Origin of the sequence: Paractinoplanes abujensis (assembly GCF_014204895.1) — a bacterium.
Taxonomy (GTDB): domain Bacteria; phylum Actinomycetota; class Actinomycetes; order Mycobacteriales; family Micromonosporaceae; genus Actinoplanes; species Actinoplanes abujensis.
The window spans coordinates 5394140-5620454 of record NZ_JACHMF010000001.1 but is presented as its reverse complement, the minus strand read 5'-3'; the positions used below and the strand labels follow the sequence as shown (position 1 = coordinate 5620454).

The following is a 226315-nucleotide window of genomic DNA, read 5'->3' as shown; positions in this document are numbered from 1 at the left end:
GCCGCCGCCCCGGCCGACCTGGTCGAATACTCCGTGCCGTTCGACGCGCGGTCGAGGATGGACACCGGGTGGTAACGCACGGTCACCTTCTTGTCGGTGACCATCTGGGCGATGGTGGGGCCGGTCTGCTGCTCGAACGAGTGGCAGATCGGGCACATGAAGTCCTCGTAGATGTCGACCGTGACCGGCCCGGTGCCGACCGCGAAGGCCGTGCCGTCGTCGACCGCCACGCTGGGGGTGGAGACCGCCGAGGCGTCGGTCTTCTTCTCCTGGCCGGCCAGCACGGCCCAGCCGATCAGGCCGGCGATCACCAGCACGGCCACGACCCCGGCCGAGGTCCAGATCGTCACCTGGCGGCGGCGCTCGGCCGCCTTCTGCTGCTCGACGATCCGCTGCGCCGCCGCGCGGTCGCGTCCCCTGTTGCCCTTGCTCATCGATCCCCCATCAGAAGCCCGTCGACCGAGAACTTCGACTTCGGCTTCCACAACAGAATGCCTGCCAGCGCCAGGAAGCCCACGTCCCGCGCGATGTCCAGGCCGTACTGCGCGGTGCGCCCGCCGGTCAGTTCGCCGCCCTTGCTGAAACAGCCGCAATCGATCTGCAGCCCGCGCGCCCAGGCCGAGATGATGCCGGCGATGAAGATCACCAGCAGCACCGCGGCGATGGCCGCGCTGAGCCGAGTCGCGATGCCGATCAGCAGCAGCAAGCCCAGTGCGATCTCCAGGAACGGCTGTACGGCCCCGATCACCTTGGCGGTGTCGTAGGACATCAGGTCGTACGCGTTCACCGCGCGCGCCGAGGCGGCCAGATCGGTCACCTTGAGCCCGCCGGCGATCAGGAAGACCGCCGCCAGACCCAGACGCGCGAGGGTGGAGATCCACGGCCAGGCCGCCGCGAGCCGGGGCTGCTGCGTCAAGTCCATCGTCACGCCCGTTAGTCGAAGCAAATGTCGCGCAGGTTCCCTCTAGTCTGCTGAGGTTTGCCTGGGAATTGCCTGATCAGACGGCTCTCGCCTGGGAGACGGCGGTCACCAGCTCGTCACGGGCACGCGCGACCCGGGACCGGATGGTCCCGACCGGAACATCCTCCACCTCGGCCGCCTCGGCGTAGGAGAGGCCAAGGACCTGTGTCAGCACAAAAGCCGTCCGGCGTTCCTCACCGAGCCGCCCCAGCAGGTCGGCCGTGGTGAGTCGTTGCGCCGGGTCGGGCGAGGGCGACGCCGTCCAGGCCTCGGCGGCCAGGCGGGCGTCGAGCCGGCGGCGGCGGACCACCGTGCGCAGGTGATCGGCGCAGGTGCGGCGGGCGATGCCGAGCAGCCACGTGCGGGCTGTGGAACGGGCCTCGAACGCGGGCAGCGCCTTGAAGGCCCGCAGGTAGGTGTCCTGCGTCAGGTCGTCGGCCGCGCCCGGGTCGACCAGGGCGGCGGTGAAGCGCCAGACCTCGGCCTGGGTGGCGCGCACGAACGCCGCCGTCGCGGTCGCGTCCCCCGCGCGGGCGGCGAGGGCGAGCGAGGTCGTTTCGTCCAGGCCGTCCATGGCCCAGCATCGTACGCCCTCAGGTTGCGAGAACCTGAGCGGCGGCCTTGAACGTCCACCCGCGGTGGGCAGGAGTGAACTCGATCGGGCAGCATGACGAGCATGATTGTTGAGCGTCGCCGGATTTGTCGCACTTTGGCGGCACTGGCCGGGCTGCTGGTCGGGTTCTTCGCGGTGCTGCTCGGCCCCGCCGCGCCCGCCAGCGCGCATGCCGTCCTGGTCAACAGTGACCCGGGCAACGGCACGATCGTGCCCGACGCGCCCAACAAGATCACCTTGAACTTCAGCGAGTCGGTCAACCTGCTCTCCGGCAAGATCCAGGTGCTGGCGCCCGACGGCTCCCGCGCCGACCAGGGCGACCCCACCGCCTCCGGCGGCACCGTGACGATCCCCTTGCGCTCGGGTGGCGGCCGGGGGACCTACCTGGTCAGCTATCGCGTGATCTCGGCCGACAGCCATCCCGTCGGCGGCAGCCTCACCTACTCGGTCGGGGCCGCGTCGGCCGCGCCCACGGCCACCCTCGACGACGTCACGGTCGACCCGGTCGTGCGCACGCTCATCCCGATCGGCAAATACCTGGGGTACGCGGGTCTGGTGCTGCTGATCGGGCCCACGCTCGTGCTGGCGCTGCTCTGGCCGCACCGGCTCAGCCGTACGGGTCCTGGTCGCCTGGTCTGGACCGGCATCGGCCTGATCCTGTTCAGCACGCTGGTCGCCATCTGGCTGCAGGCGCCCTACTCGACCGGCTCCGGGCTCTTCGACGTGCGGGTGGGCGACCTCAGAGAAGTGCTGGGCAGCACCTTCGGGGCAATCATGCTGGTCCGCCTGGGCGTGATCTGCGCGGCGGCCCTGCTGCTGCGGCCGATGCTGCGCGGTTCCGGCGCCGACTCCAAAACCGACCTGGCGCTGCTCGGGGTGCTCGGCGTGGCGGCCATCGCGACCTGGCCGCTGACCGGGCACCCGACCGCCTCCCCGGTGGCCGGCGTGTCGGTGGTGGTCGACGCGATCCACCTGGCCGCCATGTCCGTGTGGCTCGGCGGCCTGGTCATGCTGGTCGGCTTCCTGCTGCGCAAGGCCGACCAGCGCGAGCTCGGGGCGATCCTGCCGATCTGGTCCCGCTGGGCCGCCACCTCGGTCGCGGCCCTGATCGTGGCGGGCGTGATCCAGGCCCTGATCGAGGTCTCCTCGCTCAGTGGGCTGTTCAACACCACGTACGGGCGGCTCATCCTGGTCAAGGTGGGGCTGGTCGGCATCGTGCTCGGCTTCGCCTGGTATTCGCGGCGGCTGGTGCAGTCCAAGGCGGCCGAGGAGTCCCCGCGCGGGCTCCGGCGGATCGTCGCGGTCGAACTGGCGATCACGGCCGTGGTGATCGGCGTGACCTCGGCCCTTGTGCAGATCACGCCCGCGCGCTCGGCGACCGCCTCGGAGACGGTGGCCACCTCCAGCACGATCACCAAGACGCTGACCGACCAGCGGATGGCCGTACAGATCGACATCTTCCCGGCGACGGTGGGCAACAATTCCATCCACCTGTACGCCTACACGCCCGACAACAAGCCGCTCACGGTGGTCGAGTGGACCGCGACGGCGGCGCTGCCCGGCAAGGGGATCGAACCCATCGAGATCCCGCTGCTGCGGATCACCGACTTCCACGCCGTGGGCGACATCGCGTTGCCGTCAGCCGGGGAGTGGACGTTCAAGATCACGGCGCGGACGACCGAGATCGATCAGTCCACCCTCTCCACCACGGCAACCATCAAATAACGGCGTCCCGCGGCCCGGTTTCCCACGTACGGGAAACCGGGTCGTTGTCATATCTATCAGCGATTTAGCGCCGGTTTGACCACTTTGGGGTTATTTGCCTCTGTATGGTCGGCGCAGTACTGCCCACATATGGGCCCTCGCAGTACTGCCCGAGCTCCAAGGGGGAGAAAACTGATGCGGGTGTTCCGGACCATCCTCGGAATGCTGGCGCTGACCATCGGCCTGCCGTCGCTGCTGGCCGGCGCCGGTCTCTGGGCCGCCATGCAGCACCGCGACCAGGGCGGCGCGTTCAGCGGGCAGCTCCAGCAGCTGTCCACACCCGGTTACGCGATCGTGGTCGAAGACGTGGACCGCCTGCTGCGCTCCGACGCGCCGTTCACCCGCATCGGTGACACCCAGCTGCGGCTGAACGCCCACGCGGCCGACGGGCCCGCGTTCGTCGGCATCGCGCCGGTCAACGCCGTACGCCAATACCTGAACGGGGTGCCCTACAGCGCCGTCCGCCGCGTCGACATCGGCACCGGCGCGCTGCCCGTCGCGACCACCCTCGTCGCGGGCGCCCAGGCCCCCACCTCGCCACCGGCGCGAGCGATCTTCTGGACCCGTTCGGACGCCGCCGGTCAGATCTCCTGGACCCCTTCCGACGTACGGGGTGGGCCCTACAGCCTGGTCGTGATGAACCCGTCGGCCCGGCCCGGCGTGCAACTGCGGGCCGAAGCCGAACTGCGCCCCGGCTGGCTCAACTCGAGCGCATGGGGCCTGCTCACCATGGGCACCCTGCTCGTGATGGTCGGCATGGTCGTGCTGGCCTGGCCCGGACGCCGCCGCGAAATCATCTACGTGGTCGAGCCCAGCCAGGTCCCCGACCTGATGCGGGCCATCGGCGCCCCCATGCCGATCCTGCCCTCCACCGGACGCCCGGTCGGCGCGCACCGGCCCCGCACCCTGGCCGAGATCCGGCCCGGCCCGGCGCCCGCCGTCATGGCCTGGCCGCCCACACCCGCTTCGGCGCCGCCGGCACTGGCGGCCATCGCCTCACCCGCCGCCGGGCCCGGAGTGCCGCCGGACCCGGACGAATACGCAGCGGCCACGGCCATTCCGGCCCGGACGGCCACGCCGGCGCCGGGGGAGCCGCTCGAGTTCATCGGGGCGGCCCCCGCCCCGACCCCGGCCCCCGCCCCCGATGCTCCGGCTCCGGCCGCGCGGGCCGACAAGAAGCGCCGCACCTCACCGTCGGCCGACATCCCGATGTTCCAGGCCTCAGCGGTGGACGCCTGGGTTGCGGAGACCGCACCCGTGCGGGCCCGCGAAACCGAAGCGCAGGCCGCGGCCCGGATGGCCGAGGCCGCCCGGCGGCGCGCCGTCAGCGAGACGTCCTTCCCTGCCCCCGACGCGCCCGGTGCCCCGCCGGCCTTCGCCGGGTCACCCTCGGCGGCCACCGAGCCGGCAGCGGCCGGCTCCGAAGCCGCAGGGGCCTCTGAGCCCACCGTGACCTCGATCGCCGAGCCGCCCGCCGCGGTTGGTTCGCCCGCCGTCGCCGGTGCCGCCGACTCGACCGCTGGCACCGATTCCGCCGCGGCCGCCGGTTCGGCCGCGACGGCCGGTTCGGCCGCAACGACTGGTTCGCCCGCGACCGCCGGTTCGGCCGCAACGACCGGTTCGCCCGCAAAGGCTCGCTCGGCGGCGGCGACGGCTGGCTCGCCTGCGCCCGCCGGTTCCTTCGCGGCAACCGGTTCGCCCGCGGTCGCCGGTTCTCCGGCGGCGGCCGGCTCCTCCGCAGTGGCTGGTTCCTCGGCGGCCGGTTCCTCCGTGACGGCCGGTTCTCCGACCGTGGCTGGTTCTTCGGCGGTGGCTGGTTCTCCCGCGGTGGCCGGTTCTTCGGCTGTGGCGGGTTCGCCCGTCCGCGCTGGTTCGAATGAGGAAGCCGGCTCCGAAGAGGCCCTCGACGAGGCGGAAGCCGAACCGATCGACGCCGTGGCCGCCGCGTACGCGGCCGGTGCCGCCGACGCGCGCGCCGTCCGGGGCGAGATCGACGACGAGGACCGCGACCCCCACTTGGCAAATCAGAAGGTGTCGGTGGTGACCGGCCCGCGCGCCACGGACTGGAACACGACGGGTGTGCCGCGCATGGGTCGCCAGGCCCCGCCGGAAGCTCGTCCCGCCCCGGCCGGCCGTCCTACCCCGCCCGCGGGTGGTGCGCCGTCCGGGGGACGCCCCTCTTCCCCCGGCCACCCGTCGCCGTCCACGCGCCCCGGCCGCCCTTCAACCGTCGCGCAGGGTGGCCGCCCTGCTGCGGGCGCTTCGAACAGCCCCGTCTCTCCCACCTCCGGCGGTCCCAGCACGCCCGCAACGGCTGATCCCGGCGCTGCCGCCGCAGGCCCGGACAGCCCCGGCACGTTCAGCGCTCCCGACTCGGCCACTTCTGATTCGGTTGCGCCCGGTTCGGTCGCGTCTGGCTCGGTCGCGTCTGGCTCGGTCGCGTCTGGCTCGGTCGCGTCTGGCTCGGTTGCGTCTGGCTCGGTCGTGCCTGGGTCGGTTGCGTCTGGCTCGGTCGTGCGTGGGTCGGTCGCGTCTGGCTCGGTGGCTTCCGGGTCGGTCGTTTCTGGGCCGGCCGCCTCTGATGCGACCGCTTCGCGCCCGGGTAGCGTTGCCAGCTCGCCCGGCGAGCCCGGGACCGCCGCACGGCCGGCCAGCCTGGCCGACGCCGGGCCCGCCGCGCGGGTCCGCCGCGCCACGCCGGGTGGCGCACAGACCAGCACCGAGCCGGCCGCCCCATCCGCCAGTGGGGTCCGCCCGGCCATGGGAGCCGACACCGAATCCGGCACTGACAACAGCCGCCCGGTGTCGGCTCCCCAGCCGGCCGCCGCGCGTCTCCGGCCGCCGGCCGTCCGCCCCGCCTCGACCGGGGTCGCGCCGCAGGCCGGAGCCGGTCGGGTCGCCGGTTCCGCTGCTTCCCGTGGCCGCCCGGCCGACCCGTCCGCCGGCCGGCCGGGCGAGGCCGGCGACCAGGCAGGTGAGGACGGCTCGGCGAACCACCCCGGACGGCCCGGCACCCCGGCCGCCGAGGACCAGGCCGTGGGCCGGCATGCCGCCGACGCGGCCGCGAGCCGTCCGACGTCCGGTGCGGCGGATCGCACGGAGACCGGCGTGGTGGCCGGCCCCGAGTCCGACGCCGCGGCTGCTTCCGGCACTACGGCTCCGGCACCGTCGCGACCGACGGTTCCCCGCCCGCCCGCACCGTCGCGGCCGATCGTCCCGGCGCCGGCCCGGCCCGTCGGCGGCGGTGCGAAGCCGGTCGAGCAAGCAGGCAACGGCGGTTCGAACCGGGCCGAGCAGGCACCCACCGACAGCACGAACCCGGTCGGGCAGGCGCCCGGCGGTGCGCATCCGGTCGGGCAGGCGCCCACCGGCGGCGCGGACGCGGTCGGGCAGACGCCCACCGGCGGCACGAACGGGGTGGAGCAGGCGCCTACCGGCGGTGCGAACCCGGCTGAGCAGGCGTCGTCCAACAGCGAAGCGAAGCCGACCGAGTCGACGCCCTCCAGCGGTGCGAACCCGGCCGAGCAACTGCCGTCGAGCCGCGGGAAGACGAGCGGCCCGGCCCGCACCGATGCGTCCGCCCCGGACGGCGGCGATCGCCCTGTCTCGCCGGCATCTCCGGCCCAGCGGCCCAAGCCGATGCCGGCGGATGCCGACTTCGTCAACGGACACCCGACCCCCGTACGCGAGCCCGGTCTCGTCAACGGCACTGTTCAGGACTCGTCAACTCAGCCCGGTCTCGTCGACGGCGCTGGGCAGGACGCGTCAGATCAGTCCGGTTCCGTCAACGGCGTCGCTCGCGATGCGTCGTCTCAGCCGGGGTCCGGCGGCGCGGCTCAGGATGTTCAGCCGGGGGCCGGCGGCGGCGCGGCTCAGGATGTTCAGCCGGGGTCCGGCGGCGCGGCTCAGGATGTTCAGCCGGGGGCCGGCGGCGCGGCTCAGGGCGTTCAGCCTCAGGCCGGCGAGGGTGCGGCCCGAGACACTGACGCAGCGCTCGGGAACGACGAGGACCCGGGCGAGGCCGTCGACGCAGCGGTACCCGTCCCGGAGGAAGCGGATCTCGACGGGGCGCAAGGGGCGTCGGCCGCGGCCAAGCCCGCCTCGAAGACGGCCGGCCGGGATCTGCTGGCCGAGGCTCAGAGCCGCATCGACGGCAGCGGGACGACTTCGTCGGCGGCGAGCCGTCCGGCCGGGAGCGGGGCCAACCGGCCCGCCCCCGCGGCCTGGCGCAAGGCGGCCCAGACGGTGGCCGCGCGGGCCGCCGCGGAGGCTGCGGTGGGGTCGGAACCGGCGGCTGACATGCTCGACGACGGGTCCGCCCCGGAGGACGCCGAGGCCAAGCCGGTCAAGCCGAAGGCGCGCGCGACGACCCGTACGCGGAGCAACAAGGCCAAGACCGAGGAGGCCGACGCCGAGAAGCCGGCCCGGACGACTCGGACCGCGGCCGCGAAGGCCGCGAAGGCGGCGCCCAAGACCACTGCCGCCAAGGCCGCGCCGGCCAAGGCCGCGGGGGCCGACAAGCCGGCGGGCAAGTCGAAGGCCGCACCGGCCAAGGCGACCCGGGCCACTACGCCGCGGCCGCCGCGGCAGTCGGAGGACGTGCCGGTGCGAACCAGCACCGGGGCCATTCCGGCGCGCAGCGGCACCCCGGCCGCGTGGCTGGCGGCGTACCAGGAGGAAGCGGCCGAACTGCTCTCGGGCACTCCGCCGAGGCGCCGGCGCCGGATCACCGCCACGTCGCCTGTTGATCAGCCCGAAGAGACCGACTGAGCCCCAAGGGCCGCCCCGCATCGGGGCGGCCCTTTTCGTAGCCGACCCATGAGCCGAAAGGGCCCTCCACGCTGCCGACGTGGAGGGCCCTTTACCGGGGGAACGGAGTAACCGAAGGGGGGCTTCGTCCGTTAAGACCAGTTTAGCCCGTCGTGGGCGCTGGTGCGAGGTCATCGCCCGAAAGCGGACAAACCACCGACCTGCGCCGGTCGTGCCCCGAAGGCCCGGGAGGGTGGCGGCCGACGAGGTGACAGCGGTCCATGCCGTCGCGGCGTAGGCTGTGCGGGTGGCTGATCATTTGGTGTGGATCGACTGTGAGATGACGGGCCTCGACCTCGGCAAGGACAAGCTCATCGAGGTCGCCGCGCTCGTCACCGACGCCGACCTCAACGTGCTGGGTGAGGGTGTCGACCTGGTCATTCACGCCGATGACGCGGCGCTCGACGCGATGCCGCCCGTGGTGCGCGACATGCATGCCAAGTCCGGGCTCACCGACGAGGTGCGCGCCTCGGCGATCACGATGGCCGAGGCCGAGCAGGCCGTCCTGGCATACGTGCAGCAGTTCGTTCCGAATCCGCGCACCGCCCCGCTCTGCGGCAACTCGATCGCCACCGACCGCGGTTTCCTCGCCCGGGACATGCCGGCGCTCGACTCGTTCCTGCACTACCGCATGATCGACGTGTCTTCGATCAAGGAGCTGTGCCGCCGCTGGTATCCGCGGGTGTATTTCGGGCAGCCCGCCAAGGGACTGGCCCACCGGGCGCTCGCCGACATCCGCGAGAGCATCCGTGAGCTGGAGTATTACCGTCGCGCGATCTTCGTGCCGCTGCCCGGCCCCGACGTCGAGTCGGCCAAGGCGATCGCGGCCGCCCTGCTCGACGAGGGCGACGCGAAGGGCCTGTAGGCAGCGTCACCCGACCGTGCCGGGAACCCGCTCGACAGCCCCCGCCGTCATGCGGCTATGATTGTCCAGCACCACGGGGATGCGTCTCCGTGCGCGATGGTGGTCGTAGCTCAGCTGGTAGAGCACCTGGTTGTGGTCCAGGGGGTCGCGGGTTCAAGTCCCGTCGATCACCCCATCCGGCAACAGACAAAAGGCCCGGTCTTCGTGACCGGGCCTTTTGCCGTTCAGTCGGCTTTCATCGATGCGCCGGTGCCGTCGCCTGTCACCGGAAACGTGGTGGCCGGCAAGCGGCGGCCACGCGCGTCGCCGGCGGTGCCTGCTACTTGGCCGTCACCAAGAGCGGCAAGTGCATCGATGTCCCCGGCGCGAGCAGTGCGAACGGTGTGTTGCTGCAGCAGTGGGGCTGCCCCGACGGCGCCACCTGGCAGCAGGTCGAGCTGGTCGCGGCGGGCTCGAACCATCTGCTGCAAAACGTGGCAGCGGCCGCGAACAGCACCAAGCAGTGGGCGTTCAACACCGCGACCGGCAATCAAAGGACCTGGCCGTCCACCCCCGACGGCTTCGCTTCCACGGGCGGCGGCGCGGCCGGCATCACCGTGACGGTCAGCAACCAGGCAGGCTTCTCACGCGCCCGCGCCGTGATAGAAGTACTGCCCCAGCCCGACCGTGAAGATCGTGATCCCGTACAGGGCATGCTCGATCGAGACGGTGAGCAGCGAACCGGTGGACTGGTAGCGCCGCGCGAACAGCCAGCCGCCGACGATCGTGGCCACCACCGCGATCACGTTGCCGAACAGCAGATGTGCGAAGCCGAAGGCGACCGCACTGGCCGCCGCAACGACCTTGCCGGCGCCGAACACCGGGGCGTACCGGTGCATCAGGAAACCCCGGTAGAGCAACTCCTGCGGATAGACCGACGCCAGCGGATAGAACACGCAGATGAGCAGCCACAGGCCCGGGTTCTCGCGCGGCAGGATGAACAGGTTCTCCCGGTCGAACAGCGCGACGGCCCCGACCGTCAAGGCGGAGACAAGTGCCCAGAGCGCCAGTACGCCCTTGAGCCCGTTCACCCGTCCCAGCCGCGGAACCGATTGCCGCCGCAGATAGATGACGATCGCGACCGCTGCCGGCAGCAGCACCGGGATCGGGCCGCCCGGCACGTGCACCGCGATGTAGAGCCCGACCAGCCCGAAGAAGAGCAGCAAGTATTCGGCTACCCACCCGCCGACGTTAGGCGGGCCAGATGGCCGTCACGCGGCCGTCGGATGAGCATCCAGCTCAGTAATGCATCGAGGGCGGCAACCCGGCCCGGCTCAGCTTGCTCAGCCGTCGCAACCCGTCGCGTCAGCGCAAGTGGCGGCACCCAGCCCGACCACGGCGGTGCAGGACATGGTCAGGCGCTCGCCCGCCGACCGGCCGTGACAGGCTGCAGTCAGCTTGGCCACGAGACGCCTACCGCTTGGCCAGCAACTACAACTCGGCGGTTGAGGCGGCACCCATCCAGCCCATGACGGTGGCGACCACCCGGGCAGCGGTTGGAGCGGCCGCTTGTGGCTGCCGGCCGTGTGGGGCAGAGGAGCCTCGGCGGGCTCGGTGCCCAAGGCAGCAGCCAGGCCCCGCGTCACCCCGGCATCACCCGATGCAGCGCGCTCAGCAGATTGTCGGTCTGGAACGGCTTGTGGAGCAGCGGTGCGTCTGAGGGCAATTCCTCCCCGCCGGGTGCCGGCCCGCTCGTGTATCCCGACATGAACAGCACCGGCAGCCCGGGCCGGGAGCGGCGCAGCTCCGCCGCCAGCTGGGTTCCTGACATGCCCGGCATGATGATGTCGGTCAGCAGGACGTCCATCTCGTAGTGTCCGGAGCGGCACATGCGCAGCGCGGTGGCCGGGTCGGGTGCGGCCTGCACCTCGTATCCGGCGCGGCGCAGGATCCGGCACACGATGTCGCGTACCCCGTCTTCGTCTTCCACCACCAGCACTTTGCCGCCGCCGGAGGGGCGTCTCACCAGTGTGGACGGCCGGGACGCGAGTTCGGCCGGTGGCAGGCTGACTTTCACCGTGGTGCCGGCCCCGAGCGCGGATTCCAGCGTGATCGTGCCGCCGGCGTCGGTCACCACCCCGTACGCGGTGGCCAGCCCCAGGCCGGTGCCTTTGCCGCGGCCTTTGGTGGTGAAGAACGGCTCGAAGGCCCGTGCCGCCACCGAGGGTTCCATGCCGTAGCCGGTGTCGGTGATGGACAGGCACACCTGGCCGGTGTGGCGCTCGACCGACGTGGTCAGGGTGAGCCGGCCGCCGGAGGGCATCGCGGCCCGGGCGTTCATGGCGGCGTTCAGGACGACCTGTTCGAGTTTGTTGCGGTCCATCGTGATGGGGGGCAGGTCCAGCGACAGCATGGTGGTCAGTTCGATGTCGTCGCCCAGGGTGCGGCTCAGCAGGCGCTGCATGTCGGTGGTCACGGCGTTCAGGTCGAGCGGTTCGGGGCGTGACGGTTCGAGGCCGCTGAAGATGAGCAGTTGCCGGGTCAGGCCGCTGCCGCGGGCGGCCGCCTGTTCGATGGCCCGGGCGTCGGCGTGCAGTTCGTGTTCGGGGCCGAACTCTTCGGTCAGCATGGCGGCGTAGCCGGAGATGACGGCCAGGATGTTGTTGAAGTCGTGGGCGATGCCGCCGGCCAGCCGGCCCAGCGAGTCGAGGCGTTCGGCCTGGCGCAGTTGTTCCTCCATGCGCACCCGTTCGGTGATGTCGCGCAGGATGCCTTCGATGGTTTCGGGGCGGCCGTCGGGGCCGGGGACCGCGTTGGCCCGCTGCTCGACCCAGGCCGGGCCGCCGGTGCGCCGCCGCCAGCGGATGGTCAGGGTGCCGGGTTGTTCGGACTGCCAGCAGTGTTCGAGCAGGGGTCGGTCTTCCGGTTCGACCAGGCGGAAGATCAGGGCGGGGTCGGCGTAGAACTCCTCGGGGGCGTGCCCGGTGATGGCTTCGACGGCGGAGCTGACGTATTCCATGGCCGGTTCGGGGCGCAGGCGGAACCGGAAGATGACGTCGTGCGCGTGCTCGGCCAGCAGCCGCAACGCCTGTTCGGAGCGGCGGTGGGCGCGGCGTTCGCGGGCTTCGACGAGTTCGCGTTGCACGGCCGGGGCGAGCCGGGCCAGCCGGTCCTTGAGCACGAAGTCGCGGGCGCCGGCGCGCATCAGGTCGGCCGCCACTTCCTCGCCGACTTGGCCGGAGACGAGCAGGAACGGCAGGTCGGAGTCGTGCCGCGGACCTGGTCGAGCAGGTCCTCGGCCCGTACGGAGGGAAGGTTGTAATCGCAGATGACCACGTCGACGGGGCCTGCGGCGAGCGCCCGGGCCACCCCTTCGGTGGTTTCCTCGCGGGTCACCTGCACCTGCAGGCCGGCCCGGGCCAGCGCGTGGCCGATCAGCACGGCGTCGTCGTCGTTGTCGTCCACGACCAGCACGGACGTCATCGCGATCCCCGTCCCAGGCTGAACCGGAAGACCGCACCCGCTCCAGGGGTTCCGTCGGCGTCGATGTGGCCGCCGTGCCGGGCCACGATGCGCCGTACGACGGCCAGGCCGATGCCGGTGCCCGCGAACTCGCTCGCCGGGTGCAGCCGCTGGAACGGGTCGAACATCCGGTGCGCGTGCCCCATGTCGAAGCCGGCGCCGTTGTCGCGCACCACGAAACGGTCCCCTTCGGCGCCCACCGTGATCACCGCCTCGGCCTGTCCGGCGGTGAACTTGAACGCGTTGCCCAGCAGGTTCTGCAGCACCAGCCGGATCAGGTGCGGGTCGCCCTGCGCGGTGAGGCCGTCGGCGATGTCGAACCGTACGGCGCGGCCGGGTTCGGTGGTGGCGAGTTCGGCGGCCACTTCGCGGGCCTGGGCGCTGATGTCCGTGCGTTCCCGGCGCAGGTGTGTCCGGTCGGCGTGGGACAGTTCGAGCAGCGCGTCGAACATGTGGCCCATCCGTTCGACGTTGGCCCGGATGCGTTCCAGGTAGTCGCGGGCCTCGTCGCTGAGGCCGGCGGCGTGTTCGTCGAGCAGGATCTGGCTGAACCCTTCGAGGCTGCGCAGCGGCGCGCGCAGGTCGTGGGAGACGGAGTAGGAGAGCGCGTCCAGTTCTTCGGCCCGCCGGCGCTCGATGTCGTCGTCCACCCCGAGCTCGCGGACCGCGCCGGCCCGCCCGTCCTCGCCGGCGAGCTGGTCGACCAGCGCCAGGAGTTGTCCGCCGGTGCTCATCCTGACCTCACCGCTCCGACCGTACGGGACAAAGAGCCCAAATGTGAGCGTTCCCCATATTCGATGATCGAGATGCGCGCCGCCCGTACGCGGGAAAGAGCGCGAGGAGAAGCCCGAGCCCGGCGCCGCGGTGGCCGTGCAGACCCGCCGAGACACCAACGCCGAGGTCGTCAGGGCCTCCGCGCCGTACCCCTCCTCACCGCCACGGTCCTGCGGGTGGGGCCGCGAGAGGCGATCACAGCTTACGGCCGTACGTACGTCGAACTGCGCCACGCCATCGTCACGGTGATGGCGGTCCTGGCCCTGGCCTGTGTGCTCCATCAGTCCGGCCGGACCAACACGCTGAGCGAGTTCCTGGCCCAGGCCGGCGGCTTCGTCTTCCTGTCGTCGATCCTGGGCCGGATCGGGGTGGCCGTCACCGGCTCCGACACGTCGGCCAACGTGTTGTTCGGGGCGCTGCAGGTGCAGACTGCGGCCGACGCCGGGTTCGACCCGGTGCTGCTGGCCGCGGCCAACTCGTCGGGGCGGCGTGCTGGGCAAAATGATCAGCCCCGCGGAATCTGGCGATCGCCGCGCCGGCGGTGGGCATGGCGAGCCTGGAGGGCGACATCTTCCGCCGCGTGGTCGGCTGGATTGTGGCCCTGCTGCTGGTCATGTGCGTTCCGTTGGCCCTGCAGGGGACTCCGGTGCTCGACTGGACGGTGCCGACAGCGCCCTGAGCCGTTCCAGCAGGCGCGCCGCCTCGGCGGTCAGGTCGCCGCGGGGGCCCGGGAAGTAGCCGTGCGCGGCCGTCCACCAGCGCAGGTAGCGGCCGAACTGGCGGATCGTGGAGTCGACCGGGAACGGGTCGTCGGCCGGCCATTGGGCGCGGGTGCGCGTCACCAGCTCGGCCAGCTGTTCCTCGGCCTCGTCGAGGGCCCCGGTGCGGCCCGCGAACGGGGCCAGCAGCAGCAACTCGGCCAGCGACCCGGGCGCCCACGCGTCGTCGTCGGCCGCGGCGGCCTCGCGGGCGGCGTACCACTGGCCGACCCGTTCGATGCGCCCGGTCAGCGCGGCCTCCAGCGACAACGCCTGCACGCCGTGCCAGTGGTGGGACAGGTTGCGGGTGAAGCCCTGCAGATACCACTCGCGGGCCTCGGTCAGCCGTTCGCGGGCCGTGGCCGCCCAGTCGCCCGTCTCGCCCAGGCGGGCCCGCTGGAAGGCCAGTTCCGCATACCGCTTCTGGGCGCTGCCGAGGATGCCCAGGTTCTCCAGCCGGGCCGCCTCGGCGGGCGCGGCGACCGCGCCTTCGACGTAGCCCTGGAGCGACGCGATCCGCGAGCCCAGCCGGCCGGCCACCGTGTCGAACGCCCCGGGGTCGGTGATGCCCTCGTTGACCAGGCGGTCCGACCACAGCTGAGCCGTACGCAGCGACGCCATCTCGGCCTGCATGGCCACCTCGTAGAGCCGGTCCTGATAGTCCTCGGGCAGTTGCACGTAGGCGACCAGGCTGGCCCAGTCGTGCGCGGTCTCGGCGCCTTGGCCGTGCAGCCGGGTGCGGGTCTCGTGCAGCGCCTCGCGCACGTCGGCCCCGGCCAGCACGGGGTCGTAGAAGCTGCGGGCGAACGTGGTGGACCCGGCGAAGGTCAGCGGGAACTGCGAGGCCAGCACGACCGGCACCCCCGACACGTGCAGCGCGTGGGCCAGGCTGCCGCCGCCGGTGACGCTGTTCGACTCGTTGCCGCCGTCGCAGACCGCCAGCGTCACCACGACCGGGCCGGGCTCGATCTCCTGGATCACCGCGCGCAGCATGTCCGGCGTCACCGCGGCCATGTTCCGGTCGTCGTCGTCGAACAACGCGACCCCGAAGGCCGGCTCGAACTTGTCGCCGACGTCGCAGCCGTGGGCCAGCACGTGCAGGTGCGTGTAGGGGCGGCCCTCGGCCGTGGCAGCCCGGGCGGCGGCCCGGATCCGGCTCAGGCTGGCCCGGTCGATCGTGGTCAGCATGCGGCGGTTGTCGCGGACGGCGTCGGCCAGCCCGGGCACCGGCAGCGGCTCGCTCCACGGCTTGAGCGCGTCGCGCAGCGCGGCCCGGTGTTCCTCCAGCGGCACCGGCGTGCCCGCGCCGGCCGGGGACGCGGCGGCGAACAGCACCCGCGGCTTCGACCACCAGATGTGCCGCTCGCCGTGAGCGCCGGTGCGCACCCGCCTGGTCAGCACGAGGGGCGATCCGCCGACGGCCAGCTCGAACGGCAGCGCGCTGAGCTCGGCGGCGTTGGTGACCAGGTCGATCTGCACCGGCTCGGTCTCGGCCGGCCAGGGCCCGAGCACCTCGCTGACCACGCGGGACAGCTGGTGCAGGGATTCGTCGCGGCGGCCCTCGTCGTGCTCGACGGCGTAGCGCAGGTGGTCGAGCCGGCGCAGGAACTCGCCGTGGCCGATCGGGATCCGCACCTCGGTGACCGGCTCGTTGCCGCGGGCCCGCAGGAACCGGTCGCCCCGCCGGAGCATGCCCGAGTTCTGGTCGTCGAAGCGGAAGAACTCGATCAGCTCGGAGCGCATCTAAACGTCGTCCTCCAGGTCACCCTCGGTCTCGTAGTCGATGTCGAAAGAGTCGGAGCGCAGCACGTCGGTGCTGCCGGTGAGCCGGCGCAACTTGAACAGCCGCAACCCCACGACCCCGCTCGCGCCGATCACCTCGAGCCCGGCCGCCCGTTCGCCGGACAGCGTGATGCCGCCCTGCGCCTGACCCAGTTCGAGCAGGTGCAACACGTTCGCGGTGGCGTTGAGCTCGAACGCGGTGTTGGCCTCGCGCGACGAGATGATCGTGCAACCCTGAGCCGCGTACGTGGAAGACACCACCCGGTACTTGCGGCGCCAGCCCTCGGCTTTGCGAAGCGCCGCACCGACTTCGGCCACGTCCTGCATGGACTCGACCGTCAGCACCGGCGCGTCGACGTAGAACGAGTCCTTTGTGGAGAACTCGATGCGGATCGACGCTTCCAGGTCGACCTGCGGGATGTTCGGCACCTCGGCGCCGGCCAGAAACTTGGTGACCCGCGTGCCGTCGGACCGAAAGCGCAGCTTGGTCGGCGCACCCGTCGCGGGCGTGAACGTGACGCCGTACTCGGCGATGTTGCCCATCTTGACGAAGACGCCGTCGCTGACCACGCCGTAGTCACCCAGGGCGAACGTGTTGGTGACGGGCAGCCAGGCCGCGTGCACGTCGAGCTCGGAGTGCAGGACCTTGCTGAACTTCCGGGCCGTTCCCATGATCGCGCTCCCCGTCGACGGCTGGTGGAGGTCCATCGTGGCCCGCCCGGGCAACCCGCACAACGGACCGTAGGTATGACCCCCATGTTATTGATTGACATCGATTTTTTGCGGTGCCAGGCTGCGGGCGTCTACCAGAAGGGAAACCCCCATGCGCGTACGACGGTTCCTCGTCACCGCGGCCGCCGCGATCGCCGGCATGACCGGTCTCGTGGCCACCCCGGCCCACGCTGTCGCGGCCACCACGCTCGCCGGCACCATCGCGCTGAGCAACTGCTCGGCCTCGCTGGTGCGCTACCCGTCCTCGGTGAGCAGCGACCGGGCCATGATGCTGACCAACGGCCACTGCTACGAGGGCGGCTTCCTGAGCAACGGCCAGGTGCTGCAGAACCGCACCTCGTCCCGCTCGGGCACGCTGCTCAACGGCACCGGCGGGTCGCTCGGCACGGTCCGCGCCGACCGCGTGCTCTACGCCACGATGACCGGTACCGACGTCGCGCTCTACCGCCTGACCAGCACCTTCGCCACCCTGCAGAGCCGGTACGGGGCGACCGCGCTGACCATCGCGAGCAGCCGCCCGGCCGCGGGCACGAGCATCGCGATCCCGTCGTCGTACTGGAAACGGATCTGGAACTGCAAGGTCGACGCGTTCGTCCCGCAGCTGCGCGAGGGCGACTGGACGTGGCGGGACTCGATCCGGTACGACACCGCCTGCGACACCATCCACGGCACCTCGGGCTCGCCGATCGTCAGCGCCTCCAGCGGCCAGATCGTCGGCATCAACAACACCGGCAACGACGACGGCGAGCGCTGCACCCTCAACAACCCCTGTGAGGTCGCCGCTGACGGCACGATCACGGTTTCCCAGGGGCAGAGCTACGGTCAGCAGACTTATTGGTTCACAACGTGCCTGAACGCCTCGCGCGTGATCGACCTCGCCAAGTCGGGCTGCCTCCTGACGAAGCCCTAGGCGACGCAGAACTCGTTGCCCTCGGGGTCGAGCATCACCACGTGGCCCAGCTGGTCGCCGTAGTGCTCGGTGCGGATCTCGGTCGCGCCCGCGGTGACCAGCTCGGCCACCTTGGCCAGGATCAGGCGGGCGCGGTCGTCCGGGTCCCACGGCGGCTCGCCGGCCACCCGGATGTCGATGTGGAACCGGTTTTTCGTGGTCTTGACCTCGGGCACGCGCAGGAAACTGACAGCCGGGCCGCGGCCCGCGGGGTCGACGATCGAGGCGCCGTCGGGATCGTCGTAGCCGTCCTCCGGCACGTAACCCAGCGCCTGCGCCCAGAAGGCGGCCAGCCGCTGCGGATCAGTAGCGTCCCCGCCGAGCGTCCAATGCGTGGCCATACCCGGCAACCTAGTGCCAGACCGCGGCCACCGCAGGCTCGCTCGCGGGCGCGGTGATCGACAGGCGGGCCGGCACCAGGCGGCGCAGGCCGGTGGCCCGCTCGGCCGCGATCCAGGCTTCCTGGCGCAGGCTGTCGCTCGTGCGGCGGGCCAGCGTGGCGTCGTGGCGGGCGGTCTTCTCGGCCGCCACGGCCCGCTCGTAGCGGTCGCGCAGGTGGCCCGCGGCGGCCCGGAAGACCACGAGTTCCTGGTCCAGCGGGTGCAGGCGGGCGTCCCAGCCGGCCCGGCCGGCCAGGGCGTCGGCGACCGCGGCGGCCGGAAGCCAGCCGTTGCCGGCCGCGGTGCGCACGGCCTTGTGCAGGAAGCGTTCGCGGGCCGCGTACTCGGTCGGGGTCTGCGCGCTCCACGGCGTGCCGAACGCCGCCGCGGCCCGCCGCACCCGCAGCCGGGCGTCCGCGTCGAGCCAGGCCTGCCACGCCTCGGTCACCTCGTCGGTCGACGCCTCCCAGCGCTCGTGCCACCGCTCGGCGGCCAGCGCGGCCCGGTCGGCGGCGACCCGCACCTCCTCGGCGAACTGGGTGGCGGCCAGGGCCTCCAGCGCGGCCTCGCGCTTGCGCTCGCCCCGGCCGGCCGGCAGCCGCAGGAACCGGGCCAGCGACCGCAGCGCCTCGCCGGGGTTGCGCATCGCCTCGGGGTTGGCCAGCACCAGCACGGCGGGCAGGGTGAGGATCCACAGGGTGGCCCAGATGGCGGCCGGGGCCGGGGTGGTCAGCAGCATTTCGGCAACAACGTTGTTCATCGCCAGGTGTCCTGTCCGCGTCGAGATGGGGAGGCGCGCGGTCCACTTCGGCGGGACGGCGCGGGCGGCGACCACGGGACGGCCGGCCGGCCGTCAGCGCGTGATCAGGCGAGAACGACCGGCGGGGCGCGGGAGCCGGTGACGCCGGCGGCGCGCTGCGCGGTGAGAACCCGGGCGACGTCGGCGACGGGGCCGTCCGGCGTACGGGAAAGCGCCTCTTCCACCTCGTCGGTGGAGTCGTCGGCGAAGGAGTCCGGCGTGGCGGCGGCACTGTGGCCCACGCCCGCGGAGGAGAGCACCTGTGTTGTCGTCTGCGGCGCGGTCAGGCCCAGCGTCAGCAGCAGGAGCAGAACAGGCAACGACCGCAGCAGCACGCCGCGGAGTGAGTTCGTTGCCATGTCGCTAATGTACGGATTTGGTAACGAAAATCCGATCCGCCACTCCGAAGATCACTTCGGGACTTGCTTCAGCAGTTCCCTGCACTCGTCGGTGGTCAGGCACGCGACGACCGTGTCCTGCACGCCGGGCAGATTCTTGATGTTCGCCATCTCGGTGCCGTCGCGCACCTTCCGCACCGCGTCGACCGAGGTCATGTGCACCCGGTACGTCTCGGGCAGCGCGTCCTCGCTCACCGACCGGACGAACTCGGGGTCGTCGGACCACAGGTCCTTGAACCGCTCGTACGCCTCGGCCCGGGTCTCGAACTGCACCCTCTTGATGCCGTCGAGGCCGCCCAGGTAGCTCTCGATGGTGGTCTTCTGCCCGGCGGTGACGTCGGGGCGCAGGAAGACGGAGAACACCGGGTCCTCGCCCAGCAGCTTCTCGATCTTCTTCGCCTCGTTGTCCTTCTGTTCGTCCTGAAAAAGGCTGCAGCCGCTCGGGCCCAGCAGGGCGAAGGCGGCAAGGACGGCGATCAGCAGACGGCGCACGGGCGGACTCTAACAACTGCCAGCCCGCCCGTGCGCATCGATAACCGTCAGGCCGTACGGCAGCTCAGTGACGGCCACGTCCAGTTGCCGCCGTGCTGGATCGTGAGGCCGAACGTGTTGCCGTTCCCGTTGGGGCGTGCGGTCATCACCAGTCCGGTGCTGTCGTAGCTGACCGACGCGTTCCAGGTCGCGATCACGCGCTGCGGCGAGCGCAGGGTCACCGTGACGATCCAGTTGTTCGTGCCGCTCACGGCCACCGAGCCGTTGAACCGGTCGCTCCACTGCTGCCCGGCGGTGTAGGTGGTGGTGCAGGATCCGCCGCCGGTGGGCGGGGGAGTGGTCGGGTTGGAGCCGCCCGAGGGGGCCACGGCGCGGCCGGTCGACGACGAGATCATGCCGGCGCACAGGCCGCGCTGGGCCAGCCCGGCCGCGATCTGCGGGACGGCCGCGATGGTGCTCTGGTAGTTGTCGTGCATCAGGATGAGCTGCCCGTTGGTCAGCCGCGCGGCCGCCTGCACGATCTGCGCGGTGCTGGCGCCGTTCCAGTCCTGCGAGTCGACGTCCCAGGTCACGGTGCGCAGCCCCAGGGCCGAGGCGGCCGACTGCAGGGTCGCGTTGGTTTCCCCGTACGGCGGCCGGAAGATCGTCGGGGTTCCTCCGCCCCCGTTACGGATCGCCGTCTGGGTGCGCGACAGCTCGTCCGACATGGCGCCCTGGCTCAAGTTGAGCATGTGCGGGTGGGTGTAGCTGTGGTTGGCCACCCACATGCCCGCCGAGACCTGGGCCGCGACGAGCCCGGGGTTGGCCGCCGCGTTCTGCCCGGTGTTGAACATCGTGGCCCGCAAACCGTTGCTGCGCAAGGCGTTCAGCAGCTGAGTGGTGGTGCTCGGGTTGGGCCCGTCGTCGTAGGTCAGGCCGACGTAGCCGTTCTGGCAGCTGGCCGCCTGCGCCGGTGTGGAGAGCGCGACTGTGCCCGCGCCGGCCAGGACGGCGGCCAGGGCGGTGAGGAGGAGGGGACGGAACCTTCTGATCACAGGAATCACCTTCGTCGTGGTCGGGGAGGCGCGGCGACCGGTGGAAGCCGCCGCGCTATCGACGTACGTCACTGTGCTCCCCCATCTTGGGAGCGTGCCCGAGGTGAGTCAACCGCCTAGTTCCGGAAACTTTCGCCTTATCGGAAGCCACATGGAGAATGCATTGACCGTAAGTTTCGGTCATTTAACGGAAAGAACGTCGGTCAGTCCGTCCACGCGCACTCGCCCCCGCAGCGAGCCCGACGCGGCGTCGAGCCAGACCACCTCGTTGTCGCCGCCCGCATAAAGCCGCGACCCGTCCGGGCTGAGCCGCAGGCCCCGGACCGCCGCCGGCAGCGTCCACGTGGCGGCCGGCGTCTTGCCGTCGAGCACGTGCACGGTGGCGCCGTCGGCCGCGTAGAGGTGCTCGCCGAACACGAGGCCGGCCCGGCCCTTCCCGGCCGGAATCCGGACGACCCGCTCGATCGCCAGGGACTCGGCCCCGGCGTACGCGATCGACCCCGACGCCGTGTCCAGCACCGCGATCCGCTGCCCGTCGACGGCCAGCGCGTGCCCCTCGGCCGGCCCCTGCCCGAACGGATCGGGCAGATCGAGGCAGTACGCCCACTGCTCGCTCAGGTGCAGCACGTGCACGAAGGCGTGCACATGGCTGCGCGTGCCGTGGAGCAGATCACGGGTGTGCTGATGCTCGGGCTGGTGCGTGTAGAGCGTGTAGAGCGTCTGCCGCGCCCGCGAATACACCGCCTGTCGTCCCCGGCCCCGCATCTGCTCCTCGGCGCCCTCCGGGACGGGTCGCTTGTCCCGGGTGAACAGCGGCGACACCTGGCCGTCGGCCAGGCTCAGCAGCCGCACGCGGTAGTGGTCGGGCTTGCTCGCCGGAAGCCAGTCGAGCACGAAAAGTCCCTGGCCGTCGGCCGTGAACGCGTCCGGCTCGACACAACCGGGCAGAGTGAGCTTCTTCCCCGCCACCAGCAGCGGCGACATGGCCCGGCCGGGTGGCGGGTCGGCAGCTGGATCCGGGGCCAGCACGCACTCCTGGCCCGATTCGGCGACCACCCGGGGCATCCATCCACCCCCGATCGGCTGCTTCTGGAGGGATGCCCCGGTCGCCGCGTCGATCCGCACCAGGTGGTCGCCCTCGACCGCGTAGGCGATCGCGCCGTCCCGGCTCAGCACCGAACCGGCGCCGAACGATTGCGACGCGGCGCCCGCGAGCCGGACGACACCGTCGCGGGCGCCGGCCAGCAGCACATCCGGAACCGGCGTGACGGCGGTGGCCTGACGTGACCGGCAACCGGCCAGGGCGGCGAGCGCTCCGCCGGAAAGGGCGAGGAACGAGCGGCGTGTGGTCATGCCATCCAGACACCACCAGCCGGCAAAGGGTTCCGGGAACCTTTCCGCGCCGGCCGGTGTCAGTGCAGTGTCGGTGCGGACAGAGGAGCCGAGGCTGAAAGAGGCCACAGAAATCGACGACGCCACGGCGGTGAGCCGGGCCCGGGCCGGCGACCTGGGGGCCTACGAGGTCCTGGTCGCCCGCTACACCGTGCCCGCGCATCGCGCCGCCGTGCTGCTCGGCGCGGGTGACGACGCCGACGACGTGGTGCAGGAGGCGCTGGTGAAGGCGTACCGGCAGTTGTCGCGATACCGCGGCGAGTCCGGCTTCCGCCCGTGGCTGCTCGCCATCGTGGCCAACGAGACCCGCAACCTGCACCGGTCGCGCCGCCGCCGCGACGGTCTGGCCCTGCGGGCGGCCGCCGCCACCGAGCCGCGGCCCGACGAGCCCGATCCGGCCGACACCGTCCTGGCCCGCGAGCGCCGGCAGCGCCTGCTCGACAACCTGCGGTTGCTGGCCCAGCGCGACCAGGACGTGCTGGTCTGCCGCTACCTGCTCGACCTGAGCGAGCAGGAGACGGCGGTGGCGCTGGGTGTGCCCAAGGGCACCGTGAAGTCACGTACCGCGCGGGCGCTGACCCGGTTGCGCGAGCACCTGCGGGCCGGGGAGGTGCCCGGTGCCTGAGCCGCACGACGACCTGATCGCCGAGCTGCGCGAGCTCGACGGCTTCCTGGCCGTGCCCGAGGCGGCCGACCAGCGCGCTGCCGTGCGTTCCCGGCTTTCCGATCCCGTACGCCCCCGGCGCCGTTGGCGGCTCTACGTGGCGTCCGCGCTGGCCGCCCTGGCCGTGACCGTCGGCGCCGTGGCGCCGGCCCGCGCCGCGGTCGTCGACGCGGTCGTGCAGGTGCTCCGGGTGGCCGGCATCGAGGTGCGCCGCGAGGCCCGGCCCGCGCCACCCGCCCCGGCGCCCAGCCCGCTGCCCTCGACCGGCGTGGTGACCCTGGAGCAGGCCCGGCAGCGCGCGCCGTTCACCGTCAAGCTCCCGTCCGCTCTCGGCCCGCCGGAGCGCGTCGAGCTGGCCGACCCCGACGACAACGGCGTGCCCCGGGTGGTCAGCGCGGTCTATCGCGGCGGCAGCGTGCGGTTCGACCAGTTCGCCGGTTCCGCGGGGGCCTTCGTGAAGCAGGCGCGCGACGCCGAATGGGTCGACATGGGGCCGGGCATGTCGATCTGGTTGCCCGAGCCGCACACGCTCACCTACGTCGACCGCTTCGGTCAGGAGCACACCGCCACCGCCCGGCTGGCCACCCCCACCCTGATCTGGGAGCGGGATCAGGTGACGTACCGGTTGGAGGGCTTCACCAGCCTGGCCGCCGCGAAGGCAACAGCTCTGTCACTTTCTTGAAATCGACGGTTGTCCACATCGCGCCATGTCGCCTGTGCGGCAGGGCCGGGATCTCCCGGCTGGAGATCGACCGACTTCACAATGCGTTCATCCCGAGCGCTGAGGAGTCGGCCTTGTCACGAAGTAAACGCCTGACCGGTGTCCTGACGGCCGGCCTCCTGATCGGAGCCGGCGCAGCGGCCGTGTCCCCGCCAGGACCGGCCGCTGCCGCCCCGGCCCCGTCGCCCGCGGCCCGGTCGATCACGCTGATCACCGGCGACGTCGTCCAGCTCGTGCCCGCGGGCGACGGGCGGGTGGCGGCGTCGGTGCGGCCGGCCCCCGGTCGCGAGCGCATGTCGTTCACGACGGTCGAGACCCGGGACGGCGTACGGGTGGTCCCCGCCGACGCCGTACCGCTGCTCGCCGCCGGGCGCGTCGATGCCGAACTGTTCGACGTGCAGCGGCTGGTCGACCAGGGCTACGGCGACGCCGCCCGCGACACCCTCCCGCTGATCGTCCGGTCGGCCCGGGGCGCGGACACCGCCCGTACGCTGGGCGCCCCGGCCGGCACCGCGCTGCCCAGCATCGGGGCCGTAGCGGTGCGCGCCGACAAGGACTCCCTCGCGGCCTTCTGGCGTACGCAAGCCGGAGCCGCAAGCGCCGCCCGCACCGCGACCACCGACCGGATCTGGCTCGACGGCCGGGTCACGCCGGTGCTCGACCGCAGCACGGCCCAGATCGGCGCGCCCGAGGCCTGGAAGGCCGGGCTGGACGGCACCGGCGTGACCGTGGCCGTGCTCGACACCGGGGCCGACCAGAACCACCCCGACCTGGCCGGGCGCGTCACCGAGGCGCGCGACTTCAGCGGCAGCCCCGACACCGCCGACCACTTCGGACACGGCACCCACGTGGCGGCCACGGTGGCCGGCTCGGGCGCGGGGTCCGGCGGCACCCGCAAGGGCGTCGCGCCCGGGGCGAAACTGCTGATCGGCAAGGTGCTCGACGACAGCGGCACCGGCTACGAGAGCGGCATCATCGCGGGCATGGAGTGGGCCGCGGGCGCCGGGGCCAAGGTCGTCAACATGAGCCTGGGCGGCAGCGCGACCGACGGCACCGACCCTATGAGCGCCGCGGTGGACGAGCTCAGCGCCTCCACCGGCGCGCTGTTCGTGGTGGCGGCGGGCAACGAGGGCACCGACTACGCGGTCGGCACGCCCGGTGCGGCCCCGTCGGCGCTGACCGTGGGCGCCGTCGACCGCGACAACCAGCTGGCCGGCTTCTCCAGCCGTGGCCCGCGACCGGGCGACGAGGGGCTCAAGCCCGAGATCACCGCGCCCGGCGTCGGGATCGTGGCCGCGCGCGCCGCCGGCACCGCGATGGGTGAGCCCGTCGACGAGCTCTACACCGCGGCCAACGGCACGTCGATGGCCACGCCGCACGTCGCGGGGGCGGCCGCCGTCGTCGCGCAGCAGCACCCGGACTGGTCCGGCCCGCAGATCAAGAACGCGCTGGTCAGCACCGCGGTGACGACGGCCGGCACTCCGGTCTACGGGCAAGGGTCGGGCCGGGTCGATGTGGCCCGCGCCGTTCGCCAGAACGTCTCGGGCACCGGGATCGCCGACTTCGGGTTGCACGCCCTGGGCGACCCGGCGGTGACACGCAAGGTCACCTACACCAACACCGGCGCCGCGCCTGTCACTCTGACCTTGCGTTCCTCCTTGCCGCAGATCACCGTGGCCCCCGCGACCGTGAGCGTTCCGGCGGGTGGCAGTGCCGAGGCGACGCTCGGCTGGAACCTCCCGGCCGTGGAGCCGGGGCAGCTCGACGGCTGGCTCACCGCCACCGCGCCGGGCGGCGTGCAGGTCACGACCGCGCTTGGCGGCACTCTCGACAAACGACGGCATCTGGTCACGTTCAAGGCCGTGGGCCGGGACGGCCGGCCCGCGCCGGTGCCGGTGCTGCAGGCGTTCGGGGACGACCGGCGCTTCGACATCCTCAACTTCCTGATGACCGGTGAGACCAAGACGTTCCAGGTGGCCGAGGGGGACTACCTGGTCGACGCCACGATCCCCAGCGGCGGCCCCCAGGACGAGCAGGACAATCTGGTCACCATTCCCGAGCTCAAGGTCGACCGGGATCTGACCGTGGTGCTCGACGCCCGGACGGCCAAGCCGATCCGGATCGTGACGCCGAAGCCGGCCGAGCAGCGGACGGTCGAGAGTTATTACGTACGACGGATGACCGGCAGCGGCCGCGGCATCATCAACGGCTTCATGAACTTCAGCGCGGTCCAGAAGATCAACGTCACGCCGACCGCGAAGCTGCGCCGGGGCAGCTACGAGTTCTCGTCGCGCTGGCAGCTCGTGGCCCCACTGGTGCAGGCGAGCATTCCGGGCGTGACCGGTGAGCTCGACATCAATCTGTGCGTCAACTCCCCGGCGTACGAGGGAACTCGCCGTTTCGGCCTCGTGAAGGGGCTCGGCGGTAACGTGCGCGGCCAGGCCGTGGTGCTCGAGTCCGACAACGCGGACGAGGCCGCGCGGGCGGCGGCCGCCGCCGGGGCGGCGATCGCGCTGGTGGCGGTGCCCGCCGACACCAGCGCCTGGCAGCCGTGGGATCCGAGCGCCGAGACGCGCCTGCCGATCCCGGTCGCGCTGGTGGCGCACGACGACGGGCAGCGGATCCTGGCCCGCGCGGCTGCTGCGGGTGCGAGCATCTCGCTCACGCTCACGACCAACAGCCCCTACCTGTACGACGTGTTCCAGGTCAGCCGGGGTCAGGTGCCCAACGGGATCGTGCACCAGGTGACCGCGGCCAACTCGCGCCGGATCAGCTCGCGCTACGCCCACAACGGCGGCTTCGACTGGGTCCGCGAGCAGCGCTTCGGATGGCGGCCGTATCAGGAGTACTCGTGGAACGACACGCAACGCGACGTGCGGACGCCGACCGTACGTGAGGAATGGGTCTCGACCGGTGACAGCGTGTGGCAGCACCAGGTTCACCACGAGTTCCCGTGGAACAACATGGGTGGCGCTCTGCAAGGGGGAATCGTCGAGGACCCGGTCTCGTACGCCCGGGCCGGCTCGTCGTCGGAGTCCTGGTACGCGCCGGTGGTCCGCCCGGCCACGCCGTCCGGTCACACCAGCACCCGGACGGGCAACACGCTGCAGCTGCGGGTGGCGTCGTTCGTGGACAGCACCGACCGGCACTACCTGGTCACGGATTCCGGGGCCGAGCTGTCGCGTAACGGCCGCGTGGTCGCCGACCTGCCGAACGGCTGGCAGGACGTCACCGTGCCGGCCGGGAACGCGACGTACCGGCTCGACATGGCGACCGCCCGCGGCGGCGACGACTGGCTGTACGGCACGTCGACGTCGACCTCGTGGACCTTCAAGTCGGGTTCGGGTGGGACATTGCCGCTGCTCCAGGTCTCGTACGGGATCAGCGCCCTGGATCTGCTGACCGTGCGGGTGCCGGGCGCCCGGCAGGTCTCGGTCGCCACCTCGGCCGACGACGGTCGCAGCTGGAAACCGGCGCTCATGCTGGGGTCGGTTGTGCTCGTCCCGCCCGGCCGGGGCCCGGTGTCGCTGCGCGTCGCCGCCTCCGATGAATCGGGCAACTCGGTCGAGCAGACCGTGATCAGGGCGTACGGCCGATGAGGCCGCTGGCAGAAGACCGCTGGCCCGCCTGCGGCGCTTACAACCAGCCTCGGCGGGCGGCCTGGAACGCCAAGCCGGCCCGGGTGTCCACGCCGGCCGCCTCCATCAGGCGGTCGAGGCGGCGCTGGACAGTCCTGCGGCTGACGCCGAGCTGGGTCGCGATGGACTTGTCGGGCAACCCCGCGACGAACAGCGAAAGCAACAACTTGTCGGGCTCCTCCTCGCTGCCGTCGGGTCGCAGCGGGGTGGCGCGCTCCCAATAGCTCTCGAAGAGGGCGACCAGGGCGTCGAGGAGCTCACTGGGGCGGATCAGGGCCGCGGTGGGCTCCCCGACGCCGCGCGCCGCGTCCGGCACGAGCGGGCAGATCGCCAGCGCGCGGTCGGCCACGGCCAGGCGTACGGGCAGCTGGGGGAGCGTGCGGGAAAGTTCACCGAGTTTCATGGCGTCGACGATGCTCTCCAGTTCGCCGGGCTTCTCCAGCAATTCGCGCTCGTAGATCGCGCGATACCGGACGCCCCGGTCGAGGGCCGTCAACTCCTCGGTGTTCTCCGGGCCCTGCATCGCTATCGGGTTGGCCCGGCAGAACCAGAGGATCTCCTCGCGGGCCGAGTCCTGCATCTCGCGCAGCCGGTCGCGCAGCGCGGCCGCGCCGGTCACGATCTCGACCAGATGCTCGGGGCTGCGGCGGCGCGCGTTCGTGCGGTATTCCTCGCTCAGCGTGGCCACCAGCCGGCGGGCCGACTCCAGCGACTGCTGCTCGCGCAGCAGGGCGTCGCCCAGCGCGACGTCGGCCGGCAGGGCGTGGAAGATCGGGCCGGCGGTGGCCAGCCCCTTGCGGTGCAGCGCCTCGAGCAGGGCCCGGGCCTCGTCGCCGGGCAAGGCGGCCTGCGCCGCAAGATCGGCCGGGGCGGCGCCGGCCATGCGCACCAGCAGCCGATACGCCTGCTGCTCCGGCGCGGAGAGCATGTCGAACACGGCGACCACAGTAATTCGTCCGGGTCGGCCCGGGCAGATCCGTTCTTGTTGTCACAGTCGAATAACCACGGAACGCATCGGCAGAAGTACGCTGTGTCCAATTGCTAGCCCGTCATACCGATCGTTGCCCCGTCGCCGATGAGGACACGAAGCCATGACAGTGACCGCAGATGCACAACAGTTCCTGCAGGCCGGCCTGGACCAGACGCCCTGCCTGGTGATCGATGTGGACGTGGCCCGCACCCAGTACGAGCGGATCGCGCACGCCTTCGCCGGGGCCGGCGTCCACTATGCCGTCAAGGCCAACCCCGAGCCACCGTTGCTCCGGGCGCTGGTCGCCGCCGGCTGCCAGTTCGACGTGGCGAGCCGGGCCGAGATCGACCTCTGCCTGGCCGCGGGCGCGTCCCCGGGCGACCTCAGCTACGGCAACACGATCAAGAAAAGCGAGGACATCGCGTACGCGTACGCCCGTGGGGTCCGGATGTTCTCGTTCGACAGCGACATGGAGCTCGACAAGATCGTCACGCATGCGCCCGGCTCCTCGGTGCTGTGCCGGGTGCTGGCGTCGAGCGACGGCGCCCGATGGCCGCTGTCGCGCAAGTTCGGGTGCGTGCCCGAGATGGCGGCCGAGCTGATGAAGGTGGCCGCGTTGCGCGGGCTCGACCCGGCGGGCATCGCCTTCCACGTGGGTTCGCAGCAGCTGCACCCCGACCGGTGGGAGCCGTCGATCGCCACCGCGGCCTGGATCTTCAAGGTGCTCGAGCAGTCGGGCATCTCGCTGCGGATTCTCAACGCGGGCGGCGGCTTCCCGGTGCCCTATCGCACGCCGGTGGCGCCGATCTCCGCGTTCGCCTCCGCTGTTTTCGACGCCGTTCGTCGCCATTTCGGACACAAGCCGCCGTCTCTCATGATCGAGCCCGGACGCTACATCGCCGGTCCGGCCGGGGTCCTGCACACGCAGGTGGTGCTGGTGTCCCGCAAGTCGTACGACGACGAGCCGCGCTGGGTCTACCTCGACGTGGGCCGGTTCGGCGGGCTGGCCGAAACCGAGGACGAGGCCATCCAGTACGAGTTGACGGCCCCCCGCGGCGGTCCCACCGGCCCGGTCATCCTGGCCGGTCCGACCTGCGACAGCGTCGACATTCTGTATCAGCACGCGCCCTACGATCTCCCGCTGGACCTGGCGGCCGGCGAGGTGATCCGGATCCACGGAACAGGCGCGTACACGGCGACCTATTCGGCGGTCGGCTTCAACGGACTGCCGCCGCTGCGCACAGTCGTTTCTCCTTGATTTCGGCCTGATCCGGCCGATGAGCCGGGTCATGCGCCTGCTGACCGTCGCGGCCCTGGCCGTCGCCGTGCTCCTCCCGCCCGGCCCGGCCCAGGCCGCGACCAGGTCCTACCCCGCTTCGTCGGAGGTCTTCGCCAACCCCGGGCGCGGCTTCTTCACGTACAGCGAGACCCGGCTGGGCGCTGCGTACGAGCCGCTGATCGCCGCCGACCTCACCCGGGCCCCCTCACTGAGGCCCGCAGCCTGGTCTACCGGCATTACTACCTCGCCCGCGACACCGCGCTGTCCGCCGCCGACCTGACCCGGATCGGGGCCGACCTCACCGCGGTCCGCGCAGCCGGCGTCAAGATCGTGCTCCGCTTCTCGTACAGCGACACCTCTTCCGCCGACGCCCCGCTGACCCGCGTCCTCGAGCACATCACCCAGCTGGCCCCCACTCTCCAAGCGAACGCCGAGGTGATCGCCGCGTTGCAGGCGGGCTTCATCGGCCAGTGGGGCGAGTGGTACTACAGCGACAACTTCTCGACGTCGCCCGGCGTGCTGACCCCCCAGAACTGGGCCGACCGCAAGGCCGTGCTGGCCGCCCTGCTCGCGGCCACCGGCCCCACCACCCAGATCCAGGTGCGCACCCCCGAATACAAGCGCCGGCTCTTCCCCGGCGTGACCCGCATCGGGCTGCACAACGACTGCTTCCTGGCCGGCACCGACGACTACGGAACGTTCACCGCCCCCGACGACACCGCGTGGCTGGCCGCTTCGACCACCACACTCGTAGGCGGCGAAACCTGCGACGTCTCGTCACGCTCCACGTGGCCCAACGCACGCAGCGAGATGGCCCGCTACCACTGGACCTACCTCAACCCGTCCTTCAACGCCGAGGTCCTCACCTCGTGGGGCGCCGCCGGCCGCACCGAGGCCGCCCGCCGCCTCGGCTACCGCCTGCGCCTGGTCCGCGCCACCCTCCCGACCACGGCCACCCGGGGCACCCAGGTCACCGCCCAGCTGATCCTGACCAACGACGGCTTCGCCGCCCCCCTCACCAACCGGCCCGTCAACCTGCTGCTGACCACCACCGCCGGCCGCACCACCACGGTCCGCATCCCCGCCGACCTGCGCACCCTGCTCCCCGGCCAGGAGGTGACCCTGCGCGCGACCTTCACGGCCCCCGCCGCCGGTGCTTACAGTCTGGCCCTCTCGCTGCCCGACCCGTCCCCCCGCCTGGCCACCATCCCCGCGTACGCCATCCACCTGGCCGACCAGGGCGTGTGGGACACCAGAACCGGCCGCAACAACCTGGGCATCACGTTGCGGATCAGCTGAACGCCGATATCCCGTCGGCGGGCGCGACTCTCAGCGGAGTCACAGCCACGTGCTGTCAGCATCAGCGAATGCCAGGCAGGCCACGCGACGTGGCTCGGGAAACTGCATGACTGCGTCGGTCTTGCCCATGACGGTCGCCGTACTGGGTGTTGTCGCAGCCGTCGCACTGCGTGTCCGGAACCGGATGGTCTTGCCGGTGGTCGTTGTCGTGGTGGCTGTGAGCTCCGCCCTGGGCACTCTGTCGAGCGACCCACCAGCATCGGAGAAGACCACCGGCGTGGTCACGCTGGTGGAGATAGCTGGGCTTCTGCTCCTGATTTGTCTCGTTGCCCGCTACGCGGAGACACGGCAGGCGGTCGTGCTTTGCGTTGTGCTGGGGGTGCTGGCGTCGACTGCACTCTTCCGGCTTCAGATCCCCCCGACCGCGACGGAGACTGCCGCGCAGGGCGCGTTCTTCGCGCTCGTCGCCGTCGCCGCGGCCGCCACCGGCGGCGCTCTGCGCCGTCTGGAGACCCGCAGGTTCCAGGCGGTGCACGAGGCCCGTCTTGGTCAGCGCCTCCAGTTGGCGGGCGATCTGCACGACTTCGTCGCTCACGACGTGTCCGGTGTCGTCGCGCTGGCTCAAGCGGCCCAAGTGATCGGCGCGGAAAAGCCGGAGAAGCTGCTGCTGTTGCTTCAGCAGATCGAAGCCTGCGGCCTGCAAGCTCTGGGCTCCATGGACCGGACCGTCGGCATTCTCCGGTCCGGCGACGCCACAGCTGTGCTCGGGCGGGAAGCGGCGGACGAGACGCAGCGGGAGTGCCACGGCCTGGACGACATCGCGGACATCGTCGACCGGTTCCGAGCGGCCGGTCCGGCCGACGTGCGTCTGATCGTCGACCGGTCCGGCGAAGAGATCCGCCGAGTGCCCCGCGAAGTGGCGAGCACCGGGCATCGGTTGGTGGTGGAGGCGCTGACCAACATACGTCGGCACGCCGGCAGCACACCGTCGGTGACCGTGTCCGTGGTGGTCGGCTCCGAGCGCTCCCAGCCGGTGCTCACGGTGTCCGTGATCAACGGCCCGCCTCGCGTCATCGAGCCCGGTGGCAGCCCTTTCGGTGACCGTGGGCACCATCGTTCGACCGGACTGGAGGAGCTGGCCGGACGCGTCCGGGCCCTCGGCGGGACTCTGGAGTTCGGCGTCCACGGTGGGCACGGCTGGCGGGTCACCGCGCACCTGCCGATGGACTGAGCCCACTGCCGATCCCGGTTTCCTCGACGTACGAGCGGCCGCAGGTCACCAGGGCCGGTGATCAGCCACTGCCACCACCAGCTGAGCGACCAGCGTGGTGAGAAACACGATCGCACCGATGATGTTGCGCGATCCGACGCGCAGATGGGCGCCGATCGCGAGGATGAAATAAAGAATGAGTCCCACCGCGGCCAAGGTGCCGACAGCCGGCACCACGAAGCCCATCAGAAGACCCAGCGCGCCGGCCGCCAGGATGCCGCCGAGCCGGGACATCCAGTACGGCGGCAGCTTCTTCATCTCCAGCTGCGCTTGCGGATATTTGTGGCCGATCAGGTAGAAGATCGCGGCGGAGCCGGTGAAGACCGAAGCGATGACGGTGAGCGTGACATAGGCAGCGTTCACTTGAACCCCTCACCGCGGGCGCATCGTTTGCACACACCGCGCCGCCGGAAGTAATAGGCGAGGGTGGCGGTGGCCAGGGCGAGACCCCAAATCGGCCAGATCATTTCCGGTACCGTGGCACCCCAGTCCTCCTTCTGATTGTCGAAAGCTCCCTGGAAGTGCAGCCGGATGTACATCACCCCGGCGATCGTCACCATGATCGAGACCAGGGCGGCCGGGACGACGGCCAGGGACAGGGGCACCCGCCGGCCCCGGAGGCCGACCATCCACCGGGGAAACACTTCGCCCCAGCGTTGCACCAGGCCCAACGTGAGCAGCGAGCCGAGCGCCCCCATGGTGGCCAGCGCAGCGCCGTAGAGCCAGAGGTGGTCCTTCTGGCCTTCCTCCCACAGCTGGTCGGACAGGCCGAGCGGGAAGCCCAGCACCCAGGCCCACCGGGTGCTGGCGTACAGCAGGGGGACGACGACCGCCAGGTACGCGGCTTTCCGGCCCCAGCGGGCGGCAACCTGCGGCGAGGTCCAGCCGGCGGTGGCGCTGGAACGTCCGCAGCGGGTGCACGCACCGGACACGCGACGCTGATAGACGACCGCCGACGCGACCATGAGGCCCACGGAGACCACCGCGAACAGCTGGTTGAGGACGGTCCAGTTGATCGCGCTGAACTTCAGCATGAACAGGTATGCCACATTGCCGAGGATGCGGAAGTCGGCGAGGGCGAAGAACACGGTGGCGGCCGAGATCGCGGAGGCGCCTACCAGGAACAGGGTAGGAATCCGCCGCCGTCCCGGCAGCGCCATGAGAAGCGCGACCGCAGCGCTGCCCAACAGCCAGCCCGCGATCCACGGGGCCAGCCTGTCGCGCCCGAGGTGCGGGAACGCCGAATACTCGGGGTTGGCGTCGTCGGCGCCGAAGGGAAAGCCGGCTCCCCCGAGAGCCCAGTAGGTATGGGCCAACCCGTACAGCAACAGCGCGAAGAAGGCCGTGTAACCGATCAAGGTCGTCCGGTTGAATCGCCCGGGTACCGGACGTGGTTCGGCGGCCTGGCTCACCATGCTTCCTCCTTTGAGGTCGATCGCAGCTCAGCCTGCCGGGACGGGCCGGTCGGCACATCTGCCGAACTGCAGAGCGGCCGGGCCGGGCCGGACCGGGGCAAGGAAGAGCCTCTGCCGAAGGGCATAGCCGACCGGGGCGGCCGGCCCGGCCCGCCCGGCTTGCGGCGCTCGGATCGCGACGAACCCGTGGCTGAACGCAGTGAAGTCCAACTACGGTTTCGATCGTGACCATTCGCATCCTCCTTGCCGACGACCAGGAAGCCGTACGCGTGGGATTCCGCCTCGTCCTGGATTCGCAACCGGACATGGAGGTGGTCGGCGAAGCCTCCGATGGTCTGCAAGCCGTCGAACTCGCCGCGGCATTGAACCCGGACGTCGTGCTGGCCGACATCCGCATGCCGCGGATGGACGGGCTGGAGGTCACCCGCCGGCTCGCCGGGCTCGACGCCACGTCTCCGATGCGGGTGGTGGTGGTGACGACATTCGAGCTCGACGAATACGTCCACACTGCGCTGAGCTACGGCGCTTGCGGCTTCCTGTTGAAACGGTCCGGGCCGACGCTGCTGGTGGAGGCAACGCGTGCCGCAATGGCGGGCGACACGCTGATCAGCCCTTCACTCACCGTCAACCTGCTGAAACACCATCGGAATGCCGGAAGACCCAAGGCCCCGAAACCGGTGGACGCCCTGACGAACCGGGAAACGGAGATCGCTGTTCTGGTCGCCAAGGGAATGACCAACGCGCAGATCGGGTCCGAACTGCTCATCTCGGCCGGTACGGCCAAAACTCATGTCGCCAGCATCCAGCGGAAGCTCGACGTCCGTAATCGAGTCGGCATCGCCGCGTGGGTCTGGGGCCACGGACTGGAGGAATGAGCTGGCGGGGGTACGACCGCCGTCTCGATGTCTGTTCTGGCGCTGCGTCGCCGGCGTGCTTCACGACTCTGATCTCCGAGGAAGCGGCGGCCCTGCCATCGGGCCGTCATGTGGGGGACGGCGTCTCGTCCCCGCGGCGACACCCTTCATTGAAATGGTGCTGCCGTGTTCAGAGATCACGCTGTCCTGGCGCGGGCCACGGGGTTCGCCGGGTCCGGTCTGGTTGCGCTCGGTGGGCTCGGCGCGGGGGCGTTGCCGGTCGGCGTTCCGTTCTTCGCGGGGCTCAAGCATGTGCGGATCGGGCTCGTCGGCGTCTACAGCGGCCTCGCCCTGCTGGTTCTGGCCTGGTGGTGGTACGGCCGGGTGACCCGGCACAGCCGCGCCGAGCAGGAGTGGTCGACGCTTGCCCTGTGGTCGGCGCCGTTGCTGGTGGCGCCGCCCCTGTTCAGCCGGGACGTCTACAGCTACCTCGTGCAGGGCGTGATGCTGGGTGACGGCTACGACGTCTACCGGGCCGGGCCGTCGGCGCTCGGTGGCTTCTTCGCCGCCCAGGTGCCCGAGATCTGGCAGCACACCCCCAGCCCGTACGGGCCGGTCTTCCTGTTCTTGGCCGACATGATGACCGCGCCCATCGGGGAGCACCTGCTGACCGGCGTGATCCTGATGCGGCTGCTGGCCGTGGCGGGACTGGCCCTCCTCGCCTACGTGATGCCCATGCTGGCCCGGCAGGCCGGGATCGATCCCGCTTCGGCGCTCTGGCTGGCCGTGCTCAACCCGCTCGTGCTGATCCATTTCGTCGGCGGCGCGCACAACGACGCCCTGATGGTGGGGCTGCTCGCCGCCGGGCTGGCCGCCGCGCTCCGGGACCGGCCGATCGTCGCCACCGTGCTGGTCGTGGGGGCGACGCTGGTCAAGGCCCCGGCCGGACTGGGGTTGGTGGCGATCGCGGTGATCTGGGCGGCGCGTCTGCCCGGGCGGTGGCCGCGGCTGCGCGCGTCGGCCGCGGTCGGTGTGACGGCGGCCGCCGCGACCGCCGTGTTCACGGTGGTCGCGGGCACGGGGTACGGCTGGGTCTCCGCCCTCGACACCCCGATCTCGCCGCAGAACCTGTCGCTGACGAACGTGCTGGCCCGCGTGACCGAGGGCGGCGTCGGCTTCTGGCGCTGGCTGGGTGTGCTCGCCGTCCTGGTCGTGGCCGGTCTGGTGTGGACTTACCGGAGCCGGTTGGGCCCGCTCTACGGTCTCGGCATCGTGCTGGTGGCGATCGTCGCGTTCGGCCCGGCGCTGCGCCCCTGGTATGTGATCTGGGGTCTGGTGCCGCTGGCCGCCGCGGCCGGGCAGCACTGGGTGCGGCACCTGCTGGCCGGCGCCTGCGCGGTCCTGGTGCTGGTGGTGTTGCCCGACGGGTTCGCCGCCGACGCGGAGCGGTTCCTGCTGGCGACTGTGGGCGCGCTGCTGGGCGTAGCCGTTTTCGCGGGCGTACGCCTGGCGAGTTCGCCCGCCGTCTACCGGGTGGCGGCTTCCCGATGAGACGACCGCTGAGCCCGTACGGGCAGATCTTGATCGTGGCCGTCGCGGCGCTGGCCGTCGGCGTGTTCCTGGTGACCGTGCCGACCTTCCGCGAGTTCTTCGACCTGGGCGTCTATCGCGGCGCGGTCCGTTACTGGCTGCTCGACGGGGGCGATCTCTACGACTTCCTCTACAACGACACCGAGTACGGCTTCACCTACCCGCCGTTCGCCGCGCTGGTCCTGAGCCCGCTCGCGTTGACCTCCTGGCCGGTCGCCGTGGCCGGCAGCATCGTCGTCAACACCGCGGCCGTGGTCCTGCTGCTGCGCTGGTTCGTCGCGCCGGTCGTGCGGCGGCACGGCCGGCCGATGTGGATGACCTGCTCGCTGGTGTTTCTGGCCGTGCTGGTGTTCGAGCCCGCCCGTGACACGTTCAGCTTCGGCCAGGTCAACCTGGTCCTGCTCCTGCTCGTCTGTCTCGACCTGCGGGCGCTGATCTCGGGCCGGCGGTGGGCGGGCGCCTTCATCGGCATCGCCTCGGCCATCAAGCTGACGCCCGTGGTTTTCATCGGCTACCTGATCGTGACCCGGCAGTATCGGGCGGCCGCGGTGGCCGCCGGCACCGCCGCGGGCGCCACCCTGCTGGCCGTCCTGGTCGCCCCGGCCACGTCGGCCCAGTTCTGGCTGGGCGCGCTGTGGGACACCGACCGCGTCGGCCGCCTCGAATACGTCTCCAACCAGTCGCTGCGCGGCGTCGTGGCCCGCCTCGAACTGCCGTCCGCGTTCTGGCCGGCCGCGGTGGCCCTGGTCCTGGCGCTGTGGTTCCTGCGCGTGCAGCGGGCCGACCACGTGGCCGGTTTCGCCGCGACGGGCATCGTGGCCTGCCTGATCAGCCCCGTCACCTGGGTGCATCACCTGGTCTGGCTGCTGCCCGCCCTGTTCCTGCTGACCGACGCCGCCCTGCGCGCCGGTTCCCGCCGCCGGCTGGCCGCCCTGTTCGCCGTCTACGTCATCCTGAGCAGCAGCGTCGTCTGGTTGTGGTGGGCGGGCGCCGACGGTTTCCTGGCCGCGATCGGCAGCAACACGTACGTGTGGATCAGCATCGGTCTGCTGGTGGCCCTGCCGTTCCGCACCGAGGATCGAGCCGACCGCCCGGGAGGCCGGTTATGGTCTCCCGCATGACCTCGGGCGACTTCTGGACGCACCTGCCCACCAAGCTGGTCGGCGCGGGCGCACTGCTCACCGATGACGCCGGCCGCTTCCTCGTGGTCGAACCCACCTACAAACCGGAGTGGGAGATCCCCGGCGGCGTCGTCGAGGCCGGCGAGTCACCCCGTACGGGCGTCCGGCGCGAACTGCGGGAGGAACTGGGCCTCGCCATCGACGTGACCGACCTGCTGGTCATCGACTGGTCGCCGCCCCCACCCGGTCAGCCCGGCCGCCCCGACGGCCTGATGCTCGTCTTCGACGCCGGCGTGCTCCCCGCCGACGAGGCCGCCCACATCACCCTGCCCGCCGACGAGCTACGCAGCCACCGCTGGTGCACCGACGCCGAAGCCGCCACCCTGCTGGCCCCGCGCCTGGCCCGCCGCATGACCGCCGCCCGGAAAGCCCGGGCCGCCGGCACCCTGCTCTATCTCGAGGAGGGCCGGTAGGGCTGCGGCCGGTTCCACCACAGGCTGAGCCCGACCGCCGTCACCACCAGCAGCGACGCCGCCAGCACGAACCAGAACGTGATCTCGACGTCCTGCTTGCGCAGGTTGAACTCGCGCGGCAGGTCGGTCAGCACGTCCACCAGCTGGTCGGCGTCCTCGGCCCGGAAGTAGCGCCCGCCCGTCGTGTCGGCCACCTGGGTCAGCGCCTGCTCGTCGATCTCCTGGTTGCGTCCGCCGCCCCGGCCGCCACCCCAGCCCCGGCCGCCGCCGAACGGGGAGTCGCCGCCGATCTGGTCGGCCGTGCACACCATCGGCGCCGGCTCGGTCGTGCCGAACCCGATCGTGTAGACCCGCACCCGCCGGGCCGCCGCCTGCTCGGCCGCGGTCTCCGGGTCGACGCCGGTGGTGTTGGACCCGTCGGTGAGCACGACGATCGTGTCCGGCTCGTAGTCGCCCAGCTGCCCCGGGCCGGTCAGCTCGACGCCCGTCTTGGCCACCCGCGGGTTGCTCTCCGCGATCGCGTCGATCGACGTCAGGATCGCCTGCCCGATGGCTGTGCCGCGGGCCGTCCGGAGGGTGTCGATGGCGTCGAGCAGCGAGTCCTTGTCGGTGGTGGGCGCGACCAGCAGACCGGCGATGCCGGAGAACGCGACCAGCCCGATCCGCGTGCCGTCCTCCTGCTCGCGGACGAATTTGCGGGCCGCGTCGGTGGCCACCGTGAACCGGTTGGGCTGCACGTCGGTCGAGCACATGGAGCCCGACACGTCGATCGCCAGCAGCACCGAGGTGCTGTTCGACGGCACCGAGACCGACGCCTCGGGCCGGGCCGCCGCGAACCCGAGAGCGAGCAGCGCGGCCAGGAACAACCAGACCGGGATGCGCCGCCGCCACGACGACCGCCCGGGCAGCGCGGCCCGGATCAGCGCGACGCTCGACACGGTGATCGCCGAGCGCTTGCGCCGCCGGTTGAACCACCAGCGGATCGCCAGCAGCAGCGGCACCGCGAGCAGCGCGGTCAGGGCCCACGGCCAGCTGAACGACATCAGACGATCCTTCCGTGCCAGCGGGTGCCGAGCACGGCCCCCAGCATGAGCAGCAGCAGGGCGGCGCCGGCGAACGGCGCGGTCAGCTCGAGCGGCTCCTTCTTGGCGGTCAGCCGCAGGTCGATCGACTTGGTCGTGTCGTTCAACGTGTTCGCGTCGCCGGCCGGCAGGTACGAGCCGCCGGTCGTCCGGGCCATCGCGGTCAGCAGCGACGCGTCGAGCGCGGTGCCGAGCTGGAACCCGTCCACCTCGACGGTCCCGCCGCGCTCGGTGCCCACCCCGACGGCCTGGATCCGGACGCCCGCGGCCGCGGCCAGCCCGGCCGCCGCCTCGACGTCGGGCCCGCCGGTCTCCTGCCCGTCCGAGAACACCACGATCGTCGCCGACGGCCAGTAGCCCAGATCGGGTGCGGGCGCTCCGTCCTCGGGCAGCGTGACCGGCTTGCCGGTGATCGTGCCCAGCGCGACCAGGATCGCCTGTCCGAGCGAGGTGCCGCCGCTCGCTGAGAGCCGCCCGATCGCGGCCAGCGCGGCGTCGTGGTCGTCGGTCGGGGCCTGGGTCAGCAGCGCCTGATCACCGAAGACGAGCACCCCCACGTCGACCGTGCCCGGCTGTTCCTCGACGAACTGTTTCGCCGCCGTCTGGGCCGCGGTGAGCCGCGACGGCGTCACGTCCTCGGCCCGCATGCTGTTCGACACGTCGAAAGCCAGCAGCACCGTCCCCGACACGCGGGGCGTGGTGACCTCCGCCGACGGGCGGCCCAGGCCCACGAGCAGGATCGGCAGGGCGAGCAGGATCAGCCCGTACGGGAGATGCCGTTTGATTCTCCCCGGCGGCGCCAACCCGGCCCGGCGCAGCGCCGCGGTTCGTCGTTTCTGCAGATTCCCGTACGCCGCCACGGCCGCGACGGTGACGAGCAGCGCGACCGCCGGCACAGCCGGATAGAGGAAGCTCACTCAGCGCCTCCGGCCCGAACGGCCGACCATGTCGACCAGCGCCGCCAGCAGGTCCTGATCGGTGGTGACGCGCTGGGCGCGGACCCCGGCCCGCCGCATGCCCGCGGCCAGCTCGTCCTCGCGGGCCCCGGCCTGCTCGGCCAGCCGCCCCCGCAGCAGCGGGTCGCTCGTGTCGACCAGCAGCTGCTCACCGGTCTCGGCGTCCTCGACCAGGATCACGCCGAGGTCGGGCAGCTCGACCTCGGCCGGGTCGACCACCCGGATCACCACGACCTCGTGCCGGTGGGTGAGCCGGGCCAGCGGCCGGTCCCAGCCGGGGTCGCCGATGAAGTCGCTCATCACGAAGACCAGGCTGCGCCGCTTGGCCGTGGTGGCCGCGGCCAGCTGCAGCATCGCCGACAGGTCGGTCGTCCGGCCCGGCTTGTCCGGGGGCGTGGGCCGCAGCAGCTCACGGGTGATCCGCAAGACCTGGTCGCGGCCGCCGCGGGGCGGGATCACGTGGTGGCTGAGGTTGTCGAACAGGATCGCCCCGACCCGGTTGCCACCCCGCGAGATCAGCCGCGCGATGCTCGCGGCCAGCTCGGTGGCCGTCGACTCCTTGCCTTTTTCGCGGCCGAACCGCATCGACGCCGACCGGTCGATCACCAGCCACGCCGTCAGCTCCCGATCCTCGGTGTACTGCCGCACGTACGGCTCGTCCAGCCGCGCGGTGACGTTCCAGTCGATGTGCCGCACGTCGTCCTCGGCCGCGTACAGCCGCAGGTCGGTGAAGTCGATGCCGGCGCCGTGCCACACCGTGCGGTAGTTGCCCTGCAGCCGCCCGTCGAGGCGCCGGCCGAGCCGCCACTCCAGGCGCCGGAGCAGCCGGTCCGGGGCCGGCGTCATGTCAGCGTCCCCGCCCGGCCGGCTCGGGAACCGCCACGTTGGCCAGGACCTTCTGCAGGATCACGTCGGCCGTCACATCGTCCGAGAGCGCCTCGTACGACAGCACGAGCCGATGCCGCATCACGTCCAGCGCCAAATCGGTCAGATCTTCCGGTACGACGTATTCGCGTCCCCGGATGAACGCGAGCGCACGGCCCGCCAGCACGAGGCTGATCGACGAGCGGGGACTCGCCCCGAACGTCACGTACCGGGTCAGGTCGGTCAGGCCGATGCGCGCCGGTTCTCGGGTGGCGTGGGCCAGCTGCACCGCGAACTCGATCAGCGACGGGTCGACGTACACCTGGTCGGCCTGTCGTTGCAGCCCGACGAGCGTCTCGGGGTCGATGATGCGCTGGATGACCGCGGCCGTGCCGAGCGCCCGCTCGACGACGACGAACTCCTCGGTCACGCTCGGATAGCCGACGACCACCTTCATCATGAACCGGTCGGTCTGCGCCTCCGGCAGCGGATAGGTGCCCTCGGTCTCGATCGGGTTCTGCGTGGCCATGACCAGGAACGGGTTGGGCACCTTGTGGGTGTCGCGACCGATCGTGACCTGCCGTTCCTGCATGACCTCGAGCAGCGCCGACTGCACCTTCGCGGGCGCCCGGTTGATCTCGTCGGCCAGCAGCAGGTTGGTGAAGACCGGGCCCAGCTGCACCTGGAACTCCCCGGTGGGCTGGTGATAGACACGGGTGCCCACGATGTCGGCCGGCACCAGGTCGGGGGTGAACTGCACCCGGTGGAACTCGCCGCCGATCGCCTCGGCCAGCGACTTCACGGCCAGCGTCTTGGCCAGACCGGGCACCCCCTCGACCAGGATGTGCCCCCGCGCCAGCAGCGCCACGAGCAGCCGCTCGAGCAGCATGTCCTGACCCACGATGGTCTTCTTGACCTCGTAGAGCACCTTCTCGACGGGTCCGGCCGAGGCCGGCGGGGCGTCGGTCCAGTGGTAGGCGCCGCGTGCCGGCATGTTCATCCGTCCGTCCCTCTGTTCTTCCAGGTCCTACAGCGGTGGGTTCTGCCCGTCGCCCGCGCCGGCCCCCAGCGCGGAGCCGATCGGGACGGCGAAGCCGATGCCGATGAAAGTGCCGGCGTCGGTCGGGTTGGCCAGGGCGACCACGACCGCGATGACCTGGCCTTGATCGTTGATGAGGGGCCCGCCCGAACTGCCCGGGTTGACCGCCGCGTCGAACTGGATGAGCCCTGCGATGTCGCCGCCCCGGTCACGGCTGAGCGTTCGCTCCAGCCCGGAGACGACGCCGCTGGTCGTGGTCGCGGTCAGCCCCAGCGGGTTGCCGATGGCCACCACGTCGTCGCCGATCCCGGCGCCACCGCCGAGCACCGCGGGCACCAACGTCTCGGGCAGTTTCTCCGGGGTGAGGGTCGCGATGTCCTGCTTCTGGTCCTGCGAGGCCACCGCGGCCGGCGACTCGGTGCCGTCCGCGTACGAGACCGTGATGCTCCTGGCTCCCTCGATCACGTGGAAAGCCGTGAGAATGGTGCCGTCGGCGTTGACGATCGTGCCCGTCCCCGAGTCGGCGCCCTGCCCGCTTCCGGTCGCCTTGATCAGCACCACCGAGGGGCGCAACGCCTGATAGACCTGCGGCACAGTGAGCGGTCCCTCCGACGAGGGCGCCGCGGAGGGAAGACCTTGGGCCGGCGCCTCGGAGCCGCCGCTTCCGCCCCGGAACAGCACGACACCCGTGATGGCCACGGCCCACACGACGACCGCGCCGATGAGGAGCTTGCGCCGCAATTCCGCCCTTTTCCACCAGGCGGGCGGCCGCGGTTCCGCGGCCGTGGGTGGTGTCTGCTCACCGCCCGCGGGCCGGAGCACCTCCATCTCCATCCATCGACTGTAGGAGCGATTTCTCAAAACTCCATCAACGAGTGCCGTTTGTGCCCATCCGCGAACGCTGTGAATGTTTCGGCCGGAGCGGGTTCGCGGCGTAAGCAGTAGTTCTCCGGAAGGAGTCACCGAGGCCATGGTGGGCGGACAAGACGTGGGCCGGGCTTGACCCTGTGCCTACAACAGGCTGTGAGATCGCACCCGTACGTGTGGCGGCCCCGCTGACAACGGGCGCCGCATCGGCTCGGAAGGGGAGACATGAATATCACGGTGATCGGACGAGGCACTCTCGGTGGCGGACTGGCCGGCCGGTGGGAGAGCAGCGGGCACCACGTGACCCGGCTCGGGCGGGGTGGTGGCGACGTCGGCGCTTCGGAGGTGGTGCTGCTCGCCGTGCCCGGGGACGTGGTGGAGGCGGCCCTGGCCTCGGTCGTCGGGCTCGAGGGCCGGACGGTGCTCGACGCCACGAACCTCTACGGCGGCGCCAAACCTCCGGCCGGATTCGCCTCGAACGCCGAGTTCGTCAAGTCGGTGACCGGCGGCCCGACGGCCAAAGCGTTCAACGCCAACTTCGCTTCGCTCTTCGACCGGGTGATCGATGCCCGGGCCTGGCCGAGCAACCTGTGGTCCGGCGACGACGAGACGCAGGACGTGGTCGAGCAGCTCAGTCACGAAGCGGGCTACGAAGCGGTCCGCCTGGGTCAGCTGACCGCGGCCTCGACCCAGGAGGGTCTGGCCGGCGTGCTGTTCGGCATCGCCCGGTCCGGGCTGGGCGAGTTCGTCTACCGGATGGCGCCGCCGGAGAAGCTCTGAGCTGCGTACGACAGTTTCCTTTCGTCCGGTGGGGGCATTAGCCGGATATGAGCCAAGCCACGATGCGCCTGCGGGAACCCCACCGTCATCGCTGGCCGGCGCTGGCCGGGTTCGGGGTGGCGGTGTTCGTGGCGGCCGCGATCGGTGGGCTCGGCGTGTCCGGCACCAGCTCCGAGTACAACGGTCTGGAGCAGCCCGCCTGGGCCCCGCCGTCGTGGTTGTTCGGGCCGGTCTGGACCGTGCTCTACGTCATGATCGCTGTGGCCGGCTGGCTGGCCTGGCAGCGCGTGGGCTTCACGCTGCCGCTGTGGCTCTATTCGGCGCAGCTCGTGCTCAACGCGATCTGGACGCCGCTGTTCTTCGGCGCCGGGCAGTACGGTCTGGCCTTCGCCGACATCGTCGCGATGTGGCTGCTGATCGGGGCCACGGTGGTGTCGTTCTGGCGCGTGCGCCGCGCGGCCGCCCTGCTTCTGCTGCCGTACTGGGCCTGGGTCAGCTACGCCGCGGCGCTCAACCTGGCGATCTGGCAGCTCAACACGTAAGACCGCAAAAACTGATGCCAACTTCGCTCTGTGTCTTCCCTTGAGGACGGTCGTCACCGCATGATGATCGCGGGGACACTATGAGTGAAACTGGGCTACCGCAGAGTGTGTTGACCGAGATCGGCAGTCCGATCCGGGAGTCTCGTCTGGCCGGGATCGACGGGCTGGCCCGGCTGGCCCGGGGCGCCGACCTCACGCTGGCGCATGCCGCCCGGCAGGCGTTGCAGCAGATGACCGAGGACGACAGCCGCGCCGTTTCGGCTGCCGCGACCGCCGCGCTGGAACGGACTTCCGTACGGCTTGACCCCGAGCGCATCGATTTCGGCACGGTCGCCGCCGAGACGCCGCGCCTGGTCGCCGACGTGCGGGTCGAGGGCCCACCGCTGGCCGTCGCCGGGGCCACTGTCACCGTGTCGGGGCCGGGCCTGCGCGCGATGCTGCACGAGCGCACGCTGCGGATCATGTGGTTGCCCCGTTCGGACTGGCTGGACGGCTCGGTGACCGTGCGCGGCCCGGCGGGCTGGGCCGACGTCCGCGTCACGGGCCAGGTCGCCGGCGCCGCGGTCCCGTTCGCGGCCGCCACCAGCGCGCCGGCCGCCCGGAACGACTACGGCACCTCGCGCGGCGGCGAACCCGAGGGTCTGCGCACGTACGACGGGGGCATGGTGGCCGGCGGCTACGGCCCGGCCCGCGTCACCGTTCTGCCCGCGCCGCCCCCGCCGGCCCGGCGCCAGATCGGCACCACGATCCTCGTCGCGATCCTCACCTCGCTGGTCGTGCTGGGCGGGGCGGGGGTCGCGATGACCCTGCTCGACGATCGCCGCGAACCGAGTGCCCCGCTCGTGGCCGCGCCGGCGCCCACCGAGCAGCCCGCCACCGCCCAGCTCAAGGAGACGCCGGCCCCCGCGATCTCGAAGGTTCCGCTGGCCGCCGCGCGGGTCAAGAGCGTCGCCCGGCCGCTGGTGGTCGGCACGATCCGGGTCGGGGCCGAGCCCGAGGGCGTGGTGGTCTCACCCGACGGCCGTACGGTCTATGTCGCCAACCAGAACAGCCGCATCCTGTCGGTCGTGGACGCCGCAACCCGCAAGGTCTCCTCGGTGCAGCTGCGCAACACGCCGCGTTTCGTGGCCGTGTCGCGGGACGGCCGGACGGTGTTCGCCTCCATGTACGAGGACGACAAGCACACCGGCAGCGGCGTGGCGGTCGTCGACGCGGCCAGCCGCAAGGTCGTGCGCTACCTGGACACCGGTCACATGCCGTACACGCTGGCTGTGGCGCCCGACAACAAGCTCTGGGTGCCGATCCACAGCGACGGGCGGCTCGAGATCTTCAGCCCAGGCACGCTGCGGATGGAGTCGGAGTTGCCGGTGCGCCCGAACCCGCACGCGGTGGGCTTCTCCGGCGACCAGATGCGCGCGTTCACGGCCAACCACGAGTCCAACGCGGTCTCGGTGATCGACATGCGGTCCAACACGGTGATCCGCAACATCGGGGTGTCGAAGGCGCCGCACAGCATCGCGGTCTCCCCGGACGGGCGGATGGCGCTGGTCGCGGGTTACGAGGCCGACACGGCCGACCTGATCGACACGGTCACCCTCAAACGCACCGGCCCGTTCAAGGTCGGCCGGGATCCGCAGAGCGTTGCCTTCTCGACCGACAGCCGGTACGGATATGTCGTGAACGAGCTCGACGGCACGGTCTCGGTCCTCAACGGCCGCACCGGCACGGTCACCGCGACGATCAAAGTCGGCAAGAGCCCCCGTACGGTCGGGGTCTCGCCCGACGGCCGCCTGGCGTACGTGTCAAACGGCGGCGACAACACGATCTCCGTCCTCAAAGTAGGGCAGTAGTGAGCCGACGCGACCGCACGGCCGGCGAGGTGCTGGTCCGGCGGCTGTTCGCTGAGCACGGGGCGGCCCTGCTGGCGTACGCGACCCGGCTCAGCGGCGACCGTGCGCGGGCCGAGGAGATCGTTCGCGAAACGTTGCTGCGCGCCTGGTCGCAGAGCGAAGCCCTCAGTGAGGACAGGGGAGCCGTACGGGCGCATCTTTTCCCGATCGTCCGCGCCGTGGCCACCGAGCAGGGCGTGCCGGCGGTGCCGGCCGGGCCGATGGGGATGCTCGTCGCCGTCGGCACCCTTGCGCCCGAACAACGCGAGGTATTGAACCAGTTGTACTTCCAGGGGCGTGACGTCAAAGAGGCGGCGGCGTCGCTCGGTCTTCCGGCCGAGACGGTGAAGTCCCGCAGCTATCAGGCGTTGCGCCGGTTGCGGGAGGCGGTGCACGCCGCCGAACCGACGGGAGTCACATGAACGGGCACCAGACCGAGCAGCTCGGGGCGTACGCCCTGGGGGTGCTCGACGACGACGAGTGGGCGGCCGTGCACGCCCACGTCGAGGACTGCCCGCAGTGCCGTCGCGAAGTGGGCGACCTGCGGGAGATGGAGGAGCGGCTGGGCGAGATCCCGCCCGAGGCGTTCCTGGAGGGCCCGCCCCCCGACGGCGAGATGCTGCTGCACAAGACTTTGCGGCAGGTCCGCGACGAGCGTCGCGGGCACGATCGGCGGCGCGGTGCGCTGTGGACGCTGGCCGGGGTCGCGGCGGCGGTGGTGGCGCTGGCCGGCGGCCTGTACGCGGGCCGGACGACAGCGCCCGAGCCGGATGCGCAGACGGTGGCGGCAGCGGCCGGTGCGGCCGCACCCCGGGTCCTGACCGCGCTCGACAAGACAACCGGCACCGCCGTGAACGTGACGATGACCCCGGCCGCGGGCTGGGTGCGGCTCAGCGCCACGGTGGCCGGGGTGCCCGCCGGCTCCCAGTGCCGCCTGTTCGTCGTGGCCAACGACGGGCGCCGCGAGTTCGCCGGCAGCTGGCTGGTCAGCGAGGCCGCAGCGAGTGAGGGCACCACCGTCGACGGCAGCGCGCTGGTGGCTCCGGCCGACGTGGCAGCGGTTCAGGTGGAGACGTACGCGGGACAGGTTCTGGCCACGGCCACTATCTAGAACAGCCCGGCACGCATATCATCAAATCGTGGTTGCTCGATCGACTCAGCGTGACGGCGTCTGGTCCCGGCAATGACCGGCGCCGGATGGGTCGCGTTGTCGATCGTCATCTTCGGCTCGCTCTGTTACGCGACCGCCTCGATCCTGCAGGCCCTCGGCGCCCGCAAGAGCAGTGGCACGGCCCAGACCATGGCCCACCCGCTCTACCTGGCCGGCATCTTCTTCGACATCCTGGCCTGGGTCGGCGCCATCATCGCGTTGCAGTCGCTCGCGGTCTACGTCGTCGAGTCCATCCTGGCCGGGTCGCTCGCGCTGACCGTGCTCGGCGCGCGCATCTGGCTCGGATCCCGCCTGCGCAAGCGCGACTCCGCAGCCGTTCTCGTCACGATCGTCTCGCTGACCTTCCTGGCGCTCTCGGCCGCCCCCCAGCACGAGGTGCACACCCCCGGCGAGCTGCGCTTCGCGTTGTGCGGCGCGGCCGCCGCGATGGTGCTGGTCGGCTACGGCGCCGTCAAGGTCGACGCGCCCGGCGGGGTCATCGCGGCCTGCGCCGGCCTCTCGCTCGGCGGCGCTGCCCTGGTCGGGCGCTCGCTGCCGATCCCCGAGGGCGCGGGGGCCGGTGAGACCGCGCTGACCCTGCTCACCGAGCCGCTCACCGCCGCGCTGCTGGTCTTCGCGGGCACCGGCATGACCCTGTACGCCCATGCGTTGCAGCACGGCGACGTCGGCCCGGTCACCGCGATCCACTGGACGGCCGAGGTGATGGCGCCGTCCGTCGTGGCCGTGGTCTTCCTCGGCGACACGGTCCGCGAGGGCTGGCTGCTGCCCGCGGGCATCGCCTGCGTGCTCACCGTCGGTGCCGCGATCGTGCTGGCCACCGCGCCCGCCACCCACGCCACCCACGTGGAGGGGGCCCCGGCCGAGGAGCCGGCCAAGGCGTTGCCGCCGCAGGCCCCCCGGCCCGCGCTGGGTGCACCCCCGTTGCCCGTGCTGCCCCAGCCGACCGGCGAGCGGGTCATCTGGTGGGGCCCGCCGCCGATCTGGCGCCCGCCGGACCGGGGGCGGCCGGTCGAGCCGAGCTACCGTGCCCTGGCCCTCCCGGCCGCCGCCCCCCGGTTCGTGTGGGCCGCCCCGCCGTCGTCACGCCGTCGCTAGCACTGCCACGTCCGGGGTTCGGAGAGCCCGTTGTCGTCCTGCGCACTGGTGTGCCCGACGATCAGGCCCGTGTTGGAGACGCCCCGTGGGAAGACGTCACGGCCCTTCGGGACGGGCAATTCGAGCGGCTCGCCGTTGCGGAACGCCGTGCCCGTGGACACCACCCACCCGTCCTTGTTGACGGCGTCACCCGGACCGGGGCCGTCGAGCTTGGTGAGTTCGCCGGTCCGCAGGTCCCACAGGACGGCCTTACCGTCCGAGTTGCCGCGCCACAGGCCGCCGGTGGCCCAGTTGCCCTCGGCCGCGTAGGCGATCGCCCGGCTGTCGTCCGGCGCGGTCAGCTTGCGGCCCTTGCCGGTGAGATCCCACGCGTACGCCTCCCGGCCCTCGCCGTCGACGAAGGTGCCGCCGACAATGGTGCCGTCGTCGGTGATGTCGTAGACGTTGGCCTCCGTCGGCAACGGCAGCTTGACCGCGGTCGTCGTGCCCGCCTTCCAGTACAGCGCGATGCTGTCCTTGCCCTCGATGTTGCCCTCGGGCTCGGCGTTGATCACGATGTCGCCCGCGGCGTTCATCATCGGCCACGGGTAGACGTGCCACCGGCCGGACGGCGGCTTCAGCCGGGTGAAGCGGCCGTTGTCGTACCGGAAGACGTAGTCGCTGTTGCCCTCGGTGGCCAGACCGGCCACCACACCGCGCGCGTTCACGGTCGTCAGCTGAACCGACTTCTCCTTCTGGGGCAGTCGCTTGGGCACACCATCCGTCCACAGGATCGGCCGGAAATCCTGGCCCGCGCTGTCGTGGCCGATGATGTAGCGCCCCGAGGGGTCGACACCGTCCGCCGTGGCCTCCTTCGCGCCCGGCGGCAGACGCAGCGCCTTGCTGGTGCAGGCGACGGTCCTCGCCGACGGCGTCCCGGCGACGACCGCGGCCGTCGGCGGGGGTGGCGCAGCGTCCCGCATCACCAGGGGCACCGCCACCACGACGCCCGTGGTCGCGAGCGCCACCCCGCCCGCCGCCTGCCACGTGCGGCGGCGAAAGGACCGGCGCCGCCCCGCCTCCAGCAGGGCCTCCGCCTCCAACCGGCTGGGCGGTGCGGTGATCGCTTCGAGCTGCTCCCGCAGTTGCTGTTCGTCGTCGTTCACGACCGCTCCCTTTCGGCCACCCGGGCCATCGCTCCGCGGAGAGTGGCCAGCCCACGCGCGCACTGGCTCTTGACGTTGCCGGTCGAGCAGCCCAGCGCCTCGGCCGTCTGCTCGACGGTCAGGTCGCTGAAATAGCGCAGCACCACCACTGCTCGTTGCCCCTTGGGCAGCGCCCGCAGCGCGGCGACCAGCACATCCCGCTCACCGAACCCGGCGTCGGCCCCCGGCGCGGCCTCCGCCGCGTCCGGCACGTGATCGCCCAGCAACACCCGCGACCACCGGCGGCGACGCTCGTCCAGGTAACGCCGCACCATGATCCGGTGGACGTACCCGTCGAGGTTGTCGGCCTTGGCCGCCCGGCGCCAGTGCACGTAGAGCGCGGTCAGCGTGGCCTGCACGATGTCGTCGGCCTGATGCGCGTCCGCGCACAGCATGTACGCCATGCGGTGCAGGCGCGGCAGCCGCACCCGCACATATTCGACGTACTCCCGATCCTCGTCGGCCCGCATCCGGTTCCTCCCCGTCCTGTTGCCTCTATGTCGGCGCGGGGTCCGTAAAGGGTTGCAGGCTATTTGAAGCCGTACGTCAGGTCGGCCAGTTCGGCCTGGCCCTCGGCGTTCGGATGAAAATAGTCGACCTGGTTGACCAGATCGAGGCTGAAGCCGGCCTCGTGCGGGTCGTCGTCCCAGCGGCACCGACTGCCGTATTTCGCGCACGCCGCGGCCAGCTGGTCGTTGTAGTCGTTGACCCGGGCGCGCACAGTGCGCCGGCGCTGGTCGGCCGTCTCGCTGGTCGACGTGGAGTCGGCCAGCATCGACGGGCACGTGTCGAACCGCTGCCAGGCCCGCACGGCGCGATCGTTCTTGCGGCCCTGCTGCCACAGCCGATAGACGTCGGGCACGCCCGCGACCAGCACGTTCGCCTTGGGCAGGCCCTTCTTGAGCCGGTTCAGCCCGCGGTCGATCCGGCTGCGGAACGTCGGCACCGAGGTCATCGCGGCGGTCGAGCCGGCGCAGGCGTCGTTCGCTCCGATCAGGATCGTCACGTACTGCGCCTTCATGTCGATCGCCTGCGCGACCTGACCGGACAGGTCGCTCGCGCGCGCACCCGGCCGGGCGAAGTTGCGCGCCTTGCCTTTGATCCGCGGATTCTTGGCCAGGATGCGCCGATAGTGACTGTCCACCGCGTCGGCCGTGCCGGTGGCCCACGAGTTGCGCCCGCACACCAGGAACGCCCCGCAGCTGCCGAACCCGGCCGTGATCGAGTCGCCGAGCGCCGCCATCGACGACGGGTAGCCCTTGGGTGGCGCGCCCGTCGGTTCAGGATCGCCACCGCCGGTGCCACCCGCGCCCGCCTCACAGGCCAGCGCGAACACCGCGAGACCGGCCAACGCCACCCCATGCCACCGGCGCACGATCAACCCTCCAGAGTCACGCGATGCAGTCACTCCGGCACGATATGTCATGAAGGCCAGTGAAGAGGGCCCACGCCACGTACGAGAAACCGCTGCTCCCGTACGCGTCCCGACCGTCCGCAACCGCATCGGCCCTGCTCAGGGCCCGCCTCGCACGCGTGTGCCGACTTACGGGCCGTAACGCGGGCTCCGGCCGTGGTGGGTGGTCACTCAGGCGTGCGCGAGGTCCTCCCGCAAGACGTTCAAAGTGACAGTGGCGGGTTCGCCCTCGACCGACCCCGCGATCTGGTCGCCGGCCGCGAACAGGTCCTTGGCGAACAGGCCGCTGCCGTCGATGCGCAGATAGCCGGCGCTGACCAGCCGCTCAGCGTCCCCGGCGGCGAGCTCGGGCCGCACGTCCGTGCCCGGCATCTGCACGGCCGTCACCGTGCCGACCTCCTCCCCGGCCGAGTCGGCGACGGACATGCCCACGTTGACACGGGCGATCGGCAAGGCGTGCGACGGGGTCTCGGGCTGCATGAGAGGGGCATTCCCCGCCCGGCCCGGCGAAAACGCTCGGGCGGCCGCAGAGAGCGGACGGCCCGGAGCCGCGCGGGCGGTGACGGCGTTGACGGTCTGGTCCCGCGCGGGCGGCGACGGCGTGAACGGCCTGGTCCCGCGCGGGCGGCCCGGACTGGCGCGGGCGGCCGGGACTCGCGCGGGCTCGACGGGCGGATGGCCCGGCAGGTGCGGGCGGTGCCGGGCCGGTCTTGCGCGGGCGGCGACGGCGTGGGCGGCCCTGGATTGGCGCGGGTGGCCCGGACTCGCGGAGACGGCCCGGACACGTGGGGGCGCGACGGGCGGGCGGTCCGGGCACGTGCGGGCGGTGCCGGGCCGGTCTTGCGCGGGCGGCGACGGCGTGGGCGGCCCTGGATTGGCGCGGGTGGCCCGGACTCGCGGAGACGGCCCGGACACGTGGGGGCGCGACGGGGCGGGGGCCAGACACGTGCGGGCGGTGCCGGGCCGGTCTTGCGCGGGCGGCGACGGCGTGGGCGGCCCTGGATTGGCGCGGGTGGCCCGGACTCGCGGAGACGGCCCGGACACGTGGGGGCGCGACGGGGCGGGGGCCAGACACGTGCTGGCGGTGACGGGCCAGTCTCGCGGGTGGCGACGGCGTGGATGGCCCGGACACGTGCGGGCGACCCGGACACACGCGGGCGGTGCCGGGCCGGTCTTGCGCGGGCGGCGACGGTGCGGGTGGCGACCGTGCGGGTGGCCCGGACACGCGCGAGGCGGCGGGTGGCGCGCGTTCAGGTGGGTCCGGGTGGTTCCGTGGCGAGCGGCGGCTTGGGCGCGCCGGTCGGCAGGCGCCAGGCACGAGCGGGCGACGGGAACAGCTCGCGGCACAGCAGCGCGATGACCACCAGGTGCAGCAGGTCGCCGCCGTAATACATCAGCTGGGCGGCCTGTTCGGCGTCGGGTGCGGGCACCCCCGGCGGCGGGTGGGCGTACAGGTGCTTGGCCAGAATGCCGTGCACGGCGACGAAGGCGACCAGCACTGCCGCGCGGAGGGCGGGGCCCGGCCGGTGCGGCGCCGGATCGCGGCCGATGATCGCGGCGGTGAAGAGGTAGCCCGCCAGCAGCAGGTGCACCTGGATGAGCACGCCACCGGAGTGCAGGCCGGTGGTGTAGAGCAGCCACATGCCGCCGGCGTCGAGCACACCCGCCGTCACCGGGTGGGTCAGCAGCACGATCGGGCGGCTGCGGAGCACCCGGGCCAGGCGGCGGGCCGGCCGCACGGGCAGGGCCCGCAACGCGAGCGTGACCGGGCGGCCGAACACCAGCAGGAGCGGTGCGGCCATGCCGAGCAGCAGGTGACCGGCCATGTGGTCGCGGAAACTGTGCGCGTGCCCGGAGCCGGCCACCGCGGCGGCGATGCCGAAATACCAGGCCAGCGCGCGCCCGGGTGGCCAGTCGACCCCGCGCCGGCGCAGCCGGAGGGCCGCCGCCGCGTAGGCGACGGCGGCCACGACCAGCAGGCCGATCACAACAACCTGACGCGCCGCGCGACGGCGGCGGTCGTGGGCCGGGTGCGCGGCGCGGGCGTGTGCCGCTGGGCGGCGGTGGTCGTGTGGCGGATGAGCGGCGCGGGCGTGTGCCGCTGGGCGGTGGCGGTGGTCAGGGGCGGGGTGAGCCGCGCCGGAGAGTGGTGCTGGGCGGCGGTGATCACGTGACCTGTGCGGTTCGGCGGGAGCGGGCCAGCAGCACGACGCCGGTGGCGATCAGGGCGGCCGCGATGATGTTCCACGTCCAGTCGTATGCGGTCAGGTCGACGTCGTAGCGGATCTGGTGCAGCCGCATCAGTTTGTGCTGGACGGTTCCGTCGTAGAGCTGGAACACGCCGGTCGCCGTGAGCAGGGCACCCCACCAGGGGCGGGGCCGCCACGAGCCGGTGCGCCGCAGCGAAGCCAGCAGGAACAGCGACGCCACGGCGGCGAAGAAGCTGACCGCGTGGAACACCCCGTCGGAGATCAGCCCGACGGCCGGCGTCGACTTGTCGTAGAAGTGATGCCAGTGCAGCAACTGGTGGAACACGGTTTCGTCGACGAAAGCCGCGATGCCCAGCCCGAGCAGCGCCCCCGACAGGAGGTTATTCCGTCTCGCCACGGCCGTCCTCGGTCTGGGCCGCGGTGTCCGGCTCGTGTTCCGGGTCGGGCTCGGACGGGGGCCGCCGGCTCGCTTCGACCTCGGTGGGGGTGAGCGGGCTGTCGGCGCCCTCTTCAGCGGCGCCCCGGCCGACGGCGTGGTCCTGAGTCATGACAATCGCTCCGTCCGTTCATCGTGGACGGCGCGCTTACCCGGGGAATCGCCGGACAAACGACGGCGGCTCCGCGGGTGAACGGGCGGCGGGGTCAGCCGGGGACCGGGTGGCGGATCAGCCGGGGGACCGGCGGCGGGTCGACCGGGCGACCGGGCGGCGGGTCAGCCGGGTGTAGCCGGGCCGTTCAGCTCAGCCCCCCGCCACGGCCGGAGCCCGCGCAACGGCCCGGTGCCGCGGCCGGTCGCGAGGCGGGCCCGGAACGGGTCCTGTGCCTTTGCGGGCGGCCACGACGCGTACGGGAAAAGGTTCGGCGGTGTCCCCCGGGAAGAGAGGACACCGCCGTAGGAAGGAACGGTCAGTTACCGCTGATGGTGAATGGTGAACCGGGCTGGATGACGATGTTGCCGTCGGCCGAGTTCGTGATGGTGACGTTGCTGAGGACGGCGTTGCCGCGGGCACCGCTCATGGCGAGAATCCCCGCGCCGTTGTTGGATTTGTCGATGCGGACGTTGGTGACGGCGACGTTGGGCATGTTGCCGCCGCCGGTCTTGAACTGGATGCCGTCGTAGGTGGAATCGAGGATCTCGGTGTCGCGAATGGTGACGCCGGTGATGTCCTTGCCCGACGGGAACAGCGTGATCGCGCCGAATTCCTGGTCCTCGTTCCAGAAGACGCCGCCGGCCCGGTAGAGGCCGTTGTTGGCCAGCAGTGTCGTCCCGCCGAACGGCAGCGGGTCGTGGTCGGTGGCCAGCATGATGCCGGGGTAGTTCATCGTGTCGTAGATGAGGTTGTTCTCGGCGGAATTGTTGGACCCGCCGTAGATGGCGATGCCGTTGGCCCGCCACGGCAACTGCACCGTGTTGTTGACGAAGTGGTTGTTGCTGGCGGAGTCGGCCGACGTGTCGCGAACCCGCGGATTGGCCCAGACGGCCAGCGAGTCGTCACCGGTCGTGCGGAACGTCGAGTTGAACACCCGCGAATTGCGCGTGCCGTTGCTGAAGTTGATGCCGTCGGCGTACGTGTCCCGGATGCGCATCCCGCTGAATTCGACACCGTCGCCCGGGTTCCAATAGGCGGGGGTGTCCGAGTAGTCGCGGCCGACCCAGGCGCCGACGTTGACGTGCTCGATCCACACGTTGCTGATCTTCGTGTTCTTGCCGAGCCGGCCGTTGATGCCGTGGCCGCGGTGGGCCCGGTTGGTGGTCATGCCGAAGATCGCCAGGTCGGAGATCTGCGTGTTGTCGTCGATGTCGAACCCGACGTTGCCCTCGTGCGGGTGGTTGATGTTGCCGGTCACGTTCTGCGGCTCGGTGTTCGTGTAGAGCCGCGTGTGCCACATGCCGGCGCCGCGGATGACCACGTTGCGCAGGCCTTTCTGGTTCCACTGCCCGCGGTTGGGGTCGGGCGAGAGGATCTTCTGCTCCTGGCGCCACTGCCCGGCCGGGATCCAGACGCAACCGATCACGCCGTTCTCGTCGTCGGTGACCGCGCGCTGGATGGCGGCCGTGTCGTCGACGCCGTCGTTGGCCACCGCGCCGTAGGTCGTGATCGACACACAGCCGGCCGGCTGGGACAGGGCGGGGGCCACCTGCTCCAGGTCGACCAGGTCGATGATGTAGAACGCCGCGGTGTCGCCCGCGTCGCGCTGCAGCTTGAAGCGGGTGCCGGCCGGATACGACTGGGACAGCAGCGCGTTGGACTCGTCGAACAGCCGGCGCGCGTCGGCCGACGGCGTGTTCGAGAGCGACTCGGTGTCGTCGGTCGTGCCGTAGAGCCAGCTGTTGCGCGACGAGAGCGTCAGTTTCTGCACGAACTGGTCGTTGGCGTAGAGGCTGATCGTCGCGTTCTGGCCGCCGCCACCCGGCGCGTCGGGGATCGAGTTGCGCACGACGATCGAGTTGGCCTGGTTGACCGACGTGAACTCGACGAACTGGCCGGTGCTGTTCAGGCGCACCGACTTGCGGCCCGACGACTCGGTGCCGAAGTTGGTGTGGCCGAAGGTGCGCAACGGGTCCGCCTCGACCAGGGTGCCCTGGTAGCGGGCGGCTTCGGCCTCGTACGAGACGTAGGGTGTGGCCGCTCCCCGGCCGACCACTATCGATTGCGTACGGGAGTTGTTGTTCTCGTTCGTCTCGGCGACCACGTTGGTGGCGTCGGCTGTGGCCGTGACGGTCGCGCCGCCGCTGGTGGCCGTCCAGGGGCCGGCGTTGACGGTGACCGTGGCGCCGGCCGCGATCGCGCCCGTGTTCACGTTGAGCGTCGTAGTGCCGGCAACCACCCGGGTGACGCCGGCCGCCGAGGCGGTGGTGCCCCGGTTGTTCACGGCGACAGCGAACGTGACCGACGCGCCCGCTGCCGGGTTTGCCGGATTCGGGGTTACGCTCACGACCTGAAGGTCCGGGCCCGGGGCTTGGGTGACGGTCAGCGCGGTCGGGGAGACCAGTGAGTTGTTCGAGTTGTCGGTTTCGGCCACGGTGTCGGCCGGGTCGACGACGGCGGACACCTGATAGGAGCCCTGCGCCCGGCGGCCCGCGTTCACGGTGACGGTGGTCGAGGCGCCGGCGTTGAGGGCGCCCACGTTCGCGCTGCCCACGGTGTTCCCGCCCAGCCGCACGTCGAGTGTGGTCGCCGCCGCGGCGACGCTGCCCTGATTGCGTACGGTGGCCGTGACGGTGATCGTGGATGCCTCGTCGGGGGTGGCCGGGCTCCAGGTCAGTCCCGTCACGACGAGATCCGGGTTGGGGGCCCAGGAACCGAGCACCTGCAGCTCGGCGACCTGACCGCCTGGCGCGCCGGTGTTGCTGAAGACCTGCAGCTGCACGTCGGCGACCCGCCCCGTCACCGGGATGGTGACCGTGTTGCCGCTGCCGAACGCGTAGTCGGCGCGCGCCTTGAGCGACGTGAACGCCGACGCGCCCGTGGCCCGGCCCAGCACCTGGATGTTCTGGGTGCGCGGACCCCATGAGGAGTCGGGGTTGAGCTTGACGACCACGCCGGTGACGTTGGCGTCGGAGCCGAGCTTGGCGGTCAGCGTGGCCGGGAAGCCGTTGGACTCCCAGTAGGTGGCGAGGTTGTTGTCGTTGGCGTTGGGGGCGACGAAGCCGAAGACCGAGCTCGAGGCCTCCATCGTCTTGCCCGCGGCCAAGTTGGTGCCCGTCGGCGGGTCGGGATCCGGATTTTGTCCGGCCACCCCGTAGACCTCCAGTTCGGAGAGCTGCGCGGCCGGCCATCCGGTGTTGGCGGTGACGTTGACGCGGACGTAGCGGACGGTGGCCGCGGTGAAGTCGACCGTGACGGTGTTGCCGCTGCCCGGGTTGAAGGTGCGGCCCGCGCCGGCTGACAGGGTGCTCCACGTCGAGTTGTTCGTGCTGCCCAGCACGCTGAGCGTCTGGGTACGGGTCGCCCAGTCGGCCGGCGGGGGCAGCTTCAGTTTGACCTGATCGACGGCGACGGCGCTGCCCAAGTCGACCTGCACCCACTGCGGGAAGGAATTGTTCGGGCTCTCCCAGTAGGAGCTCGCGTTGCCGTCGGTGACGTTGCCGGCCCCGTACGGGCCGTTGGTGCCGCTCGCCGTGGCGGCCTTGCCCTGGGCCAGGTTGGGCCCGCCGGCGGCGTGCGCGGGGGGAGCGGAGAGCCCGGCGGCGACCAGCGCGGCCGCCAGGATGCCCGTGACGAATCGTCCTCTCATAGATCCCTCTTAGGTGTGCGCGCGGGGTCGCCGAGGTTCGGGGTCTCGACGACCACCGGGGATGGGGGACTGTCTGCCACAAATTTTCAACTTGTTGCCAAGTTTTTTCGTGAGCAGGGATTCAAGGTTTCAGATACGTCACTGGAAAGTCAACGGGTGATGTCGCGGGATTTCGGGCGCCCCGGGGTATCAGAAGGGAGTGGGGGCTGTGGTCGCGTTGTGCCTGATCCAGTTCGTCGACGTCATGGGCGTGACAGTCGTCGTGACGACGCTGCCCGCGATGCTGCGCGACGTGGACGCCGCGCCCGGTGACGACGCGATCGTGGCCACCGGCTACGCCATGTTCTTCGGCGGCCTGCTGATGTTCGGGGCCCGGCTGGGCGACCGGCTCGGGCACCGCCGGTGCATCCTCGGCAGCCTGGTCGCGTTCGCGGCGGGAACGCTGCTCACGGCCACGGCCGGCTCGACGCTGACGCTGACGGCGGGCCGGTGCCTGCAGGGGGCGGCCGCGGCCGTCGCGGTGCCGTCGGCGCTGCGGCTGCTGACCGCGGTCGCCCGCGACGAGCGGCAGCGGGCCCGCGCGGTGGCCGCCTGGAGCGCGGCCGGTGCGGCCGCGGGCGCCTCCGGGTTCGTGGTGGGCGGGCTCGTGTCGGCGGCCGGCAGCTGGCGACTGATCTTCTGGGGGCTGCTGGTCGTCTCGGCCGTGCTGGCCGTCGCGGTAGTGCGTTTCGTGCCGGCGGAGCGTTCCGCTCGCGACGGCCGCCCGCTCAATCTGACCGGTTCGCTGCTGCTGACGGCGGCGGTCATGCTGGCGGTCGTCGGGGCGGCGGTGACCGGGCCGTTGCTGCTGGGCGGGGCCGTGTGCGCCGCCGTCCTGTTCGTGGTGGCCGACCGCCGGTCCGCGGCGCCCGTCCTGCCGCCGGACGTGCTGCGCCTGACCCGGCTGCGGCGCGGGGCCGGGGGAGCGTTCTTCAACACCGCGACCACCGCGGTGGCCACGCTGATCACGATCTACCTGCAGACCGACCTCGGCCGTACGCCCCTGGCGGCGGCGGCCACCCTGCTGCCGCTGAGCGTGGCCGTCATCCCCGGCTCGGCCGTGGCGGCGCGGCTGATCGTGCGCCGGCCCGCCGAGCGCGTGGCGGCGTACGGGCTCGCCTTGATCGCTCTGGGGGTGGCGGTACCGCTGCTCGACCCGCGGCAGCCGATCCTGCTCGCCGCGAGCATGGCGGTCGTCGGCCTCGGGCTGGGACTGGCCTCGGTCGCCACGACCTCGCTGGCCACCGACGTGCCGGAGGGCCCCCGGGCGACGGCGGCGGGCATCGCCAACACCACCGCCCAGCTGGGCACGGCGATCGGAACGGCGGCACTGCTGTTGCTGGCCGACGCGACCACCAGCCTGCTCGCCTGGGGCCTGGCCGCGGTGACGGCGGTGGCCGCGGCAGTGGTGCTGGGTCGGCTGCGGCCGGTCGGCGCTGCGCCGGCCAGCTGACCGGCCTCGCTTTACTGCAGGTCGCCGTCATCGAGGTGGTGTTCCTCCATGAAAGCCGCGGCGTCCTCACCCCGGGCCCGCAGGCTCCGGGCGACCAGCACCGCCGCGTCCCAGTCGAGGTCCTCGTCGTCCAGGAGGCGGCGGGCCGTCTCCTCGGCCTCCGCGGGCCGGCCGAGTTCGAGGAGCAACTCCGCCGCGGTCAGCACGAGTTCGGAGTCGGTCTCGGCGTGACGCAGGGCGCGGGCCAGCGCGTCCTCGGGCCGCCCGGCCAGCTTCAGCAGGCGGCACAGGTCGTCCTGGGCGTGGACCGCGTCCAGGGCGTCGACCCGGGACACGAGCTCGTCCAGGTCGGCCGGCACCGTGGTGCCGGAACCCAGGGCCTTGGTCAGGGTTCGCGCCTCGGCCTCGGCGTCGCCGGCCGCGCGGTGCAGCGCGGCGGCCTCGAAGAGCTGGTCGGCCGCCCGCTGGCCGTCGCTGGGGTAGGCGGTCTCCTCGAGCAGCACCGCGCGCGGCGGCAGGGAGGCCGGCAGCCGGGGCGCCGCGAGCAGTTCGTCGATCACGGCCCGGCGGGCCTCGGGCCGCTGGCCCGTCCGCCGGTTCAGCTCGATCAGCAGCCAGCGGGCCTCAAGGGCGGCGTCGGTGAGGCCGGCCCGGTCGAGACTGCGCCGGGCCTCCTCCGCCGTCTCCAGCGCGTCGCCCCACTGGGCCGCGTTGCGCAGGGCGTACGCGGCGTCCAGGCGGGCCTGCGCGGCCCCGGCCTCGTCACCGGCGGCGGTCAGGTCGGCCACCTTGCCGACCAGCTCGTCCACGGCCGGCTTGCCGGGGTGCGCACTGATCGGCAGGCCGGCCAGCACGGTCAGCGGCAGGTGATCGGCCAGCGGTGCCGCGGCCAGCCGGGCCTCGACCCGGCCGCTCTGGTGGCTGTTGCCGTTACGCCGGTCGAAGTCGGCCGCGAGCGAACGGGCCAGGGTCACCAGGTCGGCGTGGGTCTCGGCGGCCGTGCTCTGCCACCGCCGGGCGCCGTTGCCGGTGGCCCGCCGTACGGGTGTGTCACCCGCACCCTCGTCGATCAGCCGGCGCAGCACCAAGGCCGCGGCCGATGCGAACTCCATGGCCGCGTACGGCGAGGCCGGCCGGTCCAGCCAGGGCAGGTGCCGTTCGACCAGGGTCAGCCCGTACTCCTGATTGCCGGTGAGACCGCAGAACTGCACGTTGAGCGCGATCAGCTCGAGGTAGTGACGGCTGTCGCGGATCCGCTGGTACGCCGACTTGTGCGCCCGTACGGCCTCGGCCGTGCGCCCGGTGTGCAGGTAGGCCAGCAGCAGGTGGCTGAGGATCTGCTGCGGCTGCTCGGTGCAGCCGCCGAACGCGTACGGGCTGCCGACCCGCACCGCCTCCTCGTACTCGCCCCGCGCCACCAGGTATTCCACCTCGGTGGTGGGCACGCAGGCCTGGCAGTCGGACAGGCTGTCGCGCCGCGCCGCGGCCATCTGCTCGAACCACTGCCCGGCCGCCTCGAGGTCGCCGAGGTGCGTGGCCATCATGGCCCGATGCTGGTGGACGGCGTGCAGGCTGTGACTGCCGGCCTGGTAGCGCCGCTGCATGTCGTCCAGCAGGGCCTTCGTCTTGTCGAGGGGAATGCCGGAGAACTGCGACAACTCCCAGACGATCCACTTGAACCGCCACAGCAGGGTGTGCTCGTCGTACGAGGTGGTCAGCTCGGGGTGCCGGTCGAACGTGGCCAGCAGCCAGGAGAACGTCATGAAGGCCCGTGCGTACTCACCGGCGTAGTGCATGTCGTGCAGGGCGTTCATCCGGGCCCGGTACGCGAACTCGGTGCGCCCCGTCGCGTCGGCGTGCCGGAACACGGTGTCCAGCGCGGCGAAATAGGCCGGCCCGTGGCCGTGCTCGTGGGCCTCGGCCAGCATGCGTTCGAGCTCGGCGTCGGCGGCGGTCATGCCCGGCCGCCCATCGCGCGGGTCAGCAGGCCCAGGAACGACTGGTTGAACGCGGCGGTCGCGGCCGGGGTGAGCGGCTGCCGGGCGAGCAGCAGAGCCTGGGTGTAGAGGCCCTCGATCGCGTACGTGGTCAGCTCCTCGTCGCCGGTGTGCATGGCCTGGCGGGTCAACGGGTTCCGATGGTTGAGCACCAGCTGCGGCCGTTGCTCGGGCCCGGAGGTGAAGGCGTCGAACAGCGACGACCACAGCTCGTCGGACCCGTCGCGGATGCGGCGCATGTCGCCCTGCAGCGCGGCGTCCCCGTCGAGCAGGTAGAGCGCGGGCAGCCCGGCCGGGTCGAACGAGCGGACCACGACCTCCACCCCCTGCCGGTCCAGGATCCGCTGCGCGAGCGCCTGGAACGGGCGCAGGGCCACCTCGTCGGCGGGTGGCAGCTGGTCGAGGCGCAAGGTCAGGTCGGCCGGCGTGAGCTCTTCGACGGCGGCCCCCGGCACCGCCGCGGACAACCGGGACAGCAGCTCCGCGTCGTAGACGTAACCCCCGTTGACCAGCGGAATCTGCTGGGCGGCGGCCACCGAGCCCATCTGCCGGAACTCGTCGACCGAGGCGGTGTACCGGACCACCGCGTACCGGTCGAGGAACTCGGCCAGGGTGAGCCGCCCGACGTTCGTCTCGAACGGCCACCACTCGTGCACCAGGCGCAGCATCTCGTCGTCGTGCACGGCCAGGGCCTTGACGCCGAGGTGGTGGATCTCCAGGAACTGCCGCAGCCGTACGGGATCCGTCGTGCCGAGCCGGGTGAGCCAGCCCCGCAACCCGTCGCCCAGCGTGTCCCGCACCTGCTCGAGCAGACCGTCGTCGTAGAGCGCCTCCCGGCTCGCGGTCGGCCGCAACTCCGTGGTGTCGACGACGCAGCGCACGAAGAACGCCCACGGCGGCAGCAGCCCCTCGATGCCCTCCGAGAGCAGCATCTGCTTGAGGTACACGCGGTGGGCGACCCGGACGGCCGGGTTGGCCGGGGCCGGCAGGACGAACGCCACGCCCCGCACCCCGGCCTCCGGCGCGCTCAGATCGATCATGTCGAAAGGCTCGAAACCAAAAGCTTCCCGGGCGTACGCGGTGAGCCTCGCCCGCCGTGCCGCCGGTGACTCGGCCGGATCCCGCTCCCACGGCGGCAGCCCCGCCGCGACCGGCTCGTCGCCGACCCGCACCTCGAACGGCAGCATCGAACCGTACAGGCCGGCCAGCTCACGAACCGTGCGGCCGCTCAGCCAATGCTCCTCGCCGCGCCGCGGCACCAGAGTGACCGTCGTGCCCGGCTCGTCCCGCTGCCGCTCGGGGAGCTCAACGGCATAACGGCCGTCGCTGAACCCCGTCCACAACACGGTCGGCTCGTCCCCGCGGCGGGTCACCACGCGGATCTCGTCGGCGACCGTGAAACACGACAGCAGCCCGATCCCGAACTGCCCCAGGAACTCGTGCCGCGCGAAGCCCAGATCGTCCCGCTTGGAGCTGCGCCCGATGGTCGCCAGCAGCTCGTGCACCTGAGCCTCGGTTAGCCCGATCCCGGTGTCGTGCACCCGCAACACGCCGTCGGCCGGCTCGAACCAGATCTCCCCGCGCGCCCGCGGCTCCTCCAGCCGCCGCGCGGTGATCGCATCGACCGCGTTCTGCAGCAACTCCCGCACATAAACGCGCGGCGTCGCGTACAGGTGGTGGCTCAGCAGATCCACCACGCCCCGCAGATCCACCCGGAATGTAAAGCTCACGTCGCGCTCCCCGCAGCCGTCGGCGAGCACACGATAGATGCCGTCCGGTGGTTGCGATGCCCCGGCCGGGTTTCCTCGCCAACGCGCCCGTCCGCACCCCCGAGCCACCAGGGCGAGCGGTCAGATGTCCCAGAAGTGCCGCCGCCCAATCGGCCACAAGTGCAGGCTCGTCGATTGCGCACCGGCCGCGAAATCGAACCGTCCGCGGGGCGGGGCGCAGCCGCAGGCTGTGGCGGTATGACAGTTTGGCGAAGAAAGTGCAGGCAGGGTGGCCTGCGGAGCCGGTCAGACCGCAGAATGTCCGGGCCAATCATGGGGTGGACACGGGCTGTCACCATGGGTTCACGCATGGGACGGGGGACGGTCTGAGCATGGGCGGTTTTGTTGACGCTGCGCTGAGTTTTCCGACCGTTCTTTTCACCCCCATGCTGGTCGTGGTCGTCGGTTTCTGGCTTGTCGTCGTCGTGGGTGGCGCCGACCCCGATGCGGGTTCCGAGGCCGGTGACACCGGCCCGCTCGACTTCGCCGGGCTGGGTGGCGTGCCGGCGTCGATCTCGGTTTCGCTGCTCATCGCGTTCGCCTGGTTCGCCAGCCTCGCCGGGGGCGAGTTTCACGGGCCGATCCCCCTCTGGGCCGTGCTGATCGCCGCGGTCGCTGTGGCCTGGGTGCTCACCCGCCTCCTGGTGATCCCGCTCCGCAAGATGCTCCCGGACGGCCCGGACGCTTCCCGCGCCGACTTCGTGGGGCTCACCTGCATCATCCGCACCGGCCGGGTGACCGACACGTTCGGTCAGGCCGAGGTGCACGCGCCGGACGGTTCGTCGGCGATCGTCCAGGTGCGTCAGGCCGGCGCCGACGATCTGCGGGCCGGGTCCGAGGCGCTGCTCTACGACTTCGACCCGGACGGCGAGTTCTTCTGGGTCGTTCCTACCGATATCGCAACTAGGGGTCATTGATGGACGTTGTCTCCACCGGGTTCGGCATACTCATCGCCGTCGTCCTCCTTGTGGCCATCGGCGTGCTGTTCTTCATCAGCCGCATGTTCCGCAAGGTCGAGCAGGGCAAGGCCCTCATCGTGTCGAAGGTGCGCCGCGTCGACGTGACGTTCACCGGCGCCGTCGTGCTCCCCGTGCTGCACAAGGCCGAGATCATGGACATCTCGGTCAAGACCATCGAGATCACCCGTACGGGTCGTGAGGGTCTGATCTGCAAGGACAACATCCGGGCGGACATCCGGATCACGTTCTTCGTGCGGGTCAACAAGACCACCGAGGACGTCATCAAGGTGGCCCAGGCGATCGGCACCGACCGCGCCAGCAACGAGTCGACGCTGCAGGAGTTGTTCAGCGCGAAGTTCTCGGAGGCGCTCAAGACGGTCGGCAAGCAGCTCGACTTCGTCGACCTCTACACCCGGCGCAACGACTTCCGCGACCAGATCATCGAGGTGATCGGCACCGACCTCAACGGCTACAGCCTGGAGGACGCGGCGATCGACTTCCTCGAGCAGACGCCGCTGGGCTCGATGGACCCCAAGAACATCCTGGACGCGCAGGGCATCCGCAAGATCACCGAGCTGACCGCGATCGAGGCCGTACGCACCAACGACTTCCGGCGCAACGAGGAGAAGGAGATCACTCGCCAGAACGTGGACGCCAAGGAGGCCATCCTCGAGCTGGAGCGCCGGCAGTCCGACGCCGAGATCAAGCAGCGCCGTGAGATCGAGACCATGCGGGCCCGCGAGGAGGCCGAGATCGCGCTGGCCCACGCCGAGGAGCGGCTGCGCGCGCAGGGCGCCCTGATCAAGACCGATCAGCAGCTGGGTGTGCAGGAGGAGAACAAGCGCCGCGAGATCGCGGTGGCCGAGAAGAACCGCGAGCGGGTCATCGCGATCGAGACCGAGCGCATCGAGAAGGACCGGATGCTCGAGGTGATCGGCCGCGACCGCGAGACCGAGCTGTCCACGATCGCCAAGGACAAGGAGGTCGAGTCGGAGAAGCGGCTCATGGCCGAGGTGATCCGGGAGCGCATCGCGGTCGAGAAGACGGTGGCCGAGCAGGAGGAGAACATCAAGCGCCTGCGGACGGTCGAGGAGGCCGAGCGCACCCGTCAGGCGGTGGTCATCCAGGCCGAGGCCGAGGCGCAGGAGGCCCTGGTCAAGGACATCAAGGCGGCCGAGGCGGCGGAGGCCGCGGCCAAGTTCAAGGCGCGCGAGGAAGTGCTGCTGGCCGAGGCCCGTCAGCAGGCCGCCGAGCTCGACGCCCGGTCGAAGATCCGGCTGGCTGAGGGCACGCAGGCCGAGGCGGCCGCGGCCGGCCTGGCCGACGTGCTGGTGCGCGAGCGCAGCGCCGACGCGATCGAGAAGACGGGCCGGGCCGAGGCCGCCGTCGAGCGGGAGAAGGCGCTGGTCGCGGCGGAGGCGATCCGCGAGAAGCTGAAGGGCGAGGCCGAGGGTCTGCAGGAGAAGGCGGGCGCGATGGCCGCGCTGGACGACGCGACCCGCGAGCACGAGGAGTACCGCCTGCGGCTGGAGATGGAGAAGGAGATCCGCCTGGCCGGCATCAACGTGCACAAGGAGATCGCCGAGTCGCAGGCGATGGTCGTGGCGGCCGGGCTGGAGAAGGCCGACATCGACATCGTGGGCGGCGACTCGGTGTTCTTCGACAAGCTGATCGGGTCGATCACGTTGGGCAAGAGCATCGACGGCTTCGTCGAGCACTCGTCGGTGGCTCAGGGCCTCGGTCAGCGCTACCTGGACGGCACGGCCAACTTCGCCGACGACCTGAGCCGCGTGGTCGGCTCCGTGTCCACGGCCGACGTGGCCAACGTCAGCCTGGCCGCCTTCCTGACCCAGCAGATCAAGAACGGTGGCCAGGACGCCGGCAAGCTGCGTGAGCTGCTTGCCGCCGCGCAGGAGATGGGCATCGCCGACGGGAAGGTACCGGCCACCCGGTGACAGCGGAGACCATTGACGCCGGCACCTACGAGGTGCTGCGCGGCCGGCTCGGTGCGCGTGCGCGCGAACTGGCCGGCCGCGCGGAGGCCCTGAACGCACGGCGGATCGAGACCTTCGGCGGGCAGCAGACCCGGTTGCTGCACACCGACCGGGTGCGCACCGAGAACAACTGCGTGCCGCGGGACATCGCGCAGGTCGGCGGCGTCATGCTGTTCGGCTACAACGTGTTCATCGGGCTCAAGACCGAGACCGCGGTGTCCGACGTCTTCGCGGTGCACCGGTTCAACGGCACCTTCGAAGCGGCCACGCTGCCCGGGCTGCTCGACGACCCCAAGTTCGAGCGCGACTTCGCCGAGCTCTACCGCTACTACAAGCAGACGAAGCTGCTGCAGCTGCGCCGCGTGGAAAATCTGCTGCTGGCCGTCTTCCAGACCGGGGCCCGCGGCGACGACCTCAAGGTGCTGCGCTGGCAGGTCGGCCTGGACGGCACGGTGTCCTATCAGGACAACCGGGGCGAACGCGACCACGTGTTCCCGCCGCAGCACGACTTCGAGTGGACCGTCACCGGCCGCGAGCAGCACGTGCTGGGCCGGCACCCGCACGTGTCGATCGAGGACGAGGTGTTCGTCGAGGCGGTCGGGGGCAGCCTCACCGTCAAGGTGGAGAACAACACCGAGGACGGCGAGGGCATCTTCGCCGAGCCGGTCGACGAGCCGCTGCAGAGCCTGGCCGACGCGGAGATCTCGTACGCCCGGGTCGGGCCGCTGATCCTGCTGCGCGTGCTGCCGTACCAGGAAACGGTCTATCGGTATCTGGTCTTCAACACCCGGACGAAGGACGTGCGCCGGCTCGACGGCATCGGGCAGGCCTGCCGCCGGTTGCCGGACGATCAGGGCGTCATCTTCCCGGGCGGGTACTACCTGGCCACCGGGGTCGCCAAGACGTTCGACGCGGACACCACCGACCTCGAGTACGAGCGCGCGATCCACTCGGTCAACGGCGAGGACGTGCTGTACGTCTTCCACGCCCGCGCCGCCGGCCGCTACCTGCTGCTGCCCTACAACGTGATCCGCAAGGAGGTCGCCACCCCGATCGTCGGCCACGGCTACTCGCTGTTCGACGACGGCACCCTGGTCGTCTTCCGCACGACCTCCGACGAGCCGGCCCGCGTGCACCCGATGCAGGTGTGGCAGACCCCGTACGAGTCGGACACGCACGCGGCCGCCCGTCCCGTCGGCGACGGGCCCCTCGACCGGATCGGCAACGCGGACCTCGTACGGGGAATCGCCGACGCGCTCGCCGTGGACCGCATGGTCGCCGAGATGAGCCCGTCGGGTCCGGTCTTCGAGGCGATCATCGCGGCCTGCGCCCGGGTGGCCGACAGCTATCACTGGCTGAACGACCCGGAGCTGGAAAACCTGGGCGAGCCGCTGTCGGAGGTGCGGGCCACCGCCGAGCAGGTGCTCGACGAGTTCGAGTCGGTGCAGGTGCTGACCGCGCAGGCGGCCGACGCGGTGACGGCGGCCGAGAGCAACGCCACCTCGCTGATCGGCAAGGCCCGCGCGGAGAACCCGACCACCACCGGCGGCTGGGTGGCCCAGCTGGGCGGGCTGCGGCAGGAGCAGGGCCGGCTGGCCGGGCTGCGCGAGATGCGCTACGCCGACCCGGCCCGGATCGACAGGGTGGACGCGAGCCTGGCCACCGCGGTCGACGAGACGGCCCGGCGCGCGGTCGAGCACCTGCAGCGGCCGGACGCGTTCGCCGACTACGAGTCCACGGTGGAGGACCTGGTCGCCTCGGCCGCCGCGATCGCCACCACGGCCGAGGCCGAGCCGGTCACGGCCCGCATCGCCGAGCAGTTCGACGGGCTGCAAGCGGTGACCGAGGTGGTGGGCGGCCTGGACATCGCGGACGCAGGCGTACGGGTCGGGATCCTGGAACGCCTCGGCACCGTGATGGGCGGGCTGAACCGGGCCCGGGCCACCGTCGAGAGCCGCCGCCGCGAACTGGCCGCCCTGGAGGGCCGGGCCGAGTTCGCTGCCGAGTTCGCCCTGTTCGGGCAGGCGGTGAGCGGCGCGCTGGCGTCCGCCGACACCCCGGAACGCTGCGACGAGCACCTGACCCGGCTGATGGCGCAGATCGAGACGCTGGAGACCCGGTTCGGCGAGTTCGCCGACTTCGCCGAGCAGCTCTCGGCCAAGCGCACCGAGGTCTACGAGGCGATCTCGGGCCGCCGCCAGGCCCTGCTGGACGAGCAGGCCCGCCGGGCCGACCGGCTGGCCGACTCGGCCCGGCGCATTCTCGACACCGTGCGCCGCCGCACCGCCACGCTCACCGACGTCGACCAGGTCAACACGTATTTCGCCACCGACCCGATGGTGGCCAAGCTGCGCTCGCTCACGGCCGACCTGCGTGGGCTGGGCGACAGCGTCCGTGCCGAGGAGCTGGACGGGCAGCTCAAGGCCGCGCGGCAGGACGCCGGGCGTTCGCTGCGGGACCGGCAGGACCTGTACGACGACGGGGGCCGCACGATCCGGCTGGGCCGGCACACGTTTGTCGTCAACACCAGCGCGATCGACCTGACCCTGGTGCCGCACGGCGACGAGCTGGCCTTCGCGATCACCGGCACCGACTACCGTGGCCCGATCCGCGACGAGGCCTTCCTGGCCACCCAGCCGTTCTGGAGCCAGCCCCTGGTCTCCGAGGACGAGCAGGTCTACCGGGGCGAGCACCTGGCCGCGGCGGTTTTCGCGGCCGATCCCGCGGCGGCGGCAACCGCCCTCACCGACGACACACTGCGCGATCTCGTACGCCGGGGGGCCGAGGCCCGCTACGACGAAGGGTACGAGCGGGGCGTGCACGACGCCGACGCCGCCCTGATCCTGGCCGCGCTGGTCCGGCTGCACGCCGGGGCCGGGCTGCTGCGGTACTCGCCGGACGTACGGGCTTCGGCGCAGTTGTTCTGGGCTTTCGGTCCTTCGCCGGACCAGCGGGCGCAGTGGGCTCTGCGGGCGGCCTCGCTCGTACGGGTGCGGGCCATGTTCGGATCGGCCGGTGCGGCCCTGCGCGAGTTGCGGGACGAGATCGCGCTGGCTGCCCTCGCCTTCTCCGCCTCGGCTCCGCACGACGCCGTGGGCGAATACCTCATCGAGGAGCTGGCCGGGACGCCCGAGGGGTTCGCGACCAGCGCCGGCGCACGGACGTTGCTCGACCGCTTCCACCGTGAACTCGGTGGCGCCCAGTCGGCCGCCGGTCGGCAGTACGCGGCCGACCTGCGCGCCCTGGACGACGACGTGGATGCTCGACGACAGCTGGTTCAAGCCTGGTTGACCGCGTTCCAGTCGGCCAAGCCGGATTCCGGGGACCTGTCCGACGTGACCGAAGCGGTGGCGATCGAGGTCGCCACCGACCTGACCCGCTACGACGTGTCGGCTTCGCTCACCGAGACGGTCAGCGGCCTGCTGGGTGTGCACCCGCGCATCAGCGAAGGGTCGCTGCCGGTACGGCTCGATGATCTTCTGACCCGCACCCGGGCGCTGCGGGAGAACCGGATGCCCGCCTATCGCGCCTATCAGAAGCAACGGGCCGCACTGGCCGCCGCCGAACGCGACCGGCTGCGCCTCGACGAGTTCAAGCCGCGCGTGATGACCGCGTTCGTCCGCAACCGCCTGCTCGACGAGGTGTACCTGCCGCTCATCGGCGACAACCTGGCCCGGCAGCTGGGCGCGACCGGCGACGGCAAACGCACCGACCAGTCCGGCCTGCTGCTGCTGATCTCGCCGCCCGGCTACGGCAAGACCACGCTGATGGAATACGTGGCGGACCGGCTCGGCCTGATCTTCGTCAAGGTCAACGGGCCCGCGCTGGGGCACGGGGTGACCTCGCTCGACCCGGCCGACGCGCCCGACGCCACCGCCCGGCAGGAGGTCGAGAAGATCTCGTTCGCCCTCCAGATGGGCAACAACGTGCTGCTCTACCTGGACGACATCCAGCACACCAACCCGGAACTGTTGCAGAAGTTCATCTCGCTGACCGACGCCCAGCGCCGGATGGAAGGCGTCTGGGACGGCCGGACCCGCACGTACGACCTGCGGGGCAAACGCTTCGCGGTGTGCATGGCCGGCAACCCGTACACGGAGACCGGCCGCCGCTTCCGCGTGCCCGACATGCTGGCCAACCGGGCCGACGTGTGGAACCTGGGCGACGTGCTGGCCGGCAGGGAGGATCTGTTCGAGCTGTCCTACCTGGAGAACGCGCTCACCTCCAACACCACCCTGGCCCCGCTGGCCGCCCGCGACCGGGCCGACCTGCCGCTGCTGCTGCGCCTGGCCGACGGCGACGACTCCGTACGGGCGGACCGGTTGTCCTACCCGTACTCGGCGGCCGAACTGGAGCAGGTGCTGTCGGTGCTGCGCAAGATGAAACGGGCGCAACGCGTGGTGCTGCGCAACAACCAGGCGTACATCGCGTCGGCGGCCCAGTCCGACGCGGCCCGCACCGAGCCGCCGTTCCGCCTGCAAGGCAGCTACCGCAACATGAACAAGCTGGCCGAACGCATCGTCCCCGCGATGAACGACGACGAGCTGGAAACGGTGATCGACGACCACTACCTGGGCGAGGCGCAGACCCTGGCCGCGGGCGCCGAGGCCAACCTGCTCAAACTGGCCGCACTCCGCGAGCGGCTGAGCCCGGCGCAGGCGTCGCGGTGGGAGGAGGTCAAGGCCGCGTACCGGCGCGAACAAGCACTGGGCGGGGCCGGCGACGACCCCATGGTGCGCGCGGTGGGGGCGGTCGGCCTGCTGGCGGATCGCGTACGGGCCATCGAGTCGGCCATCCGCGAGGTCAACGGCCCTCGCTGAGCAGGTCGCCGGGGCCGCCGGTGGGGAGGGCGATCCAGCCTTCGCGGCGGGCGGCCTCCTGCTGGGCAGGGGACGGTCGCAGGTAGCGGCCCAGGGCGGCGGCGCGGGCGGCCAGTCCGGCGATCACCGCGTCGAACGCGTCGTGGCTGGTGCGGCACAGGTCCCCGTACGGGCCGAGGTCGAGCCACGGCGCGGCGGTGAGCAGCTCGTCGAGCAGGGTGCTGTGGCCCTGCACTTTGTAGCCGCGGTGGGTCAGGCCCCAGCGGCGCAGGGTGGCCGCCGGGTAGACCTCGACCAGCGCGCCGTCGCCGCTGCGGTCCTCGACGCCCAGGTGGGCCAGCAGGTTGGCGCAGCGGAAGGCCACGTAGGCGATCCGGTCGGCCGACACGCTGAGCGGGTTGACCCCGGTCTCGGCCCGGACGACCTGGTCGGTGAGCCGGTAGGCCAGGCCCCGCCGCCACGCCGCGTCCGCCGCCACCGGGCCCAGCCGTCCCTGCCGTTGCGCCACCACGAAGTCGACGAACGCGTCCGGCCAGCCGAGCGGGCAGTCCAGACCGGCCTTGTCGACCCCGTGGACCGCCTTCAGCAGGTCGTCGTCGGAAACCCCGAGACGCAGATCCCGTACGGCGGCGCCGCCGCCCGACCAGTCGAGGAGAGCCACGGCCGTGCGCTCGTCGGCCGAGGCCAGGTCGACACCGAGGGTCAGCACGGGCCCAGTGTGGCAGGACAGGGGCCTGGGCCGCAGAACGAAACGATGGGCCACCGAACGAAACTCCGATCGGCTTCGTGTTGACCGGTCCGGTCCCGGCCGAGCTGCATGGACTTGTGAGCCTGCTTCCCGATCCCACCGTGACCCGCGCCGAGCGGACGGCGATGTATGTGGCTTTCGCCGAGCGCGCACGTGACCGTGCCAAGGAGAGAGTGCGCACTTCGCGGTTGCTCGTCGACCGTGCGGCGGCAGCTCGCCGGTCCGCCGACCAGGCCATGGCGAGTTTCGGACGGCTACAGCCGGACCGGTGACGCCTCAGCTGTTCAAGGTGTCGCTGGGCAGCACTCCGTAGGCGGCGCGGTAGGCGGCGGCGAAGCGGCCGGCGTTGGCGAAGCCCCAGCGGGTCGCGACGGCTCCGACGGTGTCCCCGCGAGCAGGGTCCGCTTCCTGCAGTTCTCGTCGTGCGAGTTCCAGCCGCACCCGGCTCAGGTAGTGCAGCGGTGTCGTGCCGAGGTGGCGGCGGAAACCGTATTGCAGGGCCCGGGCGCTGGTGCCGGCGGCCGCCGCGATCTCGCCCACGCGGAGCGGCAGGTGGGCGTTGGCGTCGATGTAGGTGACAGCGCGACGGACCGCGGCCGGCGTGACGGCACCCGGCCCCCGCACATCCTGCAGTGTCATGGTCGTGTTCGGGAAGACGTGCAGGGCGCCGGTCGCCACCGTGCGAGCGAGGTTCTCGGCCAGCAACGGCGAGTTCAGCGGGGATTCCGTATCGGTCAGGGCCCCGCTGACCAAGGCGATCAAGGAGCGCCAGTAGCGGGCCATGGATGGCGAGACAGGCGTGATGCCGCGGAAGTGCGTCTGCGCGGCCGGTATGCCGGCCATCTCCTCGGCGGATTGTTTGATCCGGTCGGCCGGAAGCCGCAGGGTGGTCACGTCGAAGTGATGCATCGCGAAGTCGATCGGAACCCCGAGCGGGTAGAAGGCGACGTCGCCGCCGCCCGCGATCGTGCCGCCGAGGCGACTGCCGATCTGCACGCTGCCGGCGTGCACGACGAAGAACACGAAGTCGTGGAAGCCGTCGGCGCTGGTGCCGGAGTAATCGATCGACGTCCGCACCCGGTCGGCGCCGATCAGGGGGGTGTCGTGGGTCAGGGCCGAGAAACGGGCACCGGTACGGATAGGGGCGAAACGGGATTGGTTGTCTGCGTACATCTTGCGGATGAACTCGGTCACCTCGGACTCGTCGTCGGAGGAGAACGACGACCGCCGGACAAATTCGGGCTTCGGCATAGGGGCCTCCCGACGTGCACAGGACCTCGGCTCGCGCCACAGGCAGCATCGCGACACTAACGCGTAAGCCCGGGCATGGCATCCGTGCGCACTCGAAGGGGACCCGGCCCTTGCCGCACACAAAGAACGAGGGCGCACAGCCGGTAAGCTGTACGCCCTCGTGTTGCTGGTACGCCGCGTAGGACTTGAACCTACAACCCGCGGATTAAGAGTCCGCTGCTCTGCCAGTTGAGCTAGCGGCGCTCGGTGGCAACGGAGAAAACGTTAGCACGCCTCCTGGCGATCACTGAAATCGCCCCCGGGTGTGCTGCCCCACCCGTACGGAGGACTCGATCATTTGCATCCATGAGGCAGGATGTCCCCGCGAACTTCAGAAGGGGGTCCAGCATGCGGCGCACGCTCGTGACGGTTGTGGCGATGGCGGTGATCACGCCGGCCGCGCTCGCGGCGTGCGGTAAGGACGCCAAGCAGGACTCCGCCTGGGTCGGCACGCCGGCGGCATCCGGATCCGCCTCCGCGCCCGCGAAGTCCGAGCCGGTCACCGAGTCGGCCACCGTGCCGGTCAGCCTGGCCCTGACACCGGCCACGGGCAAGACCGGCGTGCCGCTGAGCACCGAGATCGGCGTCAAGCTGGCCGGCGGGAAGATCACCGGCGTCACGCTCAAGGACGCCAAGGGCGCGGCGGTGCCGGGCAAGCTGCGCGACGACGGCACGTCCTGGATCCCCGGCCGGACCCTGAGCCCCAACCAGAAGTATTCGGCCACGGTCGTCGCCACCGCGGGCGACGGGCAGACGACCACGCAGACCACCAGCTTCACGACGATGGGCAAGCCCGGCCGCAAGACCGGCACCGGCCTCTACCTGTTCGACGACCGGACGTACGGCGTGGCCATGCCGGTCGTGGTCGAGTTCAGCCCGGGCGTCAAGAAGGCCGACCGGGCCGCTGTGCAGCGCCGCCTGTTCGTCAGCACCAGCCCGGCCCAGCCCGGCGTGTGGTCGTGGACGTCAAGCGGCACCCAGGCCTACTACCGGGGCCCGGAGTTCTGGAAGCCGGGCACCACGATCGCCGTCCGGGTCGCGGTGGGCGGCCTCCCGACCGGTGGCGGGCGTTACGGCGACCGGGACCGTTCGGCGACCGCCAAGATCGGCCGGTCCTTCGAGATGAAGGTCGACAACGCCTCGAAGAAGATGACCGTGGTGCAGGACGGCAAGACGGTCAAGACGATGCCGGTGAGCCTGGGCAAGAAGAGCACCCCCTCGTCCAGCGGCGTGATGGTCGTCATGGAGAAGAAAGAGGCGACCGTCTTCGACACGACGGACACCGACGGTGACGAGGGTTACGTCACCGACATCGAGTTCGCGCAGCGGCTCACCTGGAGCGGGCAGTACATCCACTCCGCCCCCTGGTCGGTGGGCTCGCAGGGCCGGCGCAACGTGTCCCACGGCTGTGTAAACGTTTCACCCGCCAACGCACGCTGGTTGTTCGACAAGACCCTGATCGGTGACCCGGTCACCGTGAAGGGCACGGGGGACAAGCTGGCGTACGGAAACGGCTGGACTCCCTGGGACCTGAGCTGGGCGGAATACATCAAGGGCAGTGCCTTGCCGGTGCCCGCGGCACTGAAGTGAAAATTGCTGCAAAACGGACCAATGTGAACAGTCTGAAAAGTGCACGGCACGATTTCGGGATTGGTGACCGGGGAAGATAAAGGCAGTATTGGGCGCCGGGACGATCGACGCCGTGAGGGGACCATGAAGACCTGGGGATTCAAGACCGCGGTGGCGGTTGCCACGGCGAGCCTGCTGCTCACGTCCGCATGCGGCGACGGCGACAAGAAGTCGTCCTCGTGGCAGGGCGGCGGCGCGTCGCCGGGCAGCAGCGCCGGGGCTTCGCCCGAAGCCGAGGCCCTGCCGAGCACCGTCGCGGTGACCGAGCCGGCCGCCGACGCGAAGAACGTGGTCGCGATCAGCGCGATCAAGTTCACCAGCGAGGACCCGGAGAGCACCGAGGTCAAGGTCACCGACGCCAAGGGCGCCGAGGTCGAGGGCACGGTGGACAAGGACGCCAAGACGTTCACCCCGGCCAAGACCCTGGCCTACGGCACGAAATACACCGTGACGGTCACCGGGCCGCAGGCCGAGGGCAAGACCAACACGGCCACCAGCTCGTTCACCACGATGGCCAAGCCGTCGAAGGAGATCCGGGTCACCAGCTTCATGGGTGACGGGCAGACCGTCGGCGTGGGCATGCCGCTGATCATCCGGTTCGGCCGGTCCATCCCCGAGAGCTACCGCGACGACGTCGAGCGCCGCATGAAGGTCACCGCCACCCCGGCGCAGGAGGGCACCTGGCACTGGACCAGCCCGACCGAGGTGCACTACCGGCCCAAGGTCTACTGGAAGTCCCAGTCCAAGGTCTTCTACAAGGTGGCGCTCAAGGGCGTCCCGCTGGGCAACGGCTACTACGGCCGCTCCGACCTCACCGTCGACCTCAAGATCGGCCGTTCGTTCGTCATGACGGTCTCCAACAAGACCAAGCAGATGACGGTCAAGCAGGACGGCAAGGTCATCAAGACCATCCCGGTCAGCCTGGGCAAGAAGAGCACCCCGTCCTCGAGCGGCACGATGGTCGTCATCGAGAAGAAGAAGCACACGATCTTCGACACGACCGATGAGCTGCCCGCCGGCGAGGGCTACAAGACGCCCATCGACTTCGCGCAGCGGATCACCTGGAGCGGCCAGTTCATCCACGCCGCGCCGTGGTCCGAGGGCAAGCAGGGCAAGGTCAACGTCTCCCACGGCTGCGTCAACGTCTCGGAGAAGATGGGCGCCTGGCTCTTCGACCGCACGATGATGGGCGACCCGATCACCGTCAGCGGCACCGAGGAGAAGCTGAAGAACGGCAACGGCTGGACCGACTGGAACATGAGCTGGGAGGAGTACAAGAAGGGCTCCTACCTCTGATCGGTCCGTCAGGAAGCCCGGCCCGCTGAGCGGCCGGGCTTTTTTGCGCCCGTACGCCGTTACGTACGCATAACCTGACAAAATGCACCGATTCGTGGCCCCGGCGCTGGCCGTTCTGCTGATCGGGGCCTGCGACGACGCCCAGGAGCCGGCCCCACCGGCCCCGCAGCCCAGCATCGTGACCAGCGTCGCCGAGGAGGACCCGCCCGGCGCGCAGGCGTGCGCGGCCCTGGCTCAGGCGATCGAGGACTCCTCGCTGATGACCGAGGGCGTGGTCGACGCCGTCGTACGGGCCAGTGCGACCGCCGACGCTCCGGTCGCCGACGCGGCCGAACGCCTGCGCACCGCGTACGGGAAAGCGGTCTCCTCGGCCGGCACCGAGAGCGAGCCCGACGCTGTGGCCGCGGTCAGCGCTGCCGCCTCGGACATGTCGAGTGTCTGTTCGGACAGCGGGCTGCGGACCGTCGGTTGATCACCCGTGCCGGTGCGGAGAGGTTCAATCGTCGGCGGACCCGCGGCCGGTCGGAAAACTTCGAAATTCATCAGTTAGTTCGCGGCGTTTTGCCAGCTTAAGCCGGTTCGTGGCCGATGCGGGATCGCATCGGGCGGTGCATGATGCAGTTTCCCGGGCGGGGAGCCGAGAAGGAGAAACCGCGATGGCGCAGATCCATCACTTCGACCATGGGTGGATCACCCCCACCGTCAGCTACGTTCTGTCAGTTCTGGGCTCGATGCTGGGCCTCACGTGTGCGGTGCGGTTCCGCTCGGCCGCAGGCCGGGGCGAGCGCATCTGGTGGCTCGTGCTCGGTTCCGTCTCGATCGGCGGCACCGCCATCTGGAGCATGCACTTCGTCGCGATGATGGGCTTCGCCGTGGTCGGCACCCCCATCCGGTACGACGTCGGGCTCACCGTGGCCAGCGCGATCCTGGCCGTCTTCGCCGTCGGGGTCGGGCTGGCGATCGCGCTGCTCGGTCAGGGCGCGCGCAACGTCCGCATCGTCGCCGGGGGAGTCGTCGCCGGTCTGGGCGTCGCGGGCATGCACTACACGGGCATGGCCGCCATGAAACTCAACGGCGAGGTGACGTACGGGATGACCCGGGTCGGCCTGTCGATCGGCATCGCCGTCGTGGCGGCGGCCGTTGCGCTCTGGCTCGCCGTCACCGTGCGCCGCCCGCTGGTGATCTTCGCCGCCGCGCTGGTGATGGGCGTCGCGGTCAACGGCATGCACTTCACCGGCATGACCGCCATGTCGGTCGACACCCGCCCGGCCGACGGTCAGCTGCCCGGAGCCACCGCGAGCGGCATGCTGGTGCCGATCGGGCTGGCCGTGGTGTTCGGCATCATCGGTCTGGCGTACGCGCTGATGTCCGCCCCCACCGAGGAGGACCGCGCCGCCTCCGCCTACCTGGCGCAGCGCCGCGAGGAAGCCGCCGCGCGCATGCCGCAGCAGACCGGCCCGAGCGCGACTATGGGCGGCAGCGGGCTCCGGTCGAGCTCGTGGACGTATCGAGACCGCTCGTCGCGCTGACGATTCGCGTCGGCGCGGTGCGCCTACACCCGTCGCGCTGACGATTTGTCGGCCGTTGCGCCGGCAGCCGACGCTCCGCCACCGCCGCTGCGCCGACGCTCCGCCACTGCCGCTGCGCCGACGTTCCGCCACTGCCGCTGCGCCGACGCTCAGCTACTGCCGCTGCGCCGGCAGCCGTCGCGCTGATATCCGACAGAAAAGGCCGGCCCCGTCCGAGGGGTCGGCCTTTTCTCTATTTGAAGACGGTTGCCGACTTGTGACCCGACGTGAAATGTCGCACTTCGCGTCACTCCGAGTAATGATGATCTCCACGGAGCGATCGAACCGGGCGCATTTGGAAGCCTCTTGTTACCTGCCCGTTTCCGAGTTAGTCCCCAGTGGGCCGATCGGCCGATATGGGTGGACCGCACGGCGCGGGATCTTGCCTGCCTGTCATAGCCTAAACCCGATAGCCTCTTTCGCGGGACAGCGGGAGAGTTCGATCGAGTGGGGGCAACAATGAGCGTGGGCATCCTGGGTACCGGCTCTTATCTGCCGGCCGAGGTGGTCACCAACGCCGACCTGGTGCGTCTCGTGCCGGATGCCGACCCCGAGTGGGTCAGCCGCAAGACGATGATTCAGGCGCGCCGGTTCGCCGCGCCGCACGAGGCCGCTTCCGACCTTGCCGCCGAGGCTGCGCGGGAGGCCCTGGAGAACGCCGGGCTCGAGGCCGTCGACATCGACTACCTCATCGTCTCGACCTCCACCGGTGACTCTCCGCAACCGCCGACGTCCACCCTGGTGCAGGACAAAATCGGGGCCAACCGGGCCGCCTGCTTCGACATCAACGTGGTCTGCGCCGGCTTCGTCTTCGGTGTCTCGCTCGCCAACAGCCTCGTCGCGATGAACCCGACGGCCAAGGTTCTGGTCATCGCGTCGGACATCTACTCGCGCATCCTCGACTTCGGCGACCGCCGCACGGCCGTGCTGTTCGGTGACGGCGCCGGCGCCGCAGTGGTCGGCGCGGTGGCCGAGGGCTACGGCTTCCTCGACTCCGAGCTGGTGTCGCGGGGCGAGGCGAGCAACCTGATCCACGTGCCCGGGGGCGGCAGCCGCCTGCCCGCCTCGGCCGAGACGGTGGCCAACGGCGACCACTACTTCAAGATGAACGGGCGCGGCGTGCGCGAGTTCGTCAACAGCGGCGTCCCGCCGGCGCTGGAGGCGCTGCTCAAGCGGGCCGACGTCGCCGTCGACGAGGTCACCCACTTCGTGCCGCACCAGGCCAACGGCATCATGCTGGCCGAGCTGGTCGAGCAGGCGGGCCTGACCGCGGCCACGACCCACCTCACGCTCGACCGCTACGGCAACGTGGGCAGCGCCTCGGTGCCGGTCACGCTGGACGAGGCCAACCGCAAAGGCGCGCTCAAGGACGGCGACATCGTGCTGATGGCCGGCTTCGGCGGCGGCATGTCGGTCGGCGCCACCCTGATGCGCTGGGGCGGCGCCCGCCCTACCGCGGCTGAATAAGCCAGTTCCACGCCCGCTTCAGCGTGTCCTGCAGGCCCTCGTCGGTCACCTTGGCCGACGGGTCCTCGCTGGGTTCCGGCAGGTCGGCGGCCGGCACGGTGAGAATCACACCGTGCTCGAACAGGCCGCTGACCTTGTCGGCGGGGGCGAACCGATGACCCTCGCGGGTCTCGATGATCAGCCCGTGGAACACGTCGGTGTGGTCGTCGGCCAGCACATGCTCGACCTCACCGGCACGCGCGCCCGACTCGTCGAAGACGGGTGTGCCGTCCTTGAGCACGAGATAGGCGACCGGAGCGCCGAGGTCCTCGGGAGCTTCGTTCGTGGTCATGCCCTACCCGTACCCGCAGGTGGGCCCGCCTAAGCTTCGCTCGGCCCGGGCAGCGTCGCGACCTCACGATAGAACCGGTTGATCTGCCGCACGGTCGACTCGAAGTCGTCCAGCCCGAACGGCTTGGTGACGTAGGCGTTGGCCCGGTGCTGATAGCTGGAAGCAATGTCCGGCGCGGCGCCCGAGGTGGTCAGGATCACCACCGGGATGGCCTTGAGCCCGTCGTCCGACTTGATCGCGGCCAGCGTCTCGCGCCCGTCCATCCGCGGCATGTTGAGGTCCAGCAAGATCAGATCGGGCCGGCTGGCCTGCGCGTAAGCCCCCTCGCGGCGCAGATAGTCGAGGGCCTCGCGCCCGTCGGCGACCCGCTCGACGTTGGCCATGGTGTCCGCGGCCGCCAAGGCCTCGGAAATCATGAGCGCATCGGCGTCATCGTCATCGACGACGAGGATCTGAAGGCTGCGCACGAAGGGCCCCTTTGTTTGCTGTGCTGCAAGCATAGGGGTACGCGGCGGCGGCAACTACGCCTGGGCGGAGGAATTCCCGTTCTCCGCGGGCTCATCCTCGAACCACTGCCTGACCTGCGCCGGCGTCAAGTCGTAGCCGGTGGCCCGGGCACCCGCCCAATTGATGCCGACCAGCATTCCGTCCCGCTCGAACCCCGGCAGCCACTCGTCGAGCCACTCATCCACGTCGACGGCGACCACCTCGAAGCCCCGATAAGCCTCCACCTGATCAACCACCCGCCCGGCCCGCGTCGGCTTCGACCAGAACGGCACCGCCCGCCCTGCACCCACACTCGGCGCCGCCAGCCCACCACCGTCCCGAATCGAATAGACACGCCCCTCCCCGGCCGCCTCCCGCCGGAACGCCGCCCGATGCGCCCCACTGAGCGACATGGATGCCTCGCCTTCCCTCGCCGGATGCCTCCAATAGTTCCGCAGACAGGGGCCCCGGCCAGCCAAAACATCCAAAGACCAACCCCGCGGACGTACGAGCCGGGCCCGCGCGACAACCGCACCGGCCGCTCGATCCGGCAACCGCTCCAGGCGATGCGCTTGGTTGCGACTCACCCGGATTGACGCGCCCAGGTACGCCTCACGCACGTCCCGCCACTCAATGCGGCAGGCGCGCCACCCGCTCGCCGTTCCACTGGGCCGGTTGTCCGCCCGGCCTGCCCCGCTCGGCTCGGCCTCCGGCCCGGCCCCGCTCGGCCTGCCCTCACGCGGACCCACGCCGGCTCAGCCCCTCCACTTGATCAGACGTAGCTGCTCGGGCCGCCCTTCCTGCCGGCTGACCTGTCCGCTGGCGTGACCCCGTGCAACCCGCCTGACCCGTCCGCTCGGCTCGGACCTTGCGCCGACGTTGCCCTGTGTCGGGCCCGGCTCCCGCCCGCTGCCCCCTTCGTACGGTCGCACCCCCCAGCCCTCGCTGCCGGCGTTTGAGTCGTCGCTCGGGCGTTCGATGCGTTGCTGGGCGCCTTCTGCGGAGCGGCTGCGCCTTGCGAATGTCTATAGGTGCTGCTCGGGCGCTGATTCAATGCGGTTTTCGATCTTGATATTGCGGTCGCTGATGATCAAATTATGCGGGTATTAGGCCTTTCGCGGTGTGCGACGAACCAACGGCTGATCAACATCAACTTTTCGGTTATGGGCGCTAAACATTTAGTACAGGAAAGTGGAAATTGTCCGGAACCGCGTGGCGGAGACGCGGCAGGATCCCCCAGTGGTCATATTGTCCGGTTTGTCGGGTAAGACCCGGCCGGTCGAGTCAACAGTCACTGGAGGAATGCAATGAACAAGAGTCGGCGCATCGGAGCGCTCGTGGCCCTGGCCACCGCGACCGTCGGCATGGCTACGGTGACCGCTACGGCGCCCGCTTCGGCGGCACCGAGGGGGCCCGAGCCGGTCTCCAACTGGCTGGGCGCCGTCCGGGCCGACGCCGACAGCTGGGTCAAGATCTACTGGCGTACGGACCGTCCGATCTGCGACGTCGAGGTGCGCGTGAACGGCCGCGACGTCGACGTCGACTACCCCGGCCACCGCCGCTACACGTCGTTCACCCGCGGCAACTCGCTGCGCCCGGGCCGCGTGGACTTCACGGCGGTCGAGGTCAACCCCGACTTCGACCGGGCCGGCATCGCCCGCCTGCGCGCCACGATCGAGTACGACCTGTGCGGCCGCCGCGACCGCACCCAGTACCGCTCCTTCTCCCTGTCCCTGCCGGTGCTGCGCAGCAACGGCCACGACGGCCCCGGCCGCCCCGGTGGCCCCGGCCGCCCTGACGGTCCGGGCCGCCCTGACGGTCCGGGCCGCCCGGATGGCCCGGGCCGTCCCGACGGTCCGGGCCGCCCCGGCCGCCCGACCACCCCGGCCCCGACGACGTCGCCGACGGCCACCCCGACCGCGACCGTGAGCCCGACCGCGACCGTCAGCCCGACGGCGACCGCGAGCCCGACCCGGACGCGCCCGACGAACGGAAACGGTAACGGCCAGGGCGGCGACCGTGGTAACGGCAACGGCGGCGACCGTGGTAACGGCCAGGGCGGCGATCGCGGTAACGGCAACGGCGGCGACCGTGGTAACGGCAACGGCGGCGACCGCGGCAATCGCGGCAACGGCTAGAGCGGCGCCCGCGGCAGCGGCCAGCGCTGACCGGCAGCAGCGGTCGGCCAGGTCGCACAAAGTCGCGGCGCACGAAGCTGCGGCGCACGAAGCTGCGGCGCACGAAGCTGCGGCGAGCATGTGCGCGGCAATCGGCGGCGCGGCAAACGGCGGCACAGCGACAAGAAGCGCGGCAAACGGCGGCGTAGCGAGCAGCGGCGCAGCAAGCCGAAGTATGGCGAGCAGCAAAGCGCGGCAAGCCGAAGTATGGCGAGCGGCAGTGCGGCAAGCCGAAGTATGGCGAGCAGCGGCGCGGCACACCGAAGCGTGGCGGGTTCCGGGACCACCGATTGAGTCGGTGAGCCGGAACCCGTCCGGCCCCAGCACCGCGGATCGTGCCCGCCCCGGCCCGTGGCGAGGGGGCCAATCCGTACGAAAGGGTTGAAAGCTCTTTATAGCCGTGAGTCGCAAATCAGCGTTATAGCATGATCAACGGTCACGGCCGCGGGGAGAGCGCGCCGGCCTACGGGAGGGACCGATATGAGCACGGGCCGCCGAATCGGAATCGTTGCCGCCACGGCCGCCGTGGCGATGGGCATGCTGACCGTCACCGCACCGGCCGCGAGCGCCGCCACGGGCCCCCAGCAAGCCCAGGACCTGCCGACCGCCCAGGCGAAGAAGAAGGTCAAGGGCCCCCGGCCGGTCAGCCGGACGCTCAAGGCCGTCGACGCCGGCGAGTCGGCGTGGGTGCAGGTGAAGTGGAAGACCGACGTCAAGATCTGTGACGCCCAGGTCACCGTGCGGGACAACCGCCACATCGAGGTCGACTATCCGGGGGAGCGTGAGTTCACGTCGTTCTCGCGGGGCGACTCGCTCAAGCGGGGCCGCACCGATTTCACCGCGTTCCGCGTCGAGGCCGACTACGACCGTGACTCGTGGGCCCTGATCACCGCCACGATCAGCTACACCGACTGCGAGGACGACTCGCCGACATACACCAGAAGCACCGACCTCATGCTGCCCGTACGGGCCTGAGCGCCGGCGCGGGAGGACAGCGGCGCACCAGGCGCCGGAACATAGCGGGCGCGGGGACAGAACCGCGCCGGATGAACGCGGGGCGGCTCAGGCCCGCCCAGGACGATCGGCGACCCGGTCGCCGCACATAAACCAAGCGGCGCCCGGCCAGACAGGCCGGGCGCCGCTTTTGTGCCAGCAGAAACTAGGCCAGCTGGAGCGCCTGGGTCGCCTCGTCCGACTCCCGGCGCGCGTTCATGATCAGCGCGGACGGGTCGGTGAGCACCATCTCCATCGCCTTCGAGATCAGGTTGGGGTCGAAGGTCGACGCGTGGAACGTGGCCTCGAGGTGCAGCACGCCGTTCATCTCGCTGGTCGTCAGGCAGACGCCTTCGGGGCTGTTCAGCGTGGGCACGCTCAGGTTGACTCGCCACTCGGGGCCGACCGACCAGGGCAGGTCGCCGAGCAGGTCGTGTCGGCCCTGGTTGCTGAAGGTCAGCCGGGGGCGCGGCGGGATGGCCAGCTCCGACGGGTACGGGTCGGGCATGCCGGGCGCGCCGTCCAGAGCGATCTTGCCCTCGCGCAGCACCATCATCGTGAGGATGCGGCCCGTGGCCAGCTCGTTCTTGATCGTCGTGTTGATCGAGGCCGGGTCCATCATGTTCTGCGGGGACAGATACGGACCCATGCAGAAGTTGCTGTCGATCCGGACGTCCTTGTCGAGGAAGCGCCGGCCGTCGGCCAGGAACGTCGCGCCGCCGGTGTCGGGCTTGAGGCCCAGCTGGTGCAGCGCGGCGGTGAAGGCGGCGAACGTGATCGCCGACGTGGTGACGCCGGGGGAGTACTCGTCGCGCCACTGCCGCATCAGCTTGAGCGTGGTGGCCGAGCGCGCCGAGCGTACGGTCAGGTTCGGCTGCCACTTGCGCATGCGGGTCTCTTCGGGCTCCGGCGGCCGGGCGAAGCTGATGCCTTCCTTCCACCGGGCGGGCTTGGTGCCGAACTGCTTCCACCAGGCCTTGGGCAGCGCCATCCGGTTGCGCTCGAGCGGCGGGATCACCGCGGCGCGACCCTGGCTGGCCGCGAGCACCAGCTCGTGCACCAGCGAGTTGACCGGGCCGGCGTCGCCGTACGCGTGGGACACCTTGATCGCGATGTAACCCGCGCCGACCAGGATGCGGATCGGGTGGATGCCGCGCGGCTCGGACTGCAGCTTGCGGGTCATGCCGTCCATGTCGAGCGACCAGTCGCCGGAGTCCTGCACGGCGCGGTGCACGAACTGCGCGAACTCGGCGCCGTTCATGTGCTCCCAGCGGGCGCCGACGCGGTCGAGCTTCGACACGGCCCGGTGCTTGGGGTCGGCCGCGTGCAGACCGATCAGGGCCCGCCGTACGCCGTCGACGGTCACGCCGTACAGGGGACCGACGGTGCGGATGTATTCGAGCGGCAACCAGGCCCGCTCGTGCAGGGTCATGACTGTCGTGTTGGCGCTGTCCCCGCGGCGCTTGGAGGTGCCGAGGACGACCCGCAGGACGGTCGGGGCGACCAGCACGGTCTCGACGCCCATCACGATCGCGACCCACATCACCAGGTCGGTCAGGCCTCCGGTGCTGCCGCCGTACCAGGCGGCGCCGAGCTCGGCGATGCCCGCGAACAGCGAGAAGATGCCGGCCCCGCGCACCCTGTCCTGCACGCGGGAGATCGCCATGAAGAAGTGCAGGAAGACGAACGGGATGTAGGTCAGCGAGAGTAGTCGCAGCGCGTCGCCGGCCGTCTCCGCGTACTGCGCGCCGAAGACCGACATGATCGGGTTGGCCAGCAGGAAGACCAGCGCCGCGACCGGCACACCGCCGCCGAGGCAGATCATCAGGCCGACGCGGACCTTGGAGGTCAGCGCGCGCTTGTCGCCGCTGGCCACCGCGAACAGCGTGAGGGCCACGTTGCCGGGCACCATGGCCAGGAACGACAGCACCATGAAGGCGGTGTAGAACGACGCGTTGGCCTCGGCCGACAGCACCGCGGTGACGACCAGCGGCAGGGCGGCGCGGGGCAGGTAGGTCGCCAGGTTGAGCAGGTTGTGGTCGAAGGTCGACTTGCCTCGGCCCTTGAGCAGCGAGAACCGCGGGCGGGCGGAGTCGATGATGCGGTTGCGGCGCAGCGCGACGCTGAGGATGGCGGTCGACAGCACGATGCCGGCCACCCAGGTCAGCAGCAGCTCGTTGCCGGTCAGGGTGATCGGCGCGAGGGCCAGACCGCCCAGCAGCGCCAGCTTGATCACCGAGAACCAGGCGTTGCGCATCAGTTGGAGCGGGCCCTTGAGCAGGCCGACCAGGGCTTCGTCGAGCACCAGGGTGATCGAGTTGAGCGCGATGCCGATCACCAGCAGCACCGTGCCGAAGGCGCCGCCGAGCGCCTCCTGCAGGCCGGGGATCCACAGCTGCGCGACGACCACATAGATGATGCCGCCGACCGTGGCCGCGCTGCCCGCGACGAGCAGACAGGTGGTGATCAGCTCCCACTTGGGCCCGCGCAGCTGCGACAGGTCGGAGATCAGCATGGTGCCCATGCCGAACATGCCGATGGTGCCGATCAGCGTCATCGCGGAGACCGCGGCCGAGGCCTGGCCCACCGCCTCGGGGGACGCCGAGCGGGCGGCGACCCACCAGAACGCGAACCCGAACAGCGACGTGATCGCCGTGGTGGCGATCAGCGAGCCTGCGTTCAGGAACAGGTCGACGTGCCCCTTGAGGGCGGTCAGGATGGCGCTGCGCCTTTTGGCCGGTTGAACCGAGCCCTGCGGTGCGGCGACCTGGGTCGCGGTCACAAAGCCTCCCCACGAGACGACGATGAAACGCTAGTTACTCGCCGGTTTGGATGGCTACGGGAGAGCGGCCGAATCTTCGCGTACTGTCCGGTATGGACGATCAATGAAGCGGCGGATCCGGGTGGCCGTTCGGTCGATGCCGGGGACGCGTGAGGTCCCAGGGGAATCGTCTGCCACATTCGCAAAGATCGACTGTCACTGTGCGTGACGTGGATCATCACAACCAACCCGCTCGTTTGAACCGCCAGAAGAGGCCACTACAGACGAGAACAACTATCACAATCGTCACCGAGAACCCATAGCGGGAGTCGATGCCCGGCATATTCGTGAAGTTCATCCCATAAATCCCGGCGCCCACGGTCGGGACGGCAGCGATGGCGGCCCACGCGGCGATCATGCGCATGTCGTTGTTCTGCTCGAGTGTCACCTGGGTCAGGCGGGCCTGCAAGATCGAGTTAAGCAAGTCATCAAAACCGGCCACACGATCAACTGCCCTGGCCAGACGGCCGCGCACATCGACCAGATAGGGCCGCAGGCCGGCCGGCACGACGGTCAGGTCGAGCAGCCGGGCCAGCGGTTCCTGCAGCGGGAGGACCGCCCGCTTGAGCTCGACCATCTCCCGCTTGAGCTGATAAAAATGGGCGATATCGGCGGAATGGCGGGTCGCGAAGGTCTCCTCCTCGAGCCGCTCCAGATCATGCTCCACCTGCATGGACACGTCGAGGTAGCCGTCGACGAGCCGGTCGGCCACCGCGTAGGCGACCGCCCACGGCCCGGCCCGCAGCAGCTCGGGCCGCTTCTCGATCTCCTGCCGCACCGGCCACAGCGCACCCGCCGCGCCGTGACGGACGGTGATGGCGAACCAGGGCCCGATCAGCAGCGTCACGTCGCCGGTGTCGATCACTTCACTGGTCGCCGTCAGTTCCGCGTGCTCGACGTACCGGGCCGTGCGCAGCACCAGCCGGGTCACGTCGCCGTTCATCTCGACCGCCGGCCGGTGCCCGCCCTCCACCGTCTGCTCGACCAGCAAGTCGTGCAGGCCGAAGGTGGCGGCCACCGCGCGCATCGTGGTCAGGTCGGGCTCGTGCAGCCCGAGCCAGAGGAACTCGCCTCGATGCCGTTTCGCCAGTGCGAAGTGGACATCACCCGGTTTGCGAACCCCCGACCGATAGACGGCGCAGTCGACCACCGCGTCCGAATTGCGGCGACGCGGTGGCCGGTCGGTGGCGGCCGGGCGGGGCGAGACGATCCGCGCCAGGAGTTTGAGCATCCGCCGAAACTAGCGGTCCTAGTCCGAGTTGCGCATCGCCCGTACGCCCGCCCACAACCCGAGCGCAGCCGTGGCACCCGCGGCGATCAGCCCGCTGAGCGTGGCCGAGGTCCAGATATGGCCGTTGAACAGCGCCCGCTCGGCGTCCACGACATAACTCAGCGGGTTGCCCCGGGCCAGCGCCTGCAGCCAGCCCGGACCGTTCTCGATCGGCAGCAGCACCCCGGCCAGCAGCAGCAACGGGAACAGCAGGGTCTGCTGCACGGTCCAGAACAGCCACTCCTGGTTCTTCGAGGCCAGCGCCAGCGTGTACGACAGGGCGCCGAGCCCGATGCAGAAGGCGGCCAGGACGACCAGCCCCAGCACCGCGCCGGCCAGGTTGAACCGGAACCCGAACGGCATGCAGACGGCCACGATCAGGGCGGCCTGCGCGAACATCGGCACGATCTCCTTGAGCGCGCGCCCGATCAGCAGGGCCGGTCGCCGCAACGGCGTCACCAGCATCCGCTCGTGCGAGCCGGTCTGGATCTCGAAGAGCAGGTTCGAGCCGGTCATCGACGAAGCGAACAGGCAGGACATGACGATGATGCCGGGTACGAACCACTGCAGCGAGTCGTCCGGCAGCAGCGGCGTGAACAGCCCCAGAAAAACCAGCGGCTGCACCATCGAGAAGATGATCGTGAACGGGTCGCGCAGCACCGGGCGCAGCTCGCGGCTGAAGACGGTCCGGGTGTCGGTGATCAACGTGGTCATGGCTCAGACCTCCACGAGTTCGCGCGTATCGGCGGCGCCGCCCTCACGCAGGCTGCGCCCGGTCAGCTGCAGAAACACGTCATCGAGAGTCGGCCGGACCACCTCGACCTCGGCGGCGGGAGTGCCATGGGCCCGCAGGTCGTCGAGCAGCCCGGTCACCCGCCGCGGTGCCTCCTGCGTCGCGATCAAAAGCCGAGTTCCCTCCCGTACGGGATCAAGCCCGCCCAAAGCTGACGCGGCGCTCGCGGCCTCCGTCTCGTGGTCGAACCCAAGGATGATCCGATCGCCCACGTGCTCGGCCTTGAGCCGCTGCGGGCTGTCGTCGGCGATGATCCGCCCGTGGTCGACGACGATCACCCGCTCGGCCATCGAGTCCGCTTCGTCGAGATAGTGCGTGGTCAGCACGATCGTCGTGGCGTGCCGGGCCCGCAGGTCGAGGATGTGCTCCTGCAGGTTGGCCCGGTTCTGCGGGTCCAGCCCCGTCGACGGCTCGTCCAGGAACAGCAGTTCGGGCGAGTGGATCAGGCCCATCGCGATGTCGAGCCGGCGGCGCTGACCCCCGGAGAGGCTTGAGACACGCCGGTCGGCCACCTCGCCCAGACCCAGCGAGTCGATCAGGGTGGCCGCGCGCGTCCGGGCGTCCCTGACCCCCAACCCGTACGCCCGGCCCTGGCTGATCAGCTCGTCGCGCCCGCGCTGGCTGTGCCCGGCGCCGTTGCCCTGCCCGATGTAACCGATCCGCAGGCGCACCTCGCGCTGCTGCCGCACCACGTCGAACCCGGCCACCCGGGCCGTCCCCGCGGTCGGCGGGATGAGCGTCGTCAGCATCCGCAGCGTCGTCGACTTGCCGGCCCCGTTCGGCCCGAGCAGCGCGACCAACTCGCCCGGAGCCACGGTCAGATCGATGCCGTCGACGGCCCGCACGTCCTTGAAGTGCTTCGTCAGCCCCTGTGTCTCAATCATGCTTCTCAAGTTAGGGTCGCTTGCGGCCACTTCCTGACCTGAATGCGACGGAGTCTGTAGTCATGGCGAACACGAGTGCGCGGATGCTGCGACTGCTCTCCCTGCTGCAGACCCACCGCTACTGGCCGGGCTCGGAACTCGCCGGCCGGCTCGACGTCAGCCCGCGCACCCTGCGCCGCGACGTCGACCGGCTGCGCGAACTGGGCTACCCGGTCGACGCCAGCCGCGGCGTGGCCGGCGGCTACCAGCTCCAGGCGGGCGCGGCCATGCCCCCGCTGCTGCTCGACGACGACGAGGCGGTCGCGATCGCCGTCGGGCTGCGCACATCCGCGGTGGCCGGTTTCGAGGAGACCTCCGTACGGGCCCTGGCCAAGGTCATCCAGCTGCTGCCGCCCCGGCTGCGCCGCCGCATCGACGCGTTACGGGCGGTGACCGCCCCCGGCGTGCTCGGCGGCGGGCCCACCCTGGACGCGGCCGCGCTGACCACCCTGGCGATGGCGTGCCGGGGCGAGGAGCGGCTGCGCTTCCACTACAGCCCACGGGAGGGATCGTCGTCGTCGCGTTACGTGGAGCCGCACCACCTCGTGCCGATCGGCCGCCGGTGGTATCTGGTGGCGTGGGACCTCGAGCGGGGCGACTGGCGCAGCTTCCGCGTCGACCGCCTGGCCGGCCCCGAACTGACCGGCGCCCGGTTCCGCCCCCGCGACCTGCCCGGCGGCGACCCGGCGGCCTGGCTGCGCGCCCGCATGTCGAGGATCCCGGCCCGCTACGACGTGTCGGTGGTGCTGGAGACGCCGGCTGCTTCGTTGCGCGCGCTGATCGGCCAATACGGCACGGTGGACGAACTGGGCGAGGCAACGTGCCGCATGCACATGAACACGGACGACCTGGGCTGGCCGGTCATGGTGCTGGGCGTGATGGGCGTGCCGTTCACCATCGAATCCCCTGACGAACTCCGCGACAGCGTCCGCGCCACAGCCGAAACTCTGCTTCGCGGCGCCACCGCAGCCCCGTAACCCGCCCGGCCCGCCGGTGCGACGACTTTGGACGGATCGGCGCCCCCGTGGCGCCGATCCGCACGAATGAAGCTATCGGTCCCCTCCGACACTTTTCCGAGCCACATAAGCCAGAACGTATATAAGCCTTCACGGATATCGCGGAGGCGGCGAAGGCCCGAAAATGTCAGAGGGTGCGGGCAGAATCTGGGCCATGACGACGATCGGTGCGATCTTCCTGCCGAGCAATCCTCCCGAGACCCTGCGCTCCGTCGCCCGGGCCGCCGATCAGGCCGGTCTGGAGGAGCTGTGGCTCTGGGAGGACTGCTTCCTCAACGGCGGCCTCACCGCCATGACCGCCGCGCTCGCCTCGACCGAGAGACTGCGCGTCGGCGTCGGCATCATGCCGGTGCCGTTCCGCAATGTGGCCTCCCTCGCGATGGAGCTGGCCACCCTCGGGCGCCTGTTCGGTGACCGGGCGTTGCCGGGCATCGGCCACGGCGTCCAGGAGTGGATGGGCCAGGTCGGGGCCCGTGCCGCGTCCCCGCTCACGCTGCTCCGGGAGTATGCGACGGCGCTCGGTGCGCTTCTCCGCGGCGAGACGGTCACGGTCGACGGGCGCTACGTCAAGCTCGACAACGTCCGGCTCGACTGGCCGCCCGAGGTGCCGCCGGTGCTGTCGATCGCGGCCGGTGGACCCAAGACGATCGCGCTGGCCGGCGAGGTGGGCGACGCCGTGGTTCTTTCCGGCGGCACCACCCCGGCCAAGGTGGCCGAGGCGGCCAAGGCGGCGCCCGACGCGCAGATCGTCGTGTTCGTGCCGGCCCTCACGGGCCCCGGCGCGGCCGAGAAGCTGGCCCGCGACGCCGAGGTCTACAAGACCGACTATCCGGGCCTCGCCGGCTCGCCCGCCGAGATCGCGGCCGGCGTGGCCGAGTTCGCGGCGGCCGGCGCGGGCAAGGTCATCCTGCAGCCGGTCCCGGGCGAAGACCCGGCGGCCTACGTGAGCTGGGTCGCCGAGGAGGTGAAGCCACTGGTCGGCTGACCCCGTCCGGCCCCGGCGCGACCGCCCCGGAGCGAAAAGCTCGCTCATCGCCGGCGCGCGCCGGCCTGTGGGCGTCGGCCTGGCCTGCCGCGCGGTGGTGGGCGGTGGTCCGGCCTGCCGCGCCGCGGTGGGCGTCGGTCCGGCGCGGCGGACGGCCTCGTCGTCGCGGTCGATGTGTGCGCGGGCGGTGGGCGGGGCGGTATGACACTGGTCGCGAAGTCGCGCTCGGCACGAGAGCGTTCGATAGCCTCGGCCGATGCGCTTCGGGCGAGGACGCCGGGGCGGTGCGTAGCGGGTGCGGTTCGCGGGGGCGGGTCGCGGTGGAAGGGTGCGGCGTGATGCGGTACGTGGCGATCGGGGACAGTTTCACCGAGGGCGTCGGTGACGAGCAGCCCGACGGCTCGGTGCGCGGGTGGGCCGACCTGGTCGCCGCGGGGCTGGCCGCCGGCACGGGCGAGACGGTGCAGTATGCGAATCTCGCGATCCGGGGCCGGCTGCTCGGGCCGATCGTCCATGAGCAGCTCGAGGCCGCGCTGGCCCTGTCGCCACGGCCCACGATGCTGACGCTCGCCGGCGGGGGCAACGACATGATGCGTCCCGGTGGCGACATGCGGCGGCTGGCCGAGCTGACCGAGAAGGCGATCCAGCGCTGCTCCGAGGCCGGCGTGCGGATGGTGCTGCTCAGCGGAGCCGACCCGTCCGACCGGCTGCCCATGGGCAACCGCATGCGCCGCCGCGGTGAGGAGCTCACCCAGTCGGCGATCGAGCTGGCGAAGCGCTACGACATCACGCTCGTCGACGCCTTCCACGACGTCGAGCTGCGCAAGGCGGGCTACTGGTCGGCCGACCGCCTGCACCTCAATGCGGCCGGCCACACCCGGGTGGCCGGCCTGGTGCTCAACGCGCTGGGCTACGAGCGGGCCGCCCACGTGATCGATCCCGGCCCGGTCGAGGGCCGCCGCGTGCTGGCCGAGGCCCGCTACTACCGCGAGCATGTGCTGCCCTGGCTCGCCCGCCGCATCCGGGGCCAGTCGTCCGGCGACTTCCGCACGGGCAAGTTCCTCGACTGGGCCGAGGTCAACCCGGCCTGATCAGACTGCGCCGAGGTCAGCCCGGCCTGATCAGACTGCCCCGAGGTCAGCCCGGCCTGATCAGACTGCGCCGACGTCGCCCGGCCGGATCAGGGCAGCGGGCGGCGGCGGATGTGGTCGTTGTGCCATTCGCTGCCGACCAGGAAGCGCTTGGTGCCGACGATCTCGAAGCCGTTCTTGGCGTAGAACTTCGCCGCCCGTACGTTCTGCTGGTTGACGCCCAGCCAGCAGAACGCGGCCCCGGTCGCGCCGGCCGCGGTCAGCGTGTCGGTCATCAGTGCGGCCGCGGCGCCCGAGCCGTGCTGGTCGGGAGCCACGTAACACTTGCTCAGTTCGATGCTGACCCGCTCGTCGATCACGGCGGACACGTCCGGATCCTTGATCGGGCCGCCGACCAGCATCGAGTAGCCCACCGGCACGCCGTCGCGGAGCACCAGCAGCAGGATGCGTTCCGGGTCGGCCAGATAACCCCGGAAGCTCGCCACCGACAGGTTCGTGGCGATGAAGGCGTCGATGTCCTCCTGCCGGGTTCCGGGTGGACAGGCCAGCCCGAACGTCCGTTCGGCCAGATCGTGCAACAGCTCCGGGTCGGCATCTCCGGCGCGACGGGTCGTGATCGACATGGAAAGACAGTTTATTGTTCCTCATCGTGAGCGCTCCCACGATGAGACAACTCGGTGACGTCATTCCGCTGCCCGCATCGGTCCGGCCTGACGCGACCGCCGACTTCCGGGTCACCGCCGGTGTGTCGGTGAGCGCCGCCCCCGCGGCGGCCGCCGTCGCGGGCGAACTGGCCGGTCTGCTGCGCCAGGTCACGGGCTTTCCGGTGCCTCTGGCGGACGGCGGTGCGGTCCGGCTGCGGCTGGATGAGACCGTCGACGAGGCGAAGTCCCCGGAGTCGTACCGGCTCGACATCGCCGCCGACGGCGTGACCCTCAGCGCCCCCGCCGCGCAGGGCCTCTTCGCCGGCCTGCAGACGCTGCGCCAGCTGCTGCCGGCCCAGGTCGCGGCGGAAGCGGCCCCGGCCGAGGTCGTGCTGCCCGGCGGGCGGATCGAGGACGAGCCGCGTTTCGCCTACCGCGGCACGATGCTCGACCTGGCCCGGCATTTCTACGGCCCGGCCGACATCCGGTCCTACATCGACACGATCGCCCAGTTCAAGATCAACCACCTGCATCTGCACCTGACCGACGATCAGGGGTGGCGCCTCGAGATCGAGGGCTGGCCGCGGCTCACCGAGGTCAGCGGGGGCGAGGGCACCGGGATCGACGGCCAGGGCCCCGGCTTCCTGACCGCCGCGGAATATGCGGACCTGGTGGCGTACGGGGAAACTCGGTTCGTCACGATCGTGCCCGAGATCGACCTGCCCGGTCACGTCAACGCGGCGCAGGTGGCCTACCCCGAGCTGACCTGCGACGGCGAGCCGGTGCAGCCACGCACCGACGCCGAGGTGGGTTACTCCTCGCTGTGCGCGAACAGGGAGGAGACGTACGCGTTCGTCGACGACGTCATCCGGGTCGTGGCCGGCCTGACGTCCGGTCCGTTCCTGCACATCGGGGGCGACGAGGCGCTGAGCACGACGGCCGAGGACTACCGGACGTTCATGACGCGGGTGCTGCCGCTGGCCGGCAAGTACGGCAAGCGGGCGATCGGCTGGCACGAGATGGCCGCCGTCGAACTGCCGCCCACCGCGGTCCCGCAGTACTGGCGGATCGAGCCCGCGGACGACGGCGTCGCGCGGGCCGCCCAGAGCGGGCACCAGGTGATCATGTCGCCGGCTGACCGGAGCTACCTCGACATGAAGTACGACGAGTCGAGCCCGCTCGGTCTGGACTGGGCCGGGCTGCTCGGGGTCGAGCGCTCGTACGACTGGGACCCGGCCGACCGCCTGCCCGGCGTAGGTGAGGAGTCCCTGCTCGGCGTCGAGGCCCCGCTCTGGTCCGAGACTTTGCGCAGCCTGGCCGACGTCGAATACATGGCGTTCCCCCGGCTGCTCGCGATCGCCGAGATCGGCTGGACGCCGCGTGCCGACCGGTCGTGGCCGTCGTTCCGGCAGCGGCTGGCCGAGTTCGGTCCCCGGTTCGAGGCCCAGGGCGTCAACTTCCACCGCTCCCCGGAGATCGACTGGAAATAATGTCTCGCAAATCACCGGCTCGACCCTGTGGATAAGTCAATTTGCCGGTTTTACGAGGCGTATTTTTTGGCCAGCCCCCTGTGGTGCGGTGGGGAGGGACTACTGGGGGATGACGATCTTCACGCCGCTTCTGGGGCGGGCCGGCACGCGGCTCAGGTCGATGTCGGTGTTCTGCGGCGGCAGGTAGTAGTCGAGTTTGGCCAGCCGCTGCACCAGCGTCCCCAGCACCGCGATCGTGATCTTCTCGCCCGGGCAGCGATGCCCCGACCGTGGATCACCACCCCCTTGCGGGATCAGCTCGAACTCGCCGATCCTCCGCCCCAGGAAGCGTTCGGGCCGGAATTCGTACGGTTCGGGCCAGACCCGCGGGTCGTGGTGCTGCCCGTAGACGTCGAGCAGCACCAGCGTGCCCTTGGCGATGTCAGTGCTCTGGAACCGCAGGTCCCGTCGCGCGCGCCCGCCCAGGAAGGGTGCGAAGGGATAGAACCGCCGCACTTCGTGCACGAAGGCCAGCGTGTAGTCGTCGTCGCCCGAGCGGAGCGGGGCCCGCGTTCCCGGCCAGCGGTCGAGCGCGTGCCCGGCGAAGGCGGCGAGCCAGGCCACGGCCGTCGTGGGGCGGATGATGTTGATCAGTTCGACGGCGGCGGTGCGCGAGTCGAGCAGGTAGCCGTTCTCGAGGTGGTGCGCGATCTTGGACAGGGGCTCGCCGGTGGGTTCCTGACGGCGTGCGGCGTCGATGAGCCCGGCCAGTTGCCGTTCACGCCGCCGCCGGGCCAGCCGGGCCCGCAGGTGACGCGGGCCGAGGGTCGCGAAGCCGTCGACCATGGCCACGAGGTCGTCGTCGAGAGACCCGTCTTCCGGTACGCCGGTCCACCGCGCGGCCGCCTCGGACAGCACCCGGGCCGTCTCGTCGAACAGCGACACCGGTCCGCCGCCGCGCAGGCCGTCGATCGTCTCGTCGAAGATCTTGCCGGTCAGCGAGGCCAGGGTGTCGATGCCGTCCTCGTGCATCAGCAGTTCGACGAAGAGCGCCTTGCGGGCCCGGTGCGCTTCGCCGTCGAGGGTGTGCACGCCCCGGCCGAACAGGGTGTCGACCACGGGGGCGGGCAGCGCCGTGTGCCGTTCGAGGTGGCCCTGCTCGTAGAAGAAGCGGGCGGCGTCGGGGCCGCTGATCGCCACTGCGGACTGCCCGCCGATCCGCAGCGCGATCGGGCGGCCGTGGCTGCGGCGTCGAAGGTCGGGGAGCCAGGCGTACCCCTTCGCCCCGAACGCCAAGGTCTGGTCGAGAAGCGCCATACGGTCCGTATCCCCTCGCGTGACTGCGCGAAACCGCCTCGAAAATCTTCCTTATTTTTCCTTCCGTCGGACTCCGCGTCTGGGGTTTCCGTCGGAGGGCCGACCTACCCTGGGGCACGCGTCGGGGGTGTGAAGTCGAAGGGCCGTCCCCGGGGCGAGCGTCGAGAGATGGGGGCAAGGTGCGACCAGGGTTGAGGTCCGCGGCGATGCTGGCCGGTTTCCTGGCGGTGGCGTGGCTGCAGGTCGCCGCCGTCCTGCTGGTCGTGCTGCTGGTGCTCCAGCCGCTGCCCGGCGAGCGGGCTCTGCAGGTCGCGGTGCCGCTGGTGATCGCCGTGGCGGGCCTGCTGTGGTGGGCCACGGTGCGCGCCCTGCGCCTGCGCCGACCGGCCCCGGCCGGGGTGCCCGTGCTGCGCCAGCACGCCCCCGCCCTGTGGACGATGATCGACGACGCGGCCGCCGCGGCCGGGGTGAAGCCGCCCGCCGGCGTGACGATCGTGGCCGGGGCCGACGCCACCGTGGCCCAGCCGCTGCGCCTGGGCGGTCTGGCCGGTGGTCCTCGCGAGCTCTACCTGGGGCTGCCGCTGCTGCAGGCGTGGGACGAGTCCCGCGTCCGGGCCGTGGTCGCCCACGAGCTGGCGCACGGCTCGCCGGCGCTGGGGGGCCGGTTCGCCCCGATGGCCCGGCGCGGCCGGCTCGCCCTGGGCCGGATCGTGCCGCGCATCCCGCGTCGCAGCCCGGCCGGTCCGCTGCTGCGGGCGTGGGCCCGGTGGTATCAGGTGGTCGACACGCCGTACAGCCATGAGCAGGAGCTGGCCGCCGACCGGGTCGCGGCCACGTTCGCCGGCCCGCACGCCGCGGCCGCCGTGCTGCGGGACGGCCCCGCTCTGCAAGCCATGCAGCAGCTTTTCCACGCCGAGTATCTGAGCCCGGGCTGGCAGACCGGCCTGGTGCCGGACGATGTCTTCGGCGGTTTCCTGCGGGTGCTGGCCGCCCGCGGTGACGACATGGCCGCGCTGCGGGCCCGCGAGCCGGAGCCGCCGGGGGAGTGGGATCCGCATCCGCCGCCGGCCCAGCGACTGGCCGCCCTGGCCGAGCTCATCCCCGAGGGGCCGGAGCCGCCGGGCCGCCCGGCCGGTGAGCTGGTGCCCGACCTGCCGGGCCTGGGCCGGGCGTTGCAGGCGGTGGCGTTCCCGCCCGGCACCCGCGCCGTGGTCGGGTGGGACGAGTTCTTCGGGGTGGCCCGCATCGCCGAGATGGAGCGGGAGGCCGACGCGTCGCTGCGGGCCCTGTCGCGCGCCGCCGGCACGCCGGTGACCGGGGCGGCCGACATGCTGGATCTGGCCGCCGACGGCCGCCTGCGCAAGGTCGCCGAGACGGTCTTCGACGACCTGCCCGCCGACGAGGTGTCCGGCCGGGTCACCGACCTGATCGCGTTGCTGCTGGCACTGGCCGCCCTGCACAGCGGCGTGGCCCGCTGGCGGCACAGCTGGACGGGCACGGCCGAGCTGGTCGTGATCGACGGGTCCTATCTGGAGTTGCAGGCGCCCGCCGAGGCCGCCGGCGACCCGGCCACGGTGGGGGAGGTGCGGGAGTGGCTGACCTCGATCGGCGTCGATCTCACGGCGTCGGCGACGACCGCGCGGCATCATTCGGCCCGCGTCCCGGTGCTCGGCGGTGTGGTCGGCATGCAGGTCGACGGTGTCCGCACCGACTTGCTGGTCCTCGAGACCGGGCTGTTCCTCGTGCCCGCCCTGCCGCGCACCCGCCACCACGAGTCCCGGCGCCGCCTGACCCGCCTGGCCGCCGACGGTGTGCTGACCGACGGCTCCCCGGCGGCCGCCGAGGCGGCGGCGCCGGCGACGACTGCCACGGCCACGGCCACCTTGGAGAAGCCCGCCGCCGACAGCCGGTTCGTGCCGTTCGCCGACGTCGCCTCGGCCTCGGCCACCCGCAGCGGCCGCCGGGCCTGGGAGATCAAGCTGCGTGACGGGGGCTCCCTGAGCGTGCGCTCCACTCTGGACTCCGAGGAGCTGCCGGGCGGCTGGGCCGCCCTCGACGACGCCGTGGCGTTCCTGGCCCGCACCCGCTGACCGGGACCGCAACCGGACCGGGACCGCAACCGGACCGGGACCGAGGCCGCAACCGGACCGGGCCGGGATCGGGGCCGTACCGCGGCTGCCGCGATTGCGTGGACAAAGCGGACACACCGCACCCGAGAGAGTGATGGCACCACGCCGGGTGAACTCTGCGCGCTCGCGGCCCGTGCTACTGGACAGGCGCGGGTCGCATAGGCGACCGACGAGTGAACGATTAATTACCGCACGTCACAATATCCACGCGGAACGTTCGCTTTACCGCTTCCGATAACGGGTAGAGATGTGTCGGGAGTCGGGGGAAGATCCCAGTGAGGCGGGGAGGCCAGACATGGACCGGGGGCCATTGGCGCTGTTCGGCGCGATAGTCGCGGTCGGGCTCGGCCCCGCACTGTGGATGGGCGTCCAGCTCGGCGCGGTCGGTGGTGGCAGTCCGGCCCGCCCGCCCGTGGTGAGCGAGCAGGGCGCCGCCGAGAAGACCGGGCAGGACCTGCTGGGCGGCTCCGGTGCGGGCGAGCAGGCCGACACGAACCCGGCCACCGAGCCCCGCGGCCACATCATCCCGCTGACCACGTCGCCCTCGGCCGAGCCGTCGCCCAGTGCCAGCGCCGAACCCGAGCCGTCGCCGTCCACCACCTCGCCGTCGACCGAACCCACGGCGACGACCTCGACGCCGAGCGATCCGCCGACCGAGTCCACGACGGAGCCGACCAGCGAGCCCACCGAGACGACGGAGCCGCCGATCGACGACGAGACGGTTCCGCCGTCGCCGCCCGGTGACGACGAGCCCGAGGCGAGCGGCAGCCACCCGGGTTACGTCGGCGAGCGTTCGGCCAAGTAGGTCGCGGCCAGCCCGCGGGCCGTCGCGGCGAATTGTTCCCGCAGCTCGGGCGGGTCGAGCACCTCGGCCTCGGCGCCCAGTTTGAGCAGCTCGATGTGTCCGTGCCGGATCGACTCGATGGGCACCCGGGTGACCAGCCAACCCGTCTCGTCGGGCGGCCCGGCCTCGGCCCGTGCGACCCGCGACATCTCGGGCGGGAAGACGTACGCCATCCGGGTCAGCGCCTCCGCCGTCATCCGTACGGTGGCCGTCGCGGTGTAGACGCTCTGCTCGTAACGCTCGGTCCATTGGCGCCAGAATTCGGCCAGCTCGAACCCGGCCGGACGCTCCGCGGGCTCGTCTTGTAACTCCGCCTCCAGGATGGCGGCCACCCGGTAGGCAGTGGTCCGTGTCCCCGCGGCGGCCACCAGATACCACCGCCCGGCCTTGAGCACGACCCCCAGCGGATGCAGCGTACGGGTGACCTCGCGCGGCGTCTTCCAGCGGCGGTAGCGAACTTCGAGCACCCGCCCGCTCCACACCGCCTCGGCCGCGACTGACAGATAGGGGGTCGGCTCGTCGGCGCGGAACCACCCGGGTGCGTCGAGATGAAACCTTTCCCGTACGCGGTCGGCCCGGTCGGCCAGGTCGCCCGGCAGCGACGCCCGCAGTTTGAGCTGCGCCGCGGCCAGCACCGAGCCCAGGCCGAGCTCGGCGGCGGGCCCGGGCACGCCGGCCAGGAACAGGGTGCCGGCCTCGTCGGAGGTCAGACCGGTGAGCCGGGTCCGGTAGCCGTCGAGCAGCTGGTAGCCGCCGGCCGGTCCGCGGTCGGCGTAGACCGGCACGCCCGCCGCCCCGAGCGACTCGACGTCGCGGTAGACCGTGCGTACCGAGACCTCGAGTTCGCCGGCCAGCTCCTGCGCCGTCATGCGCCCACGGGTCTGCAACAGCAGCAGGAGCGAGAGCAGACGGTCGGCGCGCACGGTTCGAACGCTAACGCCGAAAAGGGGGAGCCGGTGGCTCCCCCTTTGGGTTGCAGCTGATCAGAGCGCGGTCAGGCGGTTGATGATGTCCCGGTACGCGCGCAGCTCGACCCGCAGCTTCTCGGTGTCGTCGGCGTTGCCGCCCAGGCTGTCCCGCTGCGCCTTGAGGGCGCTGGTCAGCTTGTCGACCGCCTCCCCGACCAGCTCGGCGGCCTCGGCGGTGGCCGCCTTGGGCTCGTCGACGAAGCGCAGCTGGATCTCGCGGAAGCGCTCGGTGAAGGTGTCGCCGTCCGCGAGCAGCCGGTCGCCGGTCGGGGCGGCGGGCTTGGCGGGGGTGGCCGGAACGGCGGCCGCCGCGACCGCGGGAGTGGGCTCGGCGGAGGGCTGGGACTCCTCGCCGTCGAGCGTCTTGCCGGTGGCCGGGTCGACGGCCTGGGGGCTGTCGAAGGTGCCGTCGTCCTTCAGCGTGTCGTCGCCGCGAGCGCCCTCATCGCGAGTGTCGTCGAGCGACCGGCCGGTCGTCGGGTCCACCGCCTTGGGGCCGTCGAAGCTGCCGTCGTCCTTGAGCGCGGCGTCCTCCGGCGACTTGCCCGCGGGTTCGTCGGTGAGCGGCAGGTCGACCGGCGAGTCCTGCGGGCGGTCGGCCGCGGGGACGTCGGTGTGCGTGGCCTTGTAGGTCGTGTCCTCGACGACCGAGCCGTCCGGCCCGTACGTCGTCGTCTTCGTGACCTGCTCCTGATCACGGTCGGAGCGGTCGGCCGGGTCGGCGCGGTCAGCGAGGTCGGAGCGGTCCGTGACGTCGGCCCGGTCGGCGTCGTCACGGCGCTCCGGGCCGCGGTCGCCGTGGTCGGCCCCGTCGCGCGGCGCGTCGCTCCACGGCGACCCGGCCCGCTGCGGCGGCACGACGACAGGCTGGGTGCGGTCGGGATCGGTCTGGGTCTCGTTCTCTTTCTCGTTCGAGAAGAACTTCATCGCGGTGGCTCCTAGCGGCGGGTGTCGCGGGTGGGGGACTCGGTGTCGTCGGGGGCCGTGCGGGGGGCCGGGACCGGCGCGTCCGAAGTGGACGCGGAAGTAGTACTACCAGCCGGAGCCGGCGACGTAGTACCGATCGACGGCACCGGGTCGGTTCCGAGCAGGTCGGCGAAGAGGGCCCGGTAGTGGACCAGGGCCTGCCGCAGATCCTCGGTGTTGGCGTCGCCCGCGCTGTTGCGCCGGCTGATCTCGTGCGCCTTGCGGTAGTGCTCGAGCGTGCGGGCGTGCTCGACCGAGAGGTTGGCCAGCCGCTCGTCGTACTCGCCGGTGGGGTAGCCGCGCTCGGCGATCAGGCGGGTGACCAGGTCGTCGGCCGCGGTGACGGCTTCCGACGGGTTGTCCACGAACTGGATCTGCACTTCTTCCCAGTTCGCCGCGTACGTGTTCTGCGCCTCGGGGGAGAGCGGCTTCAGCTCGAGCGAGGCGTGCCTCTTCTCGCGCTCGCGAAGTTCCTTCTCGGCCTCCGTGCGGCTCCCGGCGTCGGCGACCACCCGGTCGTACTCCGGTCCGAAGGTGTTCTGCAGTTGCTTGCGCCGTACCGCCTGGACGCCGAACACGACCGCGGCGATCACAACCAGGATGACGACGATCAGAATGATCGTGGCTGTGGTGGACATGGGGCCTCCTCTTATCCGCCCCCCGGTATTCCCATCCACCAGGTGTCGTCAATCCCCTCCGCAGGGTTCGGTTTCGCCCGATCTTGAGCTGCTCTCGGTAACCACCTGATCACAGTGTCGTAAGCATGACCGGCCGGGCCGTGCCGATCTCACCGGTTAAAAAGGACTTAAGCCAGTTTTTAGGTACGCCGTCGTGGTGGCTCGCTCCGAAGTCTTTACGTATTCTCCCGGCGTACGCACACGAGCGGAGCCTGATGAAAAAGCGTTACTGGTCGATCCGTTCGAAGATCATCGTGTTGGTGGCCGTCCCGTTGACGGCCCTGCTGGCACTGTGGCTCTTCGCGACGGCGCTCACCGCCGGACCGGCGTTCAACCTGCTGTCCGCCCGTACGGTGCTGGACAACGTGGGCAACCCCGGCATCGAGCTGGTCGGCCAGCTGCAGCGCGAGCGACTGTTCAGCGTCGAATATCTGGCTGCCACCGGCCCGGTCACGCAGTCCCTGCTCGACCAGCGCAGCGCCACCGACAAGCAGATCGCCGAGTTCCGCCGGCTGGCCGAGGGGGACGACGCCCGGGGCGCCACGAGCGGCCCGCTGCGCGAGCGGATCGACGACTTCCTGGTGCAGCTGGACAGCCTGACCGGCAACCGGGTCCACATCGACAAGCGGTCGATGGACGAGCTCGGCGCGCAGAACCTGTTCAACAGTGTGATCACCGCCGGTTTCCAGACGTTCGCGGCCACCGCCACCTTCAACGACCAGCGGATCGACGGTGAGCTGCGGGCGCTGACGACTGTCGGTCAGGGCCAGGAATACCTGAGCCGGGTCGACGCGCTGGTCGGCGGGGCCACGGCAGCCGGCCGGTTCACCCCCGAGCTGCGCGGCCAGCTCATCCAGGACGTCGGCACCGCCCGCTTCCTGCTGGCCCGCGGCGTCGAGGACATGGCCGAGAGCGACCGCGCGGCGTACAACGACCTCAGCGGCGGCACCGCCTTCGACCGCCTGGACAGCCTGCTCGACCAGCTGGTGCAGCAGAGCCGCGACGGCACCGCCACGCCGGTGAGCAGCGCCGAGTTCCGCCCGTCGTACGTGGCCGTCGCCCAGGAGCTGCGGGCGTTCGAGATCGCGGCGACCGACGCGCTCACCGATCGGGCCCGCCCGGTCGCCGAGCGGGTGCTGCTGCGCCTGGGGCTGGCCGGCATCCTCGGCCTCGGCGCGCTGGCCTTCTCGCTCTACCTCTCGGTGCGGGTCGGCCGCTCGATCGTCGGCCGTCTGCGCCGCCTGCACGGCGAGGCCCGTGAGATGGCCGCCGAGCGGCTGCCCACCGTGGTCCGCCGGTTGCAGCGCGGCGAGGAGGTCGACGTCGACGTCGAGACCCCGCCCCTGGAGTACGGGCACGACGAGATCGGCCAGCTGGGCCACGCGTTCAACGAGGTCCAGCGCACGGCCCTGCAATCGGCGGTGGAGGAGGCGAACGTCCGGCGCGGGCTCAACGAGGTCTTCCTCAACATCGCCCGGCGCAGCCAGACCCTGCTGCACCGCCAGCTCGCGCTGCTCGACCGCATGGAGCGCCGCGAGACCGAGCCGCAGGAGCTGGAGGACCTCTACCGCGTCGACCACCTGGCCACCCGCATGCGCCGCCACGCGGAGGACCTGGTGATCCTGGCCGGCGCCGCGCCCGGCCGCGGCTGGCGCAACCCGGTGCCGGTGATCGACGTCGTGCGCGGCGCGATCAGCGAGGTCGAGGACTACAAGCGCGTCGACATCCGCTCGGTCGCGTCGTCCTCGGTGCTGGGCCGCGCGGTCGGCGACGTCATCCACCTGCTGGCCGAGCTGCTGGAGAACGCGGCCTCGTTCTCCCCGCCGCATACCCGGGTGCAGGTCACCGGTCAGGTGCTGCCGCACGGGTACGGCATCGAGATCGAGGACCGCGGCCTCGGCATGACCGCGGAGGCGATCGACGAGGCGAACCGCCGTCTCGCCGAGCCGCCCGAGTTCGATCCGGCCGACAGCGCCCGCCTGGGCCTGTTCGTGGTGGCCCAGCTGGCCCACCGGCACGGCATCCGGGTTTCGCTGCGGGCGTCCGCGTTCGCCGGGGTGACCGCGATAGTGCTGGTGCCGGCCGATCTGATCGTCGCCGCCGGTCCGGTCGCGGAGCTGCCCGAGGGCGGGTCGACGGGGGAGCGCCCGCTGGTCGGTTCGGGCCGCAGCGACGCCTCGCCGTCGCTGGCCGCGTTGCAGTGGCAGGGCGGCGAGGAACTGCGGCAGGTCACCGCGTCCGGTCAGCCGATCATCAACGGCACCGCGCTTCCTGGCCCCGAGACCCACCAGCCCGTACGGGGTGTGGTCACCGGCAGCCAGCATCGTGAGCCCGCGCTTCGCAGCGGCCCGGCGCCCAGCTCGGTGGCCGAGGGGCTGAGCGAGGAGGGGCTGGTCCAGCGCCGGCGCGTGCGCCGCCCGGCCGAACCGGCAGCCGACCCGGAGGCGACCGTGCCGGTGGCCGACCTGGGCCCGGTGCGGGCGGAGCTGGAGGCGCTGAACGCGGCGCCCGCTACGCCGCAGCGGGCGGAGCCGCAGCGGCCCCGTATCCCGGCGCCCCGCTCGGTGCCGCGGAACTCGGCGCCGGCCGGGGCTCCGATGCCACCACCGGCCGGGGCTCCGATGCCCCCACCCGCGCCCGGGGAGACCACTGAGGACGGTCTGCCCCGCCGGGTGCGTCAGGCCAACTTGGTGCCGCAGCTGCGCCGCCCGGCCGGTGAGCCGCCGGCCGAGCCCGAGGCCCAGCTGCGCTCGCCGGAGCAGGTGCGCAGCATCATGAGCGCGCTGCAGCTGGGCACCACTCGCGGCCGCATTGACGCCAGTCGTTACCTTGAGTCGGGTGGGGCGTTCACTCCAAGTAACAATTCCACCGCTGGCGGCGAGAGTGCTCGCGGTGGTGAACGTCATACAGGTGCCAAATCTGCAAATGAAGATCGGTCTAATGCGGACGACACGGGCATTGCCGGTCCGGCGAGCGCCGGATCTTTTGCAGATGCGGCTACCGTCAGTTTCCCGGCGATCGTGAACCTGGCGCTCGCGCGGGACGACAAAGCGAACGAGGATGCGGCCAACGGCGGGCGATCATCCTCCGGCGAAGACGTGACCAGGCCGGAAAAGGACGCATAAGTGACTCAGACGACCAACCAGCGCGCCCACCTCACCTGGCTCCTCGACGACCTGGTGGAGCGGGTGCCCACGGCGCAGCAGGCAGTGGTGCTCTCCGCCGACGGTCTCCTCATGGGAGCGTCGGCCGGGCTGGCCCGCGAGGACGCCGAGCACCTGTCGGCCATGGCCGCCGGTTTCCAGAGCCTGGCCAAGGGCGCGAGCCGGCATTTCCGGGCCGGCCCGGTGCGTCAGACAGTGGTCGAGATGGAGGACGCGTTCCTCTTCGTCACGGCGGCCGGCCAGGGCGCGTGCCTGACCGTGCTGGCCTCGGCCGACGCCGATCTGGGCCTGATCGCGTACGAGATGGCCATGCTCGTCACCCGGGTCGGCCAGAACATGAGCGCCCCTGGGCGCTCCGCCGCGATGCCCGATGCAGGCTGATTCACCGCGGGCCGCGCACGACTGGCTCGACCACGACGCCGGCCCGGTCGTGCGCCCCTACGCGATGACCCAGGGCCGGGTGGCCCCCGAGGGCGGCGAGTTCGACCTGGTCGCGTTCGTGGTCGCCATCGCCGGGGAGCACCCGCAGGACGCCGGGCTGCAGCCCGAGCACCACGCGATCGTGGCCGCGTCCTGGGAGCCGATCTCCGTCGTCGAGCTGGCCTCGGCCCTCGACTTGTCGATCGGGGTCGTCCGGGTATTGCTGGGTGATCTACGCTCGGCGGGACTCATTTCGCTGTACGAACCCCCGGCGGCGTCCCAGCCGCACGATGTCGACGTACTCAAGGCGGTTGTCAATGGACTCCGTGCGCTCTGACCGCAACGGCGCGTCGTCGCGCATCCCGGTCGCGCTCAAGATCCTGATTGCCGGTGGATTCGGCGCCGGGAAGACCACGATGGTCGGCTCGGTCAGCGAGATCCGCCCGCTGCAGACCGAAGAGGTGCTCACCGGGGCCGAGGGCGCCGACGACACCGGCGGCGTGGAGGGCAAGACCACCACGACCGTGACGATGGACTTCGGCCGCATCACCATCACCGAGGACCTGCAGCTCTATCTGTTCGGCACGCCCGGGCAGGACAGATTCTGGTTCCTCTGGGACGAGCTGTCGCAGGGCGCGCTGGGCGCCGTGGTGCTGGCCGACACGCGCCGGCTGGCCGACTGCTTCCCCTCGATCGACTACTTCGAGCAGCGCGGCACCCCGTTCGTCGTCGCGGTCAACTGCTTCGAGTCCGAACAGCGTTTCGGCGCCGAGGCCGTGGGCCGCGCGCTCGACCTCGACTCGGGTGTGCCGGTCGTGCTGTTCGACGCCCGCGAGCCCACCGGCGCCCGCAACGTGCTGATCGAGCTGGTCGAATACGTCGCCCGTCGTCAGCTAGCGGCCGCCGCGCACTGAGCGGCCATCCGGCTCCGGCCCGGTGCGTCGCTGTGACACGGCGGCCAGTGCGGCCACGCCGGCCTGGTGCGTGGCGACGACTGCGCCGTGGATGGCGGCCACCAGCGCGGTCCCCAGCCAGATCGAGATGCCGGCCGCCTCGGCCCCGCTGACGGCGTCGCCGTCGTCGAGCGGCGAAGGATCGACGGCCATGAACACGAACGCGGTCACCAGCAGGCCGGCGTACACCCCGGCCGCCACGAACAGCCGCCGCTCGCGGTGGTGCGCCGCCGCGTACACGAAGTAGATCCACGCGCCGGTGGCGAAGGTGACCAGCGGCGTGAGCACGGCGAAGAGCACTTCCACGTACGGGATCCGCAAGCGCACCGGTGGCTCGTCGGCGACCACCTGGGCCGGCTCGGATACGGCTGCCGGCAGAAGAGGCGGCGGCAGCGGCGCCTGATCGCCCCGCAGCACGCGCCGGTGCGTCTCCTGCAGCAGCTCACCCGGCTCGGTGCCGAACTGCTCGACCAGGTAGTCCCGGGCGCTGCGGAAAGCGGCCAGGGCCTCGGCCTGCCGCCCGCTGCGGGACAGCGCGATCATCAGATGCGCCCGCAGTCCCTCGCGCAGCGGGAACTGCTCGACCAGCCGGGCCAGCTCGGGCACCAGCGCGGCGTCGCGCCCGCGCCCGAGTTCGAGCTCGGCCCAGCGCTCCCACGCGGTCGCGTGTATCTCGGCCAGGCGGGCCCGCGCCGAGTCGAAGAACGGCCCGGTCAGCCCGGCCAGGGCCTCGCCCCGCCACAACATCAGACCGGCCCGCACGAGCTCGGCCGTCGGGGCGCGAGTGGCCGCCGCGGTGAATTCGTGGGCGTCCACGGTGTGTCCGTCGAGGCGGAGCACGTAGCCGGCCGGGGTGAGCGCCACGAGCTCGCCCGGCGTGCGCGGCGCCCGGTCGGGATCGAGCACCCGGCGCAGCCCGGCGATGTGCTTCTGCACGACGTTCGCCCCGTTCTCGGGCGGCTCTTCGCCCCAGACCGCGTCGACGATCTGCTGGGTCGGCACCGCCCGGCCGGCGTTGACCAGCAGGACGGCGAGCACGGCGCGCTGCTTGGCCGGGCCGAGGTCGGCCGGCACCCCGTCGCGCAGCACCCGCAACTCGCCGAGCATCTCGAACCGCACGCCAACTCCCCCCGAAGCGCCGACCTGCGCAAACAGTGAAACGGAAGCGCGACGGCAGCGGCAGCAGCATAGCCGCAGGCCGATGGCAGCGACGCCCGGCAGCGTGTTCTCCAGTGCCCCGCCACGGAAGAAGAGAGACACCGTCATGAAGCGCTTCGCTGGAATCACCGTCCTTGTTGTCCTCACCACGACCACCGGTTGCGCCCTGGTCGGCAAGGCGGGCGCCCCCACGGGGACCACCGCGCCGGCGATCACGCCGGGCGAACAACTCCTCCGGGCCGTCCCGGACATGAAGACACCCGCCTTCACCTTCGACGTCAAGGGTGGGGTCACGCCGATCTCCGGTGTCCTCGACGCCCCCCGCGAGACCTTCCGGGTGCAGGTCGTGCACACCGAGCCGGACGCCGGCTTCTCGATGACCATGTATGCGCTCACCGTCCGGGACAAAGCCTGGATGAAGATCCTGTTCAAGCCGGCGAAGGTGCCGGGTCTGCCCGCGGTGCCGCGCAAGTGGCTGGTCGTCGACCCGGCCAAGGTGAAGGACCCGGAGGTCGCGCCGTCCGGCTACGACGGTGACACCGATCCCGGCTACGCGGCGCTGGTGCTGCGGGGCGCGGCCGCCGTGACCGGGACGGGCGACGGTCACTACACCGGCACCACCGACCTCACCGCCTCGACCGAGGCCGAGATCGTGACCGACGCGCGGTTGAAGGCGCTCGGCCCGAAGGCCAAGGCGGTGCCGTTCGAGGCCGACGTCGACAGCGACGGTCGTCTGACGTCGCTGCTCGTCAAGATCCCGGCGGCCGGCAAGGCGAAGGCCGCGACCTATCACGTCCGCTACACCGGCTTCGGCACGACGAAGACGCCTGTCGCACCGACGGCGGCCGAGCAGATGAAGGCCACCCCGGTCGTCTACGACCTGCTGAACAGCTGATGGGGCGGCGGGGCCGGGGCGCGGGACCGACGGGGGTCCGCGCCCCGGCCACCGGGTGTGATGAGATCAGCCCCATGGGCGCGAGTGATGAGTTGGTCTTCGTCGGTGGCTACACGGCGGACAAGGGTGGTGACGGCGAGGGCATCGTCCGGCTGCGGCGCGATCCCGCGACCGGCGAGCTGACCCGGTCGGGCGTCGTGGCCCGGACCCCGAGCCCGTCGTTCCTGACCCGGCACCCGGCTCTGCCGGTCCTCTACGCCGTGAACGAGCTCGACCCCGACGGCACGGTCAGTGCCTTCACGGTCGATGCCGCCGGTGACCTCACACCGCTGGCGAGCCGCCCCACCGGCGGCAGCGACCCGGCCCACCTCGCGGTCACCGGCGACGGCCGGCACCTGCTGGTCGCCAACTACGGCACCGGGTCGGTCGCGGTCTTCCCGCTCGACGCCGACGGCGCCCCCGGCGAGCGCACCGACCTGCTGACGCTCACCGGCAGTGGCCCGGTGGCCGACCGTCAGGCCGGCCCGCACGCGCACATGGTGTTCCCGCTGCGTGACGAGGTGCTGATCGCCGACCTCGGCTCCGACAAGGTGTGGCGGGCCCGGCTCGACCCGGTCGCGGGCCGGCTGACGCTGCTCGCGCCCGCGGTCTCCGCCCCGCCCGGCACCGGCCCGCGGCACGTCCGCTTCTCGCCCGACGGCGCCTTGTTCGTGGTGGGCGAGCTCTCCGGCGAGCTGACCTGGTGGCGGCCCGGCGCCGACGGGTCTCTGGACCTGGCCGGGCGGGCGGCGACCACGACGGCCGAGGGGGAGAACTACCCGTCCGAGGTCGTGGTGCGGCCCGACGGCCGTTTCGTCTACGTCGCGAACCGTGGTCCCAACACGGTGACGACCTTCGCCTGGGACGGCGCGGCGGCGACCCTGGTGGCCGAGACGCCTGCCGGAGGTGACTGGCCACGCCACATGATCCTGGTCGGGGATCACCTCTACGTAACCAACCAGCGATCACGGAGCGTGACGACACTCCGGATCGACCCCGAGACCGGCGTGCCCGTGGCTCCGGCTGCGTCCGCCGCCGAGCCCACCCCGACATGCCTGCTGCGCTGGAGCGTTGTCGAGGGCAGGTAACGCCCAGAGCGGGATAGATGGTGATCATCGCGGAGCCGGGGACAAATCCGGCACAGGCCACCACTGATCGAGATGACACCACCACGCCCAGTAACGCATGATGCCAAGAATTCCAATCCGAGTAACTTTCGCCCGAACGTATATGGCATTCGGGTACGCAGATGCGCACTATGGAGCGCGTGTCAGGCCGCCATCGTAGAAACTTCAATCTCAGAGGAGCGGGCATCGTCGGAGCTGCGATGGCAATAGTCGTCGTAGTGGCGGGGTCCTACTTCGGATATCAGCAGCTTTCCGACGACAGCTGCTCCGGTTCCATCCGGTTGACCGTCGCCGCGACTCCCGAGATCGCGCCCGCGATCGACCAGGTCGCGCAACGCTGGGTGCAGGACGGGGCCAACGTCGACGGCACCTGTGTCGCCGTCGCCGTCGAGGACGTCAACTCCGCGACGATGGCCGCCGCCGTGGCCGGCGAGCACAAGGTGCAGCTGGCCGGTGTCGGCACCGCGGCCCAGGCCGTCAAGGTGCCCGACCTGTGGATCCCCGACTCCTCGACCTGGATCCTGCGCCTCAAGTCCGAGGCCCCCGGCTTCGTGCCCTCCGACAGCAAGCCGATCGCGCAGAGCCCGGTCGTGCTGGCCATGCCGGAACCGGTCGCCAAGACCATGGGCTGGCCGAACGAGAAGCTGGGCTGGGCGCAGCTGCTCCCGCAGATCATGAAGAACACGCGGCTCAACACGGGCATCGCCAACCCGCAGCGGGACGCGGCCGGCCTGTCCGGGCTGCTCGCGCTGGGCCAGGCGGCCGGCGCCGGTGACAAGGGTCAGCAGACCAAGGTCCAGGCCCTGCAGCGGCTGGCCACCAAGGCCTCCAACCTGCGGGACGAGCTGATCGAGAACTTCCCCCGCTCGGCCGACCCGACCGACATCGGCAGCAGCCTCAGTGCGGCGCCGATCTCCGAGCAGAACGTGGTGGCCTACAACGCCGCCAAGCCGCCGGTGCCGCTGGCCGGGCTCTACCTCGAGCCCAGCCCGATGCCGCTCGACTACCCGTTCGCCGTCATGCCCGAGACCGACCTGCCCAAGCAGCAGGCGGCCGCGGGGCTGCGGGCCCAGCTGTCCAGCGGCACGTTCAAGAACGCCCTGGGTGCGGCCGGCCTGCGCGCGCCCGACGGTTCGTTCGGCTCCGGCTTCGCCCGGCCGCTGGGTGCGCCCGACGCGTCCCCGCCCGCCAGCAACGAGGTCGGCGGCAACGGTGAGAACGGCGGCACGGCCGCGGCCGGCTTCGACGCCAGCGCGCTGAGCCAGGTGATCGGCAGCTGGACCGCCATCACACAGCCGGGCCGGGTGCTCGCGGTCTTCGACGTCTCGGGCTCGATGAACACCAAGGTCCCGACGGCGAACGACCAGACCCGGGCCGCGGTGACCCGCAAGGCGGCGGCCGCCGGTCTGAGCATGTTCAGCGAGAAGTGGGCCGTCGGCGTGTGGCTGTTCTCGACGGACATGGTCGGCAGCAGGCCGTGGAAGGAGATCGTGCCGATCACCCCGCTGGCCTCGGGCCGGCCCCAGCTGCAGGACTCGATCAGCCAGATCGTGCCCAAGGAGGACGGCGACACCGGCCTCTATGACACGGTTCTGGCCGCGTACAAGGAGGTGAAGAGGACGTGGGAGCCCGGCAAGGTCAACTCCGTCATCCTCTTCACCGACGGCAAGGACGAAGGCAGCAAGATCAAGATTGACCAGCTGAAGGCGCAGCTCAAGCAGCTCAACGATCCGAAGGAGCCGGTGCGTCTGGTCATCATCGGCATCGGTGACCAGGTCGACCGGAACGAGCTCGAGGAGGCCGTGCGGGAGACCCCGGCGGGCGGCGTCTTCGTGACCAAGGACCCGGCCAAGATGAGCACGATCTTCGTCGAGGCCATCGGCCGCCGCACCGGCGCCGCCGGCAGCTGATCCGTCGCGTCGTACCGATCGGGGCCGTCACCGCGAGGTGGCGGCCCCGATCAGTTGCGCGGCCCGTACCAGTCCAGGCAGACGGCGACGGCGTCGTCCTCGAGCTCGGCGTCGCCCACGAAGGCCCGCAGGTCACCCAGCAGCGAGCGGACGGCCTGCAACGGCACCAGCGCCCCGGTGCGCCGCACGAACCGGGCCAGCGCGGCGTCCCCGTAACGCCCGGTCGCCGCCACCGCGTCGTAGACCCCGTCGCTCACCAGCATCAGCCGGTCGCCGGGCTCGAGCCGGAAGCGTTGCACCTGGTAGTCGGTCTCCTCGAACATGCCGAGCGGGAACTCCTTGCTCAGCGTCTGCGCTTGCACCTCGCCGTCGCGCAGCAGCAGGAGCCGGGGCGAACCCGCGTCGACCGCCTCCACCTCACCGGTGGCCAGGTCGAGGTCGAGCAGCAGGGCCGACACGTGGCTCGCGCCCCGATGCTCGGCGAAGATGGCCTGGTCGGCCAGCGCGGCCTGATCGGCCAGCGGGATCCCGGCCCGGCGGGCGTTGCGCAGGGCGTAGGTGGCCAGCGCGGTCAGCAGGGAGGCCGACACGCCCTGGCCCATGCCGTTGAGCACGGCCAGCGACAGGCGGTCGTCCTCGTCGGCCCAGTCGAAACTGTCCCCCCGTACGTCGTACGACGGTTCGAGCTGCCCGGCCAGGCCGAACGCCGGGCGCGTGCGGCTGCGCGCCGGCAGCAGCTCCCACTGCATCTCGGCGGCCAGCGTGAGCCTGCGCGTCCGGGCGATCGCCTGGTAGCGGTCGGTGCCGGCCCGGGCCGACTGCAGCTCGTGGGCCAGCGCGACCCCGATCTCGGCCAGTTCGGCCGCCGTGCGGTCGTCGTCGGGCGCCGGCGCGCAGGCGAGCACCCCGATCCGTTCCCCGCGCACGGTGACCGGTACGAAGATCACATCATCCGCGTGCACTTCGGACTGGTGGTCGAAGCAGCGCCAGGCGGGGTCGCCCGGACGGGTGCGATCGTCGGATCCGAAGACCGGCACGAGGGCCGCCAAACGGTAGTCCACCAGGTACAACTCGGTTCGGACGACTCCGTACTCCTTGGCCAGTCCCTCGGCCAGGCGGTCCGGAACGGCGTCCGCGGCCGCGTCGGTGAGAATCCGCCGAACCGCCAGTAGCCTGTCGATCAATGAAGACCTCCTCGAACAGACGCGGCCGTACGAGTAGTCTCTGCTGCACCATGGCCGTTCACCATGGGCCGGACGGGCCTGACCCCATGCATGCCGCGGCGATCGACGACGCCGCGAAAGCTTTGCTGCTCGCGTGGGACGTGGCCCGCGAACAGGTGACGCCGCGCCTGTCGTCGGTGCAGCTCAACGCCCTGCTCGCCGTCGAGCGCGCCGAGGGCATCAACCTGGGCGGTCTGGCGGGCGAGCTGAGCATGCTGCTCTCCTCGGCCAGCCGTCTGTGCGACCGCCTGGTGGCCTCGGGCATGGTGGAGCGAGTGCCGGGCCGGGCCGATCGGCGGGAGATCGCGCTCTACCTCACCCCGGCGTCGCGCACCCTGCTGGCCGAGCTGCGTCAGATTCGCCGGCACGCGCTCACGGGCGTCCTGGAAAAGATGTCTTCCGGTGGCCGGGCGGCCCTGCTGCGAGGGCTCACCGAGTTCGCCGCGGCGGCGGAGGAGAACGGCGGCTCCGCGTCCGCTCAGACCGCCTGAGCGCGGGCCAGCCACGCCGCCGGATCTTGCTGAACGCCGCGGAGCACCGCGTCGGCGGCACCGCGCATGGCCGCGTCGGCCCCCAGTGCGGCCGGGCGCAGCGTCACCGGGGCGAGCCCGGCCGTCAGCACCCGCCGGCGCAGCTCGATCTCGATGCCCTCGTGCAGCCGGGCGAACTCCGGCGCGTAGCCACCACCGAGCACGATCACCCCTAGATCGAGCAGGTTGACGACCGCCGACAGGGCGATGCCGAGCGCGGCCGCGGCCAGCTCGGGATCGGCCGCGACAGCCTCCTGGCCGGCGTACTGCTCCAGGCAGCCGTTGGCCCCGCAGCGGCAGGGCCGCCCGTCGGGATAGACCGTGACGTGCCCGATCTCGCCGCTCCAGCCGCGCCCGCCGCGATAGAGAGCGCCGTCGAGCACGATGCCGGCGCCGATGCCGATCTCGCCGGAGACGTAGACGAAGCTGGGCTCGCCCCCGTCGGCCCGCAGCTCCCCCAGCGCGGCCAAGTTTGCCTCGTTGTCGACGGTGACCGGCAGTCCGGCCAGGGGTGGCACCCGCACCTCCTGCCAGCCCAGGTTGGGCGCGACCCGGACCAGTCCGCCCGGCGCGACCAGACCCGGCACGGCGAGCGCGGCGCCGGCCAGCACCGTCCCCTCGGCCTCGGCGGCTGCGCGGGCCTCGGTGGCCAGGGCGTCCAGGGCGGCGAGGGCGGCCGTGGGGGTCAGCAACCGCTGGTCGCCACGCGCGACGAAGCGGTGCCGCACGACGCCGGCCAGGTCGACCACGCAGGCGGCCTGATAGTCGACGTTGATCTCGAGGCCGAGCCCGGCCGGGCCGTCGGGCGAGAGCGCGAGGCCGGCGGCGGGACGGCCGGCCCCCGTGCGCGGGGCCGGCTCCAGCTCGGTGAGCAACCCACCCGCGATCAGATCGTCGACCAGGGCGGAGACGGTGGCCCGGGTGAGCCCGGTGAGGCCCGCGATGGCCGCCCGGGATGGGCGATCTGCGCTGTTCGCCACTGTCTGCAACACGAGCGCGAGATTGTGGGCTCGCACGCTCGATTGCCGGACCGGAGCCCGGGAAGCACTGAGGATGCGGCCGTTCACGTCTTGACAATGCCACACGGCCGCCAAATAATTCAACCAATAAACAAATCCGAGATGTTGCGTGGAGGTAACCGTGTCGGTCCAACCCACCCGTGAAGACAAGTTCTCCTTCGGCCTGTGGACCATCGGTTGGCAGGCTCAGGACGCGTTCGGTTCGGCCACCCGCCCGGTGCTCGACCCGGTCGAGGCGGTGCACAAGCTGGCCGAGCTCGGCGCGTACGGCCTGACCTTCCACGACGACGACCTGGTGCCCTTCGGCTCCGACGCGCAGACCCGCGACGGCATCCTCGCCGGCTTCAAGAAGGCGCTGGAGGAGACCGGCATCGTCGTCCCGATGGTCACCACCAACACCTTCAGCCACCCGGTGTTCAAGGACGGCGCGTTCACCAGCAACGACCGCTCGGTCCGGCGCTACGCGCTGCGCAAGGTGCTGCGTCAGGTCGACCTGGCCGCCGAGCTGGGCGCCGAGACCTTCGTGCTCTGGGGCGGCCGCGAGGGCGCGGAGTACGACGCGGCCAAGGACATCAACGCCGCGCTCGACCGCTACCGCGAGGGCCTCAACCTGGTCGCGCAGTACTCCGAGGACAAGAACTACGGCCTGCGCTTCGCCATCGAGCCCAAGCCCAACGAGCCCCGCGGCGACATCCTGCTGCCCACGCTCGGCCACGCCATCGCGTTCACCTACGAACTCGAGCGGCCCGAGCTGTTCGGCATCAACCCCGAGGTCGGCCACGAGCAGATGTCGAACCTCAACTTCACCCAGGGCATCGCCCAGGCTCTGTGGCAGAAGAAGCTCTTCCACATCGACCTCAACGGCCAGCACAGCGTCAAGTTCGACCAGGACCTGGTCTTCGGCCACGGCGACCTGCTCAACGCGTTCTCCCTGGTGGACCTGCTGGAGAACGGCCCGATCGGCGGCGGCCCCAAGTACGACGGCCCTCGCCACTTCGACTACAAGCCCTCCCGTACGGAGGACATCGGCGGCGTCTGGGAGTCGGCCAAGGCCAACATGCGGATGTACCTGCTGCTCAAGGAGCGCGCGCAGGAGTTCCGGGCCGACCCGGTGGTGCAGGAGGCGCTGCGGGCCAGCAAGGTGCTCGAGCTGGAGACCCCGACCCTCAACCCCGGCGAGACCTACCAGGACCTGCTCAACGACAAGAGCGCCTGGGAGGAGTTCGACGTCGACGCGGCCGGTGCTCAGGGCTACGGTTTCGTCAAGCTGCACCAGCTGATGATCGACCACGTTCTCCGGGCCAACTGACCTGAAGTAAAAGGGAAGACATGACTCTCGTAGCCGGGATCGACAGCTCCACCCAGTCCTGCAAGGTGGTCATCCGCGACGCGGAGACCGGCACGCTGGTCCGGCAGGGCCGGGCGAGCCATCCGGAGGGCACCGAGGTGCATCCGGACGCCTGGTGGGCCGCGCTGCAACACGCCATCGAGGAGGCCGGCGGCCTGGACGACGTGGCCGCCGCCTCGGTGGCCGGCCAGCAGCACGGCATGGTGGTGCTCGACGAGAACGGCGAAGTGGTCCGCCCGGCGCTGCTGTGGAACGACACCCGCAGCGCCGGTGCGGCCGCCGACCTCATTCAGGAGCTCGGCGGCGGCGACAAGTGGGCCGACGCGGTCGGCATCGTGCCGGTCGCCAGCTTCACCCTGACCAAGCTGCGCTGGCTCGCCCGCCACGAGCCGGAGAACGCCGCGCGGGTGGCGGCCGTGTGCCTGCCGCACGACTGGCTGACCTGGAAGCTGTCCGGGTCGACGGACATCAGCACGATCAAGACCGATCGCAGCGACGCCAGCGGCACCCTCTACTGGTCGGCCAAGACCAACGAATACCGCCCCGACCTGCTCGAGCTCGGCTTCGGCCGCCTCATCGCGACCCCCGAGGTGCTCGGCCCGACCGGCATCGCGGGCCGGCTGCCCAACGGCGCCCCGCTCGGCCCCGGGGCCGGCGACAACGCGGCCGCCGCGTTCGGCACGGGCGCCGGCACGGGCGACGTCATCGTCTCGATCGGCACGTCGGGCACGGTTTTCGTCTCGTCCGACGTCTCGCCCAACGACCCCTCCGGCACGGTGGCCGGGTTTGCCGACACCACCGGCCGTTTCCTCCCGATCGTCGTGACGCTGAACGCGGCCCGCGTGCTCGACGCCGCGACCAAGCTGCTCGGTGTCGACCACGACAAGCTGTCCCAGCTCGCGCTGGGCGCCCCGGCCGGCGCCGATGGGCTCGTCCTGATCCCGTACCTGGAGGGTGAGCGCACACCGAACCGCCCGGACGCCACCGGAGCGATCCACGGCCTGACGCTCAAGACCTCCGACCCGGCCCACCTGGCCCGGGCCGCCGTCGAGGGCATGCTGTGCGCGCTCGCCGACGGGCTGGACGCGCTGGTCGCCAACGGCGCCACGGCCAACCGCATCGTGCTGGTCGGCGGCGGCGCCCGCAGCGAGGCGGTCCGGCGCATCGCCCCCGAGCTGTTCGGGCTGCCGGTGCTGGTGCCCCCGCCCGGTGAGTACGTCGCCGACGGCGCGGCCCGGCAGGCCGCCTGGGTCGCCCGCGGCGGCGAGGAGCCCCCGGTGTGGTCGGCCGCGCAGCCCGAGACGTACGAGGCCGTGCCGGTGCCGCTCATCCGCGAGCAGTACGCCGCCGCCCGGGACGCGGTCGTCGATCGCCCCCGCTAACCTTTCGAGGTGACCCGGGGAGGAACCGCCCATCGCGTGTACAGCGTGGTGGTGTTCGTGGTCCTCGCCTCGCTCGACAACGTGGCGATCGGGCTGGTGCCGCCGCTGTACGGCAGCATCGGCGACGCCTTCGGGGTGGGCGAGGGCCACATCGCGCTCGCCACCACGATCATGTTCCTGATCAGCGCGGTCGCGGCCATCGGTTTCGCGTACGCCGGGGATCGCACCGACCGCAAGCCGGTGCTCATCCTCGGCACGCTGATCTGGATCGCGGGTACGACGTGGTCCGGCTTCTCCGGCAGCTATCCCAGCTTCCTGACCAGTCAGGTGGTCGCCGCGTTCGGTCTGGGTGCGGTCGCGTCGGTGAGCTTCGCCGTGGTCAGCGACCTCATCTCGCCCAAGCGCCGCGGGCTCGTGATGAGCTTCTGGGGCCTGTCCCAGGGCGTCGGCACGCTCGCCGGCACCCTGATCGGCGGTCTGCTCGGCCACGCCAACTGGCGCGAGCCGTTCATGATCACCGCGATCGCGGGCGGAGTGGCCACGGCGGCCTACCTGTTCACCTACAACGTGCCGCGCGGCGACTCCCAGCCGGAGCTGGCCGGCGTCGACTACGACGAGCGCATCCACCACGACCACCTGCCGCTGATCCTGCGCCGGCGGACGAACGTGTGGCTGATCCTGCAGGGGAGCACCGCGCAGATCGCCCTGGGTTCGCTGGTGTGGCTGCCGGTGCTGTTCCGCTCGCGCGCCGAGGACCAGGGCTATTCGGCCGGCACGGCGATCGTGATCGGCAGCGTGTTCGCCACGCTCTTCCAGGCCGGCGGCGCCCTGTCCATCCTGGGCGGCCTCGTGGGCGACCGCCTGCAACGCCGCACGCCCCGCGGCCGGGCGCTGGTGGCGGCGTTCGGGGTCGTGGCCGCCGTGCCGTTCTACATCGTGCTGTTCTTCGTGCCGATGCGCATCGACGTGCCCGACGGCGCCGGCACGGGCGGGGTCGTCCGGGCCGTCCTGGCCGACGTGTTCACCGAGCCCACCGTGGGGCTCTGCCTGGCCGTCGCCATCTTCGCGCTGATGCTCACGTCGGCCAACTCGCCCAACTGGTTCGCCCTGATCGCCGACGTCAACCCGCCCGAGCACCGCGGCACTGTCTACAGCCTGGGCAACCTGGTCAACGGCTTCGGCCGGGCGGGCGGCAACATCATGGTCGCGGCCGCCTTCCGCGGGCTGGCCGGCGCCTTCCCGCCCCCGCTCAACTACGCGGTCGGGCTGGCCGCCTTCCAGCTGTTCTGGCTGCCCACCGGCGTCATGTTCTGGCTGGCCAGCAGGACGGTCGCGCGCGACATGGAGGACACGCACGCCGCCCTGCTGAGCCGGGCCGCCCGGTCAGAGAGCCGCCCAGACGGTGACGTCGGTGGGGACCCGCCCGTCGTCGTCGAGGGGCTCGCTGCTCAGCAGGACCCGGGCGCCGGCCGGTAGCTCCACCGCCTCGGCCCCGAAGTTGGTCACCACGAGCACGTCGCCGTTGCGGAAGGCGAACGCGCCGTCCTGCCAGGTCACCGTGCCACGGCCCAGACCGTGCGCGCGCCGCAGGCCCAGCGCGCTGCGATAGAGCTCCCACGTCGAGCCGGCCACCCCCTGCTGGCGGTCGAGCGCGAACTCGGCCCACGTCGCCGGCTGAGGCAACCAGGACTTCTCGGCCGGACCGAACCCGTACGAGGGGGCGTCGGCCTCCCACGGCAGCGGTACCCGGCAGCCGTCGCGCCCGCGCTCCGCGTGCCCCGACCGTTCCCAGGCCGGATCCTCGCGGAACTCGTCGGGCATCGTGGTGTGCTCGGGCAGCCCCAGCTCCTCGCCCTGATAGAGGTAGGCCGAGCCGGGCAGCGCGAGCATGAGCAGCGTGGCCGCCCGGGCCCGGCGCAGGCCGAGCGCGGCGTCGGGCTGCGGGTCCTCGGCGCCGATGCCGGGCATGCGCGGGGTGCCGGCCGGGAAACCGAGCCGGCTGGCGTGCCGCACCACGTCGTGGTTCGACAGTACCCAGGTGGTGGGCGCGCCCACGGCGTCGTTGGCCTCGAGCGACTCGTCGATGACCGCGCGCAGCGCCGCCGGTGTCCACGGCGCTTCCAGGTACGGGAAGTTGAACGCCTGGTGCATCTCGTCGGGGCGGACGTAGCGGGCCAGCCGGCTGGCCGGGGCCACCCACGCCTCGGCGACGAGGATGCGGCCGCCGGGGTACTGGTCGAGCACCTGCCGCCACGACTGGTAGATCTCGTGCACGCCCTCCTGGTCCCACATCGGCGGGGGCGGGCCGGCGGGGTCGAGACCGCCCAGGATCGTGCTGGCGCTGGTCCAGTCGGTCAGGTTCTTTTCCTTGATCATCCCGTGGGCGACGTCGACCCGGAAACCGTCCACGCCGCGGTCGAGCCAGAACCGGAGGATGGCCAGGAACTCCTCCCGGACCTCGGGGTTGTCCCAGTTGAGGTCGGGCTGGCTGACGTCGAACAGGTGCAGGTACCACTGCCCGTCCGGGGTCCGCTCCCAGGCACTGCCGCCGAAGACGCTCTGCCACGAGTTCGGGGGTTCGTCCCCGTCGCGGAAGATGTACCGCTCGCGCTCCGGGCTGCCCGGGGCGGCGGCCAGCGCGGCCTGGAACCACGCGTGCTCGCTGGAGGTGTGGTTGGGCACCAGATCGACGATGATCTTCAGGCCCAGGTTGTGCGCCTCGGCGATCAGCTTGTCGGCGTCGCCCAGGTCGCCGAAGCGCGGGTCGACCCCGCGGTAGTCGGCCACGTCGTAACCGGCGTCGTGCTGGGGCGAGGGATAGAACGGGGAGAGCCAGACGGCGTCGACGCCGAGCTCGCGCAGGTGCGGCAGGCGGCCGGTGATGCCGGGCAGGTCACCCATCCCGTCCCCGTCGCTGTCGGCGAAGGAGCGGGGATAGACCTGGTAGATGACGGCGTCGCGCCACCATTCGTCGCGTTCGAGCATGCCACCACGTTAGTCATCGAGGATCGCGGCGAATCGCTCCTCGGCCAGGTCGAGCTGATCCATGATGTGGTCCTTGGCCGCGAGCGACAGCGGGGTGTCCGGCCGTCCCACCAGCTCACGCAGCTTGGGCACCAGCGGGCGGTATTTCGTGGCGGCCCGGACGGCCTTGTCGAGCGTGGTGTGCACCACGCCCACGCCGTTGTCGGTGAAGTCCGAGACCTTGATCACCCGGGCCCACGGGTCGCGTTCCAGGCTGGCCGCCACGTGCGCCCGGTACTGCTCGTGGCGGTCGCGTTCGGGGTCGTACTCCGGGTTGGTGACCGAGCTGACGAGTTCGGCCACCCGCGGCCCGAACCGCCGGGCCAGTTCGGCCACGGCCGCCTCGGTCAGCTCGGCGTGACTGCCCGCGGCCAGTCCGGACAGCTCGCCCGGGTGGTCCTCGACGGCGTCGTGCAGCAGGGCCGCGGTGAGCACGTCGACATCCCGTACGCCGTAGTACTTGATGATCCTGATGGCCACCCGGAGCAGGTGGTTGAGGTAGGGCTCGCGCACCCGGCGGTCGTCCGCGTGCAGGCGGGCCGCCAGGTCGAGCGCCTCGATCAACTGCTCACGCTCGGGCTCGGGAAACGTCTCGAGTTCGAGCAGGAGCCGCTCGCGGAGGCCGGCCTCGCCGTACACCTCGGTGATCGCGTGCAACGGCATCGACAGCAACATCCGGGGCGCCATGCGCAGAACGTACCGGAGCGTCAGGTGTTGGTGGGCGTACGCATCGGAACCGGGCGGGGCGAGGGCCGGCGCGCGGCGGTCGCGGCCGCCGTGGCCTGCTTGAGCGACCAGGGGTTGCCGCCCGGCTCGGCGTGCGCCCCGCGCCGCGGGGTGCCGGCCCCGTCGGTGAACTCCTCTTCGGTCATCGCCTGCAGCGCGCTGAGCGCCACCCCCACGATCGTGGCCGCGGTGATCAGGGTGATCGGCACGATCAGGGTGAGCGGCCGCAGCCCCGACACCGCGCTCGGCAGGCCCGGGTCGAGGCGCACCGACAGGGCGGCCATCCCGGTGTAGTGCATGCCGCACACCGCCACCGCCATGATCCCCGCGGCGCCGCTGATCGGGGCCCACCCGCGCACCGAGACGGTGAACCACAACGCGACGGTGCAGGCCACGACGGCGATGACGGCCGAGGCGCCCACCAGCGCGAGGTCGTAGCGCATCTCGCCCGCGACGTGCATGCCGAGCATGCCGGTGTAGTGCATGGCGAGCACACCGCCGCCGGTCAGCACGCCGGCCGCAACCACCTTGGGCGGGGTACGCCGCCCGTGCCCGACGATCAGCAGGCCGGCGCCGACCGCCACGACGGCCAGCACCAGGCTGCCCACGGTCATCGGCACGTCGAAACGCACCGGGCTGGCCGGCACCTCGAAGCCGAGCATGGCGGCGAAGTGCATGAGCCAGATCGCGCCGCCTCCGATCGCGAACGCGCCGATCAGCAGCCAGCGGTTGCGACGGCCGCGGGTGCGCGCGTCGCGGGCCCGGGCCGTGCTCAGCAGCCCGAAGAACGATCCCAGAAAGGCGAGCAGGAAGGCGGCGATCGGGTTGAAGACGCCGTACGTGAAGTGATGAACCTCGGCCACCGGCACTCCTCGCGGAAAAGATCGACGGATATCCGCAAGTGATTCAGTCAGCGATCCGGAGGGGTGCATCGCACGACGAGTGCGGCAGACCGGACAAACGGAACCGGGCCACCCGTTGGGGTGGCCCGGTTCTCGATAGTGGGGGATCAGATGCGGGATGCGGGGGCCGATCAGGTGAAGATGCTGACGCCGCCGGGGCCCACCAGGAGGCCGACGATGATCAGCACGATGCCCCAGAGCAGCTGCCGCCGGAAAAGCGCGAGGATACCGGCGACCACCAGGATGACTGCGAGAATCCAAAGAATTAGGTCCATGAACATCCGATACCCGAACCGCGAAAATCAGAAACCTGGTTCTTCGGCGCCCACAAGTGTGGCGTCGACCTCTTCGGACAGCAGCTGATAGACGTTGTACGCCTGCTTGATCACCGGGTGCGCGACGTTGCGGACGGGCACCCCGCCGGGCGTGCGGCCGCGCTCGGAGCCGTGGTGGGCGTGCCCGTGCAGGGCGAGCGCCGTCGGGGCGGAGTCGATGGCCCGGCCCAGCTGATAGCAGCCGAGGAAGGCGTAGATCTCCAGCGGCTCGCCGACCAGGGTTTCCGGCACCGGGGCGTAGTGGGTGAGCGCCACCAGGGCGTCGCACTCCACCGATTGCAGAGCGTTTTCCAGTACGGTCGCGTACCGCTCAGCCGTGCCGACGAAGTCCTTCATCTCGCGCTCGCCGAAGTTGCTCGCGCAGGCCCCGGCGAACCCGCCGCCGAAGCCCTTGGTGCCGGCGATGCCCAGCCGGTGCCCGCGGATCTCCAGCACGGTCGCGGCACCCTCCAGCACGGTGATCCCGGCGTCGGTGAGCACCTCGGTGACCTGCTGCTGCTGGTCGCTCTGGTGGTCGTGGTTGCCCAGCACGGCCACCACCGGCACGGCCAGCCCGCCGAACTCCTTGGCGAAGCAGCGGGCCTCCTCCGGCGTGCCGTGGCGGGTCAGGTCACCCGCCACCAGCAGCGCGTCGGCCCGGTCGGGCAGTTCCTCCAGGGCGGGCCGGTAGCGGCCCACCACGTCCTTGTCCACGTGGACGTCGCCCACGGCGGCGATCCGGATCATGAAATCTCCTCCACCTCGCTGGGCGCCTGGGCCCGCGTGATGCCGATGTCACACGTGATCTCCACGTCCGGGAAGTGGGTGGAGATCTGCTTGCAGATCTCGTCGCGGCGCTGTGCGCTCTCCACTTCGCCGCCGAGCACGATCAGGTGATCGCGGCGCTGCACGGTGATGCCCTGCTCGGCTATCCGGTCGTGCTCGGTGAGCAGGCGCTGGATCTCGGCCTCGAGATCGGTGTCGATGGTCATCCCAACCCCTCAGTGGTCAGCTTGCGAGGGCTTCCTCGCCGTCCGGGTACGGCACGACGTCCAGCCGGTCCAGCAGGATCAGGAAGGCCTCGGCGTACGGTGATTTCTCGGTCTCGCGGCGGACCCGGGGCCAGTCGATGAGTTCCCGCAGCGAGCGGGCCACCGGCAGGCCGGTCGCGAAGTCGCAGTAGTGCTGGCTGTAGCTCATGAGCTTGTGCACCATCAGCTGGGTCGCCGAGAGCACCGGCATGTAGATGGCCTCGACCGAGATCTGCTCGGTGTCGTTGAGCGTCTCGTCGGTCACCGGGGTCTCGACGGGCCGATAGATGAGGTCGACCATCCGGTCCTCGTCGTAGACCTTGACCAGCCAGTCCTCCGGCGGCTGCTCGGTGCGGAACCCGACCTTGGCCAGCTCGGCCAGCGCCTGCTCCTTGTCCTGCTCACGCAGCAGGAAGTCGACGTCGTGATCGCTGGAGTGGCCGCCGTGCGCGTAGACCGCGAAACTGCCGCCGAGCGCGAACGGTATGCCGGCGCCCTTCAAGGTCGACGCGACCTTCTTGAGCGTGCCGGCCAGACCCTCGTCCACCCGGTGCGGCATGGTGATTCCCCCTGTCGACGTGTGCGGTTCGGTGTCGGATACGACTACCCGGCCCGCCTCTCGTTGAATCGCCACCTCTGCGAGTCACCGGACAAAACCCCATTTTGGTACGCCGGGTCGGCCGCCGCCGGAGAAACGGCGCGTGCGACCGCCGGTTACCGTTGGTTGGCATGACCCCTCGGACGATCGCGCTGGTCGGCATGGACGGCTCGGGCAAGACGACCCAGGCGCACCGCCTGGCCGACGAGCTGCGCGCCGAGGGCCTGAACGCCGCCTACCGGCGCAACGCGGGCGGCCGGCACTGGTTCGGCCGGGTGGCCGTCCGGCTCGGCCGCAGCGACGCCGACGACCTGCTCGGCCGCCGCCCGATGCTGCTCGTCGAGGCGGTGCTGCGCTGGCTGGCCATCCTGCGCACGCTGCTGCGCCGGGCGCTCACCGGCGGCACCGTGGTGATGGACCGGTACGCGTTCTGCCAGTACGCGAGCCTGCGGGCCCGCGGGGCGAAACCGGCCGCGGAGCGCCGGGCCCGTCTGGCCTACCGTTTCTTCCCCCGCCCGGACGTGACGTTCCTGCTCGACGTGACGCCCGAGACCGCGTACGAGCGGATCGAGGCCCGCGGTTACGACAGCGAGACGATGGAATACCTCGCCGCGGCCCGCGCCGCCTATCACTCCCTGCCGGAGTTCGCGGACTTCGTCGTGATCGACGCCAACGGCACGCCCGACGAGGTCGCCGCAGCCATCCGCGCCGAACTGGCCCGCCGCGGCGCACCGGTGCCGGGCCGCTCGGTCCGCGGCATGATCCTGGCCGGCGGCCCGCTGGTGGCCGCCCTGGCCGTGGCGGGCTATCAGCTCGCGGAGGCGCTGTAGAGGCGCTACGCCCGGCCGTAGACGGGAATCTGGGCGCCGCTGGTGGGTGCGGAGGCGTCGGACGCCAGGAACAGGATCGTGGGCGCGATCTCGTCGGGCCGCACCCACTTCGCCACGTCGGCGTCGGGCATCGCGGCCCGGTTCACCGCGGTGTCGATCACGCTCGGCAGCACCGTGTTGCAGCGCACGTTGCGCGACTTGTACTCCACGGCCACGGAGTCGGCGAAGGCGAGCACGGCGGCCTTGGCGATCGCGTACGCCGAGCCACCGGGGAAGGGCGACAACGCCGTACGGGAGGAGACGCAGACGATGCTGCCACCGCCCGCGTCGACGAGGTGGGGCAGGGCCGCCTGGGTGACGAGATAGGTCGGGCGCAGATTCTGGTCGAGCTGGGCCGTCAGCCCCGCGTAGGGCGCCTCGGCGATCAGTGGCCCGCTGGCGAACCCCCCGACGAGGTTGATCACGGCGCGCAGCGGGTGATCGGGCGCGCCCGCGGTTACGGCGGCGGACACCGCGGTGGTGACGTCGGTCTCGTCTGTGAGGTCGGCCACCAGCGGCACGGCACCCTTGGGCAGCTTGTCGACGGACCCGGCGCGAACCGGAGCGACCACGCGCCATCCGTCCGCTACGAAAGCCTCCACCACGGCGACGCCCAGGCCGCCCGTGCCGCCCGTGATCAGGGCCGTACGTCCGTTCTCCATGTCGCTCATCGTGCCCCCCGCGCGCCGTCGGCCGCTGTGTTGTTCGTCACGCCACCAGCCGGATGGCGGCGCCGCTCCGAACCGTTGTCAAAGGGGCGTCACTCCGACGATGGTCACCCGGACGAGCTAGTGAACTGCGCCGCCACGTGCCGCATTGTGGCAGGTGGTCCCGTTCGGTGCAGTGCGGGATCTTTTTGCTGACGGCTTTTGTTTCAAGCCCGTCCTGAAGCTGTCGATCCAGCACGTGAACCTGGCGCGCCCAAGGAACGTACTGGGTGGTGACGGACGTCCCAAGGTCTTTGGTGATGGACGTCGCTGTGAGGGACGAGGGGCCGATGGTGTCATGAGACTTGCAACGGGTATGCCTCTGTCAGCGCTACCACAACTGGTCGCGCGACCGAATGTCGGGCCGCGGGAGCTTGCCTCTACGGAAGCCCTGTACAGGAAGTACGCACGCGGCTCTCAGCTATCCCCCAGACATTCGTGACACTTTCGACTCACCAGCCGGAATCAGTGCAGGCAGCCATTTGTTGTGTAGATGCCAGTAACCGCAATGTGCGAACTGCGGACGTTACGGGGAGGAACCGATGAACACAGGTATCACCCGTAGCGGGGTTAGTAGTGAAGGCAATGAGGGGACCGTGGGCAACGTGGAGAAGAACACCGTGATGCGGACCGATCAGGTCGCCGAAGAGCGTGACCTCGTCGGCGTCTACCTGCACGAGATCTCCCGGACTCCGCTGCTGGACGCCGCGCGGGAGGTCGAGCTCTCCAAGGCAATCGAGGCCGGCCTCTACGCCGAGCACCTGCTCGACAGCGGCGAGATCCGGCGCGGTGTGAGCCGGGAGGAACTGGAGCGACTGGTCTCCGAGGGCCAGAAGGCCAAGGACCTGTTCATCCGGGCCAACCTGCGACTGGTCGTGTCGATCGCCCGGCGCTACGTACGCTCCGGCATGCCGATGCTCGACCTGATCCAGGAAGGCAACACCGGCCTGGTCCGCGCCGTCGAGAAGTTCGACTACGAACGCGGCTACAAGTTCTCCACGTACGCCACGTGGTGGGTCCGCCAGGCGATCAGCCGGGCCATCGCCCAGCAGGAGCGCACCGTGCGACTGCCCGTGCACCTGGTCGAGGACGTCAACCGGATGCGCAACGTGACCCGCCAGCTCGTTCGTGAACTGGGCGGCGACCCCGAGCCCGAGCAGGTCGCGGCCGCCCTCGGGGTGACCGTCGAGCGGGTCAACGAGCTCACCCGCTGGGCTCAGGACACGGTGTCGCTCGACACCCCGGTCGGTGACGACGGCGACACCAACCTCGGCGACCTGGTGGCCGACAGCGACGCCCCCTCCCCGGAGGAGATCGTGCTGACCGCCCTGGAGCGTCAGCGCATCGAGGGCCTGCTCAACCACCTGGACGACCGGTCGGCCGGCATCATGCGGGCCCGCTACGGTCTCGAGGACGGCCGCGAGCACTCGCTGACCGAGGTGGCCTCGCGCTTCTCGCTGAGCCGGGAGCGGATCCGCCAGCTCGAGATCCAGGCGCTCGGCCGGCTGCGCGAGCTGGCCCGGGCCGAGGGCCTGCAGGCCGCCTGACGTTCCGCCGCTTCACCCCCCGTTACTCACCGACGCGAAAGGCCGGTACCCCAGTCGGGTACCGGCCTTCTCCGTGCGCGGGATCGCTAGACGACGCGTCCGAACCCGTACGGGGTCATGATGTTGATCGTCCGTTTCTTGACCACGGTGCCGGAGTGCGGCGCGTCGATGATCTGGTTGTCGCCGACGTAGATCGCCACATGGCCCAGGCTGCGGTAGAACACCAGGTCGCCCGGCTGCAGGTCGTCCCGGCTGATGCGTTTCGTCTCGCTCCACTGCGACTTGGTCTGGTGCGTCAGCGACTTGCCCGCCGCCCGCCACGCCGCCGAGGTCAGACCGGAGCAGTCGAAGCTGCCCGGGCCGTCCGCGCCGAACAGATACGGCTTGCCGATCTGGTTGTACGCGTACGTGACCGCGATGCCGGCCTTGCCGGAGATCTCCGGGATGGGCCCGTCGTAGCTGCCGCCCGTCTCCTGCGGCTGGCCGTAGGCGGCCTCCCGCATCGCGAACAGCTTCTTGAGGTCCTTCTGGATCGCCGTCTTCTGCGCCGTGAGCGCCCTCAGCTGGCCCTGCTGCTTGGTCTGGGTCGCCTTGAGGGCGGCCTGGCGCTCGCTGAAGTTCTGCGTCGCCTCGGTGAACGTGTCGATGTCGCGCTGGTTGGCCCGGGTCAGCATGTCGAGGTAGCTCATGCGATCCATCAGGCCGTCCTGCGTGCCCGTGAGCAGCGCGCTCATCGGCCCGACCCGGCCCTGCTTGTAGGACGTGGTCGCCAGGTTGCCGACCTGGGTGCTCGCGGCCTTCAGGGCGGCCTGAGCGGGAGCCAGGGACGCCTGGAGCTTCTTCGCGTCGTCCTGGGTCTTCTTCAGGTTGACGCGCATCGCGTTGTACTGCTCGGTGACGTCCTCGAGCTTGTTGGACGCCGCCTCGATCTGCTTCTTGAGCTCTGTCGCGGACGGGGCCGCTTGCGCGGGCGTCACGAAGGAGCCGGTGATCGCGGCGGCCATCGCCGCGACGACGAGGACCCGAAGCCTCGTACGGGGGTGGGGCACCGGTCAGTGGCCTTTCTTCCGCCTGGCCGCCTACCGGGTCCCGCGCTCGCGCGGACGTGCCCCGGGAACAGGGTTCCCCGGACTTCATCGATTCGGCGGCGTTGGCCGGCGCCACCAGGGGGAGTGGCTGCGGACCGAACCAACCGGATTAACCTATCGGCGAAAGATTCAAATGCAAGGGGTCACAGAGTGATTTAAGGCAATGGACCACTTTGCGTGAATGATCCCGATAACAGCAAGTAATTCGGCGGAAGCAAAGCGTCGAAGTCGGCTGTCAAACTGGACTTTTCACCGATTCCTCGGCCGGAACCCATTCCCGGCTCACCTTACGCTCGGCCCAGAACGACAGGAACGGGATCGTGCCGGAGAGCATCACCAGCAGCATCCGGCCGAACGCCCAGTGCGCGCGGCGCGACAGGTCGAACGTGGCGATCAGGTAGACCATGAACAGGAAGCCGTGGGCCGGGCCGACCGCCTCCACCACGACCGGGTTGTCGGCCAGGTATTTGAGCGGCATGCCCACGACGACGAGCGCGAGCAGGACCACGCCGACGATCCACGCGATGATCCGGTATCGGGTCAGGGCACCCTGCACGTTCTCGTTCCTAACCGGGATAGTCGCTCGGCCGGGCGCCGGGATGGGCGTTCAGCCAGGCGAGATAGTCGTTGTAGGCCGTGAGCTCGGGGTCGTCCTCTTTCGCCGAGGACTCGGTGGCCACGCGCACCGGCCGACCGACGGTAACAGCCGAACCTGGGAGCCTTTCCGGCTCGGACTTCACGGTGGTCTCGGCGCGGCCCTTCTTGCGGGCCAGCTGCACCTCGCGCCACCACAGGAAAACGACGAAGGCCGCGAACACCGGCCACTCGAACATGTAGCCCCAGCTGATCGAATTGCCCTCCTGGGCGCGGCTGAACTGCCACCAGCCCAGCACCAGGCAGCCGGAGGCGAGAACCACTGCCAGGACGTGCCGGGCGATCCACGCCGGGGTCCACAGGCCCTTCATGCACAGAAGCGTACCGGCGCGGGTTTGCTGGTCGTCCGCTCGGGCATCCCGATGAGACGTTGCGGCCCGACTCAGGAACTCGATGAGACGCCGGGGCCCGGCTTGAGAAGGAGAGGCACGATGACCGACGCCCGAGGGGACGCCCCGCTGATGGAGACCGGCATCGATCCGGCCACTCTGGGCGACGACGACCTGTTCCGAGAGCTCGCCAGCCTCTACCGGGCGCGCCTGGCCACTCTGCGGCACGGGCCGGACGCGGCGCTGAGCAACCACTTCAAGCGCACCGCCGAGCTCGAGACCGAATACATCACCCGCTATCCCAGCCGCGAGGTCGATCCGGACCGGCTCACCCAGGACTTCTAGGGGTTCCTCTTGATGCAGTCCCTGCGTGCGCGAATGGCGCGCGTCGAGCAGTCGTACGCCCCCCACGACCATCGCCCCCTGGGCGGCTACGCGGTGGCGATGGGGGCCTTCGGGGCCCTCGCCGCCTCGCTCGCCGTCGCGGTCAAAGCCACCGGAAAACCCGTGCCGGCCCGCCCCGCCACCGCCGACGTCGTCCTGCTGTCGCTGGCCACCCACAAACTGAGCCGGTTGCTGGCGAAGGACTCGGTGACCAGTCCGCTGCGGGCCCCCTTCACCCGCTACGCCGAGCCCGCCGGGGCGGCGGAGCTCAACGAGGAGGTGCGGGACCACGAGAGCTCGGTCAAGCACGGTCTCGGCGAGCTCGTGAGCTGCCCGTTCTGTCTGGCGGTGTGGGTTGCCACGAGCCTGACCGGCGGGCTCGTGCTGGCGCCCCGCCTGACCCGGCTGGCCGCCGTGACCCTGACAGCGACCGCGGTGTCGGACTTTCTGCAGCTGGGCTACGACGTGGCCAAGCGCGCCGCCGAGGGCGATTAGTTCCCCCGTACGCGTTGACGGCCCGGACGATCGTCCGGGCCGTCGCTTTTTCTCAGGGCGGGCCTTCGCGTTCCAGGCCGGCCCAGCCTTCGGGGCTCTCCGGCTCGGCGTCGTCGTCCTGCCCGGCCGACACGTCCTCGTCGACTGTGGTGTCGCTGTGTTCGCCGGCGAAATCTTCCTGCTCGTCCGGATCCCCGATCGGCTCCATGGCGGTCTCCTCTCAGACTTCCAGCGCGCGAAGCGCCTCGGCTGCCTCGTCCTGGGCGTATTCGCCCTCCGGCAGTGCGTCGACCCGCGTCAGGGCCAGGGCCGGCAGATCGGCCGCGAGGGCCCGGCGCTGCAGGTCGGCGCTGCTCAGCCGCTCCTGGCCGTCGAAGACGTCATCCAGGAAGGCGTCCAGCTCACGAATCTCATCGGTCACGGGAACCCGGCTACCCGGCCCGAGGTCACCGAAACTTTGTGGTCGGCGTCACATTTGCTAACGGAATCGGGGTGGGGGTCCGACCGTTGATGACAGGTGTCGGTGTGCCCAGTGTCCCCGGGCCTCACCCATTGCCTTCACGGAATACCGTTCGGCTGGAGCCGTGTTGAGCCACTCGCCGCGAGGCGACCTGCACACCGACACCTGCGCCGCCTTCGGGTTCTCCCGGGGGCGGCGTTTCCTTTGGTCCGCGTTTCTCTCCCGGCCCCGTTTCCGCTCCGCTCACTGCGGGTAGTCGATCTCTTATGAGTGACGACCGGACCGAGCAGAGGGCGGCCGAACTGCTGCCCGAGGAGCGGGCCGCCGGCAGCGCGGACCCGCGGGCCCAGGCCGAGGCGATCCTCGCGGAGTCCGACGAGCGGGAAGCCGACCCGGGCGCCGCGCCGGACTCGTTCCTGGAGCGCCGCCGCTCGGACCAGACGGCCGAGCCCACGGAAACCACCCGGTAGAGGCACACGACTTACGTGATCGTCGATGGTCATGGCAGGATGCCCCGCGTGTCCGCCCCTTATCGCCGGGTTTCGCCCCCGGATCGTGGTCCCGCCCGGGTCGTGAGCCGGCCGCGGCGCACCCGCTCCGTGCTGCGGGCGGCCGTGCCCGCGGGACCGCACCCGGTGGAACTGGCCGGCCTGCTCCACGAGCTCACGGCGAGCCTGCTGGCGGCCGAGAGCTTCCCGCAGGCGCTGAACAGGCTGACCGCCCACGCCGTCGCGGCCGTGCCCGGAGCCGTCCGCAGCTCGGTCGTCCTGATCGGCGAGGGCGGGCCGCTGACCCACGCGGGCCACGGCGCCGCCGGCGCTGCGGTCGACGCCGTCCAGTACGCCGCGGGCACCACCGGGCCAGGTCTCGAAGCTGCCCGCACCCGCTCCACGGTCACCGTGCCCGATCTCGCCACCGACGCGCGCTGGCCCGACCTGGCCGCGGCCGCTCGCGCCGAGGGCGTGCACGCGGTGGCCGCCGTCCCGCTCGACCTGCCCCGGGCCGACGTCGGCGCGCTCAGCCTGTATTTCGACACCACCGAGGCGCCCGGCGCCGACCACCTGCTGACCGCGATGGCGCTGGCCAACCAGGCCGAGCTGCTGCTCGGCGAGCTGCGCCGCCGGGACGCGCTGAGCTCCGGGGCCGTCATCGACCGGGCCATCGGCGTGATCATCGCCCAGCGCGGCTGCGGCGTGCAGGAGGCCTACACCGTGCTGCGCGACACCGCCCAGCGCCTCGGCCTGGATCGGCAGGCCGTCGCCGGCCGCCTGATCACCGTGGCCGCCCGCAACGCCTGACGGTCCTCAGTCGGCGGGCCGGCCGACGTGCTGGATCACCTCGAACTCGAGCAGGGCCGCGCCGGTGGCGACCGGACGTGGGCGCTGCTCGCCCTCGCCGGCGTGGGCGGCCCGGCCGCTGCCGCTGGACCAGGCCTGGAACGCCTCCTCCGACTCCCAGCGCGTGTAGACGAAGTAGCGCGTCTCGCCGGCGACGGGCCGCAGCAGCTCGAAGGCCAGGAAGCCCGGCGCCTTCTCCACCATGCCCTTGCGCGCGGCGAACCGGCGCTCGAACTCCTCGGCGCCGCCCTCGGGCACCTCGATCGCGTTGATCTTCACAACAGCCATGCCCGCCAAGCTAGTGCGTCGCGGGCGCGGCCGCCCCTGCGCCCGCCTCACCCTGTGGACAACCCCACGCCCTGTGGACAACCGGCCTTCGCGACTTGACAACCGGTACGGTCAAGCCACATTTCCCCTGGGTGGGCGGGGGAGGTGGGGGCACGCCAGCGATCTTGCAAAAAGGAACGCCTGCGTCGCGGGGAGGCGACGCAGGCGTTCGGGGTCGTGGCGGTTACTGGGATTTGTCCTTGGCCGCCGGGACCGGCTCGTCCTGCTCCGGGCCCGCGCCGACCTCGCCGGGCACGCCCATGCTGTTCTCGGCGGCCAGGGCGTCGTCGGCCCGCTGCTGCTGGGCCGAACGGAGGCTGAGCGGGATCTCGGGCAGGAAGAACACCACGATCAGGCCGAGGATCATGACGGCCAGGGCCAGCAGGAAGACCACCTGGATGCCGTCGGAGAAGCCCACCTTGAAGGGGTGCGCGACGGCGTCGCTGAGCGAGCTCAGGAACGAGGTGTCGCTGAGGTCGCCGCCGCCCTGGATCTGCTGCAGCTGCTGCGCCTGCGACGGGTCGGCCTGCAACGCCTGCTGGAACTCGGGGGTGCCCTGCGCGCTCTGGTAGGCGCTGCCGATCTTGCTGGGAAGCACGTTGAAGAGAACCGACAGGAACACCGCGGTGCCGAGCGTGCCGCCCATCGAGCGGAAGAACGTGACCGAGCTGGTCGCCACGCCGATCTCGCGCGGGGAGACCGCGTTCTGCACGGCGGTGATCATCGGCTGCATGTTGCCGCCCAGGCCGAGGCCCATCAGCACCATGATCAGCATGGTGCGCCAGAGCGGGGTGTCGGCGCCGATCGTGGCGAACAGGCCGAGCGCGGCCACCATCAGCGTGCTGCCGATGATCGGGAAGATGCGGTAACGACCCGTACGGGCGATGAGCTGGCCGCTGATGATCGAGCCGGACATGATGCCGAACACGAACGGGATCATCTGCAGGCCCGCCATGGTGGCCGTGGAGCCCTTGACGATCTGCAGGTAGAGCGGCACGGTCATCAGGCCGCCGAACATCGCCATGCCGAGGATCGTGCTCGAGGTGGCGCCGACGGCGATGGTGCGGTTGCGGAACAAGCGCAGGGGCAGCAGGGCTTCGTCCCCGTACGCCCGTTCGGCGAACACGAACGCCACCAGGCCGATCACGCCGATGGCGTAGCAGGCCAGCGCGCGCGGCGAGTCCCAGCCCCAGGCGCGGCCCTGCTCGGCGATGGTCAGCAGCGGCACGAGGCCGACGATCAGGGCGACGGCGCCGGGCCAGTCGATGCGGTGGTCGACGCGCTGGTGCGGCAGGTGCAGCACGCGGGCCACGACGATCATGGCGGCGATGCCGATCGGGACGTTCAGGTAGAACACCCAGCGCCAGCCGTCGACCCACAGGATGTGGTCGGCGCCGGCGAAGAAGCCGCCCAGGATCGGGCCGAGCACGCTCGCCGTGCCGAAGACGGCCAGGAAGTAGCCCTGGTACTTGGCGCGCTCGCGGGGCGGCACGATGTCACCGATGATGGCGAGCGCCAGCGACATCAGGCCGCCGGCGCCGATGCCCTGGATGGCCCGGAAGGCGGCCAGCTCGTACATGTTCTGCGAGAGGCCGCAGAGGAACGACCCGACGACGAAGATGCCGATCGCGAACAGGAAGAACGGGCGCCGGCCGTAGATGTCGGAGAGCTTGCCGTAGAGCGGGGTCGAGATGGTCGACGTGATCAGGAAGGCCGTCGTGGCCCAGGCCTGAATGTTGAAGCCGTTCAGGTCGTCCGCGATGGTGCGGGTCGCCGTGGCCATGATCGTCTGGTCGAGGGCGGCCAGGAACATGCCCATCATGAGACCGCCGAGGATCGTGAGGATCTGGCGGTGGGTGAATTCCGTGGACGCCTGGGCGGGCGGCGCGGTGGGGTTGGAGGTGCTCACGCGTTCTCCCGTGGTGTGGCGAGTTGAGCCTCGACCGAGCTGTTGAATTCTGAGAAGAGGCCGGCGAAGGTGGCGATCCGCTCGGCGGGCCAGTCGGCGAGCGCCTCGCGCAGCCAGACCTGACGGGCCTCCTGGAGCCGAACGACTGCGGCCAGCCCGGCCTCGGTGATCGCGAGCCGGGAGGCCCGGCCGTCGACCGGGTCGGCCTCGCGACGGGCGAGACCGGCCTTGACCAGCTGGGCGACCTGGCGGCTGACCGTGGACGGGTCGGCCTGCTTGATCTCGGCGAGATCGGTGGCCCGGAGCGGACCCCGGAAACGCAGCGGGAACAGCAACATCAGGGCGGAGGACTCCGCACCGAGGTCGCCGACGTTCAGCATGCTCTTGGCCCGCGCGACAACACGGGCGAACCGCATAAGTTCGTCCGACAACTCCGGGATGGTGTCGTGAATGTCGCGATCGTGCACGTTCTGCCATCCTGCCGGTTCCAGCGAAAGATAGGTGCAACATACAACTGGTTGCGTGATGAATGCATCAACGCATGCGCCAGACTCCTGTGACGAGCGTCTCGGCTTCCTCGAGGGCTGCGGGCACCGGCACGGCGTACTCGGCGATCCGATCGAAGAGCCGGTCGGGGAAATACCCTCGTCCAGGGTCGCCAACCAAGACCTCGGCCCCCTTGCGGCGGGCGGCTCGCATCTGGCGGGCCATCTCGGGGGCCACCGTGGGGCTGTAGAAGACGTCACCCGCCAGGAGCACGTCAGGGGCCTCGGCCGGGGCGCTCAGCGTGACGCCGTTGGCGGCGGCGTTGCGGCGGGCCGCCGCCTCGGACGCCGGGTCGAGGTCGGTCGCGGCCACCTCGGCCGCGCCGGCCTTGGCGGCGGCGATGGCGGCGACGCCGCTGCCGGTGGCCAGGTCGAGGACCCGCCGGCCGGCGACCGTCTGCGGGTGGTCGAGCAGAAAACGGGCCAGGGCCTGGCCGCCGGCCCAGACGAAGGCCCAGAACGGGGGCGGCTCGTCGCTGCGGAACTCGCCGCCTGCCGAGTCGAACAGCCCGGCCGAGTCGGCCGCCAGATGCAGGGAGATCTCCGGGGCCAGAGGCACCGGACGGAGTCGGGTCGTGGGCTGCGGCACGCCGCGATTCTGCGCCTGCCGGGTCGCCTTCGCGCGCTAATTGACCTGCGTCACATGCTCGAGCTTGGTGCGATAAGCGTCGCGGGCCTCGGTGGCCCAGGGCAGGTCCTCCTCCTCGAGCAGCGGGCGGCAGGCGACGAAGGAGGCCGCGGTGAGCGGCTTGACCCGGCGCTCGGCGGGACGGCCGAGGGCAGCGGTGATCAGCTCGTCGAAGCGGGCGACGTCGATGCGGACGCGGTCGGGGTCGAGGGACCAGCGGCCGTCGCGGCGGCGCACCACGGAGTCGCGCGGAGCCGTGCCCGGCTCCAGGTGATCCCGCAGGACCGACATGTCGCTTTCGACGCTCTTCTTCTTTTCTCCCAGCAGGCCGGCCAGCTCCGAGGTGGACATTTCGCCCCGCAGCGCGAGCAGGGCCAGGAGGCGACGCGGGTGGTCACCCCCGAAATCCGGCCCGGCCAGCAGGACGCCCCTGGTCCGGACCTCGACGCGGCCGAAAAGCTGGATGTCGAACATGTTTCGGAACTCTGCTGGTGAGAGGGTAAAAGCGGCAAGCCCCAATGCGGGGGGTGACCTCACCCGAAAGATTGGTTATAGCGGCCGCTCGGCCTCATCCGATCATCGGGCGTACCGCCGGATCGGATCCGGGCCGGTGCACCACCCGCCTGTTGGTACGGCAAAGATGAGTGCGGGTACTCCTTAGACTTCCACGGGTCGGATCGGGGAAAGGTGGCGCATGACTAACGGCGATGCGATCAGCGTGCTCGTCGTCGACGGCCACCAGACGTTTGCCGAGCTGCTCGGACACGCCCTGGCCGGCCAGCCCGACCTGCGGTACGTGGGGCATGCGCTGACCGGCGCGGAGGCCCTGCGGCTGGCCGCCGAGCTGCGTCCCGACGTGATCCTTCTCGATCCGGATTTGTCCGATGCGGACGGAATTGCGATCGCCGAGCTGCTCCGCGTACGCCAGCCGGACACACGTGTGGTGATCCTCACTGCCAGCGATGAGTCGGCGCTCGTGGGGCGGGCCACCGCGGCGGGGGCGGCCGGGTTCCTCTCCAAGAACGGCGCGCTCGGTGACGTGCTGAACGCGTTGCGCACGGCCCACGGCGGCGGCATGACCGTCTCCACCGACATCCTGGCCCGGTTGCTGCGCAGCACCAGCCCGGTGGTCGGCCCGCGCGGCGGCGGCCTCACCGCGCGTGAGGACGAAGTGCTCCAGCTGATGGCGGCCGGGCTCGACGCGCGCGCCATCGCCCGCCGGCTCGGCATCAGCCTGCACACCTGCCGCGGCTACGTGAAGGCCGTGCTGGCCAAACTGGGCGCGCACAGCCAGCTCGAGGCGGTCGCGATCGCCACCCGCCGTGGCCTGGTACGACCCGGCCGGTAGTAACGGTAAGTAGTTCCCCTCGGTACTCATCCGGGAAGACGTGAAATCCGTACCTGTTCACGGGGATGGGCGGCCGCGCCGCGGCGCCGATCTAGGTATCAGGGGAAGGGCTTCACGTGGACCGGACAGCAGCTGACCGAGCAGCGGCTGGCGGCACACCGTCCGATGTGGCGGTGGCCGAGCCGTCGACGACGGGAACGCCAGGCGGCGGTGCCCGCGACACCATGTACCGGCGGCCGCCGGCCCGGCCGGCGGCGGACGACCCGCCGTGGTTCGGATCGTCCGAGCCGGCGTCGGCGGCCGAGGCGCCGGCGGTGCCGGCGCCCGACTTCGGCCCGGCCACGCCGAGCGGGGGCAGCCGCATCTCGTTCGGCTTCACGTCGAGCCCGATCTCGCCCGTGCGTCACCCGGCGTCACCGACGTCGCCCGCCGCCCCGGCCGCGCCGGAGCCCGTCGAGCCGATCTCGCCGACCGGCCTGGGCGCGCCGCCGCCGACCGGCGTGAGCGCGCCGCCGTCGACGGGCCTGGGCGCTCCGCCGTCGACGGGCCGGGGCGCGCCGCCGTCGACCGAGCTGCCGGTGCGGCGCGCCACCGGCCACACGGGCGAGCAGCGCCGCGTCTCCACCCACACGGGTGAGCAGCGTCGGGTGTCCACGCACACGGGTGAGCAGCGACGGCTGTCCGAAACGGGTGGTTTCGCCCGTGCCGACTCCAGCGAGTTCCGTCGGGTGATGGACGCCCGTGCCCTCGACGCGCACACGATGGACCCGCGCCCGGACGAATTCCGGGCCCCCGCGGGCGGTGGCGCCGACACCGGCGAGTTCCGGCGCTTCCTCGAGGCCGGCGACAACCCGGCCGAAACCGGCGAGCAGCGCCGGGCCGATGCCGGTGCGCAGCGCGGGGCCGACACCGGTGAGCAGCGCCGGATGGCTGCCGCCGTGCCGCCGCCCCCGCGCCAGTCACGTGCCGTCACGGTCGGCATCGTGCTGCTCAGCCTGGTCGTGCTGGTGGCCGGCGGCATCGTCGGCGTCGCGTATTTCACCGGCACCGACGACAAGCTCGACTCGGTGCTGCAGCTCGGCGCGGGCAACAAGGCCGGCGAGCGTGCGGTCACCGCCCCGCTCGACAACCGCAGCCAGGCCAGTTTCGAGCTGCTCGCGGCGACCACCCGGGTCAACGTGTCGATCGGCGAGCTGGGCGACGACCTCTACCGCATCTCCACCCCGGAGGACTCCGGCATCCTGCCCGACCCGGTGATCCGCGCCGACGACGTCAAGCTGCAGGTCACCAAGGACGGCGACGGCGGCACCGGCGGCGAGATCACCATCGTGCTGGCGGCCAAGGTGCGCTGGGCCCTGCGCTTCTCCGGATACGCCGAGGAGCAGGCCATCAACCTCAGCGGCGGCCAGATCAGCGGGCTCGAGATGGTCGGCGGGATGCGCACGGCCCAGATCAGCCTGGCCCAGCCGACGGGCACCGTACCGATCAAGGTGAACGGCTCGGTCGAGAAGCTCGTCGTGACGTCACCGACCGGCAGCCCCGTGCGGATCAAGGTCGGCGGCGGCGCGCAGACCGTCGTGGCCGGCAGCCGCACGCTCAAGGACGTGGCGCCCGGTTCGACCCTGACCCCGAAGAACTGGGCGGTGCAGAACCGGTACGACATGGGCGCCGGGGCCCCGATCACGGCCCTGACCGTCGAGAACAGCTGACCGCCGTACGGGAAAAAGGGCGCCTCCTGCATCGGGAGGCGCCCTTTTTCGTGCTCGCGGTCAGGACAGGACGCGCAACCGCACCGTCTGCTCCATGGCGCGCAGCCGGTCGAGCACCTCGCTGCTGAAGCCGCCGCCCACGTCGGTGATCAGGTAGCCGTATTCGCCGCGAGTGCTCAGCAGCTGGCCCTCCACATTGACGTGGTGCTCGGCCAGGATGCTGTTGACCTGGGCCAGCACGCCCGGGGTGTTGATGTGGACGTGGCCCAGGCGGCTCTGGCCGGACTGCTCGGGCAGGGAGACGCCGGGCAGGTTGACGCTCAGGGTGGTGTTGCCCTCCTCGACGAAGGCGGCCAGCTTGTTGGCCACGAACCCGCCGATGTCGGACTGCGCCTCCTCGGTGGAGCCGCCGATGTGCGGCGTGAGGATCACGTTGGGCAGGCCACGCAGCTCGGAGACGAACTCGTCGCCGCGGCCCTTGGGCTCGGTCGGGAAGACGTCGACGGCGGCGCCGGCCAGGTGGCCGCTCTCAAGGGCCTCGCGCAGGGCGACGTGGTCGACCACGATGCCGCGGGAGAGGTTGAGGAACAGGGCGCCCTCCCGCATCCGCTTGAACTGCTCGGCGCCGAAGAACCCGGCGTTGCCGGGGCGGCCGTCGACGTGCAGGGTCACCACGTCGCTGGTTTCGAGCAGTTCCTCGATCGTGGCGCAGCGGTGGGCGTTGCTCAGCGCGAGCTTGTCGGCCGTGTCGTAGAACGACACGTACATGCCGAGGTTCTCGGCGAGCACGGAGAGCTGGGTGCCGATGTTGCCGTAGCCGACGATGCCGAGCCGGCGGCCGCGGATCTCGTGCGCGCCGTCGGCCGACTTGTCCCACACCCCGGCGTGCATGAGCGTGTTCTTCTCGGTGAGCCGCCGGGTCATCGAGATGATCTCGGCGATCGCCAGCTCGACGACGGAGCGGGTGTTGGAGAACGGCGCGTTGAACACGGCCACGCCGTTGGCCGTGGCCGCGGTGAGGTCGATCTGGTCGGTGCCGATGCAGAACGCGCCGATCGCGACGAGGCTGTCGGCGGCGTCGAGCACCTTGGCGGTGACCTTGGTCTTGGACCGGATGCCGAGGAGCTGCACCCCGCGGATGCGGTCGATCAGCTCGGACTCGTCGAGAGCGTTGCGAACGGACTCGACCTCGTAGCCCTCGGCCTCGAGCCGGGACACCGCGTCGGGATGGATGCTCTCCAACAGAAGGACTCGCACCTTGGCCTGGTCGCTCATCTTGTTCCGATCCGTGTTCGAGTTTTTGGCCGTCCGGGCCGCCACGCCGAAGCCCGACCACCCAGCCTAGTGCCCTGACCGGCCGGCCCCGGGGCAGTGTGCTCGACCTCCCATCGGCTGCCGGCCCCGGTGCCGGCGCGCTGAGATACGGAGGTGACCTTTGTTCGGTTCACGCCGATGGATTCCCCGGCCCTACGTGCGGCTTCGCGTCACAGCCGGCCACGGAGCCAGGGCAGCAGCTCGTCGGCCTGCCACCGCTGGAACGCGCGCACCGACGGCAGCGAGGGCGGCGGCGGGAGCCGGGAGACGTCACGGAAGAATCCGGCGAATCCCGCCATCACGCCGACCACGTTCCGTCGGTCGAGGTCGGCGATCACCCGTTCGGGATCGCCGCCGTGCACGATGATGTTGAGCGCCAGCAGCACCCGATCGAGCCACGGCGGCGCGGTGGCGGCCCAGGGCCAGTCGACGATGACCAGCCGGCCGTCGGGGCGGACGAGCATGTTGTCGGCCCGGATGTCGCAGTGCGCGAGGGTGTTGCCGTCGCGCAGCGCGGCCAGGCCGTGCCCGGCCGCGCCGATCAGGTCGGGCAGGTGGGCCGCGGCCCACGGGTCGAGGTCGGCGGGCGGGTCGTCGGCCAGCCGCTGCCAGCCCCCGAAACCCTCGGTGAGGTGGTCGGTGATCGCCGGCACGGGCACGGGCGCCGGGGTGAGCGCCCCGGCCAGCTCGGCCAGGGCGGCCACGGCGGCGTCGATCTCGCTGTCGACCCACGGGGTGCGCGGGTGGGCGCCCTCGACGTCCTCGAGGACCAGCACGACCCAGGCGCCGTCGTCGAACGCACCCAGCACGCGCGGCACCGGGGCGTGCGCGGGCAGGGCCGAGGTGATGCGGACCTCCTCGCGGGCGAGCTCGGCGGAGCGTTCGTTGAGGGCCGGGGTGACGGCCTTGACGAAGGCGCGCCGGCCGTCGGCGGTGACGACCCGGTCGGCCGTGCCGGGGGAGAAGCCGCCGGTCTGCGAGACGGCCGCGACGACCGGGCCGCCCACGATGTCCTCGATCCGCCGCCGGACCCCGGCGGGCAGATCACGCCAGCCGATTCGTGTTCCCGCCGCCTGCACCATGGGATGATCGTGACAGCCGGGCCCGCTGCCGGGCGAGGGAGTTTTCTGTCGTACCGGCGGGGCAGAATGCCGGCATGTCGCCGAGGAATGCCGATGTCGAGCCGGTCAACTGGGAAGAGCGGCTGCGTGCCGCCGTCGAGGACTCAACCCGTCGCCGGCGGGCCCGCGAGGCCGAGCGGCGCGAGTTCGCTCGCCGCCGGGCCCACGGGCTGATCGATCGCAACGCCGTGCGGCTGGCCGAGGCCCGCCGCCGGCGAGCAGCGTGAGGCGGTCCGGGTCCTCCCCGCCAATCTGGCAGACTTCCCGGCGGGGGTGCACATGGGATCGCTGGGGTGGGCGGTCACGTTCTCGGTGCTCTCCGCGGCCAGTTACGCGGCCGCGGCGGTCGCCCAGGAACGCCTGGCCGAGAACGGTCAGCGCGGCCTGTCCCGGTGGGCCGTCGCGCTCACGCTGACCGGCGGCGGGGTCGTGCTGCACGTGGTGGCGCTCAATTTCGGCACGGTCGCCGTGGTGCAGGCCCTGGGCACCCTCACGCTGCTGTTCGCGCTGCCCATCGCCGCCGTGCGCTACCGCACCCGGATCGGCCGCGCCTCCTGGATCGACGCGATCCTCACGGTCTTCGGTCTCGCCCTGGTGCTGTCGTTGTCGGTCGAGTCGTCCCAGCCGGCCGTGCTGGCCGAGCCCGGCGACCGGCACCTCGCGTTGATCACCCTGGCCGTGGTGGCCGTGCTGACGCTGGGCGCCTGGCCGGCCGGGCCCCGCGTGCGGTCGGTGCTGCTCGCGGCCGCTGCGGGCACGGCCTTCGGCATCGCCTCGGTGCTGTCCAAGGCGGTGCTGGCCGCGTTCACCGACGGCGGCGCGGGCGCGGTGTCGCCGTTCGCGGGCATCGCGGTGCTGGTCTTCGCGACGGGCGGCTACGTGCTGAGCCAGCTCTCCTACGGCCGGGCCGGGATGGCCGCCCCGCTGGCCACGGTCAGCGTGGCCAACCCGATCGTGGCCGCGACGGCCGGCGTGGTGGTCTTCGACGAGAGCTTCCGTTTCGGCCCGGTGGGCCTGGTCGTGGTGGCGTTCGCCGCCGTGGTCATGACCCTGGGCGTCGTCGGCCTGGCCCGCCGGGCGGCCGCGCCGACGCCGTCGGAAACCCGCGCGCTCATAGGGCCCGGGGCAGGGTGACCGTCACGATCAGGCCGCCCTCGTCGCGGGCGTCGGCCCGGACGTCGCCGCCGTGGGCCCGGGCCACCGCCCGCACGATCGAGAGCCCGAGGCCCGCGCCGGGGGAGTGCAGGCGTTCGGTGGCGTAGCGGTGGAACGGCTCGAACAGGCCCGGCACCTCATAACGCGGAATCACCGGCCCCGAGTTGCTGACCTCGAGCACGACCCAGCCGTCGAGGCGGGTCCCCGTACGCACCCGGACCCAGCCGCCGGTGGGCACGTTGTGCCGCACACCGTTCTCGACCAGATTCTGCACCAGGCGTTCGAGCAGCACGGGGTTCCCGGCCACGGTCGCCTCCTGCGGCTCGGTGAGCACCTTGACCGTGTCGGAGACCGCGACGTGGTCGACGATGTCGGCCAGGTCGACATAGGACCGTTCCGCCACCGGACGTTCCGACTGGGCCAGCAGCAGCAGCCCGTCGATCAGCCGCCCGTGCCGATCGTTGATGGCCAGCAGGGTCGTGCCCAGCTGACGCACCTCCGCCGACGCGGTCTCGGGCGTGAGCGCCACCTCGAGCAGGGTGCGGTTGAGCGTGAGCGGCGTCCGCAGCTCGTGCGAGGCGCTGGCGATGAACCGGCGCTGCCCGTCGAACGAGTGGTCGAGCCGGGCCAGCATGACGTCGAACGTGTCGGCCAGTTCCTTGATCTCGTCCTGGGGGCCGGTCAGGGCGATCCGCTCGTGCAGGCCGCGGTCGGCGTCGGGGGCGTCGGCGATGCGGCGGGCGGTGGCGGTGATCTGCTGCAGCGGCTGGAGCATGCGCCCGGCGACCAGCCAGCCCAGCGCGATCATGGCCGCGCTCACCACCACCAGCGCGATCGCGCCCTGGGAGAGCAGCGTGGTCAGAGTGTCCTCGCTGCGTTCGGCCAGCAACTGCCGGCTCTCGACGACGCCCGGAGCCGGCATCGTCGTGTCCACCTTGGCCAGCACGGTCGGCAGCCGTTGCGAGAACAGCACGGCCGTCGCCCCCAGCAGCACCAGGCCGGCCAGCACGAACAGCCCGCCGTAGACGAGCGTCAACCGGCCCCGCACGGTCAGTCTCATGGGATGCGATACCCCACTCCCGGCTCGGTCAGCACGACGGCCGGCTCGCCGAGCTTCCGTCGCAACTTCAAGATCGTCATCCGTACGGCGTGGGTGAACGGGTCGGCGTTCTCGTCCCACGCCTTCTCGAGCAGGGTCTCGGCCGACACCGCGACACCGTCGGCGCGCAGCAGCTCGGCCAGCACCGCGAACTCCTTGCGGGAGAGCGGGACGTAACGCCCGTCGCGGTGCACCTCGCGCCGGTGCGGGTCGAGGCTGATGCCCGCGCGGCGCAGCACCGGCGGCGCGGCCGGCCGCGAGCGGCGGCCCAGCGCGAGGACCCGGGCGCTCAGCTCGCGCAACGCGAACGGCTTGGGCAGGTAGTCGTCGGCGCCCAGCGACAAGCCGGTCACCCGGTCGTCGATCCCGGCCGCGGCGGTCAGCATCAGCACCCGGGTGTCGCCGTCCCGCTCGACCAGCGCCCGGCACACGTCGTCGCCGTGCACCCCCGGCAGGTCGCGGTCGAGCACCACCACGTCGTAGTCGTTGACCCCGACCCGTTCCAGCGCGGCACCGCCGTCGTAGACCACGTCGACCGCGTGCGCGTCGTGCCGCAGGCCCTGAGCCACTGCGTCGGCGAGCAGCGGTTCGTCCTCGACCACCAGGATCCGCATGCGCCCATCCTCCCGCGCGGCGGTGTCACCTGGGCGTCACGTTTTTTCGTGACGGCGGGGAAACGCGGCGCTCGCTTCACTTCGACCCGATGGCAGCGCTCCGGCTGCCGGTGAGGAGTCGAGATGCGTACGGGAAAGGTCTGGCTCGCCGGGCTGATGATGGTGCTCGCCGCGGCGGGCTGCGCGGCACCGGACGACGACGGGGACGGTGTGGCGACCGCGCAGACCGGTGCCGCGACCGCGGCCGCGAGCCCGTCGGCCGCCGCGACGTTCGACGAGGACGCCCCGCTCAAGTACGCGCAATGCATGCGCGAGCACGGCATGACGTGGTTCCCCGACCCGCAGCCGGACGGGCGGATGATGATCAAGACGCCGAAAGGGCTGGACCCGACGAAGTTCGAGGCGGCGCGGGAGGCGTGCCAGGAATTCGCGCCGGAGGGCGGCGAGGGCGGGCAGCCGGACCCCGAGCTGATCGAGAAGGCGCGCCAGATGGCCAAGTGCATGCGGGAGAACGGTGTTCCGGAGTTCCCCGACCCGCAGGCCGACGGGTCGCTGCAGCTCGATCGGGGCAAGATGAGCGTCGGGCCGGGCGACCCCGCGTTCGACAAGGCCGAGCAGAAGTGCTCGAAGTTCATGCCCGACGGTGGGCCCCGCACCACTCGTGAGGGCGCGGGCGGCAGCGGGGTGACAGCGTGAGCCGCCGGCGGACCGCGGGCGTAATCGCAGGAGTGCTCACCGCCGGTGCGGTGGCGGCGGCGGTCGCCGTGATCAACCTGCCCGCGGCGGAGAGCGGCGACGACACGACCAGCAACGGCACCACGGAGACGGCGGACGTCACGAAGCAGACCCTGATCGACCGCGAGGAGCACCCCGGCACACTCGGTCACGGCGACACCAGCACCGTCGCCGCGCGTGGTTCGGGCACGCTCACCGCCCTCCCCGCGAGCGGGGCGGTGATCACCCGGGGCCGGCCGCTCTACCGTCTCGACAACAAACCCGTTTCCTTCCTGTACGGGACCCTGCCCGCCTACCGCACGCTGCGCCCCGGCGTCGAGGGCGCCGACGTGCTGCAGTTCGAGAAGAACCTGCGCGCGCTCGGCTATACGGGCTTCACGGTCGACGACGAATACACGTCCGCCACCGCCGAGGCCGTCGAGGAATGGCAGGACGACCTCGGGCTGAAGGAGACCGGCCAGGTCGAGACGAGCCGGATCACGTACGGGAAAGGGCCGGTCCGGATCGACTCGCTCAGCGCGGAAGCGGGCGCGGTCGTGCAGCCGGGGGCCGAACTGCTCAAGACGACCGGCACCACGATGGTGGCGACGGTCCCGCTCGACGTCGACGACCAGCGACTGGCCCGCAAGGGCGCGGCGGTCGAGGTCGAGATGCCCGACGGCAGCACGACACCGGGCAAGATCACGGACGTCGAGACGGTGGTGGAACCCGGGCAGGGCAACGAGGAGGACACCACCAAGATCGAAGTGACGGTCGCCTTCGCGCGGACCCCGAAAGGCCTGGACGAGGCCGCGGTCACCGTCGGCTTCGTCGCCTCGCAGCGCACGAACGTGCTGACCGTGCCCGTGGCGGCGCTGCTCGCGCTGGCCGAGGGCGGCTACGGGCTGGAACTCGTCGAATCCGGCGCCCGGCGGATCGTCGCCGTCAAGACCGGGCTCTTCGCCGACGGCCGGGTCGAAGTGTCCGGCGCCGGCCTGCAACCCGGCGTGCAGGTGGGGATGCCGTCGTGACCGCGGTCATCGAACTGGCCGGGGTGACCAAGACGTACCCGGGCGGGGTGACCGCGGTCCGCTCCGTCGACCTGACCGTCGAGTACGGCGAACTGGTGGCGATCGTCGGACCGTCCGGTTCCGGCAAATCGACGATGCTGCATCTGATCGGCACCCTGGACCGGCCCACCCAGGGATCGGTGCGGATCGACGGGCACGACGTGGCGACGCTGAGCGACCGGCAGCTGTCGGCCCTGCGGGCCGGGCGGATCGGGTTCGTGTTCCAGCAGTTCCACCTGGCGCCCGGCCGCACGGCGATCGCCAACGTGGCCGACGGGCTGCTCTACTCCGGCGTACGGCGAAAGGAGCGGGAGTGGCGCGCCGAGGCCGCCCTCGTCCGGGTCGGCCTCGGCGAGCGGCTCGGGCATCGGCCCCACCAGCTCTCCGGCGGGGAACGTCAGCGCGTGGCGATCGCGCGGGCGGTGGCGGGGGACCCGGCCGTGCTGCTGGCCGACGAGCCGACCGGCAACCTCGACTCGGTGGCCGGCGCGGGCGTGGTCGCCTTGCTGCGCGAACTGCACGAGGCGGGCACGACCGTCCTGGTCATCACGCACGACCACGAGATCGCCGGCAGCCTGCCCCGCCAGGTGCCGATGCGCGACGGGCGGGTGATCTGATGGCCCCGGCAGATCTGCTCGGCTTGGCCGCGTACGGGCTCCGGTCACGCCCGCTGCGGGCCGTGCTGTCGGCCCTCGGCATCGCGATCGGCATCGCCGCCATGACCGCGGTCGTCGGCATCTCGTCGTCGAGCCGCGCCGAACTCGACCGCGCGCTGGCCGCCCTCGGCACCAACATGCTCACCGTCACACCCGGGCACACCATGTTCGGCGAGGAAGCCGTGCTGCCCGACACGGCCCTCTCGATGATCAAACGCATCGGCCCCGTCCAGTCGGCCACCGCCACCGGCCAGGTGCCGGACACGGCCGTCTACCGCACCGACAAGATCCCGGCCGGGGAGACAGGCGGGCTCAGCGTGCTGGCCGCCTCCCCCGACCTGCTGCCGACAGTCGGCGGCCGGCTCGCCCGCGGCAGCTGGCTCAACGCGAAATACCCGACAGTGGTGCTCGGGTCGACCGCGGCGCGCCGGCTCGGCGACGTCCCCTCCGTCTACATCGGCGGACGCTGGTGGACCGTGACGGGCGTGCTGCGGGAGGTGCCGCTGGCCCCCGAACTCGACCAGTCGGTGCTGATCGGCTGGGAGTCGGCGGCGACCTACCTCGGGTTCGACGGGCACCCCACCACCGTCTACACACGCTCGGCGGACGCGCTGGTGGAAGCCGTACGGGGGGTGCTGGCGCCGACCGCCAACCCGGAAAGCCCCGACGAGGTCGACGTGTCGAAGCCGTCGGACGCCCTGGCCGCGCGGCGCGCCACCAACGACGCGTTCACGGCCCTGCTGCTCGGCCTGGGCGCGGTGGCGTTGCTGGTGGGCGGCATCGGGGTGGCCAACACGATGGTGATCTCGGTGCTGGAACGGCGGGCGGAGATCGGCCTGCGACGCTCCCTCGGAGCCACCCGGGGCTGGATCCGCACCCAGTTCGTCGCCGAGTCCCTGCTGCTGTCGCTGCTCGGCGGCGCGGCCGGGGTGCTGCTGGGCTACCTGGTGACCGGCCTGTACGCGGTCACCCGGGACTGGCCCACGGTGGTGCCGTGGTGGGTGCTGCTCGGCGGGGTCGGGGCGACGCTGATGATCGGGGCGGTGGCCGGGCTCTACCCGGCGCTACGGGCGGCCCGGCTCGCCCCGACCGAGGCGTTGACCGGGTAACTCACAGGTTGGCCGGGCAGCCTGGGCCGCATGACTCGTGTGTTCGCCGGGGTGGGGGCCGCCTGCGTGGCGGCCTCCCTCGCCTTCTACGCGGCGCTGCACGTCGTGCCGCCGTCCGCCTCGCTCGACTGGAGCCGCCGCACCATCAGCCAGTACGCGCTGCTGGAGAACGGCTGGTGGTTCGACGCGGCCACGCTGCTGCTCGCGGCGGGTTCGGTGGCCGTGCTGGCCGCGGCGCGGCGGGCCGGGGTCGTGCGCGGCGGCGCGGCGGTGGCCCTGCTGCTGTGGGCCCTGGGCCTCGTCGGGGTCGTCTGGTTCGAGAAACACAACTGGGCGGTGGGGCCGTCGATGAGCGGAGACATCCACCGGATCGCCAGCGTGGTCGCCTTCCTCAGCCTGCCGGTGGCGGCGCTGCTGGCCTCGGCCCGGTCGCTGCGCGACCGCGGGGCCCGCCGGGTCGCGGCCGGCGGTGTCGTGTCGCTGCTGTGCTTCTCGCCGATCCTGTGGGCCGTGCTGTCCGAGCCGTGGACGGGGGTGCGGTGGTGGCGGGCCATCCCGCTCGGCACGGTGGAGCGGGCGCTCGGCCTGGCCGAGGTGGTGACGCTGCTGCTGATCGCGGCCTGGGCCGTACGCGGACGGGTACTTTCCCCCAGCCGCGCAGCTGAGGTGTCGCAGGACTAGACCATCATCTGCCCGACTACGACGACTTGATCTGGCTGTTCGAGGATGAGCCGGACTACCGGTACGCCGAAGACGAGAGGGTGACCGGCTACGAGTACGGACGGCGCACCCGCGGCGACGCTACGGCTACGCATGAAGCCGGACGTGGCTGTCCTGTGGTCGTACGACGCCCAGTCAACCTGACGAATGCCTCGCGGTATGGCTTGGACGACGGCAGCGAGCGTAAATCATCGGTTGCGCCGGAACTGTGTGCTCGTTCGAGCGCAGCCGACACCAGGGTGACGGGGGGTCCGGGGGGCTTGCCCCCACGGCGTGGGGTCTGGGGCTCGGGCCCCAGGCAGGAGGAGCGCGCCCGGCAGGATTCGAACCTGCGACCGACGGATTAGAAGTCCGTTGCTCTATCCGCTGAGCTACGAGCGCATGGGGCCCACAGCTTATCGTGCCGGGGGCGGGCCGAGGGTAACGCAGTCGGCCGGTGGATTATGTTGGCGGCTCGTCAACAGGGGTGTCAACCGGCTTCGGGCAGGGCGGCCAGGCCGGCGTGGGCGCGGGCTTGCTCGGCCGGGTCGTCGATCAGGCGGGCCGTGCCCAGCGCGACCTGGAAAGCCGTGCGCGCCTCGTCGGGGCGGCCCGCGCCGGTCAGGGCTTCGCCGCGACCGTTCAGGGCGCATGTTTGGCCGTAGCGTTCGCCCAGTTCGCCGAAGATGGCGATGGCCTGGTCGTACGAGTGGAGCGCGGCTGAGTAGTTGCCGAGCCGGGTGTCGGCGTCGCCCAGGTTGGTCAGGGCCGTCGCCTCGCCGCCGCGGTGGTTGAGGTCGCGGAAGAGTGCGAGCGCCCGCCGGTGACGTTCGGCGGCCTCCGGCACACGGCCCATCCGGACGTAGACGTCGCCCAGGTTGGTCAGCGTGTTCGCCTCGCCGACCCGGTCACCGATACCGACGAACTGTTCGAGCGCCTGCGCGTGATGGGCCGCCGACTGCGCCTGGTTGCCGAGCGCGTTGTGCACCACGCCCAGGTTGCCCAGCGCGCGGGCCTGTCCCCGGCCGTCGCCCAACCGGCGGAACAGGGTCAGCGCCTCGGTCAGCTGCTCGAGCGCCTCCGGGTGGCGGCCCAGCTGCCAGTGCACGACGGCCAGGTTGGTCAGGGCGTTCGCCTCACCGGCGGGGTCATCGGAGCGCGCGGCGGCGTACCGGGCCTCGGAATGCACGGCGATCGCGTCCGCTGGATAGCCGCCGTTGTCGAGGTAGGTGTAGAGGGTCGCGGCCAGCCGTACGGCATGGGCCGGCCAGCCGTTGCGTGCCGCGTGCAGGCAGGTCGCGACCAGGGTCGCCCGCTCCGTCTCCAACCAGTGCAGCGCTGCTTTCGGGTCGGACAGTTCGGGGCCCCGTACGTCGCGTGGGTCGAGCACCGGACGGCGATGCTTCTCGGCCGGGTGCAGGGCGTCCATCGCGGCCGAGGCGGCGTACAGGTAATGGTCGAAAAGGCGGGTGAGGGCCGCGCGGCGGTCGGCGGGTCGTTCCTCGTCGGCGGCCCGCTCAGTGGCGTACGCCCGGACCAGGTCGTGCAGGACGAAACGGCCCGGCACCGGCTGTTGCACCAGATGCTCGGCGGTCAGGCGGCGCAGATGTTCCTCGGTCTCGTCGAGTTCGGCGTCGAGCAGCGCGGCCGCCGCGTAGACGTCGAGGTCCTGCCCCGGGTGAGCGGCGAGCCGGCGCAGCAGGAGCCGCCGCCGCTCGGGCAGGCCCTGCTCCGACAGATGCAGGGCCAGTTGCACGCCGTCGTCGAGCCGGTGGTTGCGGTGCCGCTCGTCGAGCCGGTCGGCGTGGTCGGCCACCGACCAGCCCGGCGTCGCCGCCATCTGACCGGCCACCACCGTCAACGCCAGCGGCAGATATCCGCAGCGCTGGGCGACCCGTTCGACCGCCGCCGCGTCCGCATCGGACGGCACCGCCCCCGCCAGCAGCTCGGACGCCTCGCCGGAGGAGAACACGTCGAGGTCGATCCGGGTCGCCGGGCCCAGGCCGGTGAGGTCACGGCGCGACGTGACCAGCGTCAACGCGTCGGGGGTGAGCAGCGGGCGGACCTGCTCCTCGTCGGCGGCGTTGTCCAGGATGACCAGCGCCTGACGGCCCGCGACCTGATCGCGGAACAGCGCCGAGCGCGCGCTCAAGTCGTGCGGGATCTGCCGCGCGGGCACCCCGAGGACGCGCAGGAAACCGTCCAGCACGGCGCCGGGCTCGGCCGGCGGCTGGCTCTCGTCGGGATGAAAACCGCGCAGGTCGACGAAGAGTGTGGTCTCGGTCGTGCGGCGGTGACCGGCGTGGACGGCGAGCTGGGTCTTGCCCACACCGGCCATCCCCGTGATCACGCAGACCCCGGCCGCCCGTTCCAGCGAGGCGAGCTGCGGCTCACGACCCACGAACGAGGACGCGTCACTCGGCAGACCGGCCAGGACCCGTACGGTGGCCGCGGCCTGCTGCTCGGCCAGCGTCACACGGACAGCCTGCCGCCAGCGGGCCAGATAAGCCCCGTCGTCGTGCAGCGCCGCCGCCACCGCGACCACCAGCTCCGGATTGATGCGGCGGCGGCCGTCGCGGAAACAGTCGACGATCGTGCCCCGGCCCGTCGGCCCGTGACTCGCATTGACGCGCTTCGTGATCGTGTCGTACGAGGGGTCACCGGCCCAGGCTTTCAACGAGCGCAGGGCAGCCGCCAATTCGTCGAGGGTGCGGCAACCGGCCGGGTCGGGTGCGTCCTCGAGCATTCCGGAACGATAGCAATCCATGTTCGGAATCATTCGGATTTTCCCAGCGGCCCGGTCCTGACTGTTAAGCGTTTTGCTTGTCCTCCGGCGCCGGGGGAATGTCGATCGCGGGCGTGCCCGGCGGCGGCAGGAATGCGTCAGCCCACCGAGCCAATTCGCGGAAGACCTCGCCCCGCACGTCCTGGCCGGACAGCGTGAGATCGTGCATGCCGCCGTCGAACCGGGCGATCGTCACCCGCGGCCCCAGGCGCGGGGCCCAGCGCACAATGTGCTCAACGTCGAGCACGGAATCGCTGGTGAGCAGATCCTCGTGCCAGGCGCGGCCCTTGAACGTACGGGTGGAACAGGCCACCAGCACCGGGGCGTCGATCCCCAGCCCGGCCCGCAACCGTCGCTGACCTCGGCGGATCGCCTCCAGCCAGCCCGTCGTGACCGGGAAACCGAGCACCGGCTTCCACGCCAGGTCGTAAGTCCATTCGCCATGGTGATCGGTGTGCAGGCTCTGCCCGTAAAGGCCCAGCGAAGCCATCGGAATTTTCCGGTACGGCGTGCGGCGAGTAGCCGCGATCGTCGCCGCCATCAGCGGACGCCGCACCAGCCAAGGCACATTGAAATCGAAGAACGGGCTGTTCAGGAACAATCCGTCCACGATGCCCTGCCGCTGCCGCGCATGCGACCACAGCGACGTGATCAAGCCGCCCGTGGAATGCCCCGCCACCAGCAGCTGATCGTGGCCGTCCTGTTCGCGGATGATGCGCGCCGACTCGTCCAGCTCCGGGAAGTAATCGGTCAGGCTGCGCGCGAAGTTCGGGGTCTGATGGGGGAGCAGGCTACGCCCGTACTTGCGCAGGTCGATCGCGTAGAAATCCCAGCCGCGCTCGACGAAGAAGTCGGCCAGATGGGTCTGAAAGAAATAGTCCACGAAACCGTGGACGTAAAGCACAGCCCGGCGCGAAGGCACGTCGGCGCGCCGCCGCACCAGCGTGGCCACCACCTCGCCCTCGTCGTCGCGGCCCAGGTCGATGGTGTGCCGCTCGTAGGGCGGTCCCAGGACGTCGATCTCCACGCGCCCCAGGCTACCGACCGGTACGCGCCGGCGCGCCATATCAGAAACGGGCCGGCCCGCGGCGGTTGTCCACAGGCCCCCACCTTGTCCACAGCCCCGGCCCCGAGATCCCCCAGGACCGCCCCGCGAGCGGGAAGCTTCCGGCCTCACCGACACACACCTGGAGGTCACCAGTGTTCGACACCAACCTCGTCGTCGTGGGCAACGTCCTGACCGCCCCCGAATGGCGGCGCTTCGAGACCCCCGACTCGGTCGTCGCCAACTTCCGGATCGCGTCCCACGCGCGCCGCTTCGACCGCGAGAACAACAGCTGGATCGACGGCAACAGCCTGCGCATCCGCGTGACCGCATGGCGCCGGCTGGCCGAGAGCGTCATCGCGTCGATCTCCGTCGGCGATCCCGTGATCGTCTACGGGCGCCTCTACACCCGCGACTGGAAGGACGACGAAGGCAACCCCCGGGTCTCGTACGAGATGGAGGCCTTCTCGATCGGTCATGACATGGCCCGGGGGCAGGGCACCTTCACCCGACGCACGGCGAACGGGCCGAACCTGACCGCGGCCGACGACCACGCCGAAGAAGTGGTGGAGGCGCCGGCGTTCGCCGACGTCCCCACGGAGCAGGAACCGGGTGGGGCGCCCACCGACGAAGAGATCGCGCTCGAGGTGGAACGGCTGACCGCCGACGAGCCGGCCCCGGCCCGGCGCACCCGCCGCAACCGGAAGGAGCCCGTCGCGGCCTGATCCCGGCCCGGTGGCCCGGCCGTCGTGCGGCGGCCGGACCACCCCCGGACGGCGTCCTGCTGAATCGGTTTCCCCAGGCCCGATTACGGCTGACGGATGACATGACCCCCGAACGGGGTGGTCCGATCGTGCCCGGGTATTGGCCGCCCGGCCGACCTGCCCGGTTGGTCCCCGCCCGGGGTCGACCGGCAGACTGGGTCGCGTGCTGTTGAAGGAGATCCGCGCGATCGCGGGCGAGACACTCGTGCTCGCCCCGCACGACCAGGACACCGAGACCGCCAACACCAGCTGGTTCGGCGCTCCGCCGCACGAGCGCATGGGCCTGTCGGCCGAGGAGGTGGTGACCGCCTTCGAGGAGACGGCCGTCCGGCTGCGCGACCAGGTCGCCGAGGCCGGGCATGCCGGGCCGGCGACGTTCTACGTGTGGCACGACTTACAAGCGGGGCAGCTGCGGTGCTCGACGGCCTCGTGCCGGGGGGACGAACTGCCGTTCGCCGAGAAGTACCGGACGACGGAGGACCTGCGGGCCATCGTCGTCGAATTCCTCGAGGACAGGGCGCCGGGGGCGATCGTGTGGGGGGAGTTCGACCCGGTGCCGATACCGGACGGGCCCGATGCGGGGTCGCTGGAAATCCCGGTATGGGTCTGCGACCTGTGCCCATGATCGAGTAACGGCAACAGAAGATCACCGAAAGGATCCAGGTGTGGTGGCGGCGGGGGCGGGGGCGGGGCCCTGGACAGGGTCCGTGATCAGCAAAGCGGTCCGCGGGGCGGGATCTTCCGCCCGGTTCGCGGCCCAGCGGGCCGGAACACCGGCCCGGTTCGCGGCCCACCTGGCCGGAACGGCAGCCCGTTCCTGGGGCCGGGCCGCCATCCGACCCGGCACAGCCGACGCCGCCGGGCTGGCGGCCGGCTACCTGCTCGACGCGGTGTTCGGCGATCCGCGCCGGTTCCACCCGGTGGCGGGCTTCGGAACGGCCGCCGCGGCGCTGGAGAAGCGGATCTACAAGGACAACCGCACGGCCGGGGCGGCGTTCACGGCGATCGCCGTCGGGGTTCCGGCCCTGGCCGGGCTGGCGGCGGCCGCGGCCACCAAGCGGGTGCCGCCGGCGCGGACCGCGCTGGTGGCCGGTGTCACGTGGACCGTGCTGGGCGGCCGCACCCTGCGGCGGGAGTCGCGGATCATGGCCGGGCATCTGGCCGGCGGCGATCTCGACTCGGCGCGAGGCCGGCTCAACCACCTGTGCGGACGTGATCCGTCGGGTCTGGACGAGTCCGAGCTGGCCCGGGCGACAGTGGAGTCGGTGGCCGAGAACACGTCCGATGCCGTGGTCGCGCCGCTGGTCTGGGGCGGTGTGCTGGGGCTGCCGGGCCTGCTTGCCTATCGGGCCGCCAACACCCTCGACGCGATGGTCGGGCACCGGTCGCCGCGGTATGCCCGGTTCGGCACGGCGGCGGCGCGGCTCGACGACGGGCTCAATCTGGTGCCGTCGCGGTTGACGGGGCTGCTGACCGTGGCGGTCGCGCCGGTGGCGGGCGGGTCGCCGGCCGAGACGTTGCGGGTCTGGCGCCGTGATCGCAACGATCACCCGTCGCCCAATGCCGGGCAGTGCGAGTCGGCGATGGCGGGGGCCCTGGGCGTGCGGCTGGGGGGCCGCAACGTCTATTTCGGACGGAGCGAGACCAGGCCTTTTCTGGGGGACGGCCCGCGCCCCGCGGCTGTTCATCTGCGGCGGGCCGCCCGTGTCTCGGGTGCGGTCGGGCTGGCCGCGGCCGCGCTGGCCGCGGGCGTGGCGCTGGTGCGCGGAGCGGTGCGGCGGTGAGCGGCGGGCTTCTGGTCGCCGGCACGACCTCGGACGCGGGCAAGAGCGTCCTCACGGCGGGTCTCTGCCGCTGGTTGCGGCGCCGCGGGGTGAAGGTGGCCCCGTTCAAGGCGCAGAACATGTCGAACAACTCGGTGGTCGTCGTCGGCCCGGACGGCCGCGGCGGGGAGATCGGGCGGGCTCAGGCGATGCAGGCCGCGGCGGCCGGGGTGGCGCCTGACCTGCGTTTCAACCCGGTGCTGCTCAAGCCGGGCAGTGACCGGTCGAGCCAGGTCGTGCTGCTCGGCGAGGCGGTCGACACGGTCACCGCGGGCAACTACCGCTCGATGAAGCCGCGGCTGGCCGAAACCGCGTACGCCGCCCTGGCCGAGTTGCGTACGGAATTCGACGCGGTGATCTGTGAGGGCGCCGGCAGCCCGGCCGAGATCAATCTGCGCGACGGCGACTTCGTCAACATGGGGCTGGCCCGGCACGCGAATTTCCCGGCGATCGTGGTGGGGGACATCGACCGGGGTGGTGTCTTCGCGGCTTTCCTGGGAACGGTCGCGCTGCTCAGCGCGGAGGATCAGGCCTTGATCGCCGGGTTCGTGATCAACAAGTTCCGCGGCAGCCGCGAGATTCTCCGGCCCGGCCTCGACATGATCACCGCGAGCGCTGGCCGGCCCGTGCTCGGTGTCCTGCCGTACGAGGAAGGCGTTGGGGTCGACGGCGAGGATTCGCTGTCTTATGCCGCTGATCGGACGCTCATGACGACGGGTCCTCGGGGAACCGAGTGGCTACGCGTAGCCGTCGTCCGGCTGCCGAGACTTTCCAACGCCACCGACGCCGAGGCTTTGGGCGCCGAGCCGGGCGTGCGGGTGCGCTTCACCACCGACCCGGCCGAGCTCATCGACGCCGACCTGGTGGTGCTCCCCGGCTCCAAGGCGACCGTGTCCGACCTGGCCTGGCTGCGCGACACGGGTCTGGCCGGCGCGGTCGAGGCGCACGCGGCCGCCGGGAAACCGCTGCTCGGCATCTGCGGCGGCTTCCAGATGCTGGCCGAGTCGATCCACGACGAGGTCGAGAGCGGCCGTGGCCACGTACGGGGTCTGGGTCTGCTGCCCGTCGAGATCACCTTCGAGCGGGCCAAGACACTCGCCCGCTCGCACGGCGAGGCCCTGGGTGCCCCCGTCGCGGGCTACGAGATCCATCACGGCGTCGTCACCAAATCCCATTCCCCACCCTTGCTCCGGTACGCCGATGGCCGCCCCGAGGGTGCCGCCGAGCGCAACGTTTTCGGCACCCACTGGCACGGCGCCTTCGAGTCCGACGAATTCCGGCGCCGCTTCCTGACCGCGGCCGCACGTCAGGCGGGTCGCACCGGCTTCACTGTCGCGCCGGGCACGAGCTTCACCGCCGTACGGGAAACCGCCCTTGACCTTTTGGGGGATCTGGTGGAGGAGCATGTCGACACCGCCGCGCTGCTGCGGTTGATCGAGGACGGGCCGGTCCGGGGCCTGCCGTTCCTGCCACCCGGGGCCCCGGCGCGTGCCTGAGCAGTCGTTTCGCGAGCTGGCGGCGTACGTGCTGACTCGCCCGCCCCGCCTCGGCCGCACCCGCCTGATCGCCGTGGACGGGCCGAGCGGCGCGGGGAAGACCCGGTTCGCCGGTCAGCTGGCCACCGCGCTGGCCTGCCCCGTCGTGCACACGGACGATCTGCTCGACGGCTGGGACGACCAGTTCACGTTCTGGACCCGGCTGGAGCAAGAAGTCCTGGCTCCGCTGCGGGCGGGCGAGGCGGCCACCTATCGGCCGTACAACTGGGTCAAAGGTGATTTTTCCGGTACGCCGGTGACGGTCAACGCCGCGGAAGCCGTCCTGCTGGAAGGGGTGAGCGCCGCCCGGCGCGACATTCGTCCCGAACTGACCCTGGCCGTTTTCGTCGACGCCCCGGCCCGGCTTCGCTGGGATCGCGCGATCGTGCGCGACGGGGACGACAGCCTTGCCTATCGGAAGTACCTTGGGCGCTGGCGGGCCGCCGAGGACCGGCATTTCGCCGTGGACGAGACGGCCGCACACGCCGACCTGATCGTCGACGGCGCGACACAGGCCGCCGAGGGCACATTCTCGAAGGGGTGGGCACGATGACCGACGAAGAGAACCGCCCGGTGCGCCGGCGGATCACGCTGACCGGCATCAGCTCGCGGGCCTGGGAACACCCGGCCGACCGCGGCGCGCTGACCGCCCTGCGCGAGCTGCGCGGCTTCGACGACGTGGTCAAGGCGTTCTTCGGCATGTGGAACGAGCGCGGTTTCCGGCTGCAGTTCCTGGCCGGGGCGATCCGCGTCGACCACCGGCAGTATCCGCGGGTCTACCAGCGCTTCACCGAGGCCGCGACCACCCTCGACGTGGCCGAGCTGCCCGAGCTCTTCGTCAGCCAGGACCCGATCATCAACGGGTCCGCGATCGGCCTCGACAAGCCGTTCATCGTGATCACGACGGGCGCCGTCGAGCGGCTGGACGACGACGAGCTGCGCGCGATGCTGGGCCACGAGATCGGCCACGTCCGCAGCGGCCACGCCGTCTACAAGACGATCATGATGATCCTCACCCGCTGGGCGGCCAACCTGAGCTGGCTGCCGGTCGGTGCGATCGCGCTGCGGGCCATCATCGCGGCGATGTTCGAGTGGTGGCGCAAGGCCGAACTCTCCGCCGACCGCGCCGGGCTGCTCGCCGGTCAGGACCCGGCCGCCTCCACGCGCCTGCTGATGAAGCTGGCCGGCGGCGGCGACCTGTCGCAGATCGACACGACGGCGTTCCTCGAGCAGGCCGCGGAGTACGAGAGCGGCGGCGACCTGCGCGACAGCATCCACAAGATCGGCATGACGGCGTGGAGCACCCACCCGTTCCCCGTGGCCCGCGCGGCCGAGCTGCGCAAGTGGATCGACTCGGGGGCATACGCGGAGATCCTCGGCGGCGACTACCCGCGACGCGACTCCGACGGCGACGCCTCGGTGACCGACGACGTGAAGGCCGCCGCCAACTCGTACCGGGAAAGCTTCAACAACTCGCAGGACCCGCTGGTCGGGCTTTTGCGCAAACTGGGCGACGGCGCGGCCGACTTGGCCGGATCCGCAGCTCGGGGCGCCCGCGGATGGATGGGCGACGCCTCCCGCCGCGGACGCACGGACGACAACGAGTCCTGAACGACCCTTAGGATCACTCATATGACGTTGAGTGAGACCGATCTGCGCGCCGCGATCGCGCGGGAGATGCCCGGAGTCCGTGCCGACCTGGAACAGCTGGTGCGCATTCCGGGCATCGCCTTCGAGGGCTTCGACCACACGCAGGTCGACCGGTCGGCCGAGGCGGTGGCCGAACTGCTGCGCGGCTGCGGGCTCGACACGCAGATCGTCCGGCGCGGCGGTCAGCCCGCCGTGATCGGTCGCAAGGCCGCCCCCGCGGGCGCCCCGACCGTGCTGCTCTACGCCCACCACGACGTGCAGCCCGCCGGCGACCCGGCGCTGTGGACGAGCGACCCGTTCGAGCCGGTCGAGCGGGACGGCCGGCTTTACGGCCGCGGCGCCGCCGACGACAAGGCCGGCGTGATGGCCCACGTGGCCGCGCTCCGGGCGTTCGGCGACCAGCTGCCCGTGGGCGTGGTCGTCTTCGTCGAGGGCGAGGAGGAATACGGGTCCGACTCGCTCGACGCGATCCTCGAAGAATTCCGCGAGGAGCTGCGGTCCGACGTGATCGTGATCGCCGACTCCGGCAACTGGGACATCGGGCAGCCCGCCCTGACCACCTCGCTGCGCGGCCTGGTCAACCTGTTCGCCGAGGTCAAGGTGCTCAAGAGCGCCGTGCACAGCGGCATGTTCGGCGGCCCGGTGCCCGACGCCCTGATCACGCTCGCGCGCCTGCTCACCACCCTGCACGACGAGAGCGGCGAGGTCGCCGTCGACGGGCTGGTCGGCCGCGAGGGCGCCAGCGTCGACTACCCGGCCGACCGTTTCCAGCAGGAGGCGGGCATGCTCGACGGCGTCGAACTGATCGGCAAAGGATCGATCACCGACCGCATCTGGACCAAGCCGTCGATCTCGGTGCTCGGCATCGACGCGCCCCGCACGTTCGAGGCGGCCAACGCCCTGCAGCCTTCGGCCAAAGCCAAGATTTCCGTACGGCTGGCGCCCGGCGACGACCCCAAGTCGGCGTACGCGGCCGTCCGCTCCCACCTCGAGAAGCACGTGCCGTGGGGGGCGCAGGTCGAAGTGACGCTGGAGAGCGACGGCTCGCCGTGTGTGATCGACGCGACCGGCCCGGCGTACGAGGCCGCGCGGGCCGCCTTCCGTACGGCGTGGGACGGCACGGCACCGGTCGACATGGGCGTGGGCGGCTCGATCCCCTTCATCGCCACCTTCCAGGACCTGTTCCCGCAGGCCGCGATCCTCGTCACCGGCGTCGAGGACCCGCACGCGGGGGCCCACGGCCCCGACGAGAGCCTGCACCTCGGCGAGTTCGAGCGTGTCTGCATCGCCGAGGCCCTGCTCCTCAAGAACGTGGCGGAGACGTTGACCTCGAAGTAGGGAGCGGCCCATGGCCGAGCTGTCGTGTGACGTGCTGGTGGCGGGGGCAGGCCCGACCGGGCTGATGCTCGCCAACTGGCTGGTCAAACTCGGGGTCGACGTGATCGTCGCGGACGGCAAGGAAGGCCCCACCCGCGAGTCGCGAGCCCTGGTCGTCCAGGCCCGCAGCCTCGAGATCTACGACCAGCTCGGCCTGGGCGACCAGGTGCTGGACGCCGCCCGCCGGGCCGACGCGGTCGCGCCCGGCTTCCTCGACCGCGCGTTCGGGCGCGTGCCGCTGGGCCCCCTCGGTGGCGAGTCCACGCCGTACCCGTTCATCGAGATCCTCGAACAGAGCCGCAACGAGGAGATCCTCTACGAGAACCTGCAGAAACTCGGCGCCGACGTGCGCTGGGAGACGCCGATCACGGCCGTCAAGCAGATCGAGGACGGCATCGAGGCCAAAGTCGGCAACGACACCGTGCGCGCCCGCTTCTGCGTCGGCTGCGACGGGTCGAACTCGGCGATCCGCAAAGCCCGGCGCATCGCCTTCGAAGGCGTGACCAACCCCCACCGCTTCTACGTGATCGACGCGCTGGGCGTCGCGGGCCTGGTGGAGAACGCGATCAACGTACGCCCCGGCAAGAACGGTTTTCTGATCGGCTTCCCGATGCGCGGCCGGCACGCCTGGCGCCTGATCGGGCTGGTGCGCGACGAGGACGGCGACGGGCGGCTCACCGAGGAGGACGTACGCCCGCGGATCAAGGACTTCGCGGTCACGTACGGCGAAGCGCGCTGGTTCGCGACGTACAAGGTGCACCACCGGGTGGCCGCGACCTTCCGTGACGGGCCGTTCTTCCTGGCCGGGGACGCCGCCCACGTGCACTCACCGGTCGGCGGCCAAGGCATGAACACCGGCCTCCAAGACGCGCACAACTTGGCCTTCAAGCTGGCCGACGTGCTGCAGGGCCGCCGCAAGGACGCCTGGCTCGACCGCTACGACGCCGAACGCCGCCCGGTCGCCCGCACCCTCGTGGCCACCACCGACCGGCTCTTCGGGGCGATCACCTCGCAACGGCCGCTCCTGCGCACGCTGCGCCGTATCGTCGTGCCGCTGGCGGCGCCGGTCGGAGTGCGCCTCGTGCCCCGCGCGGCGGGCGGCTCGCGGCTGTTCCAATACATCTCGCAGATCCGCATCCACTACTGGATGACGCCCGTGCAGGCCGGCGGGCGGCGCGACCCCGTGGTGGGGCGCCGGCTGCCCTGGGCCGGCGGCAACTTCGCCGTGCTGCGCGACCTGCGGTGGCAGATCCACTCGTACGGCGGGGTGGCCGCCGCGGACGTGCCCGACCTCGGGCTGCCCGTGCACGCCTTCGCGCCCGCGCCACCCGCCACCGGCCTCCAGCCCGGGCGGCTCTACCTCGTGCGCCCCGACGGATTCGTCGCCGCCGAGGCCGGCGTGGACGAAGCCGCCGGCGTCTTCCCGGCCCTGATGAGGGGCTGAACCACGCCGCGTCACAGGTGCGGGCGACGATCTCGTCCTGTTAGGATATCGAACATGCGTTCGAACGATGTCCCCGCCACGGTGTCCCTGGTGGTGCGGCCGAAACTGGCCGGGCCGCGCCACACGATCGATCGCCTCCGCTCCCACGACCGTCTCGAGGCCATCGCCCGGCTGCGCTGGGCCGTCCGCGCGATGGGCGAGGTCGACGTCTCCGACTGGGACGACGGTGCCCTCACCGACCATCTGGAAGAACTGTCGGCCACGCTCTGCGAGATAGACGCCCAGGTCGCCCGCATGGCCGACGCCGTCCGGGCCCGCGGCTTCCGCATCTCCGAGCCTCGAGCCGCCTGACCCCTGACTTTCACCGCCGCAGGTTCCCTTTCCCCGGCGGCGTCCCTCGCGCCGTCCCGCCGCTCGGCGGTGCCCTCGCGTTGTCGCTCGTTCCGTGGGGTTCCATTCCGCTCCGGCATCTCCCAACTCCCACTGCGGCCCCTCACTTGAGTCGGTGCGGTCGGGAACTCGAGGCGCAGGCCGGGGCGGTCTTCGGGGCGAAAATGTCAGGGGGTGCTGCCAGGATGTGGGGGTGCGATTCCTGGATCTGGCGGAGACCTCGGCGGCCGTCGCGGCGACCTCCGGGCGCAAGGCGAAGGTCGAGCTGCTGGCCGACGCGCTGCGCCGGCTCGAGCCCGGCGAGATCGCGCCCGGCTCGGCCTATCTGGCCGGTGAGCTGCGGCAGCGGCAGACCGGTGTGGGCTATGCGAGTCTGCGCGAGCGACCTGCCCCGGCCGCCGAGCCCACGCTGACCGTGGCCGCGGTCGACGCGCTGATCGCCGAGATCTCCGTCGTTGCCGGGGCCGGTTCGCAGGCCCGGCGGCGTGAGCTGGTGGCCGCCCTGTTCGGTGCGGCCACGGCCGACGAGCAGCGTCTGCTGGTCGGGCTGTTCAGCGGCGAGCTGCGCCAGGGCGCCCAGGCCGGGCTGCTGGCCGACGCGATCGCCAAGGCGGCCGAGGTGCCGCTCACCGCGGTGCGCCGGGCCCTGCTGCTCTCGGGTGATCTCAAACAGGTCGCCGTCGCCGCTCTCACTGCCGGTGCGGCCGCGCTGGCCGAGATCCACCTGCGGGTCGGCACCCCGCTCACCCCGATGCTGGCCCAGAGCGCCTCCGACGTCGGTGCCGCGCTGCTGGCCACCGGCATGCCCGCCACCGTCGACGTGAAGCTCGACGGCATCCGCATCCAGGTCCACCGGTCCGGCGACGACGTGGCCGTCTTCACCCGCAGCCTCGATGACATCACCGCCCGCATGCCCGAGGTGGTCGAGGCCGTGCGCAAGCTTCCGCTGCGCGAGGTGGTGCTCGACGGCGAGGCGATAACGCTCGACGCGTCGGGCCGTCCCCGCCCGTTTCAGGAGACGTCGAGCCGGGCTGCCACTCGCGGGGCGGCTGCCCGCCGCAAGTCAGCCACCGCGCCTGAAGCACCCGGTGCCGCGGCAGGTCCCGCCGATCAACTGGCTTTGGTGCCGTTCTTCTTCGACATCCTGCACCTCGACGGGGTCGACCTGCTCGACGAGCCGGGTCATGTGCGCTGGCAGGCGCTGGCCGACGCCCTGCCGCCCGAGCTGATCGTCGGCCGCACCACCGTGACCAGCGAGGAGGAGGCGGCCGCGGCCTTCGCCGCCGCGCTCGCGGCCGGGCAGGAGGGTGTGGTGATCAAGGCGGCCGAGGCGCCGTACGACGTGGGCCGCCGCGGTTCGGCCTGGGTCAAGGTCAAACCCCGGCACACGCTCGACCTGGTGGTGCTGGCCGTCGAGTGGGGGCACGGCCGGCGCAAGGGCTGGCTGTCGAACCTGCACCTCGGCGCGCGTGACCCCGGGACGGGTGGGTTCGTGATGCTCGGCAAGACGTTCAAGGGCCTCACCGACGAGCTGCTGCGCTGGCAGACGGCGCGCTTCCAGGAGCTGGCCACCGGCGACGACGGCTGGGTGGTGCGGGTGCGCCCCGAGCAGGTGGTCGAGATCGCCTTCGACGGCGTGCAGACGTCGCCGCGCTATCCCGGCGGGGTGGCCCTGCGTTTCGCCCGGGTCCTGCGCTACCGCGACGACAAACCGGCCGCCGAGGCCGACACGATCGACACCGTCCGCGCGATCGGAGGCCACGCAACGCCCGAGACAAGCGCTACGCCCGACAAGAACGCCACGACTGAGGAAAGCGCCACGCCCGACTGACGCGCCACGCCCGAGGGCAGGGGCATGCCCGGTTAAGGCGCCACGTCGGAGGGCACGGGCACGCCAACCAAGGCGCCATGCCCGACTGACGCGCCACGCCCGAGGGCAAAGGTACGCCCGGCTAGGGCGTTACGCCCGAGGGCGTGGGCACGCCCGATCAAGGTCACGCCGACTGACGCGCCACGCCCGAGGGCAGGGGTACGCCCGGCGAAGGGGCCACGCCCGAGGACACGGGCACACCCGACGAAACGCCACGTCCGAGTAGGGAGAGGCAGTCCTAGGGTCGAGAAGGGCGCCCAAGGCTGTGGAGTCAGGCCTGGTCGTTGCCGCTCCGGCTGGCGGCCTCGCGAGCGCGGTCGGCATCGGAGACGCGGTCACCATGCGTGGCGGTCGTCGCGGCCGCCCGCTTGCGATCCGCCTCCTCGACCCGGTCGCCGGTGGCGGCGCGGCGTCGGTCGGCTTCCTCGACCTGGTCGCCGGTGGCGGCGTGGCGCCGGTCGGCTTCCTCCACGCGGTCACCCGAGGCTGCGCGGCGCCGGTCGGCTTCCTCGACCCGGTCACCCGAGGCTGCGCGGCGCCGGTCGGCTTCCTCCACGCGGTCACCCGAGGCCGCGCGGCGCCGGTCGGCTTCTTCCACCCGGTCGCCGCCCGGGTCCCGGGGGCGGTCGGCCCGGCGGGTCGACGGCGCAGGCGACGGCCCCCGCGCCTCCTTGCGGGCGTAATACCCGTAGGCAGCCAGCGCCATCAGCGCGAACAGCCACCACTGCACCGCATACCCCCCGTTCTGCCACGAGTCCTCGTGGTCGATCGGGATGCGGGTGAAGGCGGCGTCGGCCGCGGGTGTCTGGGTGGTCAGCAGCACGTACGCGCCGTACACGGGGTAGGGCATTTGCGGTGCGAGCTTGGGCAGGGAGATGCGCCGCGTGTCCAGGCGCCCGTTGCGCTGCTCGATCGGGGCGGGTCGGCTTTCCGACAGGTGCAGCTGGCCGACGACCGTGACGGGGCCGGTCGGCGCGGGCGGCACCTCGGGTGCGGCCAGCGCCCCGCCGTCCGGCGCGGGCACCCAGCCCCGGTCGACCAGCACGGCCGTCCCGTCCGCCAGCACCAGCGGTGTCACGATCTCGAAGCCGACGTCCCCGTCGACCGTGCGGCCCCGCGCCTGGATCTCGTGGGCCGGGTCGTAGCGCCCGCTCACGGTCACTTTTGTCCAGGCCAGGTCTTTGCCGGGGGCCTCGCCGGCCGTGCCGGGGGCGGCGGGCCGGGGCAGCACGGAGGTGAGCGGGACGGCCGCTACCGAATCGGCGGCGTCGATGCGATCGTTGATCGCGCTGCGTTCCTCGTAGCGCCGCAGCTGCCAGTTGCCGAGCATCACCATCACGATCGCCGCCGCCACGGCCAGCGCGGCCGCGGCGAGCCAGCGAGGGCTCAGCAGGAAGCGGTACACGCAACGAGGCTACCCGTCGCCCGGGTGGGTGCCGCCCGGGCCGGGTACTGTCCCTCTCCGGCAGTCGACAGCAGGCGATACACGCATCGGGAGAGTCATTGATGAGCGCCCAGCCCCGTCTGGTCGTGAGCGCCCCCGCCTCGGGGCACGGCAAGACCGCGATCGCGGTCGGCCTGCTCGCGGCGTGCGCGGCTCGGGGCATCTCGGCGGCCGGGTTCAAGGTCGGCCCGGATCACACCGACGCCGCCTATCTCGGGCTCGCCGCCGGCCGCCCCGGCCGCAACCTCGATCCGCGGCTGGTCGGCGCGCAGCGGATCGCTCCGCTTTTCCGGCACGGCTCGGCGGGTGTGCAGCTGTCGGTGATCGAGGGGGCGATGGGCCTGTTCGACTCGCTGACGGGCCAGCCCGAGATCGACGGCACGGCCGCGGTCGCCGCTGTGCTGCACGCCCCGGTCGTGATGGTCGTCGACGTGGCGTCGATGGGTCATTCGCTGGCCGCCCTGGTGCACGGCTTCCGCATGTTCGACGAGATGGTGCACCTGGGCGGGGTGATCCTCAACCGGGTCGCGTCGCCGCGTCACGAGCAGATGCTGCGCACCGCCCTCGACGACATCGGCATGCCCGTGCTGGGTGCGCTGCGCCGCGGTGACCTGCCCAATGTGCTGCCGGCGCGGGCGCACGGGCCGGTGCCGGTGGCGCACCGTACGGTCGAGGCGAGCCGGGCCGTGCGCCGGTTGGGCGAGGCCGTCGGCGCGGGGCTGGACCTCGACCGCATCATGGCTTTGGCGAACGCCGCACCTGCGTTGCCCGGCCCGATCTGGTCGCCGGGGGAGGCGGCCGGTGGCGAGGTGTTCGAGCAGCGTCCGGTGGTGGCGCTGGCCGGCGGTCCGGGCGCCCCTTTCACGTACGTCGAGACGGCCGAGCTGCTCACCGCGGCCGGCGCCGACGTGGCCGTGGTCGATCCGTTGCGCGACGAGTGTCTGCCCGCCGGCACCCGGGCCCTGGTCGTCGGGGGCGGTCTGCCTGAGGGGTACGCGGAGGAGCTGTCGGTGAACCGCCGCCTGTGCAACGCGGTCGCCCAGTTCGCGGCCGACGGGTGGCCGGTGATCGCCGAGGGGCTGGCGTTGCCGTGGCTGGGCCGGGAGCTCGACGGCCGCCCGATGTGTGCCGTTCTGGACGCTTCGGCGGTGACCGGTGAGCAGACCGTGGCCGGTTACCGTGAGGCGACCGCGCCGGCCACCTCGCCGCTGGCCCCGGCGGGTGCGCGGATCACCGGTTACAAACAGCACCGGGCGATCGTGACGCCGCGGGCGGGTGCCGTACCGGCCTGGACGTGGTCGGGCGGCAACCCGGAGGGTTTCGTCTGGCGGCAGGTGCACGCCTCGCAGCTGGGGCTGCACTGGGCGGCCGCGCCCGAGATCGCCAAGCGGGTCGTCTCGGCCGCGCTGGCCGGGCCCGCGCAGCTGCTGCCGCCTGTCCCGGTGCGGCCGGTGCCGCCTCAGCCGGCCCCCGAGCCGGAGCCGAGTCTCAGCGACACGGTGGACATCACCACGTCCTGAAATGCAAGATCGACATGCGGAAATGCGCCCTGCCGGGAAGCATCCGTGAAAACGCCCTTCGGCGAGCGAGAAACTGTCGTACCCCGGCCGTAACGTGGGGTTAACAGGTACGACGCGAAGGAGGATGGCCGTGGCCGATCGTGTTCCTCTGGATTTCGACCCTCCGGTCCGTGGGCTGCGGGCATTGCTGCTCGGCATCGACGACGGCGAGCTGGCGAATCCCACGCCCTGTCCCGAGTGGACCGTCGCCACCCTTCTCGACCATCTGATGGGCCTGTCGGTGGCGTTCACCCAGGCCGCCCACAAGCGCTTCGCCGCCGAGACCACGTCGGCGCCCGCCCCCTCCGCGCAGCACCTGTCCCGGCATTGGCGCAGCCGCCTGCCCGTCCTGCTGGAAGACCTGGCCACGGCCTGGAAGGATCCGGCCGCCTGGACCGGCACGTCGCAGGCGGGCGGCGTCACGATGCCGGCCGCCGCGCTCGGCCACGTCGCGATGAACGAGCTGATCATGCACAGCTGGGATCTGGCCCGCGGCACGGGTCAGGAATATTTCGCCGACCCGCGCACCCTCGAGCCGCTGATCGAGTTCCTGTCCGGGGGCCCCGCCGAGGGCACTCCGGGGCTGTTCGGCCCGGTTGTGCCCGTCGAGGACGAGGCCACCCTGCTCGACCAGGCGTTGGCGCTGGCGGGCCGCGACGCCAGGTGGCGCCCACCCCCACGGCGCCGAGCCGCCGCGGCTTAATCGTCCTCGCGCTGGTCGTAGTCGCTGTCGCGATCACTGTCCCGATCGCGGTCGCGGTCCTTCCAGCGTGAGACGAGGTCGTCCGAGGGCGGGGTGAATTTCGCCTTCGGCTGCCCTTTGAGCGCGTCCTTCAGCGTTTCTGCGACGGTGAATTTGGAGGTGGTCGAGCGGTTGGAGCCGACGTTCTTCTCCGGGTTGTCGGGGTCGGCCACGAAGGCGGCCGCCGCCAGCTGCGGGGTGAAGCCGCAGAACCAGGCGCTCTTGTTGCTGTCGGTGGTGCCGCTCTTGCCGGCCACCGGGCGCCGCAGCGTGCTGTAGACCATCTCGGAGGTGCCCCAGCCGCCGCAGCCGCCCCGGGCCGCGCCGTAGCCGGTGACGCAGCGGGCGGCGTCGGTGGCCGCCCGGGCCACGTCGGCGGTGACTGCGCGGTGGCAGCGCGGGGCCGCGATCACCTTCCCCTTGAAGGTGGCGTCCTTCCCGTCCCTGTTCTTGATCGCCCGTACGGGAAGAGGTTCGCAGTAGTTGCCCTCGGCGGCCAGGGTGGCGAAGACGTTGGCCATCTCGATCGGCGTGACGTCGCTGACGCCCAGCGTGAACGCGCCCCATCCCGCCGCGTGCTCGGGGGAGGCCAGCTTGCGGTCGATGTCGGTGCGCCAGCGCAGCCCCAGCCGCTCGGCCATCTTGACCGCCTTGTCCGCCCCGACCTTCTGCTCGAGCTGCACGAAGTACGTGTTGACCGACTTGCCGAAGCCGCTCCACATGGTCTGGTCGCCGGTCATCGAGGCCGTGGAGTTCTTCGGGCACCAGTGCACCCCGCAGGTGGCCGGTCCGGGCGCGGTGATGTATTTCGAGTAGAACCGCTGCGGGCTGTAGTAGGAGGTGCTCAGCGGCATGCCCTCGTCGAGCGCGGCCAGCATGGTGAAGATCTTGAACGTGGACCCGGCCTGGTAACCGGCCATCGTGCCCCCGCCGAGCAGCGGGTTCACCGTGTTCGGGTAGTTGCCCTTCAGCTTGCGGAAGCGGCTGTGCTTCTCGTTGTCCTTCTGGTCGAGCGAGTAGCGCCGGTTGACCGCCATGCTGACCACCCGGCCGGTGTTCGGCTCGATGATCACCTGGCCGTGCGCGATCCGGCTGCGCCGCTTCTCCTTGTCGAGGATGTGCTTCATCGCCGACGCCTGCACCTTGGGGTCGATCGAGGTGACGATCCGGTAGCCGCCGCGCCGCAGGTTCTCCTCGCGCTCCATCGGGTTGCTGCCGAACGCGGGCTGCTCCTTCCACCACGACTTGAGGTAGTCGCAGAAGAAGCCCCAGTCGTTGTGCTTGTCGGCGATGCTGATGCAGTCGTTCGGGGGAGCGCTCAGCTTGAGCTTGATCGGCTCCCGCTTGGCCTGGGCGGCCTGCGACGCGGTGATCGCCTTGATCTTGAGCATCTGGTCGATCACGTAGTTGCGCCGGCTCGTCGCGGCCTGCCGGTCCTGGGTCGCCGGGTCGTAGGCCGAGGGCGCCTTGACCAGTCCGGCCAGCAGCGCGGCCTCGTTCAGGTTGAGGTCGCGGGGCAGCTTGGAGAAGAAGACCTGAGAGGCGGCGAAGATCCCGTACGCCCGGTGGCCGTAGTAGGCCGCGTTGAGGTAACGCTCGAGGATCTCCTGTTTCGGCATGCGCTTCTCGAGTTCGATGGCCATCCGCATCTCGCGCAGTTTGCGCTGGGTCGTCTGCTCGGTGGCCTCCAGCGCCTCCTTGGGCGTCTGCGCGCCGTCCCGCAGCGCCATCCGTACGTACTGCATGGTCAGCGTGGACGCGCCCTGCGACACCCCGCCCGCCTTCTGATTGGCCACGAACGCGCGGGCCACGCCCTTGGCGTCCACCCCGTTGTGCTCGTAGAACCGGGTGTCCTCGGACGCGACGATCGCCTGCGTGATGTACGGCGACATCTCGGAGATCTTGATGGGCTTCCGATGCTCCTCGTAGAACATCGTCAGCAGCGTGCGGTTGTCCTTGGCGTAGACGTACGTGGTCTGGGCCGTGGGCACCTCGATCAGCTCCTCGGGCAGGCTCTGCAGAGCCTCGGTGCCCGCCTTGACGCCGAGGCCGGCGAGGGCGGCTAGGGGGTAGGCGAGACCGGCGATCACGAGACCCGCGATCAGGCCGGCACGGACGAGGGGTGCGACTTTTCCGGCTGCCACCATATGAAGGTATGACAAAAGCATTCATGACCGGACGGATCGGCCGAAAGTAAGACGCCGATCGGGTCGGGCATGCTGAGGCCATGACTGTCGACCTCGGCCATCACGGCGACACGGAGGTGGGCGCCGGTCTGATCGATCTGGCGGTCAACGTGCGTCACGAGCCCCTGCCGGCCTGGCTCGCCGGGCCCCTGCGGGAGTCGCTGGGCGCCCTCGCGGCCTACCCGGATGCGACCGAGGCGACCGCGGCGGTGGCCGCCCGGCACGGCCGCGAACCGTCCGAGGTGCTGCTCACCGCGGGCGCGGCCCAGGCCTTCGTGCTACTGGCCCAGGCTCTGCGCGACGCCCGCCACCCGGTCGTGGTGCATCCGCAGTTCACCGAGCCCGAGGCCGCCCTGCGCAACGCCGGCCACACCGTCGAGCGGGTGCTGCTGCGCGAGCGGGACGGGTTCCGTCTCGACGCGTCGCTCGTGCCGGCCGAGGCCGACCTGGTCTTCGTGGGCAACCCCACCAACCCGACCTCGGTGCTGCACCCGGCCGACGAGATCGCCCGGCTGGCCCGGCCGGGCCGCGTGCTGGTCGTCGACGAGGCGTTCTCCGACACCACCCACCGCGAGGGCGTGCCGGGGGAGCCGGAGTCGCTGGCCGGTCGCGGTGACCTGCCCGGGCTGGTCGTGCTGCGCAGCCTGACCAAGACGTGGGGGCTGGCCGGCCTGCGCATCGGCTACCTGCTGGGCCCGTCCGGCCTGCTGCCCCGCCTGGCCGCCGCGCAGCCGCTCTGGGCCGTCTCGACGCCGGCCCTGGCCGCCGCCACCGCCTGCGCCTCGCCCGTCGCGATCCGGGCCGAACGGGAGATCGCGGCCCGCCTGGCCGGCGAGCGCTCCCACCTGGTGCGACGGCTGGGGCACGTGCCGAACCTCACGGTCGCGGGCGATCCGGCCAGTGCCTTCGTCTCCGTACGCCTCCCGGGCGCCGACAAAATCCGCCTTGAGCTGCGCGAACGGGGCTATGCCGTACGCCGCGGCGACACTTTTCCGGGGCTGGGCGCCGACTGGCTGCGGATCGCGGTGCGCGACACTGCCACCACCGACGCTTTCGTCGACACCCTGACCACCGTGCTGGAGGAGCGCCCGTGACCGCCGCCGACGCCGAGCAGCCGCCCGTGACCGCCGCCGACGCGCAGCTGCCGCCCGTGACCGCCGCCGACGCCGAGCAGCCGCCCGTGACCGCCGCCGACGCGCAGCTGCCGCCCGTGACCGCCGCCGACGCCGAGCAGCCGCCTGTCGCCGCTCCCGGCGCGCAGCTGGCGGAGGCGCTCGCCGCGATCCGGCCCGCCGACGAGCAAGCCATGGCCGCCGCCCGCGATCATCAGGCCCGCCTGACCAAGCCGGCCGGCTCGCTGGGTGCGCTCGAGGAGCTTTCCGTACGTCTCGCCGGCCTCGCCGGCGTCTGCCCGCCGCCGCTGCCGACCCCGGCCACGGTGGCCGTCTTCGCGGGTGACCACGGCGTGCACGCCCAGGGCGTCACCCCCTGGCCGCAGGAGGTCACCGCCCAGATGGTGGCCAACTTCGTGGCCGGAGGCGCGGTCGTCAACACGTTCGCCCGGCAGGCCGGAGCCGACGTGATGGTCGTCGACGTCGGCGTGGCCCTTCCGCTGCACGGCGGAGCCACCCTGCTCGACGCCAACGTGCGCCGCGGCACCGCCGACCTCTCCGTCGGCCCGGCGCTGACCCGCGACGAGGCGCTGGCCGCCGTCGAGGTCGGCGTCGGCGTGGCCCGGGCGCTTGTCGCCTCCGGCGCGAAGTGCCTGCTCACCGGCGACATGGGCATCGCCAACACGACCCCCGCGGCCGCCCTGATCGCCGTTTTCACCGGCAGCGACCCGGCCGCCGCGACCGGCCGCGGCACCGGCATCGACGACGCCATGCTCGCGCACAAGGTCGACGTCGTGCGCCGCGCGCTCGCCCTGCACTCGCCCGACCCGGCCGACCCGTTGGGCGTGCTGGCCGCGGTCGGCGGGCTCGAACACGCCGCGTTGACCGGCTTCGTCCTCGGCGCGGCGGCCGAGCGCGTCCCCGTGATCGTCGACGGCGTCATCGCTGCCTCGGCCGCGCTGGCCGCCGCCGCGTTCGCGCCCGGCGCCGTGGCCGCGATGGTCGCCGGGCATCGCTCGGCCGAGCCCGGCGCCTCCGTGGCGCTGGCCCACCTGGGCCTCGAGCCCCTGCTCGACCTGGGCATGCGCCTGGGCGAGGGCAGCGGCGCCGCCCTCGCATTGCCGGTCGTCCAGGCCGCCGTCCGAGTGCTGCACGAGGTCGCGACGTTCGACGCGGCCGGAGTGTCGGAGAAGTGACGGGGTCACGGTCGTCGCGCGCGGCCAAAGCGGGAGTGTCGGAGAAGTGAGCGGGCCGGAGTTGTCCCGCGGCGCAGAAGCGGGAGCGTCGGAGACATGAGCATCTATCCTCTCGGGCTCAAACTGGCGGGCCGCCGGGTGCTGGTCGTCGGTGGGGGCGCCGTGGCCACCCGCCGGGTGCCAGCCCTGCTCGCCGCGGGCGCGGTCGTCGACATCGTGTCGCCCGAGCTCACCCCGGCCCTGCACGGCCAGGTCGACGCGGGCCGGGCGAGCTGGACCGAGCGCCGTTTCGAGCCGGCCGACGTCGACGGCGCCTGGCTCGTGCACGTGGCGGTCGACGATCCGGCCGCGGCCGAGCAGGTGAGCGTGGCGGCCGAGGCGCGCCGGGTGTTCTGCGTACGGGCGGACGACCGCGACGCCGCCACCGCCTGGACTCCCGCCGTGACCCGGCAGGGGCAGGTCACCGTGGCCGTGACCGACGGCGGCGACCGGCGCCGTGCGATGGCCGTCCGTGACCTGGTCGCCCACGCCTTGGAGAGCAGCCCGCCCGCGGCCGGGGAGTACAAGGGCGTGGCCCTGGTCGGTTCCGGCCCCGGCGACCCGGAGCTGATCACCGTGAAGGGCCGCCGCCTGCTGGCCGCGGCCGACGTCGTGGTGGCCGACCGGCTCGTGCCCGGCCTGCTGCTGGGCGACCTGCGGCCCGAGGTCGAGTTCGTGGACGCGGCCAAGATCCCGTACGGGCCGGCCGCGGCCCAGGAGGAGATCAACCGGATCCTGGTCGAGCGCGCGCTCGAGGGGAAGTTCGTGGTGCGGCTCAAGGGCGGCGACCCGTTCGTCTTCGGCCGCGGCGGCGAGGAGGCGATCGCCTGCGCCCAGGCCGGGGTGCCGGTGCTCGTGGTGCCCGGCGTGACCAGTTCGATCGCCGCGCCCGCACTGGCCGGCATCCCGGTCACTCACCGCGGCGTCGCGCACGAGTTCACCGTGGTCAGCGGGCACATCCCGCCCGATCACGCGGATTCGCTGGTCGACTGGGCGGCGCTGGCCCGGCTGCGTGGCACCCTGGTCGTGCTGATGGGCCTGAAGAATCTGAGCCGGATCGCCGGCCGGCTGATCGCCGAGGGCCGCTCCGCCGACACTCCCGCCGCGGTCGTGCAGGAGGGCTCCACGAGCCATCAGCGTTCGCTGCGCAGCACGTTGGGCCAGGTCGCGGACGCGGTCGCCGAGGCCGGCATCAGGCCCCCGGCCGTCGTGGTGATCGGCGAAGTCGTTCACGCAGCGGTATAGAACGGTCACTATCGGGGTAGGTCGATCGGCATGGACGAACGGCCGCAGATCACGCTGACAGCAACGGTGCTGGACGCCTCGGACGCGCGCGCACTGGCCGCCTTCTACCAGCGCCTGCTGGGGTGGTCGGCCACCCAGGAGGAGGACCACTGGGTGGTGCTGGGCGCTCCCGGCGGCGGCGCCGGGTTGTCGTTCCAGACGGAGAAGCTCTACCGCCGCCCGGTGTGGCCCGCCCGGGCCGGGGAGCCGCAGATGAGCATGCACCTGGACATCAGGGTGGAGGACCTGGAAGCCGCTTGCGCGCACGCGACCAGGGCCGGCGCCACCCTGGCCGACTTCCAGCCGCAGGAGAACGTCCGGGTCTTCCTCGACCCGGACGGTCATCCCTTCTGTCTTTACGTCGACTGAGGCGCCGGGTCGCGGCCCTCGGCCGCGTCCTCCAGCGCGTCCAGGAACGTGTGGGCCCACTGCGCCACGTCGTGCGTGCGCAGATGCCGCTGCATCACGCGCATCCGCCGCTTCAGCTCGGCCGGCTCGGCGGCCACGGCCCGCAGCAGCGCGTCCTTCACGCCGTCGGGGTCGTGCGGGTTGCACAGGAACGACTGACGCAGCTCGGTCGCCGCGCCCGCGAACTCGCTGAGCACCAGCGCCCCGCCGGTGTCGGCCCGGCAGGCCACGTACTCCTTGGCCACCAGGTTCATGCCGTCGCGCAGCGGCGTCACCATCATGACGTCGGCCGCGACGTACATCGCCGCCAGTTCCTGCTTGCTGTACGACTGGTGCAGGTAGTGCACGGCCGGCACACCGACCCGGCCGAACTCGCCGTTGATCCGCCCGACCTCGCGCTCGACCTTGACCCGCAGCGTCTGATAGTGCTCCACGCGCTCGCGGCTCGGGGTCGCCACCTGCACCATCACCGCGTCGCCGACCTTGAGCTTGCCGTCGGCCAGCAGCTCGCGGAACGCCTTGAGGCGCAGCTCGATGCCCTTGGTGTAGTCGAGCCGGTCGACGCCCAGGATGATCGTCTTGGGGTCGCCCAGTTCGGCCCGGATCTCCTTGGCCCGCGCCTGCACCTTGGGATCGGCCGCGAGGCGCTCCATCTCCTTGGTGTCGATGCTGATCGGGAACGCGCCCGCCTTCACCTTGCGCCCGTCGACCTGGATCGACTGGCCCTCGTAGCGCAGGCCGAGCAGGTGCCGGGCCAGCCGGACGAAGTTCTGCGCGGCCAGCCGCTGCTGGAAGCCGACCAGGTCGGAGCCGAGCAGGCCGCGCAGCACCTCGGCCCGGAACGGCATCTGCATGAACAGCTCGATCGGCGGGAACGGGATGTGCAGGAAGAACCCGATCTTGAGGTCGGGCCGCAGCTCGCGCAGCATGGCCGGCACCAGCTGCAACTGGTAGTCCTGCACCCAGACGGTCGCGCCGTCGTCCGCCACCTTGGCCGCAGCCTCGGCGAACCGCTGGTTGACCAGCCGATACGTCTCGCGCCAGCGGCGTTTGTAGACGGGGGTCTCGACGGCGTCGTGATAGAGCGGCCAGATGGTCGCGTTGGACTGGCCCTCGTAGTAGCGCTCGAGCTCATCGGCGCTCAGCGGGACCGGATGGATCCGGATGCCCTCCAGCTCGAACGGGTCGGGCGCCTCGCCGGTGCCACCGGCCCACCCGATCCAGGTGCCACCGTGCTCGGTGAGCACCGGGTGCAGCGCTGTGACCAGGCCACCCGGACTCGTGCGCCACTGGCGCTCCCCGTCCGGGGTGGTTACTTCATCGACGGGCAGACGGTTGGCGACTACGACGAAGGAACTTCGTTCGGCCACGCTGAGTGCACCTCCGGGTCGTTTCTGTTCCCCCTGTGAGCCTACTGTGCGTAGCAGCACGGGGCGTGCCCAGTCTCCACAGCCGCCGATGGACCTCGGTGGCCGCCGGGTGCCATTCTGGGCGCGTGACACCGTCTGCTGATCTTTCCCCGCCTCGGCGGCCGATCTTCTTTCCTGTGGTCATTGCCACGGTTTTCCTGACGATCATCGCCGGGACGATCGGGTTCATGCTCGCGGAACAGCAGCAGGACACCGATCGGACGAGCGGCGGGGGAGCGCTCCCGAGCACCGAGCAGACCACCTCGGCCGCGCCCGCCTTCACCCCGCCCGGCCCGTTCTGCTTCGAGCCGGCCCGCGACACGGCGAAGAGGGACGGCTTCACCTCTGAGCTCTGGCAGGTGCTCAAGGTGCACGCGGACCGGACCAACAGCATGGCCTGGATCTGCACCGATCGCAGGGGCAACCTCTACTACCAGAGCTGGACCGACGTCGACCAGAAGTTCGAGCAGCACAAGAACGGCCTCTTCCTGCCGGGCGTGGTCAAGACCGACAAGGGCTACGAGGTCACGTCGCCGGACGGAAACACGATCACGGTGTCCCCCACCCAGTGGACCGTGTCCTTCGCCGACGGCCGCGACAAGCAGGTCGACAAGGTGCGCGCCATCGACTGAGCGGGGAATCCAGCGGTCCCGGCCGGGGTTGTTGAGAGAGGCCGGCGAGCGACCTGGAAAGATTGTGTCTGCATTCTGCGACTCATCCGGCACCATTCAGCTTGCATTCATCGATCACGGAGGTAGGGCGCACCGTGGCCCAGTTCATCTACGTCCTGGAAAAGGCGCGCAAGGCGCACGGCGACAAGGTCGTGCTCGACAACGTGACGCTGAACTTCCTGCCGGGCGCCAAGATCGGCGTCGTCGGCCCGAACGGCGCCGGTAAGTCCACGCTGCTCAAGGTCATGGCCGGCGTCGAGACGCTGAGCAACGGCGAGGCCCGGCTGATGCCCGGCTACACCGTCGGCATGCTCGCTCAGGAGCCGCCGCTCAACGAGGAGAAGACCGTCCTCGGCAACATCGAGGAGGCCGTCGCCGAGACGAAGGCGAAGCTCGATCGGTTCAACAAGATCGCCGAGGAGATGGCGACCGACTACACCGACGAGCTCATGGAGGAGATGGGCAAGCTTCAGGAGGAGCTCGACAACGTCAACGCCTGGGATCTCGACTCGCAGCTCGAGCTGGCGATGGACGCCCTGCGCTGCCCGCCCCCGGACGCCGACGTCACCCAGCTCTCCGGTGGTGAGCGCCGCCGGGTCGCGCTCTGCAAGCTGCTGCTCGAGGCGCCCGACCTGCTGCTGCTCGACGAGCCGACCAACCACCTGGACGCCGAGAGCGTGCACTGGCTGGAGCAGCACCTGGCCAAGTACGCCGGCACCGTCATCGCCATCACCCACGACCGGTACTTCCTGGACAACGTGGCCAACTGGATTCTCGAGCTGGACCGTGGCCGGACGTACCCGTACGAGGGCAACTACTCGACCTATCTGGACAAGAAGGCCCAGCGTCTGGCCGTCGAGGGCCGCAAGGACGCCAAGCTCAAGCGGCGCCTCACCGAGGAGCTCGAGTGGGTGCGGTCCAACGCGAAGGCCCGCCAGACCAAGAGCAAGGCCCGCCTCGACCGCTACGAGGAGATGGCCAGCGAGGCCGAGAAGACCCGCAAGCTCGACTTCGAGGAGATCCAGATCCCGCCGGGCCCGCGCCTGGGCAACACGGTGATCGAGACCAAGGATCTGACCAAGGGCTTCGACGGCCGCACGCTGATCGACCACCTGTCGTTCTCGCTGCCGCGCAACGGCATCGTCGGCATCATCGGGCCCAACGGCGTCGGCAAGACCACGCTGTTCAAGACCATCGTGGGGCTGGAGAAGCCGGACGAGGGCACGGTGCGGGTCGGCGAGACGGTCCAGCTGTCGTACGTGGACCAGAGCCGTGAGGGCCTGATGGGCGACCAGACGGTGTGGGAGGTCGTCTCCGACGGGCTCGACCACCTCATGGTGGGCAAGGTCGAGATGCCGTCCCGGGCGTACGTGGCGGCGTTCGGTTTCAAGGGCCCCGACCAGCAGAAGCCGGTCAAGGTGCTCTCCGGCGGTGAGCGCAACCGGCTCAACCTCGCGCTGACGCTGAAGATCGGCGGCAACGTGATCCTGCTCGACGAGCCGACCAACGACCTCGACGTGGAGACCCTGGGCAGCCTGGAGAACGCGCTGCTGGAGTTCCCGGGCTGCGCCGTGGTCATCTCCCACGACCGGATGTTCCTCGACCGGGTCGCCACCCACATGCTCGCCTGGGAGGGCACCGACGAGGACCCGGACAAGTGGTTCTGGTTCGAGGGCAACTTCGAGGCGTACGAGAAGAACAAGATCGACCGGCTCGGCGCCGAGGCCGCCCGCCCGCACCGCGTGACCTACCGCAAGCTCACGCGTGACTGAGAGATTCGTGCACCACGTGCCCGTGCGCTGGTCCGACATGGACGCGTACGGGCACGTCAACAACGCGCGCTTCCTCACTCTCTACGAGGAGGCGCGCGTCGCCATGTTCTTCGTGGGCGCCCGCGAGCACGGCCTGGGGTCGTTCGAGGAGGGCATCGTCATCGCCCGCCACGAGATCGACTACCTGAAGCCGGTTGATTACGGCGACCCCGTACGGGTGGAGATGTGGGTCTCGGAGCAGCGCGCGGCCGCCTTCACCGTCTCGTACGAGCTCTTCGACGACGGCGTGCTGGCCAGCCGGGCCCGTTCCGTCTGCGTGCCCTACAACCTGGCCAACGGGCACCCGCGGCGGCTCACCGAGGCCGAGCGCGACTTCCTGCGGCCCTACCTCGAGGTGACCCCATGACGCTGCGCGGTCGGTCATGAGTTCGCACGGCCTGGCCGGCGTGCCCGACGCGGGTGCGTTCCTGGCCCGGCTGACCCGGCTGGACCCCACCGCCCCGGTACGCCTGCGCAACACCGGCGGCCGGGTGGCGCTGTGGGGCCGGCTGCCGTGGGAGGTGCTGGTCACCCGTGAGGTCGCCGGGCACGGCCTCGACGACGTCACGGTGGCCGCCTCCGAGCTGCTCTCGGTGCTGGCCCGGGGTGGTTCCGAGCTGCCGGCCCGGCGCGACGCCCAGTGGCGCTGGCCGCTGCCTCCGCCGGGCGGCGAGACGGTCGAGTCGGTGTCGGGGGCCGAGCTGAGCCGCCTGGCCGACGCGGCGGCGGGCACGCTGCGTGAGGTCTCCTCGGGCGGGCTGGCCGGTCGTGCGGTCGGCCCGCGCGCCGTCCGCGACGCTCTGCTCGACCACGTCGCGCTGGTGGCGACCCCGGCCGGCGGCCGCCCGGTCGAGGTTTCGCAGCGACTCGTTCAGGCGATCTCCCGGATGGGGTTCCTCGGTCCGGGGGAGACTGAGGCCCCGGACACCCGGATTCGGGTGGCGGGGAATTGGGTGGGACTTTCCGCACCATATGGAGTGGCGTGGCTACAGACGGTCAAGAAATTGACCGTTATGCCTATAGGTGGTCACCCGAAAGGGTGATGCCCTGTCGTACGACCGGTCCCGCCCTCCGGTTGGGGGGATGACCTCCGCGACCGGTACGGGTACCGTCGGCCCTCGGATCCACTCGCTACGTCCGGCGGTGGGTTCGCTGGGGAGTGAGGTGCACAAAGATGCCGTGGTGGTCATGGCGTCCGGGTTCGGCCGCGGGCAGCGCGCCGGAGACCGACGAGGATTCGACGGTTCGGAGCAGCACGGTGCGTGTCGGAGTTCCGGCGCAACGTGAGCCGAGCCGGCTTCCGGTCCCGGTCGAGACGACGGGGAACGAGGAACCCGAGGTTGTCGCTCCGGTGACGCTGACGCGCATCGGCAAAGCGCTCGATCTGCTCGACATCCGGTTCCTCGCCGACGGCGGCGGGAGCCTGCTGGCCATGTGGGAGCGGCACGCGGTGCTGTTCACTCTCGAGGGTCCGGACGACGAGATCCTCGTGATGCGCGCCCGCCCGCACGCCACGGTCCCGCCCGACTGGGCCGACCGGGCCTACCGCGTGGTCAACGAGTGGAATCACACCCGCCGCTTCTGCAAGGCCTATGTGGGTGACCCCACCGAGCGCGGCCAGCTCCCGATCTACGCCGAGCTCCAGGTCCCCCTGGCCGCCGGCTGCCACGACGCCCTGCTGGTCGAGCTGCTCGACTGCGGCGCCGCCGTGGCGACCAGCTTTGTGGACTGGCTTCACGACGAGGGCGCTCTGCTCTGACCCGGCGCACAAAGGCCCCCGGCGTGATGCGCCGGGGGCCTTTGTCATGTCCGGCTCAGCGCATCGGGAACAGGCCGACGCGGCCGTGGAACTCCCGGCCCAGCTCGTCGGTGTCCGAGCCGACCAGCAGCCCTTCGGGCAGGGCGATGAACACCCGGACTCCCACGCCGCGCTTGCGGGTCGGGTTCCACGACAGCGCCCGCCCCGTCGAGGAGCTCACCGCCCCGATGCCCGGTCGCGCCACCGCACCCGGGCCGGGGCCTTTGGCGTCGCTGCCGTACGGGTTGTCGAAGTAGCGCTGGTGCCCGCCGAGGTAGACGGCCGACCCGGTCACCGCGAGCGCGTACAGCGAGTCGCCGCCGGTGCGCTGCACCCAGGTCGGGTTGTGCCGCCCGCTGCCGGCCACCTCGAAGCGCGCCGCCGAGTCGCACAGCCGGTCGGGCGAGGACGCGCGCCCGGTCGCCGCGACCACGAAGTACGAGCCGTCGGGGGAGAACTTCACCTGACGCAGGTAGGTGTCGAAGCCCTTCATGCACTGCGGCTTGTAGGCATCGGTGTACCAGCTGGACAGCTGTGCGGACGGGCCCGCGACGTCGAACATGGCGATCTGGGTGCGGTCGTAGCCGCTGGCCCGTAGCAGGGCGCCCACCGCGACCAGCCGGCGTCCGTCGGGCGAGATGTCGAAGTGCTCGACCCGGGTGCGGGCCAGCCCGGGGGCGGTCAGGCGGGCGTCGAAGCCGGTGTCGACGGCGCCGCTGATCGCGTTCACGCGGGCCAGTCCGGCCCGGTTCACCCCGTTGATCGTCTGGAACGTGCCCGCCGCGTACAGGCGGGAACCCCGGGCCTGCAGCGCCCGTACGTCGCCCCAGCCGATCCGCGCGGCGAAGGAGCTGATCCGCTGACCGCCGAGCGTGAGCCGGGTCAGACCGCGCTGGGCGGCGCCGTTGACGGTCTTGAACGCGCCGCCCGCGTAGACCGTGCCGTCGGGGCCCGCCGCGAGCGAGTACACCGCGCCGTCGACCTGCGGGGCGAAGGTGCGGATGGCCCCGTCGTGCAGGTCGAATGCGAAGAGGTTCTTGCGGGCGAACGTCGTCCGGCGGGTGCTGTCGGTGACCTTGGTGAAGGCCCCGCCGACGACCACCGTGTCGCCGATCACGGCCATCGACCAGACCGTTCCGTCCATGACGTGCGGCGTGTAGTCAACGGGGTCGGTCGACACCAGCGTGGAGTGGGCCATGTCGGCCGCGGCGGGGTGCGCGCACGCTATGGCGGCGGCAACGACGGTGGCGGCGGCTATCAGGCGGCGGCGCATGGCGATCTCCTGGTCGTAATACCCGAAATTTCAGGTGATCAGCGAGTTTGTCACCGAATCAACGACCTAGGGGCGCCGCGGGGAACGATCAGGCCATCTCGTCCATGTGGTTGACCATGAAGTAGGCCGCCCGCTCCAGGTAGTTCCACAGCTCGTCGTGCTGGGCCGGGGGGAGCTCGAGAGAGTCGACGGCGTCGCGCATGTGCTTGAGCCAGGCGTCGCGGGCGGCGACGTCGACCCGGAACGGCGCGTGCCGCATGCGCAGCCGCGGGTGCCCACGGCTCGCCGAGTACGTGTTCGGCCCGCCCCAGTACTGCATCAGGAACAGCGTGAGCCGGTCGGCCGCGGGGCCCAGATCCTCCTCCGGATACATCGGCTTGAGCAGCGGATCCTCGGCGACACCGGCATAGAAGCGGTCGACGAGGCGCCGGAACGTGGGTTCGCCGCCGATGGCGTCGTAGAAGTTCGGTGCGGTCACCCATCCATCCTGCCAGCCGGACGGCGCCACGACCGCTGCGGTCAGGGTCGCTCGGGTGTGACGCTGGTCGTCGCCACGGTGGAGCGCAGCGGGGCCGGCGTGGGCGGTGGCGCGGAGGCGTTCTCGGCAGCCTCGGTGGCGGCCGCGAAGGTGGCCGGCTGCGGCCACCGGTGGGCCAGCAGCGCCAGGACGACCGTGCCGCCCACGCTCCACAGCCCGACCACCATCGGCAGCCAGAAGTGATCGGCCAGCCAGCCGGTGACCATCACGGCCCCGAACTGGCTGAACTGCATGCCGGTCTGCATCACGCCGTACGCCCGGGCGCGGTATCCGTGCGGCAGGATCAGCACGAACTTGCCGTTCAGGGTGGGCATCACCCCGCCTTGCGCGATGCCGGACACGGCCACCAGCGCGGCGACGACCGGTGCGGGCGGCGCGGCCAGCGCGGGCACCAGGGCGAACGCGGAGAGCACGGCGAGCGGGCGCACCAGCCGGTCACGCCGGACGGGCCCGATGAACCGATTGATCAGCAGGCCGCCGACCACGAAGCCGATCGGCCCGGCCGCCATGATCAGGCCCTGGTTGATGCCCCGGTCGGCCGCGTCGCCCCCCTCGGCGGCCCAGGCCGCGGCCAAGCCCTCGGGCACGATGGCGAACATCGTCAGGACGAACACCATGATCGCGATGGCGCGCAGCGTCGGCGCGCCGAACACCAGCCGGAACCCCTCGACCGACTCGCGCAGCAGATGGCTGCGGTGGGCCTGGGCGTACGCGGGCGGCCGGCGCTGCACGAAGAGCGCGATCAGAGCGGCCGAGAGCGCGAACGTGACGACGTCGATGACGAGCGCCACCTGCGGATTGATCGCGGTGGCCAGCGTCGCCCCGGCGAGATAGCCGAACACCTGGGCCGCCTGCACGCTGGTGGCGTTGACGGCGACCGCGGTGGGCAGCTTGGCGCGGCCCACGACGAGCGGCTGCAGCGCCGAGCGGGCGGCCTGTGTCGGGGGCGTGCCCAGGCTGGCCAGGAAGATGATCAACAGCATGGCCGGGATCGGCAGGTGCGGGATCAGCAGCAGCGCGATGAGCACCATGCGATACACGTCGGCCGTGAGGAGCACGCGGCGATAGGGATAGCGCTCGGCCAGCGCGGAGAGCAGCGTGCCGCCGATGACCCAGGGCAGGTAGCTGACCGCGAAGGCCGCGGCCGAGACCAGCACCGATTTGCTCTGCTCGTAGACGAGGACGGTGATGGCGGCGCGCGCGAGATAGTCGCCGACCCAGTTGGTGACCAGCGAGAGATAGAGCGCCCGGTATTCACGAATGGCAAACAGGTCGCGAAACGTGACCAGGCGCTCGCCCTCCGTAGTCGCGCGATGCCGACCGGCCCCTCGCGCGTCCGGGTCCTGGGACACCAGCCCTCCATCGTTTTCGGCTTTCCGCCTGATCGCGGCGGTCACCGGGCACGTCCGGCTCGGGTCCGCGCCCGAAAGGAACGTGATGCCGCATGTGCAGATGCTCAAGCGGATTCTGCCCGATCGTCCGAGTGGATGCTAGGGCGTACGGCCGGATTGTCGGCCGTTCGGTCGGCCCCGGCATCACCCGGACGAACTAATCCCAGCTCAGGTCGCCCCGCCCGGCCGCTGCTCACTTCCGGAATTCTGGAAGAAAGCGGGCGGCACCGCGCCGCGTGGAAGCAGCCGGGAGGCGGCGATGCGCTCGGACAGCCCGGAGGTCTCCAGCGACTCGGTCAGCGCCCGCCGGAGGTCGCGCTGCACCGCCAGCTGGCCGTCGGCGGTGGTCTTGGCGATGGTCCGGATCACCGCGCCGTCCACAGTCAGCTGCTCGACGCCCACGACGTCCGGCGGCTCGAGGAACTCGGTCTGGTGGTCGGTCTGGTTGGCCACGGCCTCGGCGGCGTCGCGCAGCACCGCGATCGCCTCCTCCGAGCTGACGAAGCCGATCGGGATGTCGATGACGACCATGGCCCAGCCCTGGCTCTTGTTGCCGACCCGGACGATCTCGCCGTTGCGGATGTACCAGAGCACGCCGCGCGCGTCGCGGATCTGGGTGATGCGCAGGCCGACCGTCTCCACCACGCCGGTCGCCTCGCCCACGTCCACCGTGTCGCCGACGCCGTACTGGTCCTCGAGCAGCATGAACAGGCCGGCTATCAAGTCCTTGACCAGGCTCTGGGCACCGAAGCCGAGGGCCACGCCGACAATGCCCGCGCTGGCCAGCAGCGGGCCCAGGTTGAAGCCGAGCTCGCCGAAGACCAGCAGCGCCGCCATCGTGAAGACCACCGCGCTGACGAAGCTGCGCAGCACCGACCCGATCGCCTCGGCCCGCTGCCGCCGGCGCTCCGGGATGAACTGGCCCTCCTCGGCGTTGGCCGACACCCGCTCCTTGAGCGGCTTGAGCAGAGCGGGCATCGAGGCCCGGCTGGTGCTGGTGGTCAGGCGGTCGATCGCACGGTGGATCAGCCAGCGGATCAGCAGCGCGATCAGGATGATGCCGATGATCCGCAGCGGCTTCACGATGATCACGTAGCTGCTGTTGGCGAGCCATTGATTGCCCGTCCACTCGAAGACCCGGCTGCACACCACGTCGGTGTCGCAGATCGCCGTCACGTCGGGCGTGACGTAGACGTCGGTCGGGGCGGACGGTTCGGGGGAAGGGGCTAGCAACAACACGGGGAGCCACCGTACCGGGCGGACCTGGGCCGGCTCTCAGCCACCGCTCAGCGCTGTGACCTCAGACGTTTACCGTCCGGCCACGGATTGTGCTCGCAATTTGGTCATCCATCAGGGACTATTGGCGCACGAGGCATCGTCGTCGACGCCTCGCTACTCGTCTGCGGATTCAACAGGAGCGGTGACTAGCACCTACACCGAAGGGTGATCGCGATGCCTGACATACGACCCACAGTGGGCTCATCCGCGTTGGTTCTGAACGCCACCTACGAGCCGCTGTGCGTCGTATCGGTGCGTCGAGCGACCATCCTCGTCCTGACGGCCAAGGCGGAATGCGTCTCCGACGGTGACGGCATCCTGCACAGCGCGCACACCAACCTGCCGGTCCCGTCAGTGGTGCGTCTGACCCGTTACGTGAAGGTGCCCTATCGCACCCACGTCGGTCTCTCCCGCCGCGCGATCTTCGCCCGTGACGGCGGCCGCTGCGCCTACTGCCGCGGCTCGGCCGAGACCATCGACCACGTGTTCCCGCGCAGCCGCGGTGGCCTGCACGCCTGGGACAACGTCGTCGCCGCCTGCGCCAAGTGCAATCACAGCAAGGGCGACAAGACACCGGCCGAGCTGGGCTGGCGGCTGCATCAGATACCGGCGGCGCCCCGCGGGGTGGCCTGGCGCGTGCTCGGACATCGCACGCCCGACCCCCGCTGGGCCGACTGGCTCGACCTCCCCGCCGCCCCGGCTGTCACAGCCGAGGCGGCGTAGTTTTTGGAGCCTCCGGCCGGCTCGGCGGTCAGGCGTTCTTCGCGGCGACCAGCGAGGCGAAGACGACGATGTTGTCCGAGTAGCCCGTGCTGCCCCCGACCCAGCGCCCGCCGCAGGTGATGAGCCGCAGCGACGGCCGGCTGAAGTCGCTGTAGACGCGCTGCACGGGCAGCTTGCCCTTGTCGAAGTGCTCGACGGAGTTCACCTCGAACACCGCCACCGAGTTGTCGGCCCGGGTCACCTCGATGCGCTGCCCGGGCTTGAGCCGGGGCAGGTGATTGAAGACCGAGGGTCCCGTACGGGTGTCCGCGTGCCCGACGATGAGGGCCGGCCCGAACTGGCCCGGGGTGGGCCCGCCGTCGAACCAGCCGGCCTCGTTGTGCCGCTTCAGGGGCGGCACGTCGACCGAGCCGTCAGCGGCCCGGCCCACCTCGAGGATGGGCGCCTGCACGTTGATCGCCGGGATGCTCAGCCGCTCGGGCCGGCTCGGGTCGAGCACCGGGAAGGCCCGCGGCGGGGGCTGGTTCTTCGGTGCGCTGCCGAAGACGGCGCCCAGGTCGAGGTTGGTGGCCGCGCCGATGCCCATGGCCACCACGAACAGGCCGAGGAAGAGCAGGGCCAGCGCGATGAACCCGATCGGCCACGGCTTGCGGCCGCGCATCGGCCGGGGCGGCGTCTTGGGCCGGGGGCGCGGGCTGGGGGCGCGGAACGGGTGCCGGCCGGGCGCCGACCGCGGGGCCGGCAGCGGGCCCGTGATGACACCGGGCGGGGGCGCGACGATCTGGGCCGGCCGCTTGCGCAGCACCGACTCGGGCATGCGGGGCCCGGATGCGGGGGGTGTCTTTCGGCCGGCCATGTGCGCCTCAGCCGAGCCGCCGCCGGCGCAGCGAGACCGCGCCCAGCCCGATGGCCGCCGCCACGATGGCCAGCCCACCGCCGATCAGCAGGGGGGCCTGGCGCCCGGGAGCCGTGCCGCCGCCGCCCGTGGCCGGGCCGCGGGCCGGTTGCACCTTGGCCACCACGTGCAGGGTGGCTGTCGCCGTTGCGCCGTCGGGGCAGCTCAGGTCGACCCGGTAGTCGCCCGGCCGGGTGGTGCCGGGCACCCGGGCGGTGGCGGTCAGGAACCCGTATCTCGGCGCCACTGTCACCGAGCCGAACAGCCCGGAGCTGGCCGTCGCCGCCTTGAGATTGTCGTCACAGGAGGCGCGCAGCCCGACCTCGTCGCCCGCCGGGACGGTGCTCGGGCTCAGTTCGAGGAAGATGGCCGCGCGGGCGGCCGCCGCGGGCTGGGCGACGAGGACCGGGACGAACAGGACAGACAGGCTCAGAACGAGCGCCGCCAGGGCGGCGGGGACGGGCAGGCGCATCAGTTCCCCCTCCTGCCGCTCGTGGACGCGTGGGCACGAACGGCGCGTGAGGGTGATTTTCGCACCCCGGGGCCGATTCCGCGTAGATCCCGACGGCGTGAGAAGCCGGTTCGACACCCGACGGTCCGGGACGACCGGCGCTCCGCTACCGTGACAGTTGTTCGGATCAACTGGGAATACAGACGCCTGGGGGCGTTGAGGTTGTCGATATCTTTCACCGTTCTGGTCTACGTGATCATTCCGGCTGCCGTGATCGGGTTGATCGTCGCGCTGACCTTCGCGGGCACGCGTGACGAGAAGCAGCCCGACCGCCGATACCGGCCCGGTCGTCCCTACGACTTCCGGCCGATCTGGTTCCTGGCCGCGCCGGAGCAGGTCGTCGGGGCCAGTGGCCGTCCGGCCCTGACCGGTCCCGTGCTGGAGGACAGCAGCGGCGCCCGGGTCCAGCCCGGTTCCACAGGAGGCGCAAGTGACAGCTGGTGACCTGGCCCAGCAGGGCGGGCAGGATCAGCCCCTGACCGAGCTCGAGCACCCCGGTGGCGACAGCATCGTGGCTCACCACGAGCCGAGCGCGGCCGACGGGCCCTTCACGACCCGGCAGCTGCTGCGGCTCGACCACGCGCTGCGCATCGCGAACACCGAGACCGGCCTGACGTTCAGCGTGTTCATCGGCGAGTTCGAGACGACGCCCGCTCGGGAGCACGCCGAGCAGCTGCACCGGCAGATCGACGGGGCGGCCCGGGCCGTGCTCATCGCGATCTCGCCCAACCAGCGCAAGCTCGAGATCGTCACCGGTGCCGAGGCGCGCAAGCGCATCTCCGACCGGGACGCGAAGCTGGCCGGCCTGTCGATGGCGGCCGCGTTCGCGGGTGGCGACCTGGCCGGCGGCGTGGTCGCCGGCCTCGACCAGCTGGCCAGTCACGCCGGTCGGCCGTAGTCGGATCTAGGACAGAGCCCTCGCCCCACCGCTGGTGGGGCGGGGGCTTCTGTCGTGGGCGGGGAAAAGCTTCCCCGTCGAAACGCGGCGGTAACAACGGCATGTAGGTAATCTCGTTACTCCGCGCTACGTTGCGTGTGGTCGTGGAGGTGGTCCGGTTGGTGATGACGAGCCCGGCTTCGATGACCGAGCAACAGCAGCGGTGGACGGCGCCGGACGGCCGTTGGTCCGAGCCCGACCTGCACCTGTTCCCCCAGGACGGGCACCGCTACGAGATCGTCGACGGCAGCCTGCACGTCGCCCCGCCCGAGCCCGAGTCGCACGAGGCGCTCGTCCGCGCGATCGTCACCACCCTGCGCACGGCGGCCCCGCCCGGCTGGTGGGTCTGTGACCGGCTGGGCGTCGAGATCGGCGACAGCAACGTGGTGCCCGACGTGACGGTGCTGCGGCCCCGCTCGTCCGGCGCGATCTGGTGCGACCCGGACGACGTGGCCCTCGTGGTCGAGGTCGAGACCCCGGCCACCCGGCGCTTCGACCGTTTGCTCAAACCCTCCCTGTACGCCGAGGCCGGCATCGCGGCGTTCTGGCGGGTCGAGCCGGGCCGGACGAGCCCCATGCTGCGCACGTACGAGTTGGGCGCCGCCCGCTACCGGGCCGTGCACAGCATCGAGGGCGCCGAGCCGGTCAAGCTCGACGCCCCCTATCCCGTCCGGGTCGCCCCGGCGGCGTGGCTCTAGCCGGCCGCGGAGACATCCTTCGCGCGGGCCTTGAGGGCCCGGACGACGCCGTCGCGGCCCTCGGCGACCAGCCGGCGCAGCGAGGCCGGGTTGCCTTCCTGGGCCAGCCACGCGTCGGTCCGGGCGACCGTCTCCTCGCTGATCTGATAGACCGGGTAGCCCATCATCACGAACTCCTGCGCGGGCTCGCTGTCCGAGCGGGCCCACACGTCCGCGACCACCTCGAAGAACTTCTCGGCGTAGGGCGCGGTCAGGTCGGGCCGCTTGGCGCTCTGGAAGCCGCTCAGCAGCGAGCGGTTGAGCCAGTTGGGCACGTCCCGGTCGCCGGTCAGGTCGGCCCACACGCGGGCCTTGTTCTCCGGCGTCGGGATCAGCGCGCGGGCCACCGCCGCCTCCCGCTCGCCGCTGGCCGTACGGTCCGAGTTGAGCTCGTCCTCGATCTGCTCGTCGGTCGCCGCGCCCAGCGAGGCCAGCGACTGCAGCAGCGACCAGCGCAGCTCGGTGTCGACGACCAGGCCTTCGGGCACGCCCTCGCCGTCGAGCCAGCCGCGCAGCACGGCCTGCTCCTCGGGCGTGCGGGCGGCCCCGATGAACGAGCGGGCCCAGGTGAGCTGCCAGCCGCTGCCGGGCTCGGCCGCGGCCAGCGACGTGCGGGCCAGCTCGGCCAGCTGGGCCCAGCCGGTGGGCTGCCAGGCCGGGTCGGCGTACTGCGCGACGGCGGTCGCCGCCTGCCGGGCCGTCCAGGTGGTGAGATTGATGTCGGTCTCGGCGGGCAGGCCCGAGCAGACCAGCGTCACGTAGTCGCGCGCGGCCAGCTCGGCGTCGCGCAGCATGTCCCACGCGGCGTTCCAGCACAGCGCGCGCGACAGCGACGAGTCGAGCCCGTCGATGTGCCGCACGACCGTGGCCATCGAGCGCTCGTCCAGCCGCAGCTTGGCGTACGAGAGGTCGTCGTCGTTGAGCAGCAGCACGTCGGCCGCCTTGACGCCGGCCAGGGCGGCGATCTCGGTGCGCTCGCCGGTGACGTCGATCTCGAGCAGGTCGCGCCGCACCAGCCGGTCGCCCTCGAGGTCGTAGAGGCCGACCCCGATGCGGTGGGTGCGCAGCGTCGGGTAGTCGGCCGGCGCCTCCTGCTGCACGACCACGCTCGCGTACGTGCCGTCGGAGCCGATCTCGACCACCGGGCGCAGCGTGTTGACCTGGGCTGTCTCCAGCCACTGGGCGGCGAACTTGCGCAGCTCGCGGCCGGACGCCGTCTCCAGCTCGGAGAGCAGGTCGTCGAAGGTGGCGTTGCTCCAGGCGTGCTTGCCGAAATACGCCCGCAGACCGGTGAGGAAGGAGTCGAGACCCACGTACGCGACCAGCTGCTTGATCACGCTGGCGCCCTTGGCGTACGTGATGCCGTCGAAGTTGACCTCCACGGCCTCGAGGTCGGGCATCTCGGTGTAGACCGGGTGCGTCGACGACAGCTGGTCCTGGCGGTAACCCCAGCTCTTGCGGACGGAGAGGAAGGTCGTCCAGGCGTCGGTGAAGCGCGTGGCGTGCGTGTTGCACCAGTGGCTGGCCCACTCGGCGAACGACTCGTTGAGCCACAGGTCGTTCCACCAGCGCATGGTCACGAGGTCGCCGAACCACATGTGGGCCATCTCGTGCAGGATCGTGTTCGCGCGCTGCTCGTACTCGAAGTCGGTGACCTGCGAGCGGTAGATGTAGTGCGCCTCGGCGTGCGTCACGCAGCCGAAGTTCTCCATCGCGCCGGCGTTGAAGTCGGGGACCCACAGCTGGTCGTACTTGGGCAGCGGGTAACGCACCCCGAACTGCTCGTGGAAGAAGTCGAAGCCCTGCTTGGTGACCAGGAACAGGTCGTCCGGGTCGAGATATTGCGCCATCGACGCCCGGCAGAAGACACCGAGGGAGATGCCGTCGTGGGTGTCCCGGACCTCGTGGTACGGCCCGGCGCAGAGCGCGGTGATGTAAGTGCTCATCCGGGCCGACGTCTGGAAGTGCACGGTCTTGGCGCCGGGGCCCGCGGCCTCGTCGCGGTCGACCGGCATGTTCGAGATGACCTTCCAGTGCTTCGGGACTGTCGCGTGCCAGGTGTAGACGCTCTTGAGGTCGGGCTGGTCGAAACACGCGTACACCCGCTGGGCGTCGGCGGTCTCGAACTGGCTGTAGAGGTAGACCTCCTTGTCGACCGGGTCGGCGCTGCGCTGCAGGCCCTGCCCGCTCGCCGAGTAGGCGAAGTCGGCGTCGACCACCAGCTCGTTCTCGGCGGCCAGCCCGGTCAGGGTCAGGCCCTTCTCGGCCGAGAAGCCGGTCAGGTCGATCGCCGCGCCGTTCAGCGTGGCCGACCGCACGGAGGCGGCGGCGGTCTCGATGAAGGTCTCCGCGCCGGGTTCACTGCAGGTGAATGTCACCACCGTGGTGGAGCGGAAGGTGCCGTCGCCGGGATTGCCGTGGCCGTCGGTCAGATCCAAGGTGATGTCGTACCCGGTGACATCCAGCAGGCGCGCCCGCTCGGCTGCCTCCACCTGGGTCAAATTACGAACTCCGGCCACAGTCACTCTCCTCTGAGCGCACAAGCTTTCCTAGCCAGCCTAGGCGTCTGTCCGGGGCCGCACCTCACCCGGAGTCAGGCTGCTACCGACCGGACCGGAGATCGGTCCCAAATGTGACTCAACAAGGGGTGTCCCGGCGAAAGCACTACCCGGTACCGCGTCATCTCGTTGGATGGGGTGATGCACACCTCATTTCACGCGGAGGCGAAGATGGCGGACTCCGAAGCCGTCGCCCAGTCCAGCATCGCGGTCCACCGCGGCGCCTGGACGAACCTGCCGGCCGAGACGGCCGCCCTGGTGGCGCCCCCGATCACGGTGCAGGCCGTCCCGGTCGAACGCCGGGTCGGGCGCTGGCGCCAGGGCCAGCAGGCCAGGTCACGTGGCAACATGCCCGTCGGCAAGCACGTCCGGGCCGCCCGGTAGTTTCGACCCATGACGGTCGTGCACCCGATCAGCCGGGCTTGGGTCACCACAGGTGGCACCGGCGCCCAGAACTACGACGAATTCGCCGACGACGCCGAAATCACGTCCATCATCGCCGACAATCCGCATAGTTCTCTCGCGATCGAGATGCCGCACCTGGCTCCCGACTCCCTGGGCCGGTCGTTCGCCCAGTCGCTGCCCGACGCGGTGGCCCGCCTCGCGGTCGCGCGGGCCGAGGGTCTCTACACGCCGGCCGACGAGGTGGTGGTGCTCTACCGCATCACGGCGCCCGGCGAACCCCCGGCGTACGGGCTCTGGAGCATGGTCGACACCGACCAGATCTCGACCAGTGCCGACGAGCCCGGCCTGGTGATCCGCAACGAGGACGTGTTCCTCGAGAAGGTCCGCGAGCGGGTGGCCCTGGCCGAGGCCGTGGCGACGCTGCTCTCGCCGGTGCTGCTGCTGCAGACCACCCGTGGTGAAGAGCTGCACGCGGCCCTGGCCGCCGCCACCGAGCAGGCGGGCCCGCCCGCGGCCACCGACACCGACCAGACCGGCCGCACCCACGCCATCTGGGTGCTCGGCCCCGGCCCGCTCCAGTCCGAGCTGACCGCGCTGGCCGGCGGGGGCGAACTGGTGGTGGCCGACGGCAACCACCGCAGCCTGGCCGCGCAGACCGCCGGCCTGCCCCGCTTCCTGGCCGTCGTCACCACGCCCGCCTCGGTCGCCATCCAGCCCTACAACCGCCTGATCAGCGAGCTCCCGGTGAGCATCGAGGACATGCTGGCCCGGCTGCGTGCGGCCGGCGCCACGGTCACCGAGGTGCCCCGCCCCGCGCAGATCCCGGCCAAGGGCACCGTCGAGCTGTACGCGGCGGGTCGCTCGTTCACGGTCGGGCTGCCGGTCGACGTCAACCTGCCCGACGTCGACAACCTCGACCACGCGCTGGTCGAGCGCGTTCTGCTGCGCGACGTGCTGGGACTCGACCCGGGCGACAAGCGGATCAACTACGTGGGCGGCGACTACCCGGCCGAGTGGCTGCGCGGCGAGGCCGACGCCGGGCGGTCCGAGCTGGCGGTGCTCGTGGCGCCGGTGACCGTGGACGACTTCGTCCGGGTCAACCTCGAACGGCAGAAACTGCCCCGCAAGAGCACTTGGTTCACCCCCAAGGCACGCGGCGGTCTCGTCCTCGCCCAGCTCGACTGAGCGCATGCTCAGCCCTCAGGTCACCGCGGCGGCCGGGCTCCGGTCCCGGCCGCCGGCCACCCTCACCGACCCGTACGAGGTCCTGCAGTTCATCCGGCAGGCCATGGAGGACGCGAACGAGGCCGAATGCGGCCCGGCGCTGCCGCTGCCCGTGGTCGTCGACGTCGACGCCGGGGGAGTGCCGGCCCGGCTCTACGCCGCCCGGGTCGACGCGCCGGTGCTCGTCTATCTGCACGGCGGCGGCTGGTGCTACGGCAGCATCGAGACCGTCGACCGGTTCTGCCGGCGGGTCGCCGACCGGTCCGGCTGCGCGGTGCTCTCGGTCGGCTACCGGCTGGCCCCCGAACACCCGTTCCCGGCCGCCCTGGAGGACGTCGAGGCGGTCCTGGCCCACGTGCGGAAGGCGGGCGCGGCCGAGCTCGGGGTCGACCCGACCCGGCTGGCCATCGGCGGTGACAGCGCGGGCGGCCAGCTGGCCACGGTCGCGGCCCGCCGGCAGCGCGACGCGGCCACCCCGCTCGACCTCCAGGTGCTGATCTATCCCGCGATCGACCCGATGACCGCCTCGGAGTCGTTCGACGAGGTCGGCTCGTACGGGCTGGACCGGGCCGCGATGAAGCGGGCCTGGGAGACGTACGTGCCCGACCCGATGACCCGGTTCACGCCCGATGTGGCCCCGCTGGCCGCCGAGGACCTGACCGGCCTGCCGCCCACCCTGATCATCACGGCGGAGTACGACGCCCTGCGCGACGAGGGCGCCGACTACGCCGACGCGCTCATCACGGCCGGGGTCCCCGTCGTGCACACCCGGTACATGGGCGTGAATCATGGTTTCGCCCGCAAACTCGCGGTGATCGACGACGCGCGGGTGGCCACCGATCAGGTCGCGGCCTACCTGCGCGCGGCCTTGACCTTCTGAACCTCGGATTTCTGAGAGAGTGAGTCCATGCGCGTCTACCTGGGTTCCGACCACGCCGGTTACGAGCTGAAGATGCACCTCGTGAACCACCTGATCAAGCAGGGCCACGACGTCGTCGACGTGGGGCCGCACGTCTACGACCCGGAGGACGACTACCCGGCGTTCTGCCTGCACACCGGGGCCAAAGTCGTCGCCGACGCGGGTTCCCTGGGCATCGTGATCGGCGGTTCCGGCAACGGCGAGCAGATCGCCGCCAACAAGATCGACGGCGTACGGGCGGCGCTGGTCTGGCGCACCGAGATCGCCCAGCTGGCCCGCCAGCACAACGACGCCAACGTGATCAGCATCGGCGCCCGCGAGCACACCCTGGACGAGGCCACCGCGTTCGTCGAGACGTTCCTGGCCACACCGTTCTCCGGCAACCCGCGCCACGCCCGCCGGATCGGCCAGCTCGCCGAGTACGAAGCGGGCCGCCCGGAGCTTCCGGCCCTGCCACAGGGCTAACGGTTGCGGGGCAGGTCCTCACGCGGCACCCAGTTGCGGCGCACGATCGTGAGGTTGGTGTCGGCGTCGGCCAAGTCGGAATCGGTGGGGCGGGCGGCGTCCCGGGCGCGCAGGGCCGCGCCCACGCTGACCTGGGAGGAGCCCGAACCGACCAGGCCGCGCAGGCCGCGTTCGGCCTCACGGTCGTCGCCGTTGGCGGCCGGGGGGCGACGGGCGGCACCGTTGCGGGGTGGGCGCACGACGCGTTCGACCGGCGGGGCCGGCGAGACCGGTGTGGCCGGCGCGGTCGGCACGGGTGTCTCCACCGCCGGGTCCTCGATCGGGCCGGTCACGGCTGAGCCCGCGGCCGGCCCGGTGGTCTCGTCGACGGGCGCCGGCGGGGCCGGCGCGGCGTTCGGTGAGGAGGAGGGACGCAGGCGGCGGCGTCGGCGTTCGGGCTCACCCATGCCGCCGACGCTACCCTGATCGCGGTCAGAACACCTCGATGGCGCTGGGCTGGCGATGCCAGGTGAACGCCGTCGACGGCAGGTTGTCGGTGAACTGTTCGACCCGGCCCGCCGTGACCAGCGTGGCCAGCGTCGTCCCGCCCAAGTAGGCCGCGCCCAGCTCGGTGATCGAGCAGGCCAGGTCGGGGGCGTCCCCGGTGCGTACGCAGGAGGCCTTGTCGGGACCCCCAGTGAGCCGCCACCTGCCGTTGTTGGCCTCGATGATCGGGTCGGTCACCTCGATCACCGCGTCGACCGGACCCGCGTAGCGCCGGGCCTCCAGCGCCGCCGGCAGGTCGATCAGGCGCACCCACAGGCTGTCGGTGAAGCTGCGGCCGAGTTTGCGGGGCTCGTCGACCATGAACTGCAGTTGCTCGTCGACCGCCCCGAAGTGGAACGACGCCTTACGGGCCAGGTCGAGGCTGAGCAGGAAGCGCCACAGCTCGGCGTAGACGCCCGGGTCGGCCGCCACCACCTCGCGCACGCGCACCTCGGCGGCCGGGCCGTGGATGCTCCAGTCGTCCTTGACCCGCCACGTCGCGTATCCGATCGGCCCGTCGGGCGTCTCGTAGAGCACGGCCCGCATCTCGGTGCCGCCGTCGCGCTGGTCGTCGTTGTCGGTGAGCAGGTAGTTCCACCAGTACTCGGGGCGGCTCGACCAGCCGACCCGGTGCACGCGGAGCCGGTCGTGCACGGCGGTCAGCTCGGCCTGGGCGTCCTTCGGCGCGGCCAGGCGCAGACGGCCGGCGGGCGCGGCGGGGCCGGTGATCCGCACCTCGCGGTTGAGGATGTCGAACCGGAGCCGGCTCGCGGCCGGGCCGTAGCCGAAGCGGGGGTAGATGGCCGTCTCGCTGGCCCACAGGACGGCCAGCGGCTCGCGCCCGGCCGCGGCGATCTCGGTCAGCTGGTGCCGCATCATCGAGGTCAGGATGCCGCGGCGGCGGTGGGTGGGCGACACGCCGACCCCGGTCACGTGGGCCGCCGGGACAACCGCGCCGGGCACCGTCAGGTCGCGGGTCTGCGCGGCGGCCGTGCCCACGACCAGGCCGGCGTCCTCGGCCACCAGCGACCGGCCGGGCTCGATGATCATCTTTTCGAGCTCGCGCGACTCGTCCGTCGCGTGCTCGTGGAAAACGAAGAGCAGCAGGTCGGCGATCGCGCGCCGATCGTCGTCGGTGGCGGTGCGCACGCGCACGGATTCGTCCATGGGAACTTGTGTAACGGAACGCGGCGCTACGAGCGAACGATTTGTAGGCTGGCTACTCTCGAAGAGGCGGGTGGGACGCACCGCCGACCGGAGGGGGAGTCAATGCCTGAGCAACCGCAGTGGTCGGAGCGGACGCTCGACATGCCACCGCAGGACCCGTGGGCCGACGCGCCCACCGCGCAGACGCAGGGGCCGCCGCCACCGACGGCACCCTTCTCGGCCGTGGAGCCGGAGGCGGAGGCGCGGGCGCCGTTCAGCCAGGGCCGGGCCCAGGTGAACGCGCGGCCCCAGCCGCCGTACGCGGAGCACGAGCCGACCGGCACGGGCTGGCCCGGCGCCGGCGCTCCCGGTGGTCACCACCCGAGCATGAGCTGGAAGTGGAGCGAGCTGCGCCTGGGCGGCGAGTGGACCAGCGCCGCGGTGCTGTTCGCGTTCGTCTGCTGGGGCATCTGGGCGCTTTCCGGCGACGGCCCGTTCGGCACGCCGACGGTGGTGCTGGTGGTGACCCTGGCGGTCGCGGTCGGCGTGTTCTGCCTGGCCCGGCTCGTCGGTCACCTGGTGCTGGAGCGCCAGATGGGCCGTGTCCGGCGCACCGCACGCGGGTCGCACCTGGTCACGGCCCTGTTCCTGGCCGTCGTCGGTCTCGCCTGGCTGCAGCAGACCGAGTGGGTGATGGACGCGGTCAACTGGGTGACCGGCCTGTTCAGCGGTTAGCTGACCGGCTTGCCGCCCGTCACCCCCAGCACCTCACCGTTCGTGTAGCTCGACTCCGGGCTGGCGAAGTAGACGTACGCGGGCGCGAGCTCGGCCGGCTGGCCGGGCCGCCCCAGCGGGGTGTCCGACCCGAAGCTCTGCACCTTCTCGGGGTGCATGGTCGCGGGGATCAGCGGCGTCCAGATCGGGCCGGGCGCCACCGCGTTGACCCGGACACCCTTGTCGGCCAGGTCCTCGGCCAGCGCCTTGGTGAAGGCCACGATGCCGCCCTTGGTGGTGGCGTAGTCGAGCAGGTGGGCCGACGACTGGTAGGCCTGGATCGACGCGGTGTTGATGATCGTCGCGCCCGGGCCCAGGTGCGGCACCGCGGCCCGGGTGAGCCAGAACATGGCGTACAGGTTGGTCTTCATCACCCGGTCGAACTGCTCGGTCGTGATGTCGGTGATCCCGCCCGGCTGCGCCATCTGGTACGCGGCGTTGTTGACCAGGATGTCCACGCCGCCCAGCTCGGCCACCGCCCGCTCGACGATGGTCTTGCAGTGCTCCTCGTCGCGGATGTCGCCGGGCACCCGGACCGCCTTCTGCCCCGCCTTCTCGATCAGCTGGGCGGTGTCGGCCGCGTCCTCTTCCTCCTCCGGCAGGTAGGAGATCAGGACGTCGGCTCCCTCCCGGGCGAACGCGATGGCCACCGCCCGGCCGATGCCGGAGTCGCCGCCTGTGATGATCGCCTTGCGGCCGGCCAGCCGTCCCGAGCCCTTGTAGCTCTCCTCGCCGTGGTCCGGACGGTCGGGCATGGCCTCGGTCGAGCCCGGCGGTTGCTGCTCGCCGCCGTCGAGCGGTGACTCGGGGTACAGGTTGCGCGGATCCACGGGTGGCCTCCTTCGTGATGTGTGGGAACGAGCACGGTATGCCCGGAAGCCGCTCGGGTATTCCGGCCGCCGTGATGGATCAGCGGGTAGGCGTCGTCGTGATCACCTGGCAGCGGCGTGACGAGGCTCTGGCGGCCGTCCAGCGGCTGAGCGAGCTGCCCGAACGGCCCCCGATCGTGCTGGTCGACAACGGCTCCACCGACGGCACCGCGGCCGCCGTACGGGCGCAGTTCCCCGACGTGGACGTGGTCGCGCTGGACCGCAACGAGGGCGCGGTCGGTCGCAACATCGGGGTGGCCCGGCTGCGGACGCCGTACGTGGCGTTCTGCGACGACGACACGTGGTGGGAGCCCGGCTCGCTGACCCGGGCCGCCGGCGTGCTCGACGAGCATCCCCGGCTCGCCCTGGTCAACGCGCGGATCGTGGTCGAGCCGTCCGGCGCGGAGGACCCGATCGTCGCCGAGCTGCGCGACTCGCCGGTGCCCGGTCCCGACTGGCTGCCCGGCCCTGCGCTGGGCAGTTTCCTGGCCGGCGCCTCGGTGGTCCGGCGGGAGGCGTTCGTGCAGGTCGACGGGTTCAGCCCGCGGCTCTGGCTGGGCGGCGAGGAGGAGCTGCTGGCCACCGATCTGCTCAGCGCGGGGTGGGAGCTGTGCTATCTGGACGACTTGGTGGTGCACCACCGGGCCTCGGTCCTGCGCGACGCCACCCATCGCCGGCGGGTCGGTCTGCGTAACACGCTGTGGTTCGTCTGGCTGCGCCGTCCCCTCGGCCCGGCCCTGCGCCGCTCGCTCTTCCTGGCCCGTACGGTGCCGCGCGACCGGACGTCGGCCCGCGCGCTCTGGGACGCCGTCCGGGGCCTGCCGTGGCTGGTGCCCGCGCGCCGACCCCGTCCGGCCGAGGTCGAGGCGCGGCTGGCCGTGCTGGACGAGACACAGCGGCGGTCGCAGGCCCGGCGTTACGTCGGCTAGGGCCTGTCCTAGGGCAGCGGCTCGGAGACGTGGGCGGCCACGATGCGCCAGCCCTCGGGCAGCCGCACCCACGTCTGCGACTGCCGGCCCAGCACGTCACGGCCGGGATAGCCGAACCGGGTGTTGACGACGACGACCTGATCCCCGTACGGGGAAATGATCGTGTCCCGCAGGAACCGGCCCGGCGGCAGCGGTGGCTGGGCGAGCCGCCAGCGTCGCTGTTCCTCCAGCCCGACCTGCTGATCGGCCAGCCCGTAACGGACGGCGCCGGCGGCGAAGAAGCCGAGGATCGCCTCGACGTCGTTGCTGATGAGAGCTTTCTCGTACGCCTCGAAGGCCGCGGCCACCTCGTGCTGCATGCGTCTCCTTGTGGTCGTCGGAGGTGGTGGCGGCCCGGCGCGGCAACGCCGGACCGCCACGGCGGAGTCAGGCCGCTTCGACGAGTTCGCGCTCGGCGGCGTCGATCTCGCGGGGCGCCGGCCGGCTCAGGGCGAACAGCACGCAGACGACCGCGAGGAACAGATAGCCCAGCGACACCTGGCCGTCCGCGTTCCACTGCACCTTCTCGGCGTGGATCAGGCCGATGAAGCTGAGCACCGCCCCCGAGCCCGCGAAGACCGCCGCGTGCCAGAACCGTTTGTCGATGATGAACGCCACGATCGCACCCAGCACGAGACCGGCCAGGATGGCGCCCTCACCGAGGGTCTTCAACCCGTCGTAGACCACGCCCGCGCCGGCCAGCGCGCCGATGCCCACCTCGTCGGCCGTCGTGCCCGCGGCCGCGAGCACGTTGTCCATCTGCCCGGTGGCCCAGGCGGCGATGTTCGGGATGAGCGCCGCGACCACCGCCGCCGCGTGCGCGCGGGGCGTGGCCTGGAACGCCTGGGCGCCGATCAGCAGCCCGATGTAGAGCAGGATGGGTACGATCGCGGCGGTCGGGAAGATCGCCCCGAGCAGGCCGAACAGGCCGAAGAAGCAGAGCAGCGCGATCACCACGCCGGTCGCCATCGAATAACCCGTACGGCCGCCGGCCGCCTTCCAGCCGGGGTGCCCGACATAGACGGCGGGCGGGAACGGCGAGCCCAGGCAGGAGCCGATCACCGCGCCCGCGCCGTCGGCCAGCAGCACGCTGCGCAGGTTGTAACGGTCGCCGGCCGTGGCCGCGCTCTCCACGTTGGTCATCGCCTCCGTGAAGTTGTAGACGCCGAGCGGGATGGCCGTGGCCAGCAGCGGCGCCATGTCCGACAACCCGTCGAGGAGCAGGTCGAACTTGAGATGTGGGAAGGCGAACGCGATGTCGCGGGCGGCCGCGGTCACGTCGGGCACCGACATGGCGCCGCCGATCCAGCCGATCGCCGTGCCGACGAGCAGCGCGGCCAGGCCGATGGGAAAGTTGAAGGGCAGCTTGACGTCGGTCAGCAGGCCGATCAGCAGCAGTCCCAGCACGGGCAGGGCGATCCACGCGTAGTTCCACATGTTGCCGGCCGGGTTCATCGAGATGAACGTGATCGAGATGCCGGCCAGGGTGCCCAGCAGTGCCGCCCGCGGCGTGTACTTGCGGATGTACGGGCCGACGAACGCGCCGATCAGCACGATCACGCCGATGATGAACGCCCACGCGATGCCGGCCGTCCACGCCTGCACCGGATTCCCGGTGGTCAGATAGATCGGCAACATGATCACGAAGATCACGATGAACATGTGCGGCACGCTCGGCCCGTACGGCAGGGCGGTCACGTCGGACCGGCCCTCGCGCGCGGCCAGGCGCCGGGCCAGGAACGTGTAGTAGACGTTGCCCGCGACCAGGGCGATGCCGAGCGCGGGCAGGATGACGCCGAAGACGTCCGAGGCCGGCATCTTGATGACCCCGATGCACAACGCGGTCAAGGTGAGCACGTTGACCAGCACGTTGACGCCGAAGCCGAAGAAGGCGTTGGTGTCGCCGCGCACCCAGTACGGAATGGGGGCGGAGGTGGGCGTCGTCGTCATTTCGGCTCCTCGGCGGAGAGGGCGGCGATGAGAGTGGGGGAGTCGGCGACCCAGCCGAAGATGCCGCCCTGCGCGGCGATCATCTGCAGCCCGACCCGCTGGAACTCCGGGAAGTAGGAGCCGACGCAGTCGGACAGGACGAGACAGTCGAAGCCGCGGTCGTTCGCCTCCCGGACCGTGGTGTGCACACACACCTCGGTCGTGACCCCCGTGACGACCAGCTGCTTGGTGTTCAGCTTCTCGAGGACGTCGGACAGTTCGGTCGCATAGAACGCGCCCTTGCCCGGTTTGTCGATGACGATCTCGTCGTCCCGGGGCGCCAGTTCGTCGACGATGTCGTGGCCGTACTCACCCCGTACGAGAATCCGGCCGAAGGCGCCTTTCTCCCCGATGCCGCCCCGAGCCAGTTTGGACGGCGGGCAGTCGGACAGATCGGGCAGATGCCCCTCACGGGTGTGGATGACGGGCAGCCCGTACGACCGCCACGCCGCGAGCAGCGCGCTCAACGGCTCGATGGTGCGGCTGAGCTGGGCGACGTCGTTGCCCAGGCTCTCGCCGAAGCCGCCGGGCAACAGGAAGTCACGCTGCATGTCGATGACGAGCAGGGCGACCGATTCGAGTGCGAAGGAGAAGGGATGGGGTTGGGCGTCGACTGCAGGCATTCAGGCCTCCGTAGCCGATATGACGTCGTCCGAGGTGGCGACGCAGCCGAAGACGCCGCCCTGCATGGTGACCATGTGCAGCGCGGCGGTGTGGTTGGACGGATCGGTGGCCCCGGTGCAGTCGCTGAGGATCAGGCACTCGTAGCCGCGGTCGTTGGCCTCGCGCATCGTGGTGTGCACGCAGACGTCGGTGGTGATCCCGGTCAGGATCAGATGCGTGATCCCGTGCGTGCGCAGCACGAGGTCGAGGTTGGTGGCGTAGAAGGCGCCCTTGCCCGGCTTGTCGACGATCACCTCGCCGGCCACGGGCGCGACCTCGGGCACGATCTCCCAGCCGGGCTCACCCTTGATCAGGATCCGGCCGCACGGGCCGTCGCTGCCGATCTCGGCCCCGATCCGCGCCGAGCGCCACCGTTTGTTGGGCGGCAGGTCGGCGAGGTCGGGGTCGTGGCCCTCCCGGGTGTGGATCACCAGCATGCCGGTGCTGCGGGCGTGCTCCAGCAGCCGCGCGGTGGCCGGCAACCCGGCCCGGGTCAGCTCGATGTCGTAGCCCATCGAGTCGACGTAGCCGCCCTTGCCGCAGAAGTCGGTCTGCCAGTCGATGCAGATCAGCGCCGTGTTCGTCACGGAGACCGAGCCGTCGTACGGCCAGGGGTAGGGGTTCGCCGGCACCGGGCCGATGCGTGCGGTCATGATTGCGGTCCTCCCGAGCTGCGGTAGTTCCGCCGGCCGCCGCCGGCGGTGATGTCCGGTGTGCCGGCCGCCGCGTACGCCTCGCCCAGGAAACCGGTGACCTCGGTTCCGTCCGCGAGCGCGACCCGGCCCAGCGACAGGGGCGCGGCGACGCCGGCCAGGAACCCGCCGACGTGCGCGGCGGGCAGTCGCCAGAGCGTTCCGGCGTGTACGCGAAAATCCGGGCAGCCCGCCGTGGTCGGCAACCCGGCCACGTCAATGTTGTCCTCCACCGCGAACGGCACCCCCGCCAGCGGCAACCCCGGATCCACCGCCGCGGCGCGTTCGCGCAGCTCATCCGCGCCGAAGCGGGAGATCCGGACCGCCTCGCCCCGATCCGCCCGCCGCACCAACGCCTCGACGTCCACATCGTCGATTGTCGACAATTCTGTTTCGCCGAGCGCGACGCTTTGTAACGCCCCGATTTCTCCCCGCTCACATCGGCCCGGCCGGGTCCGTTAACCGGCCCGCAGTCGGCCGCTCACGCCGCCCGGCCGCTCATGCTGCCCGGCCGCTCATGCTGCCCGGCCGCTCACGCCCCGATTGCGGTCTGGCCGCCGCTCGCGGCCGAGTTGGTGGCGGCGCAGAGCCAGGTTGGCTGGGGCGGGGCCTGGTCTGGCTGGGGCAGGGCCTGGTCTGGCTGGTGGGGGCGCGGCGCCGGGCCGCCACCCGGCGCCGCGCGTCTCGGCCGGCGGTGCCGCGGCCGGGAGCTTCTGGAGGCTGACGCAATCCAGATACCCGCAGGAGACCGTAGTCTCGGGATTAGATGCCCGTCTATTAGGTGCCCCTTAAATCGCACCGTGGATCAGCATGTGGTCACGGTGGGCAACGTGTCCACGCCCGTCGCCGGCCCGGGTGGCGCCGATGCTTGCTTTCCCGGTGCTGGCAGACTTCACCCCGTGAGCAACGGGGAGCTTCGGTCGTACAGCCTCGTCGAGCTCGCCGTCGAACGCCTCAGCCACGAAATCCTGAGCGGCCGCACCGAGCCCGGCGCCCGCCTGGTCGAGGAGCAGCTCACGCGGCGTTTAGGCATCAGCCGGGCCCCGCTGCGAGAGGCCATGCGGCTGCTGGCTCAGCAGGGCCTGGTCGAGCACATCCCCCGCCGCGGAGCCCGCGTCGCCACCCTGTCCGCAGACGACGTGCGCGAACTCTACGAGGTCCGCGACGTCCTGGAACGGCACGCAGTAGCCACCACTCCACCCGACCCGGACTTGACGGCGCTGCGCGGGGCCCTCGAACTCATGCGCAAGGCCACAGAAGCCGGCGACCGCCTGGAGCTGGCCACCGCCCACCGCCGCTTCCACACCGAGGTGGTAGCTCTCTCCGGCAACCGCCAGCTGACCACCCTCTACAGCTCGGTGCTGGTCAGAATCCAGCTCTACATGGCCGCCAACATGCACCGCGAGGCCCAATCCACCCACCCCGAAGACGGCATCCACCGCCACGAACGCCTCTACACCGCAATAACTCAAGGCACCCCCCAAGCCATCCTGCAAGCCCTCTCCACCCACGGCGCCCGCACGTACCTCCCCTAGCCCCGCAGCCACCCACCGACACCCCACGCGATGTTGCCCTATCCAGCGACGAGCCCCGTCGACAAATCCCGACGAAGCCCCCGCGATGAGGTTGCGTCGCCCCAAGGCCACGCGGGACCGAACCCGTACGGGACAAGGCCGCGTACGGGTTCGGACCCCGTACGCGATCGCCGCCCGGTCGGCATCAGCCCGCGCACGCCCTCGGACCGCACGCAAGCAGCCCGTACTACGGGAGGGAACGCGCAACGAATCGCCTTCGTGCGGCAGGTACACGCACGAGACCACCCACCGTACGAGACCACAGGCCGTACGGAATAACCCTTCGTACGGGATCGCCCGCCGTACGGAATCACCCCTCGTACGGACTCAAACGAGCACGAGATCAACCACCCGGCCGACCCCACCGCAACCACCAACGGCCGGCAACCATCCGCAACGTGGGGTCTGGGGGCTCGGCCCCCAGGGCAAATGGGGAGCGACAAGGCCCGAGCGTTCCGCGGGCAGACTGCTCCTGAGCGAGCGGGCGACGAGAATCGAACTCGCGTAATCAGTTTGGAAGACTGAGGCTCTACCATTGAGCTACGCCCGCGCCGACCCCGCCCTAGAGTGGGGTCGCCGGGGATAGCTTACTGAATCAACTCCCGCCGACGCGAACCGGATTCCCCACCAGGTGACTCCAGCGCACGCGCGTGGAAGCGGACCGCATACACTGGCCGTCGCCACGGGGTGTGGCGCAGCTTGGTAGCGCACTCGCTTTGGGAGCGAGGGGCCGTGGGTTCAAATCCCGCCACCCCGACTGATATCAACTATCCGCAGCAACAAGGAGTACGCCTGTGAAGAGCACCGTCGAGACTCTGAGCCCGACCAGGGTGAAGCTCGCTATCGAGGTGCCGTTCGACGAGCTCAAGCCGAGCCTGCAGAAGGCGTACCGGGAGATCGGCGCGCAGGTGCAGGTGCCGGGCTTCCGTCGCGGCAAGATCCCGGCGGCGGTCATCGACCAGCGTGTCGGGCGTGGCGCGGTCCTGAACGAGGCTGTTCAGGAGGCGATTCCGCAGCAGATCCTGGCGGCCGTGCGGGAGCACGACGTCAAGACGCTGGGTCGTCCCGAGGTCGAGATCACCGAGTTCTCGGACAACGAGCCCCTGAAGTTCACGGCTGAGGTCGACGTCCGTCCCGAGATCACCGTCCCCGACCTGAAGACCATCTCGGTCACGGTCCCGGCGGTCGAGATCGGCGACAACGAGATCGACGAGCAGATCAACGGTCTGCGTGAGCGTTTCGCCACGCTCAAGACCGTGGACCGGCCGGCTGCCGAGGGTGACTACGTGCAGCTCGACCTGAAGGCCACGGTCGACGGCGAGGAGGTGCCGGGCGGCTCGGCGACCAACATCTCGCACGAGGTGGGCAGCAAGCAGCTGCTCCCGGGTCTCGACGAGGTGCTGGTGGGCCTGGTCGCGGACGCCGACGCCCAGTTCACCACGCAGCTGGTGGGTGGCGACTTCGCCGGCCGTGACGCCGACGTCGAGGTCAAGGTGCGCAGCGTCAAGGACAAGCAGCTGCCTGAGGTCGACGACGATTTCGCTCAGATGGCCAGCGAGTTCGACACGCTCGAGGAGCTGAAGAACGACCTGCGTGAGCGGCTGACCAAGGTCAAGAAGGTTGAGCAGATCTACGCGGCCCGTGACGAGGCGCTCAAGCAGCTGGTCGAGGCGGCCGACATCCCGGCGCCCGAGGGTGTCGTGAAGGACGAGGTCGAGGGTCGTAAGCAGGCCATGACCGACCAGCTGGAGCGGATCGGCGCGACTTTGCAGGATTATCTGACCTCGGAGGACAAGACCGAGGAGCAGATCGATCAGGAGCTGACCGAGGCCGCTCAGGAGGGCGTCCGGATTCAGCTGCTGCTCGACACGATCGCCGACGCCGAGGACGTGCAGGTCTCCGACGACGAGTTCGGTCACGAGATCGTGCACCGGGCGCAGCGGGCGCAGATGCAGCCGCAGCAGTATTACGACCAGCTCGTGCAGTCGGGTGCGGCGGCCGCGGTCTTCGGCGATGTGCGCCGGGGCAAGGCTCTCGCGTCGGTGATGGAGCAGGTCGAGATGAAGGACTCGGAGGGCACCGTCCTGACGCTGGACGACCTCCGGGCGGCCAGCGAGGACGAGCACGCCGGTCACAACCACTGAGTTTCTGGGGCGCGATGCCCCTTTGAGGCTGACGAGGAGCCGATCGATTTCCGGCGCCGCACAACCCACGGCGCCGGAAATTGATCGGCTCCTCGTCAGCGGGGCGATCGCGTTCTATGCCCCCCGGGCCGCCTGCGCTGTCAGCGAACACCTGCCCGAGCGGGAAGCTGATGCGCATTCGACCGGTTAGGTTGGTCGTACGACGGACGACCTGCCGGCTTCGAACTTGAGGCCGACACAGTTAGCTGTGAAGGGCTGCCATGACCGATCTTCATCTCCCCGCGAGCCCTGTGCTGCGCGGTGAATCCCTCAGTGGCAACCTCGACGACTCGGTCTTCAACCGCCTGCTGCGTGAGCGCATCATTTTCCTCGGCAGCGAGGTGACCGACTCGGTGGCCAACCGCATCTGCGCGCAGCTGCTGCTGCTTTCCGCCGAGGACCCTGAGCGCGACATCAACCTCTGGATCAACTCGCCCGGTGGCTCGGTCTACTCGGGCATGGCGATCTACGACACCATGCAGTTCATCGACAACGACGTGCAGACCGTCGCGATGGGCATGGCCGCGTCGATGGGCCAGCTGCTGCTGTGCGCCGGCGCGCCGGGCAAGCGTTTCTCGCTGCCGCACGCGCGGATCATGATGCACCAGCCGTCGGGCGGCATGGGTGGCACGGCCGCCGACATCGCCATCCAGGCCGAGCAGATGCTTTACACCAAGCGCATGTTCCAGGAGCGGGTCGCCTTCCACACCGGGCAGACTCAGGAGCAGATCGAGGCCGACTCCGACCGGGACCGCTGGTTCACGGCCGAGGAGGCCAAGGACTATGGCTTCATCGACAAGGTGATCACCGGGGCCACGCAGGTTCCCGAGGGCGCCGGAACGCTGAACTGAGGAGCTGAAAATGACTGACCTGACCTTGCCCTCCGGGTTCGCGCCGGTGCACAACCGCTACGTGCTGCCCTCCTTCGTCGAGCGTTCCTCGAACGGGATGATGAAGGAGACGAACCCCTACAACAAGATGTTCGAGGACCGGATCATCTTCCTCGGCGTGCAGGTGGACGACGCGTCGGCCAACGACGTGATGGCCCAGCTGCTGACGCTGGAGAGCTCGGATCCCGACCGCGACATCCTGATGTACATCAACTCGCCCGGCGGCTCCTTCACCGCCATGACGGCGATCTACGACACGATGCAGTACGTCCGCCCCGACATCTCGACGGTCTGCCTGGGGCAGGCGGCCAGCGCGGCCGCCGTCCTGCTGGCCGGCGGCACGGCGGGCAAGCGGATGGCGCTGCCGCACTCCCGGGTGCTGATCCACCAGCCGGCCACTGAGGGCGGCTACGGCCAGGGTTCCGACATCGAGATCCAGGCCCGCGAGATCCTCCGCATGCGCACGCAGATGGAGGAGATGATCTCGCGTCACTCCGGCCGTACGCCGGAGCAGGTCCGCAAGGACGTCGACCGCGACAAGATCATGACGGCCGAGGAGGCCAAGGAGTACGGTCTGGTCGACGTCGTGCTCGCGAGCCGCAAGAAGAGCCTGCAGTCGGTGAGCTGAGGCAGCATGTCAGGGGCGGCCGGGGCGTTATAAACTGGCCGACCCCTGACACGCCCGTTTTGGGGGGTCGGAGAACGGCACCTTTGCGGGTAACGTCGAGCATGCAGCCTCAGTTACGCGGTTCCGTAGACGATGAGATGGCAACGAGGCAATCAGTCCTCGGATCAGGGGTCGGCGCGAGCCGGCCGATGAGCTCAAGGAGAACGTAGGTGGCACGGATCGGCGACGGCGGCGACCTACTGAAGTGCTCCTTCTGTGGGAAGTCACAGAAGCAGGTCAAAAAGCTCATCGCGGGCCCTGGGGTCTACATCTGCGACGAGTGCATCGACCTGTGCAACGAGATCATCGAAGAGGAGCTGGCCGAGACCGGCGAGGTGAAGTGGGAAGAGCTTCCCAAGCCGATGGAGATCTGCCAGTTCCTGGATCAGTATGTGGTGGGCCAGGAGCAGGCCAAGAAGGCGCTCTCGGTCGCCGTCTACAACCACTACAAGCGGATTCAGGCCGAGTCGAGCGGCGCGCCCGGTGCGGGCAGCGACGTCGAGGTGGCCAAGTCCAACATCATGCTCATCGGCCCGACGGGCTGCGGCAAGACTCACTTGGCGCAGACGCTGGCCCGCATGCTCAATGTGCCGTTCGCGATCGCTGACGCCACGGCGCTCACCGAGGCCGGCTACGTGGGTGAGGATGTGGAAAACATCCTGCTCAAGCTCATCCAGGCTGCCGACTACGACGTGAAACGGGCCGAACAGGGCATCATCTACATCGACGAGGTCGACAAGATCGCCCGTAAGAGCGAGAACCCGTCGATCACCCGGGACGTCTCCGGTGAGGGCGTGCAGCAGGCCCTGCTCAAGATCCTCGAGGGCACGGTGGCCAACGTTCCGCCGCAGGGCGGCCGTAAGCACCCGCACCAGGAGTTCATCCAGATCGACACCACGAATGTGCTGTTCATCGTGGGTGGCGCGTTCGCCGGGCTGGACCGCATCATCGAGTCCCGTGTGGGCCACGGCGGTGTCGGTTTCGGGGCTCACCTGCGTTCGATCTCGGAGCGGAACACCGACGACATCTTCAGCCGGGTGATGCCGGAGGACATGCTGAAGTTCGGCCTGATCCCCGAGTTCATCGGCCGTCTGCCGGTCATCACCACGGTGCGTAACCTCGACCGCGAGGCCCTGATCAAGATCTTGACTGAGCCGCGGAACGCGTACGTGAAGCAGTACCAGCGGCTCTTCGAGCTGGACGGCGTCGAGCTGGAGTTCGACTACGGCGCTCTCGAGGCGATCGCCGACCAGGCCATGCTGCGCGGCACGGGTGCCCGCGGTCTCCGCGCGATCATGGAGGAAGTGCTGCTCTCCGTGATGTACGAGGTGCCGAGCAACCCCGACGCGGCCCGCGTGGTCATCACGCGTGAGGTCGTGCTGGAAAACGTGAACCCGACGATCGTCCCGCGCGAGTTCGTGGGGCGCCGGCGCCGTGAGCGCGAGGAGAAGTCCGCCTGATCTGCGGCTTCGTGGCTGATCAGTCGGCGTCCGGCCGGCTGGTCCGCCTGCGTTCGAGGGTTTCGATCACGGTTTGCGCCCAGCTGATGTTCAGCTGTTCGTATTCGCGTCCCGCCATGAGTGTCAGGTAGGGGCCGACTTCGTCGCTGTTCCGCAGGTATTCGTCTTCGCTGCGCCCGTCGAGCAGGCGGTCGCGCAACTGCTCGTAGCGGATCAGCTTTTGCGCGGAGCGTGCCGCTCGGGCCCGCGCCGCCTCGATCAGCGTTTCCGGTTCACCGGTGCGGTCGGCCGCCTGCAATTTCACGAGCAGCTCGTCGCGCATGGCCGGCGGCTTGGACGGACGGCGTCCGAACGCGCGTAACTCCTCGAGTCCTTTTTCCGTCATCGTGAACACGCGTTTGTTGGGCCGCCGCGTCTGTTCGACGACGCGTGCCTGGACCAGGCCGTCCTGTTCGAGCCGTTCCAAGTCCCGGTAGAGCTGTTGTGGCGTGGCCGTCCAGTAGTCGGCGACCGCCACGTCGAACCGCTTGGCCAGCTCGTAACCGGACGCCTCGCCCTGCGACAGGGCGGCCAGCAGGGCGTGGCGCAGTGACATCTGGACTTCCTCCCGGGCGGCGAGTTACGTTAATCCGCACCTATTCAATTTGTTGAGTATAGGACGGGCCCGCGCACACGCCGACCACACGCGGCCCGCCCGCGAAGGGCCGCGCCGTGCACCCGTTCCGAGCCGCCATCGAGTCCCGCGACGTGGAGGCCGCCCTGGCCCTCCTGCACGAAGACGTCGTCTTCCGCAGCCCCGTCGTCTACACGCCCTACCGCGGCCGCTTCGCCGTCGCGCCCATCCTGCGCGCGGTGATCGAGGTCTTCGAGGACTTCGAGTACACCCACGAACTCTCCGACGCGCCCTCCCACGCCCTGCTCTTCAAGGCCCGCGTAGGCGACAAACATCTCGAGGGCTGCGACTTCCTGCACGCCGGCCCCGACGGTCAGATCGCTGAGTTCACCGTGATGATCCGCCCCCTCAAGGGCATCCAGGCCCTGGCCACAGCCATGCAATCCCGCCTGACATGACCCCCACCGACCCAGCGGCCGGCCCCTCTCGTCGGGTTCACGCTGCCGGCTCTGCTCGTGAGGTCGACATCGCACCCGAGTTGGAGGCCCTGGCCGCACTGGCCCCCACCCACTACCGCGAGTCCTTCCGAGTCGCCCTCACTCCCGTCGCCTCGAGCAGCCGAATCCCGACTACCGGCTCAGCCGGTCCGGGCGCCGCAGGCAGACCATTACCGCCCGCCGGGTCACCGCCCCCGCGAACCGCCGAGCAATGGGCCCGTGTCGTCCTCGAGGGCGCACCCTGGCCCGCTCGAGCCCAGATGCTGACCGCCTGGATCCTCCTGGGCATCCCGCTGGCCCCACCGTGGTCCCGTTCCCAGGTCTTGGGCTGGCGCATCCTCCGCAACACGCCGGCCGCCATAGTCCTGGAATCCCGAGCCGCCGCAGGCGTCACCGCCCGCTTGGTCTTCCACGCCACGGAGACGCATCTGACCCAGGCGATGCTGGTCCGCTACGACCACCGGCCGGGCCGCTACATCTGGTCTCGCCTCGCACCCAAGCACCGCAGTTTCATCACGGTCCTCCTGTCCCGAGCCGCTGACGTCCCCACGCCCTGAAAGTCGTGACCTCGTACGAGGGTCTGCCCAGCTACTTCGGTACTGGGTCGAGGGGCGACTTCCGGAGGTTGGTCCAATCCAACCTCGCTCGTAGGCTGCACTCATGCGCGTAGCGGTGTGCCAAGTGAATTCGCAGGCCGATCGGGATCACAACCTCAAAGTCGCCCGGGGCCTGCTCGACCGGGCGGCGTCCGCCGGCGCCGAGCTGGCCGTGCTCCCGGAATACGTCGATTACCTAGGCGCGGGCGACACCTTGCCCGAGCCGGAAGGCGTCGACGGCGAGTTCGCGCAGTTCTTTTCGACCGCCGCCCGTGAGCTCGGCATCTGGGTGCACGCCGGCTCCTTCCACGAGAGCGGCCCGGACGAGCGCCGCACCTACAACACGTCACTGGTTTTCGATCCCCGCGGCGAGCTGGTCACGAGCTACCGCAAAATCCACCTGTACGACGTGGAGATCGCGGGCCGGGTCTCCTATCAGGAGTCACGCTCAGTAGCCCCCGGTGACGAGACGGTCGTCGCCGAGATCGCAGGGGTCCGCACGGGCTTGTCGATCTGCTACGACCTGCGGTTCCCCGAGCTCTACCGGCGGCTCGCAGTCGAGGGGCAGGCCCGCATCCTGATCGTGCCGGCCGCCTTCATGGTGCACACCGGTCGCGACCACTGGGAGGTCCTGCTTCGAGCGCGCGCGATCGAGAACCAGTGCTACGTCGTGGCCGCCGGCCAAATCGGAGACCACAACCCTTCCCGTACGTGTTTCGGCCGCAGCATGATCATCGACCCCTGGGGCACCGTGCTGGCCCAAGCGCCCGACACCGTGGGCATCGCCATCGCCGACCTGGATCTGGCCCGCCTCGACCAGATCCGCACAGAGCTACCCAGCCTCGCCAACCGCCGCCTCTGAGCACCTCCCCGACCCCGACGGCCCAGCTCACAGCGCCACGGCGTCGTGTAGTCGATCAGCCCTCCGCCAGCGACCGGTAGGAGAGCCCGCCTTTTGGCCGGTCGTGGCTGCCGGTGTCCGCGATGGCGGAGCCCGCTTGTGGTCGGTCGGCCCGAGCAGAGCCTGATGGCGGTGGCCCGCTCGGTCGCGATTGGTCGGCCCGGTGCATCTGCACGGCGGTGGACCGGTTGTGGTTGATGGACGGACGAAACTGCCGTGATCGGGCTGGGGCAAGTCCACAAACTCTGGCGGAGTTCACGCCGGTCCGTCGGCGACGAGCCGGGTGCGGCTGTCGGCGCTGTGGGTGTGAGCCGGGAGACGGTGGACTCTGGGGCCGCAGCTCTTTCACGCCATGGGTGAGTCAGACCAGGCCCTGCGGATGGAGAGGGTGGCTGCGCGGTCCCGTTGTGGTCGGCGGTCCGCCGGTCGCGCTCGGGGTGGTTGTGTGCTGCCGGTGGGTGCTGAATCGGCCTGGGGAAGTTCATGGAACTCCAGGTGGCGCGCGAGCCCGACCTGGCGGACTCGATCGAGCCGTGGATGCGGGTGGCAGGGCCTGTGGGGCAGGGCGATGAGGATCTGAGTGCCGGCGGCCGTTCCTGTGTTGGGCCGTGGGCAGTAGGGGATTCCTTGGAAGTTCTCAGAGTGTCGGCGGGGTCACAGGAGCTGCACTAAGTAGCCGACCAGTGCCAGACCGATTACGGCGCCGCCGCTCAGGAGCATTGCTCCGCCCATGCGGGATGGGCCTCGTTCCAGGAGCCGGCGGATCGATACGACCAGCGTGACCAGCACAAGTGTGCCGATGAGGAACTGCCCGAAGGGCATGATCATGTCGATGAGCACGTCGGCTGCCAGCGTCCCGGAAGCTCGCATGGGCCCACTCTTTCACGATGCGAAGCAGTTTCGGGGCGTCTCGGCGCGGGAGTGGGCACGAGGGTCGATTTGCATGCGCGGCACCCGGTCGCGTAACTTTCTCTCTGCCCGAGGGAAACCCGGACGAACGGAGCGAAAGCGACGGTCGCCAGGTAGCCCAGAGGGTGAGGCGTTAAGCTTGGCTGAACAAGTTCGGGCGGAGCGGAGCAAGGCAACTTGCGCCAGCGAAACCGACCGGGTAAGGTAGTCAAGCCAGCGGGAACCGGGCAAGCAGATCACTTAGTGGTCGTCGGCCGGTCCGCGAGGCCACTCCCACGATCCACCCGCCGCGCGGGTCAGATACGTGGGGCCAACTTGGGCGGTGCGAGCAAGATTTCGAGTCTTGCGCTCGCGAAGCCGACCGGGTAAGTTTGAGCGGTTGCCCCGGAGCGGTTAGCCGGGTGTGGTTGTTCTTTGAGAACTCAACAGGGTGCTTGATAAGCCAGTGCCAATTAGTTATACCCCGGCCGGCTTGCTCGTTCTTCGGGACGGGCTTTGTCGGTGGGTGATTCCTTTGGCAGTTGTTTAACTGCCGGGACAGTTTTTCAACAGGTTTTTGTTGGAGAGTTTGATCCTGGCTCAGGACGAACGCTGGCGGCGTGCTTAACACATGCAAGTCGAGCGGAAAGGCCCTTCGGGGTACTCGAGCGGCGAACGGGTGAGTAACACGTGAGTAACCTGCCCTGGACTTTGGGATAACCCTCGGAAACGGGGGCTAATACCGAATACGACACAGCTTTGCATGAAGTCTGTGTGGAAAGTTTTTCGGTCTGGGATGGGCTCGCGGCCTATCAGCTTGTTGGTGGGGTGATGGCCTACCAAGGCGACGACGGGTAGCCGGCCTGAGAGGGCGACCGGCCACACTGGGACTGAGACACGGCCCAGACTCCTACGGGAGGCAGCAGTGGGGAATATTGCACAATGGGCGGAAGCCTGATGCAGCGACGCCGCGTGAGGGATGACGGCCTTCGGGTTGTAAACCTCTTTCAGCAGGGACGAAGCGCAAGTGACGGTACCTGCAGAAGAAGCGCCGGCCAACTACGTGCCAGCAGCCGCGGTAAGACGTAGGGCGCGAGCGTTGTCCGGATTTATTGGGCGTAAAGAGCTCGTAGGCGGCTTGTCGCGTCGACCGTGAAAACTTGGGGCTCAACCCCAAGCCTGCGGTCGATACGGGCAGGCTCGAGTTCGGTAGGGGAGACTGGAATTCCTGGTGTAGCGGTGAAATGCGCAGATATCAGGAGGAACACCGGTGGCGAAGGCGGGTCTCTGGGCCGATACTGACGCTGAGGAGCGAAAGCGTGGGGAGCGAACAGGATTAGATACCCTGGTAGTCCACGCTGTAAACGTTGGGCGCTAGGTGTGGGGGACCTCTCCGGTTCTCTGTGCCGCAGCTAACGCATTAAGCGCCCCGCCTGGGGAGTACGGCCGCAAGGCTAAAACTCAAAGGAATTGACGGGGGCCCGCACAAGCGGCGGAGCATGCGGATTAATTCGATGCAACGCGAAGAACCTTACCTGGGTTTGACATCGCCGGAAAACTCGCAGAGATGTGGGGTCCTTCGGGGCCGGTGACAGGTGGTGCATGGCTGTCGTCAGCTCGTGTCGTGAGATGTTGGGTTAAGTCCCGCAACGAGCGCAACCCTCGTTCGATGTTGCCAGCGCGTTATGGCGGGGACTCATCGAAGACTGCCGGGGTCAACTCGGAGGAAGGTGGGGATGACGTCAAGTCATCATGCCCCTTATGTCCAGGGCTTCACGCATGCTACAATGGCCGGTACAAAGGGTTGCGATGCCGTGAGGTGGAGCGAATCCCAAAAAGCCGGTCTCAGTTCGGATCGGGGTCTGCAACTCGACCCCGTGAAGTCGGAGTCGCTAGTAATCGCAGATCAGCAACGCTGCGGTGAATACGTTCCCGGGCCTTGTACACACCGCCCGTCACGTCACGAAAGTCGGCAACACCCGAAGCCGGTGGCCTAACCCCGCAAGGGGAGGGAGCCGTCGAAGGTGGGGCTGGCGATTGGGACGAAGTCGTAACAAGGTAGCCGTACCGGAAGGTGCGGCTGGATCACCTCCTTTCTAAGGAGCAACTCACCTGTGAAAGCAGGTCAGTAGCCCACGGTTCGCGAATGACGAACCGGGGTGCTCATAGGCGGAGACACTGGCCAGTCTGAACCGGCAACGGCCGGCGAGCCTAGTACAGCCTTCGGGCGTGGAACGGATTCGCTGGTGCGGCTGGGGAGGGCGACAAGAGATAGCACCCTGTTGGGTCCTGAAAGAACAACCTGTGTGGTTGGGATTTCAGTGCCAGGCGCGACCTGGTTTCGTATACCACTCGTGGGAGCCGGTGACGGCGCCGAGGTTCGGTACGGAACGTTTTCGGGTTGTGGGTTGGTCGTTGGTTGAGAATTGCACAGTGGACGCGAGCATCTTGTTTTCTGTGGTTAAGTTGTCAAGGGCGAACGGTGGATGCCTTGGCACCAGGAGCCGATGAAGGACGTGGGAGGCCGCGATAGGCCTGGGGGAGCTGTCAACCTAGCTGTGATCCCAGGGTGTCCGAATGGGGAAACCTAGCACGAGTCATGTCGTGTTACCGCCAGTTGAATACATAGGCTGGTTGGGGGGAACGCCGGGAAGTGAAACATCTCAGTACCGGTAGGAAGAGAAAACAATAGTGATTCCGTGAGTAGTGGCGAGCGAAAGCGGATTTAGCCTAAACCGTGTGCGTGTGATACTTGTCAGGGGTTACGCATGTGGGGTTGTGGGAGCCACTTACCATATCTGACAGTGTGGTGGAGAGTTACAAAGCTTTGGGTTAGTGGAACGGTGTGGGAAAGCCGGCCGTAGAGGGTGAGAGCCCCGTAGACGAAAATTCAAAGCCTCTTTGTGGATTTCCCGAGTAGCAGCGGACTCCTAGAATCTGCTGTGAATCTGCCAGGACCACCTGGTAAGGCTGAATACTTCCTGGTGACCGATAGCGGACGAGTACCGTGAGGGAATGGTGAAAAGTACCCCGGGAGGGGAGTGAAATAGTACCTGAAACCGTTCGCCTACAATCCGTCAGAGCCTTTCGGGGTGATGGCGTGCCTTTTGAAGAATGAGCCTGCGAGTTAGTGGCACGTGGCGAGGTTAACCTGTGTGGGGTAGCCGTAGCGAAAGCGAGTCTGAATAGGGCGTTGTTAGTCGCGTGTTCTAGACCCGAAGCGGGGTGATCTAGCCATGGGCAGGTTGAAGCGTGGGTAAGACTGCGTGGAGGACCGAACCCACCAACGTTGAAAAGTTGGGGGATGACCTGTGGTTAGGGGTGAAAGGCCAATCAAACTCCGTGATAGCTGGTTCTCCCCGAAATGCATTTAGGTGCAGCGTCGTGTGTTTCTTGCCGGAGGTAGAGCACTGGATGGTCTAGGGGGCCTACAAGCTTACCGAAATCAGCTAAACTCCGAATGCCGGTAAGTGAGAGCGCGGCAGTGAGACTGCGGGGGATAAGCTTCGTAGTCGAGAGGGAAACAGCCCAGATCACCAGCTAAGGCCCCTAAGCGTGTGCTAAGTGGAAAAGGATGTGGGGTCGCTTAGACAACCAGGAGGTTGGCTTAGAAGCAGCCATCCTTTAAAGAGTGCGTAATAGCTCACTGGTCAAGTGGTTCCGCGCCGACAATGTAGCGGGGCTCAAGCACACCGCCGAAGCTGTGGCATTCACACATGACATCCGCCTTCCGATTCGTCGGTTGGTGCAGTGGTGTGGATGGGTAGGGGAGCGTCGTATGGCGAGTGAAGCGGCGGGGTGACCCAGTCGTGGACGCCATACGAGTGAGAATGCAGGCATGAGTAGCGAATGAAGAGTGAGAACCTCTTCCGCCGGATGACCAAGGGTTCCAGGGCCAGGCTAATCCGCCCTGGGTGAGTCGGGGCCTAAGGCGAGGCCGAGAGGCGTAGTCGATGGATAACGGGTTGATATTCCCGTACCCGCGAAGGAACGCCCAAGACGAACCTTCATGTACTAACCGCCCAAAACTGGTAATGGCTTCGGCCGGCATCAGCGGAGCGCGGGACCTTGTGGGGTAGTAGTTTAGTGATGGGGTGACGCAGGAAGGTAGCTGGTCCCAGGCGGTGGTTGTCCTGGGGTAAGCGTGTAGGCCCACACGTAGGCAAATCCGCGTGTGATTAAGGCTGAGACGTGATGCCGAGCCGTTTCAGGTGAAGTCAGTGATCCTATGCTGCCGAGAAAAGCCTCTAGCGATGTTCCGAGCGGCCCGTACCCTAAACCGACACAGGTGGTCAGGTAGAGAATACCAAGGCGACGGGTGAACTGTGGTTAAGGAACTCGGCAAATTGCCCCCGTAACTTAGGGAGAAGGGGGGCCGGACGCGTGAAGCCACTTGCTGGTGGAGCGTGGTATGGCCGCAGAGAGCAGGGGGAAGCGACTGTTTACTAAAAACACAGGTCCATGCCAAGTCGTAAGACGATGTATATGGACTGACGCCTGCCCGGTGCTGGAACGTTAAGGGGACCTGTTAGCCTTTCGGGGCGAGGCGGAGAACTTAAGCGCCAGTAAACGGCGGTGGTAACTATAACCATCCTAAGGTAGCGAAATTCCTTGTCGGGTAAGTTCCGACCTGCACGAATGGCGTAACGACTTCCCCACTGTCTCAACCACAGGCCCGGCGAAATTGCAGTACGAGTAAAGATGCTCGTTACGCGCGGCAGGACGGAAAGACCCCGGGACCTTTACTATAGCTTGACATTGGTATCCGAATTTAATTGTGTAGGATAGGTGGGAGCCGGTGAAGCTCGGACGCCAGTTCGGGTGGAGGCAATCTTGAAATACCACTCTGTTGGGTTTGGGTATCTAACTTGCGGCCCTGATCGGGTCGAGGGACAGTGTCTGGTGGGTAGTTTAACTGGGGCGGTTGCCTCCTAAAGGGTAACGGAGGCGCCCAAAGGTTCCCTCAGCCTGGTTGGCAATCAGGTGTTGAGTGTAAGTGCACAAGGGAGCTTGACTGTGAGACTGACGGGTCGAGCAGGGACGAAAGTCGGGACTAGTGATCCGGCACTTGCGTGTGGAAGCGGTGTCGCTCAACGGATAAAAGGTACCCCGGGGATAACAGGCTGATCTTCCCCAAGAGTCCATATCGACGGGATGGTTTGGCACCTCGATGTCGGCTCGTCGCATCCTGGGGCTGTAGCAGGTCCCAAGGGTTGGGCTGTTCGCCCATTAAAGCGGTACGCGAGCTGGGTTTAGAACGTCGTGAGACAGTTCGGTCCCTATCCGCCGTGCGCGTTGGATACTTGAGAAGGGCTGTCCCTAGTACGAGAGGACCGGGACGGACGAACCTCTGGTGTGCCAGTTGTCCCGCCAGGGGCACGGCTGGTTGGCTACGTTCGGAAGGGATAACCGCTGAAAGCATCTAAGCGGGAAGCTCGCTTCGAGATGAGGTATCCCACCACCTTGAGTGGGTAAGGCTCCCAAGAGACTATTGGGTTGATAGGCCGGAGATGTAAGCCAGGTAACTGGTTCAGTCGACCGGTACTAATAGGCCGAGGGCTTAACCACCCTAAACTTTTTGCTCGACGCGTCCACTGTGTGATTCACAGCAAACGAACAACCAGAAGCGCCGGCTGAACATGGCCGTGCTGCTGAAACTGGTTTGTTCCACCGCTGATAGCTGTTTCGGTGGTCATAGCGGAGGGGAAACGCCCGGTCTCATTCCGAACCCGGAAGCTAAGCCCTCCAGCGCCGATGGTACTGCACTCGGGAGGGTGTGGGAGAGTAGGACGCCGCCGGACTCAACGTGAAACAGTAGGCCCACCCCATCACGGGGTGGGCCTACTGTCGTTTCGGGGCCTAAAACGATTGTGGCCGCGCCCCGGAAAAGGACGCGGCCGGCACTTAGGGGATCAGCGGGTTTCGGTGGCGTCGCGGATCTGGCGCATCAGGGGCGCCGCCTCGGCTTCCGTGCGGTTGTTGAACATCGCAAGGGCCAGACTGCCGTGGTCGGCCCACCCGCACACGGTCAGATCGCCGTCCGGGGTCTTGGTGATTCCGCATTTCATGACGCCATCGAGCGGCCCCGGGTCCACGTCGTGCAGGTTGGTCACCGAACCCTCGTTGTCGGAGATCAGGGACATGGCGGATTCGAGATCGCGCGACGGTGTCCAGATCAGGCCGGTGCCGCCCAGGAACAGCACGTCCTTCTCGCCGGTCTCCTGATAGACCGCGCCCACCGTGCGGTCGAGCTCGACCTCCGCGGCCAGTGCCGTCTGCAGATAGTCGGCTGTGGTGACGCCGTTCTCCGAGCCGTCGACGACGAGGTTCCCGATCTGCTGCGGGGTCGTCAGCGTGGCGTCCTTCTGGGCGATGATGCGCCAGCTGGTGAAGCCGAGCGTGACCACGCCGGCCGTCGCGATCGCCAGCACACCGACGATCAACACCCGGCGTACGGGGAAACGGTTGGGCTTCGCCTGATCCTCGACGTCGTCGGGGGCGGAATCGGCAGGTGAGGGGGGCGGCAGAGTGCCGATGTCGATCGGATCGGGGCCGGGCTCGGGCATTGCAGGAGCGTAGCAAGCAGAGGCGATGCGAATTCGGGGTTCCGTCGCGGCATCCGTAGACTTGTCGGGTGACCGAGACGACCCAGAACCGCACCCCCGACAGCCGGCCCACCGGCGGCCTCTCCGCCCAGTACCAGCCGGGCGAGGTAGAGCAGCGGCGGTACGAGACGTGGGTAACCGAGGGCTACTTCACCGCTGATCCGGCCAGTGACAAGCCCGCGTTCTCGATCGTCATCCCGCCGCCCAACGTCACCGGCTCGCTGCACGTCGGGCACGCCCTCGACCACACCATCCAGGACACCCTGTCGCGGCTCAAGCGCATGCAGGGTTACGAGGTGTTGTGGCTGCCGGGCATGGATCACGCCGGCATCGCGACGCAGAACGTGGTGGAGCGTCAGCTCGCCGCCCAGCAGCTGTCCCGGCACGACCTGGGCCGCGAGGACTTCGTCAAGAAGGTCTGGGAGTGGAAGGCGCAGTCCGGTGGCGCCATCCTGGGGCAGATGCGCCGGCTGGGCGACTCCGTGGACTGGTCGCGTGAGCGGTTCACGATGGATGAGGGGCTGTCCCGCGCCGTCCAGACGATCTTCAAGCGGCTCTACGACGACGAGCTGATCTACCGGGCCAACCGGATCATCAACTGGTGCCCGCGCTGCCTCACCGCGCTCAGCGACATCGAGGTCGAGCACACCGACGACGAGGGCGAGCTCGTCTCGATCCGGTACGGCGACGGGGAGAACGCGATCGTCGTGGCCACCACCCGGGTCGAGACGATGCTGGGCGACACCGCCGTGGCCGTCCACCCCGACGACGAGCGCTACAAGCACCTGGTCGGCACCGAGATCGAGCTGCCGCTCACCGGCCGGCGCATCCCGATCGTGGCCGACGAGCACGTCGACCCCGCGTTCGGCACCGGTGCGGTCAAGGTGACCCCGGCCCACGACCCCAACGACTTCGAGATCGGGCAGCGGCACGACCTGCCCAGCATCACCATGATGGACGAGCGCGCGGTCGTCACCGTGCACGGTCCGTTCGAGGGTCTCGACCGGTACGAGGCCCGCCCCGCGATCGTCGCCGCGCTGCGCGAGGAGGGCCGCATCGTCGCCGAGAAGCGGCCGTACGTGCACTCGGTGGGTCACTGCTCGCGCTGCAAGACCACTGTCGAGCCGCGGCTGTCGCTGCAGTGGTTCGTCAACACCGGTCCGCTGGCGAAAAAGGCGGGCGACGCCGTACGGGACGGGCGCGTCACCATCGAGCCGGCCGAGCTGTCCAAGCGCTACTTCGCCTGGGTCGACAACATGCACGACTGGTGCATCTCGCGTCAGCTGTGGTGGGGTCACCGCATCCCGGTCTGGTACGGGCCGGACGGCGAGGTCGTGTGCGTCGGGCCCGACGACGAGCCGCCCGCCGGCTACACCCAGGACGAGGACGTGCTGGACACGTGGTTCTCGTCGGCGCTGTGGCCGTTCTCGACCATGGGCTGGCCCGAGCAGACCGCCGAGCTGGCCAAGTTCTATCCGACCAGCGTGCTCGTCACCGGCTACGACATCCTGTTCTTCTGGGTCGCCCGGATGATGATGTTCGGGCTGTACGCGATGGACGACGTGCAGCCGTTCAACGTGGTCAACCTGCACGGCATGGTCCGCGACGGCCACGGCAAGAAGATGTCGAAGTCGTTCGGCAACGTGGTCGACCCGCTCGACTGGATCGACCGTTACGGCGCCGACGCCACCCGCTTCACGCTGGCCCGCGGGGCCAACCCCGGCTCCGACGTGCCGATCAGCGAGGAGTGGTGCCAGGGTTCGCGCAACTTCTGCAACAAGCTCTGGAACGCGACCCGGTTCGCGTTGATGAACGGTGCGACGGTCGCGGGGCCGCTGCCGGCGCCGGAGGAGCTGTCGGCGATCGACAAGTGGATCCTGTCGCGCCTGCAGCACGTGATCGGCGAGGTCGACGAGCAGTTCAAGGCGTACGAGTACGCGAAGGTCTGCGACACCCTCTACCACTTCGCGTGGGACGACGTCTGCGACTGGTATCTCGAGCTGTCGAAGCCGGTGCTGGCCGAGGGCGGCGAGGCGACCAAGCGGGTGCTCGGTCACGTGCTCGACCAGCTGCTGCGGCTGCTGCACCCGGTCATCCCGTTCGTCACCGAGGAACTGTGGACCGCGCTCACCGGCGGCGAGACCATCGTCAAGGCGCAGTGGCCGGCGGCCGAGAAGGAGCTGATCGACGACGCCGCCGAGGAGGAGCTGGCCGCGCTGCAGAAGGTGGTCACCGAGGTCCGGCGGTTCCGTTCCGACCAGGGGCTCAAGCCGAGCCAGCGGGTCTCCGCGGCGCTCACCGGTCTGGGCAACGCCGGCATCGACACGCACGAGCCGCTGATCCGCTCCCTGGCCCGGCTCGACCCGCCGGCGGCGGGCTTCACGGCGACGGCGACGCTCGCTGTCTCCGGGGCGATCACGGTCGACCTCGACACGCGCGGCACGATCGACGTGGCGGCCGAACGGGCCCGGCTCGAGAAGGACCGCGCCGCCGCCGAGAAGGAAGCGGCGCAGTGCCGGGGCAAGCTCGGTAACGCATCGTTCGTCGGCAAGGCCCCCGAGCAGGTCGTCGCGAAGATCAAGGACAGGCTGGCGACAGCTGAGGCTGATCTTGCGAGAATTGCCGCGGCTCTCGAAGCGTTGCCTACGGCATGAGCACTTACGCAGAGGTGGAGGCCGCGCTCAACGGGCGCGGCTTCACCCGCATGGCGTTCGACATGCAGAAGATCCGGGATTTGATGGACGTGCTCGGCAGCCCTCAGCGGGCCTACCCGGCGATCCACCTGACCGGCACTAACGGCAAGACCAGCACGGCCCGCATGATCGACGCGGTGCTGCGGGCGCACGGCCTGCACACCGGGCGGTACACGAGCCCGCACCTGGAGACCGTACGGGAAAGAATCAGCCTCGACGGCGAACCGATCAGCGAGGAACGGCTCGCGGCCACCTATGACGAGGTGGCGCCGCTGGCCGACCTGATCGACGCGCGCAACACGGAGTCGCTGACCTACTTCGACATGACCACCGCGCTGGCCTACGCGGCCTTCGCCGACGCTCCCGTGGACATCGCCGTCGTCGAGGTGGGACTGGGCGGCGAGGAGGACGCGACAAACGTCATCGACGCCGGGGTGTGCGTGATGACCCCGATCGGGCTCGACCACACCGAGTGGCTCGGCGACACCATCGAAGACATCGCCTGGGCCAAGGCGGGCATCATCCACAAGGGCGCCACGGTGATCACGTCACTGCAGACCGAGGAGGCCATGCGGCCCATCCTCGAACGCTGCGCCGAGATGAGCGCGACCCTGGCCCGCGAAGGCAGCGAGTTCGGCGTGATCGAACGGACCCAGGCCGTCGGTGGGCAGGTGCTCACGCTGCAGGGGCTCGGCGGCGTGTACGACGAGATCTTCCTGCCGCTCTTCGGGGCGCACCAGGCGCAGAACGCGGCGCTGGCGCTCGCGGCCGTCGAAGCCTTCCTCGGCGCGGGGCCCGGCAAACAACTGGAGCTGGACCTCGTACGGGAAGGGTTTGCCCAGGTCGACTCGCCCGGGCGGCTCGAACGGGTCCGCAGCGCGCCGACGATCCTGCTCGACGGCGCGCACAACCCCCACGGCATGGCGGCGACGGTCAGCGCGCTGGAGGAGGAGTTCTCGTTCCGGCACCTCGTCGCGGTCGTGGCCGTGCTCGGCGACAAGGACGTCTCCGGGCTGCTCGACCTGCTGGAACCGGTGGCCGCACGAATCGTGGTCACGCAGAACAGCTCGCCGCGGTCGATGCCGGTCGACGAGCTGGCCCAGCTGGCCACCGACATCTTCGGGGAGGATCGGGTGACCGTCGCACAGACCATGCCGGACGCGATCGAGGAGGCCGTGGTGATCGCCGAGGAGGACACGTCGGGCGAGCTCAGCGGCGTCGGCGTGATCATCACGGGTTCGGTGGTCACGGTGGCCGACGCCCGGAAGCTGCTCAAACGATGACCTCGCCCTCGCCTGATCCCTCGTCCTCGCCCGATCCCGGGGCTCCGCGGTCGGGGCTGAAGAACCCCCAGGCCGCCGTACGGGGTCTGGGCGCGGGGACGCTCGTGCTGGAAGCCATCGTGCTGCTGCTCGGCATCCAGCCCATCCGGATCATGGGCGGCGACCTGAACGGCTGGGGCATCGCGTCAGTGATCGTCCTGGCCGTGCTGGCGGCGCTGCTCGCGGGCATGATGGGCCGCTCCTGGGCCTGGCCGGCGGGCACCGTGCTGCAGGTGTTGCTGCTGGCCAGCGGGCTCTTGCACTGGTCGCTGGCAGTGCTGGGCCTGTGCTTCGGCGGTGCCTGGGTCTATGCCCTGTACGTGCGGAGGACCATCCTCGGATAGCCCTCCGCGCGCTATCGGATGGCCCTCCACTGGGTGATGGCGATGTTGTGGCCGTCGGGGTCGGTGAACGCGGCCGACCACAGCTCGAGGCGGTCGCCCCGGTTGACCGCCTGCGGCGGGTGGAGGAACTGGACGCCCTTGGCGGCGAGCTCCTGATAGACCGCCTCGACGTCGCCCACCTCCAGGTTGAGGTAGATCAAGCGGCCGGCCTCGGTGGACAGGTCGTGCACGGTGCGCAACACCAGGCGGGTGTCGCCGGACGCCAGCACGGCGCTGCCGTCGCCGCCGTCGATCTCGTAGAAGCCGAGGGTGTCACGGTAGAACGCCGTGGACCGGGCCAGGTCGGTGACCAGCACGGTGATGCCTACGCCGTGGATCGCCCCGGCGGGGCCGGGGCGGGCGCTGGGATACGCGGTGATCACGTCGGCGGTGCTGTCGTCGGGCTCGGGGGTGCCGGCCAGGTCGGCCCACGGGCCGCGGTCATGGCCCTGGGCGGCCGCCGCGGCTGCGGCCGCCGCCAGTGCGGCTGCGGCGGGGGACGGCTTCGGGTGAGTGCCGCCGGTCGGCTGTCCGGGTGCTGCGCTGGTTGCTGCGCCGCCTGTCTGTCCGGCTGCTGGGTTTGTTGCTTGTCCGGCTGCTGCGTTTGTGGCTTGTCCGGCTGCGGAGGGCGGCTGGGCGGCGGGTGGCGGGGCTTCGGCCGGCGGAGTGGCGCGCGGTTGAGCTGCGGAACGGGCTCCCGTTGACGGGTCGGACGCCGCGGGGGTGCCGCTGCCGGTTCCCGTGTTGCGGGCGGCGGCGAAACCGGCGCCCGCCGCGGCGCTGGCGGCTGCCCCGGCTGCGGAGGCCGCGGCGGCGTCCGAGGTGGCTACGCCGGGCCTGGGCAGGCGGGTCGAGTCTTCCTCGTCGAGCAGGGAGGATTCGAAGAACGGAGCTGCCTCGGCGGTGGGCGCCGAGCCGTGGGGCGGGGACGTGGCCGCAGCAGATGCCCCTGCCGGGCCGCTCGCCGCGACGACGGTCGGCCTGGTGTCGTCGGCGGTGCGGTTGTCTGCGGTGTGGTCGTCTGCGGTGCGGTGGTCGTCGGCGGTGCGATTGTCTGCGGTGCGGTGGTCGGCGGGCTGGTCGTCGCGTGCCGGGTTGGTCGGGTCGCGGAGCTGGCTGTGTGGCGACGTGTCGGCGGCGGTGCTCCCTGCCGCGCGGCTGTCGTGGGGGCTGTCGCCCTCGGGGGTGGACCGTGCCGCAGTGGAGGAGACCTCTTCGTCGGCTGGTGTGGGCTGGTCGTCGCGGTCGGACTTGCTGACCTTGCGGACCGCGGCGGCGGCCACGGCTGCTACCGCGCCTACCGCGGTGGCGAAGCGGCCGTGATGCTTCTCGGGCTCCGGCGCGGGCACTTCCCGGGTTCGGTCGGTGTCGTGCAGGGGCTGGGTCGGCTCGTCGTCAGGCAGGACCTGGGTCGGCTCGTCGTCCGGCACGGGCTGGGCCGTGGCCTTGCGACCCGTGAAGGCGTGGCCTTCCATGCCCGGCTCGGGGGTGCTGTACGCGGGCTTGTCGCCGGCCGGCGGGGCTTGGCGTGCGTTGTCGTCCTCGGCCGGCTGAGGGCTTGGGCTGCCGTACTCCGCGGGCTCGGACGGTGCGCTCCGGTACTCGGACGGTGTGCTCCGGTACTCGGACGGCGCGCGCCGGTACTCAGTCGGCTCCGGGCGTGCGCTGCCGTATTCCGCCGGCTCCGGGCGGGCGCTGCCGTATTCCGTCGGCTCCGGGCGCGCGCTGCCGTGTCCGGGTGGCTCGGGGCGCGCGCTGCCGGGTTCGGAGGGCTCCCGGTGTGCGGTGCCGTTGTCCACGGGGGCGGAGCGAGCGGCTGAGGGCTCGGTCGGCTCGGAGTGGGGGCGCGGGCGGGGGGCCGGCGGGTCGTTCAGGGTGGGCTGGGGCGTGGCCGCGTCGTGGGCCGCGTTGGAGATGAAACGGGTGGACGGGTGGATGCGGGCCGTGTCGTCGACGGGTGGGGCGATGAGGTCTTCCGACATGGCCCGGGCGGCGGCGGGGGTGGACTCGGGGGCCGGGTCGGGGTCGCCGTCCAGTGGGAGGTCGATCTCGTCGTCGGCAGCGGGGGTCGACGAGGTAGGGGACGCCGGGCGGGCCGACGTCGGCGGGGGTGCGGTGGGGGGTGGGGTCGTCGGGCTCGGCGCGGTCGGGAACGATCCGACCGGGGACGGGCTCGGCGGGGTCGATGTGGCAGTGGGCTCGGGGCGCTGGTGAGGCGGCTCGGGCGCGGGCGCCTGCGGACTCGGCGTCTCGTGCTCGTCGGAAAAACTCTCCTGATGCCGTGACTCCGGCGACGGGCTGTGGAAGGCCGAGGCCGTGGGCCGGTCGTGCGGCGAGGACGGGTGCGGCGAGGCCGCGGGCCGGGCGTAAGGCGAGGACGGGTCCGGCGAGGCCGCGGGCCGGGCGTAAGGCGACGACGGGCCGGGCGGGGGCGGGTCGTCGTCGAGGGGGATGTCGGTGAGCAGCGAGTCGTCGGGGTGGGGTTCGCGCTGGGGCGGGGGCCCGGACGGGGAGTGATGCTCGGCCGTGGCGGTCGCGGCGCCGCCCCGGGCCCGGGGGCTGGGCTTGGCGCCCGGTGGGCGGGACGCGGCGCCAGCGGCGGCCCCGACGGTGGCGGTGGACGTGGAGGTGGGCGCGGGACCGGCTGTGGAGTATCCGGGCCGGTCGTCCTCCGCGGCCGGATAGTCGGAATCTTCGGGATCCGCTGGTCCGGCGGCGGCCGCGGCTCGGCGGGGGAGCGGCGACGGCTCGTCGTGGTCGACGAACTCGCCCTCGACGATCGGGCCGGCGGGCGTGTCCCGCACGACGACCGGGCTCTCCGAATACTCCTCGGAATCCAGGCTGGAATCCGCGCGCGAGCCGCCACCGGGTGCCGGCGGCGGACCCGGCGGCGGCGGGGAGCTGCCCGGCGGCGGGGGCGGCGGGTCGCCGTCGTCGCGCGACCAGGAGCGGTCGCGGTTGGTCCAGGGGGGCGGCTCGAGGTCGCCCAGCAGGTCGGCGTCGAGGTCCGCGTCGGGCTCGTCGTCGAAGTCGGTGGGCGGCGGGGGCGGGTCCTCCCCGCGCTCGCGTGGCGGCGCCTCGTCCCAGTTGATTTTGACCCGGCGCATGTCGTCGACGTCGACCGTGATGGGCAGGGTGTCGCCGGGCTCGGGCCATTTCACGACGGGGATGCGGGACTCGTTGATCTCGACCTCGCTCGTCGGCAGGCCGGGCGCGACGATCACCGCCTGGATGCGGGCCCGGCCGTAAACCGACGTCGTGGCCGGTGGAGGCGTGATCGACCGGACCTCGGCGCTGCCGGCGACCCAGGCCCGGGCGCCCCGGCGCACCACATTGACCACCCCGAGGGCCACCGCCAGGGCGAGCAGCGCGACCCCGAAGATGACCACCCCGAGGCTGGACATGCCGAAGCCCAGCGCGACCACGAAAACCGCGATCGTGCCCGCGACCGCCGCGACCAGCTTCCGTGCCGGCGCGATCGGACGTCCGGTCTGGTTTGCCAATGTGGACCTCCCGCTCGTCCCCGACAGGTTATTGCCCGGCTCAGTGTGAGCGAAAGTGCGGTAGTACCGGCGTTGGCGCTCGCCGCATTCGTGGTACCGATAGGCTGAACGTAGCCCCTTCAGCACCCACGTTCAGCACCCACGGAGGACTCGTTGCCCAGCCCCACCGAGCGTTCGCTCGTGCTCCTCAAGCCTGACGCGGTCCGTCGCGGACTGCTCGGCGAGATCCTCGGCCGGTTCGAGCGCAAGGGCCTGGTGGTCGAGGCGATGGAGCTGCGCACGATGGATGCGACGCTCGCCGACCAGCATTACGCCGACCACGTCGAGAAGGCGTTCTACCCGCCGCTGAAGGAGTTCATGACCTCCGGGCCGCTGGTCGCGCTGGTGCTCGCGGGCGACGAGGTGATCGAGGTGGTGCGCGCGATGATCGGCTCGACCGACGGGCGCAAGGCGGCCGCCGGCACGATCCGTGGCGATTTCGCGCTGTCGAACCGGGAAAATCTGGTGCACGCCTCCGACTCGCCGGAGAGCGCCGGGCGCGAGCTCGCCCTCTGGTTCCCGAAGCTCTAAAGCGCGTCGAGCGACGCCCGCCGGCGCGACTCGATCTCGAAGATCTTCAGCAAGACGACGGCCGCGACCGCGTAGCCCGCTCCGACCAGCAGTTCCTGGCCGAGTGCGGGCGCGGCCGCGGCCAGTCCGTCTCCGGCCGCGAGCCGCCGGGCCGCCTCCGCCGCGTGCGTGATCGGCAGGAAGTGCCCGACCGTCACCATCCAGCCGGGCAGCCCCGACGCGGGCACGTTTACGCCGGTGAGCAGCAGCAACAGCGCGACCGATACGTTCGAGACGACCCACACGTCGCGGAACCGCAGGCCCAGCGCGCCCAGCGTCAGCCCGAAGAACCCGCAGGCCAGCGACCCTGCGGTCATGGCCAGCAGCAGCCCCGGCAGGGCGCCGGGCGGAATCCGCAGCCCGAGCAGGAGCGCGCCCACGGCCAGCGTGACCACGGCGATCAGAAGACCGTTTCCCGCGTACGGGAGAACGCGCCCCCAAAATATCGCGGTGCGGCTGCGTGGCGAGAGCAGCACATGCCCGAGCGTGCCGAAGCGGCGCTCGTTGGCCACCGCCATGGTGCCGCCGAAGACGCAGGCCAGTGACGCGGTGAGCACGGCGTTGCCGACGATGTAGAACCGGTCGTCGGCCACCTGCAGCTGGCGGCCCAGGTAGGCGAAGAACAGCAGCTGGAACAGCGGGCCGACCAGCAAGGTGCCGACGAACATGCCGGGTGTCGTCCAGTTGAAGAGCGCCCGGTACGCGATCGCGCCGCCCACGGTCATCAAGCGCAGAGTCTTCATGCGGTGCCTCTCGGGGCTCAGGTAAGTGAGTGCTCAGGAACGCGGGTCGGGGGTGAGGGGTGGCCGGCGGTGTGGGGCCGGGACGGCGGAGGGGCGCAGTGGTGTGGGCGGGGAGCCGGGTGGCGGCGGCGCGGGGTGATGCGGGCGAGAGGGCCGGCGTCATGCGAGGGCCAGGGTGGCGGCGACGCGGGCGCGGCGTTCGACGTGGGTCAGGGCCAGGCCGCCGAGGGCCAGGCAGAGCAGGCTGATCCCGAGGCAGATGCCGACCGACGGCCAGACCGGGCCGCCGCTGGTGGCCTCGCGCAAGGCCCGCGCACCCCAGGTCGTGGGCAGGATCGCCGCGATCGGGCCGGTCCACGAGGGCAGCACGGTGATCGGCACGAGCATGCCGGAGACCAGCCAGACCGGGTATTCGAGCGTGTTGGCCAGCGCGTTCGCGTTACGCATGAGCACGAACGTGGCCGCCAGCAGCAGGCCGAACATGCCGAGCGCGACCACGCAGACGACGGCCGCGACGACGAAGGCCGCCGGGTGGGCGAAGTCGAGCTTGATGCCGTACAGGAGCCGACCCCAGGCCAGTGTCGCGAGCAGCGCGTAAATGCCGGTCAGGCCGGTGGCGATCGTGATGGGGAGGATCACCAGCACCGGTCGCCGCGGCGCCAGCATGATCATTTCGAGGGTGCCCTGCCAGCGCTGGTTCTGGATCGCGCCGCCCGAGCCGAACAGCACCGACGACCACACACCCATCACGCCGGCGCCGACCGCGGCCTCGAGCAGCCGGTGCCCCTCGCCGCCGGCGCGGAACAGGTAGACGGCCAGAGTGGCCTGCACGACCGGCACGACCAGGGCGATCGCGACCTCGAAGGGGGACCGGCTGATCTGCTTGGCGTGCAGCAGCGTGCCCACCACGAGCAACCTGAGCACGTTCATGCGGCGCTCACGATCGCCACGTACGCGTCCTCCAGCGTGGGCTCACGACTGTCGACCCGTCCCAGCCGGATCCCGGCCAGCTCCCGCAGCACGTCACCCTGCACGTCCACGTGCGCATCGGAGTGGACGGTCAGCAGTTGCAGGGCGCCACGGGCCTCGACTGCGGTTTCCCGTACGCCGGGGAGCCCGCGCAACGCGTCGACCGCGCTGTCGGGCACCCCGTACGCCTCCACCTCGACGACCCGCCGCCCGTCCGCGCGGTGGCGCAGCTCGGCCGGCGTACCCAAAGCTTGGATCTGCCCGTCGGCGATGACCGCGATCCGGTCGCACAGCTCGTCGGCCTCGGCCATGTAGTGGGTGGTGAGCAGCACGGTCGTCCCCGTCGAGGCCAGGTCGGCCACCGTGCGCCGCAGCTCGCGGGCGGCCACCGGGTCGACCCCGATCGAGGGTTCGTCGAGGAACAGCACGTCGGGCGAGTGCAGCAGCCCGCGCGCGATGTGCAGGCGCTGCCGCATGCCCCGCGAGTAGCCCTCGACCCGCTCACCCTCGCGTCCGGTCAGGCCCACCAGTTCGAGCAGGTCGCCGATGCGCCGCTTCTGGTCGCGTGGCGCCACCCCGTACAGCTCGGCGAAATACCGCAGGTTGTCCAGGGCGGACAGGCGGTCGTAGAGCCCACGGTCACCGCCGAACACGTAGCCGATCCTGCGGCGCACCTCCCGGGTGTCCTTCTCGACGTCGTGCCCGCAGATCCGGGCCGTGCCCGAGGTCGGGATGAGCAGGGTGTTGAGCAGTTTGATGGTGGTCGTCTTGCCCGCACCGTTCGGTCCGAGCAGCCCGAACAGTTCGCCGCGGCCGACCGTGAAGGTCACCCCGCGGACCGCCTCGACCTCGGTGCGTCTGGGCTTGAGCCAGCCCGTACGGGCCTTGTAGGTGCGGCGTAAGTCTTCCGCTCGATGGCGTACTCGTTCCCCATGCGCGGAACGCTAGGGAATCGACCGGCGTCTAGGAAACGAATTCGGTGCGGGCCGAATCCTCGCCGAGCAGCCGCACGAGGGCCACCCCGGCCGGTTCGAGACCGTAGAGCACGCGGCGCCCGGCCCGGCGGCGGTGCACGACCCCGGCCGCGAGCAGGCCCGTCAGATGCTCCGAGATCGTGCTCGGGGCCAGCCCGAGGGAGGTGGCCAGCCCGGTCGTGGTGGCCGGAGTGGTCAACGCCCGCAGCACGGCGGCCCGTCCCCGCCCGAGCAGGACGGCGAGACGGTCGTCGGCGGCCGGCACGGGCGTCCCGGCCAGCGCCGCCGCCCCGCGCGACTGGTAGGTGACCATCACCAGGTCGGGCTGGTCGCACGAGCACAGCAAAGCGCCCCGCGAGAAGATCAACGGGACCAGCAGCAGCCGTTGGTTGACCGCCCGGAACGACTGCTCGAGCGGCTTGACCAGGGTGAGCACGGGCCGCTCCCAGCGGATCCGCTCGTGCAGCTTGGCCAGCAGCGCGTCCGGCCCGTCGGCGGCCAGCGCCCGCGCCCGCAGCAGCACTTCCTCGTCGAGCGCGGCCCGCATGGCCGGCCAGGAGGGCGCGAGCGCCGCGTCCCAGTACGCCCGGACACCGTCGGCGAGCCGGTCGAGCGCGGCCTGCCGGTCGTCCAGGAACGGCCGCAGCCCCGGCAGCACGTCACCGTCCGGATAGTGCTTGGCGATCTCGTGCTCGATCACTTCGGCCGGCGTGGCCCGCACCTGATCGAGCTGCTCGGCGATGGTAGGCATCGCGGTGAGCGGCGGCGGGCACAGGAAGTCCGGCGACACCGACGGCAACGACAGGTAGAGCGACACCGACGCGGTCAGACCCCGGGCGCGGCGGGCCCAGTCCTCGTACGGCCAGGGCACGGTCCCGGGGTTGCGCTGCAGCAGAGTGAGACTGCAGAACACCTCGGCCAGCGGACTGATCGCGATCCGGGTGCGCGACAGCGTCGGCTCATCGATCTCGATCCGAATCACCCTCGAATCGTAGAGGCGCCGCGGTTCGGGCGGGTTCATCGATCCTGGTCGAGATCACGGGGTGGTGTTCAGGGTCCGGCTACCCGGGGGTCATGCGGGATCGATAGGTATCGGAGTCATGACCTCGATCTCGCGACGGAATCTGCTTCGGGCCGGTGTGGCCGGTGGCGTTGTCAGCCTGGCCGGTGGGGCGCCGGCCTTCTCGTCGGCCGGTTCCCGGCCCGTGCTCACCC

208 protein-coding genes, 5 tRNA genes, 3 rRNA genes and 3 pseudogenes (2 of these 219 cut by a window edge) are annotated in these 226315 nt (G+C 70.8%); 115 read left to right on the top strand and 104 right to left on the bottom strand.

Translation table 11 applies throughout. The annotated features are described in order from the left end of the window. The 3 genes from BKA14_RS25575 to BKA14_RS25565 all read right to left on the bottom strand — a co-directional run. A protein-coding gene (locus tag BKA14_RS25575; protein WP_184953396.1) for a DsbA family protein crosses the window boundary here: on the bottom strand, window positions 1-434 show its 5' portion. It extends 319 nt beyond the left edge of the window; only the first 434 of its 753 coding nucleotides appear in the window; its start codon is at window positions 432-434; its stop codon lies beyond the left edge, outside the window. Beyond that, on the bottom strand, window positions 431-922 hold the full coding sequence (locus BKA14_RS25570; RefSeq protein ID WP_184953395.1) for a MauE/DoxX family redox-associated membrane protein: 492 nt from the start codon (window positions 920-922) through the stop codon (window positions 431-433). Before BKA14_RS25570 ends, BKA14_RS25575 begins: the two co-directional genes overlap by 4 nt. A gap of 76 nt (window positions 923-998) precedes the next feature. After that, complete coding sequence (locus BKA14_RS25565) at window positions 999-1535, bottom strand: sigma-70 family RNA polymerase sigma factor (protein WP_184953394.1); 537 nt, start codon at window positions 1533-1535, stop codon at window positions 999-1001. Window positions 1536-1628: 93 nt separating this feature from the next. Between BKA14_RS25565 and BKA14_RS25560 the strand changes: the two genes are divergently transcribed. From BKA14_RS25560 to BKA14_RS45605, 5 genes and pseudogenes are all read left to right on the top strand, one after another. Further along, a complete protein-coding gene (locus tag BKA14_RS25560) occupies window positions 1629-3299 on the top strand; it encodes a copper resistance CopC/CopD family protein (RefSeq protein WP_184953393.1) in 1671 nt (556 codons plus the stop codon). Between the two features lie 174 nt (window positions 3300-3473). After that, entirely contained in the window at window positions 3474-8108 is a 4635-nt protein-coding gene (locus tag BKA14_RS25555) for a hypothetical protein (protein ID WP_184953392.1), read from the top strand. A 280-nt stretch (window positions 8109-8388) separates the two neighbouring features. Further along, on the top strand, window positions 8389-9012 hold the full coding sequence (gene orn, locus BKA14_RS25550) for an oligoribonuclease (RefSeq protein WP_184953391.1): 624 nt from the start codon (window positions 8389-8391) through the stop codon (window positions 9010-9012). A 99-nt stretch (window positions 9013-9111) separates the two neighbouring features. Further along, window positions 9112-9187, top strand: a tRNA-His gene (locus BKA14_RS25545). A gap of 145 nt (window positions 9188-9332) precedes the next feature. Continuing rightward, window positions 9333-9479, top strand: a pseudogene (locus tag BKA14_RS45605) (RICIN domain-containing protein); the annotation flags it as partial. A 156-nt stretch (window positions 9480-9635) separates the two neighbouring features. Here the strand turns inward: BKA14_RS45605 and BKA14_RS25535 are convergent. The 4 genes from BKA14_RS25535 to BKA14_RS25520 form a co-directional block, all read right to left on the bottom strand. Further along, a complete protein-coding gene (locus tag BKA14_RS25535; protein ID WP_184953390.1) occupies window positions 9636-10217 on the bottom strand; it encodes a CPBP family glutamic-type intramembrane protease in 582 nt (193 codons plus the stop codon). Between the two features lie 416 nt (window positions 10218-10633). Further along, entirely contained in the window at window positions 10634-12211 is a 1578-nt protein-coding gene (locus BKA14_RS25530) for a hybrid sensor histidine kinase/response regulator (protein WP_239093484.1), read from the bottom strand. Continuing rightward, window positions 12196-12474, bottom strand: coding sequence for a hypothetical protein (locus tag BKA14_RS25525; protein ID WP_184953389.1), 279 nt, complete (start codon window positions 12472-12474; stop codon window positions 12196-12198). The genes BKA14_RS25530 and BKA14_RS25525 overlap by 16 nt, the downstream gene beginning before the upstream one ends. Next, window positions 12471-13247 (bottom strand): sensor histidine kinase, encoded by a 777-nt coding sequence (locus BKA14_RS25520; protein ID WP_184953388.1) that lies wholly within the window; start codon window positions 13245-13247, stop codon window positions 12471-12473. Before BKA14_RS25520 ends, BKA14_RS25525 begins: the two co-directional genes overlap by 4 nt. A 63-nt stretch (window positions 13248-13310) precedes the next feature. Between BKA14_RS25520 and BKA14_RS44335 the strand changes: the two are divergent. Then, a pseudogene (locus tag BKA14_RS44335) lies at window positions 13311-13724 on the top strand (L-lactate permease); the annotation flags it as partial. Between the two features lie 174 nt (window positions 13725-13898). Here the strand turns inward: BKA14_RS44335 and BKA14_RS25510 are convergent. Further along, window positions 13899-15788 carry a CHAT domain-containing protein gene (locus BKA14_RS25510; protein WP_184953387.1) on the bottom strand — a complete coding sequence of 630 codons (1890 nt, stop codon included), beginning with the start codon at window positions 15786-15788 and terminating at the stop codon, window positions 13899-13901. Further along, window positions 15789-16499 carry a hypothetical protein gene (locus BKA14_RS25505; protein ID WP_184953386.1) on the bottom strand — a complete coding sequence of 237 codons (711 nt, stop codon included), beginning with the start codon at window positions 16497-16499 and terminating at the stop codon, window positions 15789-15791. Between the two features lie 151 nt (window positions 16500-16650). Here BKA14_RS25505 and BKA14_RS25500 point away from each other — a divergent pair, with 151 nt between their 5' ends. After that, window positions 16651-17469 (top strand): S1 family peptidase, encoded by an 819-nt coding sequence (locus tag BKA14_RS25500; protein ID WP_184953385.1) that lies wholly within the window; start codon window positions 16651-16653, stop codon window positions 17467-17469. On the opposite strand, the gene BKA14_RS25495 is transcribed toward BKA14_RS25500, so the two are convergent. The 6 genes from BKA14_RS25495 to BKA14_RS25470 all read right to left on the bottom strand — a co-directional run bounded on the left by BKA14_RS25495 (window position 17466) and on the right by BKA14_RS25470 (window position 21964). After that, window positions 17466-17849, bottom strand: a complete 384-nt coding sequence (locus BKA14_RS25495) for a VOC family protein (protein ID WP_184953384.1) — start codon at window positions 17847-17849, stop codon at window positions 17466-17468. The genes BKA14_RS25500 and BKA14_RS25495 overlap by 4 nt on opposite strands. Before the next feature lie 10 nt (window positions 17850-17859). Next, entirely contained in the window at window positions 17860-18648 is a 789-nt protein-coding gene (locus BKA14_RS25490) for a hypothetical protein (RefSeq protein WP_184953383.1), read from the bottom strand. A 104-nt stretch (window positions 18649-18752) separates the two neighbouring features. Next, window positions 18753-19046, bottom strand: coding sequence for a hypothetical protein (locus BKA14_RS25485; RefSeq protein ID WP_184953382.1), 294 nt, complete (start codon window positions 19044-19046; stop codon window positions 18753-18755). 51 nt (window positions 19047-19097) lie between these two features. After that, entirely contained in the window at window positions 19098-19577 is a 480-nt protein-coding gene (locus BKA14_RS25480; protein ID WP_184953381.1) for a permease-like cell division protein FtsX, read from the bottom strand. Window positions 19578-19624: 47 nt separating this feature from the next. After that, window positions 19625-20611, bottom strand: coding sequence for a polysaccharide deacetylase family protein (locus tag BKA14_RS25475; protein WP_239093482.1), 987 nt, complete (start codon window positions 20609-20611; stop codon window positions 19625-19627). A gap of 180 nt (window positions 20612-20791) precedes the next feature. Continuing rightward, window positions 20792-21964, bottom strand: a complete 1173-nt coding sequence (locus tag BKA14_RS25470) for a hypothetical protein (RefSeq protein WP_184953380.1) — start codon at window positions 21962-21964, stop codon at window positions 20792-20794. A 73-nt stretch (window positions 21965-22037) separates the two neighbouring features. Here BKA14_RS25470 and BKA14_RS25465 point away from each other — a divergent pair, with 73 nt between their 5' ends. The 3 genes from BKA14_RS25465 to BKA14_RS25455 all read left to right on the top strand — a co-directional run bounded on the left by BKA14_RS25465 (window position 22038) and on the right by BKA14_RS25455 (window position 26987). After that, window positions 22038-22628 carry an RNA polymerase sigma factor gene (locus BKA14_RS25465; protein WP_239093480.1) on the top strand — a complete coding sequence of 197 codons (591 nt, stop codon included), beginning with the start codon at window positions 22038-22040 and terminating at the stop codon, window positions 22626-22628. Continuing rightward, window positions 22621-23349, top strand: coding sequence for a hypothetical protein (locus BKA14_RS25460; RefSeq protein ID WP_184953378.1), 729 nt, complete (start codon window positions 22621-22623; stop codon window positions 23347-23349). The genes BKA14_RS25465 and BKA14_RS25460 overlap by 8 nt, the downstream gene beginning before the upstream one ends. Window positions 23350-23462: 113 nt before the next feature. Then, window positions 23463-26987, top strand: a complete 3525-nt coding sequence (locus BKA14_RS25455) for a S8 family serine peptidase (protein WP_239093477.1) — start codon at window positions 23463-23465, stop codon at window positions 26985-26987. Between the two features lie 37 nt (window positions 26988-27024). On the opposite strand, the gene BKA14_RS25450 is transcribed toward BKA14_RS25455, so the two are convergent. After that, a complete protein-coding gene (locus BKA14_RS25450; protein ID WP_184956952.1) occupies window positions 27025-27954 on the bottom strand; it encodes a helix-turn-helix domain-containing protein in 930 nt (309 codons plus the stop codon). Between the two features lie 163 nt (window positions 27955-28117). Here BKA14_RS25450 and BKA14_RS25445 point away from each other — a divergent pair, with 163 nt between their 5' ends. The 4 genes from BKA14_RS25445 to BKA14_RS25430 all read left to right on the top strand — a co-directional run bounded on the left by BKA14_RS25445 (window position 28118) and on the right by BKA14_RS25430 (window position 31805). Beyond that, window positions 28118-29254 carry a type III PLP-dependent enzyme gene (locus tag BKA14_RS25445; RefSeq protein ID WP_184953377.1) on the top strand — a complete coding sequence of 379 codons (1137 nt, stop codon included), beginning with the start codon at window positions 28118-28120 and terminating at the stop codon, window positions 29252-29254. A 19-nt stretch (window positions 29255-29273) separates the two neighbouring features. Continuing rightward, window positions 29274-29555 carry a hypothetical protein gene (locus BKA14_RS25440; protein WP_184953376.1) on the top strand — a complete coding sequence of 94 codons (282 nt, stop codon included), beginning with the start codon at window positions 29274-29276 and terminating at the stop codon, window positions 29553-29555. After that, window positions 29498-30574 (top strand): DUF4832 domain-containing protein, encoded by a 1077-nt coding sequence (locus BKA14_RS25435; protein WP_308441617.1) that lies wholly within the window; start codon window positions 29498-29500, stop codon window positions 30572-30574. The genes BKA14_RS25440 and BKA14_RS25435 overlap by 58 nt, the downstream gene beginning before the upstream one ends. A gap of 277 nt (window positions 30575-30851) precedes the next feature. Beyond that, entirely contained in the window at window positions 30852-31805 is a 954-nt protein-coding gene (locus BKA14_RS25430; RefSeq protein ID WP_203722706.1) for a sensor histidine kinase, read from the top strand. A 45-nt stretch (window positions 31806-31850) separates the two neighbouring features. Here the strand turns inward: BKA14_RS25430 and BKA14_RS25425 are convergent, their stop codons facing one another. Both BKA14_RS25425 and BKA14_RS25420 read right to left on the bottom strand, forming a co-directional pair. After that, the gene (locus BKA14_RS25425) at window positions 31851-32207 is read right to left on the bottom strand and encodes a DoxX family protein (protein WP_184953374.1); all 357 of its coding nucleotides are present in this window, start codon (window positions 32205-32207) and stop codon (window positions 31851-31853) included. Then, window positions 32204-33259 (bottom strand): hypothetical protein, encoded by a 1056-nt coding sequence (locus tag BKA14_RS25420; RefSeq protein WP_184953373.1) that lies wholly within the window; start codon window positions 33257-33259, stop codon window positions 32204-32206. Before BKA14_RS25420 ends, BKA14_RS25425 begins: the two co-directional genes overlap by 4 nt. Before the next feature lie 224 nt (window positions 33260-33483). On the opposite strand from BKA14_RS25420, the gene BKA14_RS25415 reads away from it, so the two are divergent. The 4 genes from BKA14_RS25415 (at window position 33484) to BKA14_RS25400 (ending at window position 37297) form a co-directional block, all read left to right on the top strand. After that, window positions 33484-34134, top strand: coding sequence for a response regulator (locus BKA14_RS25415; protein ID WP_184953372.1), 651 nt, complete (start codon window positions 33484-33486; stop codon window positions 34132-34134). 165 nt (window positions 34135-34299) lie between these two features. After that, the gene (gene mptB / locus BKA14_RS25410; protein WP_184953371.1) at window positions 34300-35664 is read left to right on the top strand and encodes a polyprenol phosphomannose-dependent alpha 1,6 mannosyltransferase MptB; all 1365 of its coding nucleotides are present in this window, start codon (window positions 34300-34302) and stop codon (window positions 35662-35664) included. After that, window positions 35661-36824 carry a glycosyltransferase 87 family protein gene (locus BKA14_RS25405; RefSeq protein WP_184953370.1) on the top strand — a complete coding sequence of 388 codons (1164 nt, stop codon included), beginning with the start codon at window positions 35661-35663 and terminating at the stop codon, window positions 36822-36824. The genes mptB and BKA14_RS25405 overlap by 4 nt, the downstream gene beginning before the upstream one ends. Further along, window positions 36821-37297 (top strand): NUDIX domain-containing protein, encoded by a 477-nt coding sequence (locus tag BKA14_RS25400; RefSeq protein WP_184953369.1) that lies wholly within the window; start codon window positions 36821-36823, stop codon window positions 37295-37297. The genes BKA14_RS25405 and BKA14_RS25400 overlap by 4 nt, the downstream gene beginning before the upstream one ends. On the opposite strand, the gene BKA14_RS25395 is transcribed toward BKA14_RS25400, so the two are convergent. From BKA14_RS25395 to BKA14_RS25375, 5 genes are read right to left on the bottom strand one after another with little or no spacing between them, the layout of a single operon-like run. After that, complete coding sequence (locus tag BKA14_RS25395; protein ID WP_184953368.1) at window positions 37276-38340, bottom strand: vWA domain-containing protein; 1065 nt, start codon at window positions 38338-38340, stop codon at window positions 37276-37278. The two genes, BKA14_RS25400 and BKA14_RS25395, sit on opposite strands and share 22 nt — an antisense overlap. After that, window positions 38340-39296, bottom strand: a complete 957-nt coding sequence (locus BKA14_RS25390) for a vWA domain-containing protein (protein ID WP_184953367.1) — start codon at window positions 39294-39296, stop codon at window positions 38340-38342. Before BKA14_RS25390 ends, BKA14_RS25395 begins: the two co-directional genes overlap by 1 nt. Beyond that, the gene (locus tag BKA14_RS25385; RefSeq protein WP_184953366.1) at window positions 39297-40181 is read right to left on the bottom strand and encodes a DUF58 domain-containing protein; all 885 of its coding nucleotides are present in this window, start codon (window positions 40179-40181) and stop codon (window positions 39297-39299) included. It lies immediately after the preceding gene. A gap of 1 nt (window position 40182) precedes the next feature. Further along, a complete protein-coding gene (locus BKA14_RS25380) occupies window positions 40183-41199 on the bottom strand; it encodes an AAA family ATPase (RefSeq protein WP_438861902.1) in 1017 nt (338 codons plus the stop codon). 27 nt (window positions 41200-41226) lie between these two features. Continuing rightward, on the bottom strand, window positions 41227-42072 hold the full coding sequence (locus BKA14_RS25375; protein ID WP_239093475.1) for a S1C family serine protease: 846 nt from the start codon (window positions 42070-42072) through the stop codon (window positions 41227-41229). 258 nt (window positions 42073-42330) lie between these two features. Here BKA14_RS25375 and BKA14_RS25370 point away from each other — a divergent pair, with 258 nt between their 5' ends. The 6 genes from BKA14_RS25370 to BKA14_RS25345 all read left to right on the top strand — a co-directional run bounded on the left by BKA14_RS25370 (window position 42331) and on the right by BKA14_RS25345 (window position 47582). Further along, window positions 42331-42885, top strand: a complete 555-nt coding sequence (locus tag BKA14_RS25370) for an NAD(P)-binding domain-containing protein (protein WP_184953365.1) — start codon at window positions 42331-42333, stop codon at window positions 42883-42885. A 47-nt stretch (window positions 42886-42932) separates the two neighbouring features. Then, window positions 42933-43427 carry a TspO/MBR family protein gene (locus BKA14_RS25365; RefSeq protein WP_184953364.1) on the top strand — a complete coding sequence of 165 codons (495 nt, stop codon included), beginning with the start codon at window positions 42933-42935 and terminating at the stop codon, window positions 43425-43427. Window positions 43428-43534: 107 nt separating this feature from the next. Next, a complete protein-coding gene (locus BKA14_RS25360) occupies window positions 43535-45277 on the top strand; it encodes a beta-propeller fold lactonase family protein (protein WP_239093473.1) in 1743 nt (580 codons plus the stop codon). Beyond that, complete coding sequence (locus tag BKA14_RS25355) at window positions 45277-45738, top strand: sigma factor-like helix-turn-helix DNA-binding protein (RefSeq protein WP_184953362.1); 462 nt, start codon at window positions 45277-45279, stop codon at window positions 45736-45738. The genes BKA14_RS25360 and BKA14_RS25355 overlap by 1 nt, the downstream gene beginning before the upstream one ends. Then, entirely contained in the window at window positions 45735-46427 is a 693-nt protein-coding gene (locus tag BKA14_RS25350) for an anti-sigma factor family protein (RefSeq protein WP_184953361.1), read from the top strand. The genes BKA14_RS25355 and BKA14_RS25350 overlap by 4 nt, the downstream gene beginning before the upstream one ends. A 72-nt stretch (window positions 46428-46499) precedes the next feature. After that, on the top strand, window positions 46500-47582 hold the full coding sequence (locus tag BKA14_RS25345) for a hypothetical protein (RefSeq protein WP_184953360.1): 1083 nt from the start codon (window positions 46500-46502) through the stop codon (window positions 47580-47582). Here BKA14_RS25345 and BKA14_RS25340 read toward each other — a convergent pair. The 9 genes from BKA14_RS25340 to BKA14_RS25300 all read right to left on the bottom strand — a co-directional run bounded on the left by BKA14_RS25340 (window position 47579) and on the right by BKA14_RS25300 (window position 56629). Then, window positions 47579-48727 (bottom strand): hypothetical protein, encoded by a 1149-nt coding sequence (locus BKA14_RS25340; RefSeq protein WP_184953359.1) that lies wholly within the window; start codon window positions 48725-48727, stop codon window positions 47579-47581. The two genes, BKA14_RS25345 and BKA14_RS25340, sit on opposite strands and share 4 nt — an antisense overlap. Next, complete coding sequence (locus BKA14_RS25335) at window positions 48724-49236, bottom strand: SigE family RNA polymerase sigma factor (protein WP_184953358.1); 513 nt, start codon at window positions 49234-49236, stop codon at window positions 48724-48726. Before BKA14_RS25335 ends, BKA14_RS25340 begins: the two co-directional genes overlap by 4 nt. A gap of 59 nt (window positions 49237-49295) precedes the next feature. Then, complete coding sequence (locus BKA14_RS25330; RefSeq protein WP_239093488.1) at window positions 49296-50144, bottom strand: GDSL-type esterase/lipase family protein; 849 nt, start codon at window positions 50142-50144, stop codon at window positions 49296-49298. Window positions 50145-50351: 207 nt separating this feature from the next. After that, window positions 50352-50660: a hypothetical protein gene (locus BKA14_RS25325; protein WP_239093471.1), complete on the bottom strand. Its 309-nt coding sequence runs from the start codon at window positions 50658-50660 to the stop codon at window positions 50352-50354. Window positions 50661-51430: 770 nt separating this feature from the next. Then, the gene (locus BKA14_RS25320) at window positions 51431-52168 is read right to left on the bottom strand and encodes a cytochrome c oxidase assembly protein (protein WP_239093467.1); all 738 of its coding nucleotides are present in this window, start codon (window positions 52166-52168) and stop codon (window positions 51431-51433) included. After that, a complete protein-coding gene (locus tag BKA14_RS25315; protein WP_184953356.1) occupies window positions 52165-52350 on the bottom strand; it encodes a hypothetical protein in 186 nt (61 codons plus the stop codon). Before BKA14_RS25315 ends, BKA14_RS25320 begins: the two co-directional genes overlap by 4 nt. Continuing rightward, entirely contained in the window at window positions 52347-52787 is a 441-nt protein-coding gene (locus BKA14_RS25310) for a DUF2243 domain-containing protein (RefSeq protein ID WP_184953355.1), read from the bottom strand. Before BKA14_RS25310 ends, BKA14_RS25315 begins: the two co-directional genes overlap by 4 nt. After that, complete coding sequence (locus tag BKA14_RS25305; protein ID WP_184953354.1) at window positions 52771-52938, bottom strand: hypothetical protein; 168 nt, start codon at window positions 52936-52938, stop codon at window positions 52771-52773. Before BKA14_RS25305 ends, BKA14_RS25310 begins: the two co-directional genes overlap by 17 nt. Before the next feature lie 358 nt (window positions 52939-53296). Continuing rightward, window positions 53297-56629 carry a CARDB domain-containing protein gene (locus tag BKA14_RS25300; RefSeq protein ID WP_184953353.1) on the bottom strand — a complete coding sequence of 1111 codons (3333 nt, stop codon included), beginning with the start codon at window positions 56627-56629 and terminating at the stop codon, window positions 53297-53299. Window positions 56630-56828: 199 nt separating this feature from the next. On the opposite strand from BKA14_RS25300, the gene BKA14_RS25295 reads away from it, so the two are divergent. Further along, entirely contained in the window at window positions 56829-58121 is a 1293-nt protein-coding gene (locus BKA14_RS25295; RefSeq protein ID WP_184953352.1) for an MFS transporter, read from the top strand. 11 nt (window positions 58122-58132) lie between these two features. On the opposite strand, the gene BKA14_RS25290 is transcribed toward BKA14_RS25295, so the two are convergent. Next, window positions 58133-60079, bottom strand: a complete 1947-nt coding sequence (locus BKA14_RS25290) for a hypothetical protein (RefSeq protein ID WP_184953351.1) — start codon at window positions 60077-60079, stop codon at window positions 58133-58135. Further along, complete coding sequence (locus tag BKA14_RS25285) at window positions 60076-61848, bottom strand: HSP90 family protein (protein ID WP_184953350.1); 1773 nt, start codon at window positions 61846-61848, stop codon at window positions 60076-60078. Before BKA14_RS25285 ends, BKA14_RS25290 begins: the two co-directional genes overlap by 4 nt. Before the next feature lie 371 nt (window positions 61849-62219). On the opposite strand from BKA14_RS25285, the gene BKA14_RS25280 reads away from it, so the two are divergent. The 3 genes from BKA14_RS25280 to BKA14_RS25270 are packed head-to-tail and all read left to right on the top strand — an operon-like array spanning window position 62220 to window position 69660. Next, on the top strand, window positions 62220-62804 hold the full coding sequence (locus BKA14_RS25280) for a hypothetical protein (RefSeq protein ID WP_184953349.1): 585 nt from the start codon (window positions 62220-62222) through the stop codon (window positions 62802-62804). Continuing rightward, the gene (locus tag BKA14_RS25275) at window positions 62804-64801 is read left to right on the top strand and encodes a flotillin family protein (protein ID WP_184953348.1); all 1998 of its coding nucleotides are present in this window, start codon (window positions 62804-62806) and stop codon (window positions 64799-64801) included. Before BKA14_RS25280 ends, BKA14_RS25275 begins: the two co-directional genes overlap by 1 nt. Beyond that, window positions 64798-69660, top strand: a complete 4863-nt coding sequence (locus BKA14_RS25270) for a DNA repair ATPase (protein WP_184953347.1) — start codon at window positions 64798-64800, stop codon at window positions 69658-69660. The genes BKA14_RS25275 and BKA14_RS25270 overlap by 4 nt, the downstream gene beginning before the upstream one ends. On the opposite strand, the gene BKA14_RS25265 is transcribed toward BKA14_RS25270, so the two are convergent. The 3 genes from BKA14_RS25265 to BKA14_RS25255 all read right to left on the bottom strand — a co-directional run bounded on the left by BKA14_RS25265 (window position 69644) and on the right by BKA14_RS25255 (window position 71902). Then, on the bottom strand, window positions 69644-70369 hold the full coding sequence (locus BKA14_RS25265; RefSeq protein WP_184953346.1) for a DUF429 domain-containing protein: 726 nt from the start codon (window positions 70367-70369) through the stop codon (window positions 69644-69646). The two genes, BKA14_RS25270 and BKA14_RS25265, sit on opposite strands and share 17 nt — an antisense overlap. A 315-nt stretch (window positions 70370-70684) precedes the next feature. Next, window positions 70685-71659 carry a helix-turn-helix domain-containing protein gene (locus BKA14_RS25260; RefSeq protein WP_184953345.1) on the bottom strand — a complete coding sequence of 325 codons (975 nt, stop codon included), beginning with the start codon at window positions 71657-71659 and terminating at the stop codon, window positions 70685-70687. Between the two features lie 167 nt (window positions 71660-71826). Continuing rightward, window positions 71827-71902: transfer RNA gene (locus BKA14_RS25255), tRNA-Lys, on the bottom strand. A 144-nt stretch (window positions 71903-72046) separates the two neighbouring features. On the opposite strand from BKA14_RS25255, the gene BKA14_RS25250 reads away from it, so the two are divergent. From BKA14_RS25250 to BKA14_RS25230, 5 genes are all read left to right on the top strand, one after another. Then, window positions 72047-73288 (top strand): L,D-transpeptidase, encoded by a 1242-nt coding sequence (locus BKA14_RS25250; protein WP_184953344.1) that lies wholly within the window; start codon window positions 72047-72049, stop codon window positions 73286-73288. A gap of 123 nt (window positions 73289-73411) precedes the next feature. Continuing rightward, on the top strand, window positions 73412-74623 hold the full coding sequence (locus BKA14_RS25245) for an Ig-like domain-containing protein (protein WP_184953343.1): 1212 nt from the start codon (window positions 73412-73414) through the stop codon (window positions 74621-74623). Between the two features lie 82 nt (window positions 74624-74705). Beyond that, window positions 74706-75095, top strand: coding sequence for a hypothetical protein (locus tag BKA14_RS25240; RefSeq protein ID WP_184953342.1), 390 nt, complete (start codon window positions 74706-74708; stop codon window positions 75093-75095). Window positions 75096-75279: 184 nt separating this feature from the next. Further along, window positions 75280-76152, top strand: a complete 873-nt coding sequence (locus BKA14_RS25235; RefSeq protein WP_184953341.1) for an MHYT domain-containing protein — start codon at window positions 75280-75282, stop codon at window positions 76150-76152. Window positions 76153-76650: 498 nt separating this feature from the next. Continuing rightward, a complete protein-coding gene (locus BKA14_RS25230) occupies window positions 76651-77658 on the top strand; it encodes a 3-oxoacyl-ACP synthase III family protein (protein ID WP_184953340.1) in 1008 nt (335 codons plus the stop codon). Here the strand turns inward: BKA14_RS25230 and BKA14_RS25225 are convergent. Genes BKA14_RS25225 through BKA14_RS25215 form a run of 3 tightly spaced genes read right to left on the bottom strand, consistent with a single transcriptional unit; the run spans window position 77642 to window position 78888 of the window. Then, the gene (locus BKA14_RS25225) at window positions 77642-77989 is read right to left on the bottom strand and encodes a PRC-barrel domain-containing protein (RefSeq protein ID WP_184953339.1); all 348 of its coding nucleotides are present in this window, start codon (window positions 77987-77989) and stop codon (window positions 77642-77644) included. The genes BKA14_RS25230 and BKA14_RS25225 overlap by 17 nt on opposite strands. A gap of 29 nt (window positions 77990-78018) precedes the next feature. Further along, a complete protein-coding gene (locus BKA14_RS25220) occupies window positions 78019-78456 on the bottom strand; it encodes a response regulator (protein WP_239093465.1) in 438 nt (145 codons plus the stop codon). A 54-nt stretch (window positions 78457-78510) separates the two neighbouring features. Then, complete coding sequence (locus tag BKA14_RS25215; protein WP_184953337.1) at window positions 78511-78888, bottom strand: DUF2750 domain-containing protein; 378 nt, start codon at window positions 78886-78888, stop codon at window positions 78511-78513. Window positions 78889-79782: 894 nt separating this feature from the next. Between BKA14_RS25215 and BKA14_RS43310 the strand changes: the two genes are divergently transcribed. After that, window positions 79783-80613 (top strand): hypothetical protein, encoded by an 831-nt coding sequence (locus tag BKA14_RS43310; RefSeq protein ID WP_221477316.1) that lies wholly within the window; start codon window positions 79783-79785, stop codon window positions 80611-80613. A 519-nt stretch (window positions 80614-81132) separates the two neighbouring features. After that, window positions 81133-81627 carry a hypothetical protein gene (locus BKA14_RS25205; protein ID WP_184953335.1) on the top strand — a complete coding sequence of 165 codons (495 nt, stop codon included), beginning with the start codon at window positions 81133-81135 and terminating at the stop codon, window positions 81625-81627. A gap of 184 nt (window positions 81628-81811) precedes the next feature. Here the strand turns inward: BKA14_RS25205 and BKA14_RS25200 are convergent, their stop codons facing one another. From BKA14_RS25200 to BKA14_RS25185, 4 genes are all read right to left on the bottom strand, one after another. After that, on the bottom strand, window positions 81812-84427 hold the full coding sequence (locus BKA14_RS25200; RefSeq protein WP_184953334.1) for a lipopolysaccharide biosynthesis protein: 2616 nt from the start codon (window positions 84425-84427) through the stop codon (window positions 81812-81814). A gap of 217 nt (window positions 84428-84644) precedes the next feature. Continuing rightward, window positions 84645-85697 carry a magnesium and cobalt transport protein CorA gene (locus tag BKA14_RS25195; RefSeq protein WP_184953333.1) on the bottom strand — a complete coding sequence of 351 codons (1053 nt, stop codon included), beginning with the start codon at window positions 85695-85697 and terminating at the stop codon, window positions 84645-84647. Window positions 85698-85715: 18 nt separating this feature from the next. Then, the gene (locus tag BKA14_RS25190) at window positions 85716-86450 is read right to left on the bottom strand and encodes an ABC transporter permease (protein WP_184953332.1); all 735 of its coding nucleotides are present in this window, start codon (window positions 86448-86450) and stop codon (window positions 85716-85718) included. 3 nt (window positions 86451-86453) lie between these two features. Beyond that, on the bottom strand, window positions 86454-87413 hold the full coding sequence (locus BKA14_RS25185) for an ABC transporter ATP-binding protein (RefSeq protein ID WP_184953331.1): 960 nt from the start codon (window positions 87411-87413) through the stop codon (window positions 86454-86456). A gap of 62 nt (window positions 87414-87475) precedes the next feature. Between BKA14_RS25185 and BKA14_RS25180 the strand changes: the two genes are divergently transcribed. The 3 genes from BKA14_RS25180 to BKA14_RS25170 all read left to right on the top strand — a co-directional run bounded on the left by BKA14_RS25180 (window position 87476) and on the right by BKA14_RS25170 (window position 90544). After that, window positions 87476-88429, top strand: a complete 954-nt coding sequence (locus tag BKA14_RS25180) for a helix-turn-helix transcriptional regulator (RefSeq protein WP_184953330.1) — start codon at window positions 87476-87478, stop codon at window positions 88427-88429. A 193-nt stretch (window positions 88430-88622) separates the two neighbouring features. Then, on the top strand, window positions 88623-89453 hold the full coding sequence (locus BKA14_RS25175; RefSeq protein ID WP_184953329.1) for an LLM class flavin-dependent oxidoreductase: 831 nt from the start codon (window positions 88623-88625) through the stop codon (window positions 89451-89453). A gap of 338 nt (window positions 89454-89791) precedes the next feature. After that, window positions 89792-90544, top strand: a complete 753-nt coding sequence (locus BKA14_RS25170) for an SGNH/GDSL hydrolase family protein (protein ID WP_184953328.1) — start codon at window positions 89792-89794, stop codon at window positions 90542-90544. Window positions 90545-90633: 89 nt separating this feature from the next. Here the strand turns inward: BKA14_RS25170 and BKA14_RS25165 are convergent, their stop codons facing one another. Next, entirely contained in the window at window positions 90634-91167 is a 534-nt protein-coding gene (locus tag BKA14_RS25165) for a GNAT family N-acetyltransferase (protein WP_184953327.1), read from the bottom strand. A 26-nt stretch (window positions 91168-91193) separates the two neighbouring features. Between BKA14_RS25165 and BKA14_RS25160 the strand changes: the two genes are divergently transcribed. Next, complete coding sequence (locus BKA14_RS25160; RefSeq protein ID WP_239093462.1) at window positions 91194-92678, top strand: beta-N-acetylhexosaminidase; 1485 nt, start codon at window positions 91194-91196, stop codon at window positions 92676-92678. Between the two features lie 99 nt (window positions 92679-92777). Here BKA14_RS25160 and BKA14_RS25155 read toward each other — a convergent pair whose 3' ends face one another. After that, window positions 92778-93974: a cytochrome P450 gene (locus tag BKA14_RS25155; RefSeq protein WP_184953326.1), complete on the bottom strand. Its 1197-nt coding sequence runs from the start codon at window positions 93972-93974 to the stop codon at window positions 92778-92780. A gap of 191 nt (window positions 93975-94165) precedes the next feature. Between BKA14_RS25155 and BKA14_RS25150 the strand changes: the two genes are divergently transcribed. Together BKA14_RS25150 and BKA14_RS25145 are read left to right on the top strand one after the other, a co-directional pair. Next, entirely contained in the window at window positions 94166-96064 is a 1899-nt protein-coding gene (locus BKA14_RS25150; protein ID WP_239093460.1) for a M48 family metallopeptidase, read from the top strand. A gap of 334 nt (window positions 96065-96398) precedes the next feature. Beyond that, window positions 96399-96908, top strand: a complete 510-nt coding sequence (locus tag BKA14_RS25145; protein ID WP_184953325.1) for a hypothetical protein — start codon at window positions 96399-96401, stop codon at window positions 96906-96908. Here BKA14_RS25145 and BKA14_RS25140 read toward each other — a convergent pair. The 3 genes from BKA14_RS25140 to BKA14_RS25130 are packed head-to-tail and all read right to left on the bottom strand — an operon-like array spanning window position 96881 to window position 99519. Continuing rightward, window positions 96881-97870, bottom strand: a complete 990-nt coding sequence (locus BKA14_RS25140; protein ID WP_184953324.1) for a helix-turn-helix transcriptional regulator — start codon at window positions 97868-97870, stop codon at window positions 96881-96883. The genes BKA14_RS25145 and BKA14_RS25140 overlap by 28 nt on opposite strands. Before the next feature lie 60 nt (window positions 97871-97930). Then, window positions 97931-98842, bottom strand: a complete 912-nt coding sequence (locus tag BKA14_RS25135) for a hypothetical protein (protein ID WP_184953323.1) — start codon at window positions 98840-98842, stop codon at window positions 97931-97933. A gap of 11 nt (window positions 98843-98853) precedes the next feature. Beyond that, a complete protein-coding gene (locus tag BKA14_RS25130; protein WP_184953322.1) occupies window positions 98854-99519 on the bottom strand; it encodes a hypothetical protein in 666 nt (221 codons plus the stop codon). Window positions 99520-99773: 254 nt separating this feature from the next. Here BKA14_RS25130 and BKA14_RS25125 point away from each other — a divergent pair, with 254 nt between their 5' ends. From BKA14_RS25125 to BKA14_RS25110, 4 genes are read left to right on the top strand one after another with little or no spacing between them, the layout of a single operon-like run. Next, window positions 99774-102683: a sensor histidine kinase gene (locus BKA14_RS25125; RefSeq protein WP_184953321.1), complete on the top strand. Its 2910-nt coding sequence runs from the start codon at window positions 99774-99776 to the stop codon at window positions 102681-102683. Continuing rightward, on the top strand, window positions 102684-103103 hold the full coding sequence (locus BKA14_RS25120) for a roadblock/LC7 domain-containing protein (RefSeq protein WP_184953320.1): 420 nt from the start codon (window positions 102684-102686) through the stop codon (window positions 103101-103103). Beyond that, window positions 103093-103479, top strand: coding sequence for a DUF742 domain-containing protein (locus BKA14_RS25115; protein WP_184953319.1), 387 nt, complete (start codon window positions 103093-103095; stop codon window positions 103477-103479). Before BKA14_RS25120 ends, BKA14_RS25115 begins: the two co-directional genes overlap by 11 nt. Beyond that, window positions 103460-104056 (top strand): GTP-binding protein, encoded by a 597-nt coding sequence (locus BKA14_RS25110; RefSeq protein ID WP_184953318.1) that lies wholly within the window; start codon window positions 103460-103462, stop codon window positions 104054-104056. Before BKA14_RS25115 ends, BKA14_RS25110 begins: the two co-directional genes overlap by 20 nt. Here the strand turns inward: BKA14_RS25110 and BKA14_RS43305 are convergent. Next, window positions 104036-105214 carry an AfsR/SARP family transcriptional regulator gene (locus BKA14_RS43305; protein ID WP_239093458.1) on the bottom strand — a complete coding sequence of 393 codons (1179 nt, stop codon included), beginning with the start codon at window positions 105212-105214 and terminating at the stop codon, window positions 104036-104038. The two genes, BKA14_RS25110 and BKA14_RS43305, sit on opposite strands and share 21 nt — an antisense overlap. Before the next feature lie 145 nt (window positions 105215-105359). Here BKA14_RS43305 and BKA14_RS25100 point away from each other — a divergent pair, with 145 nt between their 5' ends. The 3 genes from BKA14_RS25100 to BKA14_RS25090 all read left to right on the top strand — a co-directional run bounded on the left by BKA14_RS25100 (window position 105360) and on the right by BKA14_RS25090 (window position 109224). After that, complete coding sequence (locus BKA14_RS25100; RefSeq protein WP_184953317.1) at window positions 105360-106148, top strand: hypothetical protein; 789 nt, start codon at window positions 105360-105362, stop codon at window positions 106146-106148. A 74-nt stretch (window positions 106149-106222) separates the two neighbouring features. Beyond that, window positions 106223-107275, top strand: coding sequence for a lactonase family protein (locus tag BKA14_RS25095; protein WP_184953316.1), 1053 nt, complete (start codon window positions 106223-106225; stop codon window positions 107273-107275). Between the two features lie 239 nt (window positions 107276-107514). After that, on the top strand, window positions 107515-109224 hold the full coding sequence (locus tag BKA14_RS25090) for a substrate-binding domain-containing protein (protein ID WP_184953315.1): 1710 nt from the start codon (window positions 107515-107517) through the stop codon (window positions 109222-109224). Window positions 109225-109274: 50 nt separating this feature from the next. Here the strand turns inward: BKA14_RS25090 and BKA14_RS25085 are convergent, their stop codons facing one another. Next, window positions 109275-110408: a PP2C family protein-serine/threonine phosphatase gene (locus BKA14_RS25085; RefSeq protein WP_184953314.1), complete on the bottom strand. Its 1134-nt coding sequence runs from the start codon at window positions 110406-110408 to the stop codon at window positions 109275-109277. A 50-nt stretch (window positions 110409-110458) separates the two neighbouring features. Here BKA14_RS25085 and BKA14_RS25080 point away from each other — a divergent pair, with 50 nt between their 5' ends. Beyond that, window positions 110459-110938 (top strand): MarR family winged helix-turn-helix transcriptional regulator, encoded by a 480-nt coding sequence (locus tag BKA14_RS25080; RefSeq protein ID WP_239093456.1) that lies wholly within the window; start codon window positions 110459-110461, stop codon window positions 110936-110938. On the opposite strand, the gene BKA14_RS25075 is transcribed toward BKA14_RS25080, so the two are convergent. Continuing rightward, on the bottom strand, window positions 110926-112044 hold the full coding sequence (locus BKA14_RS25075; RefSeq protein ID WP_239093454.1) for an ROK family protein: 1119 nt from the start codon (window positions 112042-112044) through the stop codon (window positions 110926-110928). The genes BKA14_RS25080 and BKA14_RS25075 overlap by 13 nt on opposite strands. A gap of 73 nt (window positions 112045-112117) precedes the next feature. Here BKA14_RS25075 and xylA point away from each other — a divergent pair, with 73 nt between their 5' ends. Genes xylA through BKA14_RS25060 form a run of 3 tightly spaced genes read left to right on the top strand, consistent with a single transcriptional unit; the run spans window position 112118 to window position 116202 of the window. Beyond that, window positions 112118-113305, top strand: a complete 1188-nt coding sequence (gene xylA, locus BKA14_RS25070) for a xylose isomerase (RefSeq protein WP_184953312.1) — start codon at window positions 112118-112120, stop codon at window positions 113303-113305. Between the two features lie 20 nt (window positions 113306-113325). Next, window positions 113326-114726 (top strand): xylulokinase, encoded by a 1401-nt coding sequence (gene xylB / locus BKA14_RS25065; RefSeq protein ID WP_184953311.1) that lies wholly within the window; start codon window positions 113326-113328, stop codon window positions 114724-114726. Between the two features lie 9 nt (window positions 114727-114735). Continuing rightward, window positions 114736-116202, top strand: coding sequence for an MFS transporter (locus BKA14_RS25060; protein ID WP_184953310.1), 1467 nt, complete (start codon window positions 114736-114738; stop codon window positions 116200-116202). On the opposite strand, the gene BKA14_RS25055 is transcribed toward BKA14_RS25060, so the two are convergent. From BKA14_RS25055 to BKA14_RS25025, 7 genes are all read right to left on the bottom strand, one after another. After that, complete coding sequence (locus BKA14_RS25055) at window positions 116110-117711, bottom strand: glycoside hydrolase family 13 protein (RefSeq protein WP_184953309.1); 1602 nt, start codon at window positions 117709-117711, stop codon at window positions 116110-116112. The genes BKA14_RS25060 and BKA14_RS25055 overlap by 93 nt on opposite strands. Window positions 117712-117720: 9 nt before the next feature. Beyond that, window positions 117721-118437: an HD domain-containing protein gene (locus BKA14_RS25050; protein WP_184953308.1), complete on the bottom strand. Its 717-nt coding sequence runs from the start codon at window positions 118435-118437 to the stop codon at window positions 117721-117723. Window positions 118438-118457: 20 nt separating this feature from the next. Then, complete coding sequence (locus BKA14_RS25045) at window positions 118458-119339, bottom strand: MHYT domain-containing protein (RefSeq protein ID WP_184953307.1); 882 nt, start codon at window positions 119337-119339, stop codon at window positions 118458-118460. Between the two features lie 170 nt (window positions 119340-119509). After that, entirely contained in the window at window positions 119510-119653 is a 144-nt protein-coding gene (locus BKA14_RS25040; protein ID WP_166661129.1) for a GPGG-motif small membrane protein, read from the bottom strand. 27 nt (window positions 119654-119680) lie between these two features. Continuing rightward, the gene (locus BKA14_RS25035; RefSeq protein WP_184953306.1) at window positions 119681-120439 is read right to left on the bottom strand and encodes a metallophosphoesterase family protein; all 759 of its coding nucleotides are present in this window, start codon (window positions 120437-120439) and stop codon (window positions 119681-119683) included. Beyond that, window positions 120436-120684, bottom strand: a complete 249-nt coding sequence (locus BKA14_RS25030; protein ID WP_184953305.1) for a hypothetical protein — start codon at window positions 120682-120684, stop codon at window positions 120436-120438. The genes BKA14_RS25035 and BKA14_RS25030 overlap by 4 nt, the downstream gene beginning before the upstream one ends. A 16-nt stretch (window positions 120685-120700) precedes the next feature. Continuing rightward, window positions 120701-121282: a nucleotidyltransferase gene (locus BKA14_RS25025; RefSeq protein ID WP_184953304.1), complete on the bottom strand. Its 582-nt coding sequence runs from the start codon at window positions 121280-121282 to the stop codon at window positions 120701-120703. Between the two features lie 170 nt (window positions 121283-121452). On the opposite strand from BKA14_RS25025, the gene BKA14_RS25020 reads away from it, so the two are divergent. Further along, a complete protein-coding gene (locus tag BKA14_RS25020) occupies window positions 121453-122151 on the top strand; it encodes a dTMP kinase (protein ID WP_184953303.1) in 699 nt (232 codons plus the stop codon). A gap of 5 nt (window positions 122152-122156) precedes the next feature. On the opposite strand, the gene BKA14_RS25015 is transcribed toward BKA14_RS25020, so the two are convergent. Further along, entirely contained in the window at window positions 122157-122852 is a 696-nt protein-coding gene (locus BKA14_RS25015) for an SDR family NAD(P)-dependent oxidoreductase (RefSeq protein WP_184953302.1), read from the bottom strand. Between the two features lie 587 nt (window positions 122853-123439). Here BKA14_RS25015 and BKA14_RS25010 point away from each other — a divergent pair. Then, window positions 123440-124444 carry a sigma-70 family RNA polymerase sigma factor gene (locus BKA14_RS25010; protein WP_184953301.1) on the top strand — a complete coding sequence of 335 codons (1005 nt, stop codon included), beginning with the start codon at window positions 123440-123442 and terminating at the stop codon, window positions 124442-124444. 86 nt (window positions 124445-124530) lie between these two features. Here the strand turns inward: BKA14_RS25010 and BKA14_RS25005 are convergent, their stop codons facing one another. The 3 genes from BKA14_RS25005 to BKA14_RS24995 all read right to left on the bottom strand — a co-directional run bounded on the left by BKA14_RS25005 (window position 124531) and on the right by BKA14_RS24995 (window position 126497). Continuing rightward, window positions 124531-125448: a C40 family peptidase gene (locus BKA14_RS25005; RefSeq protein ID WP_184953300.1), complete on the bottom strand. Its 918-nt coding sequence runs from the start codon at window positions 125446-125448 to the stop codon at window positions 124531-124533. A gap of 319 nt (window positions 125449-125767) precedes the next feature. Beyond that, window positions 125768-126088: a DUF3817 domain-containing protein gene (locus tag BKA14_RS25000; protein WP_184953299.1), complete on the bottom strand. Its 321-nt coding sequence runs from the start codon at window positions 126086-126088 to the stop codon at window positions 125768-125770. A gap of 10 nt (window positions 126089-126098) precedes the next feature. Next, window positions 126099-126497, bottom strand: coding sequence for a hypothetical protein (locus BKA14_RS24995; protein WP_184953298.1), 399 nt, complete (start codon window positions 126495-126497; stop codon window positions 126099-126101). A gap of 51 nt (window positions 126498-126548) precedes the next feature. Here BKA14_RS24995 and BKA14_RS24990 point away from each other — a divergent pair, with 51 nt between their 5' ends. Both BKA14_RS24990 and BKA14_RS24985 read left to right on the top strand, forming a co-directional pair. After that, window positions 126549-126860, top strand: a complete 312-nt coding sequence (locus tag BKA14_RS24990) for a DUF6158 family protein (protein ID WP_438861901.1) — start codon at window positions 126549-126551, stop codon at window positions 126858-126860. A gap of 12 nt (window positions 126861-126872) precedes the next feature. After that, window positions 126873-127394, top strand: coding sequence for a DUF1360 domain-containing protein (locus tag BKA14_RS24985; RefSeq protein WP_184953296.1), 522 nt, complete (start codon window positions 126873-126875; stop codon window positions 127392-127394). Window positions 127395-127446: 52 nt separating this feature from the next. Here BKA14_RS24985 and BKA14_RS24980 read toward each other — a convergent pair whose 3' ends face one another. Then, window positions 127447-127602: a hypothetical protein gene (locus BKA14_RS24980; RefSeq protein ID WP_184953295.1), complete on the bottom strand. Its 156-nt coding sequence runs from the start codon at window positions 127600-127602 to the stop codon at window positions 127447-127449. Between the two features lie 12 nt (window positions 127603-127614). After that, window positions 127615-127815: a hypothetical protein gene (locus BKA14_RS24975; protein ID WP_184953294.1), complete on the bottom strand. Its 201-nt coding sequence runs from the start codon at window positions 127813-127815 to the stop codon at window positions 127615-127617. A gap of 305 nt (window positions 127816-128120) precedes the next feature. Here BKA14_RS24975 and BKA14_RS24970 point away from each other — a divergent pair, with 305 nt between their 5' ends. Then, on the top strand, window positions 128121-128324 hold the full coding sequence (locus tag BKA14_RS24970; RefSeq protein ID WP_184953293.1) for a hypothetical protein: 204 nt from the start codon (window positions 128121-128123) through the stop codon (window positions 128322-128324). Window positions 128325-128372: 48 nt separating this feature from the next. Next, window positions 128373-129152 (top strand): GAF and ANTAR domain-containing protein, encoded by a 780-nt coding sequence (locus BKA14_RS24965; protein WP_239093452.1) that lies wholly within the window; start codon window positions 128373-128375, stop codon window positions 129150-129152. Window positions 129153-129158: 6 nt separating this feature from the next. Here the strand turns inward: BKA14_RS24965 and BKA14_RS24960 are convergent, their stop codons facing one another. The 5 genes from BKA14_RS24960 to BKA14_RS24940 all read right to left on the bottom strand — a co-directional run bounded on the left by BKA14_RS24960 (window position 129159) and on the right by BKA14_RS24940 (window position 133074). Further along, a complete protein-coding gene (locus tag BKA14_RS24960) occupies window positions 129159-129479 on the bottom strand; it encodes an antibiotic biosynthesis monooxygenase family protein (protein WP_184953291.1) in 321 nt (106 codons plus the stop codon). A gap of 223 nt (window positions 129480-129702) precedes the next feature. Then, window positions 129703-131427, bottom strand: coding sequence for an MDR family MFS transporter (locus BKA14_RS24955; RefSeq protein ID WP_184953290.1), 1725 nt, complete (start codon window positions 131425-131427; stop codon window positions 129703-129705). Further along, window positions 131424-131894, bottom strand: a complete 471-nt coding sequence (locus tag BKA14_RS24950) for a MarR family winged helix-turn-helix transcriptional regulator (RefSeq protein WP_239093450.1) — start codon at window positions 131892-131894, stop codon at window positions 131424-131426. Before BKA14_RS24950 ends, BKA14_RS24955 begins: the two co-directional genes overlap by 4 nt. 67 nt (window positions 131895-131961) lie before the next feature. Next, window positions 131962-132561 carry a class I SAM-dependent methyltransferase gene (locus tag BKA14_RS24945; protein ID WP_184953289.1) on the bottom strand — a complete coding sequence of 200 codons (600 nt, stop codon included), beginning with the start codon at window positions 132559-132561 and terminating at the stop codon, window positions 131962-131964. 36 nt (window positions 132562-132597) lie between these two features. Further along, on the bottom strand, window positions 132598-133074 hold the full coding sequence (locus tag BKA14_RS24940; RefSeq protein ID WP_184953288.1) for an AfsR/SARP family transcriptional regulator: 477 nt from the start codon (window positions 133072-133074) through the stop codon (window positions 132598-132600). Between the two features lie 220 nt (window positions 133075-133294). Here BKA14_RS24940 and BKA14_RS24935 point away from each other — a divergent pair, with 220 nt between their 5' ends. Continuing rightward, a complete protein-coding gene (locus BKA14_RS24935; protein WP_184953287.1) occupies window positions 133295-133948 on the top strand; it encodes a response regulator in 654 nt (217 codons plus the stop codon). Window positions 133949-134121: 173 nt separating this feature from the next. Further along, window positions 134122-135657, top strand: a complete 1536-nt coding sequence (locus tag BKA14_RS24930; RefSeq protein WP_184953286.1) for a hypothetical protein — start codon at window positions 134122-134124, stop codon at window positions 135655-135657. Window positions 135658-135717: 60 nt separating this feature from the next. Here the strand turns inward: BKA14_RS24930 and serA are convergent, their stop codons facing one another. After that, on the bottom strand, window positions 135718-136932 hold the full coding sequence (serA, locus tag BKA14_RS24925) for a phosphoglycerate dehydrogenase (RefSeq protein WP_184953285.1): 1215 nt from the start codon (window positions 136930-136932) through the stop codon (window positions 135718-135720). Between the two features lie 209 nt (window positions 136933-137141). Continuing rightward, window positions 137142-138053 carry a phosphotransferase gene (locus BKA14_RS24920; RefSeq protein WP_184953284.1) on the bottom strand — a complete coding sequence of 304 codons (912 nt, stop codon included), beginning with the start codon at window positions 138051-138053 and terminating at the stop codon, window positions 137142-137144. Window positions 138054-138127: 74 nt separating this feature from the next. Between BKA14_RS24920 and BKA14_RS24915 the strand changes: the two genes are divergently transcribed. After that, window positions 138128-138319, top strand: coding sequence for a hypothetical protein (locus BKA14_RS24915; RefSeq protein ID WP_184953283.1), 192 nt, complete (start codon window positions 138128-138130; stop codon window positions 138317-138319). 52 nt (window positions 138320-138371) lie between these two features. Beyond that, window positions 138372-139226, top strand: a complete 855-nt coding sequence (locus tag BKA14_RS24910) for a DMT family transporter (protein WP_184953282.1) — start codon at window positions 138372-138374, stop codon at window positions 139224-139226. Here BKA14_RS24910 and BKA14_RS24905 read toward each other — a convergent pair. Together BKA14_RS24905 and BKA14_RS24900 are read right to left on the bottom strand one after the other, a co-directional pair. Further along, window positions 139204-140307, bottom strand: coding sequence for a sensor histidine kinase (locus BKA14_RS24905; RefSeq protein ID WP_184953281.1), 1104 nt, complete (start codon window positions 140305-140307; stop codon window positions 139204-139206). The genes BKA14_RS24910 and BKA14_RS24905 overlap by 23 nt on opposite strands. Beyond that, window positions 140304-140960, bottom strand: a complete 657-nt coding sequence (locus tag BKA14_RS24900; RefSeq protein WP_184953280.1) for a response regulator transcription factor — start codon at window positions 140958-140960, stop codon at window positions 140304-140306. The genes BKA14_RS24905 and BKA14_RS24900 overlap by 4 nt, the downstream gene beginning before the upstream one ends. Before the next feature lie 123 nt (window positions 140961-141083). Between BKA14_RS24900 and BKA14_RS24895 the strand changes: the two genes are divergently transcribed. The 5 genes from BKA14_RS24895 to BKA14_RS24875 are packed head-to-tail and all read left to right on the top strand — an operon-like array spanning window position 141084 to window position 145190. Further along, window positions 141084-141656, top strand: coding sequence for a hypothetical protein (locus tag BKA14_RS24895; RefSeq protein ID WP_184953279.1), 573 nt, complete (start codon window positions 141084-141086; stop codon window positions 141654-141656). Beyond that, entirely contained in the window at window positions 141653-142705 is a 1053-nt protein-coding gene (locus BKA14_RS45220; protein ID WP_184953278.1) for an efflux RND transporter periplasmic adaptor subunit, read from the top strand. The genes BKA14_RS24895 and BKA14_RS45220 overlap by 4 nt, the downstream gene beginning before the upstream one ends. Further along, entirely contained in the window at window positions 142702-143361 is a 660-nt protein-coding gene (locus BKA14_RS24885) for an ABC transporter ATP-binding protein (protein WP_184953277.1), read from the top strand. The genes BKA14_RS45220 and BKA14_RS24885 overlap by 4 nt, the downstream gene beginning before the upstream one ends. Then, complete coding sequence (locus BKA14_RS24880) at window positions 143361-144509, top strand: ABC transporter permease (RefSeq protein ID WP_184953276.1); 1149 nt, start codon at window positions 143361-143363, stop codon at window positions 144507-144509. The genes BKA14_RS24885 and BKA14_RS24880 overlap by 1 nt, the downstream gene beginning before the upstream one ends. A gap of 30 nt (window positions 144510-144539) precedes the next feature. After that, window positions 144540-145190, top strand: a complete 651-nt coding sequence (locus BKA14_RS24875; protein ID WP_184953275.1) for a DUF998 domain-containing protein — start codon at window positions 144540-144542, stop codon at window positions 145188-145190. A gap of 347 nt (window positions 145191-145537) precedes the next feature. On the opposite strand, the gene BKA14_RS24870 is transcribed toward BKA14_RS24875, so the two are convergent. From BKA14_RS24870 to BKA14_RS24860, 3 genes are all read right to left on the bottom strand, one after another. Beyond that, a tRNA-Arg gene (locus BKA14_RS24870) sits at window positions 145538-145610 on the bottom strand. Between the two features lie 88 nt (window positions 145611-145698). After that, window positions 145699-147954: a tetratricopeptide repeat protein gene (locus tag BKA14_RS45215; RefSeq protein ID WP_184953274.1), complete on the bottom strand. Its 2256-nt coding sequence runs from the start codon at window positions 147952-147954 to the stop codon at window positions 145699-145701. Window positions 147955-148018: 64 nt separating this feature from the next. Further along, window positions 148019-149020, bottom strand: a complete 1002-nt coding sequence (locus BKA14_RS24860; RefSeq protein WP_184953273.1) for an alpha/beta hydrolase — start codon at window positions 149018-149020, stop codon at window positions 148019-148021. Window positions 149021-149193: 173 nt separating this feature from the next. On the opposite strand from BKA14_RS24860, the gene BKA14_RS24855 reads away from it, so the two are divergent. The 10 genes from BKA14_RS24855 (at window position 149194) to BKA14_RS24810 (ending at window position 159852) form a co-directional block, all read left to right on the top strand. After that, entirely contained in the window at window positions 149194-149763 is a 570-nt protein-coding gene (locus BKA14_RS24855; RefSeq protein ID WP_184953272.1) for a single-stranded DNA-binding protein, read from the top strand. A gap of 202 nt (window positions 149764-149965) precedes the next feature. Then, entirely contained in the window at window positions 149966-150427 is a 462-nt protein-coding gene (locus BKA14_RS24850) for a hypothetical protein (RefSeq protein ID WP_184953271.1), read from the top strand. A gap of 208 nt (window positions 150428-150635) precedes the next feature. Then, complete coding sequence (locus BKA14_RS24845; protein WP_184956942.1) at window positions 150636-151586, top strand: cobalamin biosynthesis protein; 951 nt, start codon at window positions 150636-150638, stop codon at window positions 151584-151586. Beyond that, on the top strand, window positions 151583-153121 hold the full coding sequence (locus BKA14_RS24840) for a cobyric acid synthase (protein WP_184953270.1): 1539 nt from the start codon (window positions 151583-151585) through the stop codon (window positions 153119-153121). Before BKA14_RS24845 ends, BKA14_RS24840 begins: the two co-directional genes overlap by 4 nt. Then, window positions 153114-153713, top strand: coding sequence for a uridine kinase family protein (locus BKA14_RS24835; protein ID WP_184953269.1), 600 nt, complete (start codon window positions 153114-153116; stop codon window positions 153711-153713). Before BKA14_RS24840 ends, BKA14_RS24835 begins: the two co-directional genes overlap by 8 nt. Beyond that, entirely contained in the window at window positions 153710-154771 is a 1062-nt protein-coding gene (locus BKA14_RS24830) for a M48 family metallopeptidase (protein WP_184953268.1), read from the top strand. Before BKA14_RS24835 ends, BKA14_RS24830 begins: the two co-directional genes overlap by 4 nt. 21 nt (window positions 154772-154792) lie before the next feature. Continuing rightward, window positions 154793-156148, top strand: a complete 1356-nt coding sequence (locus tag BKA14_RS24825) for a dipeptidase (RefSeq protein ID WP_184953267.1) — start codon at window positions 154793-154795, stop codon at window positions 156146-156148. 10 nt (window positions 156149-156158) lie between these two features. Further along, a complete protein-coding gene (locus BKA14_RS24820) occupies window positions 156159-157631 on the top strand; it encodes an FAD-dependent monooxygenase (RefSeq protein WP_184953266.1) in 1473 nt (490 codons plus the stop codon). A gap of 54 nt (window positions 157632-157685) precedes the next feature. Then, window positions 157686-157982 (top strand): hypothetical protein, encoded by a 297-nt coding sequence (locus BKA14_RS24815; RefSeq protein WP_184957302.1) that lies wholly within the window; start codon window positions 157686-157688, stop codon window positions 157980-157982. A 232-nt stretch (window positions 157983-158214) separates the two neighbouring features. Then, window positions 158215-159852 (top strand): ATP-dependent DNA ligase, encoded by a 1638-nt coding sequence (locus BKA14_RS24810; protein ID WP_184953265.1) that lies wholly within the window; start codon window positions 158215-158217, stop codon window positions 159850-159852. Between the two features lie 649 nt (window positions 159853-160501). Here BKA14_RS24810 and BKA14_RS24805 read toward each other — a convergent pair. Further along, window positions 160502-161296 (bottom strand): annotated as a pseudogene (locus BKA14_RS24805) (SURF1 family cytochrome oxidase biogenesis protein); the annotation flags it as partial. Between the two features lie 101 nt (window positions 161297-161397). Between BKA14_RS24805 and BKA14_RS24800 the strand changes: the two are divergent. Together BKA14_RS24800 and BKA14_RS24795 are read left to right on the top strand one after the other, a co-directional pair. Next, window positions 161398-162855 (top strand): cobyrinic acid a,c-diamide synthase CobB, encoded by a 1458-nt coding sequence (locus BKA14_RS24800; RefSeq protein ID WP_184953263.1) that lies wholly within the window; start codon window positions 161398-161400, stop codon window positions 162853-162855. 124 nt (window positions 162856-162979) lie between these two features. After that, entirely contained in the window at window positions 162980-163597 is a 618-nt protein-coding gene (locus BKA14_RS24795) for a TIGR03086 family metal-binding protein (protein WP_221477312.1), read from the top strand. Here the strand turns inward: BKA14_RS24795 and BKA14_RS24790 are convergent. Continuing rightward, complete coding sequence (locus tag BKA14_RS24790) at window positions 163594-165798, bottom strand: transglycosylase domain-containing protein (protein WP_184953261.1); 2205 nt, start codon at window positions 165796-165798, stop codon at window positions 163594-163596. The genes BKA14_RS24795 and BKA14_RS24790 overlap by 4 nt on opposite strands. 65 nt (window positions 165799-165863) lie before the next feature. On the opposite strand from BKA14_RS24790, the gene cobC reads away from it, so the two are divergent. The 4 genes from cobC (at window position 165864) to BKA14_RS24770 (ending at window position 169822) form a co-directional block, all read left to right on the top strand. Continuing rightward, complete coding sequence (cobC, locus tag BKA14_RS24785) at window positions 165864-166916, top strand: Rv2231c family histidinol phosphate aminotransferase CobC (protein WP_184953260.1); 1053 nt, start codon at window positions 165864-165866, stop codon at window positions 166914-166916. A 167-nt stretch (window positions 166917-167083) separates the two neighbouring features. Continuing rightward, window positions 167084-168130: a nicotinate-nucleotide--dimethylbenzimidazole phosphoribosyltransferase gene (cobT, locus tag BKA14_RS24780; protein WP_260417306.1), complete on the top strand. Its 1047-nt coding sequence runs from the start codon at window positions 167084-167086 to the stop codon at window positions 168128-168130. A 96-nt stretch (window positions 168131-168226) separates the two neighbouring features. Further along, complete coding sequence (gene cobA / locus BKA14_RS24775; protein ID WP_184953259.1) at window positions 168227-169414, top strand: uroporphyrinogen-III C-methyltransferase; 1188 nt, start codon at window positions 168227-168229, stop codon at window positions 169412-169414. A gap of 30 nt (window positions 169415-169444) precedes the next feature. Beyond that, window positions 169445-169822 (top strand): VOC family protein, encoded by a 378-nt coding sequence (locus BKA14_RS24770; protein ID WP_184953258.1) that lies wholly within the window; start codon window positions 169445-169447, stop codon window positions 169820-169822. Here BKA14_RS24770 and BKA14_RS24765 read toward each other — a convergent pair. Further along, window positions 169810-171231 carry an alpha,alpha-trehalose-phosphate synthase (UDP-forming) gene (locus BKA14_RS24765; RefSeq protein ID WP_184953257.1) on the bottom strand — a complete coding sequence of 474 codons (1422 nt, stop codon included), beginning with the start codon at window positions 171229-171231 and terminating at the stop codon, window positions 169810-169812. The genes BKA14_RS24770 and BKA14_RS24765 overlap by 13 nt on opposite strands. Before the next feature lie 176 nt (window positions 171232-171407). Between BKA14_RS24765 and BKA14_RS24760 the strand changes: the two genes are divergently transcribed. The 5 genes from BKA14_RS24760 to BKA14_RS24740 all read left to right on the top strand — a co-directional run bounded on the left by BKA14_RS24760 (window position 171408) and on the right by BKA14_RS24740 (window position 175511). After that, the gene (locus tag BKA14_RS24760; protein ID WP_184953256.1) at window positions 171408-171902 is read left to right on the top strand and encodes a hypothetical protein; all 495 of its coding nucleotides are present in this window, start codon (window positions 171408-171410) and stop codon (window positions 171900-171902) included. Window positions 171903-172036: 134 nt separating this feature from the next. After that, window positions 172037-173713 (top strand): energy-dependent translational throttle protein EttA, encoded by a 1677-nt coding sequence (ettA, locus tag BKA14_RS24755; protein WP_184953255.1) that lies wholly within the window; start codon window positions 172037-172039, stop codon window positions 173711-173713. Then, window positions 173706-174119, top strand: coding sequence for an acyl-CoA thioesterase (locus tag BKA14_RS24750; protein ID WP_184953254.1), 414 nt, complete (start codon window positions 173706-173708; stop codon window positions 174117-174119). The genes ettA and BKA14_RS24750 overlap by 8 nt, the downstream gene beginning before the upstream one ends. Window positions 174120-174135: 16 nt before the next feature. After that, complete coding sequence (locus tag BKA14_RS24745; protein ID WP_184953253.1) at window positions 174136-174795, top strand: DUF8185 domain-containing protein; 660 nt, start codon at window positions 174136-174138, stop codon at window positions 174793-174795. Window positions 174796-174926: 131 nt separating this feature from the next. Beyond that, window positions 174927-175511 carry a type III secretion system chaperone family protein gene (locus tag BKA14_RS24740; protein ID WP_184953252.1) on the top strand — a complete coding sequence of 195 codons (585 nt, stop codon included), beginning with the start codon at window positions 174927-174929 and terminating at the stop codon, window positions 175509-175511. A gap of 55 nt (window positions 175512-175566) precedes the next feature. Here BKA14_RS24740 and BKA14_RS24735 read toward each other — a convergent pair whose 3' ends face one another. The 4 genes from BKA14_RS24735 to BKA14_RS24720 form a co-directional block, all read right to left on the bottom strand. Beyond that, window positions 175567-176823: a delta-60 repeat domain-containing protein gene (locus BKA14_RS24735; RefSeq protein WP_184953251.1), complete on the bottom strand. Its 1257-nt coding sequence runs from the start codon at window positions 176821-176823 to the stop codon at window positions 175567-175569. Window positions 176824-176911: 88 nt separating this feature from the next. Continuing rightward, window positions 176912-177301, bottom strand: a complete 390-nt coding sequence (locus BKA14_RS24730) for a globin (protein ID WP_184953250.1) — start codon at window positions 177299-177301, stop codon at window positions 176912-176914. A 41-nt stretch (window positions 177302-177342) separates the two neighbouring features. Continuing rightward, window positions 177343-178713 (bottom strand): MFS transporter, encoded by a 1371-nt coding sequence (locus BKA14_RS24725; protein WP_184953249.1) that lies wholly within the window; start codon window positions 178711-178713, stop codon window positions 177343-177345. 207 nt (window positions 178714-178920) lie between these two features. Beyond that, a complete protein-coding gene (locus BKA14_RS24720) occupies window positions 178921-179988 on the bottom strand; it encodes a mechanosensitive ion channel family protein (RefSeq protein ID WP_221478030.1) in 1068 nt (355 codons plus the stop codon). Between the two features lie 216 nt (window positions 179989-180204). Here BKA14_RS24720 and BKA14_RS24715 point away from each other — a divergent pair, with 216 nt between their 5' ends. After that, window positions 180205-180753 carry an HNH endonuclease gene (locus BKA14_RS24715; protein WP_184953247.1) on the top strand — a complete coding sequence of 183 codons (549 nt, stop codon included), beginning with the start codon at window positions 180205-180207 and terminating at the stop codon, window positions 180751-180753. Between the two features lie 28 nt (window positions 180754-180781). Here the strand turns inward: BKA14_RS24715 and BKA14_RS24710 are convergent, their stop codons facing one another. Together BKA14_RS24710 and BKA14_RS24705 are read right to left on the bottom strand one after the other, a co-directional pair. Continuing rightward, window positions 180782-181570, bottom strand: a complete 789-nt coding sequence (locus BKA14_RS24710) for a class F sortase (RefSeq protein WP_239093441.1) — start codon at window positions 181568-181570, stop codon at window positions 180782-180784. Window positions 181571-181616: 46 nt separating this feature from the next. After that, window positions 181617-182120 carry a hypothetical protein gene (locus BKA14_RS24705; RefSeq protein ID WP_184953245.1) on the bottom strand — a complete coding sequence of 168 codons (504 nt, stop codon included), beginning with the start codon at window positions 182118-182120 and terminating at the stop codon, window positions 181617-181619. A gap of 150 nt (window positions 182121-182270) precedes the next feature. On the opposite strand from BKA14_RS24705, the gene ctaJ reads away from it, so the two are divergent. From ctaJ to BKA14_RS24690, 3 genes are all read left to right on the top strand, one after another. Next, window positions 182271-182603: an aa3-type cytochrome oxidase subunit CtaJ gene (gene ctaJ, locus BKA14_RS24700; protein WP_239093439.1), complete on the top strand. Its 333-nt coding sequence runs from the start codon at window positions 182271-182273 to the stop codon at window positions 182601-182603. A gap of 64 nt (window positions 182604-182667) precedes the next feature. Next, window positions 182668-183057, top strand: coding sequence for a DUF5130 family protein (locus BKA14_RS24695; protein WP_184956939.1), 390 nt, complete (start codon window positions 182668-182670; stop codon window positions 183055-183057). A 182-nt stretch (window positions 183058-183239) separates the two neighbouring features. Further along, window positions 183240-183794, top strand: a complete 555-nt coding sequence (locus tag BKA14_RS24690; RefSeq protein ID WP_184953244.1) for a Uma2 family endonuclease — start codon at window positions 183240-183242, stop codon at window positions 183792-183794. Here BKA14_RS24690 and pepN read toward each other — a convergent pair. Continuing rightward, the gene (gene pepN, locus BKA14_RS24685) at window positions 183791-186352 is read right to left on the bottom strand and encodes an aminopeptidase N (protein ID WP_184953243.1); all 2562 of its coding nucleotides are present in this window, start codon (window positions 186350-186352) and stop codon (window positions 183791-183793) included. The two genes, BKA14_RS24690 and pepN, sit on opposite strands and share 4 nt — an antisense overlap. Window positions 186353-186562: 210 nt before the next feature. Here pepN and BKA14_RS24680 point away from each other — a divergent pair, with 210 nt between their 5' ends. The 4 genes from BKA14_RS24680 to BKA14_RS24665 are packed head-to-tail and all read left to right on the top strand — an operon-like array spanning window position 186563 to window position 189404. Further along, window positions 186563-186775, top strand: coding sequence for a hypothetical protein (locus tag BKA14_RS24680; protein WP_184953242.1), 213 nt, complete (start codon window positions 186563-186565; stop codon window positions 186773-186775). Window positions 186776-186784: 9 nt separating this feature from the next. Further along, on the top strand, window positions 186785-187981 hold the full coding sequence (locus BKA14_RS24675; protein ID WP_184953241.1) for a DUF1015 family protein: 1197 nt from the start codon (window positions 186785-186787) through the stop codon (window positions 187979-187981). 4 nt (window positions 187982-187985) lie between these two features. Beyond that, window positions 187986-188900 (top strand): alpha/beta hydrolase, encoded by a 915-nt coding sequence (locus BKA14_RS24670; protein WP_184953240.1) that lies wholly within the window; start codon window positions 187986-187988, stop codon window positions 188898-188900. A 27-nt stretch (window positions 188901-188927) separates the two neighbouring features. After that, the gene (locus BKA14_RS24665) at window positions 188928-189404 is read left to right on the top strand and encodes a ribose-5-phosphate isomerase (protein ID WP_184953239.1); all 477 of its coding nucleotides are present in this window, start codon (window positions 188928-188930) and stop codon (window positions 189402-189404) included. On the opposite strand, the gene BKA14_RS24660 is transcribed toward BKA14_RS24665, so the two are convergent. Both BKA14_RS24660 and BKA14_RS24655 read right to left on the bottom strand, forming a co-directional pair. Beyond that, window positions 189401-189850 carry a hypothetical protein gene (locus BKA14_RS24660; RefSeq protein WP_184953238.1) on the bottom strand — a complete coding sequence of 150 codons (450 nt, stop codon included), beginning with the start codon at window positions 189848-189850 and terminating at the stop codon, window positions 189401-189403. The two genes, BKA14_RS24665 and BKA14_RS24660, sit on opposite strands and share 4 nt — an antisense overlap. Before the next feature lie 25 nt (window positions 189851-189875). Then, window positions 189876-191096 carry a GNAT family N-acetyltransferase gene (locus BKA14_RS24655; protein ID WP_184953237.1) on the bottom strand — a complete coding sequence of 407 codons (1221 nt, stop codon included), beginning with the start codon at window positions 191094-191096 and terminating at the stop codon, window positions 189876-189878. Window positions 191097-191198: 102 nt separating this feature from the next. Between BKA14_RS24655 and BKA14_RS24650 the strand changes: the two genes are divergently transcribed. Continuing rightward, window positions 191199-191810 (top strand): DNA-directed RNA polymerase II, encoded by a 612-nt coding sequence (locus tag BKA14_RS24650; protein WP_184953236.1) that lies wholly within the window; start codon window positions 191199-191201, stop codon window positions 191808-191810. Here the strand turns inward: BKA14_RS24650 and BKA14_RS24645 are convergent. After that, window positions 191807-192679, bottom strand: coding sequence for an SDR family oxidoreductase (locus BKA14_RS24645; protein ID WP_369076729.1), 873 nt, complete (start codon window positions 192677-192679; stop codon window positions 191807-191809). The genes BKA14_RS24650 and BKA14_RS24645 overlap by 4 nt on opposite strands. A gap of 38 nt (window positions 192680-192717) precedes the next feature. On the opposite strand from BKA14_RS24645, the gene BKA14_RS24640 reads away from it, so the two are divergent. Next, complete coding sequence (locus BKA14_RS24640) at window positions 192718-193647, top strand: glycosyltransferase family 2 protein (protein ID WP_184953235.1); 930 nt, start codon at window positions 192718-192720, stop codon at window positions 193645-193647. Between the two features lie 8 nt (window positions 193648-193655). Here the strand turns inward: BKA14_RS24640 and BKA14_RS24635 are convergent, their stop codons facing one another. The 5 genes from BKA14_RS24635 to BKA14_RS43300 form a co-directional block, all read right to left on the bottom strand. Further along, window positions 193656-194006 (bottom strand): AtzH-like domain-containing protein, encoded by a 351-nt coding sequence (locus BKA14_RS24635; protein ID WP_184953234.1) that lies wholly within the window; start codon window positions 194004-194006, stop codon window positions 193656-193658. Window positions 194007-194073: 67 nt separating this feature from the next. After that, window positions 194074-195636, bottom strand: a complete 1563-nt coding sequence (locus BKA14_RS24630) for a regulator (protein ID WP_184953233.1) — start codon at window positions 195634-195636, stop codon at window positions 194074-194076. Next, window positions 195633-196298, bottom strand: a complete 666-nt coding sequence (locus tag BKA14_RS24625; protein WP_184953232.1) for a cysteine hydrolase family protein — start codon at window positions 196296-196298, stop codon at window positions 195633-195635. The genes BKA14_RS24630 and BKA14_RS24625 overlap by 4 nt, the downstream gene beginning before the upstream one ends. Further along, the gene (gene biuH / locus BKA14_RS24620) at window positions 196299-196991 is read right to left on the bottom strand and encodes a biuret amidohydrolase (RefSeq protein WP_184953231.1); all 693 of its coding nucleotides are present in this window, start codon (window positions 196989-196991) and stop codon (window positions 196299-196301) included. Next, window positions 196988-197416: an allophanate hydrolase-related protein gene (locus BKA14_RS43300; protein WP_221477309.1), complete on the bottom strand. Its 429-nt coding sequence runs from the start codon at window positions 197414-197416 to the stop codon at window positions 196988-196990. Before BKA14_RS43300 ends, biuH begins: the two co-directional genes overlap by 4 nt. A 513-nt stretch (window positions 197417-197929) precedes the next feature. Here BKA14_RS43300 and BKA14_RS45210 point away from each other — a divergent pair. Then, on the top strand, window positions 197930-198565 hold the full coding sequence (locus BKA14_RS45210) for a GntR family transcriptional regulator (RefSeq protein WP_184953230.1): 636 nt from the start codon (window positions 197930-197932) through the stop codon (window positions 198563-198565). A gap of 518 nt (window positions 198566-199083) precedes the next feature. Here the strand turns inward: BKA14_RS45210 and BKA14_RS24605 are convergent. Beyond that, a tRNA-Gly gene (locus BKA14_RS24605) sits at window positions 199084-199154 on the bottom strand. A gap of 133 nt (window positions 199155-199287) precedes the next feature. Between BKA14_RS24605 and BKA14_RS24600 the strand changes: the two genes are divergently transcribed. The 5 genes from BKA14_RS24600 to clpX all read left to right on the top strand — a co-directional run bounded on the left by BKA14_RS24600 (window position 199288) and on the right by clpX (window position 203804). Then, window positions 199288-199361 (top strand) — tRNA-Pro (locus tag BKA14_RS24600). A 37-nt stretch (window positions 199362-199398) separates the two neighbouring features. Further along, a complete protein-coding gene (tig, locus tag BKA14_RS24595) occupies window positions 199399-200748 on the top strand; it encodes a trigger factor (protein ID WP_184953229.1) in 1350 nt (449 codons plus the stop codon). A gap of 260 nt (window positions 200749-201008) precedes the next feature. Next, a complete protein-coding gene (locus tag BKA14_RS24590; protein ID WP_184953228.1) occupies window positions 201009-201638 on the top strand; it encodes an ATP-dependent Clp protease proteolytic subunit in 630 nt (209 codons plus the stop codon). A gap of 10 nt (window positions 201639-201648) precedes the next feature. Beyond that, a complete protein-coding gene (locus tag BKA14_RS24585) occupies window positions 201649-202305 on the top strand; it encodes an ATP-dependent Clp protease proteolytic subunit (RefSeq protein ID WP_184953227.1) in 657 nt (218 codons plus the stop codon). Between the two features lie 209 nt (window positions 202306-202514). Further along, the gene (gene clpX / locus BKA14_RS24580) at window positions 202515-203804 is read left to right on the top strand and encodes an ATP-dependent Clp protease ATP-binding subunit ClpX (protein ID WP_133872691.1); all 1290 of its coding nucleotides are present in this window, start codon (window positions 202515-202517) and stop codon (window positions 203802-203804) included. A gap of 19 nt (window positions 203805-203823) precedes the next feature. Here clpX and BKA14_RS24575 read toward each other — a convergent pair whose 3' ends face one another. After that, a complete protein-coding gene (locus tag BKA14_RS24575; RefSeq protein WP_184953226.1) occupies window positions 203824-204399 on the bottom strand; it encodes a PadR family transcriptional regulator in 576 nt (191 codons plus the stop codon). A 116-nt stretch (window positions 204400-204515) separates the two neighbouring features. Between BKA14_RS24575 and BKA14_RS24570 the strand changes: the two genes are divergently transcribed. From BKA14_RS24570 to BKA14_RS24560, 3 genes are all read left to right on the top strand, one after another. Then, on the top strand, window positions 204516-204875 hold the full coding sequence (locus tag BKA14_RS24570; RefSeq protein ID WP_184953225.1) for a nuclear transport factor 2 family protein: 360 nt from the start codon (window positions 204516-204518) through the stop codon (window positions 204873-204875). 299 nt (window positions 204876-205174) lie between these two features. Further along, the gene (locus tag BKA14_RS24565; RefSeq protein WP_184953224.1) at window positions 205175-205471 is read left to right on the top strand and encodes a hypothetical protein; all 297 of its coding nucleotides are present in this window, start codon (window positions 205175-205177) and stop codon (window positions 205469-205471) included. Window positions 205472-205574: 103 nt separating this feature from the next. Then, complete coding sequence (locus BKA14_RS24560; RefSeq protein ID WP_184953223.1) at window positions 205575-206372, top strand: carbon-nitrogen hydrolase family protein; 798 nt, start codon at window positions 205575-205577, stop codon at window positions 206370-206372. Window positions 206373-207065: 693 nt separating this feature from the next. Here BKA14_RS24560 and BKA14_RS24555 read toward each other — a convergent pair. Next, window positions 207066-207281: a hypothetical protein gene (locus BKA14_RS24555; protein WP_184953222.1), complete on the bottom strand. Its 216-nt coding sequence runs from the start codon at window positions 207279-207281 to the stop codon at window positions 207066-207068. A 595-nt stretch (window positions 207282-207876) separates the two neighbouring features. On the opposite strand from BKA14_RS24555, the gene BKA14_RS24550 reads away from it, so the two are divergent. The 3 genes from BKA14_RS24550 (at window position 207877) to rrf (ending at window position 213100) form a co-directional block, all read left to right on the top strand. Beyond that, window positions 207877-209395, top strand: a 16S ribosomal RNA gene (locus BKA14_RS24550). A gap of 363 nt (window positions 209396-209758) precedes the next feature. Further along, window positions 209759-212867, top strand: a 23S ribosomal RNA gene (locus tag BKA14_RS24545). Between the two features lie 116 nt (window positions 212868-212983). Further along, window positions 212984-213100: ribosomal RNA gene (gene rrf / locus BKA14_RS24540) — 5S ribosomal RNA — on the top strand. The 16S, 23S and 5S rRNA genes sit together here, the layout of an rRNA operon. Window positions 213101-213211: 111 nt before the next feature. On the opposite strand, the gene BKA14_RS24535 is transcribed toward rrf, so the two are convergent. After that, window positions 213212-213865, bottom strand: a complete 654-nt coding sequence (locus BKA14_RS24535; RefSeq protein ID WP_184953221.1) for a hypothetical protein — start codon at window positions 213863-213865, stop codon at window positions 213212-213214. A 68-nt stretch (window positions 213866-213933) separates the two neighbouring features. On the opposite strand from BKA14_RS24535, the gene BKA14_RS24530 reads away from it, so the two are divergent. From BKA14_RS24530 to BKA14_RS24520, 3 genes are read left to right on the top strand one after another with little or no spacing between them, the layout of a single operon-like run. Then, the gene (locus BKA14_RS24530; RefSeq protein ID WP_184953220.1) at window positions 213934-216558 is read left to right on the top strand and encodes a valine--tRNA ligase; all 2625 of its coding nucleotides are present in this window, start codon (window positions 213934-213936) and stop codon (window positions 216556-216558) included. Further along, window positions 216555-217880, top strand: a complete 1326-nt coding sequence (locus BKA14_RS24525; RefSeq protein WP_184953219.1) for a bifunctional folylpolyglutamate synthase/dihydrofolate synthase — start codon at window positions 216555-216557, stop codon at window positions 217878-217880. Before BKA14_RS24530 ends, BKA14_RS24525 begins: the two co-directional genes overlap by 4 nt. Beyond that, window positions 217877-218263 carry a DUF4233 domain-containing protein gene (locus BKA14_RS24520; RefSeq protein WP_184953218.1) on the top strand — a complete coding sequence of 129 codons (387 nt, stop codon included), beginning with the start codon at window positions 217877-217879 and terminating at the stop codon, window positions 218261-218263. Before BKA14_RS24525 ends, BKA14_RS24520 begins: the two co-directional genes overlap by 4 nt. Window positions 218264-218274: 11 nt before the next feature. Here BKA14_RS24520 and BKA14_RS44320 read toward each other — a convergent pair whose 3' ends face one another. After that, window positions 218275-221805: a VOC family protein gene (locus BKA14_RS44320; protein ID WP_239092702.1), complete on the bottom strand. Its 3531-nt coding sequence runs from the start codon at window positions 221803-221805 to the stop codon at window positions 218275-218277. A 153-nt stretch (window positions 221806-221958) separates the two neighbouring features. Between BKA14_RS44320 and ndk the strand changes: the two genes are divergently transcribed. Continuing rightward, window positions 221959-222375 (top strand): nucleoside-diphosphate kinase, encoded by a 417-nt coding sequence (ndk, locus tag BKA14_RS24510; RefSeq protein ID WP_184953217.1) that lies wholly within the window; start codon window positions 221959-221961, stop codon window positions 222373-222375. Here the strand turns inward: ndk and BKA14_RS24505 are convergent. From BKA14_RS24505 to BKA14_RS45205, 4 genes are all read right to left on the bottom strand, one after another. Continuing rightward, window positions 222372-223157 (bottom strand): ABC transporter permease, encoded by a 786-nt coding sequence (locus BKA14_RS24505; protein WP_184953216.1) that lies wholly within the window; start codon window positions 223155-223157, stop codon window positions 222372-222374. The two genes, ndk and BKA14_RS24505, sit on opposite strands and share 4 nt — an antisense overlap. Window positions 223158-223316: 159 nt before the next feature. Next, a complete protein-coding gene (locus tag BKA14_RS24500) occupies window positions 223317-224087 on the bottom strand; it encodes an ABC transporter permease (protein ID WP_184953215.1) in 771 nt (256 codons plus the stop codon). Further along, window positions 224084-224956: an ABC transporter ATP-binding protein gene (locus BKA14_RS24495; RefSeq protein ID WP_184953214.1), complete on the bottom strand. Its 873-nt coding sequence runs from the start codon at window positions 224954-224956 to the stop codon at window positions 224084-224086. The genes BKA14_RS24500 and BKA14_RS24495 overlap by 4 nt, the downstream gene beginning before the upstream one ends. 133 nt (window positions 224957-225089) lie before the next feature. After that, window positions 225090-226082, bottom strand: coding sequence for an ArsR/SmtB family transcription factor (locus BKA14_RS45205; protein WP_184953213.1), 993 nt, complete (start codon window positions 226080-226082; stop codon window positions 225090-225092). 118 nt (window positions 226083-226200) lie between these two features. Between BKA14_RS45205 and BKA14_RS24485 the strand changes: the two genes are divergently transcribed. Next, window positions 226201-226315, top strand: the 5' end (the start) of a protein-coding gene (locus BKA14_RS24485) for an alkaline phosphatase D family protein (protein WP_184953212.1). It continues 1415 nt past the right edge of the window; only the first 115 of its 1530 coding nucleotides appear in the window; it begins with the start codon at window positions 226201-226203; its stop codon lies beyond the right edge, outside the window.

Excerpts from the sequence above, each read along its gene's own strand:
- BKA14_RS25570 (WP_184953395.1), bottom strand. The coding sequence starts at position 922 with ATGGACTTGACGCAGCAGCCCCGGCTCGCGGCGGCCTGGCCGTGGATC.
- BKA14_RS25565 (WP_184953394.1), bottom strand. The coding sequence starts at position 1,535 with ATGGACGGCCTGGACGAAACGACCTCGCTCGCCCTCGCCGCCCGCGCG.
- BKA14_RS25560 (WP_184953393.1), top strand. The coding sequence starts at position 1,629 with ATGACGAGCATGATTGTTGAGCGTCGCCGGATTTGTCGCACTTTGGCG.
- BKA14_RS25555 (WP_184953392.1), top strand. The coding sequence starts at position 3,474 with ATGCGGGTGTTCCGGACCATCCTCGGAATGCTGGCGCTGACCATCGGC.
- BKA14_RS25525 (WP_184953389.1), bottom strand. The coding sequence starts at position 12,474 with ATGACGTCCGTGCTGGTCGTGGACGACAACGACGACGACGCCGTGCTG.
- BKA14_RS25520 (WP_184953388.1), bottom strand. The coding sequence starts at position 13,247 with ATGAGCACCGGCGGACAACTCCTGGCGCTGGTCGACCAGCTCGCCGGC.
- BKA14_RS25510 (WP_184953387.1), bottom strand. The coding sequence starts at position 15,788 with ATGCGCTCCGAGCTGATCGAGTTCTTCCGCTTCGACGACCAGAACTCG.
- BKA14_RS25505 (WP_184953386.1), bottom strand. The coding sequence starts at position 16,499 with ATGGGAACGGCCCGGAAGTTCAGCAAGGTCCTGCACTCCGAGCTCGAC.
- BKA14_RS25500 (WP_184953385.1), top strand. The coding sequence starts at position 16,651 with ATGCGCGTACGACGGTTCCTCGTCACCGCGGCCGCCGCGATCGCCGGC.
- BKA14_RS25495 (WP_184953384.1), bottom strand. The coding sequence starts at position 17,849 with ATGGCCACGCATTGGACGCTCGGCGGGGACGCTACTGATCCGCAGCGG.
- BKA14_RS25490 (WP_184953383.1), bottom strand. The coding sequence starts at position 18,648 with ATGAACAACGTTGTTGCCGAAATGCTGCTGACCACCCCGGCCCCGGCC.
- BKA14_RS25485 (WP_184953382.1), bottom strand. The coding sequence starts at position 19,046 with ATGGCAACGAACTCACTCCGCGGCGTGCTGCTGCGGTCGTTGCCTGTT.
- BKA14_RS25470 (WP_184953380.1), bottom strand. The coding sequence starts at position 21,964 with ATGACCACACGCCGCTCGTTCCTCGCCCTTTCCGGCGGAGCGCTCGCC.
- BKA14_RS25450 (WP_184956952.1), bottom strand. The coding sequence starts at position 27,954 with ATGCTCTCCGCGCCGGAGCAGCAGGCGTATCGGCTGCTGGTGCGCATG.
- BKA14_RS25445 (WP_184953377.1), top strand. The coding sequence starts at position 28,118 with ATGACAGTGACCGCAGATGCACAACAGTTCCTGCAGGCCGGCCTGGAC.
- BKA14_RS25440 (WP_184953376.1), top strand. The coding sequence starts at position 29,274 with ATGAGCCGGGTCATGCGCCTGCTGACCGTCGCGGCCCTGGCCGTCGCC.
- BKA14_RS25420 (WP_184953373.1), bottom strand. The coding sequence starts at position 33,259 with ATGGTGAGCCAGGCCGCCGAACCACGTCCGGTACCCGGGCGATTCAAC.
- BKA14_RS25405 (WP_184953370.1), top strand. The coding sequence starts at position 35,661 with ATGAGACGACCGCTGAGCCCGTACGGGCAGATCTTGATCGTGGCCGTC.
- BKA14_RS25400 (WP_184953369.1), top strand. The coding sequence starts at position 36,821 with ATGACCTCGGGCGACTTCTGGACGCACCTGCCCACCAAGCTGGTCGGC.
- BKA14_RS25395 (WP_184953368.1), bottom strand. The coding sequence starts at position 38,340 with ATGTCGTTCAGCTGGCCGTGGGCCCTGACCGCGCTGCTCGCGGTGCCG.
- BKA14_RS25385 (WP_184953366.1), bottom strand. The coding sequence starts at position 40,181 with ATGACGCCGGCCCCGGACCGGCTGCTCCGGCGCCTGGAGTGGCGGCTC.
- BKA14_RS25380 (WP_438861902.1), bottom strand. The coding sequence starts at position 41,199 with ATGAACATGCCGGCACGCGGCGCCTACCACTGGACCGACGCCCCGCCG.
- BKA14_RS25375 (WP_239093475.1), bottom strand. The coding sequence starts at position 42,072 with ATGGAGATGGAGGTGCTCCGGCCCGCGGGCGGTGAGCAGACACCACCC.
- BKA14_RS25370 (WP_184953365.1), top strand. The coding sequence starts at position 42,331 with ATGAATATCACGGTGATCGGACGAGGCACTCTCGGTGGCGGACTGGCC.
- BKA14_RS25365 (WP_184953364.1), top strand. The coding sequence starts at position 42,933 with ATGAGCCAAGCCACGATGCGCCTGCGGGAACCCCACCGTCATCGCTGG.
- BKA14_RS25350 (WP_184953361.1), top strand. The coding sequence starts at position 45,735 with ATGAACGGGCACCAGACCGAGCAGCTCGGGGCGTACGCCCTGGGGGTG.
- BKA14_RS25345 (WP_184953360.1), top strand. The coding sequence starts at position 46,500 with ATGACCGGCGCCGGATGGGTCGCGTTGTCGATCGTCATCTTCGGCTCG.
- BKA14_RS25335 (WP_184953358.1), bottom strand. The coding sequence starts at position 49,236 with ATGCGGGCCGACGAGGATCGGGAGTACGTCGAATATGTGCGGGTGCGG.
- BKA14_RS25325 (WP_239093471.1), bottom strand. The coding sequence starts at position 50,660 with ATGCAGCCCGAGACCCCGTCGCACGCCTTGCCGATCGCCCGTGTCAAC.
- BKA14_RS25305 (WP_184953354.1), bottom strand. The coding sequence starts at position 52,938 with ATGACTCAGGACCACGCCGTCGGCCGGGGCGCCGCTGAAGAGGGCGCC.
- BKA14_RS25300 (WP_184953353.1), bottom strand. The coding sequence starts at position 56,629 with ATGAGAGGACGATTCGTCACGGGCATCCTGGCGGCCGCGCTGGTCGCC.
- BKA14_RS25290 (WP_184953351.1), bottom strand. The coding sequence starts at position 60,079 with ATGACCGCCGCCGACGCCGAGCTCGAACGCATGCTGGCCGAGGCCCAC.
- BKA14_RS25280 (WP_184953349.1), top strand. The coding sequence starts at position 62,220 with ATGGGCGGTTTTGTTGACGCTGCGCTGAGTTTTCCGACCGTTCTTTTC.
- BKA14_RS25275 (WP_184953348.1), top strand. The coding sequence starts at position 62,804 with ATGGACGTTGTCTCCACCGGGTTCGGCATACTCATCGCCGTCGTCCTC.
- BKA14_RS25260 (WP_184953345.1), bottom strand. The coding sequence starts at position 71,659 with ATGCCGAAGCCCGAATTTGTCCGGCGGTCGTCGTTCTCCTCCGACGAC.
- BKA14_RS25250 (WP_184953344.1), top strand. The coding sequence starts at position 72,047 with ATGCGGCGCACGCTCGTGACGGTTGTGGCGATGGCGGTGATCACGCCG.
- BKA14_RS25245 (WP_184953343.1), top strand. The coding sequence starts at position 73,412 with ATGAAGACCTGGGGATTCAAGACCGCGGTGGCGGTTGCCACGGCGAGC.
- BKA14_RS25240 (WP_184953342.1), top strand. The coding sequence starts at position 74,706 with ATGCACCGATTCGTGGCCCCGGCGCTGGCCGTTCTGCTGATCGGGGCC.
- BKA14_RS25235 (WP_184953341.1), top strand. The coding sequence starts at position 75,280 with ATGGCGCAGATCCATCACTTCGACCATGGGTGGATCACCCCCACCGTC.
- BKA14_RS25230 (WP_184953340.1), top strand. The coding sequence starts at position 76,651 with ATGAGCGTGGGCATCCTGGGTACCGGCTCTTATCTGCCGGCCGAGGTG.
- BKA14_RS25225 (WP_184953339.1), bottom strand. The coding sequence starts at position 77,989 with ATGACCACGAACGAAGCTCCCGAGGACCTCGGCGCTCCGGTCGCCTAT.
- BKA14_RS25215 (WP_184953337.1), bottom strand. The coding sequence starts at position 78,888 with ATGTCGCTCAGTGGGGCGCATCGGGCGGCGTTCCGGCGGGAGGCGGCC.
- BKA14_RS43310 (WP_221477316.1), top strand. The coding sequence starts at position 79,783 with ATGAACAAGAGTCGGCGCATCGGAGCGCTCGTGGCCCTGGCCACCGCG.
- BKA14_RS25205 (WP_184953335.1), top strand. The coding sequence starts at position 81,133 with ATGAGCACGGGCCGCCGAATCGGAATCGTTGCCGCCACGGCCGCCGTG.
- BKA14_RS25195 (WP_184953333.1), bottom strand. The coding sequence starts at position 85,697 with ATGCTCAAACTCCTGGCGCGGATCGTCTCGCCCCGCCCGGCCGCCACC.
- BKA14_RS25190 (WP_184953332.1), bottom strand. The coding sequence starts at position 86,450 with ATGACCACGTTGATCACCGACACCCGGACCGTCTTCAGCCGCGAGCTG.
- BKA14_RS25185 (WP_184953331.1), bottom strand. The coding sequence starts at position 87,413 with ATGATTGAGACACAGGGGCTGACGAAGCACTTCAAGGACGTGCGGGCC.
- BKA14_RS25180 (WP_184953330.1), top strand. The coding sequence starts at position 87,476 with ATGGCGAACACGAGTGCGCGGATGCTGCGACTGCTCTCCCTGCTGCAG.
- BKA14_RS25175 (WP_184953329.1), top strand. The coding sequence starts at position 88,623 with ATGACGACGATCGGTGCGATCTTCCTGCCGAGCAATCCTCCCGAGACC.
- BKA14_RS25170 (WP_184953328.1), top strand. The coding sequence starts at position 89,792 with ATGCGGTACGTGGCGATCGGGGACAGTTTCACCGAGGGCGTCGGTGAC.
- BKA14_RS25165 (WP_184953327.1), bottom strand. The coding sequence starts at position 91,167 with ATGTCGATCACGACCCGTCGCGCCGGAGATGCCGACCCGGAGCTGTTG.
- BKA14_RS25155 (WP_184953326.1), bottom strand. The coding sequence starts at position 93,974 with ATGGCGCTTCTCGACCAGACCTTGGCGTTCGGGGCGAAGGGGTACGCC.
- BKA14_RS25145 (WP_184953325.1), top strand. The coding sequence starts at position 96,399 with ATGGACCGGGGGCCATTGGCGCTGTTCGGCGCGATAGTCGCGGTCGGG.
- BKA14_RS25135 (WP_184953323.1), bottom strand. The coding sequence starts at position 98,842 with ATGAAGTTCTTCTCGAACGAGAAAGAGAACGAGACCCAGACCGATCCC.
- BKA14_RS25130 (WP_184953322.1), bottom strand. The coding sequence starts at position 99,519 with ATGTCCACCACAGCCACGATCATTCTGATCGTCGTCATCCTGGTTGTG.
- BKA14_RS25125 (WP_184953321.1), top strand. The coding sequence starts at position 99,774 with ATGAAAAAGCGTTACTGGTCGATCCGTTCGAAGATCATCGTGTTGGTG.
- BKA14_RS25115 (WP_184953319.1), top strand. The coding sequence starts at position 103,093 with ATGCAGGCTGATTCACCGCGGGCCGCGCACGACTGGCTCGACCACGAC.
- BKA14_RS25110 (WP_184953318.1), top strand. The coding sequence starts at position 103,460 with ATGGACTCCGTGCGCTCTGACCGCAACGGCGCGTCGTCGCGCATCCCG.
- BKA14_RS25100 (WP_184953317.1), top strand. The coding sequence starts at position 105,360 with ATGAAGCGCTTCGCTGGAATCACCGTCCTTGTTGTCCTCACCACGACC.
- BKA14_RS25095 (WP_184953316.1), top strand. The coding sequence starts at position 106,223 with ATGGGCGCGAGTGATGAGTTGGTCTTCGTCGGTGGCTACACGGCGGAC.
- BKA14_RS25090 (WP_184953315.1), top strand. The coding sequence starts at position 107,515 with ATGGCAATAGTCGTCGTAGTGGCGGGGTCCTACTTCGGATATCAGCAG.
- BKA14_RS25080 (WP_239093456.1), top strand. The coding sequence starts at position 110,459 with ATGGCCGTTCACCATGGGCCGGACGGGCCTGACCCCATGCATGCCGCG.
- xylB (WP_184953311.1), top strand. The coding sequence starts at position 113,326 with ATGACTCTCGTAGCCGGGATCGACAGCTCCACCCAGTCCTGCAAGGTG.
- BKA14_RS25055 (WP_184953309.1), bottom strand. The coding sequence starts at position 117,711 with ATGCTCGAACGCGACGAATGGTGGCGCGACGCCGTCATCTACCAGGTC.
- BKA14_RS25050 (WP_184953308.1), bottom strand. The coding sequence starts at position 118,437 with ATGGCGCCCCGGATGTTGCTGTCGATGCCGTTGCACGCGATCACCGAG.
- BKA14_RS25040 (WP_166661129.1), bottom strand. The coding sequence starts at position 119,653 with ATGGACCTAATTCTTTGGATTCTCGCAGTCATCCTGGTGGTCGCCGGT.
- BKA14_RS25035 (WP_184953306.1), bottom strand. The coding sequence starts at position 120,439 with ATGATCCGGATCGCCGCCGTGGGCGACGTCCACGTGGACAAGGACGTG.
- BKA14_RS25030 (WP_184953305.1), bottom strand. The coding sequence starts at position 120,684 with ATGACCATCGACACCGATCTCGAGGCCGAGATCCAGCGCCTGCTCACC.
- BKA14_RS25025 (WP_184953304.1), bottom strand. The coding sequence starts at position 121,282 with ATGCCGCACCGGGTGGACGAGGGTCTGGCCGGCACGCTCAAGAAGGTC.
- BKA14_RS25020 (WP_184953303.1), top strand. The coding sequence starts at position 121,453 with ATGACCCCTCGGACGATCGCGCTGGTCGGCATGGACGGCTCGGGCAAG.
- BKA14_RS25015 (WP_184953302.1), bottom strand. The coding sequence starts at position 122,852 with ATGGAGAACGGACGTACGGCCCTGATCACGGGCGGCACGGGCGGCCTG.
- BKA14_RS25010 (WP_184953301.1), top strand. The coding sequence starts at position 123,440 with ATGAACACAGGTATCACCCGTAGCGGGGTTAGTAGTGAAGGCAATGAG.
- BKA14_RS25005 (WP_184953300.1), bottom strand. The coding sequence starts at position 125,448 with ATGGCCGCCGCGATCACCGGCTCCTTCGTGACGCCCGCGCAAGCGGCC.
- BKA14_RS24995 (WP_184953298.1), bottom strand. The coding sequence starts at position 126,497 with ATGAAGGGCCTGTGGACCCCGGCGTGGATCGCCCGGCACGTCCTGGCA.
- BKA14_RS24990 (WP_438861901.1), top strand. The coding sequence starts at position 126,549 with ATGAGACGTTGCGGCCCGACTCAGGAACTCGATGAGACGCCGGGGCCC.
- BKA14_RS24985 (WP_184953296.1), top strand. The coding sequence starts at position 126,873 with ATGCAGTCCCTGCGTGCGCGAATGGCGCGCGTCGAGCAGTCGTACGCC.
- BKA14_RS24980 (WP_184953295.1), bottom strand. The coding sequence starts at position 127,602 with ATGGAGCCGATCGGGGATCCGGACGAGCAGGAAGATTTCGCCGGCGAA.
- BKA14_RS24970 (WP_184953293.1), top strand. The coding sequence starts at position 128,121 with ATGAGTGACGACCGGACCGAGCAGAGGGCGGCCGAACTGCTGCCCGAG.
- BKA14_RS24960 (WP_184953291.1), bottom strand. The coding sequence starts at position 129,479 with ATGGCTGTTGTGAAGATCAACGCGATCGAGGTGCCCGAGGGCGGCGCC.
- BKA14_RS24940 (WP_184953288.1), bottom strand. The coding sequence starts at position 133,074 with ATGTTCGACATCCAGCTTTTCGGCCGCGTCGAGGTCCGGACCAGGGGC.
- BKA14_RS24935 (WP_184953287.1), top strand. The coding sequence starts at position 133,295 with ATGACTAACGGCGATGCGATCAGCGTGCTCGTCGTCGACGGCCACCAG.
- serA (WP_184953285.1), bottom strand. The coding sequence starts at position 136,932 with ATGAGCGACCAGGCCAAGGTGCGAGTCCTTCTGTTGGAGAGCATCCAT.
- BKA14_RS24920 (WP_184953284.1), bottom strand. The coding sequence starts at position 138,053 with ATGGTGCAGGCGGCGGGAACACGAATCGGCTGGCGTGATCTGCCCGCC.
- BKA14_RS24915 (WP_184953283.1), top strand. The coding sequence starts at position 138,128 with ATGTCGCCGAGGAATGCCGATGTCGAGCCGGTCAACTGGGAAGAGCGG.
- BKA14_RS24910 (WP_184953282.1), top strand. The coding sequence starts at position 138,372 with ATGGGATCGCTGGGGTGGGCGGTCACGTTCTCGGTGCTCTCCGCGGCC.
- BKA14_RS24905 (WP_184953281.1), bottom strand. The coding sequence starts at position 140,307 with ATGAGACTGACCGTGCGGGGCCGGTTGACGCTCGTCTACGGCGGGCTG.
- BKA14_RS24900 (WP_184953280.1), bottom strand. The coding sequence starts at position 140,960 with ATGCGGATCCTGGTGGTCGAGGACGAACCGCTGCTCGCCGACGCAGTG.
- BKA14_RS24895 (WP_184953279.1), top strand. The coding sequence starts at position 141,084 with ATGCGTACGGGAAAGGTCTGGCTCGCCGGGCTGATGATGGTGCTCGCC.
- BKA14_RS24880 (WP_184953276.1), top strand. The coding sequence starts at position 143,361 with ATGGCCCCGGCAGATCTGCTCGGCTTGGCCGCGTACGGGCTCCGGTCA.
- BKA14_RS24875 (WP_184953275.1), top strand. The coding sequence starts at position 144,540 with ATGACTCGTGTGTTCGCCGGGGTGGGGGCCGCCTGCGTGGCGGCCTCC.
- BKA14_RS45215 (WP_184953274.1), bottom strand. The coding sequence starts at position 147,954 with ATGCTCGAGGACGCACCCGACCCGGCCGGTTGCCGCACCCTCGACGAA.
- BKA14_RS24830 (WP_184953268.1), top strand. The coding sequence starts at position 153,710 with ATGACCGACGAAGAGAACCGCCCGGTGCGCCGGCGGATCACGCTGACC.
- BKA14_RS24825 (WP_184953267.1), top strand. The coding sequence starts at position 154,793 with ATGACGTTGAGTGAGACCGATCTGCGCGCCGCGATCGCGCGGGAGATG.
- BKA14_RS24820 (WP_184953266.1), top strand. The coding sequence starts at position 156,159 with ATGGCCGAGCTGTCGTGTGACGTGCTGGTGGCGGGGGCAGGCCCGACC.
- BKA14_RS24815 (WP_184957302.1), top strand. The coding sequence starts at position 157,686 with ATGCGTTCGAACGATGTCCCCGCCACGGTGTCCCTGGTGGTGCGGCCG.
- BKA14_RS24800 (WP_184953263.1), top strand. The coding sequence starts at position 161,398 with ATGAGCGCCCAGCCCCGTCTGGTCGTGAGCGCCCCCGCCTCGGGGCAC.
- BKA14_RS24795 (WP_221477312.1), top strand. The coding sequence starts at position 162,980 with ATGGCCGTGGCCGATCGTGTTCCTCTGGATTTCGACCCTCCGGTCCGT.
- cobC (WP_184953260.1), top strand. The coding sequence starts at position 165,864 with ATGACTGTCGACCTCGGCCATCACGGCGACACGGAGGTGGGCGCCGGT.
- cobA (WP_184953259.1), top strand. The coding sequence starts at position 168,227 with ATGAGCATCTATCCTCTCGGGCTCAAACTGGCGGGCCGCCGGGTGCTG.
- BKA14_RS24770 (WP_184953258.1), top strand. The coding sequence starts at position 169,445 with ATGGACGAACGGCCGCAGATCACGCTGACAGCAACGGTGCTGGACGCC.
- BKA14_RS24745 (WP_184953253.1), top strand. The coding sequence starts at position 174,136 with ATGAGTTCGCACGGCCTGGCCGGCGTGCCCGACGCGGGTGCGTTCCTG.
- BKA14_RS24740 (WP_184953252.1), top strand. The coding sequence starts at position 174,927 with ATGCCGTGGTGGTCATGGCGTCCGGGTTCGGCCGCGGGCAGCGCGCCG.
- BKA14_RS24735 (WP_184953251.1), bottom strand. The coding sequence starts at position 176,823 with ATGCGCCGCCGCCTGATAGCCGCCGCCACCGTCGTTGCCGCCGCCATA.
- BKA14_RS24715 (WP_184953247.1), top strand. The coding sequence starts at position 180,205 with ATGCCTGACATACGACCCACAGTGGGCTCATCCGCGTTGGTTCTGAAC.
- BKA14_RS24710 (WP_239093441.1), bottom strand. The coding sequence starts at position 181,570 with ATGCCCGAGTCGGTGCTGCGCAAGCGGCCGGCCCAGATCGTCGCGCCC.
- BKA14_RS24705 (WP_184953245.1), bottom strand. The coding sequence starts at position 182,120 with ATGCGCCTGCCCGTCCCCGCCGCCCTGGCGGCGCTCGTTCTGAGCCTG.
- BKA14_RS24690 (WP_184953244.1), top strand. The coding sequence starts at position 183,240 with ATGACCGAGCAACAGCAGCGGTGGACGGCGCCGGACGGCCGTTGGTCC.
- BKA14_RS24680 (WP_184953242.1), top strand. The coding sequence starts at position 186,563 with ATGGCGGACTCCGAAGCCGTCGCCCAGTCCAGCATCGCGGTCCACCGC.
- BKA14_RS24675 (WP_184953241.1), top strand. The coding sequence starts at position 186,785 with ATGACGGTCGTGCACCCGATCAGCCGGGCTTGGGTCACCACAGGTGGC.
- BKA14_RS24670 (WP_184953240.1), top strand. The coding sequence starts at position 187,986 with ATGCTCAGCCCTCAGGTCACCGCGGCGGCCGGGCTCCGGTCCCGGCCG.
- BKA14_RS24665 (WP_184953239.1), top strand. The coding sequence starts at position 188,928 with ATGCGCGTCTACCTGGGTTCCGACCACGCCGGTTACGAGCTGAAGATG.
- BKA14_RS24660 (WP_184953238.1), bottom strand. The coding sequence starts at position 189,850 with ATGGGTGAGCCCGAACGCCGACGCCGCCGCCTGCGTCCCTCCTCCTCA.
- BKA14_RS24655 (WP_184953237.1), bottom strand. The coding sequence starts at position 191,096 with ATGGACGAATCCGTGCGCGTGCGCACCGCCACCGACGACGATCGGCGC.
- BKA14_RS24650 (WP_184953236.1), top strand. The coding sequence starts at position 191,199 with ATGCCTGAGCAACCGCAGTGGTCGGAGCGGACGCTCGACATGCCACCG.
- BKA14_RS24640 (WP_184953235.1), top strand. The coding sequence starts at position 192,718 with ATGCCCGGAAGCCGCTCGGGTATTCCGGCCGCCGTGATGGATCAGCGG.
- BKA14_RS24635 (WP_184953234.1), bottom strand. The coding sequence starts at position 194,006 with ATGCAGCACGAGGTGGCCGCGGCCTTCGAGGCGTACGAGAAAGCTCTC.
- BKA14_RS24630 (WP_184953233.1), bottom strand. The coding sequence starts at position 195,636 with ATGACGACGACGCCCACCTCCGCCCCCATTCCGTACTGGGTGCGCGGC.
- BKA14_RS24625 (WP_184953232.1), bottom strand. The coding sequence starts at position 196,298 with ATGCCTGCAGTCGACGCCCAACCCCATCCCTTCTCCTTCGCACTCGAA.
- biuH (WP_184953231.1), bottom strand. The coding sequence starts at position 196,991 with ATGACCGCACGCATCGGCCCGGTGCCGGCGAACCCCTACCCCTGGCCG.
- BKA14_RS24590 (WP_184953228.1), top strand. The coding sequence starts at position 201,009 with ATGACCGATCTTCATCTCCCCGCGAGCCCTGTGCTGCGCGGTGAATCC.
- BKA14_RS24585 (WP_184953227.1), top strand. The coding sequence starts at position 201,649 with ATGACTGACCTGACCTTGCCCTCCGGGTTCGCGCCGGTGCACAACCGC.
- BKA14_RS24575 (WP_184953226.1), bottom strand. The coding sequence starts at position 204,399 with ATGTCACTGCGCCACGCCCTGCTGGCCGCCCTGTCGCAGGGCGAGGCG.
- BKA14_RS24565 (WP_184953224.1), top strand. The coding sequence starts at position 205,175 with ATGCTGACCGCCTGGATCCTCCTGGGCATCCCGCTGGCCCCACCGTGG.
- BKA14_RS24560 (WP_184953223.1), top strand. The coding sequence starts at position 205,575 with ATGCGCGTAGCGGTGTGCCAAGTGAATTCGCAGGCCGATCGGGATCAC.
- BKA14_RS24555 (WP_184953222.1), bottom strand. The coding sequence starts at position 207,281 with ATGCGAGCTTCCGGGACGCTGGCAGCCGACGTGCTCATCGACATGATC.
- BKA14_RS24535 (WP_184953221.1), bottom strand. The coding sequence starts at position 213,865 with ATGCCCGAGCCCGGCCCCGATCCGATCGACATCGGCACTCTGCCGCCC.
- BKA14_RS24525 (WP_184953219.1), top strand. The coding sequence starts at position 216,555 with ATGAGCACTTACGCAGAGGTGGAGGCCGCGCTCAACGGGCGCGGCTTC.
- BKA14_RS24520 (WP_184953218.1), top strand. The coding sequence starts at position 217,877 with ATGACCTCGCCCTCGCCTGATCCCTCGTCCTCGCCCGATCCCGGGGCT.
- BKA14_RS24505 (WP_184953216.1), bottom strand. The coding sequence starts at position 223,157 with ATGAAGACTCTGCGCTTGATGACCGTGGGCGGCGCGATCGCGTACCGG.
- BKA14_RS24500 (WP_184953215.1), bottom strand. The coding sequence starts at position 224,087 with ATGAACGTGCTCAGGTTGCTCGTGGTGGGCACGCTGCTGCACGCCAAG.